This is a genomic window from Geomonas diazotrophica (assembly GCF_019063885.1).
GTDB lineage: Bacteria > Desulfobacterota > Desulfuromonadia > Geobacterales > Geobacteraceae > Geomonas > Geomonas diazotrophica.
The window spans coordinates 4,434,361-4,665,046 of record NZ_CP077684.1; the positions used below are offsets into that span (position 1 = coordinate 4,434,361).

General features: G+C 62.5%; 201 protein-coding genes, 6 tRNA genes, 1 other RNA gene and 1 pseudogene (1 of these 209 cut by a window edge). 117 read left to right on the plus strand and 92 right to left on the minus strand.

The features are described from left to right. The 15 genes from gyrA to KP003_RS19685 all read left to right on the plus strand — a co-directional run. Positions 1-139 carry the 3' end of a DNA gyrase subunit A gene (gene gyrA / locus KP003_RS19615; RefSeq protein ID WP_216500153.1) on the plus strand. The gene continues 2,375 nt to the left of window position 1, outside the view, so only the last 139 of its 2,514 coding nucleotides appear in the window; the start codon falls outside the window, past its left edge; its stop codon occupies positions 137-139. Between the two features lie 248 nt (positions 140-387). Next, positions 388-1,908, plus strand: coding sequence for a HEAT repeat domain-containing protein (locus KP003_RS19620; RefSeq protein WP_216789774.1), 1,521 nt, complete (start codon positions 388-390; stop codon positions 1,906-1,908). 151 nt (positions 1,909-2,059) lie between these two features. Continuing rightward, positions 2,060-3,067: an NAD(P)H-dependent glycerol-3-phosphate dehydrogenase gene (locus tag KP003_RS19625; RefSeq protein WP_216789776.1), complete on the plus strand. Its 1,008-nt coding sequence runs from the start codon at positions 2,060-2,062 to the stop codon at positions 3,065-3,067. 163 nt (positions 3,068-3,230) lie between these two features. Next, positions 3,231-5,519: an ATP-binding protein gene (locus tag KP003_RS19630; protein WP_216789778.1), complete on the plus strand. Its 2,289-nt coding sequence runs from the start codon at positions 3,231-3,233 to the stop codon at positions 5,517-5,519. Beyond that, on the plus strand, positions 5,488-7,020 hold the full coding sequence (locus KP003_RS19635) for a hybrid sensor histidine kinase/response regulator (RefSeq protein ID WP_216789780.1): 1,533 nt from the start codon (positions 5,488-5,490) through the stop codon (positions 7,018-7,020). The genes KP003_RS19630 and KP003_RS19635 overlap by 32 nt, the downstream gene beginning before the upstream one ends. A 180-nt stretch (positions 7,021-7,200) precedes the next feature. After that, the gene (locus tag KP003_RS19640) at positions 7,201-8,283 is read left to right on the plus strand and encodes a PAS domain-containing sensor histidine kinase (RefSeq protein ID WP_216789782.1); all 1,083 of its coding nucleotides are present in this window, start codon (positions 7,201-7,203) and stop codon (positions 8,281-8,283) included. A 216-nt stretch (positions 8,284-8,499) separates the two neighbouring features. Continuing rightward, positions 8,500-10,644 (plus strand): hybrid sensor histidine kinase/response regulator, encoded by a 2,145-nt coding sequence (locus KP003_RS19645; protein WP_216789784.1) that lies wholly within the window; start codon positions 8,500-8,502, stop codon positions 10,642-10,644. 127 nt (positions 10,645-10,771) lie between these two features. Next, positions 10,772-11,698: an ABC transporter ATP-binding protein gene (locus KP003_RS19650; RefSeq protein ID WP_216500552.1), complete on the plus strand. Its 927-nt coding sequence runs from the start codon at positions 10,772-10,774 to the stop codon at positions 11,696-11,698. Positions 11,699-11,798: 100 nt separating this feature from the next. Next, positions 11,799-12,554 carry an ABC transporter permease gene (locus tag KP003_RS19655; RefSeq protein ID WP_216500551.1) on the plus strand — a complete coding sequence of 252 codons (756 nt, stop codon included), beginning with the start codon at positions 11,799-11,801 and terminating at the stop codon, positions 12,552-12,554. Between the two features lie 216 nt (positions 12,555-12,770). Then, positions 12,771-13,847 (plus strand): radical SAM/SPASM domain-containing protein, encoded by a 1,077-nt coding sequence (locus tag KP003_RS19660; RefSeq protein ID WP_216500550.1) that lies wholly within the window; start codon positions 12,771-12,773, stop codon positions 13,845-13,847. Between the two features lie 251 nt (positions 13,848-14,098). Then, a complete protein-coding gene (gene hemE / locus KP003_RS19665; protein ID WP_216789785.1) occupies positions 14,099-15,118 on the plus strand; it encodes a uroporphyrinogen decarboxylase in 1,020 nt (339 codons plus the stop codon). A 120-nt stretch (positions 15,119-15,238) separates the two neighbouring features. Continuing rightward, entirely contained in the window at positions 15,239-16,192 is a 954-nt protein-coding gene (gene corA / locus KP003_RS19670; RefSeq protein ID WP_216500548.1) for a magnesium/cobalt transporter CorA, read from the plus strand. A gap of 116 nt (positions 16,193-16,308) precedes the next feature. After that, on the plus strand, positions 16,309-17,538 hold the full coding sequence (locus tag KP003_RS19675) for an OmpP1/FadL family transporter (protein WP_216500547.1): 1,230 nt from the start codon (positions 16,309-16,311) through the stop codon (positions 17,536-17,538). A 236-nt stretch (positions 17,539-17,774) separates the two neighbouring features. Continuing rightward, positions 17,775-18,833, plus strand: coding sequence for an ABC transporter substrate-binding protein (locus KP003_RS19680; protein WP_216789787.1), 1,059 nt, complete (start codon positions 17,775-17,777; stop codon positions 18,831-18,833). A 26-nt stretch (positions 18,834-18,859) separates the two neighbouring features. Then, positions 18,860-21,733, plus strand: a complete 2,874-nt coding sequence (locus KP003_RS19685) for a hybrid sensor histidine kinase/response regulator (protein ID WP_216789789.1) — start codon at positions 18,860-18,862, stop codon at positions 21,731-21,733. A gap of 26 nt (positions 21,734-21,759) precedes the next feature. Here the strand turns inward: KP003_RS19685 and KP003_RS19690 are convergent, their stop codons facing one another. From KP003_RS19690 to KP003_RS19740, 11 genes are all read right to left on the minus strand, one after another. After that, positions 21,760-22,797 carry a cytochrome-c peroxidase gene (locus tag KP003_RS19690; RefSeq protein WP_216789791.1) on the minus strand — a complete coding sequence of 346 codons (1,038 nt, stop codon included), beginning with the start codon at positions 22,795-22,797 and terminating at the stop codon, positions 21,760-21,762. A gap of 801 nt (positions 22,798-23,598) precedes the next feature. Further along, positions 23,599-25,008 carry an NADPH-dependent glutamate synthase gene (gene gltA / locus KP003_RS19695; protein WP_216789793.1) on the minus strand — a complete coding sequence of 470 codons (1,410 nt, stop codon included), beginning with the start codon at positions 25,006-25,008 and terminating at the stop codon, positions 23,599-23,601. Then, positions 25,005-25,853 (minus strand): sulfide/dihydroorotate dehydrogenase-like FAD/NAD-binding protein, encoded by an 849-nt coding sequence (locus KP003_RS19700; protein WP_216500542.1) that lies wholly within the window; start codon positions 25,851-25,853, stop codon positions 25,005-25,007. The genes gltA and KP003_RS19700 overlap by 4 nt, the downstream gene beginning before the upstream one ends. Positions 25,854-26,119: 266 nt before the next feature. Continuing rightward, on the minus strand, positions 26,120-26,995 hold the full coding sequence (locus tag KP003_RS19705) for a DMT family transporter (RefSeq protein ID WP_216789795.1): 876 nt from the start codon (positions 26,993-26,995) through the stop codon (positions 26,120-26,122). A 250-nt stretch (positions 26,996-27,245) separates the two neighbouring features. Next, entirely contained in the window at positions 27,246-28,088 is an 843-nt protein-coding gene (locus KP003_RS19710; protein WP_216789796.1) for an FAD/NAD(P)-binding protein, read from the minus strand. A gap of 105 nt (positions 28,089-28,193) precedes the next feature. Beyond that, complete coding sequence (locus KP003_RS19715) at positions 28,194-29,204, minus strand: 4Fe-4S dicluster domain-containing protein (RefSeq protein ID WP_216789798.1); 1,011 nt, start codon at positions 29,202-29,204, stop codon at positions 28,194-28,196. Positions 29,205-29,331: 127 nt separating this feature from the next. Continuing rightward, positions 29,332-30,276 (minus strand): ferredoxin family protein, encoded by a 945-nt coding sequence (locus tag KP003_RS19720; protein WP_216500538.1) that lies wholly within the window; start codon positions 30,274-30,276, stop codon positions 29,332-29,334. 232 nt (positions 30,277-30,508) lie between these two features. Continuing rightward, positions 30,509-31,036 carry a hydrogenase iron-sulfur subunit gene (locus tag KP003_RS19725; protein WP_216500537.1) on the minus strand — a complete coding sequence of 176 codons (528 nt, stop codon included), beginning with the start codon at positions 31,034-31,036 and terminating at the stop codon, positions 30,509-30,511. 134 nt (positions 31,037-31,170) lie between these two features. Then, on the minus strand, positions 31,171-33,168 hold the full coding sequence (locus tag KP003_RS19730) for a CoB--CoM heterodisulfide reductase iron-sulfur subunit A family protein (protein WP_216500536.1): 1,998 nt from the start codon (positions 33,166-33,168) through the stop codon (positions 31,171-31,173). 32 nt (positions 33,169-33,200) lie between these two features. Further along, on the minus strand, positions 33,201-34,154 hold the full coding sequence (locus KP003_RS19735) for a CoB--CoM heterodisulfide reductase iron-sulfur subunit B family protein (protein WP_216500535.1): 954 nt from the start codon (positions 34,152-34,154) through the stop codon (positions 33,201-33,203). Next, entirely contained in the window at positions 34,151-34,735 is a 585-nt protein-coding gene (locus KP003_RS19740) for a 4Fe-4S dicluster domain-containing protein (protein ID WP_216500534.1), read from the minus strand. Before KP003_RS19740 ends, KP003_RS19735 begins: the two co-directional genes overlap by 4 nt. A 566-nt stretch (positions 34,736-35,301) precedes the next feature. On the opposite strand from KP003_RS19740, the gene KP003_RS19745 reads away from it, so the two are divergent. The 3 genes from KP003_RS19745 (at position 35,302) to selB (ending at position 41,143) form a co-directional block, all read left to right on the plus strand. Next, the gene (locus KP003_RS19745) at positions 35,302-37,011 is read left to right on the plus strand and encodes an ABC transporter ATP-binding protein (RefSeq protein ID WP_216792029.1); all 1,710 of its coding nucleotides are present in this window, start codon (positions 35,302-35,304) and stop codon (positions 37,009-37,011) included. A gap of 156 nt (positions 37,012-37,167) precedes the next feature. Then, complete coding sequence (locus tag KP003_RS19750) at positions 37,168-38,973, plus strand: ABC transporter ATP-binding protein (protein WP_216789799.1); 1,806 nt, start codon at positions 37,168-37,170, stop codon at positions 38,971-38,973. 259 nt (positions 38,974-39,232) lie between these two features. Further along, positions 39,233-41,143: a selenocysteine-specific translation elongation factor gene (selB, locus tag KP003_RS19755; protein WP_216500532.1), complete on the plus strand. Its 1,911-nt coding sequence runs from the start codon at positions 39,233-39,235 to the stop codon at positions 41,141-41,143. Positions 41,144-41,380: 237 nt separating this feature from the next. Here the strand turns inward: selB and KP003_RS19760 are convergent, their stop codons facing one another. The 6 genes from KP003_RS19760 to KP003_RS19785 form a co-directional block, all read right to left on the minus strand. After that, positions 41,381-43,333, minus strand: coding sequence for a TraB/GumN family protein (locus KP003_RS19760; protein ID WP_217300176.1), 1,953 nt, complete (start codon positions 43,331-43,333; stop codon positions 41,381-41,383). Positions 43,334-43,501: 168 nt separating this feature from the next. After that, complete coding sequence (locus tag KP003_RS19765) at positions 43,502-44,320, minus strand: AAA family ATPase (RefSeq protein WP_216500530.1); 819 nt, start codon at positions 44,318-44,320, stop codon at positions 43,502-43,504. Between the two features lie 136 nt (positions 44,321-44,456). Next, complete coding sequence (locus KP003_RS19770) at positions 44,457-44,636, minus strand: hypothetical protein (RefSeq protein ID WP_183344170.1); 180 nt, start codon at positions 44,634-44,636, stop codon at positions 44,457-44,459. Continuing rightward, positions 44,633-45,589: a ferrochelatase gene (hemH, locus tag KP003_RS19775; RefSeq protein WP_216500529.1), complete on the minus strand. Its 957-nt coding sequence runs from the start codon at positions 45,587-45,589 to the stop codon at positions 44,633-44,635. The genes KP003_RS19770 and hemH overlap by 4 nt, the downstream gene beginning before the upstream one ends. A gap of 228 nt (positions 45,590-45,817) precedes the next feature. Continuing rightward, positions 45,818-47,374: a bacteriohemerythrin gene (locus KP003_RS19780; protein WP_216497185.1), complete on the minus strand. Its 1,557-nt coding sequence runs from the start codon at positions 47,372-47,374 to the stop codon at positions 45,818-45,820. Positions 47,375-47,521: 147 nt separating this feature from the next. Next, the gene (locus KP003_RS19785) at positions 47,522-47,710 is read right to left on the minus strand and encodes a hypothetical protein (protein WP_216497184.1); all 189 of its coding nucleotides are present in this window, start codon (positions 47,708-47,710) and stop codon (positions 47,522-47,524) included. Between the two features lie 252 nt (positions 47,711-47,962). Here KP003_RS19785 and KP003_RS19790 point away from each other — a divergent pair, with 252 nt between their 5' ends. The 7 genes from KP003_RS19790 (at position 47,963) to KP003_RS19820 (ending at position 53,682) form a co-directional block, all read left to right on the plus strand. After that, complete coding sequence (locus tag KP003_RS19790; RefSeq protein ID WP_236026682.1) at positions 47,963-48,844, plus strand: SCO family protein; 882 nt, start codon at positions 47,963-47,965, stop codon at positions 48,842-48,844. Positions 48,845-48,875: 31 nt separating this feature from the next. Then, positions 48,876-50,495 (plus strand): cytochrome c oxidase subunit I, encoded by a 1,620-nt coding sequence (ctaD, locus tag KP003_RS19795; RefSeq protein ID WP_217300177.1) that lies wholly within the window; start codon positions 48,876-48,878, stop codon positions 50,493-50,495. Beyond that, positions 50,492-51,091, plus strand: coding sequence for a cytochrome c oxidase subunit 3 family protein (locus tag KP003_RS19800; protein ID WP_216497182.1), 600 nt, complete (start codon positions 50,492-50,494; stop codon positions 51,089-51,091). The genes ctaD and KP003_RS19800 overlap by 4 nt, the downstream gene beginning before the upstream one ends. Positions 51,092-51,217: 126 nt before the next feature. Beyond that, positions 51,218-51,505: a cytochrome C oxidase subunit IV family protein gene (locus KP003_RS19805; RefSeq protein ID WP_216497181.1), complete on the plus strand. Its 288-nt coding sequence runs from the start codon at positions 51,218-51,220 to the stop codon at positions 51,503-51,505. Positions 51,506-51,530: 25 nt separating this feature from the next. Beyond that, complete coding sequence (gene coxB / locus KP003_RS19810; RefSeq protein ID WP_216497180.1) at positions 51,531-52,418, plus strand: cytochrome c oxidase subunit II; 888 nt, start codon at positions 51,531-51,533, stop codon at positions 52,416-52,418. 65 nt (positions 52,419-52,483) lie between these two features. Then, positions 52,484-53,254 (plus strand): protoheme IX farnesyltransferase, encoded by a 771-nt coding sequence (locus tag KP003_RS19815; RefSeq protein WP_216792031.1) that lies wholly within the window; start codon positions 52,484-52,486, stop codon positions 53,252-53,254. 236 nt (positions 53,255-53,490) lie between these two features. After that, entirely contained in the window at positions 53,491-53,682 is a 192-nt protein-coding gene (locus KP003_RS19820; protein ID WP_216497179.1) for a hypothetical protein, read from the plus strand. A 15-nt stretch (positions 53,683-53,697) separates the two neighbouring features. On the opposite strand, the gene KP003_RS19825 is transcribed toward KP003_RS19820, so the two are convergent. From KP003_RS19825 to tdh, 4 genes are all read right to left on the minus strand, one after another. Then, on the minus strand, positions 53,698-54,921 hold the full coding sequence (locus KP003_RS19825) for a TonB-dependent receptor (protein WP_216789803.1): 1,224 nt from the start codon (positions 54,919-54,921) through the stop codon (positions 53,698-53,700). Between the two features lie 13 nt (positions 54,922-54,934). Further along, complete coding sequence (locus tag KP003_RS19830; RefSeq protein ID WP_216789805.1) at positions 54,935-55,381, minus strand: type 2 periplasmic-binding domain-containing protein; 447 nt, start codon at positions 55,379-55,381, stop codon at positions 54,935-54,937. A 191-nt stretch (positions 55,382-55,572) separates the two neighbouring features. After that, positions 55,573-56,763 carry a glycine C-acetyltransferase gene (locus tag KP003_RS19835; RefSeq protein WP_216789806.1) on the minus strand — a complete coding sequence of 397 codons (1,191 nt, stop codon included), beginning with the start codon at positions 56,761-56,763 and terminating at the stop codon, positions 55,573-55,575. Between the two features lie 146 nt (positions 56,764-56,909). After that, complete coding sequence (gene tdh, locus KP003_RS19840; RefSeq protein ID WP_216497175.1) at positions 56,910-57,953, minus strand: L-threonine 3-dehydrogenase; 1,044 nt, start codon at positions 57,951-57,953, stop codon at positions 56,910-56,912. Positions 57,954-58,283: 330 nt separating this feature from the next. Here tdh and KP003_RS19845 point away from each other — a divergent pair, with 330 nt between their 5' ends. The 4 genes from KP003_RS19845 to KP003_RS19860 all read left to right on the plus strand — a co-directional run bounded on the left by KP003_RS19845 (position 58,284) and on the right by KP003_RS19860 (position 61,303). Continuing rightward, the gene (locus KP003_RS19845) at positions 58,284-59,075 is read left to right on the plus strand and encodes a substrate-binding domain-containing protein (protein ID WP_216789808.1); all 792 of its coding nucleotides are present in this window, start codon (positions 58,284-58,286) and stop codon (positions 59,073-59,075) included. Between the two features lie 99 nt (positions 59,076-59,174). Further along, positions 59,175-59,909 (plus strand): carboxy-S-adenosyl-L-methionine synthase CmoA, encoded by a 735-nt coding sequence (gene cmoA / locus KP003_RS19850; protein WP_216789810.1) that lies wholly within the window; start codon positions 59,175-59,177, stop codon positions 59,907-59,909. Further along, the gene (gene cmoB / locus KP003_RS19855) at positions 59,906-60,877 is read left to right on the plus strand and encodes a tRNA 5-methoxyuridine(34)/uridine 5-oxyacetic acid(34) synthase CmoB (protein WP_216789812.1); all 972 of its coding nucleotides are present in this window, start codon (positions 59,906-59,908) and stop codon (positions 60,875-60,877) included. Before cmoA ends, cmoB begins: the two co-directional genes overlap by 4 nt. Positions 60,878-61,093: 216 nt before the next feature. Then, positions 61,094-61,303 (plus strand): hypothetical protein, encoded by a 210-nt coding sequence (locus KP003_RS19860; protein WP_216497171.1) that lies wholly within the window; start codon positions 61,094-61,096, stop codon positions 61,301-61,303. Positions 61,304-61,390: 87 nt separating this feature from the next. Here the strand turns inward: KP003_RS19860 and KP003_RS19865 are convergent, their stop codons facing one another. Beyond that, complete coding sequence (locus KP003_RS19865) at positions 61,391-61,558, minus strand: hypothetical protein (RefSeq protein WP_216497170.1); 168 nt, start codon at positions 61,556-61,558, stop codon at positions 61,391-61,393. 104 nt (positions 61,559-61,662) lie between these two features. Then, positions 61,663-62,040, minus strand: a complete 378-nt coding sequence (locus tag KP003_RS19870) for a response regulator (protein ID WP_216497169.1) — start codon at positions 62,038-62,040, stop codon at positions 61,663-61,665. Between the two features lie 251 nt (positions 62,041-62,291). Here KP003_RS19870 and KP003_RS19875 point away from each other — a divergent pair, with 251 nt between their 5' ends. The 4 genes from KP003_RS19875 to KP003_RS19890 all read left to right on the plus strand — a co-directional run bounded on the left by KP003_RS19875 (position 62,292) and on the right by KP003_RS19890 (position 64,522). Next, positions 62,292-62,471, plus strand: coding sequence for a hypothetical protein (locus tag KP003_RS19875; protein WP_216497168.1), 180 nt, complete (start codon positions 62,292-62,294; stop codon positions 62,469-62,471). Positions 62,472-62,780: 309 nt separating this feature from the next. Next, positions 62,781-63,800, plus strand: a complete 1,020-nt coding sequence (locus KP003_RS19880; protein WP_216497167.1) for an OmpA family protein — start codon at positions 62,781-62,783, stop codon at positions 63,798-63,800. A gap of 117 nt (positions 63,801-63,917) precedes the next feature. Further along, positions 63,918-64,103, plus strand: coding sequence for a type II toxin-antitoxin system HicA family toxin (locus tag KP003_RS19885; RefSeq protein ID WP_236026681.1), 186 nt, complete (start codon positions 63,918-63,920; stop codon positions 64,101-64,103). Between the two features lie 2 nt (positions 64,104-64,105). Continuing rightward, entirely contained in the window at positions 64,106-64,522 is a 417-nt protein-coding gene (locus tag KP003_RS19890) for a type II toxin-antitoxin system HicB family antitoxin (RefSeq protein ID WP_216497166.1), read from the plus strand. An 11-nt stretch (positions 64,523-64,533) separates the two neighbouring features. Here KP003_RS19890 and KP003_RS19895 read toward each other — a convergent pair whose 3' ends face one another. Continuing rightward, complete coding sequence (locus tag KP003_RS19895) at positions 64,534-64,722, minus strand: hypothetical protein (protein ID WP_216497165.1); 189 nt, start codon at positions 64,720-64,722, stop codon at positions 64,534-64,536. A gap of 210 nt (positions 64,723-64,932) precedes the next feature. On the opposite strand from KP003_RS19895, the gene ovoA reads away from it, so the two are divergent. The 3 genes from ovoA to KP003_RS19910 are packed head-to-tail and all read left to right on the plus strand — an operon-like array spanning position 64,933 to position 68,660. Continuing rightward, a complete protein-coding gene (ovoA, locus tag KP003_RS19900; protein WP_216789814.1) occupies positions 64,933-67,038 on the plus strand; it encodes a 5-histidylcysteine sulfoxide synthase in 2,106 nt (701 codons plus the stop codon). Beyond that, entirely contained in the window at positions 67,035-68,192 is a 1,158-nt protein-coding gene (locus tag KP003_RS19905; RefSeq protein ID WP_216789816.1) for a MalY/PatB family protein, read from the plus strand. Before ovoA ends, KP003_RS19905 begins: the two co-directional genes overlap by 4 nt. A gap of 3 nt (positions 68,193-68,195) precedes the next feature. Then, positions 68,196-68,660, plus strand: coding sequence for a DsrE family protein (locus tag KP003_RS19910; protein WP_216497162.1), 465 nt, complete (start codon positions 68,196-68,198; stop codon positions 68,658-68,660). Positions 68,661-68,750: 90 nt separating this feature from the next. Here the strand turns inward: KP003_RS19910 and KP003_RS19915 are convergent, their stop codons facing one another. Further along, positions 68,751-69,794 (minus strand): GMP reductase, encoded by a 1,044-nt coding sequence (locus KP003_RS19915; protein ID WP_216789817.1) that lies wholly within the window; start codon positions 69,792-69,794, stop codon positions 68,751-68,753. A gap of 244 nt (positions 69,795-70,038) precedes the next feature. Here KP003_RS19915 and KP003_RS19920 point away from each other — a divergent pair, with 244 nt between their 5' ends. After that, on the plus strand, positions 70,039-71,295 hold the full coding sequence (locus KP003_RS19920; RefSeq protein WP_216789819.1) for an MFS transporter: 1,257 nt from the start codon (positions 70,039-70,041) through the stop codon (positions 71,293-71,295). 52 nt (positions 71,296-71,347) lie between these two features. Here the strand turns inward: KP003_RS19920 and KP003_RS19925 are convergent, their stop codons facing one another. Both KP003_RS19925 and KP003_RS19930 read right to left on the minus strand, forming a co-directional pair. Further along, positions 71,348-72,355: a tRNA dihydrouridine synthase gene (locus KP003_RS19925; protein WP_217300726.1), complete on the minus strand. Its 1,008-nt coding sequence runs from the start codon at positions 72,353-72,355 to the stop codon at positions 71,348-71,350. Positions 72,356-72,500: 145 nt separating this feature from the next. Further along, positions 72,501-73,004: an FKBP-type peptidyl-prolyl cis-trans isomerase gene (locus tag KP003_RS19930; protein ID WP_216497159.1), complete on the minus strand. Its 504-nt coding sequence runs from the start codon at positions 73,002-73,004 to the stop codon at positions 72,501-72,503. A 219-nt stretch (positions 73,005-73,223) separates the two neighbouring features. On the opposite strand from KP003_RS19930, the gene KP003_RS19935 reads away from it, so the two are divergent. Further along, positions 73,224-73,430, plus strand: coding sequence for a MerR family transcriptional regulator (locus tag KP003_RS19935; RefSeq protein ID WP_216497158.1), 207 nt, complete (start codon positions 73,224-73,226; stop codon positions 73,428-73,430). A gap of 98 nt (positions 73,431-73,528) precedes the next feature. Here the strand turns inward: KP003_RS19935 and KP003_RS19940 are convergent, their stop codons facing one another. After that, positions 73,529-73,987 (minus strand): hypothetical protein, encoded by a 459-nt coding sequence (locus KP003_RS19940; protein ID WP_216497157.1) that lies wholly within the window; start codon positions 73,985-73,987, stop codon positions 73,529-73,531. 230 nt (positions 73,988-74,217) lie between these two features. Between KP003_RS19940 and KP003_RS19945 the strand changes: the two genes are divergently transcribed. The 4 genes from KP003_RS19945 to KP003_RS19960 all read left to right on the plus strand — a co-directional run bounded on the left by KP003_RS19945 (position 74,218) and on the right by KP003_RS19960 (position 76,629). Beyond that, positions 74,218-74,865, plus strand: a complete 648-nt coding sequence (locus KP003_RS19945) for a YceH family protein (protein ID WP_216497156.1) — start codon at positions 74,218-74,220, stop codon at positions 74,863-74,865. Positions 74,866-74,874: 9 nt separating this feature from the next. Beyond that, entirely contained in the window at positions 74,875-75,171 is a 297-nt protein-coding gene (locus tag KP003_RS19950) for a DUF2288 domain-containing protein (RefSeq protein ID WP_216789824.1), read from the plus strand. Between the two features lie 140 nt (positions 75,172-75,311). Next, the gene (locus tag KP003_RS19955) at positions 75,312-76,043 is read left to right on the plus strand and encodes a DUF1847 domain-containing protein (RefSeq protein WP_217300178.1); all 732 of its coding nucleotides are present in this window, start codon (positions 75,312-75,314) and stop codon (positions 76,041-76,043) included. Between the two features lie 154 nt (positions 76,044-76,197). Next, complete coding sequence (locus KP003_RS19960; protein WP_217300179.1) at positions 76,198-76,629, plus strand: FKBP-type peptidyl-prolyl cis-trans isomerase; 432 nt, start codon at positions 76,198-76,200, stop codon at positions 76,627-76,629. A 100-nt stretch (positions 76,630-76,729) separates the two neighbouring features. On the opposite strand, the gene KP003_RS19965 is transcribed toward KP003_RS19960, so the two are convergent. Next, positions 76,730-76,933 (minus strand): hypothetical protein, encoded by a 204-nt coding sequence (locus KP003_RS19965; RefSeq protein ID WP_217300180.1) that lies wholly within the window; start codon positions 76,931-76,933, stop codon positions 76,730-76,732. Between the two features lie 285 nt (positions 76,934-77,218). Between KP003_RS19965 and KP003_RS19970 the strand changes: the two genes are divergently transcribed. The 4 genes from KP003_RS19970 to KP003_RS19990 all read left to right on the plus strand — a co-directional run bounded on the left by KP003_RS19970 (position 77,219) and on the right by KP003_RS19990 (position 82,742). Beyond that, on the plus strand, positions 77,219-79,201 hold the full coding sequence (locus tag KP003_RS19970) for an APC family permease (protein WP_217300181.1): 1,983 nt from the start codon (positions 77,219-77,221) through the stop codon (positions 79,199-79,201). A 75-nt stretch (positions 79,202-79,276) separates the two neighbouring features. Further along, positions 79,277-80,848 (plus strand): DUF4118 domain-containing protein, encoded by a 1,572-nt coding sequence (locus KP003_RS21410; protein WP_239027576.1) that lies wholly within the window; start codon positions 79,277-79,279, stop codon positions 80,846-80,848. Next, a complete protein-coding gene (locus tag KP003_RS19985; protein WP_216497129.1) occupies positions 80,838-81,542 on the plus strand; it encodes a response regulator in 705 nt (234 codons plus the stop codon). Before KP003_RS21410 ends, KP003_RS19985 begins: the two co-directional genes overlap by 11 nt. A 381-nt stretch (positions 81,543-81,923) precedes the next feature. Continuing rightward, positions 81,924-82,742, plus strand: a complete 819-nt coding sequence (locus tag KP003_RS19990) for a flagellin (RefSeq protein ID WP_216789833.1) — start codon at positions 81,924-81,926, stop codon at positions 82,740-82,742. A gap of 185 nt (positions 82,743-82,927) precedes the next feature. Here KP003_RS19990 and thpR read toward each other — a convergent pair whose 3' ends face one another. After that, on the minus strand, positions 82,928-83,464 hold the full coding sequence (gene thpR, locus KP003_RS19995) for an RNA 2',3'-cyclic phosphodiesterase (RefSeq protein WP_217300182.1): 537 nt from the start codon (positions 83,462-83,464) through the stop codon (positions 82,928-82,930). Positions 83,465-83,579: 115 nt separating this feature from the next. Between thpR and serS the strand changes: the two genes are divergently transcribed. From serS to KP003_RS20025, 6 genes are all read left to right on the plus strand, one after another. After that, the gene (gene serS / locus KP003_RS20000) at positions 83,580-84,848 is read left to right on the plus strand and encodes a serine--tRNA ligase (RefSeq protein ID WP_217300183.1); all 1,269 of its coding nucleotides are present in this window, start codon (positions 83,580-83,582) and stop codon (positions 84,846-84,848) included. A 5-nt stretch (positions 84,849-84,853) separates the two neighbouring features. Beyond that, positions 84,854-84,939 (plus strand) — tRNA-Ser (locus KP003_RS20005). 38 nt (positions 84,940-84,977) lie between these two features. Next, a tRNA-Ser gene (locus KP003_RS20010) sits at positions 84,978-85,070 on the plus strand. Positions 85,071-85,120: 50 nt separating this feature from the next. After that, complete coding sequence (locus KP003_RS20015; protein WP_217300184.1) at positions 85,121-85,597, plus strand: DUF2155 domain-containing protein; 477 nt, start codon at positions 85,121-85,123, stop codon at positions 85,595-85,597. Positions 85,598-85,605: 8 nt separating this feature from the next. Next, positions 85,606-85,682, plus strand: a tRNA-Arg gene (locus KP003_RS20020). A gap of 86 nt (positions 85,683-85,768) precedes the next feature. After that, a tRNA-Arg gene (locus tag KP003_RS20025) sits at positions 85,769-85,845 on the plus strand. A gap of 522 nt (positions 85,846-86,367) precedes the next feature. Here KP003_RS20025 and KP003_RS20030 read toward each other — a convergent pair. The 7 genes from KP003_RS20030 to KP003_RS20060 all read right to left on the minus strand — a co-directional run bounded on the left by KP003_RS20030 (position 86,368) and on the right by KP003_RS20060 (position 91,890). Then, entirely contained in the window at positions 86,368-86,766 is a 399-nt protein-coding gene (locus KP003_RS20030) for a hypothetical protein (protein ID WP_217300185.1), read from the minus strand. 594 nt (positions 86,767-87,360) lie between these two features. Then, on the minus strand, positions 87,361-87,612 hold the full coding sequence (locus tag KP003_RS20035; protein ID WP_217300186.1) for a hypothetical protein: 252 nt from the start codon (positions 87,610-87,612) through the stop codon (positions 87,361-87,363). A gap of 114 nt (positions 87,613-87,726) precedes the next feature. Next, positions 87,727-88,104: a hypothetical protein gene (locus KP003_RS20040; RefSeq protein WP_217300187.1), complete on the minus strand. Its 378-nt coding sequence runs from the start codon at positions 88,102-88,104 to the stop codon at positions 87,727-87,729. A gap of 204 nt (positions 88,105-88,308) precedes the next feature. Next, complete coding sequence (locus KP003_RS20045; protein WP_217300188.1) at positions 88,309-89,679, minus strand: hypothetical protein; 1,371 nt, start codon at positions 89,677-89,679, stop codon at positions 88,309-88,311. Continuing rightward, positions 89,676-89,918, minus strand: a complete 243-nt coding sequence (locus KP003_RS20050; RefSeq protein WP_217300189.1) for a hypothetical protein — start codon at positions 89,916-89,918, stop codon at positions 89,676-89,678. Before KP003_RS20050 ends, KP003_RS20045 begins: the two co-directional genes overlap by 4 nt. A gap of 4 nt (positions 89,919-89,922) precedes the next feature. Next, the gene (locus tag KP003_RS21670; protein WP_217300190.1) at positions 89,923-90,159 is read right to left on the minus strand and encodes a helix-turn-helix transcriptional regulator; all 237 of its coding nucleotides are present in this window, start codon (positions 90,157-90,159) and stop codon (positions 89,923-89,925) included. Between the two features lie 420 nt (positions 90,160-90,579). Further along, positions 90,580-91,890: a tyrosine-type recombinase/integrase gene (locus KP003_RS20060; protein ID WP_217300191.1), complete on the minus strand. Its 1,311-nt coding sequence runs from the start codon at positions 91,888-91,890 to the stop codon at positions 90,580-90,582. A 293-nt stretch (positions 91,891-92,183) separates the two neighbouring features. On the opposite strand from KP003_RS20060, the gene KP003_RS20065 reads away from it, so the two are divergent. The 4 genes from KP003_RS20065 (at position 92,184) to KP003_RS20080 (ending at position 96,700) form a co-directional block, all read left to right on the plus strand. Continuing rightward, a tRNA-Arg gene (locus KP003_RS20065) sits at positions 92,184-92,260 on the plus strand. 594 nt (positions 92,261-92,854) lie between these two features. Next, positions 92,855-93,565, plus strand: coding sequence for a sensor histidine kinase (locus KP003_RS20070; protein WP_216497124.1), 711 nt, complete (start codon positions 92,855-92,857; stop codon positions 93,563-93,565). 150 nt (positions 93,566-93,715) lie between these two features. Then, positions 93,716-94,075 carry a hypothetical protein gene (locus KP003_RS20075; protein WP_216497123.1) on the plus strand — a complete coding sequence of 120 codons (360 nt, stop codon included), beginning with the start codon at positions 93,716-93,718 and terminating at the stop codon, positions 94,073-94,075. A gap of 285 nt (positions 94,076-94,360) precedes the next feature. Further along, positions 94,361-96,700 carry a multicopper oxidase family protein gene (locus KP003_RS20080; protein ID WP_216497122.1) on the plus strand — a complete coding sequence of 780 codons (2,340 nt, stop codon included), beginning with the start codon at positions 94,361-94,363 and terminating at the stop codon, positions 96,698-96,700. Between the two features lie 179 nt (positions 96,701-96,879). Here the strand turns inward: KP003_RS20080 and KP003_RS20085 are convergent, their stop codons facing one another. Beyond that, positions 96,880-97,281, minus strand: coding sequence for a PAS domain-containing protein (locus KP003_RS20085; RefSeq protein ID WP_216497121.1), 402 nt, complete (start codon positions 97,279-97,281; stop codon positions 96,880-96,882). Positions 97,282-97,475: 194 nt separating this feature from the next. Here KP003_RS20085 and KP003_RS20090 point away from each other — a divergent pair, with 194 nt between their 5' ends. From KP003_RS20090 to KP003_RS20120, 7 genes are all read left to right on the plus strand, one after another. Further along, positions 97,476-98,159, plus strand: coding sequence for a response regulator (locus KP003_RS20090; RefSeq protein WP_236026704.1), 684 nt, complete (start codon positions 97,476-97,478; stop codon positions 98,157-98,159). After that, positions 98,156-99,544, plus strand: coding sequence for a sensor histidine kinase (locus tag KP003_RS20095; protein ID WP_217300192.1), 1,389 nt, complete (start codon positions 98,156-98,158; stop codon positions 99,542-99,544). Before KP003_RS20090 ends, KP003_RS20095 begins: the two co-directional genes overlap by 4 nt. Before the next feature lie 419 nt (positions 99,545-99,963). After that, positions 99,964-102,015, plus strand: a complete 2,052-nt coding sequence (locus KP003_RS20100) for a TonB-dependent receptor plug domain-containing protein (RefSeq protein WP_216497118.1) — start codon at positions 99,964-99,966, stop codon at positions 102,013-102,015. A gap of 14 nt (positions 102,016-102,029) precedes the next feature. Continuing rightward, positions 102,030-102,593 (plus strand): TOL_0243 family YfiR-like periplasmic protein, encoded by a 564-nt coding sequence (locus KP003_RS20105; protein WP_236026677.1) that lies wholly within the window; start codon positions 102,030-102,032, stop codon positions 102,591-102,593. 1 nt (position 102,594) lies between these two features. Beyond that, a complete protein-coding gene (locus KP003_RS20110) occupies positions 102,595-104,766 on the plus strand; it encodes a putative bifunctional diguanylate cyclase/phosphodiesterase (protein WP_216497116.1) in 2,172 nt (723 codons plus the stop codon). 18 nt (positions 104,767-104,784) lie between these two features. Continuing rightward, complete coding sequence (locus KP003_RS20115) at positions 104,785-107,031, plus strand: GspE/PulE family protein (protein WP_216497115.1); 2,247 nt, start codon at positions 104,785-104,787, stop codon at positions 107,029-107,031. Between the two features lie 48 nt (positions 107,032-107,079). Next, entirely contained in the window at positions 107,080-109,818 is a 2,739-nt protein-coding gene (locus tag KP003_RS20120; RefSeq protein ID WP_216497114.1) for a hybrid sensor histidine kinase/response regulator, read from the plus strand. 42 nt (positions 109,819-109,860) lie between these two features. Here the strand turns inward: KP003_RS20120 and KP003_RS20125 are convergent, their stop codons facing one another. The 10 genes from KP003_RS20125 to KP003_RS20170 form a co-directional block, all read right to left on the minus strand. Continuing rightward, on the minus strand, positions 109,861-110,358 hold the full coding sequence (locus tag KP003_RS20125; RefSeq protein WP_216497113.1) for a c-type cytochrome: 498 nt from the start codon (positions 110,356-110,358) through the stop codon (positions 109,861-109,863). After that, positions 110,355-110,645, minus strand: coding sequence for a hypothetical protein (locus KP003_RS20130; RefSeq protein WP_216497112.1), 291 nt, complete (start codon positions 110,643-110,645; stop codon positions 110,355-110,357). The genes KP003_RS20125 and KP003_RS20130 overlap by 4 nt, the downstream gene beginning before the upstream one ends. 8 nt (positions 110,646-110,653) lie before the next feature. Next, positions 110,654-110,935 carry a hypothetical protein gene (locus KP003_RS20135; protein ID WP_236026676.1) on the minus strand — a complete coding sequence of 94 codons (282 nt, stop codon included), beginning with the start codon at positions 110,933-110,935 and terminating at the stop codon, positions 110,654-110,656. A gap of 9 nt (positions 110,936-110,944) precedes the next feature. Further along, complete coding sequence (gene ccoS, locus KP003_RS20140; protein ID WP_216497111.1) at positions 110,945-111,250, minus strand: cbb3-type cytochrome oxidase assembly protein CcoS; 306 nt, start codon at positions 111,248-111,250, stop codon at positions 110,945-110,947. Between the two features lie 72 nt (positions 111,251-111,322). Beyond that, positions 111,323-112,312: a cbb3-type cytochrome c oxidase subunit II gene (locus tag KP003_RS20145; RefSeq protein ID WP_216497110.1), complete on the minus strand. Its 990-nt coding sequence runs from the start codon at positions 112,310-112,312 to the stop codon at positions 111,323-111,325. Next, positions 112,309-113,694, minus strand: coding sequence for a cbb3-type cytochrome c oxidase subunit I (locus tag KP003_RS20150; protein WP_216497109.1), 1,386 nt, complete (start codon positions 113,692-113,694; stop codon positions 112,309-112,311). The genes KP003_RS20145 and KP003_RS20150 overlap by 4 nt, the downstream gene beginning before the upstream one ends. A 53-nt stretch (positions 113,695-113,747) precedes the next feature. Beyond that, on the minus strand, positions 113,748-114,323 hold the full coding sequence (locus KP003_RS20155) for a cytochrome c3 family protein (protein WP_236026675.1): 576 nt from the start codon (positions 114,321-114,323) through the stop codon (positions 113,748-113,750). Next, entirely contained in the window at positions 114,323-115,378 is a 1,056-nt protein-coding gene (locus tag KP003_RS20160; RefSeq protein WP_217300193.1) for a hypothetical protein, read from the minus strand. The genes KP003_RS20155 and KP003_RS20160 overlap by 1 nt, the downstream gene beginning before the upstream one ends. Next, positions 115,365-117,236 (minus strand): quinol:electron acceptor oxidoreductase subunit ActD, encoded by a 1,872-nt coding sequence (locus tag KP003_RS20165; RefSeq protein WP_239027577.1) that lies wholly within the window; start codon positions 117,234-117,236, stop codon positions 115,365-115,367. Before KP003_RS20165 ends, KP003_RS20160 begins: the two co-directional genes overlap by 14 nt. 65 nt (positions 117,237-117,301) lie before the next feature. Further along, on the minus strand, positions 117,302-120,199 hold the full coding sequence (locus KP003_RS20170) for a 4Fe-4S dicluster domain-containing protein (RefSeq protein ID WP_216497107.1): 2,898 nt from the start codon (positions 120,197-120,199) through the stop codon (positions 117,302-117,304). A gap of 194 nt (positions 120,200-120,393) precedes the next feature. Between KP003_RS20170 and KP003_RS20175 the strand changes: the two genes are divergently transcribed. Both KP003_RS20175 and KP003_RS20180 read left to right on the plus strand, forming a co-directional pair. Further along, the gene (locus tag KP003_RS20175; RefSeq protein WP_216497106.1) at positions 120,394-122,184 is read left to right on the plus strand and encodes a thiamine pyrophosphate-requiring protein; all 1,791 of its coding nucleotides are present in this window, start codon (positions 120,394-120,396) and stop codon (positions 122,182-122,184) included. 187 nt (positions 122,185-122,371) lie between these two features. After that, on the plus strand, positions 122,372-123,244 hold the full coding sequence (locus tag KP003_RS20180) for an ADP-polyphosphate phosphotransferase (RefSeq protein ID WP_216497105.1): 873 nt from the start codon (positions 122,372-122,374) through the stop codon (positions 123,242-123,244). A 76-nt stretch (positions 123,245-123,320) separates the two neighbouring features. On the opposite strand, the gene KP003_RS20185 is transcribed toward KP003_RS20180, so the two are convergent. Continuing rightward, on the minus strand, positions 123,321-123,497 hold the full coding sequence (locus tag KP003_RS20185; protein ID WP_216789904.1) for a DUF1328 family protein: 177 nt from the start codon (positions 123,495-123,497) through the stop codon (positions 123,321-123,323). 141 nt (positions 123,498-123,638) lie between these two features. After that, entirely contained in the window at positions 123,639-126,299 is a 2,661-nt protein-coding gene (ligD, locus tag KP003_RS20190; protein ID WP_216497103.1) for a DNA ligase D, read from the minus strand. Between the two features lie 149 nt (positions 126,300-126,448). On the opposite strand from ligD, the gene KP003_RS20195 reads away from it, so the two are divergent. The 9 genes from KP003_RS20195 (at position 126,449) to KP003_RS20235 (ending at position 141,011) form a co-directional block, all read left to right on the plus strand. Beyond that, entirely contained in the window at positions 126,449-126,628 is a 180-nt protein-coding gene (locus KP003_RS20195; protein ID WP_216497102.1) for an SAP domain-containing protein, read from the plus strand. 25 nt (positions 126,629-126,653) lie between these two features. After that, positions 126,654-126,818, plus strand: coding sequence for a hypothetical protein (locus KP003_RS20200; protein WP_216497101.1), 165 nt, complete (start codon positions 126,654-126,656; stop codon positions 126,816-126,818). 108 nt (positions 126,819-126,926) lie between these two features. Then, positions 126,927-127,367, plus strand: coding sequence for a ferritin-like domain-containing protein (locus KP003_RS20205; protein WP_216497100.1), 441 nt, complete (start codon positions 126,927-126,929; stop codon positions 127,365-127,367). A 301-nt stretch (positions 127,368-127,668) separates the two neighbouring features. Next, positions 127,669-129,513 (plus strand): malto-oligosyltrehalose trehalohydrolase, encoded by a 1,845-nt coding sequence (gene treZ / locus KP003_RS20210; RefSeq protein WP_236026674.1) that lies wholly within the window; start codon positions 127,669-127,671, stop codon positions 129,511-129,513. Positions 129,514-129,523: 10 nt separating this feature from the next. Beyond that, a complete protein-coding gene (locus KP003_RS20215; protein ID WP_216497098.1) occupies positions 129,524-131,974 on the plus strand; it encodes a DUF3536 domain-containing protein in 2,451 nt (816 codons plus the stop codon). A 12-nt stretch (positions 131,975-131,986) separates the two neighbouring features. Continuing rightward, the gene (locus tag KP003_RS20220) at positions 131,987-134,950 is read left to right on the plus strand and encodes a malto-oligosyltrehalose synthase (protein WP_216497097.1); all 2,964 of its coding nucleotides are present in this window, start codon (positions 131,987-131,989) and stop codon (positions 134,948-134,950) included. 254 nt (positions 134,951-135,204) lie between these two features. Next, positions 135,205-137,184: an alpha-1,4-glucan--maltose-1-phosphate maltosyltransferase gene (locus KP003_RS20225; RefSeq protein ID WP_216497096.1), complete on the plus strand. Its 1,980-nt coding sequence runs from the start codon at positions 135,205-135,207 to the stop codon at positions 137,182-137,184. A 12-nt stretch (positions 137,185-137,196) separates the two neighbouring features. Then, positions 137,197-140,556, plus strand: a complete 3,360-nt coding sequence (gene treS, locus KP003_RS20230) for a maltose alpha-D-glucosyltransferase (protein ID WP_216497095.1) — start codon at positions 137,197-137,199, stop codon at positions 140,554-140,556. After that, a complete protein-coding gene (locus KP003_RS20235; protein WP_216497094.1) occupies positions 140,553-141,011 on the plus strand; it encodes a CHRD domain-containing protein in 459 nt (152 codons plus the stop codon). Before treS ends, KP003_RS20235 begins: the two co-directional genes overlap by 4 nt. A 151-nt stretch (positions 141,012-141,162) precedes the next feature. Here the strand turns inward: KP003_RS20235 and KP003_RS20240 are convergent, their stop codons facing one another. From KP003_RS20240 to ku, 4 genes are all read right to left on the minus strand, one after another. After that, complete coding sequence (locus tag KP003_RS20240) at positions 141,163-142,125, minus strand: YihY/virulence factor BrkB family protein (protein WP_216497093.1); 963 nt, start codon at positions 142,123-142,125, stop codon at positions 141,163-141,165. Between the two features lie 69 nt (positions 142,126-142,194). Beyond that, positions 142,195-143,415, minus strand: a complete 1,221-nt coding sequence (locus tag KP003_RS20245; protein ID WP_216497092.1) for a zinc-dependent alcohol dehydrogenase — start codon at positions 143,413-143,415, stop codon at positions 142,195-142,197. Between the two features lie 39 nt (positions 143,416-143,454). After that, a complete protein-coding gene (locus KP003_RS20250) occupies positions 143,455-144,183 on the minus strand; it encodes an SRPBCC family protein (RefSeq protein ID WP_216497091.1) in 729 nt (242 codons plus the stop codon). A 247-nt stretch (positions 144,184-144,430) separates the two neighbouring features. Next, positions 144,431-145,207, minus strand: coding sequence for a non-homologous end joining protein Ku (gene ku / locus KP003_RS20255; RefSeq protein ID WP_216497090.1), 777 nt, complete (start codon positions 145,205-145,207; stop codon positions 144,431-144,433). A 193-nt stretch (positions 145,208-145,400) separates the two neighbouring features. Between ku and KP003_RS20260 the strand changes: the two genes are divergently transcribed. From KP003_RS20260 to KP003_RS20285, 6 genes are all read left to right on the plus strand, one after another. Further along, a complete protein-coding gene (locus KP003_RS20260) occupies positions 145,401-147,026 on the plus strand; it encodes an AsmA family protein (RefSeq protein WP_216497089.1) in 1,626 nt (541 codons plus the stop codon). A gap of 40 nt (positions 147,027-147,066) precedes the next feature. Beyond that, entirely contained in the window at positions 147,067-147,219 is a 153-nt protein-coding gene (locus tag KP003_RS20265; protein ID WP_199393418.1) for a DUF3309 family protein, read from the plus strand. A 29-nt stretch (positions 147,220-147,248) separates the two neighbouring features. Continuing rightward, positions 147,249-147,434: a DUF6496 domain-containing protein gene (locus tag KP003_RS20270; protein ID WP_216497088.1), complete on the plus strand. Its 186-nt coding sequence runs from the start codon at positions 147,249-147,251 to the stop codon at positions 147,432-147,434. Positions 147,435-147,479: 45 nt separating this feature from the next. Beyond that, entirely contained in the window at positions 147,480-148,043 is a 564-nt protein-coding gene (locus tag KP003_RS20275; protein ID WP_216497087.1) for a quinol:electron acceptor oxidoreductase subunit ActD, read from the plus strand. A 102-nt stretch (positions 148,044-148,145) separates the two neighbouring features. Further along, positions 148,146-148,658: a hemerythrin domain-containing protein gene (locus KP003_RS20280; protein ID WP_216497086.1), complete on the plus strand. Its 513-nt coding sequence runs from the start codon at positions 148,146-148,148 to the stop codon at positions 148,656-148,658. Between the two features lie 422 nt (positions 148,659-149,080). After that, complete coding sequence (locus KP003_RS20285) at positions 149,081-149,464, plus strand: response regulator (protein WP_216497085.1); 384 nt, start codon at positions 149,081-149,083, stop codon at positions 149,462-149,464. 20 nt (positions 149,465-149,484) lie between these two features. Here KP003_RS20285 and KP003_RS20290 read toward each other — a convergent pair whose 3' ends face one another. The 3 genes from KP003_RS20290 to KP003_RS20300 form a co-directional block, all read right to left on the minus strand. After that, on the minus strand, positions 149,485-150,336 hold the full coding sequence (locus KP003_RS20290; protein WP_216497084.1) for an HDOD domain-containing protein: 852 nt from the start codon (positions 150,334-150,336) through the stop codon (positions 149,485-149,487). Positions 150,337-150,376: 40 nt separating this feature from the next. Continuing rightward, positions 150,377-152,272 carry a GspE/PulE family protein gene (locus tag KP003_RS20295; protein ID WP_216497083.1) on the minus strand — a complete coding sequence of 632 codons (1,896 nt, stop codon included), beginning with the start codon at positions 152,270-152,272 and terminating at the stop codon, positions 150,377-150,379. Positions 152,273-152,387: 115 nt separating this feature from the next. Further along, a complete protein-coding gene (locus KP003_RS20300) occupies positions 152,388-152,579 on the minus strand; it encodes a twin-arginine translocase TatA/TatE family subunit (RefSeq protein ID WP_015718486.1) in 192 nt (63 codons plus the stop codon). A gap of 174 nt (positions 152,580-152,753) precedes the next feature. Between KP003_RS20300 and KP003_RS20305 the strand changes: the two genes are divergently transcribed. Next, positions 152,754-153,203, plus strand: a complete 450-nt coding sequence (locus tag KP003_RS20305) for a response regulator (RefSeq protein WP_216497082.1) — start codon at positions 152,754-152,756, stop codon at positions 153,201-153,203. A 45-nt stretch (positions 153,204-153,248) separates the two neighbouring features. Then, positions 153,249-155,237 (plus strand): excinuclease ABC subunit UvrB, encoded by a 1,989-nt coding sequence (gene uvrB, locus KP003_RS20310; protein ID WP_216497081.1) that lies wholly within the window; start codon positions 153,249-153,251, stop codon positions 155,235-155,237. Positions 155,238-155,375: 138 nt separating this feature from the next. Here uvrB and pcnB read toward each other — a convergent pair whose 3' ends face one another. Beyond that, entirely contained in the window at positions 155,376-156,818 is a 1,443-nt protein-coding gene (pcnB, locus tag KP003_RS20315; protein WP_216497080.1) for a polynucleotide adenylyltransferase PcnB, read from the minus strand. A 105-nt stretch (positions 156,819-156,923) separates the two neighbouring features. Here pcnB and KP003_RS20320 point away from each other — a divergent pair, with 105 nt between their 5' ends. The 5 genes from KP003_RS20320 (at position 156,924) to KP003_RS20340 (ending at position 159,838) form a co-directional block, all read left to right on the plus strand. Further along, entirely contained in the window at positions 156,924-157,226 is a 303-nt protein-coding gene (locus tag KP003_RS20320; protein WP_236026673.1) for a nitrous oxide-stimulated promoter family protein, read from the plus strand. Between the two features lie 130 nt (positions 157,227-157,356). Then, the gene (locus KP003_RS20325) at positions 157,357-158,136 is read left to right on the plus strand and encodes an ATP-binding protein (protein ID WP_217300194.1); all 780 of its coding nucleotides are present in this window, start codon (positions 157,357-157,359) and stop codon (positions 158,134-158,136) included. Between the two features lie 147 nt (positions 158,137-158,283). After that, positions 158,284-158,886: a peroxiredoxin gene (locus tag KP003_RS20330; RefSeq protein ID WP_216497077.1), complete on the plus strand. Its 603-nt coding sequence runs from the start codon at positions 158,284-158,286 to the stop codon at positions 158,884-158,886. 166 nt (positions 158,887-159,052) lie between these two features. Next, entirely contained in the window at positions 159,053-159,463 is a 411-nt protein-coding gene (locus KP003_RS20335; RefSeq protein WP_216497076.1) for an exosortase system-associated protein, TIGR04073 family, read from the plus strand. A 3-nt stretch (positions 159,464-159,466) separates the two neighbouring features. Next, positions 159,467-159,838, plus strand: a complete 372-nt coding sequence (locus tag KP003_RS20340) for an exosortase system-associated protein, TIGR04073 family (RefSeq protein WP_216497198.1) — start codon at positions 159,467-159,469, stop codon at positions 159,836-159,838. 258 nt (positions 159,839-160,096) lie between these two features. Here the strand turns inward: KP003_RS20340 and KP003_RS20345 are convergent, their stop codons facing one another. Then, positions 160,097-160,336: a hypothetical protein gene (locus tag KP003_RS20345; RefSeq protein ID WP_199387369.1), complete on the minus strand. Its 240-nt coding sequence runs from the start codon at positions 160,334-160,336 to the stop codon at positions 160,097-160,099. A 277-nt stretch (positions 160,337-160,613) separates the two neighbouring features. On the opposite strand from KP003_RS20345, the gene KP003_RS20350 reads away from it, so the two are divergent. The 8 genes from KP003_RS20350 to KP003_RS20385 all read left to right on the plus strand — a co-directional run bounded on the left by KP003_RS20350 (position 160,614) and on the right by KP003_RS20385 (position 169,520). After that, complete coding sequence (locus KP003_RS20350) at positions 160,614-163,103, plus strand: TIGR03960 family B12-binding radical SAM protein (RefSeq protein ID WP_216497075.1); 2,490 nt, start codon at positions 160,614-160,616, stop codon at positions 163,101-163,103. Positions 163,104-163,296: 193 nt separating this feature from the next. Then, on the plus strand, positions 163,297-164,787 hold the full coding sequence (locus KP003_RS20355) for an Rne/Rng family ribonuclease (RefSeq protein ID WP_216497074.1): 1,491 nt from the start codon (positions 163,297-163,299) through the stop codon (positions 164,785-164,787). 20 nt (positions 164,788-164,807) lie between these two features. Further along, positions 164,808-165,986: a formate-dependent phosphoribosylglycinamide formyltransferase gene (purT, locus tag KP003_RS20360; protein ID WP_216497073.1), complete on the plus strand. Its 1,179-nt coding sequence runs from the start codon at positions 164,808-164,810 to the stop codon at positions 165,984-165,986. Positions 165,987-166,202: 216 nt separating this feature from the next. Further along, positions 166,203-166,508 carry a Rieske (2Fe-2S) protein gene (locus KP003_RS20365; protein WP_216497072.1) on the plus strand — a complete coding sequence of 102 codons (306 nt, stop codon included), beginning with the start codon at positions 166,203-166,205 and terminating at the stop codon, positions 166,506-166,508. A gap of 119 nt (positions 166,509-166,627) precedes the next feature. Further along, positions 166,628-166,936 carry a 50S ribosomal protein L21 gene (gene rplU, locus KP003_RS20370; RefSeq protein ID WP_216497071.1) on the plus strand — a complete coding sequence of 103 codons (309 nt, stop codon included), beginning with the start codon at positions 166,628-166,630 and terminating at the stop codon, positions 166,934-166,936. 73 nt (positions 166,937-167,009) lie between these two features. Beyond that, entirely contained in the window at positions 167,010-167,267 is a 258-nt protein-coding gene (gene rpmA, locus KP003_RS20375; RefSeq protein ID WP_183344437.1) for a 50S ribosomal protein L27, read from the plus strand. Between the two features lie 78 nt (positions 167,268-167,345). Then, complete coding sequence (gene obgE / locus KP003_RS20380; RefSeq protein ID WP_216497070.1) at positions 167,346-168,362, plus strand: GTPase ObgE; 1,017 nt, start codon at positions 167,346-167,348, stop codon at positions 168,360-168,362. A gap of 222 nt (positions 168,363-168,584) precedes the next feature. Next, entirely contained in the window at positions 168,585-169,520 is a 936-nt protein-coding gene (locus tag KP003_RS20385) for an HD-GYP domain-containing protein (protein WP_216497069.1), read from the plus strand. 258 nt (positions 169,521-169,778) lie between these two features. Here KP003_RS20385 and KP003_RS20390 read toward each other — a convergent pair whose 3' ends face one another. The 16 genes from KP003_RS20390 to KP003_RS20465 all read right to left on the minus strand — a co-directional run bounded on the left by KP003_RS20390 (position 169,779) and on the right by KP003_RS20465 (position 187,520). Further along, positions 169,779-171,173, minus strand: a complete 1,395-nt coding sequence (locus KP003_RS20390; RefSeq protein ID WP_216497068.1) for an NADH-quinone oxidoreductase subunit N — start codon at positions 171,171-171,173, stop codon at positions 169,779-169,781. 70 nt (positions 171,174-171,243) lie between these two features. Next, positions 171,244-172,722, minus strand: a complete 1,479-nt coding sequence (locus KP003_RS20395) for a complex I subunit 4 family protein (protein ID WP_216497067.1) — start codon at positions 172,720-172,722, stop codon at positions 171,244-171,246. Positions 172,723-172,756: 34 nt separating this feature from the next. Continuing rightward, entirely contained in the window at positions 172,757-174,634 is a 1,878-nt protein-coding gene (nuoL, locus tag KP003_RS20400) for an NADH-quinone oxidoreductase subunit L (RefSeq protein WP_216497197.1), read from the minus strand. A 148-nt stretch (positions 174,635-174,782) separates the two neighbouring features. Continuing rightward, positions 174,783-175,091 carry an NADH-quinone oxidoreductase subunit NuoK gene (gene nuoK / locus KP003_RS20405; protein WP_216497066.1) on the minus strand — a complete coding sequence of 103 codons (309 nt, stop codon included), beginning with the start codon at positions 175,089-175,091 and terminating at the stop codon, positions 174,783-174,785. Beyond that, positions 175,088-175,573: an NADH-quinone oxidoreductase subunit J family protein gene (locus tag KP003_RS20410; protein ID WP_216497065.1), complete on the minus strand. Its 486-nt coding sequence runs from the start codon at positions 175,571-175,573 to the stop codon at positions 175,088-175,090. Before KP003_RS20410 ends, nuoK begins: the two co-directional genes overlap by 4 nt. 158 nt (positions 175,574-175,731) lie before the next feature. After that, positions 175,732-176,262: an NADH-quinone oxidoreductase subunit NuoI gene (nuoI, locus tag KP003_RS20415; protein ID WP_216497064.1), complete on the minus strand. Its 531-nt coding sequence runs from the start codon at positions 176,260-176,262 to the stop codon at positions 175,732-175,734. Positions 176,263-176,395: 133 nt separating this feature from the next. Continuing rightward, on the minus strand, positions 176,396-176,845 hold the full coding sequence (locus KP003_RS20420) for an ankyrin repeat domain-containing protein (protein WP_216497063.1): 450 nt from the start codon (positions 176,843-176,845) through the stop codon (positions 176,396-176,398). Between the two features lie 45 nt (positions 176,846-176,890). Continuing rightward, complete coding sequence (gene nuoH / locus KP003_RS20425) at positions 176,891-177,880, minus strand: NADH-quinone oxidoreductase subunit NuoH (RefSeq protein ID WP_216497062.1); 990 nt, start codon at positions 177,878-177,880, stop codon at positions 176,891-176,893. A gap of 184 nt (positions 177,881-178,064) precedes the next feature. Continuing rightward, entirely contained in the window at positions 178,065-180,005 is a 1,941-nt protein-coding gene (locus KP003_RS20430) for a 2Fe-2S iron-sulfur cluster-binding protein (protein ID WP_216497061.1), read from the minus strand. Positions 180,006-180,040: 35 nt separating this feature from the next. Continuing rightward, entirely contained in the window at positions 180,041-181,306 is a 1,266-nt protein-coding gene (locus tag KP003_RS20435) for a complex I 51 kDa subunit family protein (RefSeq protein WP_216497060.1), read from the minus strand. Between the two features lie 126 nt (positions 181,307-181,432). Beyond that, positions 181,433-181,906, minus strand: coding sequence for an NADH-quinone oxidoreductase subunit NuoE (gene nuoE / locus KP003_RS20440; RefSeq protein ID WP_216497059.1), 474 nt, complete (start codon positions 181,904-181,906; stop codon positions 181,433-181,435). 20 nt (positions 181,907-181,926) lie between these two features. Then, positions 181,927-184,311, minus strand: a complete 2,385-nt coding sequence (locus KP003_RS20445; protein WP_216497058.1) for an NADH-quinone oxidoreductase subunit B/C/D — start codon at positions 184,309-184,311, stop codon at positions 181,927-181,929. Next, on the minus strand, positions 184,308-184,712 hold the full coding sequence (locus tag KP003_RS20450) for an NADH-quinone oxidoreductase subunit A (protein WP_216497057.1): 405 nt from the start codon (positions 184,710-184,712) through the stop codon (positions 184,308-184,310). The genes KP003_RS20445 and KP003_RS20450 overlap by 4 nt, the downstream gene beginning before the upstream one ends. A 103-nt stretch (positions 184,713-184,815) precedes the next feature. Further along, positions 184,816-186,138: a GspE/PulE/PilB domain-containing protein gene (locus tag KP003_RS20455; protein WP_236026701.1), complete on the minus strand. Its 1,323-nt coding sequence runs from the start codon at positions 186,136-186,138 to the stop codon at positions 184,816-184,818. 199 nt (positions 186,139-186,337) lie between these two features. Further along, entirely contained in the window at positions 186,338-186,910 is a 573-nt protein-coding gene (locus tag KP003_RS20460; RefSeq protein ID WP_216497055.1) for a GreA/GreB family elongation factor, read from the minus strand. 70 nt (positions 186,911-186,980) lie between these two features. Beyond that, positions 186,981-187,520, minus strand: coding sequence for an acyloxyacyl hydrolase (locus KP003_RS20465; RefSeq protein ID WP_216497054.1), 540 nt, complete (start codon positions 187,518-187,520; stop codon positions 186,981-186,983). 226 nt (positions 187,521-187,746) lie between these two features. Here KP003_RS20465 and KP003_RS20470 point away from each other — a divergent pair, with 226 nt between their 5' ends. Then, positions 187,747-188,118, plus strand: coding sequence for a hypothetical protein (locus KP003_RS20470; RefSeq protein WP_216497053.1), 372 nt, complete (start codon positions 187,747-187,749; stop codon positions 188,116-188,118). Between the two features lie 74 nt (positions 188,119-188,192). Here the strand turns inward: KP003_RS20470 and KP003_RS20475 are convergent, their stop codons facing one another. Continuing rightward, complete coding sequence (locus KP003_RS20475; RefSeq protein WP_216497052.1) at positions 188,193-188,669, minus strand: peroxiredoxin; 477 nt, start codon at positions 188,667-188,669, stop codon at positions 188,193-188,195. 136 nt (positions 188,670-188,805) lie between these two features. Here KP003_RS20475 and KP003_RS20480 point away from each other — a divergent pair, with 136 nt between their 5' ends. Continuing rightward, positions 188,806-189,336: a hypothetical protein gene (locus KP003_RS20480; protein ID WP_216497051.1), complete on the plus strand. Its 531-nt coding sequence runs from the start codon at positions 188,806-188,808 to the stop codon at positions 189,334-189,336. A 76-nt stretch (positions 189,337-189,412) separates the two neighbouring features. Here KP003_RS20480 and KP003_RS20485 read toward each other — a convergent pair whose 3' ends face one another. Next, the gene (locus tag KP003_RS20485; protein WP_216497050.1) at positions 189,413-190,612 is read right to left on the minus strand and encodes a protoporphyrinogen/coproporphyrinogen oxidase; all 1,200 of its coding nucleotides are present in this window, start codon (positions 190,610-190,612) and stop codon (positions 189,413-189,415) included. Between the two features lie 150 nt (positions 190,613-190,762). Here KP003_RS20485 and KP003_RS20490 point away from each other — a divergent pair, with 150 nt between their 5' ends. Next, a complete protein-coding gene (locus KP003_RS20490; RefSeq protein ID WP_217300195.1) occupies positions 190,763-191,659 on the plus strand; it encodes a DnaJ C-terminal domain-containing protein in 897 nt (298 codons plus the stop codon). 89 nt (positions 191,660-191,748) lie between these two features. Here KP003_RS20490 and KP003_RS20495 read toward each other — a convergent pair whose 3' ends face one another. The 3 genes from KP003_RS20495 to mfd all read right to left on the minus strand — a co-directional run bounded on the left by KP003_RS20495 (position 191,749) and on the right by mfd (position 197,280). Next, positions 191,749-192,708, minus strand: a complete 960-nt coding sequence (locus KP003_RS20495; protein ID WP_216497048.1) for a peptidylprolyl isomerase — start codon at positions 192,706-192,708, stop codon at positions 191,749-191,751. 96 nt (positions 192,709-192,804) lie between these two features. Beyond that, a complete protein-coding gene (locus KP003_RS20500; RefSeq protein WP_216497047.1) occupies positions 192,805-193,749 on the minus strand; it encodes a peptidylprolyl isomerase in 945 nt (314 codons plus the stop codon). A gap of 57 nt (positions 193,750-193,806) precedes the next feature. After that, on the minus strand, positions 193,807-197,280 hold the full coding sequence (mfd, locus tag KP003_RS20505) for a transcription-repair coupling factor (protein ID WP_216497046.1): 3,474 nt from the start codon (positions 197,278-197,280) through the stop codon (positions 193,807-193,809). Positions 197,281-197,488: 208 nt separating this feature from the next. Here mfd and KP003_RS20510 point away from each other — a divergent pair, with 208 nt between their 5' ends. The 8 genes from KP003_RS20510 to KP003_RS20545 all read left to right on the plus strand — a co-directional run bounded on the left by KP003_RS20510 (position 197,489) and on the right by KP003_RS20545 (position 205,045). Beyond that, positions 197,489-197,827: a hypothetical protein gene (locus KP003_RS20510; RefSeq protein ID WP_216497045.1), complete on the plus strand. Its 339-nt coding sequence runs from the start codon at positions 197,489-197,491 to the stop codon at positions 197,825-197,827. 123 nt (positions 197,828-197,950) lie between these two features. Continuing rightward, a tRNA-Ser gene (locus KP003_RS20515) sits at positions 197,951-198,041 on the plus strand. 33 nt (positions 198,042-198,074) lie between these two features. Beyond that, an RNA gene (gene ffs, locus KP003_RS20520) (signal recognition particle sRNA small type) lies at positions 198,075-198,173 on the plus strand. 78 nt (positions 198,174-198,251) lie between these two features. Further along, positions 198,252-200,006, plus strand: coding sequence for a DNA polymerase III subunit gamma/tau (gene dnaX / locus KP003_RS20525; protein ID WP_216497044.1), 1,755 nt, complete (start codon positions 198,252-198,254; stop codon positions 200,004-200,006). Between the two features lie 48 nt (positions 200,007-200,054). Continuing rightward, positions 200,055-200,369, plus strand: a complete 315-nt coding sequence (locus tag KP003_RS20530; protein ID WP_216497043.1) for a YbaB/EbfC family nucleoid-associated protein — start codon at positions 200,055-200,057, stop codon at positions 200,367-200,369. Between the two features lie 140 nt (positions 200,370-200,509). After that, complete coding sequence (gene recR / locus KP003_RS20535; protein ID WP_216497042.1) at positions 200,510-201,103, plus strand: recombination mediator RecR; 594 nt, start codon at positions 200,510-200,512, stop codon at positions 201,101-201,103. 76 nt (positions 201,104-201,179) lie between these two features. Continuing rightward, a complete protein-coding gene (gene nifJ / locus KP003_RS20540; RefSeq protein WP_216497041.1) occupies positions 201,180-204,731 on the plus strand; it encodes a pyruvate:ferredoxin (flavodoxin) oxidoreductase in 3,552 nt (1,183 codons plus the stop codon). Positions 204,732-204,844: 113 nt separating this feature from the next. Next, a complete protein-coding gene (locus KP003_RS20545) occupies positions 204,845-205,045 on the plus strand; it encodes a cold-shock protein (RefSeq protein WP_129125226.1) in 201 nt (66 codons plus the stop codon). A gap of 118 nt (positions 205,046-205,163) precedes the next feature. Here KP003_RS20545 and KP003_RS20550 read toward each other — a convergent pair whose 3' ends face one another. Continuing rightward, complete coding sequence (locus KP003_RS20550) at positions 205,164-205,838, minus strand: pentapeptide repeat-containing protein (RefSeq protein ID WP_216497040.1); 675 nt, start codon at positions 205,836-205,838, stop codon at positions 205,164-205,166. 212 nt (positions 205,839-206,050) lie between these two features. Here KP003_RS20550 and uvrA point away from each other — a divergent pair, with 212 nt between their 5' ends. From uvrA to KP003_RS20570, 4 genes are all read left to right on the plus strand, one after another. Continuing rightward, positions 206,051-208,888 carry an excinuclease ABC subunit UvrA gene (gene uvrA, locus KP003_RS20555; RefSeq protein WP_216497039.1) on the plus strand — a complete coding sequence of 946 codons (2,838 nt, stop codon included), beginning with the start codon at positions 206,051-206,053 and terminating at the stop codon, positions 208,886-208,888. Positions 208,889-208,908: 20 nt separating this feature from the next. Further along, entirely contained in the window at positions 208,909-209,073 is a 165-nt protein-coding gene (locus tag KP003_RS20560) for a hypothetical protein (protein WP_216497038.1), read from the plus strand. 72 nt (positions 209,074-209,145) lie between these two features. Continuing rightward, complete coding sequence (locus KP003_RS20565; RefSeq protein ID WP_216497037.1) at positions 209,146-209,715, plus strand: hypothetical protein; 570 nt, start codon at positions 209,146-209,148, stop codon at positions 209,713-209,715. 164 nt (positions 209,716-209,879) lie between these two features. Next, positions 209,880-210,866: a serine/threonine protein kinase gene (locus tag KP003_RS20570; RefSeq protein ID WP_216497036.1), complete on the plus strand. Its 987-nt coding sequence runs from the start codon at positions 209,880-209,882 to the stop codon at positions 210,864-210,866. Between the two features lie 87 nt (positions 210,867-210,953). On the opposite strand, the gene KP003_RS20575 is transcribed toward KP003_RS20570, so the two are convergent. The 3 genes from KP003_RS20575 to KP003_RS20585 form a co-directional block, all read right to left on the minus strand. After that, positions 210,954-211,448 (minus strand): septum formation initiator family protein, encoded by a 495-nt coding sequence (locus KP003_RS20575; RefSeq protein WP_216497035.1) that lies wholly within the window; start codon positions 211,446-211,448, stop codon positions 210,954-210,956. Then, entirely contained in the window at positions 211,445-212,698 is a 1,254-nt protein-coding gene (locus tag KP003_RS20580) for a HAMP domain-containing protein (protein ID WP_236026672.1), read from the minus strand. The genes KP003_RS20575 and KP003_RS20580 overlap by 4 nt, the downstream gene beginning before the upstream one ends. 145 nt (positions 212,699-212,843) lie before the next feature. Beyond that, entirely contained in the window at positions 212,844-213,347 is a 504-nt protein-coding gene (locus KP003_RS20585) for a shikimate kinase (RefSeq protein ID WP_216497033.1), read from the minus strand. Between the two features lie 464 nt (positions 213,348-213,811). Between KP003_RS20585 and KP003_RS20590 the strand changes: the two genes are divergently transcribed. The 4 genes and pseudogenes from KP003_RS20590 to KP003_RS21740 form a co-directional block, all read left to right on the plus strand. Beyond that, the gene (locus tag KP003_RS20590) at positions 213,812-214,306 is read left to right on the plus strand and encodes a DUF4402 domain-containing protein (protein WP_216497032.1); all 495 of its coding nucleotides are present in this window, start codon (positions 213,812-213,814) and stop codon (positions 214,304-214,306) included. 81 nt (positions 214,307-214,387) lie between these two features. Further along, positions 214,388-214,861, plus strand: coding sequence for a DUF4402 domain-containing protein (locus KP003_RS20595; protein WP_216497031.1), 474 nt, complete (start codon positions 214,388-214,390; stop codon positions 214,859-214,861). Between the two features lie 10 nt (positions 214,862-214,871). Beyond that, a complete protein-coding gene (locus tag KP003_RS20600; RefSeq protein ID WP_216497030.1) occupies positions 214,872-215,693 on the plus strand; it encodes a fimbrial biogenesis chaperone in 822 nt (273 codons plus the stop codon). A 2,410-nt stretch (positions 215,694-218,103) separates the two neighbouring features. After that, positions 218,104-218,175 (plus strand): annotated as a pseudogene (locus KP003_RS21740) (hypothetical protein); the annotation flags it as partial. Between the two features lie 236 nt (positions 218,176-218,411). On the opposite strand, the gene KP003_RS20610 reads toward KP003_RS21740, so the two are convergent. The 3 genes from KP003_RS20610 to KP003_RS20620 are packed head-to-tail and all read right to left on the minus strand — an operon-like array spanning position 218,412 to position 220,251. Further along, on the minus strand, positions 218,412-218,720 hold the full coding sequence (locus KP003_RS20610; protein WP_216497028.1) for a hypothetical protein: 309 nt from the start codon (positions 218,718-218,720) through the stop codon (positions 218,412-218,414). A gap of 48 nt (positions 218,721-218,768) precedes the next feature. Continuing rightward, complete coding sequence (locus tag KP003_RS20615) at positions 218,769-219,554, minus strand: rhomboid family intramembrane serine protease (RefSeq protein WP_216497027.1); 786 nt, start codon at positions 219,552-219,554, stop codon at positions 218,769-218,771. Further along, a complete protein-coding gene (locus KP003_RS20620) occupies positions 219,541-220,251 on the minus strand; it encodes a hypothetical protein (protein WP_239027579.1) in 711 nt (236 codons plus the stop codon). The genes KP003_RS20615 and KP003_RS20620 overlap by 14 nt, the downstream gene beginning before the upstream one ends. A gap of 193 nt (positions 220,252-220,444) precedes the next feature. Between KP003_RS20620 and KP003_RS20625 the strand changes: the two genes are divergently transcribed. Then, a complete protein-coding gene (locus KP003_RS20625) occupies positions 220,445-221,992 on the plus strand; it encodes a hypothetical protein (RefSeq protein ID WP_216497025.1) in 1,548 nt (515 codons plus the stop codon). 14 nt (positions 221,993-222,006) lie between these two features. Then, positions 222,007-223,380, plus strand: a complete 1,374-nt coding sequence (locus KP003_RS20630) for a LysM peptidoglycan-binding domain-containing protein (RefSeq protein ID WP_216497024.1) — start codon at positions 222,007-222,009, stop codon at positions 223,378-223,380. 6 nt (positions 223,381-223,386) lie between these two features. On the opposite strand, the gene KP003_RS20635 is transcribed toward KP003_RS20630, so the two are convergent. After that, positions 223,387-224,103: a lytic transglycosylase domain-containing protein gene (locus KP003_RS20635; protein WP_236026671.1), complete on the minus strand. Its 717-nt coding sequence runs from the start codon at positions 224,101-224,103 to the stop codon at positions 223,387-223,389. Between the two features lie 217 nt (positions 224,104-224,320). Between KP003_RS20635 and KP003_RS20640 the strand changes: the two genes are divergently transcribed. After that, a complete protein-coding gene (locus tag KP003_RS20640) occupies positions 224,321-224,980 on the plus strand; it encodes a YceH family protein (protein WP_216497022.1) in 660 nt (219 codons plus the stop codon). 166 nt (positions 224,981-225,146) lie between these two features. Here the strand turns inward: KP003_RS20640 and gdhA are convergent, their stop codons facing one another. The 4 genes from gdhA to KP003_RS20660 all read right to left on the minus strand — a co-directional run bounded on the left by gdhA (position 225,147) and on the right by KP003_RS20660 (position 230,643). Then, the gene (gene gdhA, locus KP003_RS20645) at positions 225,147-226,496 is read right to left on the minus strand and encodes an NADP-specific glutamate dehydrogenase (protein ID WP_216497021.1); all 1,350 of its coding nucleotides are present in this window, start codon (positions 226,494-226,496) and stop codon (positions 225,147-225,149) included. A 355-nt stretch (positions 226,497-226,851) separates the two neighbouring features. Continuing rightward, positions 226,852-227,922 carry a type IV pilus twitching motility protein PilT gene (locus KP003_RS20650; RefSeq protein WP_216497020.1) on the minus strand — a complete coding sequence of 357 codons (1,071 nt, stop codon included), beginning with the start codon at positions 227,920-227,922 and terminating at the stop codon, positions 226,852-226,854. An 87-nt stretch (positions 227,923-228,009) separates the two neighbouring features. Then, positions 228,010-229,713: a DUF4388 domain-containing protein gene (locus KP003_RS20655; protein WP_216497019.1), complete on the minus strand. Its 1,704-nt coding sequence runs from the start codon at positions 229,711-229,713 to the stop codon at positions 228,010-228,012. 123 nt (positions 229,714-229,836) lie between these two features. After that, positions 229,837-230,643 (minus strand): triphosphoribosyl-dephospho-CoA synthase, encoded by an 807-nt coding sequence (locus tag KP003_RS20660; protein ID WP_216497018.1) that lies wholly within the window; start codon positions 230,641-230,643, stop codon positions 229,837-229,839. Between the last annotated feature and the right edge of the window lie 43 nt (positions 230,644-230,686).

Below are 230,686 nucleotides of genomic sequence, written 5' to 3' on the forward strand. Positions count from 1 at the left end.
CATGGTCAAGGAAGAGAACGAGCGCGTGGTCGCCGTCGCACGCCTGGCCGAGAAAGAGGACGTGGAAGAGATCGAGGACGGGTCGGAGATCGATGACATCGTCGAACTCGAGGCGGAGGGTGGCGAAGGGGAGGAGTAAAACCTCCCTCACCCCGGCCCTCTCCCATAGGGAGAGGGTGAGTTTGAACGAGGCAGAAACCCTTTCCCCAAAGGGAGAGGGGAGTTTGAACGAGGCAGAAACCCCTCGCCCCCCGGGAGAGGGGCAGGGGTGAGGGGGATGCACGAGGCGGAACCCCGCCCGCGAAGAGCAGCACAGCGTAGTCGGTCGAACATGCAATCTTTGCCCTCCTTTTGGAGGGGTGCCATGCAGTGAAAAAGGGTAGGCCCATGCAACAGTGCGAGAAGGTAGATAACTCCCTGAAGGAGCGTCGCGACATTCTGGATCTCCTGGTGCGGCTCAAAGGTGACGGCATCTCCATCCACGAGATGGAGCGGATCGGCCAGAAGTTCCAGCAGGCCGGCAAACGGGCGCTGCGACCGCTGGTACGGGAGCTTTGGCGCGAGAACTCGGGCGAATTGATCACCAAGTACGCCTATGTCCTGGACTTCTTCGACACCAGCGACTGGCTCGACCAGCTGATCCAGATAGCGCTCAAGCGCCAGGACCTCTCTGCCGACGGCAAGGCCGCCCTCATGATCGCGCTGGAAGGTTACGGCGTCGATGTCAACTCACCCCCCTTCAGGCAGGAAAAAACAGGCTCCGGCGGTACGTCTCTGGGACAGCAGGTCCAGGGCGCCATGCAACTGGGCGAGGAAGGGATGGTCACCTTCCTGGACGACTTCCTCTCCTACCCTGCCGAGGTGCAGCAGATCGTGATCCGCGAGCTGTGCCACTCGGGCGACAGCCAGTCACCCCGCCTGCTGGAGGCGATGCTCTGGCACGAGGACCGCGACATCGTGCGCTCCGCCCTGGCAGCACTGGGCAAAATCAGGGACCCCCGGGCGGCCACCGTGCTGCAGGACTTCCTGGCCGACTGCGACGCGGAACTGGCTCCCTTCGCGGAAAAGGCACTGCGCAGGCTCCGCTTCCTGGGCGTCGCCGTGCCGCAGCCGCGCAAGCTGCTCCCCTTCCATTCCGGCTATGCGACCCCGCCCGATGGGGATGGTTACCGTTCGCTGCTCCTGTCCCGCTGGGCCGGTCCCGACACCGTGAGCGTGCTGTACATGCAGGTGCACGAGCGGCGCGGGGTACTGGCGGCCTGGGGCGCCGGCGACCTGACCATGGACAACTTCCAGGCAGAGGTCGAAGGCTTCCGCATGCAGGACGACCTGATCGAGGTGGCTCCGGAGTACCTTTTGGAGCTGGTGCGCGACGCCCTTTACTGGAGCCGCGACCTCTGCTACCTCCCCGCCGACTTCTACATGAGGCGCGGCATCTTCGCCGGCGAAGATATGACCCCGGCCCGCTTTACCGAAAAACTCGCCGACCTCCCCCGCTCCCGCCGGCTCAGCTTCCAGGAAGGGGAGCAACTGGCCCAGCGGCTCTTCGCCGACACGTTCTTCTCCGGCTGGTTCATGGCCGAGCAGCGGGTCTATGACTTCGCCGAGGAGTACCGCAGCGGCAAAGGGGAGCAGGTGCTGGAGCGCTTCTGCCGCGAGCTCCTGGCACCGGAGCTGGAGCTGATCAGGGAGCGGTTGCTGGTGAGCGCGGACCTCATGCGCCGCTGCGGCAGGGACAACTTCGAGGTGGCACGGGTCGCGGGACTCGCCGACAGCCTGGTCGACAACCCGCTGCCGCTCCATCTGCACCCGTTCCTGCGCCGCTTCGCCATGGAGAGCATGGAGATCGCCCGCGAATCGCTGGAGCGGGGCGAAGAACCGACGCTGAGGGCGGTCGAAGAGCTGTAGGAAGAAGATCTCCCGCTCCAGACCCGGAGCGCGGTTCCGGTACCGGCGGGAGTACCTCGCTTTCACTTCCCTTTTGGAGGGGAATTTTAATCATCTGTGCTACAATGAAGTCCTCATGAGGGCTAGATATTCGGTAAGAGGGCTTGAATAGATGCTAGAGAAAGTTGCAGTCATAGGTGCCGGCAGCTGGGGCACCACGCTGGCCGACCTGCTCGCCAAGAAGGGGCACGAGGTCACCCTTTGGGCCTACGAGCCGGAACTGGTCCTCACCATGCGCGAGACACGGGAGAACGACCTGTTCCTCCCCGGGATCAAGCTGCACGAGAGGCTCGCGTTCACCAACGATCTGGAGGAAGCGTACCGCGGCTGCACCATGGTGCTCTGCGTGGTCCCCTCCCAGTTGGTGCGCCGGGTGATAACCGGCTCCCTCCCCTTCATCCCCAGCGAGGCGGTCATAGTCTCCGCATCCAAGGGGATCGAGGTGGATACCCTCGCCACGGTTTCCGAGATCTACCAGGAGATCCTTCCTCCCGAGATGTACGCCAGGTTCGCCGCCCTCTCCGGCCCGAGCTTCGCACGGGAAGTGGCGCAGGAGATGCCTACCGCCGTCGCGGCCGCCGCGGCGACCGATGAGGTCGCCCGCCGGGTGCAGGAGGCCTTCACCACCAGCTTCTTCCGGGTCTACCGGAACTCGGACGTGGTGGGAGTCGAGCTCGGAGGCGCCATCAAGAACGTCATCGCCATCGCCGCGGGTATCTCGGACGGCCTCGGCTTCGGGAGCAACACCCGGGCGGCACTCATCACCCGCGGCCTTGCCGAGATGACCCGCCTGGGGCTTGCCATGGGGGCGCAGCCGGCCACCTTCGCGGGGCTGGCCGGGATGGGGGACCTGGTGCTCACCTGCACCGGCGACCTGTCCAGGAACCGCAGCGTCGGCATCCAGATCGGGCAGGGGCGGCGCCTCGACGAGATACTCGGCGAGATGCGCATGGTGGCCGAAGGGGTCAAGACCACGGAATCGGCGTACAACCTGGCCAAGAAGCTGGGGGTCGAGATGCCGATCATCGAAAAGATGTACCAGATGCTCTACCAGAACAAGCCGGCGCGCGAAGCGGTCCTGGAGCTCATGACCAGGAACCTCAAGGCCGAAGGAGCTTAGGAACAGATTAAGATTAAGATTAAGATTGAGATTAAGTTTGTGGTCCCACCCGGGGTTTCTTTATCTTAATACAGATTAAGATAAAGATTGAGATTAAGTTTGTGGTCCGCCCCGGGGTTTCTTTCTCTTAATCTCAGTCTTAATCTGCTTTTCAAGGATGGGTATGCAACCACGCTTTGGCATAAGAACCAAACTGCTCCTGTCCATTCTCGCCATTCTCCTCATCTCCTATTCCACCCTGATCTACTCGACCATGAAGACCATGAGCGCATCCTTGCGCACAGAGGTCGACCGTAACCTGGATACCAACCTCACCTACGCCCGCAGCCAATACCTGGACCGCGCCAAGGTGGCCAAGTATTCGCTGCTGCAGCCGGCCACCTCGCGGTTGGTGCAGGAACGCCTCACGGCCAAAGACCGGGCCTGGCTGGACGATCGGCTGAAGGTGGTGCACCAGGTGCTCCCCTACCTGGACTTCCTGCTGGTGCTGGACGGCAAAAAAAGGATCGTGGCCGGCGCCGACACCGGCTCCGACGGCGAGGAACTGTACATTCCTGGGGTGCTCGACCAGGCCCTGGCGGGAAAACGGGTGGTGAACTCGACAGAGATCCTGCCGGCCGCCGTCCTCTGTCAGGCAGGGGCCAAGCGCTACTGCGAACAGGAGAGCAACGCGGAGGCGCTGGTGAACACGGTGGTGGTCCCGGTGCTCGGAGGCGACGGCAGCATCCTCGGCTGCTTCGTTGCCGGGGAGATTCTGAACAACCACGCGACCCTTCCCAGCGACCTGCAGGAGGTGTCCGGCAGCGACGTCGAGGTCAGCATCACCCAGCGGGACCTGCGCATCGCCAGCAGCCTCCCTAGAACCCTGCGGGACACCTCCACCCTTTCCCCCCGGGTCATCGACGTGCTGGAGCGGGGCGAGGTGTACAGGGGCGAGGCCCGCATCGGATCCCGAGACTACGAGACGGTGATCGATCCCATCCTGAACAGCCGCGGCGAATTCGTCGGCTCCATTTCGGTCGCCGTGGCCACGGAGAGGTTCAGCGAAACGAAACGGGAAAACCTGGAGAACATCCTCGCCTCCGCCTTCATCGGCATCCTCTGTTCCTTCGGCCTGGCTTTCCTCGCCTCCCGCCACTTGACCGGACCGCTGCGGCAGCTGGCGGCGAGCGCCAGGAAGATCGAACAGGGCGACCTGGACCAGCGGGTAGAGGGGCACCAGGACGACGAGGTAGGGGTGCTGGCCTCTTCCTTCAACAAGATGGTGCAGGCGCTCAGGGAGCGCGATTCCATCATCAACAAGAAGACCAGCGATCTGCAGGAACTGAACGAGCAGCTGGAACGGATGGTGGACGATCGGACCTCGGCCCTGGTCATGGAGATGGGGAGGCTGGAGGCGGTCCTGACCAGCCTGGCCGAAGCGGTGGTGGTGACCGACCTGAACAACCGGGTGGTGCTCTTCAACCCGGCCGCGCAGCAGCTCTTCGAGTTGGTGCCGCATCGCGTGGTCGGCCAGCCCATAGAGCAGGTCTGTGAACTGGTCGGCTTCACCCCCCTGCTGGAGCGCATAAGGGAGCTGGCGCAGCCGGAACGCGGGGGAGGAACCAAGGAGGAGCTGACGGTGAAGGGGAAGAGGCTTTACGTCTACCTCTCCTCGCTCACCGACGAGTTCGGCAACTTCGCCGGCATCGTCCTTTCCATCCGCGACGTCACCGTGGAGCAGCAGGTGGACCGCATGAAGACGGAGTTCATCTCGACGGTCTCGCACGAGCTCAAGACGCCGCTCACCTCCATAAAAGGATCGCTGCAGCTCCTCTTGACCCGGAGCAAGTGGCTGACGGACACCGAGCGGCAGCTGCTCACCGTCTGCTTCCGCAACACGCAGCGGCTGATTCGGCTGATCAGCGAGATCCTGGACATCTCCGGCATCGAGTCGGGGGGGATGGTCTTCAAGTTCAAGCCGGTCTCCATCGGCGAGCTCACCGTGTACGCCGTCGAGGAGATCAAGTCCTACGCCATGGGACGGGACATCACCATCGTCAACACCGTCGGCGAGCACCTCCCAAGGGTGTACGGCGACAGCGACCGCCTGATCCAGGTGATCACCAACCTTCTTTCCAACGCGGTGAAATTCTCGCCCGAGGGGAAGGTGGTCATGATCAGCGCCGAGCAGGAAGGTAACTACGTGGTGGTGTCGGTGGCCGACAAGGGGCGTGTGATCCAGTGGTCGGATCGAGACAAGCTTTTCAAGAAATTCCAGCAGATAGAGTGCCAGGAGCGCGGCAAGGTGGGGGGGACCGGCCTGGGGCTCGCCATCTGCAAGGAGATCGTCGAGCGCCATCACGGCCGGATCTTCTACACCGCAGCCCAGGAGCGCGGCAACACCTTCAGCTTCACCGTGCCAATCATAGGGGAGACAGATGCAAAAGGACAAGATTCTCATAGTCGATGACGAGGCGGATATCGCCCTCATCCTCAAGCTGCAGCTGGAAGACGCCGGCTTCGAGACGGAGCGGGCCCGCGACGGGGTGGAGGCGCTGGAGGCGGTCGAACGCGAGCATTTCTCCCTGATCATGCTGGACATCAAGATGCCCCGCATGGACGGCCTGGAGGTGCTGAGCCGCATCCGCAGCGACCAGACCCCGGTCGTGATGATGACCGCACACGGCAGCGAGGACATCGCGGTGGACGCGATGAAGAAGGGTGCGCTCGACTACATCTCGAAGCCTTTCGCCGCGGAGGACATGCTGCAGAAGGTGGAGCGCGCCATCGGCATCGACCGGACCAGGAAGGAGAACGCCAGGCTGCAGAGGCAGTTGGACGAGGAGCGCCTCAAGATGGCGACGGTACTCCAGGGGATGGCGGACCTCCTGCTGGCGGTGGACCTGCAGGGTACCATCATCATGGCGAGTCGCCAGGCGGAGAGCGTCCTCTCCGGCGAGGGGGAGATCAAGGGGAAGATCCTGGAAGAGGTGCTCAAGGGGGAGGTACCGGGGGGAGAACTCCCGGCCCGGACCGCGTTGCGCACCGGGGAGCCGTGCCTGGACGTCGCCTACCAGCTCCAGGTCGGGGGGCAGCTGGTGCCGGTGCTCTCCTCGGCAGCGCCGCTCAAAAACGCAGCCGGCGCACTGGTCGGAAGCGTCGAGATCATCCGCGACATCTCGAAGCTCAAGGAACTGGAGCAGGAAAAGGAGGACTTCGTCAGCATGCTGTCGCACGACCTGAAGTCCCCGATCACCGCGGTGGTCGGCTCCATCGACCTGGTGCGCGAGGCGAAGCTCGGCCCGATCACCGCGGACCAGCGGGAGTACCTGAATGCCGCCATCGAGAGCTGCGAGGAGATGGTGGAGATGATCGACACCCTGCTCGGCATCCACAAGTTCGAGGCGGGCAAGATGAAGCTCTCCTTCAGGGACGAGGAGCCGGCCTCCCTGGTCAACCGCAGTGTCACCAAGTTCCAGACGCTGGCGCAACGCGGCGCCATCAGGCTGTTCACCACCCTACCCTCCGGCCTGCCTCCCGTCTCGGCGGATCGTTCCTCCTTCAACCGCATCATGGGGAATCTCCTCTCCAACGCGGTGAAGTTCACTCCCGAAGGGGGGGAGATCGAGGTTTCCGCCGACCTGGTGCATGATCCGGCCACGGTGATGGGAAAGGTCCCGGAACAGAACTACACTCCGCAGCAGCTTCCCGAGGCAGGAGACTTCGTCCGGATCAGGGTGCGCGACAGCGGGGTCGGCATTCCCGAGGAGTCGCTGGGATCCATCTTCGACCGCTTCGTCCAGGCCAGAAACCGCCGCCAGGGAAAAACCCGCGGCACCGGTCTGGGGCTTGCCTTCTGCAGGAAGGCGGTCGACGCCCACGGCGGCTACATCTGGGCCGAAAGCGAGCCGGGTGCCGGGAGCGTCTTCACCATTTTGCTTCCCGCCCAGCCGGAGGATCCCGAGGAGTAAAGGCTGCCGCTTCATTAGTAGTACGCGGGGTGGCAAACGAGGAGGGTTTTTAAAACTTTCTCTAATTATTCTGCTTTTTTCTCCTGGCAAATGTAGTAAAGTAGAGCAGCGTCGGAGAGGGGAACCCTCTCATGGGAGTGCCGGCAGTTTCGTTGACATGATCTTGGGATGGGAGGGTACGTGGCGCTGCAAGAAAGCGATGCGGGATACCGCGAGTTGTTCGAGGAAAACCCTGAGGCGATGTGGGTCTGTCACCGCGACACCGGACGATTTCTGGCGGTGAACGAGGCGGCGCTCAGGCTGTACGGCTACCGCCGCAGCCAGTTCCTGGAACTGGACCTCGCTCGCCTCGGTCCGATCGAGCCCCCCACCGGTGGAAAAGACCAGGTAGTTTCCTGCCTGCAGCGCAGCCAGGACGGCGCGGAGCTGCAGCTGCAGCTCACCTGGCACCCGGTCACCTTCCAGGGGGAGCCGGCCCACCTGGTACTGGCGCGGCGGATCGAGCCGGGCCCGGAGGGGCCGGACCAGGCGGTGTTGCGGCGCCAGGTGGCCGAGCAGTTGGCCCAGCTGGAGGCGGCGCACCGGGAGCTGGAGGCCTTCAGCTATTCCGTCTCCCACGACCTGCGGGCCCCCCTGAGGCACATCGACGGGTTCAGCCGCGCGCTGCTGGACGATTACGGCGAAGCGCTCGGTAGCCAGGGGCAGGAGTACCTGACCCGGATCTGCCTGGCGACCGGGAAGATGGCGCAGCTCATCGATGCGGTGCTGCAGTTGGTGCGGGCGGGACGGTCCGAGCTGGAGCCGCGGGAAGTCGATCTCAGCGTAAAGGCCCAGGTGATCTCCCTGGAGCTGAAACACAAGGAGCCTGAGCGACGGGTAGAGTTCGAGATCGCCGAGGGGGTAAGGGCGGAGGCCGACCCGAAGCTGGTCCGGCAGCTCCTCGAGATACTGATCGGCAACGCCTGGAAGTTCAGCTCCAAGACCCCTGAGGCCCGTATCCGTTTCGGGCAAAAGGAAGAGAACGGGGAGCGCATCTACTTCGTCAGCGACAACGGCGCCGGTTTCGACATGGCCTACGCGGAGAAGCTCTTCACGGTGTTCCATAGGCTGCACCGTGCCGACGAGTTCGAGGGGAGCGGCGTCGGGCTTGCCATAGCCCAGCGCATCGTGACCCGCCATGGCGGCAGGATCTGGGCCGAAAGCGCACCCGGGCAAGGCGCGACCCTATATTTCACCCTCGGCTGCAAGTCAGTTGATAATTGACAACGAAAAGCCGGCCCGGGCAATTGACAATGGACCGTTGACCGTCGACAATGAACGACGTCGGTTGTCAATGGAGAATTGACAATTGACAACGAAAGTCCGTAGTCAATGGGCCGCTGCCGAAACATGACAGCGGCTTTTGTCCTTGGTGCATATACCGTTTGTTAAAAAAAGCGTTGTCAATTGTCCTGTGTCAATTGTCAATTGGGTTTAGACATGGCATCCAAAGAGCTCAAACTTCTGCTGGTTGAGGATTCGCTGGAAGACAGCCTGCTGCTGATCCGGGAACTGACGCACGGCGGCTACAAGCTGGAGCACCAGAGGGTGGAGACTGCGGAGGGGATGCGGCTCGCCCTGGAGGGGCGCAAGTGGGACGTCGTCATTTCCGACTACCGCATGCCCTCCTTCGACGCCCCGGGTGCGCTCCAGGTGCTGCACGAGAGCGGTCAGGACATACCCTTCATCATCGTTTCCGGGAAGATCGGGGAGGACCTGGCCGTCGCCGCGATGAAGTCGGGGGCCAACGACTACCTGATGAAAGGGAACCTGGCCCGCCTGGTGCCGGTTGTGGAACGCGAGTTGCGCGAGGCCGCGGAACGCCGGACCCACCGGCAGACCCAGGACAAGGTGCGCCGCGGCAAGGCGGAGTGGGAATCGGTTTTCGACGCCGTCTCCGACCTGATCATCATCACAGACGCCGAGGGGGTCATCTCCCGCTGCAACGGCCGGGTCAAGGCCTACTTCCCCGGCGGGTACGATGCCGTGCTCGGCAAGCGCATCGACGAGATCTTCTTCGGAGGGGAGCAGCCCGATGGGGAGGTGTTCCGCTTCCTGCACAGCCAGGGGGAAACCGACGAGGACATCCGTTTCCCCAACCTGAGCGGCTGGTACAACGTGACCAGTTACCCCATGCGCATCGAAGGAAACGACCGAGGCTTCGTCCATATCATCAAGGACATCACCAAGCGGCGCGAGGTCGAGGAGGAGAAGCGGACCAGCGACCGGGAGCTCCTCACCCTGTACGCGGTGGCCTTCCGCCTGCAGTACACCAAGGGGGTGGAAAAGGTGATGGGAGACCTCCTGTTCCAGCTGCACAACATGCTGCAGATGGACTTCTCCTGCATCCACCTCTTCGAGGGAGGACGGCTCAGGATGCGCGCCTCGTTGGGGCTGTCCCCCGCATTCGAGAAGGCCATGAAGTCGCTCCCCGCGGGTGAGGAGTGGAACAGGCTGGCGCAGAGCGGTCGGCCGTTTCTGGGCGAGGAGCCGGATGCGCGCTTCCCGGACAAGGCCAAGAAGGCGGCCGCTGCCATGGGGCTGCACTCCTGGTGCACGGTCCCCCTGAAGATCGGGCAGGAAGTGATGGGGGTGATGACGGTGGGGACCCAATCGGGGCGCAGCTACAGCGACCGCGACGTCTTCCTGCTCTGCTCCATCGCCGGGCAGCTCGCCGTACTCATCGACAACTACAGCCTCTACGACAAGATGAAGGAGAAGGCCGAGGAGCTGTACAAGAGCAAGATGGAGCTCAAGGAAAACCTGCAGAAGGTGAAGCGGGCCAACATCGAGCTGGGGCGGCTCAACACCGCCAAGAACAACTTCATCGGCATCGCCTCCCACGAGCTCAAGACCCCGATCACCTCCATCATGGGGGGGGCCGAGTTCCTGCTGAAGTATTCCGGGATCCCGATGACGCCGGAGCAGCACAGCATCCTCTCCTCGGTCTACGAGGGGACGGTGCAGCTCAGAAAGCTGGTCGAGGACCTCCTTTCCATATCCAGGATCGAGACCCAGGGGCCGCTGGCGCAGAAGAAGCCCGCAAACCTGATGCAGGTCTGTCGCGAGGTGCACAGCCTTTTCGCGCTGCCGCTTTCCGAGCGGCACATCGGCGTGATCATCGGCGGCGACGAGACCGACGTGCCGGTCGACGAGGGGTTCGTCACCCTGGCGATCCGCAACCTCCTGGAAAACGCGATCAAGTTCACCCACGACGGGGGGGAGGTCCGGCTCACCGGCCGGGTGGTGAAGCATGCACAGCTCAAGGAGCTGACCCCGACCCTGCGTCAGTTCTATTCGGCCTTCCCCAACAACTTCGCCACGGCCCAGAGCTACTACCTGCTGCAGGTGCGCGACAACGGGATAGGTATCCCCCCCGACGAGCGGGTCAGGATCTTCGACAAGTTCTACGGGGTCGGAGACATCGCGCACCACTCCTCCGGCGACACCGCCTTCATGTCCAAGGGGTCGGGACTCGGGCTCTCCATCGTGCGCGGCATCATGGAGGCCCACGAGGGTGTGGTCTGGGTGGAAGGGGCCGAAGGAAGCGGGAGCACCTTCTCCCTTCTCTTTCCGCTGCAGTAAAAAAACAAACAGGGATGCAGGGGATGAGAGCGTTTCCGCTTCCGCTTCATCGCTTGTCTCTTAATCCCTTTCATCCCGTTTGTCCGTGTTATCGCCTTTATCCCTTTTATCCCTGTTTGGGGCGGTCATGACCCACGCCATCACGCTGCATGACATCACCAAGAGCTACGACGGGTTCACGGCCGTCGACGAATTCTCCCTGGAGGTGCAGCGGGGCACCGTCTTCGGGCTCTTGGGGCCCAACGGCGCCGGGAAGACCACCCTCATAAAGATCCTCACCACCCTCATGCGCCCTACCCTCGGCGACGCCTTCGTCGAGGGGCACAGCGTCCTCACGGCGGGAAAGGAGGTGCGCCGGATGATCGGCGTGGTCCCCCAGGAGAACAACCTGGACCGCTACCTGACCGCGCGCGAGAACCTGGCCCTGCACGCGAAGCTGCACGGCATGCGGCCGGCGGCCTACAACCCGCGCATCGACGAGCTATTGGATATGACCGGGCTCGCCGCGCGCCAGTACGATTTTCCCGACACCTTTTCCGGCGGGATGCAGCGCCGTCTGGTGGTGGCACGCGCCCTGGTGCACGAACCCCGGGTGCTCTTTCTCGACGAGCCGACCACCGGCCTCGACCCGCAGTCCAGGCGCTCCCTCTGGGATCACATCCGCGGCCTGCGCCGGAGCATGACCGTCTTTCTGACCACCCACTACATGGACGAGGCCGATGCCCTGTGCGACCGGATCATGATCATGGATCACGGCAAGACCCTCGCTGACGGCACCGCCGGGGAGTTGAAGGACGCCTTCTCCCGGGCGCATACCTACCAGGTCGAGTTCCGGCGCGATGCCGACCGTTACCAGGGGGTGCTGGCCGGGCTTCCGTTCGTCAAGGGAGTCGAGCGCGACGGGAGCCTGTTCCAGATCACCCTGGCCGACGAAGAGTCGATAAAGCCGCTCATGGACCACCTCACCGGCCCCGACATCCGCCGCATCTGCCTGAAGGAGCCCACCCTGGAGGACGTATTCATCTCGCTGACCGGGGAGAAAGTCAGGGAGTAGAATGAAACCGTTCTACGCTCTATGTCCTACGTTCCAGGTTCTGGGCCTTCAACGTAGAACATAGAACGTAGAACCTAGAACGGATTCTACGGGTTCTTTCATGTTCAAAGGAGCTTTTTCCATCTGGGGCAGGGACATGCTGGTCTTGCGGCGCAGCATCATCTCGGAGCTCGTCTCCGTGATCGCCTACCCGCTCACCCTCTACCTCGCCTTCGGCTTCGGGCTCAAGGGGTACATCACCGACGTGAACGGCGTCCCCTACCCTCTCTTCATAGCGCCCGGGCTCATCTCGATGACGGCGGTGAACGCCGCGTTCGACGAGAGCTCCTGGAGCATGTGGTTCCACCGCAAGGTGCAGCGCACCATCGAGGAATACCGGGTCACCCCGGTCACCGTGTACGACATCGTCATCGGTAAGATCTTCTCCGGCTTCTCCCAGGGGGCGGTCAAGGGGACCGTGGTCTTCCTGGTCATCCTCCTCCTCACCCCGTTCCGCATCGAGTACGCTCACCTGCCGATGTACCTTTTGTGCATCGCACTGTCATCCATGACCTTTTCCTGTCTCGGCACCATCTGCGGTACTGTCATAGACAAGCCGGAGAACATCGGACGGGTGCAATCGGTGGTAATCGTGCCGCTCATCTTCATGGCGGGCATCTTCTTCCCGCTTTCATCCTACCCACCATCCATCCTGCCGCTGATACAGCTTCTTCCCACCACCGCTGTATTCGAGGGAGCGCGCGACGCGCTCCTCACTGGAGCAATCCCGTCACAGTACCTGGTGAACCTGGTGCTGAGCGCCGCCCTCTGTTTCACCATCGCCGTATACACCTTCAACCGCAAGATGGCGGAATAAGCGATTCTTCTTGAGTTTACCGAGTCATTCATAGTAAAGTTTGCAGTAAACTTTTTACCTCCTGGATGCCCCCTTCCGGCGCCGTGTCGCGAAGGCGGCAAACCGAGCGTACCTTGTCGCAGAGCCGACCGTTTTTGGCGTGAATTCGTTCCCTGCCCGAGTCGATTAGCCCCCCGCCGCATAGCAACGCTTTCCAGGGTAACTATTGGAGATGCCATGGCCGAAGAGTTCGTACCCAAATGGATCGCCTGGGAAACCACCCAGCGCTGCAACCTCAAATGCGTGCACTGCCGCTGCTCGTCCGAGATGACTTCGTCGGAAGGTGACTTCACCACCGAGGAAGGGAAGAAGCTCCTCAAGGAAATCGCCGACTTCTCCAAGCCGGTCGTGGTTCTCTCCGGCGGCGAGCCGCTGATGAGGCCGGATATCTTCGAACTGGCCGAGTACGGCACCTCGCTCGGCCTCAGGATGTGCATGGCGACCAACGGGTCGCTGGTCACCGACGAGGTCTGCGAGAAGATGAAGAAGGCGGACATCAAGATGGTGTCGCTGTCGCTGGACGGCTCCAACGCCGCCGTGCACGACGACTTCCGCCAGTGCCCGGGCGCCTTCGACGGCGTGATGAAGGCCGCCGAGCTCTTCAGAAAGCACGGCCAGAAGTTCCTGGTCAACTCCTCCTTCACCAAGAGGAACCAGACCGACATCGCCAACACCTTCAAGGTGGCCAAGTCCATCGGCGCCACCGCCTGGTACATGTTCATGATCGTCCCGACCGGCCGCGGCGAGGATATCATGAGCGAACTGATCTCCAAGGAGGACTACGAGGAGATCCTCGACTGGCACTACCACCAGGAGAAGATCGAGGACGACATCCTCATGCGTCCCACCTGCGCTCCGCACTACTACCGCATCGTGCCGCAGAAGGCGAAAGCGGAAGGGGAGAAGTTCGAGCGCCGTTCCCTCACCTTCTCCACCGGCGGCGGCAAGGGGTGCATCGCCGCGCAGACCATCTGCCTGATCGACTGCTTCGGCAACCTGAAACCCTGCTCCTACTTCCACCGCACCGCTGGCAACGTGAAGGAAACCCCCTTCAAGGAGCTCTGGGAGAACTCCGAGATCTTCAAGGATCTCCGTGATTTCAAGGCGTACAAAGGGAAGTGCGGCGACTGCGAGTACCTGAACGTCTGCGGCGGCTGCCGCGCCCGCGCCGATGCGGTGTACGGCGACTACATGGAAGAGGAACCGTTCTGCAACTACGTGCCGATCAAGGTGCAGCGCAAGCAGAAAGACTAACTGACGTTCCAAGTTCTACGTTCTACGTTGAAACCAGTAACACCCTCCCCTACCCGCGTCCCCTCTCCCTCCGGAGAGGGACAGGGTGAGGGGGGCGCAACCCAGAGGCGGCGCAGCGTAGGCAAACCCCTCACCCGGCCTTCGGCCACCCTCTCCGAGGGGGAGAAGAGACGGTCAACGTCACAGGACGATCGGGTTTTTAGATTTTGCATTGATCGAGAGATACCTAAATTTCACCCAGGAGGATTACAATGAATACTCGATTTTTAGACGCTTGTTGGGGTAAGCCGGTGGACCGAGTGCCGGTATGGCTTATGCGCCAGGCTGGCCGTTATCTCCCCGACTACATGCGCGTCCGTTCCAAATGCACCTTCCTGGAACTCTGCAAGACCCCGGAACTCGCCGCTGAGGTGACCATTCAGCCGGTGGACATCCTGGGCGTCGATGCCGCGATCCTCTTCTCCGACATCCTCACCCCGATCGAGCCGATGGGGATGGAACTCGACTTCACCCCGGGCCCGGTCTTCACCAAGCCGATCCGCACCATGGCCGACGTCGAGGCGCTCAAGATCCCGAAGATGGAGACCGACGTCCCCTACGTGCTGGACGCCGTGAAGCTGCTCAGGAAGGAACTGGCCGCCAAGGTGCCCCTGATCGGCTTCGGCGGCGCCCCCTTCACCCTCGCCTGCTACATGGTCGAAGGGAAGGGATCCAAGGATTTCGCCGCGCTCAAGAAGATGATGTACGCGGAGCCCGAGATCTACGCGGCCCTCATGGACAAGATCACCACCATGGACATGGAGTACCTGAATGCCCAGATAGCAGCCGGCGCACAGGCCATCCAGATCTTCGACACCTGGGGTGGCATGCTTTCCCCGTCCGACTACGAGCGCTACGTCCTCCCCTACACCCAGCGCCTCATCAACGGCCTGAACCGCACCAACGTCCCGGTCATCCACTTCGTGAAGGGCGCCGGCACCATGCTGGAGATCGTCAAGCAGGCCGGCGGCGACGTCATGGGCCTCGACTGGCACGTCAACCTGGGCAAGGCCCGCGACATCCTGGGCAACATGGCGGTGCAGGGGAACCTCGACCCGACCGTGCTCTTCGCTCCCAAGGAGATCATCGAGCGCGAGGTCAAGCGCGTGCTTGACGAGAACGCCGGCAGACCGGGCCTCATCTTCAACCTGGGGCACGGCATCCTCCCGACCGTCCCCCCCGAAAACGCCATCTTCATGGTCGACTGCGTGCACCGACTGACGCAGAAATAGTATAGGACCACAGACAAGGGCGGCCGATGAGGCCGCCCTTCTTGTTGACCCCGTAAAAAAAGGATCCGGCGGTCGGTTTGCCGCGGCCGGCACCGGCGCCTGACCTGCCAGGAGCGCACCATGCTTAGGCTTTTCAAGATAGACAACGGGCTCATCAAGGAGATGGATTCCCAGAGGGAAGACCTCCCGAACCAGATCCTCAAGGCCGACTGGATCGACGCGCACGAGCCGGACGACGACGAGAGGGACCTCCTTGAGTTGCTGCTGCACACCGACATCCCGGAGTCGGACGAGGTAGACGAGATCGAGACCTCCGCCCGCTGCTTCGTGGACGCGGCCGGGATCCACGTACACCCGCTGTTCCTTTCCCAGAGCGAGGGGCGTCACATGACGCTCACCGTCGCCTGCATCCTGCAGCAAAAGCACCTGATCACCATCCGCGAGGGAGACCTCGCCGACTTCCGCCTGCTGCGCATGCGCGCCCGCAGGGGGCACGTCGAGTGCCGCTCCCCGGCCGAGCTCCTGGTAACCCTGCTCGACCAGAAGGTGGAGAACCACGCGGACACCCTCGAGGACATCCACCGCCAGCTCGAAGGGGTGAGCCACCTGGTGCTCGAAGACGACAAGTCGGAGCTTGAGGACGCCATCGGGAAACTGGCCCGGCTCGAGGACAGCAACGGGAAGATCCGCCTCTGCCTCATGGATACCCAGAGGGACATCTCGTTTCTGCTGCGCCACCTGCGGGACCGCACCGACCAGACCGAGACGCTCAGGGAGATCGCCCGGGACGTCGAGACGCTCATGTCGCACACCACCTTCCTGTTCGACAAGATCAACTTCCTCATGGACTCGACCCAGGGCTTCATCAACATCGAGCAGAACCAGATCATCAAGATCTTTTCCATCGCGGCGGTGGTCTTTCTCCCACCTACCCTGGTGGCCAGCATCTACGGCATGAACTTCGATGTCATGCCCGAACTCAAGATGGGACTTGGCTATCCCTGGGCCCTTTTCCTGATGATTGTGTCCGGGTTCGCTCCCTACTGGTATTTCAAGCGCAAAGGGTGGTTGTAACGCCCCAGCACGCGCAAAATGTGATCTTTGGTCGTTGTATACGTATAAATGGATGATTTACAGTTTGTGAGAAAAATGCTATAAGGCGCTTGAATTTATCTCATTGAGGCGGTCTTATGGCGAAGAAGGCGGTTCTGGCAGCGGCGGCAGCACTGGTACTTTCCTTTTCCTTACCTGAAGCATGGGCAACCAACGGTGACACCCTGATCGGCGTGGCGCCCGCGGCACGTGCCATGGGTGGAGCCGGCGTCGCGGCGCCTCAGGATGCCATCAGCGCCATCTTCGCCAACCCCGCCGCGGTCTGCATGGGCCCCTACTGCCCCGGCAGCGAGTTCGTCTTCGCCTCGACGGTCTACAACCCCTCAGTCAAGGCCACCGTCAGGGTCGGCTCCAACACGACGACGGCCAAGAGCGGCATGGAGCCCTTCGTCATCCCGGCGGTCGGCATGATCACCCCGATCAGCGACCGCCTGCGCTTCGGGCTCGGCATGTTCGGCATCACCGGGATGGGGGTCGATTACCGCAACAAGGGGATCGATCTCAACCCGTTAACCCCCGGTGGCGAGGGGGACATCTACACCCAGCTGCAGATCCTCAAGTTCGCCCCCAACGTTGCCTTCCTGGTAACCCCGGACTTCTCCATCGGCACCTCGATGCACCTGCTCTACGGTTCACTGGACCTCGGCGAGGGGACCGCCCACAACTACGGATTCGGCGAGCAGTTCGGGGCCCTCTACCGCATCGGCTCCTGGTCGCTGGGGGCGAGCTACACCACCCAGGAAAAGATGTCGCACCAGAACGTCACGGACTTCGGCATCGGGCCGCAAAAGCGTGAGCTGGACATGGAGTCGCCGCGCAACGCCTCGGCCGGCGTCGCCTGGCGCCCCAGCGACCAGCTGCTCCTGGAAGCCGATGTGAAGTGGCTGAACTGGGCGGATGCCGAGGGGTACAAGGATTTCGACTGGAGGAACCAGTGGGTCTACGCCCTGGGGGCGCAGTACAAGGACCCCGACGGGCTCACCCTGCGCCTTGGTTACAACTACGGCAAGAGCCCGGTCCGCCTGCACAAAGGGTTCGATGCCTCGGGGACCAGCAACGTGCAGGGAAACGCGGTGCCGACGCTGTTGTACGAGTACCTGCGCATGATCGGCTTCCCGGCCATCGCCGAACACCATTTCACCTTCGGGGTCGGGTACCAGTTTTCCAGCCGCTTCGAGGCCCATGTCGGCGGTATGTGCGCCCTCGACAACAGCATCAGCGAAACCGACTCGAGCGGGACCTTCTCCTTCGGGTCCAAGGTGCGGGAAACCTCCTACGACCTGGGCCTTATCTGGCACTTCATGTAATACCGACCGCAGCCCCCCTTCCCAGGGGGGCTTTTCTCTTTCCTCCCCTCCCCTGCCGTAACCTCTTCGTCTCCGCCGTCGCCCTTGCTAAAGTCCTCAAGTACCTTTCCTGTTTGCCGATACGTCAACCAGATATCGAGACTGTTTCGGCTGCCCCGCCACTGACATCAGCCGCACCGCCGCCTGGCCGCCAAGGAAGCTGCGGCGCCGATGGCCTGTCCTGAGAGAACCTTGTCATGCAGTTCATACTACGCTGGCACATCCTGATTCTGTTCCTGCTGGTCCTCATCCCTTTGGGGCGTGCCCACGCAGCCCCTTTACCCTCCGGCCGACCCACGGTCATCGAGGTCGGTGTGCAGCCCCTGGGGTATCCGGCGGCCATGATCGGGACGGTGCTGGGGCATGATGCCATTCTGAGACGGGAACTGGCTGCGTCGGGCTACTCCCTCAAGTTGGTCCCCTTCCGTAAAGGCAACGACATGGTCGACCTGATCGGCACTTCGCTCAGTGCCGCGATCGTGGGAGACATGCCCGCCATCAGGATGGCGATCCGTAGCGACGTCTGCATGGTGGGGCTGACCAAGAAGACCTTCACCTCCGTGGTGGCACGGAACATATCGCTGCTGGCACAGCTGAAAAGGAAGCGGGTGGGGTACCCGGAGGGGTCGTCGGCGCATCACACGCTGCTGCAGGCCCTGGCAAGCGTCGGTCTGACCGAGCAGGATGTCAGGCTGGTCCCGATGGACATAGACGCCATGCCCGCCTCGATTGAAGCGGGAGATGTGGACGCCTTCGTCGCCTGGGAGCCCGCTCCGACCCTGACGTTGGTCAAGAACACGGAGGCGCGGGTGCTGTTCCGGGGCGCAAGCAGCGACTTTTTCCTCGTTTCGGGGAGCCTGGTGCGCCGCGATCCGCAGGCGGCGCTGTCACTTTCCGCCGCCCTGGTGCGGGCCCTGAACTGGTTGCGCCAGAGCAACGCCAACCTGCAGCAGGCGGCGCTCTGGGCGGCAAAGGATGCCGAGTCGCTGAACCCGCGCCTGCAGAAACTGCCGCAAACCCACGTCATCGAGATAACTCGCCGTGAGATCCTCGACGTTCCGGCGGCGCCGGTCATCGTGAGGCTCTCGGGGCACCCCCCCTTGAAGGAGGAATTCTATTTCCTCAAGAAATTGGGAAAGATCCCCGCAGGTGCCGACTATCAAAGGGTGGAGCGGGCTTTCGCCTATGACGGGCTGCAGCAGGTACTGAAGTCCCCCCAGCGCTACCGGCTGGGTGAGTTCGAGTATAGGCCGTGAACGCGCCGAGAAAGGGCAAGCGAAGATTGCAGGGTATACGCGATCGCATCATCGCCTATTTCGGCGTGTTATCGCTACTGGGCGGTGGCTCCCTGCTCCTGGTCCTGGTCTACGGCGCCCCGTGGCTGGGGATCGAGGGGATTCACGGCTTGAAGCAGGCGGAGATTGTCCGAACCCTGGAAAACGCCGCGGACCTGAAGAAGCAATCCATCCTCACCTGGCTCGCGTCGCGCCGCTCGGAACTCGCGGTAGTGGCCAACTCCAGCGATTTCGTCGAGAAGGCGGCGGCGCTCCTCAAAGAGGAGGCGACCCGGGCCGTCCCCCCCCAAGAGAGGGCCCGGTTCCTTTCCCAGCACTTACTCACCCTCAAGCGAACCTCCCCCGACACCTATGACAGCCTGGCACTGGTGACCCAGACCAGGAAGATCATTGCCGCAAGTGATCCGGACCAGGTCGGGGGGAGCTATCGTTACGGCGACTTCCTGGACACGGCCTTCACTGTGGGGGCCACCGAGCAGATCGGCACGGCCTGGGCCGAGGGGCACCCGGTGATCCTGATCTCGCGGCAGGTTGTGACCAGGGACAGGGCCGGCCGGGAAACAGGAGAGGTGCCGGCGGTCCTGGTAGGAGTAACCAGGCCCCAGCAGAGCCTGGAGGCGTTGGCGCTGCTCCCCGGAATCGCGGATGCCGCTGGGAACCAGATGATTCTGGTCGGGGCGCAGGGGGAGCTCCTGGCGTCGGTGCCGGAGCGCAGGCCGGGGGAGGCGGCGCACGACCCGCTGATGACGAGACTGTCGCAACAGGCCATGACCATGACCGAATCCTCCCGTCTGGAGACCTTGGAGGATGGGCGCCGGATCCTTGCCGCATACCGCTTCATGCCACTGGGGGCGGCGCAGGGATGGGGGATAGCCGTGGCAATCGACCAGGAAAAGGCCTTTGCGCCCCTGGTCTCCACGAAGACTCGGGCCGCCCTTTTCGGGCTGGGCATGATCGCCATTGCGCTGCTGCTGGTGAGCTGGGGTGGGGAGAGGGTCGCCGGACCGATCAGGGAGCTGAGAAACACCGTGCTGGCCCTGGAGCAGGGGGATCTGTCGGCGAGGTCCGTGGCAAAGAGAGGTGTGCCCCAGGAAATCGTCGATCTGGCGGCAACCTTCAACAGCATGGCCAGGCGGATCGAGGACTCGCACCAGGAACTGGAGAGGAAGGTCGCCGAGAGAACCAAAGAGCTGCGCCACGAGAAGGAGAATGCGCGGCGCTACCTGGACCTGGCCGGCGCCATGCTGGTGCTGCTGGGGAGCGACGGCTGCATCGGGATGATCAACAGGGCCGGGGCACAGCTCCTGGGCGCCTCCGAGGGAGAGCTCCTCGGGGTGAACTGGTTCGACAACTTCCTCCCTCCAGATCAGCAGCAGGGGGTTCGCGAGGTCTTCGACAGCCTCATGCGGGGCGAGCAGCAGCTCCTCGAATTCTATGAAAACCACATCCTGACCCGGGACAAGGGTGAGCGGCTCATCTCCTGGCACAACATCCTGTTGCGGGACGAGGAAGGGAACATCCAGGGGGTGCTGAGTTCCGGCGAGGACATCACCCTGAAACGGCAGGCCGAGCTTGAACGCGGCGAACTCGAGCGGCAGCTGCTCCACACCCAGAAGCTGGAGAGCCTCGGGGTGCTCGCGGGCGGCATCGCGCACGATTTCAACAACCTGCTCATGGCGATCGGCGGCAACGTCGAACTGGTGCGCCACGTGCTGGAGCAGGACAGCCCGGCGATCAAGTACCTGGAGAATGCCCACCAGGCGACCAAGCGGGCGGGGGACCTGACCAGACAGATGCTGGCTTATTCGGGGAAGGGGGGGTACAGCGTCAAGCTGGTGGACCTGAACCGCCTTGTGGGGGAGAACGTCGACCTCATGAAGGCTTCACTGCGCAAGGGTGCCACCGTCGCGGTCCAGTTGCAGCAGGGGCTCCCGCTCCTTGAGGCAGACCCGGGGCAGATGCAGCAGGTGATCGTCAACCTGGTGACCAACGCCATCGAGGCGGCAGGGGAGGGGAGGGCGATAACCGTGACGACCGGAGTGGCGAGTTTAGGCGCGACGCAACTGGCAAAAAGCCGACTGGAGCAAAAGCCTCAGCCGGGAACCTTCCTTTCCATCGAGGTCGCAGACAACGGCTGCGGAATGGATCGGGCGACCAGCGAGCGTATGTTCGACCCGTTCTTCTCCACGAAGTTCACTGGGAGGGGGCTGGGACTTTCGGCGGTACAGGGGATCGTCAGGGGGCATGGAGGCGCCATTTTCGTGGAGAGCGGACCGGGGGCAGGGACCAGGGTGAAGGTCCTCTTCCCAGCCTCTGGGCCAGGCAGTGCGGCGAGCACCGGTGACATGGTGCAGGCGGAGCAGGGCAGACCTGTCGCAAGGGAAACCGTGCTGGAAAGGGCACTGGCAAAGCAGGGAGGGGGCAAGGAAATTCCCTCGACCGAGGTTGCGGCGTCTGCGGTGGCGGAAGAGCCTGACGCGGAAGTGCCGGAGATGGTATTGATCGTGGATGACGAGGAGATGGTGCGCATGGTATGTCGCGCCATGCTCCGCGGACTGGGATATCGCACCATGGTCGCCTCGGACGGCCCGGAGGCCGTGGCGCTGTTCCGGGAGCACGCGGCGGAGATCGGGGTGGTGATCATGGACCTCTCCATGCCCCAGATGGACGGCATGACCGCTGCGGAGCACCTGCGCAGCATCCGGCCCGACGTGCGCATCGTCCTTTCCAGCGGTTTCAGCGCGGCAGAAGAGGCGAGGCGGCTGTCGGGACACCAGGGCGCGCAGTTCATCCAGAAGCCGTACGACCTGGTGTCCCTGAAAAAGGTGCTGGGCCAGGTGGACCCTGGCCCAGCACGATAAAACGCATGTCACCGGCGTCCCGCACCTCACTTTAGCTGAGGGTGGGGCGTATCGTCCGAACTCGGCGGCAGCAGCGGGTAGTGAAGCCTCGGCTGCCGCCCGGTCAACGTCTTCAGAAAAGCGACCGTATCCTCCACTTCGCCTTCCTTCAGCTTCACCCCAAGTTGAGCCGAACTCATCACAACCACCGCATCGTAGAGTTTCCATACCTTTCCCGAATGGAAATAGGGCTGGGTTACGGCGACGTTGCGCAGCGATGGAGCCTTGAAAACATAGCGGTCGCTTTCCGTGTTGGTGACCATGAAGCGGCCGGTATCCCCCGACGGTCGGATTTCGGTAGCGGGTGCCTCCCTGACACCGAACGGGTAGTAGCCGACGCCCCCCACGTTGGTTCCGGCATGGCACGGCGCGCAACCCTTGTCCATGAAGATGCGCAAGCCCCGTTTTTCCCTGGCGTTCAAGGCCGCGGCATCACCTTTCAGGAAGCGGTCGAACGGGGAGTCCGGGGTGAGCAGAGTTGCCTCGAACACCTCGATCGCCCTGGCCATGTTGTCGAAACTAACAGGGTCGGCGGCACGGGGGAAGGCGGCTTTGAACAGCGGCGCATAGCCGGGGATGCTTTTCAGCGTCTTCACCACAAGTTCCGGGTTGCTGTTCATCTCGACCGCCGCCTGCACCGGGCCCTTGGCCTGGGTCTGCAAGTCCTTGGCCCTCCCGTCCCAGAACTGCGCCACGTCGAACACCGCGTTGAACACGGTGGGGGAGTTGCGAGGCCCTTTCTGCCAGCCATGTCCCGTCGAAGTCTCCTGGAGGTCGGCTCCTGCCAGTCCCACGTTGTGGCAGGTGTTGCAGCTGATGAGCTGCGAGGAGGAAAGCCGTGGATCGAAAAACAGCTTTGCGCCCAGATCGAGCTTCGCCGCCGTGGCCGGATTCCCCTTGAGGGGAGGGGCCTTGGTCGGGATCGGGTTGAACAGCTTGTTGGCGCGCGACATCAGGTCGTCCGCGGCAAATGCGGAGTTGCAGAGGCAAAGCGGCACGAGTAGAAACAAATGCATCCTTTTCATGTGGCCTCCCTTCATGGTGGAGTGGCAAACCATTAAACGTTACTTGCGTATTGGGCGCTGTCAACCCGTCAGCGGGCGAGAGGAAGGTCCTTAAGGCTGTAGGGGCAAATAACCATTTGCCCAGCCGCAGGTGCCTTGGGGACGGTTGCAGGCGGGCGAGGTGCGGATGCGGTAAAGGCGGGCGAATGATTATTCGCCCCTACGGTGGATGTGGGGAGGCTGGCAGGTAAGGGTTTGTAGGGGCAAATAACCATTTGCCCAGCCGCAGGTGCCTTGGGGATGGTTGCAGGCGGGAGAGGTGTGGATGCGATAAAGGCGGGCGAATGATTATTCGCCCCTACGGTGGATGTGGGGAGGCTGGCAGGTGAGGGTTTGTAGGGGCAAATAACCATTTGCCCAGCCGCAGGTGACCGGGGATGGTTGCAGGCGGGCGAGGTGTGGATGCGATAAAGGCGGGCGAATGATTATTCGCCCCTACGGTGGATGTGGAGAGGCTGGCAGGTAAGGGTTTGTAGGGGCAAATAACCATTTGCCCAGCCGAAGGTGCCTTGGGCATGGTTAACGGCAGGAGAGGTGCGGATGCGGGAAAGGCGGGCGAATGATTATTCGCCCCTACAGTGGATGTGGGGAGGCCGGCAGGTAAGGGTTTGTAGGGGCAAATAACCATTTGCCCAGCCGCAGGTGCCTTGGGGACGGTTGCAGGCGGGAGAGGTGTGGATGCGTTGCGAAACCTTGCTGGTGGCGCAAAAAGAAAGGGGGCCTTGCGGCCCCCTCGTTACTTCAAATCTTGTTGCGCGGTCCTCAGCGCTTCAGGTACTGGTCGATGGCTGCTGCGGCGCGCTTGCCGTCACCCATGGCCAGGATGACGGTCGCGCCGCCCCTGACGATGTCGCCGCCGGCAAAGACGCCGGGGATGCTGGTCTGCCCCTCTTCGTCGGCCACGACGTTGCCCCATTTGTTCAGGCTGAGATCAGGCGCGGTGGCGGTGAGGAGCGGGTTGGCGTTGGTCCCGACCGCGTTGATCACGATGCCGGCGGGAATGTCGAACTCCGAGCCGTCAACCGCCTGCGGGCGGCGCCGCCCGGAATCGTCGGCCGGGCCCAGCTCCATCTTCTGGCAGCGCAGCGCGGATACCCAGCCGTCTTCGGTGCCAATTATGGCGACGGGGGCTGTCAGCATGACGAATTCCACCCCTTCCTCCTTGGCGTGCTTGATCTCCTCGATCCTGGCCGGCATCTCGGCCTCGCCGCGACGGTAGATGATCATGGCGCGCTTGGCGCCTAGCCTGCGGGCGGTCCTGACGCAGTCCATGGCGGTGTTGCCGCCGCCGATGACGGCGACCTCGTCGCGCTGCAATATCGGCGTCGCGCTGTCCTCCTTGCGCCCGGCCTCCATGAGGTTGACGCGGGTGAGGAACTCGTTGGCGGCGTAGACCCCTTTCAGGTTCTCCCCGGGGATGTTAAGCATGGTGGGAAGACCGGCTCCGTTGGCGATGAAGACGGCGTCGAAATCGTCGCGCAGCTCGGCGACGGTCAGGGTCTTGCCGATGATCACGTTGCACTCGATGCCGACGCCCAGCTCGAGGAGAACCGCCACCTCGCGGTCAATGATCTCCTTGGGGAGACGGAACTCGGGGATGCCGTAGCGGAGCACCCCGCCGGTGTCGTGCAGCGCCTCGAAGATGGTGACCTGGTGTCCCATCCGGGCCAGTTCACCGGCCGCGGTGAGCCCGGCGGGGCCGCAGCCGACAACGGCGACCGTTTTGCCGGTCGGCTCGGGCTTCGCCGCTTTGAGCAGGCGATCCGGGTGCAGCATGGCCCAGTCCGCCACGTAGCGCTCCAGGTAGCCGATGGCCACGGCGTCGCCTTTCTTGCCGCGCACGCAAAGGGCCTCACACTGGGTCTCCTGCGGACAGACCCTGCCGCAGACCGCGGGGAGGGCGTTGTCGCCGCGCAGGATCTGGGTGGCCTTGGGCAGGTCGTCGCAGGCCAGGGCGTCGATGAACTCGGGGATGGAGACCCCGACCGGGCAGCCGGCCACGCAGTTCCTGGTCTTGCACTGCAGGCAGCGCTGCGCCTCGGAAAGCGCCTGGTCTGCGGAGAGACCCAGGTTGACCTCCTCGAAGTTGGTGCTCCGTTCGTCCGCCGGCAGTTCCGGCATGTGGACCCTATCTATAGCCATCCTCTCTTTGGGGGACAGGTCGTTGCTCACTTTGCCACCTCCTTAGCCAGTTTGCAGCCCTCGGCTGCGTGCCTTGTCGCCTCTTCCTTGCGATAGCTGGTCAGGCGGTCGGAGAGACCGTCGAAGTCCACCAGGTGCGCGTCGAACTCCGGTCCGTCCACACAGGCGAACTTGGTTTCGGTGCCCACCTGAACGCGGCAGCCGCCGCACATCCCGGTGCCGTCGATCATGATCGGGTTGAGGCTCACGATGGTCTCGATCCCCGGCTCACGGGTCAGGTTGGCAACCGCCTTCATCATCGGGACCGGACCCACGGCGAAGACGGCCTGCGGCGCGCGGGCGGGGTCGGCGATCATCTCGGAAAGCGGACCGGTGACGAATCCCTTGTAGCCCAGGCTGCCGTCCTCGGTGGTGATCAGCAGGTTCTTGGACAGCGCTCCCAGTTCATCCGCCAGGATGACGTAGCGTTCCGAGCGTCCGCCGATGATGGTCGTGATCTCGTTGCCGGCCTCGGCAAGCGCCTTCACCAGCGGGAAAAGGACGGCGGTGCCTACGCCGCCACCCACACAGACGACCCGGCCCCAGTTGGTGATATGGGTCTCTTTGCCCAGAGGGCCCGCCACGTCGCGAATGAAGCCGCCGACCGGGGTCGAGACGATCTTTCGTGTCGAGGCGCCGATGGCCTGTATGAACAGGGTGATGGTCCCGGCGGCCGGGTCCGCGTCGCCGATGGTCAGCGGGATCCGCTCTTCGCCTTGAGCCAGCCTGACCATGACGAACTGTCCCGCCTTCCTGGCCCGTGCGATCCGGGGAGCGACCAACACCATCTTGTGGAGATTTTCCGCGAGAATCTCGTTGCTTACAACTTGGAACATTGGGGTCACCTTTTTTAGAGGGGAGTGTGTTGCAGCTGTTTTAGCGTAGTGAATACGATATCAGCAGCAAGGGGGGGAGGGCAAGGAAGTATACGTAAAGGCAGGGGTAATGAACGTGTGACAATGGAGAATCGACAATGGGAGACGTCCGCCTTGTGCATACCCTCTCCCAGAAGGAGAGGGGGAGTTCGCCGGAGGGGGAACTCGCTTTATAAGGGAGTTGGCCCTGACCCGGGTGCGGCTCCCGGCCCCGGTAGGGGAGGGGGCTACGCTTTGACCTTATAGGTCGCGCAGATGATCCCGGCGAAGATCAGGACGATGCCGGCGACGTGGAAGGGCTGCAGCCGCTCGCCCAGGAAAATCACGGCCATGACGGTGCTGAAGGCGGGCATCAGGTGCACGAACTGCCCACCCACGTGCGGTCCCACAAGCCGCAGCCCGCGGTTCCATGCGGTGAAGGCGACGACCGAGGCGAGGACGCCCACGTACAGGACGCTGAGAACGGTGGGGAGGTTGAAGGTCATCAAGTGACCTTGGGAGATCTCGTAGCCGTAGAAGGGGATCAGCAGCACCAGGCCGCACACGGTCATGGAGAACAGGAACACGAACGGGTTCAGCCCCTGCGGGTAGCGCTTGATCGCAACGGAATAGAGTCCCCAGGCGATGGCGGCGAGGAGCACCAGGAGGTCGCCGCGGTTGAAACTCAAGGTGAGGATGCGGGTCGGGTCGCCCCGCAGGATGATGGCGGCGACGCCGACCAGGGAAAGGGCGATGCCGGCGTGCTGGCGCAGCATGACCCGCTGCCCGTAGAAGAGGCGGGCAAACATGATGATGAAGATCGGGATGGCGGAGTTGACCAGTGCCGCGTTGATTGCCGTGGTCCAGTGCATCGCCGTGTAGATCAGGAAGTTGAAGAGGGTGACGCCGAAGAGGCCGGAAATCCCGATGAGCGGGAGGTTGGCCCGGACGATGGGCCACTGTTCGCGCAGTCGCGGCAGCACCACCGGGAGAAGCACTATAAGAGCCACCACCCAGCGCCAGAACACGAACCCGGCAGGGGGAATGACGTTGTTCATCGCCCGGCTGATCACGAAGTTGCCGGACCAGATCAGGGCGCTCAAGGTAAGAAGGAGGTACGGCATAGGCGGAACCTGTTGCGGCGAAGATTTCGTCCACTCCCCCTCGCCCAACGGGAGAGGGCCGGGGTGAGGGCGGCGCCAAGGCGGAAAGACTCGCTCATTTTAAGCACTTGGTCAAGCGAATTGAACAGGGATAAAAGGGATAAAGGCGGATAAAGAGCTATGAAGGCTTATCTAAACAAAACCCTCCCCCGAAGGGGGAGGGCAGGGGAGGGGGAGTCGGTTCAAATCGTTGGGCCTTCGCTCGGTCGGTCTAGAACTCCTGCGACATCGCCTTCACCTGGCGGGCGGTGAAGACCGGGCCGTCCTTGCAGACGTAGACGTTGCCGACGTTGCAGCGGCCGCACTTGCCGACGCCGCACTTCATCCGGTTCTCCAAGGTCGTGTAGATGTTGTCGTCCGAGAAGCCGAGACGCTCGAGCACCGGGAGGGTGAACTTGATCATGATCGGCGGCCCGCAGACCAGCGCGATGGTGTTCTCGGAGCTGGGAGCCGCTTCCTCCAGCACGGTGGGAACGAAACCTACCTTGCCGTCGAAATCGGGACCGGCGCCGCCTGGATCCACGCACTTCACCAGGCGCACGTCGCCGCGCTCCTGCCACTCCTTCAGTTCGTGCTTGTAGACCAGGTCCGCCTCGGAACGGGCGCCGTAGACGATGGTGATGTCCTTGAACTGGTCGCGCAGGTCCAGGCAGTTCCAGATCACGGTCCTAAGCGGCGGCAGGGCGATGCCCCCGGCGATGAAGACCAGGCTTTTGCCGTAGAACTCCTCGATGGGGAAGGAGTTGCCGTAGGGGCCGCGTACGCCGACGGTGTCGCCGACCTCGAGCCTTCTCAGAGATTCGGTGACCCGCCCCACGCTCCTGAAGCAGCACTCGATGTACCCCTTGCGGGTCGGTGCCGAGGCGATGCAGAAGGTCGATTCGCCGAAGCCGAAGGAGGAGTATTCGGCGAACTGGCCGGCGCGGAAGCTGAAGTTCTCTCGGACCTTTTCGTCCTGGAAGACCAGGCGCAGGGTCCTGACGTCCGGGGTCTCGTCGACGATGGCCTCGATGGTGGCAAGGTTGGGGAGGTAGATGTTGTCTGATTTGCACATAGGCTTTGTCTCTCGTAAGGCGTTTAACAGGGATAAAAGGGATACAGGGGATAAAACCTCAGGCTTTTGTTGTTATCCCTTTTATCCCCTTTATCCCTGTTCGTTTTAGTCCTGCTTGCTGTTGATGGTCTCCAGGATTTCGGCGATGTCGATGCCGACCGGGCAGGCGCGGATGCAGCGGCCGCAGCCGGTGCAAAGGGTCTTGCCGAACTTGTCATCGTAGTACTTGAACTTGTGCATGATGCGGTTTCGGTAGCGCTTGTTCTGAACGTCACGCGGGTTGTGGCCCGAGGCGTGGTTGGTGAACTTGGCGAAACCGCAGGCGTCCCAGTGCTTGCGCCTGACGCCGTCATCCGTGCTCCCTTCGTCGTTGATGTCGAAGCAGTGGCAGGCGGGACAGATGAAGGCGCAGGCGCCGCAGCCGACGCAGATGTCGGCGATCTTCTCCCAGAGCGGATCCTCGAAGTGCTCTTCCAGCCACTTCTTGATCTTGGCCAGGTCGAGCTTCTCGACTGCCTGGTCCACGAACGGTACCGGCTCGGTGCCCGCCCCATCCGCGAAGAGGTTTGGGTGCGCCGCCACCAGGGCCTGCCCCTTTTCCGTCACCGCTTTGCAGGCGTAGGAGCCGTCTTTCAGCGGGGTAAGGAACAGGTCGCTCCCCCCCTCGGCGTCCGGCGCGAGGCCTACGGCGCGGCAGAAGCAGGCGTCGTCCCCCTTGGTGCAGGCGATCCCCACGATGGTGCTCTTGCGGCGGCGCTCAAGGTAGAACTCGTCGTTGTAGTCCCAGGACATGACGGCGTCCAGGATGGCGGGGGAGCCGGCGTCGCAGGGAGGCGCGCCGATCAGCACCGTTTCCGGGAATTTCGAGCGGTCCACGTCGGTCACCTTCATGGCGCCGTTTTCCCGCTTGTAGGAGAGGATGTCCTCGCAGATCGGGAAGAACAGCTCCTTGGAGGAGCGGCGCGGCAGCGCGTCGAGGGTGAGGTCCGAGCCTGCTGCGAGCGGTTCGTAGAGGACCACCGATCCCGACAACTTCGGGCCCACCACGAGTTTGGCTTCCTTGACCAGGAGGTCGATCAGATTGCGAAGGTTCTGTTCCGTAATGATCTGCGGCATAAGAGTCTCTTTGTATTGGCCTTCTCCACTCTCCCTCCGGGAGGGGGACAGGGGTGAGGGCGCTGCTGGCTTGTGTGATGGTGCTCCGACGTTGCTCCTCCCCCCGGAGGAGGGAGGGGACCTTATTCTACTTGATGAACGACTGGTCGTCGTCTTCCTTGTACTGGTTGAGCGGTCCCTTCTCCACCGGGTTCAGTCCGGCCTCGAAGTCGTAGAGTTCCTTCAGTTCCTTCGCCATGCGGCGGTTCAACAGGTTCAGAGGGATATCCATGGGGCAGACCCGCTCGCACTCTGCACAGCCGCCGCAACGCCCGGCGAGGTGCATGGCACGCACGAGATGCCAGGCCATGTTGCCGGCGGGGCGGGGCGAGCTTTCCACGGCCTGCGGGCGGTTCTTGTCGCACAGGCACTGCTCGCAGTAGCAGAAGGGGCAGACCTGGCGACAGGCCATGCAGCGGATACAGCGCGAGAAATGCTCCTTCCAGAAGGCCCAACGCTCAGCCTGCGGCATCGCCTCGATGCGGGCCATCTCCTCAGCCTCCTCCGGCGTCAGGTCGGCGAGCTCGGTGTGGGTTCCGGCGGCGACGTCGGCCCCGTCCGGCAGGTGCACCGAGCACTCGCGGCACTTCCGGGCTATGTTGGCCTCGGTGAGGGTGCCGGTGCGCTCCGCGCCGAAGCCGTACACCCCGGGGCAGACCACGCCGATGATGAAGAGTTCCTCCCGCTGGAGCTGCGACTCGGTGATCAGGCCGGCCAGGGCGCGCATGTCGCAACCCTTGGCGACGATGCCGACTTTGCCCTTTTTCAGCACCCCCTTCTTGGCCTTGGTGAGGTAGACCGAGAGGTTGTTGACGCAGGCGGGCGAGAAGATGAGCTTCCCGGCTTCCTCCGCCGTGGTGACCAGCGCGGGGCTGGCGGTCCCTTTGCGGCGGCCGGGGAGGTAGCCGACCACACCGACGACCGTCTCATCCTTCAGGATCTGCACAGCTTCCTTGCGGATCGCCTCGGTGATCGCCTCGTAGTAGGCCGGTTCGATGCAGGTGACGTGGGTCTTGCTTGCTTTAGCGTTCATGTCGTTGTCCGTGGACGCGCGGTGGGTGCCGGCGCGGATGTTAGCGGTCGGGAGCGAGAACCGTCCCCCTCCTTGACCCTCCCCTCCAGGGGAGAGGACTATTGTAGGGGCGAATAACCATTCGCCTGCCGTTGTCGCGTCTTGGCCTCGTCCTGCAATTGCACCGGTCGGGCGCCGGCGGCCGGGCAACATTATTTGCCCCTACAGCGTCAGGCGAAGGTTTGCGTAAAAACTAGCCGATGCTGTCGTACGCCTCTTTCAACTCCGGCGAATTGAGCACCTTGTCCGCCGAAGCCCCGGCGAAGGTCGACCACTGCTCCTCGTGTTCGAGCTCCTTGAATTCGGGCATCGGTCCCATGGTCCGCACCCGTTCGGTCAGCTCGGTCACCACGTCGACCCACTTCCCCCCCTCGGCAGCCGACACCCAGGAGAACTGGAGCCGGTTCAGGTCCACCCCGACGAAGCTCAGGAGAGCCCGGAAAGCGGCGAAGCGGCGCCGTGCGTGGAAGTTGCCCGCCATGTAGTGGCAGTCCCCGGGGTGGCACCCGGACACCAGCACCCCGTCCGCCCCCTTCTGGAAGGCGCGCAGGATGAAGACCGGGTCGATCCTCCCGGTGCAGGGGAACTTGAGCACCCGGACGTTGGAGGGGTACTGCATCCGGCTGGTGCCGGCGAGGTCCGCCCCCGCGTAGGTGCACCAGGTGCAGACGAAGGCGACTATCTTCGGTTCGAAGTCGTGTTGTTTTGTTTCAGCGTGCATGAAAACCTCAGAAGCCGTTCTACGTTCTATGTTCTGCGTTCTATGTTGAAGGCAGAACCAAGAGCGAGAATCGAAGTTGTTTAAGGTTTAAACGTAGAACCTAGAACTTAGAACATAGAACAGGTTTTAGCCGTTTAGAGCGCCTCTATCATCGCCATGATCTGCTCGTCGGTGTAGCCGTCGAGCTCGATGGACTTGGACGGGCAGGTTGCCTGGCAGGTGCCGCAGCCGCCGCAGACACCGGGGTTCACGTAGGCGACCTTCTTCACCAGGTTCCCCTGGCGGTCCCGAATCTCCTTCTCCTCGATGGCGCCGTAGGCGCAGACCTTCTTGCAGGCGAAACAGCCGACGCAGTACTTCTCGTTCACCTTGGCGACCACCGGGTCGCGCTCCAACTGGTCCTTGGCGAAGAGCGTCATCACCTTGGCCGCCGCTGCGGAGGCCTGGCTCACCGTGTCGGGGATGTCCTTGGGCCCCTGGCAGGCGCCGGCGAGATAGATCCCGGCGGTGGCGCACTCGACCGGCTTGAGCTTCGCGTGGGCCTCGGAGTAGAAGTTGTACTTGTCGTAGGAGATGCCGAGCTTCTGCGCCAAGAGGTCCGCGCCGTCCTGGGGCTGCACCGCGGTGGCCAGCACCACGAGGTCGGCCTCGATCTCGACCTGGGTACCGACCTGGATGTCGCTTCCCATTACCACGATCTTGTCGCCGCGCTGGTACATGCGCGACACCATCCCCCTGATGTAGACCGCTTCCTCTTCCTCGACCGCGCGGCGCCAGAACTCGTCGTATCCCTTGCCCGGGGTCCTCGCGTCCATGAAGAAGACGTAGGCCTGGCCGTCGTGCACCTTGTGGTGGTAGAGCATGGTGTGCTTGGCCGTGTACATGCAGCAGACCTTGGAGCAGTAGGAGATCCCCTTCTCCCTGGCGCGCGAACCGACGCACTGGATGAAGACCACCTGCTTGGGCTCCTTGCCGTCCGAGGGGCGCAGGATCTTGCCGCCGGTCGGGCCGGAGGCGGAGGCGAGGCGCTCGAAGGTCATGCCGTCGATGATGTCGGGGATGGTGCCGTAGCCGAATTCGCCGTACCCCTGGATCGGGCTACCTTCCGGTTTCCTGTCGATGGTGTAGAGCTTGAAGCCGGTGGCGACCACGATGGCGCCCACGTCCTCGACGGTAAAAGTATCTTTCTGTTCGTAATCCACCGCGCCCGGTCCGCAGACCTTGGCGCAGACGCCGCACTTGCCGCTTTGGAACATGGTGCAGTTCTCGCGGTCGATCACCGGGGTGTTGGGGACCGCCTGCGGGAATGGGACGTAGATGGCGGGGCGCATGCCGTGTCCCTGGTCGAACTCGTTGGGGATCTTCTTCTTCGGGCACTTGGTCATGCAGACGCCGCAGCCGGTGCACTTCTTCTCGTCCACCGAGCGCGCCTTGTGCTTCACGGTCACCTGGAAGTTGCCGATGTACCCTTCCACCTTCTCGATCTCGGAATAGGTGAACAGGGTGATGTTAGGGTGGTTGGCCACGTCGACCATCTTCGGTGTCATGATGCACTGGGAGCAGTCCAGCGTCGGGAAGGTCTCGGAGAGTTGCGCCATGTGGCCGCCGATGGAAGGATCGCGCTCCACCAGCACCACCTTGTGCCCGGCGTCGGCGATGTCGAGCGCCGCCTGGATGCCGGCGATGCCGCCGCCGATGACCAGCGCGCGCTTGGTGACCGGTACGGTGATCGGGGCGAGCGACTTCCCTTTCCTCACCCGCTCCACCATGAGCTTCACGATGTCCTTCGCCTTCGCGGTCGCCATGCCCCGGTCCTCGTGCACCCAGGAACAGTGCTCGCGGATGTTGGCCATCTCGCACAGGTACGGGTTCAGCCCCGCCGCCTCGGCCGCCTTGCGGAAGGTCTTTTCGTGCATGCGCGGGCTGCAGGCCGCCACCAGCACGCCGTCCAGCTTGTGCTCGGCGACCGCCTTCTTCAACAGGGTCTGTCCGGGGTCCGAACACATGTACTTGTAATCGCAGGAATAGGCTACCCCGGGGATCTCCCCCGCGGCCTTCGCCACCTGCTCCACATCCACGGTGCGGGAGATGTTCTCACCGCAGTGGCACACAAAAACGCCGATTCTGGACATAAGCTCCTCAATCCGTTGCTGCCGCCATGAGGCTAGAGCAGCTGTTTATCTCTCAACAGCGGTTTCGGGTCGGTGATGACGCTCTCGAAACCGAGGCTCTCCGAGGCTACCCCCATGGCCAGCGCCGCCAGCTGGGTGACGTAGAAAATGGGGACGTCGCGCTGGTCGGGGGCGCTCCCGCCGCGCAGCTCGGAGCCGAAGATGTTGCCGAACAGGGTGGAGTCGGGAGCGCCGTAGGCTTCCTTGATCTCCTTTTGGCGGATGTCCAGGTTGCCGTGGCACAAGGGGCAGGCGACCATGATGCAGTCCGCGCCGGCGATGCGCGCGCTCTCCAGGATGGCGTTGGAGAGTTTGAGCACCACGCCCGGGCGGGACAGGGTGAAGTTTGCGCCGCAGCACTCCATGCGGTGGCTCCACTTGACCGGCTCCGCCCCCAGCGCGCGCAGAAGGTCCTCCATGATGCTCGGGTCCTCGCAGTCGTCCAGCTCAGGTACCTCGGGCGGCCGGGTCAGCAGACAGCCGTAATAAGAGGCGACCTTGAGCCCCAAGAGCGGCTTCTTCACGCTCTCCTCGAGCCTGGCCAGACCGAACTCGCGGGCCAGGATCTCCAGGATGTGCTTGACCGGCTTGTTAATGGCCGCCGGCCCGTCGATCGCCACTTCGACCTGCTTTCTCTTGGTGTCGTCTTCTTTCAGGTGGTGCTGGGTGGTCTTAAGGCGTGAGAAGCAGGCGGCACAGGCGACGGCCAGGTCCCCCTCGACCTCTTCGGCCAGGGAGAGGTTCTTGGCGCAGAGCGAGAGCGACAAAAGCTCGTCCACGTTATGGGCGGGGGTGGCCCCGCAGCAGAACCAGTCCGGCACTTCCTTGAGACCCACGTTGAGCGCCTTGAACAGCGCGCGGGTGGAGATGTCGTATTCGCGCCCGGAGGCGTGCAGCGAGCAGCCCGGGTAATAGGAATAACTAAGACGTTTCTTGCCAGGTGTCACAGCGCCTCCCCTTTCTTGCGCATCTCTTCGATCCTCTTGAAGATCCCCTCGATGTCGGCGATGTTCTTGTTCTTTGAGTGGAACATCTTCAGCTTCCCTTTGGAGATCAGCTTGGGGCCGAGCATCAGGTCCTTCAGGAACTGCCCGCTCTTCATGTTGAAGGCGGCGCCCAGGCGCAGCTCGTACTGCCTGCCGTAGGTGCGGATGTTCTCGATGAAGAGGCGGTTGGCGAGCTGCACGTAACTTTCCTTGGAGGGGCCGTCCGCGTCCCAGGAGAGCTTTCTGAGCGCGTCCATGATCGCGGCGAGATCCACCTTGTTGGGGCAGCGGGTGGTGCAGGTCTCGCAGGAAGCGCAGTACCAGATGGAGCGCCCGGCCAGGATGCGCTGCCCCTGCCCCAACTGCAGCAGGCGCACCACCCTGTTGGGGGGATGCTCCATGAACGCGGACATTGGGCAGCCGGCAGAGCATTTGCCGCACTGGAAGCAGCGCCGCACCGAACTGCCGGAGAGTGCCTCCACCTTTTTCACGAAACCGACGTTCATGGTCTCGTTGGAGAGGTGCATCAACTTGTTTTTCACTGCTGACCTCGTGACTGGTTCATGGTCGTCCGACCACTTGGTTGATAAACGGCTAAAGATGATACGCCCAATGAAAGTCAAAAAGCAACTTTATGGATTTTGAAGAACGTTGTTTTAAAATATCGCTTTTTGCTGTCATACGAAAATTTCGAATGGACTATACGCCATTTTAAAACAAAAAAGCAAGCATTTGTTTTTGACAAAACTGGCTGAAAAAGAAGGACTTTTGTCAAAACATCTTTGAGGATGAGCGCTTCAGGCGGTGCTTTGACAGAAAAAAAATCGAAAAAAAGTGAAATTTTAGAACAAGCGATCGATTGTTATTGTCTCGGGCCAAAGTATCTGAAGTAGCGCAGGAATTGGTTAGAATTTTCCGATTCGGGGAAATTGTGGCTGCACAGGGGTTTGGTGGGGTCAAAACGGCGCGTTTACGTTTTTTTAAAACATCACCGGCTTATTATTGGAACCGGCAAATACTTTGACAGGAAAAGGGAAATGTAATAATACTACCGGCGCGTTATCTCGCGAGGTGAGCCATCGGCGAATTGAGAAGACTATACCGCTACATGCGCAACCGCTGGGGTGCCTACCTGTTGGGGGCCCTGCTGCTGGTGGGGACCAACCTGTGCGGGCTCGCCATTCCGTGGCTCTTGAAGCTGGCCATCGAGTCCCTGCAGTCACCGGCGAAGGCCGGGTACACCCCGGCGCAGTACGGCGGGCTGATCGCAGCCGCCGCCGTGGCGCAGGGAATCATCCGCGTCTTTTCCCGCACAACGCTCCTAAACGCCGGGCGCCGCATCGAGTACGAGCTGCGCGAGGACCTCTACGCGAAGCTGCTCACCCTGGATCGTACCTACTTCTCCAACTGGCGCACCGGCGACATCCTGTCCAGGCTTGCCAACGATCTCACCAACGTCAGGATGCTGCTCGGCTTCGGCGTCCTGAGTCTTTTGAACACGGTGGTGATCTACACTGCCTCCCTGATCCTCCTCACCCGCATTTCCCCGTTTCTCACCATATGCGCCGTGCTCCCCTTCCCGGTCATGATCCTGATCGTGAAGCAGATGAGCGCCAGCATGTTCCGCGTCTCGAAGCGGACACAGGAGGCGCTGGCCCGGCTCACCACCCGGGTCGAGGAGAACGTCTCCGCAGCAGCGGTGGTGCGGGCCTACTGCCGCGAGGAAGGGGAGATCGAAAGCTTCGGCGCCGTATGCGACAGCTACAGCGACGCCAGCATGGCGATGGCAAAGATCCGAGGGATGATGCTGCCGGTGATGGCGGCGACCGGAGCCATCGGCACCCTCGTCATCCTCTTTGTCGGCGGCAACCAGGTGATCCGCGGCGAGCTCACCCTGGGCGGTTTCGTCGCCTTCAACGGCTACCTTGCCATGCTGGTCTGGCCGACCATCATGTTCGGCTGGATCCTCAACCTCGTGCAGAGGGGAGCCGCGTCGATGACCCGCCTGGGCGAGATACTGAACGCGTACCCCGAGGTGGTGGAGCCGGAGCAGCCGGTCGATCCCGGCGAGATCAAGGGGGAGATCGAGTACCGCAGCCTCAGCTTCAGCTACGGCAGCGCCGAGATGCTGCGCGGCATCGACCTTAAGATCGCAAGGGGTTCCCGCATCGGCATCGTCGGGGTGGTTGGGAGCGGCAAGTCGACCCTGGTGCGCATGATTCCGCGGCTCTTCCCGGTGGCCGACGGCACCCTCTTGATCGACGGCATCGATCTCAACCGGCTCCCCCTGCAGCGCATCCGTGCCGCGGTCGGGTTCGTGCCCCAGGAGACGTTTCTTTTTTCCCGCACCATCGCCGAGAACATCGCCTACGGCAAGCCCGGCGCGACCCGAGAAGAGATCGAGCGCGCGGCCAAGATCGCAGGGCTTTCCGGCGACCTCACCCGGTTTCCGCAGGGGCTGGACACGCTGGTCGGTGAGCGTGGGGTGACCCTGTCCGGTGGGCAGAAGCAGCGCGTCTCCATCGCACGAGCCCTCATCAAGGAGCCGAGCATACTGATCCTGGACGATCCCCTTTCCGCCGTCGATGCCGATACCGAGGAAGAGATTCTTTCCGCCCTTTCCGGCTACTACGGGAAAAGGACCGTGCTGATCGTGTCGCATAGGCTTTCGCCGCTGCGCAACTGCGACCGGATCATCGTGCTGGAGCAGGGGAGCATCGTAGAAGAGGGGAGCCATGCGGAGCTGTTGGAGCTCGGCGGCCGCTACGCCGCCATCCACAGGGAAGAGCAGCTTAAGGCGGAGATAGAGAGGCTTTAAAGGCAAAAGCTTTAACGCAAAGTCGCAAAGGCGCTAAGACGCCAAGAAAAAGCAAAAAACAAGCGAGGGGTCAAACCTTCATAGAATTTCCCTGCGTCTCTGCGCCTTTGCGTCTTCGCGTTAGGGCTTTTGGTTTTCAGGTTTAGAGGGAGCGGCATGCACTTCGGCGGGATATACGAGGATGAAACGGTAGGTAAGGTGTACGATCGGCGCCTGATGGGGCGCTTCATCGCCTACGTCCTGCCGTACCGCCGCATGCTGACGACGGCGCTCCTGCTGCTCCCGCTGATCGCCGCCTCGAAGCTCGCCCAGCCCTGGATCATCAAGGTCGCCATCGACGAACACATCGTGAAGGGACGCATGGAGGGGCTCCCCGCCCTGGCCGCGGCGTTTCTCGCCATCATCTTCGCGGAATCGATCCTCATGTTCGCCCAGGTCTACCTGCTGCAGTGGGTGGGACAGCGGGTGATGTACGACATAAGGGTGCAGCTTTTCAGCCACATCCAGCGCCTCTCCACCCGCTTCTTCGATCAGACCCCGGTGGGAAGCCTGGTCTCCCGGTTGACCAGCGATATCGAGGTCCTGGGCGAGATGTTCGCTGCGGGCATCGTGACGGTGGTCGGGGACATCCTGGTGCTGGCGGGGATCGTCGGCATCATGCTCTGGATGAACGTGCGGCTCTCGCTGGTCACCTTCTCGGTGCTCCCGGTGCTGATCTGGGTCGCCTTCGCCTTCCGCAAATGGATGCGGCTCGCCTTCCGCCAGGTGCGCGCGCGCCAGGCGAACCTCTCCGCCTTCCTCGCGGAGAGCATCGGCGGCATGGCGGTGGTGCAGCTCTTCAATCGGGAGCGGGACGAGGCAAAGGAATTCCGCAGGCTGAACGCCTCCTACGTGGAGGCGAACCTCCCGGTGATCACCTGGGACGCGGCCCTCTACGCGGTGGTGGAATCGCTCTCCTCCGTGGCCGTGGCGCTGATCATCTGGTACGGGGGGGGCGAGATCGTGAAGGGGACGCTCTCCTTCGGCTCGCTGGTCGCCTTCATCCAGTACATCGAGAAGTTCTTCTCCCCGATCCGGGACCTTTCGGCAAAATACTCCATCATGCAGGGGGCGATGGCTTCCCTGGAGCGGATCTTCGCCCTGCTCGACAACGAGGACCGCGAGCCCGCGGTGCTGCCGGCCTCGGAAGCGGCCAAGGGGACGCCGCAGGCATGCCAGGCCTCCCCGGCGCAGGCGCTGCAGAGCATCTGCTTCAACGATATCTGGTTCGCCTACAAGGACAGGGATTACGTGCTGAAGGGTTTCTCCCTGCAGATGAAGCGCGGCGAGAAGGTGGCGCTGGTCGGGGAGACCGGCGGCGGCAAGACCACGGTGACCAGGCTCCTGTCCCGGCTCTACGACGTGGAGCGCGGCTCCATAACCATCGACGGCACCGACATCCGCGAGCTGCCGCTACCGGTGCTGCGCAGACGGATCGGCGTGGTGCTGCAGGACCCCTACCTTTTTTCCGGCACCATCGCCTACAACATCTCGCTGGGAGACCCCGAGGCGCTCAAGAGGGTGGAACAGGCGGCGGCCGTGGTCGGAGCCGATCGCTTCATCCGGGAACTCAAAAACGGCTACGACGAAGAGGTGCGCGAGCGCGGGGTGAACTTCTCCGCCGGAGAGCGGCAGTTGATCTCCTTCGCACGCGCCGTGGCCTTCAACCCCGAGATCCTGGTGCTGGACGAGGCGACGGCCAGCGTGGACACGGCCAGCGAACGGCTGATCCAGCAGGGGCTCGAAGGGTTGATGCAGGGGCGGACCACGCTCGTGGTCGCCCACCGTCTCTCCACCATCCGCGACGCGGACCGCATCGTCGTTATCCACCACGGCGAGAAGGCGGAAGAAGGGACGCACGCGGAATTGATGGCCGCCCAGGGACTCTATTACCGGCTCTACCAGCTGCAGTTCAAGGATTAGCCCATCCCCGCGTACCCGTTTTTTTCTTCGCCGTAAGTGATCCGTAGGGGCAAATAACCATTTGCCCAGCCGCCGATGCCCCCACCGCAGTCTATGGTGAGAGAGGTTAAGGCGCGATCAAGGGGGGCTAATGGTTATTCGCCCCTACGGTGGACATTCCAGCGTAGCGGCGGCATCAATGCTGTTCGGATTGAAACACTGATTGACCTTTGATTCAAAAATTGAGATATAAGAAAGAATTTTTTCACGGAGCAACACCATGAAGCATCTCATTCTCGGCACTGCCGGACACATAGATCATGGCAAGACCTCGCTGGTCAAGGCGCTGACCGGGGTCGATACCGATCGCCTCAAGGAGGAAAAGGCCCGCGGCATCACCATCGAGCTCGGCTTCGCGCACCTGGAACTTCCAGGGGACCTGCGCTTTGGCATCGTCGACGTTCCCGGTCACGAGCGCTTCGTGCGCACGATGGTGGCGGGCGTCGGCGGGATGGACCTGGTGCTCCTGGTGATCGCGGCGGACGAAGGGATCATGCCCCAGACCCGTGAGCACCTGGAGATCTGCCAGTTGCTGGGAGTCAAGCGCGGCATCGTGGTGCTCACCAAGAAGGACATGGTGGAGCCGGACTGGCTCGACCTGGTCACCGAAGAGGTGCGCGATTACCTCGCGGAAAGCTTCCTCGCCGGCGCCCCCATCGTTTCGGTTTCCTCCCGCAGCGGCGACGGCATCGACAATCTGAAAGCGGAACTGACCAAGATGGCCAAGGAGATCGAGCAGAAGCGGGTCGACTCCCCCTTCCGGCTTCCGGTGGACCGCGTCTTCACCGTGACCGGTTTCGGCACCGTGGTCACCGGCACGCTCCTCTCCGGCAGCATCGCCGTGGGCGACGAGGTAGAGATCCTTCCCTCCGGCATCGCCTGCCGCGTGCGCGGCGTGCAGTCCTTCGGCTCCAAGGTAGAGAAGGGTGGGGCGGGCGAAAGGCTCGCGGTCAACCTCCAGGGGGTGGACCACACCGACGTGCAGCGCGGCGACGTGGTCGTTCCCAAGGGGCTCTACAAGTCGACCAGCGCCGTCGACGTGCGGCTCAACTACCTCGCCTCAATGGGGAAGGAGCTGAAGCACCGCGCCGGCGTCCGCCTCCATTCGGCCACCTACGAGGTCCCCGCCAAGATCATCCTTTTCGACCGCGACGCGCTTCAGCCCGGGGAAAGTGCCTACGTGCAACTCCGGCTCGACCACCCGGTGCTGCTCTTGCCGGGCGACCCGTTCGTGCTGCGCACCTATTCGCCGCAGGCGACCCTGGGCGGCGGGACCGTGCTGGACCCCGCGCCGCCGCGCCGCCGCCGCCGTTCCGCAGAGGCGCTCGCGCTGCTCGAGGCCGTCGAATCAGGCGTGGACCAGGAGCGCATCCGGCTGCTGGTCGAGTCGTCGCTTCTCTCCGGCATTTCCATCCAGGAGATGGTGAACCGTTCCGGGATGTCGGGCAAGAGGATCGAAGCGGCCCTGGCCCCGCTCCTTTCCAGCGGCGCCGTGCTCCAGGTGGTGAAGGAGCCGCGCATCTTCCTCAGCAAGGATGCCTTCGCGCAGTTGAAGCAGAGGCTTTCCGAGGAGTTGCAGGAGTATCTCCAGGAAAACCCGATGCAGGAAGGTATCGGCAAGGAAGAACTGAAGTCGAGGATCCCAAGGCGCAGCGACGCCCGCTTCTTCGGCCCGGTGCTGTCGAGTCTGGAGAAGGACGGGCTGGCGCTTTCCGACCGCGAGCTGGTGAAGCTCCCCGGGCGCAAGGTCGGCGTGACCCAGGACCAGGCGAGCGTGCAGCGTGCCCTCGAGGAGGCGCTCACCAAGGCGTGGTTCGAGCCTCCCACCCTGAAGGAGCTTTGCGACCTGGTCGGCGCCACCGAGAAGCAGGTGCTCGATCACGCCAACATGATGTTCCGCGAGGGGAGGGTGGCCAAGATCAAGGGGGACATCTTCTACGCCCCCGGCGCCGTCAACGAGCTGCGCGACAAGCTGGTGGCCCACCTGAAGGAGAAGGGGGAGATCACCCCGCCCGAGTTCCGGGACCTGACCGGCCTGTCCAGGAAGTTCATGATCCCGCTCCTGGAGTACTTCGACCAGGAGAAGCTCACCATCCGGATGGGGGACAAGAGGGTGTTGAGGAAGGGGTAAGCGTAAAGACTGGGATTAAGACTGAGACTAAGATTGAGATTAAGACTGAGACTAAGACTAAGATTAAGACTAAGATTAAGACTAAGACTAAGACTAAGGCCCTCCGCTTCGAGGGCCTTTTTAATTTCTGGGGACGTCTCCCCCGGTCGCACGCGGGGCGAATGATTATTCGCCCCTACAAAACCTCGTCCACCTGTAGGGGCGAATAATCATTCGCCCGTCACCGCCCCGACCTTCTCACCAAACGTAATCCTTGGCGATGTCACGCTTGTCGCGACCGTAGAGGATGTGGAAGGCCCGGAGCTTCTTGAGGGCCACGGGGGAAAGACTCCCGAGCGGCAGGTAGATGATCCTTTTCCCCAGCCGGGCCGCGTGCTGCTTCATGAAACTGCGCGGCGGCTTGGCGGCGGCGTACACCACGTCCTTCTCCAGCGAGTAGTCGAGCGCCGCCATCAGGAGATGCTCCCCCTTCCCGAGCGCGAGCCGGTAGTCAGGGTCGTGCCAGACGTCGACCATGCGCCGCGGCGGATAGCTCAACAGGAATCCCCCGTACTCGCAGCGCGATATGCCGGGACCCACGATGTTGTCGGTAGGGGGCGTGGCGTAGAAGGCCATGTCCGATTCCTGCTCATGTTCGCCCAACCAGGTCATGCAGTACGGGTACTTCGTCCCCTCCTTGTCCTCGTCGAGGATCACCACGACGCACCCCACGCCGCTCTTCAACCGCTTGTTCTCTTTGACGTAGATCTTCCCCTCGTGCACGTTGCGCAGGGTCTCGCGCATGTCGATCCCGTCCAGAAGAGACGAGGTGAACGGCTCTGACTTGCTCGCCTCCTCGCTCAACTGCCGGGCCCCGATCCGCTTCAGGTTGCGGCCGTACTCCTCGATGTTGATGTCCTCGGGCGGATAGGAGCAGATGTACGGATCGTCGAACCCCTCCAGCCAGTCGCCGGGGCGCTTTTCCTTCTTCCGGTTCATCATCTTGAGCCGCGAGAGCCCCTTGGCGCGCACCTGCTCGCGCGGGCGAAACCGGATCCTCTTGGTGGCGGACCAGAGCTCGGCGGCCGACAGCCGCAGGGTGGGGATGTCGCTCGCCTCGCGCTGCCAGGGGTAGTGGGCGGCGAGCCGGAAGAAGGCGTAGGCGAAGTTGTCGTCCAGGCAGCCGCGCGCTGCGGCCAGCATCTGGAACAGGTCGGGGAGCAGCATGCGCGACAACAGGGCGTAATTTCTGGCGAAGCGGAAGAAGGCGCGCTTCTGCCAGAAGTGCACCTTGTCCCCGGTCTCCTGCCGGTAGTGCCGGGCCGCCTCGAGAAAGAGCCGCAGCATGATCTTCTGCCGGTCGGGGAGTTCCCCCTCCGGACCGATCCGGTGCGCGCTTCTCTGCACCGATTCGGCCAGCGCCTCCTCCTCGGGGATAGTCTGCTTCCCCCCAAGGATCAGCTCAAACGCGTTGAAGCTCTTTCGCAGCGAAGGACCGCCGGACGCGGGTTCGGGGGGAAGGGGCGATCGCCTGGTCTCGTAGAGGGCGGAGAGGAAGGGATACTCGGCCAGGACCTCGTGGCAGCATTCCGGGTGCAGGTTGAAGATGGTGATCCCCTCGCGGCGGGTGCGGGTCAGGGGCTGGGCCTGCGGCGCGTCGAAATCCCGGCGGATCCGCTCCAGGTGCGACATCCCGCAGATGAAGAGGACGCGCTCGTGCTGTGCCGAGAGCTGCCTCAGGCGGTAGACCATGCCACGCTCGCGGCGCAGATCCTCCTCGCCGGTCGGGATCTCGCGGTAGAGCTTTGCCACCTCGCGGTAGAACGGTTCCAGGCCGATGCGCTGCACCGAGTAGGAATCGGGGAGCTGCTCGGGATGTGAAGGGTAGGAGTCGAGGTCGATGTCGACCAGGTGCAGCGGGACCTCGTTTTCAAGGGCGAGCCGCGCCCCCTCGATAAGGGGGTCGGCCGGTTCGATGATGAGGAACACGGACTGGCCGCCGACGTGGTAGGCGAGCACCGAGATCTCAGGCAGGCGCCGCACGCCGCGCAGGAACTGCTGCTCCAGCGTTTGTGGGAGCTCCAGCGCGATGCAGTCCGGCTTCACCGTCTCGAACGCCTCCCGCACCAGGTGGGCGAACTCCATCCGGTAATGCAGGATGGGGAGGGCGTGGACGTTGCCGAATTGTTCCAAGTAGAGGTGGTCGGACATAAGTAAAAGGTGTGGAGCTGATTTTAGATGCCGCAGTTCATCCCCCTCGCCCTCCGGGAGAGGGGCAGGGGTGAGGGCATGCGGCAGCTTGGTCCTTTGTGGCGTCGCACTCACCCGGCCTGCGGCCACCCTCTGCCGGGGGGAGAGGGTAATGGAATGGACGAAGTCTTACTTCAGGTAACGGAGCGCCTCTTCCCCGAGTATCCGCTCCACGGCAAGCGGCAGGAGTTCGCGCGGGTCCTTCTCGGTCGCCGCCATCATCTTTAAGGCGTAGCGGGCGATGTTGATGCCGTCTCGCACCGAGTAGGGCTCGTCCGCCGCGTGGCCGCGCTGCAGGAACTGCACGACGTAGTTGAGGATTGAACTGCCGGCGAAGGGAAGATTCTCCTTCAGGATGGCCAGTTCCTCGTCCGCCTCGGGGAAGTCGATGAAGAGCTGCGGCTGCAGCCGGGAATGGATGTACTCCGGCACCTCGAAGGTGGAGGAGTCCTCGTTCATGGTCACCACGATCCGGAAGTCCGGGTGTGCCTGGATCCTGAGACCGGTGATGATCGATTCGACGTAGCGGCGGTCATCAAGGAGCGGCGCGAGGGACGCCCATGCCTTCTCGCTCATCCGGTTCCCCTCGTCCAGGATCAGCACGCCCCCCGAAATCATGGCCGAGACCAGCGAGGAGGCGGCGTACTGGATGGTCCCCTCGGGGCCGATCACCGGCGTCACGATCAGGTCCTCGGGGCGGGTGTCCATGGTGGCCTGGAACAGGTAGACCTTGCGTCCCAGCTTCTTCGCGGCGGCGTAGGCGAGGGTGGTCTTGCCCACCCCCGGCTTGCCGATCAGGCGCGGGTTGAAGGGGATGTCGCGCTCGTCGATCACCATCCAGGCAGCCAGAAGCTGTCGGAGCAGTTCCTCGTCCCCCACCCAGCGCAGGGGGAGCTCGATGGGGTTGGCGAGGGTCAGGTTGATGCCGTCCAGGGTTATCCGATCCATAAAAGCTCCAAAAAAAACCAAACCATTAGCCATGGAGAAGTTCGGAGTAAATCAGAGAGAACCAAAACAAAGACTTTAGGGGTTCAGGTTTTCTCAGATGTCCTCAGATTTTATCCGTGGCTGACGGTTTCAGGTTTTAGGTATTCATCTCGTGCCCGTACATCATGACCAGCCGGGCGCGGTTCTCGCGGCAGCTTTTGCAGAGCTCGCCCGCGTCCTTGAAAAATTCCTCCGCCAGCCACTCCCCCGCCTCGCCGTACAGCGAATCCGGCTCGTTCTCGTCGTACTCGGTCTTGCAGATGCTGCAGGTTTTCATGCTTTTACCGTCGTCCGTACCAGGTCCGCCAGGCAATCCAGGAACATCGGGTCGGAGTTGAGCGACTCGGTCCTGACGAAGCGCTTGATGCCGTGCGCCTTCGCCTCTTCGGCGTACTGGATGTCGATCTCGTAGAGGGTCTCGATATGGTCGGAGACGAAGGAAAGCGGCACCATCAACAGGTTCTCCTTCCCCTCCTTGGCCAACCGCTCGAGGGTCGCCTCGGTGGAGGGCTCCAGCCACTTCACCTTGCTCGCCTTGGACTGGAAGCAGAGCAAGTGGCTCGCCTCGCCTACCTGTTCCATCACCAGCCGCACGGTCTCCTGGATGTGCGCCAGGTACGGGTCGCCTTCGTCGATGAAGGACTGGGGAAGCGAGTGGGCCGAGAAGACGATCTCCACGTCCTTGCGGTCCGGGAACGCCTGCAGCCCCCGGATCACCTTCCCGGCCAGCGCCTTGATGTAGAGCGGATGGTTGTAGAAACGGTCGATGTAGGTGATCTCGAAGTCGGCCTTCGATTCCTTCAGCACGCGCTGCAGCTCGTTGACGCTGGAACCGGTGGTTGCCTTGGAGTAGTGCGGGTACAGCGAGAGAGCCACGACGCGCTTGATCCCCTCACGCTTGATCGCCGCCAAGGCATCGATGGTAGAGGGGCGGGAGTAGCGCATGGCGACGAAGGAGCGGAAGCGCTCGCCCAGAAGCGCCTGCAGTCCCGCTCCCTGGGCCTCGGTCAGCTCACGGATCGGGGACTTGCCGCCGATCTGGCGGTAGTACTCCTCCACCTTGGGGGCCCGCTTGTTGACGATGCGCCGGGCGATGAAAGGCTGCAAAAAGGCCGGCCCGATCTTGATGATGTCGCGGTCCGTGAAGAGGTTCATGAGGAAAGGGTGCACGGCGTCCAGTGAATCGGGGCCTCCCATCTGGAGCAGCAGGAGTGCGGTTTTGTCTGACATGGCAACCTCTTGGGCGAGAATAGTGGCCCAAGAAATGTAGCAGAAAACGAGGGGAAGTAGAACCGGTTTAATTCATTGGGAAGGGGGAACGGCAAAACAAATTAACAGGGATAAAAAGGATAGAAGGGATGAACAGCGAAAACCACACGGCTTTGGTTTAAAACCCTAAGCTTCTGATTTACGCAGTTATCCCTTTTATCCCCTTTATCCCTGTTAAATGGTTTTACCTTAGCGGACGCCGGCCTTGGTGAGGTGGGGGGCGTAGCGCTTGTCGGTCCCCTTGATGTGGTTCACCAGCCAGTTCTGCAGGAATTCGATGACGTCGTGGGTGAGCACCGTTTCGCCCGAATTGAATTTCTGCTGGAGCTCGAGCACCTGGCTCACCAGGGCCTTGTGCTGCTGGACGTGCGCGGTCTCCTCGGGATAGCCGGATTTGCGGAAAGCCTCTTCCTCGGCGGCGAAGTGGCTCCCGGTGTACTCGATCAGGCGCTGCAGCACGGAACCGATGACTTCCTTGCTCCGCTTGTGCTGCATCGCCTGGGCCAGCTCGTTCACCATGGCGAACAGCTTCTTGTGCTGCTCGTCGAAGGTGTTGATGGTGGTGGCGAAGCTCTGGTCCCAGACCATGGCGTCGGAGAGCTGGAAGTGCGAAACCAGTTCGTGCAGCTCGTCCACCTGCTGCACCAGCTTGCTGGTGGCGGCCTTGGTGTTGCGGGCGCTCTCCACGTTGCTGTTGACCACGCTGGTGATCATCTGGATGTTGCCGGTGATCTCGTGCGTGGTGGCGGTCTGCTCCTCGGCGGCGGTGGCGATCTGGGAGAGCTGCATGGTCAGGTCGTTGATCATGCTCAGGATCCCGTTCAGGGCCTCGCCGGAGCGGCAGGTCTCGGCCGTTCCCTGGTTCACCTGCGCCACCCCCTCGCTCATGGCGCCGACGGCGTCCCGCGTCTCGCTCTGGATCGACTTGATCATGGTGTCGATCTCCTTGGTGGCTCGGGTGGTCCGCTCGGCCAGGGCCCGTACCTCGTCCGCTACGACCGCGAACCCGCGCCCGGTCTCGCCGGCGCGGGCGGCCTCGATGGCCGCGTTCAATGCGAGGAGGTTGGTCTGGTCGGCGATGTCCTCGATAGTGCCGGCTATGGCGCCGATCTGGTCGGAACGCTCACCAAGCCCCGCCACCGATGTGGAGGTGGAGGTGACCCGCTGCGCGATGTTCTCCATGAGTACCGCGCTGTTCCTGACGATCTCCGCACCGGCGTTGGTCTCGGCGGTGGCCTTGTGGGCATTTTCTGCGGCGTAGATGCAGTTGCGCGCGATGTCGGCGGAGGTGGCCGACATCTCCTCGCTGGCGGTGGCGATGGTGGACGCCTGCATGGCGACGTCTTCGGCGGCGGACGCCATGGCGTCGTTGGTGGCGCTCACCAGTGCAACGGAGTCCCTGACCAGGTCGGTCACGGTAAAGAACTGGTGCATGGTCTTGTTCCAGTCCCCCATCATGTTGTTGAAGGCGTTTGCGATACGCCCGATCTCGCCGCTGGGGATGTCCTCGACGCGGCGGGAGAGCGTGCCCTGGGCCGCGGCCTCCAGTGCGTCGGCGATCTCCCGCAGGACCCGCGATTCGGAGCGGGCCACCAGCCAGCTGGCCAGCGCGGAAATTACAAAGATGAAGGTTCCGGCCGCCACCATTGTCAGGATGTTGCCGCAATTCCCCAAGGCAATGGTAGAGGTGACCGTCGCACAGACAGCAATCAGGTTGATCGTGATTAGGCGGGCACTAAAAGACATGGACGATCTCCTTTTCTCGGCTTTGCACACTCAAGGAGATTATCGTCTGGTAAAGGGGAAAACTTTAAAGATATTGATTCGTATACGTTGAATTGAGCTGCGACCCCTATGAACGAGATGACGCATGAAGCACGTTCATATACGCGTTTACCAGGAAGAGCGCCCGCCTTGGTGCAGCCGATCTTGGGCGGCGGCGAGGCTGGCGGCTATTTCGGGGTTGTTGATCTGCTGGTTTCTCTGCCTCTGCTGGACTTTTTCCGATTGTTCGATCTGCATCACGAAACCGCAGGAGAGTATGATTACTGCCATCACGATCTTGCAAGGAAAACTCTTCATCGTCGGCCTCCTTGTTGCCGGGAAAGCCTCGGACCGCTCCCCGACCTGCCTGCCATATGAGGAACAATATTGGTGCAGTCTAATGTATAACAAAATTAAGTCAAGCTTAATCTTCCCCGGTGGCGCATCCAACCCAACATCGCAGGGGGAAAAGCCGCAGACGGGCGGCTCGGTTCTAAATAATTTCACCTCATGTGGACAGCCGGGAAGATTGATTTATAATGAGCACTTGTTTTTCCCATGAGAGGTCTAATGGAATTGAGGCTCATCATTCGTTTTCTCAGGCGGGCGGCGTTGTTGGGAGCGGTGGTCCTGTTGCTGCTCCCGGCAGCCGTGCGCGCCCATAGCGAGGAGGACGCCTCCGCCCACCATGAGGGCGCACCACAGGCGGATGCGAACGTGGGGCTCGACGAGCGGCTGGGAGCGAAGATCCCGCTGGACCTGGTATTCAAGGACGAAGACGGGCGCCAGCGACGCCTGCAGGAACTGATCACCGGCCCGACCATCATCCTCCCGGTCTACTATTCCTGCACCAACGTCTGCAACTATCTGCAGGAAGGGCTGGCCAGGGCGCTCCCCGAGATCAAGCTGGAACCGGGGAGAGAATATCGGGTCATCTCTGTCAGCTTCGACGAGCGTGAGAACCCGCAGCGGGCACTGAAGTCGAAGCACCTGTACCAGACGGTGATGAAGGGGAAATTCCCGCAGGGGAACTGGACGTTCCTCACCGGCGACGCCGCCAGCATACGGAGGCTCACCGATGCGGCCGGGTTCCATTTCCAACGCAAGGGCAACGACTTCGTGCATCCCGTGGTCAGCTTCGTCGTGGCGCGGGACGGCATGATCGTGCGTTACCTTTACGGCACGCAGTTCCTTCCCAAGGACCTTACCCTCGCCCTGATGGAAGCGCGCCAGGGGCGCATCGGCACAACCATAAGCAAGATGGTGAGCTACTGCTTCAGCTTCGATCCCAACAGCAAGAGCTACGAGTTCAACATTCTCCGGGTGAGCGCGACGGCGATCATCGTCTGCGTGGTTGGCTTCATCATCTTCCTGGTGGTGGGGGGAAAAAACGGGAAAAACGGCAGCAACGCCAGCAACAGCAATGACAAGGGAAATGACAACGACGCCTAGTTACGCGGGCGCTGCATGTTTCGGGGGAAAAATGAGTCAAGAGACGGCAATGGCGGAAGGCGGCTTCTGGCGGGATACCGGGAGGACAGGGATCGGAGCCTGGATATTCTCGACCGATCACAAGCGGATCGGGCTGATGTACCTTTACTGCGTGCTCGGCTTCTTCCTGGTCGGGGCCTTCCTCGGACTATTGATCCGGCTGGAGCTGATGGCGCCGGGACCGACCATCATGACCGCGAAGACCTACAACGCTCTGTTCACCGTGCACGGGGTGGTGATGATCTTTCTCTTCATCATCCCAGGAATACCGGCCTCGTTCGGGAACCTCGTGCTCCCCATACAGCTCGGCGCTCGGGATGTCGCCTTTCCCCGGGTGAACCTCTTTTCCTGGTGGCTCTACGCCACCGGCGCCATCATCGTGCTGGTCTCGCTCTTCACCGGCGGCGGTGCACCCGACACCGGCTGGACTTTTTACGTACCCTTCAGTGCCCGCACCACCACCAACGTCTCGCTGGCGGTATTCGGCGTCTTCGTGCTGGGCTTCTCCTCCATCCTGACCGGGATCAACTTCATTACCACCATCCACAGGATGCGTGCTCCGGGGATGACCTGGACCAGGATCCCGCTCTTCACCTGGAGCCTCTACGCGACTGCGTGGGTGCAGGTGCTCGCCACCCCGATCATCGCCATAACTCTGCTGCTCGTGGTCACCGAGAGGATCCTGGGGCTGGGGCTGTTCGACCCCACCCGCGGCGGCGATCCGGTCATGTACCAGCACATGTTCTGGATCTATTCGCACCCGGCGGTCTACATCATGATCCTGCCGGGCATGGGGGTGATCTCCGACATCATCCCGGTCTTCTCCAGAAAGCCGATCTTCGGCTACAAGATGATCGCCTTCTCGAGCCTCGCCATCGCGGCAGCAGGCTCCGCGGTATGGGGGCACCACATGTACACCTCGGGGATGAGCGACACCGGCGTGCTGGTCTTCTCATTTCTGACCTTCATCGTGGCGATCCCGTCGGCCATCAAGGTTTTCAACTGGGTCTCCACCATGTACAAGGGCTCGATCTCGCTGGAAGCGCCCATGCTCTTCGCGCTCTCCTTCATCCTGCTCTTCTCCATCGGCGGTCTCTCCGGCCTGATCCTGGGCGCGGCCGCCACCGACATCCACGTGCACGACACCCACTTCGTGGTAGGGCACTTCCATTACGTCATGTTCGGTGGCACCGGCTTCGCCTTCTTCGCGGCGGCCCACTACTGGCTCCCCAAGTACTTCGGGCGCAGGTACCAGGAGAAGCCGGCCATCGTGGGGTGGGTCTTCATGTTCATCGGCTTCAACATCCTCTACTTCACCATGCAGGTGCTGGGGATGGAGGGGATGCCGCGGCGCTACTACGACTACCTCCCAGAATTCGCCCGGCTGAACTTCGTGGCCACCGTCGGGAGCTGGATCCTGATAGCCGGGGTCATCATCGTGGTCTGGAACCTCTGGCACGGGCTCTTCAAGGGCGAGGCGTTCGCCGGTAACCCCTGGGGTGGGGCGACCCTTGAGTGGAGCGTCGCGACGCCTCCGCCCACCGAGAACTTCGAAGAGGACCCGGTGGTAACCCACGGGCCGTACGATTTCAAAGGGGCGGGGGTTCCATGAGTCACCTGGAAAAGGACAGTTTCGGCGCCAAGCTCGGCATGTGGTTGTTCCTGTTCACGGAGATGCTCCTTTTCGGCGGCGTCTTCCTTCTCTACTCGGTGTACCTGACCCGCTACCCCAAGGAGTTCGGTCTGGGAGGGCGCCAGCTCGACCTGGTCTACGGCGCCACCAACACCGTTGTGCTCCTGACCAGCTCCCTGTTCGCGGCCATGTCGGTGACCGCGATCAAGACCGGCGCGAAGAAACTCACCCTCGGCCTTCTTTCCGGGACGGTGGGCTGCGCGTTCATCTTCCTGGGGATCAAGTACCTGGAGTGGAGCGCAAAATTTCATCACGGCATCTACCCGAACTCCCCGAAGCTGATCGCTGGCCCCCCGGGCGAGTCCATATTCTTCAGTCTCTACTACCTCACCACGGGCCTGCACGGCATCCACGTCATCGTGGGCGCGGTACTGATGAGCTGGACCGCGGTGATGGTGCAAAAAGAGAGGCTAAACGCGAGCGACAACGTGACGCTGGAAAACGTCACCCTGTACTGGCACCTGGTCGACTTGGTCTGGATCTTCATCTTCCCGCTCTACTACCTGATACTTTAAAAGCAGATTTAGACTGAGATTAAGATTAAGAAAAGACTAGGCAGGTGGTCAGTGGCATACTTCGTCAATGGTTCGGCTTCAACTTTATCTTAGTCTTAATCTTAACCTGTTTTTCCGGAGAGTAGCATGACAGAGGAACACGCGGAACACATCCTGAGTTACGGAAAACTGACCACCGTCTGGGTGACGCTGCTGGTCCTGACCGCGGCGACCATCATGGTCACCCGGGTCGAGCTGGGGGTCTGGAAGGTCTGGGCGGCGCTCGCCATCGCCAGCATCAAGTCCGGGCTGGTGATCGCCTTCTTCATGCACATGAAGTACGAGCCGCGGCTGTTCAGGATCATCCTGTTCGTGGCGCTCTTCACCCTGGCGGGCTTCATCGGGGGAACCTTCTTCGACGTACTCTACCGTTAAAGGGGCGAACGTGGAAAATCAGCTTATGACAACGACGCAAGCCGTCGACCCGGTGTTCAAGTTCCTCTTCGGCGCCTGCACGGTGCTCCTTTTGGGGATCACCATCACCATGATCTACTTCGTGGTGCGCTACCGCCGCTCCAAGAACCCTGAGCCGACTTCCCAGGTGGCGGGAAGCCCGCTTCTCGAGGTCGTCTGGACCCTGCTCCCGACCCTGCTGGTGATCGGCATGTTCTACTACGGCTGGACCAGCTACCTGTCGCTCAGAACCGTGCCGAAAAACGCCATGCAGGTGACGGCAGAGGGGCGGATGTGGTCCTGGAACTTCATCTACGACAACGGCAAGAGCAGTCCGAAGCTCTACGTGCCGGTCGGCAAGCCGGTGCAGGTGAACCTTATCTCCAAGGACGTGGTGCATGGCTTCTACGTTCCCGCCTTCAGGATCAAGCGCGACGTTGTGCCCGGTATGAAGAACCACGTCTGGTTCGTGGCGACCAGTCCAGGCAGCTACGATCTCTTCTGCTCGCAGTATTGCGGGACCGGACATTCCGCGATGATCAGTACGGTCGAGGCACTGCCGCCGGCGCAGTTCGCGGCGTGGCTCGGGCAGAAGCCGGCCGGCGTTGGGGCAAAGGGACAGGAGCTCTTGCAGCGGTACGGCTGCCTGGGGTGCCATTCCCTGGACGGCACCCCGAAGGTTGGGCCGACCTTCAAGGGGCTTTACGATAGCCAGGTCAAGGTGACCCGCGGCGGCAAGCCGGAGACCGTGAAGGCTGACGAGAAGTATCTGCGCGAATCCATTTTAGACCCCGGTGCGGCCGTCGTGGAGGGCTTCCCCCCGATCATGCCCAAGACCGAGATGCCGGAAGCAGAGCTGAAGGCGATAGTGGAATTCCTGGAAGGGGAGAAGTGATCGCGGCTGCAGTTTTGAAAAAAAGCAAAGGGCTCTACCGCCTGTTCCGGCTCCCGCTTTCGTTGATGAACGCGGCGGCGGCCCTCGGCGGCTACCTGCTCTGTCGGACCCGGCCGGATTCGAAGGCGCTTGTTCTCTGTGCGGGTGTGGCCCTGATGGCCTGCGCCGCCTCGGCATTCAACCAGGTGCTGGAGCGCGACCTCGATGCCCTGATGAACCGCACCAGGTTCCGTCCCGTCGCCTCGGGGGAGCTGGGACCGCTGGGCGGATTGTCGATCGCCCTGCTCGCCCTCGGGGGTGGGGTGCTGCTCCTCAACCAGAGCGGTCTCCTGCCGCTTTGCCTCGCCCTCTTTACACTTCTTTGGTACCTCCTCGTCTACACCCCCCTCAAGCGTCGCACCCCGTTCGCCCTCCTGGTCGGCGCCGTCTGCGGAGCGCTGCCGCCCCTCATCGGGTGGAGCGCGGCCGGGGGTGCTCCGGCCGACTTCAGGATCGTCCTGCTCTGCGGCATCCTCTACCTGTGGCAGGTGCCGCACTTCTGGATGCTGCAGAAACGGTACGCCGAGGACTACCGCCGGGCCGGGGTGCCGCTTTTCGTGCCGCGTTCCTTCCGTGGGCCGGCACCGTTTCTGGTGCTCTGGCTTCTGGCCACCGTCGCGGCAACGCTGATGCTGCCGGTTTTCGGTCTGATCGCGGGGCAGAATGCCCCCCTGTGGTGTCTCGCCTTCTGCCTGCCGTTGTTGCTTTATCCGTTTGAGCGCTGGGAAGGTGCGGCCTTCGCCGGCGTGAACATCTTTCCGGCTCTGCTTACCCTGGCGCTGTACGGAACTCCTTAAGCTGTCGATTCGCGTTATCTCCTCCTCCCTTTCCCGCAGGGAACGAGGATGAGGGGCGATACCTCTCTCTTCAAAGCGAGCGGCCAGACCTCTCTTTGGAAGCTCCCTCCCCCTCCGGAAGAGGGTCGGGGTGAGGGCGTTGCAATAGGCAAGGATCTATTTTCGCGGCAGTGCCCTCAGCCGGCCTGCGGCCACCCTCTCCCAAAGGGAGAGGGAACTGAAGAGGGGATTTATCGATGGGAGAAAAACAGAAGTGCGAGCACCCGGCACGGCACAAGGCCCACATGTGCAAGCTGAAGAAGGACGGCAGGATGGAGGAATTCGACCGGCACACCGAAAAGCCGATCGTCTACTGCAACAAGTGCAAGGTGCAGGCGAACGACCCGCTGGTGGTCTGCAACCCAAGGAGCATCAAGGTTTCGAGCTAGTCCGCTGAGCCCCGCCTAGAAAAATACCGTTGCCTTGGTGGCGAGCAGGTACCAGTTCCGCTTGGAGGCCTCGGTGTACTCGGACATGTTCCACGTCCCATCGATCAGGTGTCCTTCAACCTTGAGCACCAGGTTGCGCACCGGGTCGAAACGAAGTGTCAGCACCTTTTCCTTCTGCCAAGTCTGCCAGGGAGCCCCCACGCCCAGTTCCTCGAAGGTCGATCCATCGCGGTGATGCCGGTCAGCGTAGATCTCCGTGTAGTACCCCCCCAGCTCGAACCAGTCCGTGAAACGATAGGCGGCGCTGACGTACCAGCCGTCGGAGGCCTGCTTGGAGGTGAAGTTCTCCAGGGACGGGTTCTGGTAGTCCGCCGACACCGTGTAGTTGTCCCGCTGGTACTCGGTGGCAAGGGTCAGGTCGTCAAGGACGTACTCGATGCCCAGTATGTAGCGGTGCCAGGAATCGAACTTCCATTTTGCCGTGACCGGGGTGGTGGCGGAGGTGACCGGATCGGTGTAGATCCCGGTGGCGGTGCCGTCGAAGGAGGTGTGCAGCCCGCTGAACGTGGCACGCACCCCGACCGGCGTTCTCCATTCCAGGTGGTGCACGAACGCGGTGGCGGAGTTCACGTCGGTGGTGGTAAGGGGGGCGTCCACGGTGGAGATGTAGGCCGAGTAGTTCCTGGCCGAAGCGCCGTCCAGGGGGATCGGGGTGGTGCCGATCTGGAACTGGTAGTTCACCGTGCCCGTCGACCCGGCAGGGATCGAGCCGTAGATGCTTGCACCGGTTATGGCGTTCACCGAGTCCCGCTCGTAGTCGTAGTACTCGTTCTGGGGCAGGAAGATGAAGGTGCGCGCGGCGTCGTTGTCACGCGACTCGTTGTACAGCCCCAGGGGGATCTTGATCTTCCCGGCCCGAAAGCCGAGCCAGTCGGTGACGCGGTAGTCGCCGAAGGCCCAGTCGAGGGTGATCTTGTCCTTGCCGTAGCTGCCGCGGTCCATGGCCAGCAGCTGCAGGCCGACGCGCAGGTCGGGGTTGACCTCCTTGGAGAAGTTCACGGCGAAGTCGTTGAAGTTGAAAGAGCCCTCCCCGCTGTTGGATACGGGGAAATTGTTGTCAGGGGAGGTCTTTATGTACCCCTGCGAGGCGAAACCGTGGATCTCGACGCCGGCTAGTTCCACGGCGTGGGCCGATCCGGCAAAGGCGAGCAGCATCATCGCAGTCAAAGCTTTCTTCATATCGAAATCTCCCCTACTTGATGACAATGGTTTTTACGGCATCGCCCGTCTGTCCGTGGGCTATGAACCCGATGGCATTGGGGGTCCTGGCGACGAAATCGATCATCTGTTGGGTTTCGGTGAAGGCGGGAGGCATGGACGCCTTCCCGGTGGTCACCATCCGGACCCAATGCTGGTCGAACTGCGAAGGGGTCTTGCCGAGGATCGCCTGCAGGAACTCCTTGAGCGTCCGCTCCTCTTCCAGCACCGCGATCTTGATGTGTTTCCGGTTGCCCCACTTCACCTTTTCGCCGAGGTAGATGCCCTGCAATTCGGCCTTGGTCAGGGTGCTTTCCACGACGCTCTTGTTCGCGATGACGATGAAATTGGCCGCATGGGCAGAAGAGTGACCCCAGACGATCAGACACAACAGAAGAAGAAATTTTGACCCCGTGATGCAGAGCCGTTTGGGGTATGACATGCAGCACCTCCCGAGGGTTGCAATTCACTTAAAAGTGTCTGTTACTGACACGGATGTTGTTTTGAGTGTTTATCGGATGGCACAACAGACAGCTTAAGTCGAAATATGAATAAACTAAGGGATGAGTGTGTGAACACCGAAGGCGAAGATTCCCTCCCCCTGCCGTCAAGGGGGAGGGGGGTAAAGCATGATCAGCCGATCACGCCGAGCTCGCGGCCGATGCGGGTGAAGGTGTTGAGCCCCATTTCCAGGTCATCCTGCGTGTGAGCGGCGCTGATCATCACGCGGATCCGTGCCTTACCCTGCGGAACGGTGGGAAAGCCGATGGGCATGGCGAAGATGCCGGGCTCCGCAGCGAAGAGCCTGCGCGAGAACTCCTGCGCCACGGTCGCTTCCCCCAGCATGACCGGGGTGATGGGAGTGACGCTCGCCCCGATGTCGAAACCGGACTGGCGCATCCCTTCCTTGAAGTAGCGCGTGTTGTCCCAGAGCTTTTGCACCAGTGCGGTGCTCTCCTCCAGGAGGTCCACGGCGGCGAGGCAGGCGGCCGTGTCTGCCGCGGTCACCGCGCTGGAGAAGAGGAAGGGACGGGCCTTCTGCCGGATCCAGTCGATGACCACCTTTTTCCCGGCGATGACCCCGCCCATGACTCCGAACGCCTTGGACAGCGTGCCGATCTCCAGGTCGAATTTGCCGTTGAGGTGGAAATGGTCGACGATGCCGCGCCCGCCACGGCCGAGCACCCCTTCGCCGTGGGCGTCGTCCACCATGGTGATGATGCCGTGACGCTCGCAGAGCTCGAAGAGCTTGTCCAGGGGGGCGACGTCGCCGTCCATGGAGAAGACCCCGTCGGTGATGAGGAGCGCCCGCCGGTACTGCCCGATGTTCTCGGTGATGACCCGCTCGCAGTCGGCGAGGTCGCAGTGCTCGTAGACCAGGATCTTTGCCGATGACAGCCGGCAGCCGTCGATGATGCTGGCGTGGTTCAGTTTGTCGGTGAAGATCACGTCCCCTTTGCCGACCATGGGAGGGATGGCCGCCTGGTTGGCGCAGAAGCCCGACTGCACGTAGAGCGCGTCCTCAACCCCCTTGAACGCCGCCAGGCGCTGTTCCAGCCTGCGGTGCAGTTCCAGCGTCCCCGCGATGCTGCGCACCGCCGCCGGACCGACACCCCACTGCTCGACCGCCTCCTGCGCCGCCTTCTTCAGGCGCGGATGGTTGGCGAGTCCCAGGTAGTTGTTGGTGCAGAAATTCAGCACCTTCTTCCCGTCCACCACCATCCAGGGGCCGCAGGCCGAGCCGATGGTGCGGATGTTGGTCCTAAGCCCCTGCTCTTCCAGGGCCTTCATCTCTTCGGTTATCCAGGCGAATTTGTCGCTCATCTCTCGTAACTCCTCTCAAGTCCAAGTCCCTCTCCCTCCGGGAGAGGGTGGCCGAAGGCCGGGTGGGGGCGCTGGCGGCTACTCATCTGCTTCGTGGGAACCCCTCACCCCCGCCCCTCTCCCTAAGGGCGAGGGGAGACCTTCCGCTACTCCTCCACCCAGTTGAGTATGACCTTCCCGGCGTTGCCGCTGCTCATCACCTTGAAGGCCTCCTCGAACTCGGTGTAGTGCATCCGGTGCGTGATCACCGGGGTGAGATCCAGCCCGATCTTGATCAGCGACTGCATCAGGTACCAGGTCTCGTACATCTCTCGGCCGTAGATCCCCTTGATGGTAAGCATGTTGAAGATCACCTGGTTCCAGTCGATGGCGAGGTCCCCTGACGGGATCCCGAGCATGGCGATCTTGCCGCCGTGGCACATGTTGGCGAGCATCTCCTTGAAGGCGTTGCCGTTGCCCGACATCTCCAGGCCCACGTCGAATCCCTCCTTCATCCCCAGCTCCTTGCGCACGTCCGCGAGGGTCCTCTCCTTTACGTTGAGCGCCACCGTTGCCCCCATCTTCCTGGCGAGCTCGAGGCGATAGGGGTTCATGTCCGTGGTGACGATGTAGCGTGCCCCGGCGTGGCGGGCGATGGCGGTAGCCATGATACCGATCGGCCCCGCCCCCGTGATCAGCACGTCCTCCCCCAGCACCGGGAAGGCGAGTGTGGTGTGGGTCGCGTTGCCGAAGGGGTCGAAGATGCTCAGGATCTCCATCGGAATCGAGGGGTCCGCATGCCAGACGTTGGTCACCGGAATGCAGATGTACTCCGCAAAGGCGCCGGTGCGGTTCACCCCCACTCCGTTGGTGTCCTTGCACAGGTGCCGTCTCCCCGCCAGGCAGTTGCGGCACCTGCCGCAGACGATGTGCCCCTCGCCCGAGACGATGTCCCCGATGTTGAGGTCGGCGACGTTGCTCCCCATCGCAACCACCCGTCCCACGAACTCGTGCCCGATCACCATAGGCACCGGGATCGTCTTCTGGGCCCAGGTGTTCCAGTCCCAGATGTGCAGGTCCGTGCCGCAGACCGCAGTCTTGTGCACCTTGATAAGGACGTCGTTGATGCCCATCTCCGGTACCGGCACCTCATCCAGCCATAGTCCCGGCTTGGGGTATTTCTTAACCAGCGCGCGCATGGTCTTTTGCATGATGAACTCCTCGACAGTGGTGGCCGTTTCGGCTCATTAATGTTACCAACAACGTTTCCCTTGTAAATAGTGACATGGCAAAACATGGCAAAGCGCCACCGATGACAGATGGATACTTTTGAATAAATTGATATTGCTTTAAAAAAACTCCAGACGAGCCTATCCAAGTTCAAACTGACGCATGGAATAGATTTTGTAAAATCCTGTGTTGATTATTGACAAGAATTGGATGATATTGGGCCGGAATATTTGCAGTAAAGTCTATGCGCCTGAGGCTTGTCACAGGTGCTGTTCATAAAGAAACACGATGTAATGCGCAGGAGGGTTGTAATGAAACGATCTGTTTCACTCTGCATGCTGGTCATCGCCGTCTGCTTCAGCGCAGGGTGTACGACGTTCAAAAAAGATGCGGCAAATCAGACTTCGACACCTGAGGTGATCAGGATCGGTGGTGGCGACACCGCACTGACCGAGGTCATCGCACCGGTAAAGGAGACCTTTGAAGACGAAAACCCGTCTCTGCGCCTGGTCACCGTGCAGAGTAAACCGGGGACGGAGCTGGCGGACCTTGACAGTGGCTCCCTCGATGCCGTCGTCTCGACCCTCGACCTGCAGACTTTCCTTGAGCGAGCAGCTGCTAACGAAACGGCGCTGGACGGAGATGAGTTCCGGGAGGTGCCGGTCGGTACCAACGAGACCGTCGTCTTTCTCAACCAGGGCGTAAAAATCAAGAAACTGACCAGAAAGCAGTTAAAGGCGATCTTCACCGGCAAGATCACCAACTGGAAGAAGGTTGGCGGCCCTAACCGGCACATTGTCGTGGTCTGGTCCCCGGCCGCTGACGGGGAGAACGAGCTCTTCATCAGAAAAGTGCTGGAGGGTGAACAGGTTGTCTCCAGGTTTCTTCCGGTGGCAAGCGTCGAGGAAATGAGAGCGAAAGTGCTGGAGACACCCGGCGCCGTCGGCATCGGTCCCAGCGCGTTGGTTTCCCGCGGCGTGCGGGTCCCGGGGACGGGGAGCCTGACCGTCGTCGCGTCGGTCATGCTGATCACCAAGGGAGAGCCCTCGCCGAAGGTGCAGAAACTGCTCGACCTTCTCAAGGACGTGGCATTCCTGCGCTGAACCGTCTTGGTCGCTTATTCAACAAGGGGTTGATGTTCGGCAGCAAACCCGCTATCTTCGACTTTTTACTGATTGCCAGTCTAAAAGGACCTGAAGACAGTGACAAAGACGAAGGATGCTATCTACGCGGCGCCGCTGCAGGAATTGATCGATTTCAAGTTCGACGAACGGGTCGTCGCAGTCTTTCCCGACATGATCCAACGCTCGGTCCCGGGCTACGGCATGATCATCTCCAATATCGGGATCCTCGCCGGGAAATACGCCCAGGCCGGGAGCCACTGCTACGATCTCGGCTGTTCCCTCGGGGCGGCCACCCTCGCCATGCGCCAGCGGATCAACCAGCCGGAGTGCGACATCATCGCCGTCGACAACTCCCCGGCGATGATCGAGCGGGGCCGTGAGCTCCTCGCCCGCGATGCCGGGCCGACCGTCCCGGTGACCATGGTCTGTGCCGATCTCCAGGACGTCACGGTCGAGAACGCCTCGGTGGTGGTCCTCAACTTCACCCTGCAGTTCATTCCCCCGGCGCAGCGCCTGGAACTGATTCAGCGGATCCACGCCGGGCTCAGGCCTGGCGGCATCCTCATCCTCTCGGAAAAGATCGCCTTCAGTGAGCCGGAACGGCAGCATTTTCATGTAGAGCTGCACCACGACTTCAAGAGGGCCAACGGTTACAGCGATCTGGAGATCAGCCAGAAAAGGTCCGCGTTGGAGAACGTGATGATCCCGGAGACCCTCGCCTGTCACCACGAGCGGCTGAAAGCGGCCGGATTCACTTCCTCTGAAGTCTGGTTCCAGTGCTTCAACTTCGCCTCGCTGGTCGCAATGAAATGAACTTCTACGACTCCCTCTATCCCCAACTCGTCGATATGGGCCATGAGCGCTGGGCAGAGCAGCTGCAGGCGACCCTGCCGGAGAGACTGCTCCTCGAAAGCCACGGCAAGCTGTCGGGGTGGCAGAGCGCCCTGCAGTCGCTGCCGGATATACTCCCATCCCGCATCGAGCTGCAGGACAGTGTCACCATCGGATCCGATGCCGATCTCGGCGAAATAAGCCGTGAAGACGTCATAACGCAGCTGCGGGCTTTTCACCCCTGGCGCAAAGGCCCCTACAATTTCTTTGGCATCGGGATCGATACCGAGTGGCGCTCAGATTGGAAGTGGGAGCGCGTTGTGCCACACATCGCGCCGCTGGCCGGACGAAGGGTGCTCGACGTCGGCTGCGGCAACGGCTATCACGGCTGGCGCATGCGCGGCGCCGGCGCCGACTTCGTTCTCGGCATCGAGCCCTTCCTGCTTTCGGTGCAGCAGTTCCAGGTCATGCAGCGCTACCTTCGCGACCCGCGGCACCACGTCATCCCCATCGGCATCGAGGACGTTCCCCCGAATCTCGCCTGCTTCGACAGCGTCTTCTCGATGGGAGTCCTGTACCACCGTCGTTCTCCCCTCGACCATCTTTTCGAGCTCAAGGGATGCCTGCGCCCAGGAGGAGAATTGATCCTGGAGACGCTCATTGTGGAAGGCGACGAGGCTACGGTATTCATGCCTCAGGGACGTTACGCCAAGATGCGCAATGTCTGGTTCCTCCCGTCCATTGCCGTGATGACCCTGTGGTTGCAGCGCTGCGGGTTCACGCAGATTGCCTGCGTCGACACCAACCGCACCAGTCGGGAGGAACAGCGTTCGACGGAGTGGATGCAGTTTGAGTCGCTGGCGGATTTTCTTGATCCTGATGACGCGGAGAAGACGATTGAAGGGCACCCGGCACCGCTGCGGGCGATATTTACAGCGAAGAGGCCGTAGCTAACTGGTACCAGGCGGTACCTAAGCGGAAGCGGACCGTGTTTAAGAAAATGCAGACCAGAGTTAACAAAAAGCAGGTCGTAGTTAATTTAAAGACGGTCGTATTTAATTTAAAAAAGGTCGTAGATTAAATAAACCGGGCTCTTCATTAAGCACCACCCCTCCTTCACGGGGATAAAAGGGGGCGTTGACGCCAAAAGTGAGGGGAGAATTGCGATGGTGAAGGGCGCTTCGGCTAAATTGCAGGGGCTTGTCGTGTTTGAACCGCTTTGTTTAACAAAAAGCGGCCCTCGTTTTTTTAAAGCAGGTCTTACATTAGAAAAAGCGGGTCTACTTTTATTTAAAGTGACCCCTATATTAGAAAATGAACGCCTCGTTTCCCTAAAAGGTGGTGGTATGAGGGGGCGAGGAGTTGGCCTGGCGTGATATGAAGGGGCGGCTTTTACCGAAACTCCCCGACGGGGAATCCCAAACGGCCAAGGACCGTTCCGTCGGGGCAGCTTTCGAGAAAAACTACCTGCGCCCACCGTACGGACCGCGTCCATAGCGGCCATCGTAGTCGTTGTAATACCCTCCGTGATGCTGTCCGCGGTAATAATCATCGAACGGCACGACAACACAGGCCGACAGCAGTGACGGTAACACCACTAGTGCGATCAGATACCGGATTTTCTTTTTCATCTCGAGTCTCCTTTTTCCCCGGGGCATGTTGCCACCGTCTACAGGTTAAAAGGAAATTGAGGATGAAATATGGAACAAAGAAGAAAATACGCCAGTTTGCCGTTTCAGGCGCCGCACAGGACTTGCTTGATGGTGTCGTAAATCTCTCTTGGCTCGAAAGGTTTCTTGAGTATCCCCTTGGCCCCGACCTTCATCACCGCGTTGGTGTCACTGGGGCAATCCGAGGCGCTGCTGGTCAGCACATTGGCGTTTTTGTTCAGCGCGATCATCTCCCTGGTGGCGTCGATACCGTTTTTGACCGGCATGTAGACGTCCATTATCACGATATGCGGGCGATGTGTGAGAAACATCCGCACCGCCTCGATTCCGTCTGCCGCCTCGGCAACTACCGTGAACCCGATCCTGCTGAGGATATCGCGCAACGAATCACGATAAAACGCCTCGTCGTCGACTATCAGTATCCGTACGTCCTTCAGGGCCATTGTTCCTCCTTTGCGCTTGGCGCCCAAGAATTTTCCAGAAGAAGCTGCGATGGCTGCGTTGCAATTGCGGGATCATTCGGGTCAATGCCTACCCGTCTTCCGTGGATTTATAGAACTTTCATTCTCGTACGTCAATTAGAATATATGAAGTCTGGAATACCAAGATTTCCCAGCTTCGAGGGGGAAGTTCGCCAACGTCACGGGAGACCTGCTATGATAGGGGCATCAACTCGCACGAAAAGGAGAACGACATGAGCGAGAAGGAAAGCTGCCCAAAACCGAAACAACACCCGGCGCATATGTGCCAGTTGAAACATGAGGGGAGGATCGAAGAGATCGACAAGCATTCGGCCAGACCTAAATTCGTCTGCAACCGGTGCCGAGCCAAGGCGGACGAGGAGGATTACCTCTGCAATCCGCGGTCACTGTAGCACCGCGCGCCTTTACGTATCGACGGCCGCTGACCCGCAACGGCGGCCGTCTTCTCAAGAGCCTACGAAGTGATGATCCTCAAATCAGCACAGCACACCCACCAACAGTGTGAAGACAAATTAATTCCGACCTCTGCTGGAATACCTAATCATTTCAATGTAAGTTTATATCCGCCGGCTTGGTATGTGTTGGCTGCGACTGCAGATCAACCAATATCCGAAGTCGGCTGTTTTTATGATCCCGCCCCCTGTTCCAGTCGCGACATTCCGACTGACAGTAGAATGGGAAAAATGTGATAAGGAGGCAACATGAGAAGAGAGAAACAGTTGAAGGGGGCTTTGCTGCTGGCAGCTTTGGTGTCGGTGGGAGCCATGTCCGGCTGCGCCCACTACGAGGTGAACAACGGGCGCGGCAATATCCCCGGCTACTACATCGTCGCCGACGTCCAGCAGGCGGACAAAGCCGTGGAAACGGCACGCGCCGAGGGAAAGGACAAGCTCTGCCCGGCCGAGTTCGCGCAGGCCGAAGCCGCCAAGAACCAGGCCTACGACGTCCTGAGGGCCTGCCACACCGAAGAAGCGATTGCGCTCGCCAAGGATGCGACCGCCAAGGCCAAGGCTCTCTGCCCGGCCAAGGCTCCCGAGCCGCCCAAGCCCGCGCCCAAGGCGGTCGAGCCGCCGCCCCCCGCCGCTCCCACGGACCAGTTGACCATCACGCCTGCTTCGGTCACCAAGGGAGACTCCGTCACCCTTAACTGGCAATCAAGCAACGCGACCAACTGCGTCATCGAACCGGGCATAGGGCCGGTGCAGCCGGCGGGGTCTATGGTCATTACCCCGCAGGACAGCGCCAACTACATCCTGACCTGCACCGGTGCCGGTGGCAGCGCGAAGAGCATGGCGAAGGTCGACGTGGCGGTGCCGGTGCCGGCGCCGAAGCCCGCACCGGTCGTGGTCGTGCCGCCCCCCGAGCCGGCCAAGCTGTGCAAGCCTACGGTGATCAACGTAAAGTTCGACACCAACAAGTCTGACATCAAGGCCGAGTACCACAACGAGCTGAAGGCGCTGGCCGACTTCCTGAAGGAGTTCCCCAACGCCAAGGGGACCATCGAAGGGCATACCGACAGCGTCGGGGACAAGGCCGCCAACATGAAGCTCTCGCAGCGCCGCGCAGACAGCGTGCGCAACTACCTGGTCAAGAACTTCGGCATCGCGCCGGACCGCATCAAGGCGGTAGGGTACGGGCCGACCAAACCGGTGGCGAGCAACAAAACTGCGGCAGGCAAGCAGCAAAACCGCCGCATCGAGTCCAACTTCAGCTGCGACTAGCGTTCCGTACAAAATGGCCGTAAAACAAAAGAAGGCGTCCCCTGCCACGCAGGGGGCGCCTTTTCGTTTGAGAAAGCGACTTGTTGACTTACACCTTATATGTTGTATATCATCCGAATGACCGGGAAACAGCTTAAAAAGCTGCTGCTGGAATCGGGATGGCGGCTGGATCGTATCTCCGGCAGCCACCACGTCATGATCAAGGATGGTCGCCGCTCGATCCCCGTCCCCGTTCATGGCCATGCGGACCTGCCCAAGGGGCTGGTGCATGCGGTCCTCAAACAAGCGGGAATAAAGGAATAGAAATGCTTTCGTACGCCGCACGCATAAAAAAAGAAGCAGACGGTTACTTGGTAACCTTTCCTGACTTTGATAACGTCATGACCTACGGCCTCACGATCGAGGAAGCCCTGCTCAATGCTGAGGAAGCGCTGAACGGTTGCCTGGAGTCGGATTTTGAGCGGAATTTCAAAATACCGGAGCCGTCTCACATGAGTGGGAAGAACGTGCACCAGATCCCGGTGGCGCCGCACGTCGCAGTCGCAATCATGCTCCGGGCCCTGCGTGCCGAGCGCTCGCAGATGGAAATCGCAAAGCAGTTGAACATTGCCTACCAGGTCTATCAGCGCCTGGAGAATCCCCGCAAGGCGAACCCTACCATCAAGACGCTCGAGAAGATCGCCAAAGTCTTTGGCAGACGTGTCGAACTCGGCTTCGTTTAAGCCAACCGCCTTTATTTCCTGATCAGATCGGCCACCGCCCCGGCTCCCCGCAGCACCCCTTCGAGATTCACCACCGTTCTTCCCCCTGACAGGTCGCTCTGCTCGCTTACCTTCAGGCCGTACTCTCTGAGCCGGTCACCGACGTATTGCGCCGCGTCATTAAGCGCATGGCAGTTGGCGAGGCGCAGGCAGCTACCCACACTATGGCTGACTTGTAATTTATAGAACGACTCCTCCCGGGAGCCTCCAACCTGCGAAAAGGATGAAGTTATCACCCGCGGTGTCAATATCGGGACACTGTCACCTGACCCGGCGACGACGCCTGCAGGAAAAGTTCTGGTATCATTTGAAACGGCTGCTTCAGTCAGAAGGAAAACTGCGTGTGACAGCAATAAAACCTGGGGGCGGACATGGATCTGAAAAAAACTCATAGCGTGGTATTGAACGAAGGCGATCCTGAACAGAAACGCGCCGAGATACTTGAATACTTCAACGCCACGTTCACGATAGATGAGCTGCTCTATGACACCTTGAAGGATGACGGTGCCTTCTACCTGAGGGCGGATCGGCTGCGTCACCCGCTCATCTTCTACTTTGGGCACACCGCCTCGTTCTTCGTCAACAAGCTGGTGATCGCCCGGCTCATCGAAAAGCGGATCAACCCGCGCCTGGAGGCGATGTTCGCGGTCGGCGTGGACGAGATGTCGTGGGACGACCTGGACGAGACTCACTACGATTGGCCCACCCGGGGCGAGGTGAAGGCGTATCGCGACCAGGTGCGCGAGTTGGTGACAGGGCTGATCAAGACCCTGCCGCTCACCCTCCCCATCACCTGGGAGAGCCCCTTCTGGGCCATCGTGATGGGGATCGAGCACGAGCGGATCCACCTGGAGACTTCCTCGGTGCTGATCCGACAGCTCCCCATCGACCGGGTGCGCCGCCACGAGTTCTGGGAGATCTGCCGGGATGCGGGCGCCCCCCCGGAGAACGAGCTGGTTCCGGTTCCCGGAGGAGAGGTGGTGCTGGGCAAGGAAGAGGGGCATCCGCTCTACGGCTGGGACAACGAGTACGGTCATCACGAGGCTCAGCTGCAGGGGTTCGCCGCATCGAAATATCTCGTGTCCAATCGCGAGTACCTCTCCTTCGTGGAGGCCGGCGGGTACCGCGAGGAGCGCTGGTGGAGCGAGGAGGGGTGGCACTGGCGCAACTTCAAGAATGCCGAGCACCCGCTGTTCTGGGTGGAGCGCCCGCATGGCTGGGGGCTGCGCACCATGGTGGAGGTGATCGATCTCCCGTGGAACTGGCCGGTGGAGGTGAACTACCTGGAGGCGAAGGCGTTTTGCAACTGGTTCGCCGACAAGACCGGGAAACGGCTCCGTCTTCCCAGCGAGGACGAGTGGTACCGGATCTACGACGTCGCAGGCGTGCGCGATCCCCAGGAGTGGAGCGAGGCTCCCGGCAACATCAACCTCGCCTACTGGGCGTCGTCCTGTCCGGTGGACCGCTTCCGCTTCGGACAGCTTTTCGACGTCGTCGGCAACGTCTGGCAGTGGACCGAAACCCCCATCTACGCTTTCCACGGGTTCCGCATCCATCCCTGGTACGACGACTTCTCGACGCCGACCTTCGACACGCGCCACAACCTCATCAAGGGGGGCTCCTGGATCTCCACCGGCAACGAGGCGACCCGCGAGTCGCGCTACGCCTTCCGGCGCCACTTCTTCCAGCACGCGGGCTTTCGTTACGTGGAAAGCGACAACCCGGTGCAACTGCACGAAGATCCCTACGAGACCGACGCGCTGGCGGCGCAGTACTGCGACGCCCACTACGGCCCGGAGCATTTCGGGGTGCCTAACTTCGCGAAGGCTTGCGCAGACGTCTGTTTGGAGCTAACATCCGGGCGCGCCAGGGGGCATGCCCTCGACCTCGGCTGCGCGGTGGGGCGGGCGAGCTTCGAACTGGCGCGGGGCTTCGAAAGGGTTACGGGAATCGACTTTTCCAGCAGGTTCTTTAGGCTGGCGGCCCGGATGCAGGAGGAGGGGTACCTGCGCTACGCCATTTCCGAAGAGGGGGAGATCGTTTCTTTCCACGAACTGAGCCTGGAGGAGCTGGGGCTTGCCGCGTTGCGTGACCGGGTGCAGTTCTACCAGGGGGATGCCTGCAACCTGCCGGATAAATTCTCCGGCTACGACCTGGTGCTCGCCGCGAACATCATGGACCGGCTCTATTCGCCGCGCCGATTCCTTGCGGGCATCCGCGGCCGGCTCAATCCCGGCGGTCTCCTGGTGCTGGTGTCCCCCTACACATGGCTGGAGGAATACACCAAGAAAGAAGAGTGGCTGGGAGGGTACCGGGAGGCGGGGGAGCCGGTGTGGACCCTGGATGGCCTAAAGGCAGAGCTGTCGCCTCATTTCCGGATGCTGGGTGAGCCGCGCGACGTTCCGTTCGTGATACGGGAGACGCGCCGCAAGTTCCAGCACGGCATTTCCGAACTGACCGTATGGGAGCTTAAATGACGCAGAAGAAGTTCGATTTCGACGAGATCATCGACCGGCGCGGCACCGCGAGCGAGAAGTGGGACAAGTACCGCGACCGCGACGTCATCCCCCTTTGGGTGGCGGACATGGATTTCCGTTCGCCCCCCGCCATCATAAAGGCGCTGCACGAGCGGGTGGAACACGGAGTCTTTGGCTACACCGCGCCGCCCCAGGGGCTGGTGCAGGCGGTGATCGACTCGCTGCAGGCGGAATACGACTGGCAGGTGCGGCGGGAATGGATCACGTGGTTGCCGGGGCTGGTGACCGGGCTCAACGTGAGTTGCCGGGCGGTGGGGGAGCCGGGTGACGACGTCGTTACCTTCACACCGGTCTATCCCCCCTTCATGTCGGCGCCCCCACTCTCGGGGCGCAACGCGATCAACGTGCCGCTCGTTTGCGAAGCGGGTCGCTGGGGCCTGGACCTGGAGGCGCTGGAGGCCGCGGTGACACCGAGGACGAGGCAGCTCCTGCTGTGCAGCCCGCACAACCCGGTGGGGCGGGTTTGGACCCGTGAGGAACTGGTCGCCCTGGATGAGTTCGCCGCGCGGCACGACCTGGTGATCTGCAGCGACGAGATCCATGCCGGCCTGGTCCTCGAACCGGGCGTGCGGCACATCCCGATCGCCACTCTCTCCCCGGAGACCAGCCGGCGCACCATCACGTTGATGGCTCCCAGCAAGACCTACAACGTGCCGGGGCTCGGCTGCTCCTTCGCGGTCATCTCCGACGACACCTTGCGGCGGGCCTTCAGGAAGGCGATGGGGCGCATCGTGCCGCACGTGAATCTCTTGGGCTACACCGCCGCCGAGGCGGCATATCGCGATGGGGAGGAGTGGCGCCGGGAACTGCTGGAATACCTGCGCGGCAACAGGGACCTGGTGGAAGAAGAGGTGACCGGGATGGGGCTCTGTGCGGCGCGGGTCGAGGCGACCTACCTTTCCTGGATCGATCTGCGCAAGACGGGGATCGAGGACCCGGTCCGCTTCTTCGAAGAAGCCGGTGTCGGCCTCTCCGGCGGGAGCGACTTCGGCCTTCCCGGCTACGTGAGGCTCAACTTCGGCTGCCGCCGGGAACTCTTGAAGGAAGCGCTCAGGCGCATGAAGGCGGCCCTTGAGGGGTTGCCCGGGAGGTGACGGATGCTGAGACGACTGTTGTTCTCCTTGCTGTTCCTGCTGCTTAGCGTCGCTGTCGCGGGGGCGGCCCCTAAAGCGGAGGACCACGACGCCCTGGCGGGATTGAAGAGCGCACGGGTCATCTTCGACGCGCGGGTGCCGGACTGGGAACGGCTGGTCTTCAACCTCGAGCTGATCGCGGAAACCTTCGACGGCATGACCGCGCAGGGGGTACGGCCGGAAATGGTGGTCTCCTTCCGCGGCCCCGGCGTCAAGCTTCTGACCGCACCGGTGATCAACAAGGAGGCGCTGGAGCTGATCAGGGAGTTGAAGAAGAAGGGCGTGCGCTTCGAGGCATGTGCGGTCGCCATGAGGGTGTTCAAGGTCGATCCGGCCCTGCTCGTCCCGGAGGTGAAGCTGGTCGGCAACGTGCTGACCTCGCTGATCGGTTACCAGAACAAGGGGTACGCGATGATCACCGTCAACTGAAGGCGCCGCACCACCGTGGCGACTGCCGTCATTTCCCCCTCTCCCGTCTGCCGGCCGGAGCCTGTTGAGGGCGAGGGGAAACAGGCGGCCCTATCCGAAGATCCTGTTCTCCTGTTCCTGCACCCTGATGAAGGTCGTGCGCTTGGTCAGTTCCTTGAGCGCGGCGGCCCCCACGTAGGTGCAGGCGGAACGCACCCCCCCCAGGATGTCGCGCACCGTCTCGTCAATCGGCCCCCTGTAGGGAACTTCCACCGTCTTTCCCTCCGATGCGCGGTAATGGGCGACGCCCCCGGAGTGTTTATCCATAGCCGTCGTCGAACTCATGCCGTAAAAGAGCTTGAACTGCCTCCCGCCGCGCTCAACGATCTGGCCGCCGCTCTCGTCATGGCCGGCGAGCATCCCTCCCAGCATGACGAAATCAGCCCCGCCGCCGAATGCCTTGGCGACGTCCCCCGGACAGGTGCAGCCACCGTCGGAAATGATCCTTCCACCCAGCCCGTGCGCGGCATCGGCGCACTCGATCACAGCAGAAAGCTGCGGATAGCCGACACCTGCCTTGATGCGGGTGGTGCAGACCGAGCCGGGACCGATCCCCACCTTGACGATGTCGGCGCCTGACAAGAGGAGCTCTTCGACCATCTCGCCGGTGACCACGTTGCCCGCGACGATAGTCTTGTCGGGGAAGCCGTCCCTCACCTTCTGCACGAACTCGACGAAGCTCTCCGCGTAGCCGTTGGCAACGTCAATGCAGATGAACTGCAGCTTCGGATGATTCGCGATGATGGCGGAGAACTTTTCGTAGTCGCTGTCGGAGGTGCCGGTGCTGACCATGATCCGGTTGTAGATGTCGTCACCCTGGTCATGGTTGTCGAGCCAGGCATCCCACTCGGCCACCGTGTAGTGCTTGTGGAGTGCGGTCAGCATCCCGTGCTCGGCAAGCCGGTCCGCCACCTCGAAGGTCCCGGTGGTATCCATGTTGGCGGCTATGACCGGCACGCCGCTCCAGTCGTACTTGCTGTGCAGGAACCTGAAGTGCCGCTGCAGGTCGACCTGGGCCCTGCTCTTCAGGTTCGATCTCTTTGGTCTGATCAGCACGTCGCTGAACCCCAGCTTAATGTCGCTTTCCAGGAACATCTCATATCCTCCTTCGGGTTCCCTTTGCTCCCCTTTCCGGGGAGCAAAGGGCTTAAGGTGCCAATGGCCGGGCGAATGATTATTCGCCCCTACAGGGTCACGTGCGCGAGGACCTCGCTCGCACTGACACAGCCAGTAAGAGAGTACCGGAAAACACAATGTCCACAAGGTGCATGTGATTCCGCACGCTTGGTTGAGTTTGACCAAGCGCTGTGTTAGAGTGCGCGGCGGAGGAGCGTATACAATGATCGACGAACGTCAGCGCCGCCAGCGCTGGTTGATTTTTTTCATCCTGTCCCTTATCTACATCCTGGTCTACTTCTATCGCGTATCGCTGGCCGTGGTCGCCAAGGACGTCTCTCGCGACCTGCACCTCACCCCGGCCCAACTGGGGTCGCTCTCCAGCATCCTCTTCTACGTTTATGCCGCTGCGCAGATCCCGCTGGGGCCGATGATCGACCGGCTGGGGAGCCGCGTGGTGATCAGCGGTTGCGGCGTGCTGACCGCCATTGGGGGGATCCTCTTCTCGCAGGCGGGCAGCATGGGGCAGGCACTGGTCGCGCGCATCCTCATCGGCATCGGCACCGCCTCGGTATTGATGGCGACCTTCAGCCTTTTCAGCCACTGGTTTACCAGGCAGGAGTTCGGTAAGGTCTCCGGCCTGATGGTCGCGGTGGGGAACATGGGAAACCTGGCCGGGACGGCGCCGCTGGCGCTGGCGGTGGCCTGGATCGGATGGCGCAACTCGTTCCTCGCCATCGGCGTCATGCAGGCCTTGGCCACGGTGCTGGTCTTCTTGCTGGTGCGCGACCGTCCTGCGGTGGCCGTGGAAGGTGCCGGCGAGCCGGCGCCGGTGAAGATGGGGATGTTGCAGGCGTGGAAGCACATCACGACCAACCGGGACTTCTGGCTCTTGGCGGGGCTGGCCTTCGCCTGGTACGGATGCTACCTGGCGGTGCAGGGGCTGTGGGGGGGGCCGTACCTGATGGAGGTGCTCAAGCTGTCGCGGGAGGAGACGGGGCGGATGCTGATGTTCACCTCGATCGGGTTCATCTGCGGCAGCCTGGTGATCGATTCCATCGCCCGGAAGCTGGCGCATTCCTACAAGAAGACCTTTCTCTGGGGGCAGATACTGCTGCTGATCCTGATGACCGGCTTCCAGGGGCCGCTCGATCATCTCCCCCTGCTGCTATTGGGCGCGTATTTCTTCTGCCTGGGGCTGGCCGTGTCGAGCGGCGTCATGATCTACCCGATCAACCGCTCCATGTTCCCGGTCTCCATCGTCGGCACCGCGCTCACCTCCATCAACCTCTTCGTATTGTTGGGGGCGGCTTCCGTGCAGCAGATCATGGGGATGGTGCTCGACGCCGTGGGCAAGACCACGCCGGAGGCGACGGCGCAGGCGTTCCATTCGGCCTTCCTGGTCCCTGTGGGTATCCAGGCGGTGGCCGCGGCCCTGTTTTTCTTTGCAAGGGATTACTGGGAAGAGGCTAAGGGGTAGATGCTAGAGGCTGGGGGACTCGTGACTCGTTACTGGGGGTGGGGACTAAGGACTAAGCTGCTAGGTCTTCTACTGCGGCGCGGAAGGCGTGCAGGTTCTTGGCACGCTTGAGCTGCTTCAGCTCGCGCTCCATTTCGTGGTCCTCCACGTTGGAGACCACACCCTTGATCTTGCCCAGCACCTGCATGTCGCCGCAGAAGAGCTTGCCGTAGAGAGGAAGGAGGTCGCTCAGGTAGCGGTGCAGCATGGCACGCCTCTCGGCCAGGTCGGGAGCGGCGGCGGCGCGGCCGCGCAGCCTCTGGAAAAGCATCGGCTCGCCGATGCCGCCGCGGCCGAGCATGAGGCCGGCCGCCTCGGTGCGTTCCAGCAGCTCCAGGCCGAAAGCGGCGCTCCTGATGTCGCCGTTGGCGATCACGGGAATGGCGGTCCGCTTGATCACCTCCGCGGTGACGGCGTGGTCGGCGAACCCTTCGTAGGCTTGGCGCACCGTGCGCGGGTGCAGCACCAGGAAGTCGATCCGGGAGCTCTCGAAAAGTGGGAGCAGCGAGAAGATCTGCTGCGGGTCCTCGTACCCCGCACGGATCTTGACCGAGAAGGAGCCGCGTATTTCCTGCCGCAGCGCCGGGATGATCTCCTGCAGCAGTTCCGGGCGCTTCAGCATCCCGCCACCGGTCAGCCCGCTGGTCATACGCCCGTAGGGGCAGCCCATGTTCAGATTGATGTGCACCGCGCCCGCTTTCTGGGCGGTCCGCGCCGCGGCGACCAGCGCGTCCTTTCCGTGCCCGATCAGCTGGACCACCAGCGGCACCCCGTTCTCTTCGGCGGCGCACTCGCGCACGTCCCCCGGCATGAGGAGCTTCTTCTCCGACTGGGAGTTCACCCGCATGAATTCGGTCCAGACCACGTCCGGGCGCACCCATTTCGTGAACAACTCGCGCAGCGCGCGGTTGGTGAGCCCTTGCATGGGGGCGAGCATGAGCGGCTTCTCTCCCGGGTTCCAGGGGAGCACGTGCTTCGCTTGCGGATTGGCGGCGGGAATGGTTGTTTCTGAGGTATGCATCTTCTTCAAGGAATGACGCGCCTCTGCATGCGGGGAGGCGGCTCGTGGTTCGACGCCGTTTTCGTTGTGAATCGTGTGGGGGCGAATGATTCGCCCCCACATTTCAGTCAGTGCAACGGCGCCCCCGCAAACAGGGACGGTTTATCTAGAGGACTTCCAGCAGCTCGATCTCGTAGGTGATGTCTTCGCCCGCCAGCGGGTGGTTGGCGTCGACCACGATGGCGGTCTCGTTCACCTCGACCACGACCACGTCGACCGGCTCGTCGTCGTCGCCGGTCAGCTCCAGCTCCATGCCGACTTCCGGCTCGATGTCGCCGGTAAGCTGCTCGCGGCTGATGGCGAAGACCTCGTCCTCGTCGTACTCGCCGAAGGCGTCCTCGGCCGGGATCACGATGGTCTTCTTCTCGCCGGGGGCCATGCCGACCAGGGCCTCTTCGATCTGCGGGAAGAACTCCTCGTTGCCGATGGTGAATTCCATCGGGCCGGATTCGCCGCAGCCGCAGTCGTCGTCTTCGCAGCCGTTATCGCCGCATCCGCAATCGTCGTCTTCGCAGCAACCGGTGTCGAGGGTGGTGTCGATGATGGTGCCATCTTCCAAGCTGCCGGTGTAGTTGATCCGTACTTTGTCGCCTTTCTTTGCAATTGCCATTTTTACTCGGTTCCTTCTCATGGGGTTGATGTCTAGCTCCAGGCTATTCCCGGATGGTACGTGGGACGGTGCCCGCTAGTCCAGCAAAATCTGGTGCCGGTCCTCTTTTTTTGTTTGCTGTGACTTTCAGGTGCCGGCTTTGTCAGGACAATCGGCACTTTACTGCACGGGTCTCCTTGTGGAATCATTACCATATGGGGGGGAAGGAGGATTCAGGCCATGTCGGAAACGAAGAAGAAAGTGACGATGGAAGAGTGGAACTCCAGGTTCAGGTCCCTCGGGGTGGACGACAACCTCATGGGGCACTGGCACACCCTGTTCGAAAGGGAAAACCCTTCGGGGCACCAGAGTTTCCTGGAATGGCTGGGACTCCCCGAGGAGCGGATAGCGCAGGTGCGCGCCAAATCCGCGGAATCGAAAAAATAGCCCCAAAAAAAGAAGCCGCCACGATAGCGTGGCGGCCTTCTCGAAAGCCGGCTCTTCGCCCCTTAGGGGCGTTTCTTTTCTTTAAACTCGACCTCAGCCTATTTGGAGCCTTTCTTCACCGCGAAGCTGTAGCACTGCAGGTAGGTGAGGACGGTGAGCAGGAAGCTGTAGATGATGATGCTGAGGATGAAGGGATCCGGCGGGGACGCCAGGGCGAAGATGAAGTAGAAGCCCAGGACGGACATCTTGGCCACATCGGTCCATCTTTTTTTCTTGGCGAACTCCTTGGCCTCCTCCTGGGTCGGTGACATCCCGGCGATGGCGAGGTCCCGCTCGGCTTCCTTGGCGGCGAACCTGAAGATGGGGTAGAAGAGCAGCAACTGGATCACGAAGGCATAGACCACCCCGTTCATGAAGCGGTAGCCCCTGCCCACTGCCTGCAGCCGCTGCTGGAAGTTGACCGCGGTATAGATCAGCAGGGCGATCAGCCCGAACTGCGCCACGGTAAATATCTTTATCGTCTTGTTGATCTTCTTCAGATCCAGGTTAACCGCCATGTCATCTCCTTGCGCGGATTTGCTGCTGCCGCCTTAACTGTGCCATACCATAACAAATAAAATATTGTTATACAACAGAAGAGTCTTCGCTGCCGCAACCGCTCTTTTTGCATTGAACCATGTCCGGGAATCTAGTAAGTTGGAGCGACTTCACGCCCGGGTATGGCATAAGGTGCAATCCCCGTTGTTTTATTGATGACCAGAAGCCCCCGGATAAAGGAGCTTTCCCCATGGATGTGACCCTTAACGCCATCGAAGTTAGAGTGCTCGGTTCCCTGATCGAGAAGGAACTGACCACGCCGGAGTATTACCCCCTTTCCCTGAACGCGCTGGTGAACGCCTGCAACCAGAAATCGAACCGTGACCCGGTTGCCAACCTCGATGAGACCGAGGTGACCGGCGCCCTCGACACCCTGCGCTTCAAGCAGTTCGCCCTCCTCTCCGGCGTTGGCGGCAGGGTGTCCAAGTACCGTCACGCGTTGGTGGAAAAGTTCCGTTTCACCCCGGCCGAGCTTGCGCTTTTGTGCGAGCTGATGCTGCGCGGCCCGCAGACGGTGGGGGAGCTGAGGACCCGCGGCGAGCGGATGCACGCCTTCGCCGACCTTGCCGAGGTGGAGGCGGTGCTGCAGGACCTGATGGAGAGGACGCCTCCGCTGGTGACGCGCCTGCCGGTTCAGCCGGGACGCAAGGAGCCGCGCTACTGCCAGCTCTTGTCGGGCGAGCCTGATCTCGCCGAACTGGCCGCTGCGCCGGAAGCTTCGAGGGGGGGCGCGGACAGCAAGCGGATCGCGGAGTTGGAGCAGGAGGTTGCCGGCCTGCGCGAGGAGGTGGCGGCCCTGCGCCAGACCATCGCCGATTTCAAGAAATCTTTCGAATAGGAGTTTGACATGACCGATGCCAAGGAGGAACTTGCCACCAAGGTTGATATCGCCGACTGGCTTTCGCTCAGGGCGCACCTGGAGCGCGGCGGGGTGATCGTGGTGGACCCGCTGCTGGAGCTTGTCGAGGTGGGGGCGGCCCTCGCGGCGGACGAGGTGCAGGCGGTGCAGCGCTGGCTCTCTTCGTCCCTTTTGACCAAGCCGAGCCTCGAGCAGGTAAAGAAATGGGATGCCGAGAAGGGGAAGATCTTCAACTGCCTGATCGTCTCCCCCTACGTGTTGATCCAGGAGCCGGTAAACCCTTGACGCAAAGGCGCGGAGGCGCCAGGACGCAGAGAGACGCTTTGGCTGGGGAAAGCCAGCAGCTCAAATTTTCATGACGGCCTGCCTTTACGGCATGGCGTCTTCGGTTAATCGTCTTTGGTTGGAGCTTACAAGGAGGAGACATGGAAAAGGAGTACGCCGAGGTCACCTGCGCGAGCTGCAGCGCGGTTTGGCAGAAGAAAGGGACCACCAACTGCTGGAGCGGAGATCCGGCCACCGCGCCGCCCAGGCCCGGGAACTGTCCGGCCGACCGGCATGCCGCCGTGGTGAAGGAAACGGCGGAGCTGATGAAAGGGGAGAGCGAGGACGCCAAGATGGCGTTCGTGGCGGCCCGCGTCGAGGGGCTTTGCTACCAGCCCATCCCCGGCAGCGACGCGGTGAACGCGCGCTGGACCCGGGTCGAGGACACCATCGCCTTCGCGAAGCTCATGGGTTACCAGAGGATCGGTATCGCAACCTGCATCGGCCTGCTCGACGAGTGCGAGCGGCTGGTAGCCATCCTGAAGGCCCAGGGATTCACCCCCTTCAGCGTCTGCTGCAAGGCGGGGAGCATCGACAAGAAGGAGTTGGGACTGGCCGAAAGCGACAAGGTGCGCCCCGGGACCTTCGAGCCCGCCTGCAACCCGATCGCACAGGCGGAGATCTGCAACAGCCTCGAAACCGACATGAACATGATCGTCGGCCTGTGCGTCGGCCACGACATGCTTTTCAACAAGTACTCCAAGGCCCCGGTCACCACGCTTGTCGTGAAGGACCGCGTCACCGGCCACAACCCCGCCGCCGTCCTCTACGGCCAGAATTTCTATTACAAGAGGCTGCAAAAGGGGCCTATGGTTATAGAATCGGTTACTTAACTCGGCACCAGGAGAAGGCCAGGCAGCACCATGCAAAGGAGCTGGATCGGAGTATGGGTGGCAATAAGAAGAGGACATAATCATTGATGGAAACAGAGCCTGATGATAGCATCACGCGATTGATGTAAGATTCAGACCACGAACAGGAGCAAAGATGAAAAGAGTGGCGAGTATAGTAATTGCGATGGCTATTGCTGTTCCCGGCCTGGCTGCGGCTAATGATATTATTGCTGACGCAGCAAGAGAAAATGGGGCCATAAAGACAGCGTCCGGAATGGTGTATCAGCCCATCAAGGAGGGGAGCGGCCCGTCACCTAAGGCATCGAGCATCGTAGGAGTCGACTATCGCGGCACCCTGCCCGATGGCAGGGAATTCGACAGTTCATACAACAGTAAAATGGTCACAAAATTACCCCTTTCGAACGTTATTCCCTGTTGGACCGAAGGGGTCCAGATGATGAAGGTCGGAGGCAAAGCCAAGCTTTTCTGTCCCCCTGAGCTGGCCTACGGAAGCCGTGGCGCTGGACAGGCAATACCGCCGAATGCCACTCTCATATTTGAGGTCGAACTTCTAAGCATAGAATAGGAGGGGAAAGGCCCATATCCTACCCGAGGCGGCCTAACGATGTTAAAGCCGCACAAAATCGGGCCTTTATAGGCTTGCGTCTCTTTGCTCCAGAAGGCGCCTATGGTCGTCGAGTAGCGGGGAGAGGCTGCAGTACCCACCTGTTCTCTGCGGCCACGAACACCGGCACCTCCCTCCGTCCGAAGGGGGGAGGTGCTATCGCGGTCGCGCCTGCCGGGACGCTTGAGCCGCCGGCCATGGCATCGTCGGCAAAATCCTCGCCGAGGTAGAGGCCATCTTCCGTGTTGAAAAGGTAGATCTTCATGTCGTCCTCCCGTTTTCTCCCGATTTCATGATTTCACCATAGCGCTTTGCGGATAAAGGCAGGATCAAGATCGGGCTGAAAGAGGTCACGAAGTGGTCAAGATCTTCTGCCGCCGCACGCCGAATGTTTTTCCTCGCGAACCCCTCTCCCTAAACACGCAACGCCCGGTGGCGGTCTTGATACTTTCTTGATGCGCCCGGCCGCATCTTGACACCCTCTTTATGCCGCAAGCGGTAGCCTCCTTTCAGGGCCGGAAAAAAGCGGCCCGGTAAGGGAGGCGCGAGCATGGGACAGGAACTGCCCGAGGCAAGGCAAAACTTGGTCAAACGAATTGCAACGGCGGTTTTCGGGGCGCCGAAATATCTGAAGGACCCGAGCCTCTTTCACAAGATGTCCCTCGTTCCGGTTCTGGCCTGGGTGGGATTGGGCGCTGACGGGCTTTCCTCGTCGTCGTACGGCCCCGAGGAGGCCTTTCGCGCCCTTGGCAGCCACACCTACCTGGCCATCACGCTCGGACTCTTCACGGCGCTCACCGTCTTCATCATCTCCTACGCCTACTCCCGCATCATCGAGCACTTCCCGCATGGCGGCGGTGGCTACATCGTGGCGACGCACATGCTGGGGGAAAGGGCGGGGGTGGTCTCGGGGAGCGCCCTTCTGGTCGACTACGTGCTGACCATCACCGTCTCCATCGCCTCCTGCGTCGACGCCCTGTTCAGCTACATCCCGAAGCCCTTTCACGCCTACAAGGTCGAGGTGGCCTGTGCCCTCGCCGTGGTGCTGATCGTTTTGAACATCAGGGGGGTGAAGGAATCGATCTCCGTGATGGCCCCGATCTTCATGGTCTTCGTCGCGACGCACGTGCTCCTTTTGCTGGACGGCATCTTCACCCACACCGACCGCTTCGCGCCGCTTGCCGCGGGTTTTCACTCGGGGCTCTCGCACGACCTCTCCACCATCGGCGTCTTCGGCATCATGATGCTCTTCCTGCGTGCCTATTCCCTGGGGGGCGGTACCTACACCGGCATCGAGGCGGTTTCCAACGGCCTGCAGATCATGCGCGAGCCGCGCGTGCAGACCGGTAAGAGGACCATGATGTACATGGCGAGTTCGCTGGCCTTTACCGCAGGTCTGCTCTTTCTCTGCTACACGCTGATCGGGGTCAGGCCGGTGGAGGGGAAGACGCTGAACTCGGTGCTGGCCGACGCCCTCTTCGCCGACTGGCCGATGGGCGGGGTCCTTGCCTTCGTCACCATCTTCTCGGAAGGCGCACTGCTCCTGGTCGCCGCGCAGGCCGGGTTCGTCGACGGCCCGCGGGTCATGTCCAACATGGCGGTCGACTCCTGGCTGCCGCACCGTTTCGCGGCGCTTTCGGTGCGCCTCACCATGCGCAACGGCATCGTCCTGATGGGGCTTGCCTCCATCGTGCTCCTGGTGTACACCGGCGGGAGCGTCTCGGCGCTCGTGGTCATGTACTCCATCAACGTCTTCCTGACCTTCTCGCTGTCACAGCTGGGGATGTCGCGGTTCTACATCCAGCGCCGCCGCGAGGATCCACAGTGGATGCGGCACCTCTCGGTGCACCTGGTCGGCCTGATACTGTGTGCCACCATCCTGGCGGTCACCACGGTCGAGAAGTTCGCTGAAGGCGGATGGCTCACGCTGCTCATCACCTCGGTCGTGATCGGGATCTGCTACCTGATCAGGGGACACTACCAGACGGTGCGCAAGGGGATGGCACAACTGGACGAGGCGCTGCTCGATTTCCCCACCAGCGGCCCCGTCAACGAAGCTGCGCCCTCGCGCAACGACCCGACGGCGATACAGCTCGTTTCGGCCTACTCAGGATTCGGGGTGCACACGCTTCTTTCGATCCTGACCACCTTCCCCAAGACCTACAAGAACGTCGTCTTCGTCTCGGTCGCCGTGATCGACTCGGGCTCGTTCAAGGGGGCCGAGGAGTTGGAGGCGCTGGAGCGGTCGGTGCAGGAGGGGCTTGCCAAGTACGCTGCGCTGGCAAGAAGGCTCGGCTTCGCGGCGGATTACCGGATGGCGGTGGCGACGGACGTGGTGGAGAGCGTGGTCGGCATCTGCAAGGAACTCGGCGAGGAGTATCCCCGCTGCACCGTCTTCACCGGGCAGCTGACGTTCCGGCTGGAGAAGTTCTACCACCGGATGCTGCACAACGAGACCGCATTCGCCATCCAGCGCCGCCTGCAGTGGGACGGCATCACCACGGTGATCCTGCCGATACGGGTGAGCGTCTGACGTCCGCCCTTGCCGGGAACCCGGGAAGGTGGGAAAACCACTTGTATGGTCCGGTAGTTCTGCTAGATTCGAAATATGAGCGAAAGCCAGGGAACATCCACATTAGAGACTGCCGTACTGCGGAGCAGGGCGCACGCTGCCTGGTACCGGGGAGGGGGCGCATATGCGGCCTCGGTCGCCCTGGTCGCGGTGGCGACGCTTTTGTGCGATCTGGCCCGTCCCTATCTCTCGCCGGTCAACATGGTGATGGGGTACCTGCTGGTGGTGGTCCTGGCGGCGCTCTTTCTCGGGCGACGACCCGCCGTGCTGAGCGCCTTTCTGGGCGTGCTCGCCTTCGACTTCTATTTCGTGCCGCCCCGCCTCTCCTTCAGGATCGCCGACAAGGAATACCTGGTGACCTTCCTCGCCCTGTTTACGGTGGGGCTCGTGATCAGCTCCCTGGTGGCCAAGGCGCGGGAAAGCCTCGACGCACTCAGGGTGCGCGAACGGCAGACCGCGAGCCTGTACCGGCTGAGCCGCGATCTTGCCGCCGCGACCGACACGGTTTCCCTGGCGGCTGCGGCGGTCGCCAATCTCGAGGACTCGCTGGGCGGCCAGGTGGCACTGATCCTGGGGCGGGAGGAGGAGTTGGCGCTGGCTGCGGCGAGCAGCGGGTTCGCCTTGCCCCCAGAGGCCCTGCAGGTCGCCGAGTGGTGCCTGCGCTCCCGGCGCCTGGCCGGGGCCGGGACAGATTCCTACGGCGGCGACAGGCTGACCTACGTGCCGCTTAAGGCCCTGGCGGAGACGCACGGGGTGCTGGCCCTGAGGCTGGAAGAGCAAGACGTGCGGCAGGACGTGGAACTGCAACGGCTATTGAGCGCCTACGCCACCCAGATCGCCATGGCCCTGGAGCGGCTGCGCCTTTTGCGGCAGGCCCAGGAAACGCGGATCCTCAAGGAGCGGGAGAACCTGGAGCGGGCCCTGCTCAACTCGATTTCCCACGACCTGCGCACGCCGCTCACCGCCATAACCGGAGCCCTGAGCGCGGTGCTGGAGGAAGGGGAGAAGCTCAACGGCTCCTCCCGCACCGATCTGCTGCAAACCGCACGCGAGGAGGCCGCGCGCCTGAACCGATTCGTCGGGAACCTCCTGGACATGACCCGCCTGGAAGCCGGCGTGCTGCAGCTGAAAAAGGAGCCCTGCGACGTGCAGGACCTGATCGGGACGGCGATAGCGACGGTGGAGGCGCGCCTTTGCGGGATGCCGGTTTCGGTGCGGCTGGCTCCGGAACTCCCCCTGGTCTCCCTCGACTTCGTGCTGATGCTCCAGGTGCTGGTCAACCTGCTGGACAACGCGCTGAAGCACGCCGCGACCGGCGGGGAACTGGAGGTCGATGCCCACGTGGAGGGAGAACGGCTGGTGCTCGGCGTGGCCGACCGCGGCCCGGGAGTCCCGGAAGCGGACCTGCCGCACATCTTCGAGAAGTTCTACCGCACTCCGGTCCCGGAGGTGGTGGGTGGGACGGGGCTCGGGCTTTCCATCTGCCGGGGCATCGTCGAGGCGCACGGCGGGTCGATCCGGGCGGAGAACAGGAAGGGGAAGGGGCTGAAAATCGTGGTGGAGGTGCCGCTTGGTGCGGCTGCGGAAGGGAGAGCCGATGAAGGGTGAAGAACAAAAGACGAACCTGCCGCGGGTCCTGGTGATCGACGACGAGGTCGCCATCCAGCGTTTCCTGAAGACGGCGCTCGATACCGGCGACTACTCGGTGCACCTGGCGGACAGCGCGCATGCCGGGCTGGCCGCGGCGGTGGCGGTGCGTCCCGACGTCATCCTCCTGGACCTGGGGCTTCCCGACCTGGACGGCATCGAGGTGATCAGGCGGGTGCGCGAATGGTCCCAGGTCCCCATCATCGTCATTTCGGTGCGCGAGCGCGAGGACGAGAAGGTGCGGGCGCTCGACTGCGGTGCCGACGACTACCTCACCAAGCCCTTCGGGATCGGGGAACTGCTCGCCCGGATCAAGGTGGCGCTGCGCCGCTCGCTGCAGCAGGTGCCGGAGCCGGTGTTCCAGGTGGGCGAGCTCCGGGTCGACCTGCCGCACCGCAGGGTGAGCGTGCGGGGGGAAGAGGTGCCGCTCACCCCCACCGAGTACGAGTTGCTGCGCATGTTGGCGACCCACGCCGGGAAGGTGCTGACCCACAGCCAGATCCTCAGGCAGATCTGGGGTGTGGCCTACCTGGAGCAGCCCCACGTCCTGCGGGTCAACATAAGCAACCTCAGGCGCAAGATCGAGGTCGACGCCTCGCGCCCCCGTTATATCCTGACCGAGGCGGGGGTGGGATACCGGCTCAGGTCGGAGTAGGCGCCTCATTTGGCGTGGTGCTCCGGTGTCTTCATTATTTTTGACAGCGGTGCGGCGGGAGCAAGGAAAGCAGCGACGGTTTTTTGACTCGCCCCCCCGATTCTCCGCCAGGGGCAAACCATGCGGGGCGCGGCTCCCCCAACCGCAAAAAAAATTTCTCTCCCTTAGTCCTGTTGCTTCCTCCTTGGTAAGACTGTGTAGATACGCGTTTTTATGGCGGATGTGCCGGGGGTGGCGCGGATCAGGAGGCTTGCCGGAAGGGGTGCGCTGCAGGCTCGCCTGTAAAAACGGCACACATGGTGAAAAATGGGTTCTCCCTATCGGCCGCAGTAAAAAAACCGGCAAGAACGCCGGGACCAAAACCAGAAGGGGGAAAACACCATGTCAACCAGCGATATCTCTTTAACAGCAGGAATGAGGACCAACCTCCTCAACCTCCAATCGACCAGCAAGCTCCTGAACAGAACGCAGGAGAGGCTGTCCTCGGGCAAGCAGGTGAACAGTGCACTTGACAACCCGACCAACTACTTTGCAGCTCAGAACGCGAACCAGCGTGCCAGCGACCTGTCCGACCGTAAGGACGGCATGTCGGAAGCGGTGCAGACGGTCGGCGCCACCAACGCGGGCATCACGGCCATCACCGGCCTGATCAACGCCGCAAAAGGTATCGCGCAGTCCGCCCTTTCCACCAGCGATACGGGCACTAGATCGAAACTGGCCACCCAGTATGACACCATCCGCAGCCAGATAGACAACATCTCGTCCGACTCGGGCTATCGCGGCCTTAACCTGCTGAGCGCCACCAACACGCTGACCGTGAACTTCAACGAGGACGCGAGTTCCAGCCTGAACGTGGTCGGCTTCCTGGGAAATGCCAGCGGCCTGAGCCTCTCCAGCGCGAGCGCCAGCTGGGCTACCAACTCGGACATCACCACGGACACGGCGAAGATGGATACCGCCATCTCGACCCTGAGGTCCAACACCCAAACCCTGGCGGCAAACCTGAACATCATCACCACCCGCCAGAGCTTCACCGATTCGATGGTCAGCACGCTGCAAACCGGCGCCGACAACCTGACACTGGCCGATATGAACCAGGAAGGCGCCAACATGCTGATGCTGCAGACACGCCAGAGCCTTGGCACCACCTCGCTCTCCATGTCCTCGCAGGCAGCGCAGTCCGTGCTCAAACTCTTCTAAACCTCTACCCGGCCCGGAGGGGACACTCCTCCGGGCCGACCTTGATCCTGCCCCAAGGGCCCGAATGACGAGCTGACGTCGCTTCGGCGCCACGACCTGAATCCCAATCGACAACTTCTTGACTCGCCGCGACACTGATCTTCCACGTGAAAGCGGCGCCTTAACGCCCGCCGTGTTCGGGGGAACTACCGGAAGAGGTAGGTTTCTTCCAGGCGGTGGATGGCGCCCTTGGGCGTAAGAACGCTGGAGAAGAGGATGAATTCTTCGACGTTGAAAGGCGGGAAGCTGAGGTCCCGGTGACCGGCCTCGAAGCGTGCCACGGCAGCAGATGCATTCTCCTTGATGCGGGCCAGGGTGATGTGCGGGGAAAAACCTCGCTCCTCGGGTAGTACGCCGGCATTGACGACGGCGGACTCTATCTGCTGCTGCAGGGTGAGAAGCGGCCGGGATTCCTCCACTCCGACCCAGAGCACCCTCGGGTGTCCGTGTGGCGGGAAGTGTCCGACCCCACGCAGGGTGAGCGGGAAGGCGGCGAAGTTAACGGCGGAGAGGTTCTGCTTCAGTGAGGCGGAGGTCTGGGGCAGGACGTCCCCCAGGAAGCGGAGGGTCAGATGGATCTGGTCGGGCGGTACCCAGCGCAGACCGGGAACCTCATCACAAAACGCCGAAAGAGAGAGCTTTATGTCTTCGGGGAGTTCAATGGCAATGAAGAGTCTGGCCACGGCTGTCTCCTGTCAGCGGGCATAGGAAGTGCCGGCTTAGCAAAAAAGAGTTGACTAACCCAGAATTGAATGTTAGACAGTATAGCTTTGGTGATCTGAAAGTAAAGGCGCACTCATGCTCGACGCTAGATACTTACGCGAAAACCTGGAGACTGTAGAAGCCCGGTTGAAGACCAGGGGCGAGGGAGTCGATATCGCCCGCTTCAAGGAGCTCGACGGTAGCCGGCGCGAACTGCTCCAGCAGAGCGAGACGCTGAAAGCGTTGCGCAACAAGGTCACCGAAGAGATCGCCCGCCTCAAGGACAAGAGCCAGGGTGACGACAAGAAGGCGCAGATGCGCGAGGTCTCCCAGCAGATCAAGGGGATCGACGAGCAGCTGAAGGGCGTGGAAGAGGAGCTGCAGGCATTCCTCCTCACCGTCCCCAACATCCCGAACGAGACCACCCCGGTGGGCAAGTCCGAAGCGGACAACGTCGTGGTGCGCCTGGAAGGCGAGATCCCCAGCTACTCCTTCGAGCCGAAACCGCACTGGGAGATCGGCGAGAACCTCGGCATCCTCGACTTCGAGCGCGGCGCGAAGCTGACCGGAGCGCGTTTTACGCTGTACAAGGGGCTCGGCGCCAGGCTGGAGAGAGCGCTGATCAACTTCATGCTCGACCTTCATACCGACGAGCATAAATATATTGAAATGCTGCCGCCCTTTATGGTAAACAGGGACAGCATGACCGGTACGGGCCAGTTGCCCAAGTTCGAGGAAGATCTCTTCCATCTGGAAGGGGTCGATTTTTTTCTCATCCCCACGGCAGAGGTTCCGGTAACCAACATTCATCGCGGCGAGATCCTGAAGGGATCGGAGCTGCCGATTTCATACTGCGCCTATACCCCCTGCTTCCGGAAGGAGGCGGGTTCCTACGGCAAGGACACGCGCGGTCTGATCAGGCAGCACCAGTTCAACAAGGTCGAGCTGGTCAAGTTCACCACCCCCGAGCAATCCTACCAGGAGCTGCAGAAGCTGCTCGGCAACGCCGAGGAGGTGCTGCGCAGGCTGCAGATACCTTATCGGGTCGTTGAGCTTTGCACCGGCGATATCGGTTTTTCGGCCGCCAAGACCTTCGACATCGAGGTTTGGTTGCCGGGTCAGAACTGCTACCGGGAGATATCCTCCTGCAGCTGTTTCGAAGATTTTCAGGCGCGTCGGGCCGGGATCCGTTTCCGCCCGGACGAGAAGGCAAAGCCGGAATTTGTCCACACGCTGAACGGCTCGGGCCTCGCAGTCGGAAGAACCGTGGTAGCGGTGCTGGAGAACTACCAGCAGGCGGACGGTTCGGTGCTGATCCCCGAGGCTCTCAGACCCTACATGGGCGGAGCGGAGCGCATCAGCTAGGCTTTGGAGGAATGGCCGAGTGGTTGAAGGCGGCGGTCTTGAAAACCGTTGAACGAAAGTTCCGTGGGTTCGAATCCTACTTCCTCCGCCATTGATTCACAGCAGGGAAAAAGCAGTAGAGGTTGAAACGGAGAGCTGGCCGAGTAGGTCGAAGGCGCACGCCTGCTAAGCGTGTATACTGGGAAACCGGTATCGAGGGTTCGAATCCCTCGCTCTCCGCCATTTTTTTTGCAGTACGCAGTAGCAGGGTTGTTGCAGCAGCGGAGGTTGTAGTGAAGCGGTTGATGAAACTGACAGTTTTGTCCCTCATCGCTATCGGGTTCGCAGCAGGGTGCAACGAGAAGGAAAAGTCGGAGCAGACGGCAACAGCACCGAAGGTGGCCGAGGCTCCTTCCACGGTGGTGGTACCGGATCAGGTGAAGGGAAAGTGGAAGGCGGTGCAGATCCGGGTCGCCGACAAGAACGCCCACTTGAAGAAGGTCTACACCCTGAAGATAGGCTCCGACTTCAATCTTCCCGGATCGGACCTGACGCTCAAGGTGGAAACGTTTTTACCGCACTTCGTGATGGAAGGCACCACCCTCACTTCCCAGTCCAACGACTTGGTCAATCCCGCGGCTCAGCTGGTGATCCGGGAAAAGGGGAAGGAGATCTACAAGGGGTGGCTGTTTTCGCTCTACCCCACCACGCATGCATTTCAGCATCCACAGTACGGTTTCACCCTGGTCGACTACCTGCCGGCCAGTTGATAAAGAATGCGCTCGTAGCTCAGCTGGATAGAGCAACGGACTACGAATCCGTAGGTCGGGAGTTCGAATCTCTCCGAGCGCGCCATAAAAAACAGGGTGTTACGGCTACCTGATTTTTACTTTTATGTTTGTGCCGTAGTAAGTGCCGTAATAAAGTCGCAAAACCCCTTTGCGCCCGTAGCTCAGCTGGATAGAGCACAAGACTACGAATCTTGGGGCCGGGCGTTCGAATCGCTCCGGGCGCGCCAAAAACAAGAGGGCTTACAGCTTGCCGCTGTAGGCCCTTTGTCGTTGTGCAACCTCCCCTGCCTTGTATCCGCTAGCCTCAGTTTGCTGGTTACGCCGCCCGCCCCCACCGGGATACCGACCCCAGGCCCTCCCCTTCCTCCTATAAAGGTGCCATCCAACGCCGCCCGTATAGGTTCAGCACCATAGGCAACTGGTTTACTTTCTGTTTTGCATTTCGCGTCTTAGGGCGGCAAGTTCAGATTTCAATTCATCCGTTGCGCTGAGGGTACGGGATGTAACACTAATCAAATATGCGAATGCTGCCGCTATCACGGCGCAAATAACAACAGTTTCCATTCTGCTACTCCTATCGTGATGCGGGATATTTTGAGTTTGCGTCCGCATTACGCGCGCGCGGAGTCAATGTGAGGCCGTGCATTGCTTACCTTACCTGCGTTTTCGCGTGGGCCGCGCCCAACTGCTTCTCTGGATTTAGCGGATACAAACCGGGGACCGTGGCATGAAATCTGCCTTGTTGGAACCTAATGTAATATGACAGCAAGGACTAGCGCTGCTAATACGGCCAAAGCTGCATTTTTGTGAATCTTTTGTCGTGTGGTCAATGGCAACTGAAACATAAAAATGTACCTGGATTCCGATGAAATAACGTAAAATTCCCCACCTGCTGGTTTCACCCGAAATCTTTTCAGAGGAAGAAATGGGATGAAAAAAATGATCAGGTAAAGTGTTTTTACATGGGAGTCGGTTTCTTTGTGGTAATCACCATTTCCGTACAAACTAAGGCCTACGCCGTTGATTGACCGCATAAATGGAACCCGGCCCAAGGGCATGGTATCAGTCTCTAAGCACGCAACCGTAGAAGAATATTCAGCGTTTTCGATGCTGTGTTCTCTGTCGACGAATTCATTGTCTAAGCCCATTGTGCCTCCTTATTTATTGTAGTTCCGCTAGGAGTCTTGGAAGTTCAGCTTTATCCTCATCACCGCAGCTGGTCTATGCCGTATCCGCTAACCATGCTGACGCTATCCATAATGCGCCCATCAGGAAAAACGCTCCGAGTGCTCCCAATATCTGGAAATGGAAAATACAGGCTAGCGTTGTGAACGCACACGCCAGTGCACCAATTCCTGTAGCAAGTATCCAGAACCATCTTTGACAGGCAAGCCACAGCGCACCCCCTCCGAGACATATCAAAAACAATATTTCCCAATTTTCCATTTAGTCCCCCTTACTTTGTGTGGAGTTCTAAGAGCATAGATAGTGGGCTAATAAAATGAAGGCAGAGGGGGGAGGCAAGCAGAAGACGGCAGCATAAACAAAAATCTGCCAAGCCCCACTATCCTCTGACATCTGGCTTTGTATAAGCTAGCAGGTATTCATTAGCAACAAAAAACCGGCGCACCCCTGTGAAAGTGGCCGGTTCGATAGCGGCGAGATTTGTAGGCGGAAAACGACAGGGTGACGCTTACCCCTTGCTCCGCTACCCGCTGAGAGAGTTTGCTTGTATTTTGCGTCTAGGAATGTGCGTTGATTTGACAGACGGCCCTTTTTAGTTGTTCTGCCCGTAGCGCTTTTTGCTCGTCGGTCCATTCTCTTTTGGTCCGATACGGATTCTTGCCGAAACGGAACGGGTGCAGTGCGCAACCCTTCACCGTGCAGTTGTCGATTTCTACAAGCTGGTTACAAGTGCAGTCCCGGCATTTAAGGCGGATGGCCTTGACGGGGTTCCTAGGGTTTTCATGGTTTGCTTTTTCGTCGGTGTTCATGTCGTTTTCTCCTTTGAAGGGGAATTAGCCCCATTTACAGAAGCCTATATGCACGCGCATAGATAATGATTCCACCCTCCAGGATTAATCATCAGGGGTGAATTTAGGCCTGGTTTAAATCTCCTTTTGCTGCATGTCGGTGTCGGTTCCAAGGGGCGGCTTTCCCGGCAATGGCATTAGGAGGGCTTGCGCTGGGGAGGGGAGGGCCGCCCAAGCAGATATCTTGTCAATAAGCCGATTGTATTTCTCTAGCTCCTGTTCATGCCAACAACTGTCAAACCTAAGATTTTTGACTCCCTCATCAAGGATGCCGTTGGCGTCTTGGAGGAACGACCGCATTGTTGTCATTACTGCCCACCGTGAATTTGCCGATGCAAGATGCTCTTCAACCACTGCAATGATCTTTTCCATAGCTTCGATGACTAAGAGTCGGTTCGGCTCTCCATTTGTGGCTTTCTTGTAGTCCTGAAGCTGTTTTTTGAGTGCTCTCATGCGATGTTCTCCTGTCCTCGCCGATTGTCTGCATTCCCTAACATGCCTCATCTGCTCGCAGTTTCTGCCCTGTGAGGAGTGAGCACTATAAGAACGGAGGTAAAATCTAAAATCTAAAGTCTATAATCTAGTTGAGGTGGAGCTTAAGGTGGACCTCAAGGTAGAGCTTAAGGTAGAGCTTAAAGCTATCCTTGAAGGTATGCTTCAAGCTCTGCTTCTTTGCTTTTGTGTTTTCAACCCTCCCTTTTGCCCCCCTACTATCTTGCCCATTAAAGCAGTCTGTGCCTTGTCGTACTCCCTTTTAATCGGTTGGCTTACAAGTCGCCCATCGCTTTCGACCAACCAGCCCGATCTAATAAGGGCAGTTCGATGAGTCGCCCACTGGTCGGCAGTGATCCCTAGCCCCCTGTGGATGGCCCAATCATCATCAAGAATAGCCCCATCGTGGGCAATCCAAGCGATGTGCGCTAGGTGCAGGAATATACGGAACTCGTCAGGCTGTAGCGGATTCCGGCTTAGTTCGGTGGTAATCTCCTGAAAAGGATAATTGACGAATGTAGGCCGACGCAGTTCCAACGCAGCCGACGCAGACGGTGTATAAAGGTGGTCGGTTGATAGCCAGCCTCTCTCAAGGAAGGCTTGAAGATACTCCAGGCGGTCACGCTCGACGCAATGAGCATGGCGGCAGTGAACGGCCCAAGCCGGATATTGGGGCTGGGAGGCATTGGCTGCGAAGGTCGCAAGATCCTGGGCCTTCTCGCTATGCTGCTCCTCAAAAGGGCAGACGATGTGCTGCTTACCGTCTTTAGACTTATCGCGGAGGTACTTAGGATCTAGCGCCCCAATAAGGTCAAAGGACGGGTTCTGAACTGCCCAAGCGCGAAGATCAATTACCTCTCCGGTGGCGGGATCGACAAACTCAAATGCTGGGGAGGGTGCGGGAGTAGTAGCCGCTCTCGCATTACACAGACTGACCGGCCCTTCTGGTGCGATAGCTCTCCCTAAGTCGATGAAATGGTCAACGTCAAGCAGTTCACCGTCTTGTTGGCTTGCGAAGGTGTGACACTTCCCTTGTGGGGGGCATGAAGGCAAAAAGTGCGCCCTCGCTCTCTCAAGGCATGTTTGGTCTAAACACTCCATCACATCGGGGGAGAGTATGCTTTTTACTCCTTCCACAAGCAGCGCATGCTCTTCACGACCAACTGGACGCGACAATGGCAGAACGATACGAAACCGTGGTGCCTCAGGCGTATGCGAATAGGTGGAGTGGTAAACTGCAAAGGTACCGGGGAATAGCTCTAATACATCCTTTACAGCAGGCATCCCATGATCGAAGTCTAGGCAAATCCCCTGCGCGGCTATGAAAGTCTCGTTCCCCCTCTTGCCGCTAAAGGTTGCAGGAGCAAATAATTTACCGTCCTTTTCGTTTCTGACTGCATGTTTGGCAAAGGTCGAGATAACGCCCGCTTTGTCGAGGTCAAGCAGTTTGGCCTTGGTGCGCCTTAGGCTGGTGAATGTGCTAAAGCTGAACCGCTTACTGGGGGTGCCTTTTCCTTTCACGGGGGCATCTGTCATGCTTTCACCCCCCTTGCCTGCCGGTACAACCAAGCACGACAAGCGGCGAACCGCTTTACAGGCTGCATGAGTTCGCCAGTGGCATAAGCCATTATCACCGCGCGGGTCTCTTCATTGTCTTTGAACTCGAACGAGACAAGAGCCTGCCCTGATTGACGCAGGATTGAGGGGATTCTGTCGGTAGCGGTCATGATGGCCGCACAAAGGTCTATGTCTTTGGTGCTGGTCGATCTAGTCATGGTCTTACACCTCCTGACGGGAGTGCAACCAAGCCAGCAACTCACTTTCCAGGCGTCCAACGCTACCGACGCCCACGCGGATTACCTTCGGGAATCCTGGTTCCAGCCGCAACCGCCACAGGGATGTTCGAGACACTCCTAAAAGTTCTGCTTGTGCCTTCGGCCTTAACACTCTATCTGTGGCTTTGGATCTGTACTTGTCTTGTTGCGGTAGTATAACCATACTATCTTTTGAGTACATTATTGTTTCTCCTTTGACTTAATCTTTTAACAAAGCGGCCGCTATGTCGTTTGTACAACCTAGATCATGTTCCAGTAATAATCAAGGGGTAGCAGATTGCCCATACCTTTAAAAGGTACAAAACTATGCTTCACTATCCTGCACTAACATGCACTATCATGCACTATTGAAGAATCATTTATGAGACAGTATCTGCTCGTAACCTACCGCTATTACGTCAAATATAGTTTTTTTTACGCACTAGACTTATTGCCTAGTGCAAATACTATTTAAGCATTTGAAATAAAACGTGTTTTTGGTGAATACCTGTTCTTAAAATCATCTCCGAGCTAACATTATTTTTCACCAACACGCAATCAACAAAAAAGCCCTACCGGATTCACCAGTAGGGCTATGTATTTGTAATATTTAGATTTTGTGTTAGTTTGTGGCAGATTTGCCCCGGATCGGTATCACATTTGAAGGGAGGTCTTGCACTAGAGGCTTACCGATAATTTCGACCAGCTTATCCCGCCAAAGCGTAAGGGCATTTTCAATCTGCCGCTGGTATTTGTGCTGGTCATAGTTTCTCTTGGTGCCTTCCTTGGCATGGTTAAGGATAGCTTCGGCTGCATTCGTGGTGATACCGTCAATGTCGGACATGAAGGTTCTGCAAGTCCGGCGAAGATCATGAGCGCCCCAAGGGGGAAGCCCGAAATAATTGTTAGCCCTGAGCATGTGCCCTAACGCGTTAATGGCGATGGGTTTGATTACAGCTGGTTCCCCAGGCTTGATTTTAGCTGGCGCTGGTGACTTGAAAATCAACCCTGATTTCATTCCAATGATTTGTAGTGACTCAGGGACAAGATAAACCATGTGGTCTGCCCTCTTAACATCTAGCCGCGCCTTGGTCCGGTGTTTCGGGAGGGTCCACCAGTTACCGTTGATTTCGTCCGAGTGAAGCCCTAGGACCTCTGAGGGCCGCTGGCCTGTGAGCAGCATAAGCCGTAAAGCATTTTTAGCCTCAATGCTTCCCTTGCCGGTCTGAAGCGAATTCCATACGTGCCTGATTTCATCCTCGGTAAGGGTTCGGTTCTTAAAGGTGGGCTCCAGTTTGCTCCGTACCGGCTTAGACAGGAAACTCTTGATACTGGCGAGTATGAAAGGGTTTTCCCCTACAATCCCGCGTGGGAGGGCATAGGCGAACATGGGGCGGGCGGTCTTGATTATGTTGCGGGCTGCTGCGGCCGACCTTTCAGAGACAGCTTTCAAAAGTTTAGCAACGTCCTCAGCAGTTATGCTAGATGCTTTCTTTGACCGCCATGATTTGAAGTCATCCACTGCACCATCTTTCTCAGAACCAAGCAGTACACGCTTAATGTCGTAAACCGACTTTTCAGTAAGCTGGCCTTCGACATTGTTTGCAATGTACTCTGTCGCTAGTTGGTGAAAAGTTAACTCGTTGCGAAGTGCTTCCACAGCCGCTTTCTTTTCCGCTATGGGATCAAGGCCATTCTTAACCTTCCTCTTTGCCGCCATGAATTTATCCCTGGCAGTTTCGAGGGTAACATCGGGGTAGCCTCCCAGATTCATTTCCCGACGCTTGTCGCCAAAGGAATAGATATACAGCCATGTCTTAACACCGGAAGGCATCACGCGGATGGTAAAGCCGTTACCCTCACCCCTCACATACTTCTTATTCTCCGGCCTCAGCTTCTTAATCATGGCGTCCGTGAATGTCGTCACCTTCATGAGTGCCCCCCCTTGCTTGTTACGGCGTGGAAGTTGATGCCGTAATAGTGCCGTAGTAAATCCCTGTGCTCAGGTGAATTAATATGAAACAGTGTGACTATAGTAATACCGATAAAACACTGAAATGTCAAATAAGTTTAGTGGCGACTCAGGACAAAAGGTGACAAGGTGGGCGTGGATGAAACAAGAGACAATAAGGACTACGAATCCGTAGGTCGGGAGTTCGAATCTCTCCGAGCGCGCCATAAAAAGCGGGGTCAGGCTCTTCCTGACCCCTTGCATTTCTCAAGTTTGCGCCCGTAGCTCAGCTGGATAGAGCACAAGACTACGAATCTTGGGGCCGGGCGTTCGAATCGCTCCGGGCGCGCCATCTGAAAAGGGGGACCAGGCATTTTGCCTGGTCCCCCTTTTTTGTTTTTGGGTTGGCAGTCTGCGCCGGGTTCCCTCGGTCTTAACTCGGCCGCCGGGATGTCGCTCCTAGATGGGAAGGCTGCCGGGGCGCGCAAAAAGAGGGGCCCGTCGCCGGGCCCCGATTGCAGGGAACCGATGCAGAGTTTTGCCGGGCAGCAGGCCGATCCTGAGGTTGTGCTCGGGACGGGTGAAGCCGTGGCACATGGAGCAGTCGATCCGCGGGTTCGTAAAAAGGGGGGAGGCGTGTTCGCGGGTTCTCCCCTGGCCGGTGCGAGCCAGAGGCGTTACGCAGTGGGGGCGCGTCGGACATTATTTTTGATTGAAATTAACCTTTCAATAATTTAATGTGCAACGGTTGGTAAATCTTTTCATAAATACCCTGCGATCGTATAGGGCTTCCACCATGGGAACAGCTAGCGAAGAGTCGGAGAAGGTAAAACGCCGAGGGGGCGCAGGCACTGCCGGCGCGCCCTTCGGAGATGGATCGGCACCGTTTGCTCTTGGAGCTCGAACTGCACCAGACGGAATCGGAGTTGCAGGACAGCGGTTTCAGGTGGCGTGGGAGAACGCTGCCGCGCGGGCGCACAGCCTGGAGCTTACGGTGAAGGAGCTGGAATCCTTCAGCTATGCGGTTTCCCATGACCTGAGGGCACCGCTGCGCCACATAAACGGCTACCTGAGCATCCTGGCCCAGGATTTCGAATGCCATCTCCCCGAGGAGGCGCGGCATCTGCTGGAGCGCTCCCGCCAAGCCACGAGGGACATGAGCCGGTTGATCGATGACATGCTCGAGCTGGCCAAGGTAAACCGTATCAAGCTGAAAAGCGACATGGTCAACCTGAGCGCCCTGGCCCGCGGGGCGATGGAGCGGCTCGCCGAAGGGGACCCGGGGCGGTCAGTCGAGGTCGTCATCGTCGACGGGCTGTACGTCCAGGGTGATAAGGCCCTGCTGACCCAGTTGATGTGGAACCTCTTGGAGAACGCCTGGAAGTACACCTCGACCAGAGACAACCCGAAGATCGAAGTCGGCCGGATCATCGTTGACGACCAGCTGGTAATCTTCATCAAGGACAACGGGGTCGGCTTTGACCGCAAGTACAAGGAGAACCTCTTCGTCGCCTTCCAGAGGCTGCACGGCAGAGAATTCGAAGGCAACGGCATAGGGCTCGCCACAGTCAAACGAATCATCGACAGGCACGAGGGAAAGATTTGGGCCGAATCGGAAAAAGGGCAGGGATCGATCTTCTTCTTCGTGCTGCCATAGTAAGGCAGAGACAATGCATCGCTTGCAAGGGATCAAGCCGTCAGGCCTGGTCCTTTTGTTTTCGAGTCATCTCTTTGTTGATGTCTGTGTCTTTTTCTTCTATACTGGCGAGATTGTTCAAAGCTCAAACAGCACAAGGAGGAGGTAATCATGAATGTCGCGATAGTCCATAAAGCAAATGTGAATGACGAGGTGCTTGACGGCCTGGCCAGAGAGCTCCCTAGCATCATTTCCGAATTGCTGGAAATCCGCGGCGGGAAGATGGCCATCCTCAAACCGGAGCAGATCTCGCTGCAGTTTTCCCAGGCAAGCAGCCGGGACATCGGCGCGGACATCCGCATCATCGTGCTGGCCCGTAGCCTTGGACCCCGCACCTCGGTTGAAAACAAGCTCGCCGCGGCCATCCTGGAAAAGGTCATGGCCATGGTCAAGGGAATCGCAGATGCCTGCTCGATCACGGTGAGGCTCTACCTTACCGAAATCGGCGCCGCGGAGTACGTTCCGGAGTAGCTGCCAAGAACAGCGTTCATATAAACTCAATGACAAAGGGTCAGCCTAAAAGGCTGGCCCTTTTTGTTTTCCAGCGCCGGAATGAAAATCAACCCGACATGACTGAATGACAAGGGGTGCGAAAAATAAGACAGTCTTCCCCGGCAAAGGATGAAATCGTTACAGAAAATCCGTGGTCGGATGCGGCAAAAGTCGGGTCTCGACGCAAAAACAGCCGGTTACGCGTGGGAACAAAAATTGCGTTTAATGGTTATGTGATCAAATCGTGGTGGAGGAGGCTGTGCTATGAGGACGAGACTTATACTTTGTACTCTGGGAGCGGTGGCACTTGTCACAACATCCCTGATTGATGCGTGGGGAGGAGTTTCCCCACAGGTTCCACTGGCAGGTTCCTCCATTCCCCAGTTCGTGGATCGCCTGCCCGATCTGGACCTCATTCCCGCCGGGAGCGACCGGATCGAACTCCGCATGAAGGAGTTCAAGACCATGGTGCTCCCGGCGAAAACAGTCCCCGGTTACAGCGGCACCTGGGTCTGGGGATACCTGAAGCCGGACCAGGCGGCGGGACAGCTCGCCGACGGCACGGTGCCGGGGCGCCACTCCTTCATCGGGCCGGTGATCGCGGCAACCCGCGGCGTACCAACGGAGATGAAGTTCATCAACGATCTCCCCACCGCAAGGAGCACCAGGGTGCTGGCCTACAGGTACGGCACGGACCAGACACTGCACTGGGCGGACCCGCTCCACGACGGCGAGAGCATGTGCGCGCATATGGCCATGCCGCCGGAGCCAGGCAGCGACTGCGCGGCCAACTACGGCGAAAGCTACGATGCGCCGATCCCGGCGGCGGTCCACCTGCACGGCGGCGAGGTTCCCCCGCAACTGGACGGGGGGCCGGATTCGTGGTTCACCAGCGACGGCACCAGGAAGGGCGCTTCCTTCTACAGCAAAGACGGCTCCAGCGCCTCGAACTACGCCATCTACCGCTACCCCAACAGCCAGGAGGGAGCGCCGATCTGGTTCCATGACCATACCCTGGGGGCCACCCGGCTCAACGTCTATGCGGGGCTGGCCGGCGCCTACCTCGTGACCGATCCGCCGCACGACCCCAAGAACCTGCCGGAGCTGATCCCGCTGGTGGTCCAGGACCGCATGTTCGACAGCAACGGGCAGCTCTTCTTCACGGCGGGGACGGCGGGTGGCGCGCTCTGGGCGCTCAACCCGGAACACCCCTACTGGAACCCGGAGTTCGTGGGAGACGTGATCGTGGTTAACGGGAAGTCCTGGCCCTACAAGGAGGTGCAGGCCAAGCGCTACACCCTGCTGTTTCTGAACGGGTCCAACGCGAGGAGCTACGAGATGGCGCTGGTGGACCCGGTTTCCAAGAACCCCGGCCCGCCGCTGTGGGTGATCGGCACCGACGGGGGGTACCTGGACCGGCCGGTGAAGATCGATCCGAGGGCTTCGGGAAAACTGGTCCTGTTGCCGGGCGAGCGCTACCAGGTCATCGTCGACTTCGCGGGATACCAGGCCGGCAGGATAGGCCCCAACGGGGCCCCCTACTCCGGCAGCTGGCTGCTGCGCAACACGGCCAAGACCCCCTATCCGGGAGGGGAGACAGCCGACGGCAACACGACGGGGAGGATCCTGCAGTTTCGCGTGGTGGGCGGGACCATCGCGGACGGCTCCTTCAACCCCGCCCTGGCCGATGCGCGGCTTCGGGGTGGCACCGACCAGGGGCCGCCCCTGGTGCGGCTGGCCGACCCGGCGACCGGGACCGTGGCGCCGGGGGTGGCGGTGCATAAGACCAGGCAGTTGACCCTAAACGAGGTGATGGGGATGGCGCAGGCGGCTACGAACCCGGTGGACGGGGCCCAGACCGCCTACCCGGGAGGGCCGCTCGAGATCCTGGTCAACAACACCAAGTGGACCGGCAAGCGTATCGTCGGCGTAGAGGGGGGGATGTACCAGTTCGAGCCCATCCCGGGCTTCGCTGCCGACGCCGGCGGAAACTTCGTCTCCGAGCGCCCGCAGGAGGGGGAAACCGAGGTGTGGGAGATCGTGAACCTGACCGAGGACGCCCATCCCATCCACCTGCACCTGGCGCAGTTCCAGCTGGTGAACCGGCAGGGCTTCGACGCCAAGGCGTACGCCGCGGCCTACGCCGCCGCTTTCCCCGGCGGGGGGTACGACCCGATGACCGGGCAGCCTTATCCGAAGGGGGTCTTCATTCCGGGCTTCGGGCCGCCGCAGAGCTACGACAACAACCCCGGCAACGCGCGTGCCGTCGGGGGGAACCCGGACATCGCTGCCGTGGGTAAAAACGGCAAGCCGCTCTACCTGAGAAACGCGCTTCCGCCGCTGCCCCACGAAGCGGGGTGGAAGGACACCGTCATCGCCTATCCGGGACAGGTGACCCGGATCGCCGTGCGCTGGGCACCGACCGACCTGCCGGCCTCGAGCCCGGCCGCGGCGGGCTTCTTCCCCTTCGATCCCAACGGCGGCAACGGCTACGTCTGGCACTGCCACATCATCGACCACGAGGACAACGAGATGATGCGCCCGGACCAGGTGCTTGCCAACCCGGCGGCTGCCCGCAGTTACCTTTTGGGGAGTGACTACTGACCAGGTGACCGACCGCGGCGGGCAACAGGGGGGCGCCGCGGCGATAAAAGGGGTCATGCCGACGCATGACCCCTTTTATAAGGTTCGTCAGGGGAATCCAGAGAGGACACGCCTGCCCCTCCTCGCTGCTTTGCCCACCCATCCGTAAGTGGAGTGGGTGCGGGAAATCGCTGGCCGGCCTAATGCCCGGAGCAGCTGGCGCAACCCCCCTCGCAGCTCTTGGGGATGAGGCGCTCGGAGGCGAACTCGGTGATGTCGTTGGCGAAGTGGACGTAGAAGTCTTCGGCGCCCGCCAGCGGAATCCAGTAGCTGTCCAGGACGGCCGACCTGAAGTCGTACCAGGCGGTGTCGCGCACGCCGGTCTTGTCGCGCAGGGCGACGTTGGCGCGGCAACCGGCGTGGTGCTTCTTCTCGCCGAGGTCGACGCACCTGAGGCCAGTGGGGTAGCCCAGGGTCTGCGCGGCCTTGTTGGCCTCCAGTATGGTCCTGTCCTTGTAGATCAGCATCACGGGCTCGGGGTAGTTGTCCCAGAAAAGGTGGAAATTCCTGCGGATCTCTTCGCTCACTTCGATCTGGCTCATGTCTGCTCCTTGGTTCTTGGCGCGCCGCAAGGGTCGCGGCGCGGCTTCCCTTTGCATGGTAGTGGCCACAGGGTAGCGAAAAGGTGTAAAGAAAGTATGTGACGTATGTAAAAAAAAGGTAAAAAAAGCGAGAGCCTCGCGCTTCCCTGTTACTATGCGGAACAAGGAAAAACCGGAGGCGGGGTGTGACCGAGATGAAAAACATTTTCCTGGTCGATGACGACCTGAGGCTCAGGCGTCTGGTAGCCAAGTTCCTTGGCGAGTACGGCTTCACCACCAGAGAGTTCCCGGACGGTGGAGCGGTGGTCGAGGCGCTGCACGAGGGGGAACCGGCGGCGGTAATCCTGGATATCATGCTCCCCGGCGAGAACGGGCTCTCTATCTTGAAACGGATCCGCGAGGAGAGCGCGGTCCCGGTGATCATGCTGACGGCCAGGGGGGACGACGAGGATCGCATCGCCGGCCTGGAGCTTGGGGCGGACGACTACCTCCCCAAGCCCTTCAACCCGCGGGAGCTTCTGGCGCGCATCAACGCCGTGCTCAGGCGCAGCCAGCCCACCCCCGCCGGCGATCGCATCGAGGCGGGCGGGTTCGTCCTTTTGCGCAAGCGGCGCACGGTCTCCCGGCAGGGGCAGGAGGTCGAGCTGTCGGCGACCGAACACCGGCTCCTGGAGGCGCTGATGAGCTACCCGGGCACGGTGCTCACCCGCGAGGCGCTTTTGAACTACGCACGCGGCAAGGATTTCGGCCCCTTCGACCGCAGTATCGACGTCCACATCAGCAAGCTGCGCACGAAGACCGAGCAGATCTCGGGGGGGAAGCGCTGCATCAAGACGGTCTGGGGCTCCGGCTACATGTTCGAGGTGGAGGAACCGTGATCCGCAGCCTTTATCTCAAGATCCTGCTGCACTGGTGCGTGGCGCTCGCCCTCACCGAAGCCCTCGTCTTCGTCCTCTTCCTGTTCGTGGTAGGGGAAAGCCACCGCCAGTACGTGACCAAGTCGGTCGCGCAGAGCAGCCACGTCGCGGCGGATTTCCTGGAGCTCTCGGTTGCCGCGGCGCTGGCCCGGGGCGTCGACGAGGCCGCCGCGGTGCAGGGCGCCGCGCGGCAGCTCGCCCTGAGAAGCCACGCCCTGGTGTGGGTCACCGATGCCGCGGGGGAGCTGCTGGGCGCCTCCTTTGAGGGGCGGCGCCCCCCTGAGGTCGAGACGGTGGCGCGCCGGACCGGGAGCCACGACGGGGTGACCGTGACCGTCGACCCGGCCGGGGGGTTCCCCTGGTACGCGGTGCTTCCGGTGACCGGCGCGGAGCACCGCCCCCTGCGGTTGTACCTTTTGTCGCAGCGCCACGGCGGCAGTTTTCCGGCGGGGGGGTTCGCCGCGGGGCTCGCCCTGATCGGTGCGCTGGTGGCGCTGCTCGCGGTGCCGCTCACCCTGCGCATCACCCGGCCGCTCAAGCGCCTGGAGGAGTCGGCCCTGCGCATCGCCGCCGGGGACCTGTCGGCGCGGGCGGAACTCTCCGAGCGCGACGAGATCGGGCGCCTGGCCCGCGCCTTCAACGACATGGCCGAGACGGTGGAGCGGATGGTGCGCGGCGGCCGCGAGCTGACCGCCAACGTCTCCCACGAACTGCGCAGCCCCCTGGCGCGCATCCGGGTGGCGGGCGAGTGTCTGGAAACGGCGGTCGCCCGCTGCGACCGGGAAGATGCCGGGGAGATGCTGGAGGTGATCCGTGAGGAGATCGAGGAGGCGGACCGCCTGGTGGGGGAGATCCTGCAGTACTCGAGGCTGGACCTGCAGGCGCCCCTGCAGCTGGGGGGGCGGGTCGACCTCCCCGAACTGATCGGGGGGGTGGCGAAAGGGGTGGGGCCGCTGGCGAAAAGCAGGGGAATCCCGCTGCGCCTGGAGCTGCACGGCGGCGAGACCATTGCCGGCAACGAGGAGGTGCTGCGGGTTGCCGTGAAGAACCTGCTCGAGAACGCGGTGCTGCACGGCACTCCCGGCGCGGAGGTGCTCGTGGAGCTGGACCGGGAAGACCAGGGGGTCCGGCTGCGGATCACCAACGGCCACGCGCCGCTCGACGAGCAGGAGCTGGCCTCCATCTTCGAGCCGTTCTACCGGGGCAGGGACGCGGCGGCGCAGGGGAGCGGGCTCGGTCTCGCCATAGCCCGCAAGGTCGTCGCCCTGCACAACGGCGACATCGCCGCGTGCAACGTCCCCGGCGGATTCCAGGTCCGCGTCACGCTGCCGCGAGCGCGGGGATGAGGGATTGCGTCGCTGCGACAAGAAGCCATTGAACGCTAAGGTTTAAGACCGATCTTCCGAAGAGAGGAATGAAAGAACGGCGGCAAAATAATACCTGCAGCAGACATTGATGTTCGATTGCATTGGTTGTGCAGTGTGATACGCTTCCCACGATATGCGGGCAAGTCATAACGCATGGTTGGCGCAATGTAGTTGCAGGTAATTAATGTTACTCGTCTCCTCTTTCTCGATGTGACTGTATCTGCGTCACCGCCATTGCCGTATTAAGCATTGACAATAATAATAAAATATTAAATGATCCATCACCCATCAAGAGCTTTCACGGATTTTTTCGATATCATGCAGTGCCTTCTTCCTCAAGCTCGTTGTTCCGTCCGGCGGCACAGGTGCAAAAGAAGCAGGCACGCTGGAGGAAGGCGATGAGAAAATCCCGTCCCGGCCTGCGGCTGGTGCTTGTCGGCTCACTGCTGCTCTCCCTTTCCTGCGGCAGGACGGCGCTCGCCCAGGACGCGGAGCAGGCGGCGCCGTCCGACCTCGAGTCGATGGACCTGGAGCAGCTCACCAACCTGAAGGTGGAGACGGTCTACGGCGTCTCCAAGTTCGAGCAGGTGGTGACCGAGGCGCCCGCGTCGGTGACCGTGGTCACCTCCGAGGAGATCAGGCGCTACGGCTGGCGCACCCTGGCCGACGTGCTGAAGGCGACCCGCGGCTTCTTCGCCACCTACGACAGGAACTACAGCTACATCGGCACCCGCGGCTTCAACCGCCCCGGCGACTACAACACCCGGGTGCTCCTTTTGGTTGACGGCCACCAGATCAACGATGCCATCTATGAATCGGCGGCCATCGGCACCGAGTTCATCCTGGACATGGCACTCATCGACCGCATCGAGATCATCAGGGGCCCCAGTTCGTCCCTCTACGGCGCGGGGGCCTTCTTCGGCGTGATCAACGTGATCAGCAAGAGCGCCAGACAGATCGAGGGGGTCGAGCTGGGAGGGGGCTGGGGGAGCCAAAAGACCGGCTCCGGCCGCATCAGCTACGGCAAGCTCTTCAACGGCGGCGAGTTCCTGCTCTCCGGTTCCGGCTATGACAGTCGGGGCAACGACCGCCTCTTCTTCCCCGAGTTCAACGATCCGGCCACCAACAACGGCATCGCCCGCAACATGGACCGGGACCGCAGCTACTCGCTGTTCGCCTCGGGGCACCTGCACGACTTCACCCTGGCCGGCGCCCTCGTCTCGCGGGACAAGAGGATCCCCACCGCCTCCTTCGGTACCATCTTCAACGACCCGCGCACCGACTCCAACGACCGCAGGAGCTATCTCGACCTCAGGTACGACAAGGCCATCGACGGCACGAGCGTCACCGCCAGGCTCTTCTACGACGAGTACCGCTTTACCGGGAACTTCGCCTATGACCGCACCGGCGACGATCCTCCCTTGTACCCGGCGAGCTACGTGAACCGCGACCAGCACCTGGCGCGCTGGTGGGGCGCGGAGGTGCAGGCGAGCCGCCAGCTGCTGCCGCGCCTGCAACTGACCGGCGGGGCCAGGGTCCGGGACAACTTCCAGGTCGAGATCCCCAACTACGACCTCGTGCCGGGGGGGCGCCGGCTGGATAACAGCCACGAAAACGTCTTCTACGCCCTCTTCGGCCAGGCCGAACTGCGCATCCTGGACACGCTCATCCTGAATGCCGGGGTGCGCTACGACCACTACGAGACCTTCGGCGGGGCCACCAGCCCCCGCCTGGCACTGATCTACACCCCCGTGGAGGGGACCGTCTTCAAGCTCATCTACGGCCACGCCTTCCGGGCGCCCAACGCCTACGAACTCTACTACAACGACGTCTTCGACGGCTACGCCACCAGCACGTCGCTCAGGCCGGAAACCGTGCGCAGCTACGAGGCGATCTACGAGCAGTACTACGGCGGCGTGCTGCGCACCAGCGCGAGCGTCTTCTATAACAAGATCGACAACCTGATCAGCTACCAGGACGTGTCGCCGACCCAGGTGGCCTTCGCCAACATCGACCGGGTCAAGGCGGTGGGGGGCGAGTTCGAGATAGAGGGGCAATGGAGCAGCGGCTTCGCGGCCAGGAGCAGCTACGGCTACGTCGCGGCCAGGAACGAGGGGACCGAGCAGAGCCTGGACTACTCGCCGCGCCACCTGGTGAAGCTGAACCTGACCGCGCCCCTGTACCGCAAGAACGTGTTCGCGGGGATCGAGATGCAGGGGGTGAGCCGGCGCGAGTTCAGCCACAACGGCGCCGGGGTCGCTTCTCCGGGGTACCTGGTCACCAATGCCACCCTCTCCTCGACGGCGCTGCTGCCGGGGCTGGATGCTTCCTTCTCCGTGTACAACCTCCTGGACCGGCGCCTCGACGACCCGGCCACCACCGACCACGCGCAGAGCCTGATCCCCCAGGACGGCAGGACCTACCGGCTCCTGTTCAGTTACCGGTTCTAAGGAGAGGGATGCCGATGCCAGCGATCCGCATAAGGAGGTGCCGCCTGGGGCTGATGCTCCCGGCCCTTCTCTGCCTGCTGCTGGGGGGGGCGGGGCGGTTGCTTGCGGAAGCGCCCCAGGAATACCAGGTGAAGGGGGCCATGGTGTTCAACATGGCCAAGTACATCGAGTGGCCCACGGGCGTCTTCTCCGGAAGCGGGGCCCCGCTGGTGGTCTGCAGCATCGGGCGCGGCCCCTTCACCGGGGCCCTGGAGCAGTACCGCGGCAAGACGGTGCTGGGGCATCCCCTGCAGGTGAGGCGGATGCAGCCCGGCGAGGAGCTGGGGGAGTGCCACCTGCTGGTGGTGAGCGGGGTGGAGAAGCGCTACCTTGCCGGGATCCTGGACCAGGCGCGCAAGCGGTCGCTGTTGACGGTGAGCGATATCCCCGATTTCGCGCGGCTCGGGGGGATCATAGGTCTCGTGGAGGTCGAGGGGCGAGTCCGCTTCGAGATCAACGTCAAGGCGGCGCAGCAGTCCCGTTTCAAGATCAGTTCCCAGCTTCTGAAGCTGGCCAGGATCGTACGCGAAGGTGAATGACATGAGGCGTCCCGGCGAAAAGTTCATCAGAAACCTCCCCCTGCAGCGCAAGCTGATGCTGATCATCATGGGGTGCTGCACGGCGACCCTTTTCGTCTCCTCCCTCTTCTTCGTGGCGCGCGAGGCCAAGGTCCTGTACCGGAACCAGCAGGAGTACCTGGTTTCGCTGGCTGACATGATCGGCAGAAACAGCGCACCGGCGCTGGCCTTCAACGACCCGAAGCCGGCGCTGGATACCATCAGGCCCGTCACCGAGAAGGGCAACATCCTCGCGGTCTACATCCTCAACAAGGATGGCCGCCTGTTCGTGCGCTACCAGGCCGCCGGGCAGGTGCACACCGCCCTTCCCCTGGAGGGCCTGCCGGACTGGGCGTCGCAGGACCAGGTGGCCGAGGCGGTGCGGCAGGTGACCAGCGAGGCCTACACCAGCTCGTTTCTGTCCGGCTACGCCAGCGTGGTCAGGCCGATCCGGCTGGACGGCGAGCAGATCGGCACCGTGGTGATCCATGCCAACGCCAGTGGGTTCCTTAACAGCCTGCGCTGGAACGTCCTGGTCGCGCTCGGTTTCATGGCGGTCACCTTCCTGGTCTTCTGCCTGTTTTCGGCCCGGCTGCAGCTGATGATCTCGGCTCCGCTTTTGGGTCTGCTGGCAGCCATGAAGGAGATTTCCGCCAGCAAGAATTTCGCGCTGCGCGTGACCAAGCCCTGCGACGACGAGATCGGGCTCTTGTACGACGGCTTCAACGAGATGCTCCACGAGATCGAGGAGAGGGACCAGATCCTCAGGCAGCGCCAGGCCCACCTGCAGCAGCTCGCCCATTACGACCCGCTGACCCGGCTCCCCAACCGGACCCTGTTCTACGACCGCCTGGCCCAGGCGCTGTTCCACGCCGAGCGGGCCCGGGAGGCGGTGGCGGTCATCTTCATCGACCTCGACCACTTCAAGGACATCAACGACACCCTGGGGCACCGTACCGGGGACCTGCTGCTCATCGAGGTGGCCGGGCGGCTCGGCACCGTGGTCAGGAGCTGCGACACGGTGGCCCGCCTGGGAGGGGACGAGTTCACCATCTTCTGCCAGAACGTGGCCAACGAGGAGAACGCGGCCCTGGTGGCGCAGAAGCTGGTCGCCCTGTTCGCCACCCCCTTCCGCCTGGGCTCCAGCGAGATCCGCGTCACCGCCAGCGTCGGGGTGACCCTCTTTCCCCACCACGGCAAGACCGTGGACGAACTGCTCATGAACGCCGACATCGCCATGTACCACGCCAAGGGGTGCGGCAAGAACGTCTTCGCGTTGTTCGACAAGCGGATGAACGAGCACGCCAGCGAACGGGTGACGCTTTTGGCCGACCTGCGCCAGGCGGTGGAGCTGGGGCAGTTCGTGCTGCACTACCAGCCCAAGGTCGACCTCCTGACCGGCAAGGTGACCAGCGTCGAGTCGCTGGTACGCTGGATGCACCCAAGGCTTGGGATGCTGGCGCCCGACAAGTTCATCCGCCTGGCCGAGGAGAGCGGCATGATTGCGGAGCTCACCGCCTGGGTGCTGCGCACCGCGTGCCTGCAGGCCAAGGCGTGGCAGGACGCGAACCTGGCGCCGGTCCGGGTGGCGGTGAACCTTTCCCCGTTCCACTTCCAGCGCCAGGACGTGAAGCAGTCGGTCTGCGCCGTGCTGGAGGCGACGGGGCTGGACCCCACCCTTTTGGAGATAGAGATCACCGAGAGCGCCCTGATGCAGAACGACGAGTACACCTGCCGCGTGCTGAGAGAGCTGCGCGAGATGGGGATCACCATCTCCGTCGACGATTTCGGCACCGGCTATTCCTCGCTCTCCTACCTGCACCGCTTCCCCATCAACACCTTGAAGATCGACCGCACCTTCATTCTGAACATGATGAAGAGCTCGGAGGATCAGGCCATCGTGACCGCCATCATCGCCATGGCCAAGAGTCTCAAGATGCAGATCGTGGCGGAGGGGGTGGAATCGGTGGACCAGCTGGAGGCCCTGAAGGACCAGGGATGCCACGAGATCCAGGGCTTCCTGGTGTCACGTCCGGTGAACGCGGAGCGCGTCGCCCGGTTCTTCACCGACGAGGATCACCTGCAGTTGCAAAATTCCGCCGCGCAGCCCCTGGCAGAAGGGACCGCGCAGCATCTGGTAAACGGCAAGGCCTAGGCCCGCCGAGGGGGGATGATGAACGAACTTACCATCAAGCTGAAGACCGGGGACGAGATCAAGGGGGTTTTGACCCGTTCCTTCAAATATCAGGATACCGACCTCGAGGTGCTGACCGAGGGGAGCAAGGAGACGCTGGTCTTTTCCCTGGATGAGATCTGCTACATCCGCTTCCAGAGCCCGCCGGCCGGAATCGGGCGCGGCGGCAACGAGACCCTTGAGGAGGTGCAGACCATCGCAGGGGAGACCTTCCAGGTGACCGTGCCGGGCAACGGCAAGTTCCTCAAGGGGTTTTTGGGGCTGCTGCCGGGAGATGACAACCAGACCATCTTCTTTACCGACTCCGGGGTGCGTTACCGCCAGGATGCGCGCTACACCGGGCAGATCCTCCACGACCAGGGAGTCCTGTCGAACGAAAAGCTCGAGGCGGCGCTGAAGCTGCAGGAGGAGCAGGCGCAGCGCGGGGACCAGGACGCGGCCATTTTGTTGGCCGACGCAGTGGACGAGGGTGAGATGCACGAGCAGGCACAAAGACACGAGATGCACCACACGCGGGTTGGGGACATCCTGGTCGAGTCGGGGCTGGTGACCCGGGAGCAGGTGGAGGCGGCCTTCAAAAGCCAGAAGGGTAAGAAGCTGCAGGTCGGGGAACTCCTGATCATGAAGGGGCTCATCACCGAGGAACAGCTCCTCTCGGCGCTGGCCACCAAGTTCCGGCTCCGCTTCGTGGACCTGGAGACGGTGGTGCCCACCGACGCCGCGCTGAGCGCCATTTCCGAGGGGCTGGCCACCCGGCTCAGGGTCTTCCCCATCTCCCTGGATGGGAGAAAACTGGTGGTGGCCACCTGCGCCCCCACCGACCTGACCATCGGGGACAACCTGAGATTCTCCACCAACTTCGCCCCCGAGCTCGTGGTCGCCCCGTCGCGCCAGATCCTCGCCGCCATCGACAAGTACTACCGGAACCGGGTCGAGACGGTGGACACCCTGTTGAACGCCATGAAGGGGGAGGCGGAGACGGTGACAATCGAGGAGGAGGCCGACGATACCAGGCTCCTCTTCGAGCCCGACTCCAAGATCATCTCCCTGGTGAACCGGATCCTGATCGACGCCTATCGGCGCGGCGCCTCGGACATCCACTTCGAGCCCGGCGCCGGGAGCGAGCCGCTCAGCATCCGCTACCGGATCGACGGCGAGTGCATCCACGCCCACAAGGTCGCCGCCTCGTACAAGGGGGCCATCACGGTGCGCATCAAGATCATGGCCGACCTGAACATCGCCGAGCGGCGGCGCCCGCAAAGCGGCAAGATCCTGCTCCGCTACCGGCAGCAGATGCTGGAATACCGCGTCGAGATCACCCCGATGGTCGGCGGGCGGGAGGGTGCGGTCCTGAGGCTTTTGGCGGCCTCCAAGCCGCTCCCCCTGAGCGGGCTGGGGCTGTTGCCGCACAACCTGGAGCGCTTCATCGACATCCTGGAGAAGCCGCACGGCATCATCCTCTGCGTCGGCCCCACCGGCTCCGGCAAGACCACGACGCTGCACTCGGCGCTGGGACACATAAACACCCAGGAGCGCAAGATCTGGACCGCGGAGGACCCCGTGGAGATCACCCAGGCGGGGCTGTGCCAGGTGCAGGTGAACGCCAAGATCGGCTTCACCTTCGCCGAGGCCCTGCGCTCCTTCCTGCGCGCCGACCCGGACGTCATCATGATCGGCGAGATGCGCGACGCCGAGACCTCCAAGATCGCCATCGAGGCCTCGCTCACCGGCCACCTGGTCTTCTCCACCCTGCACACCAACTCGGCCCCCGAGGCGGCGGTGCGCCTGATCGAGATGGGGATGGACCCCTTCAACTTCTCCGACGCCCTTCTGGGCATCCTGGCCCAGCGCCTGGCCAAGAGGCTCTGCCCGAAATGCAAGAAGCCGGCGCGCGACCAGCGGCAGCGCTACGACGATGCGTTGGCCTCGCTGAGGCAGATCGCCGGGGACAACATAGAGCTCCTTGCCGACTTCAAGGACGCCAACTTCATGAAGGCCGTTGGATGCGACGAGTGCGGCGGCACCGGCTACAAGGGGCGCCTCGCCCTGCACGAGCTGATGGTGGGGACCGAGACGGTCAAGAGCGCCATCAGGCGCGGCGTGGGGATGGACGAACTGCGCTCCATCGCCATGGACGAGGGGATGTGGACGCTGAAGATGGACGGCCTGATGAAGGTGCTGCAGGGGGAGACCGACCTGGAGCAGATCCTGAAGGTGTGCATGTAACGAAGGCGGTACGGCGCAGGCTTCACGAAGCATGGCGGAGGGTGTGGCATGCCCCTGGGTGACTTGCAATCGCGGTGGAAAGTGGTGCTGGTGGCGCTGTCGGTTCTGGCCGTCATCCCGTTCCTCCTCCTGCAGCTGTTCGGTGCCAGGCTGTACCTGGTGCTGGACGTTTCCGCCTACCTCACCTTCCACAACGTGGTGGAGCTCTTCAGCGTCATGGTTTCCCTCTCCATCTTCGGGGTGGGGTGGTTCTCCTTCAGTCAAAGCCGCGACCGGCACACCCTCTTCCTCGCGGTGGCCTTCCTGGGCATCGGCCTTTTGGACTTCATGCACACCCTGGCCTACCTGGGGATGCCCGACCTGATCACCCCCAACTCCGCCAACAAGTCCACCCAGTTCTGGATCGCCGGGCGCTTCTTTTCTGCCGCCGCCTTCCTGGCCAGCGCCTTCGTCGACGAGAAGTGCCGTTGTCGCTGGCTGGGGAGAGTGCAGCTCATAGCGGGGGTGCTGGCCATCGTCGGGATCTCCTTCGCGGCCATCATCTTCCGGCCGGACCTGGTACCCGACACCTTCGCAGCCGGCTCGGGGCTCACCCCCTTCAAGAAGCTCTCAGAGCTGGTCGTCATCGTGCTCCTTTTCCTGTCCACCCTGGCCTACGTGAAGAGGCTGCGCGGCTCCGGCGACGGCATCTACCTCTACTACCTGTGCGCCTTCATCCTCTGCATCGTGAGCGAAGTTGCCTTCACCGCGTACAAGAGCGCCTTCGACAGCTTCAACGTCCTCGGGCACCTGTACAAGCTGTTCGCCTTCCTGCTGATCTACCGAGGCATCTTCGCGGCCGCCGTCAAGCGCCCCTACCGGGAGTTCCACCTGGCCCTGGGGGAGCTGCGCCACACCAACGACGTCCTGATGCACATCATGGACTCCATCCCCCACTGCATCTTCTGGAAGGACAGAAACAGCGTCTACCTGGGGTGCAACAGGGAGTTCGCGAGGAGTGCGGGGCTTGCCGATCCGGCCCTGATTGTGGGGAAGACCGACTACGAGCTCCCCTGGAGCCGGGAGGAGTCCGAGGGGTACCGGGCCGACGACCGGGAGGTCATGCAGGGGAACCAGGCCAAGATGCACATCATCGAGAACCTCACCCAGGCTGACGGGAGCGTCATCTGGATCGAGACCAGCAAGATGCCGCTCACCGACGAGGACGGCGCGGTACGGGGGGTACTCGGCATCTACGAGGACATCACGGCCCGGAAGAAGGCCGAGGAGCGGCTCTCCGAGACGCTGCAGTTCAACCAGGAGATCATCAACAGCGCCCGCGAGGGGATCATCGTCTACGACCGTGAGCTGCGCTACCTGGTCTGGAACCCGTACATGGAGGAGGTGAGCGGCGTGCCGGCGAGCGAGGTTCTGGGGAAGCGCCCCGCGGAGGTCTTTCCCTGGCTTGCCGAAACCGGCCTGACGCACCGCCTGGAACAGCTTTTGGCGGGGGGCGCCCCCACGGTCGCCGAATTCGCCGCGAGACACGTGAGCGGGAGGACGCTCTGGCTTTCCGACGCCTCCGCCCCCCTGAGAAACAGCTCCGGCGGGGTCATCGGGATCATCGGCACGGTGCGTGACGTGACCGAGCGGCGCGGCATCGAGGAGCAGCTGCGCCAGGCCCAGAAGCTGGAGTCGGTCGGGCGGCTGGCCGGCGGGGTGGCGCACGACTTCAACAACAAGCTGACCGTGATCCTGGGCAACGCCGAGCTCGCCGCGCGGCAGGCCGCAGGCGATGCGCTTTTGGAGCACCTGCGCCAGATCGTCAAGGCCGCGGAGCAGTCGCGGGACATCACCACGCAGCTGCTCGCCTTCTCGCGTCAGCAGGTCGTGGTGCCGAAGTGCGTGCAGGTCAACGCCATGCTGGAAGAGCTGAAGAAGTCGCTGGGGCGCCTGATCGGGGAGCACGTCGCCATCGTGCTGGTGCCGGGGGACCGGTTGTGGAACATCAGCATCGACCCGGTGCAGTTGGACCAGATCGTCATGAACCTGGCGGTCAACGCCCGCGACGCCATGCCCCAGGGGGGAACCATCACCCTGGAGACGTCCAACGTGCAGCTCGAGGAGCCGCCCCCCCTGCACCCGGAGGTGCCGGGCGGCAGCTACGTCAGGATCGTGTGCAGGGACACGGGCGCGGGCATGGACGCGGAGACGCGGGGCCACGTCTTCGAGCCGTTCTACACGACCAAGGGACAGGGGAAGGGGACCGGGCTGGGGCTTGCCACCGTGTACGGCATCGTGAGGCAAAACGGCGGCTTCATCGACCTGGAAACCGAGCCTGGGCGCGGCAGCGCCTTCAGCATCCACCTCCCGAGGTGCGTAAGCGACGAGACGGGGCAGAAACCGGCGCCGGCTGCAGTGCTGAGCCGGGGAACCGGCACGGTGCTGCTGGTAGAGGATGAGGATATGGTGCGCGAGCTTACCGCCGGCATGCTGGAAGCCTTGGGCTATAGCTGCCTCGCCATAGCCGATCCGCGGGAGGCCCTGGAGGTTGCGGCGAACGCAGAGGTGCCCATGGACCTGGTGCTCACCGACGTGCTGATGCCGGGGCTTGGGGGACAGGAGATGATGGCGCGGATCAGGCGCACCCGCCCGGGGATCAAGTGCATCTACATGTCCGGCTACAGCCACGCCATCCTGGACGAGTCGAGCGCCAGCCGGGAGGGTGCGGCGTTCCTGAAAAAGCCCTTCCAGATGGAGGAGCTCGCGCGGCTGCTGCACGAGCTCCTCTCCGGCGGACAGGGATGAGCCGGGAAGCCCGGGGGCATGACGCGGGTGAGGGGGGCGGGGTCAGCGGGAGGGTTGCAGCGAGCGCAGGTAGGTCACCAACGGCCAGCGGTGCGCGGGGGGGACCACCCGTTCCAGCACCGGCTCGTGGCCGATTCCGGTGAGCATGGCGCGCAGCAGTTCGCCGTCGCGGTAGGAGGCCCTGGGGAGACGCAGGTCGGCGGGTCTCGGGACATAGCTGTTGCCGACGGGGCCGTTGCCGGCCCCGCTGCCGCCGTGGCAAAAAGCGCAGTAATAGCCGTAATAGACTTCCCCCTGTACCAGGGCGGCCGGGGTGGCCGGGACCGGGTTGGCGAGCCCCGCTGCTTCGGCCTGTGCGGGAGCGCGCCCCGCTGCGGGGGTGACGCTCACCGAACCCACCGCCGGTGCCGGGAGCACCATCTGGAATTCCCGCACGTGGTGCTGCACCGTCATGCGCGGGCCCCGGTACAGGATGTACCCGAAGAGGACCGCCCCGAACAGCGGGGGCGCCACCACCATGAAGAGCGTCAGCTTCCTCATCTGTCCCCCTCCCGTTTACCGCTTTGCCCCCGGGGCGGCAGCGGCACCGCCTCCGGCAGCGGCCGGATCTGGCGCTGCGCCTTTCGCCGCGGCTGCTCGCTCGAATATATGGACTCCGCCGGCGCGTCCGGGAGCTGTCCGAAATCCCAACGCCGGGGCGCGTCCTGGACCAGCAGGTACACCAGCCAGCCGAACCCCATGATGGAGGCGCTGAAGGCGATCAGGATCACCCACTCCCAGGGGGAGCGCAGTTCCTGGTGCTCGTCGTAGTCTGGGGTTCGTTCCATGGGGCGCCTCACCAGTTAGGGGGGATGGCGTGGTTTTGCGTGACCTCGCAGAGGGTGAAGGCGATGCAGACTCCGATGAGGAGGATGATCACCCAGGGGATGAAGCTAGCCAGCCAGCGGAAGAAGCTGGCCGGTCCCCGCACCTTGATCGTTTCGCTCCGCTTCTCGACGCCGCGCGGCAGCCAGAGCGCCTGGTAGGTGAGCGCCATGATCAGCACCAGGGCCGCTCCCGACAAGAGCGCGATGACCAGCCACTGGTTCTGCAGCACGTACAGGTAGAGCATCAGCATGACGTCCCCCTAGCTCCTTTCTCCACGCGACGTTCCCTTCCGTCCGGACAACCCTCCCTGATCCTGGCAAAAGCCGGGGAGCCCATCCGGCCACTGTAGGGGCGAATAATCATTCGCCCCCCTCCCTTGCCCCGGCTCCTCGGGGGGCTCCTCCGGAATGCCGCTGTCCAGCGCCAGGTAGCGGGCCCGCTCCTGGTCGGCGAACTGCCCCGACCGCACCCCCCACACGAAGAAGACGATCAGCGTCCCGCACATCAGGAGCGGGAGGCACATCCAGATCAACAAAAAAGCGGGTGTTTCCAACGGGCTGTCCATCTCTCTCTCCTGTCACCCCTCCCCCTCCGGGAGAGGGGGAGGGGGGGCGCTGCCGTCTCCGGGGGAAGGGGGCTAGGGCGAGCCGTTCACGGCCGGCGGCCGGTAGCGGTTCTGCCAATCCCCCTCGTAGGAGGCGTCGATGCCGCGGGGCTCGGTGTTGGCGTCGGTGTACCCCACGAAGGAGACCGCCAGGTAGTTGGCCAGGTCCCAGATCTTCTCGCTTTCCAGGTGCTTCTTGAAGTAGGGCATGGCGGTGCCGGTGATGCCGTTCATGATCTGGTAGTAGAAGATCCCGCCGATGTACCGGTTCTCCACCAGGTGACGCCTGAGAATGGTGAAGTTCAGCGGGGGCGGCCCCAGGAAGGGCTGTGCCGGGCCGTTGCCGTCGCCGACCGGGCTGTGGCAGTTGATGCAGAGCTGCTGGTATATCCTCTTGCCGCGCTGCAGCGCCGCCTCGGTGGCCGGGTAGGGGTTGGGCATCCGGCGCCAGACCTCGGGGACCTGGGCGTGCAGCCACTCGATGTTGCGGTCCACCCCCTCCGCGTAGGCGGCGAGCGCCTGCCGCTTCCAGTCGTGCTGGCGTTTTTGCCTCAGGTCGGCGTCCTTACCCCCCAGCGCCTGCACGTAGGCAGCCAGCGCGGCGATCTCATGCCCGGTCAGGAAGTCCCAGGCGGGCATCAGCGAGACGGGCGTGGTGTAGCGCGGGTTGGTGAAGTGGGCGATGTTCCAGTCGTCGCTGTGCTCCCCCCCTTCCTGGGAGAGGTCCGGGCCGGTGCGCTCGCTCCCCAGGATGGCCGGTTCGATCCCTGCGTAGTCGCCGGCCCTCGCGATCCGCTCCGCCCCGACGTCCCAGTCGCTGACCCGGATGAAGAGGGAATGGCAGTAGCTGCAGCCGTTTTTCACGTAGAGCCGGTGCCCCTCCCGCTCCAGCGGCGAGAGCGGTCGCCAGATGTCGGAGGGGTAGTCCTTCATGGTCATCGAGGGGATCCCCACGATGATGAAGGTGGAGGCCCAAAAGACCATGAGCGCTCCGACGATGAGGAAGGCGGGTGTCATCTTCATGCCGCCTCCTCCGCGCGCCTGATCAGTTCCGGCTCGGGCGCCGGGCGCAGGGTCATGTACAGGTTGAAAAGGCCGACCAGCGAGCCGGTCAGGATGAAGATGCCGAGCGCGGCCCGCAGCACCATGAAGGGGGCGATCTGGGGCAGCACCCGCAGCACCGTCTCGCCGTTGTGCCAGGCGGTCCCCTGCACCAGCCCGGCCATGGTCAGCACCAGGAAGAAGCCGGTGAGCCCCAGGGTGATCAGGCCGAACTGCAGGTTGACCAGCTTCCGGGAATAGACCGGGCGCCCGCTCGCCAGGGGGAGCACGTGCCACATGGCGCCCAGCGCGATGTAGCCGCCGAAGCCGAGCATGGCGATGTGGGCGTGACCGACGGTCCAGTTGTTGAAGTGGGTCACCCGCTGCAGGAAGGGGAGCGACTGCAGCGGCCCCTGGATGCAGGTGATGATGTACCAGACGATCCCCCCCATCACCAGCCGCGCCGCCGGGTCGCTCCAGACCCTGCCGCCGAACCCGCGCGCGGTGAGCCAGAGGTTGATCACCACGATGGAGACCGGCAGTATCATGGAGACGGAGTCGACCACGGAAACCGTCTTCAGCCAGTTCGGGATGGGGGACTGCAGCACGTGGTGCCCGCCGATGTGGCTGTAGAGGGCGATCAGGAACCAAAAGCCCAGAAGCGAAAGGGTGTGCGAGTTGAGCGGCGTCCGGGTCACCCGGGGGATCACGTAGTAGGCGGCGCCGGTGGCGAGAGGCGTGATCAGAAGTCCCGGCAGGTTGTGCCCCCAGAACCAGAGGAAGAGCGAGTCGATCAGCCCCGGCATGGCCCCGGTGGCCGGGTGCCACATGACGTTCCCCAGCGGATAGTTGCAGGCGGTCCAGAGGAGCGCGGCCATGAAGTACCAGATGGAGACGTAGAGCTGCGGCTCCCGGCGGTGCACGATGGTGAGCGCCGTGTTGACGATGAGGCAGGCGACGGCCACAACCAGCGAGACGTCGGCGATCCAGACGTACTCGTTGTACTCGCGTCCCTGGGTGAGGCCGAAGGCGAACCCCACGGGGCCGCTCAGGACGGTCAGGTTCCAGAAGAGGAACGCGATCCACGCCAGGGGCTCGGACCAGAGCCTCGTTTTCAGCAGGGCCGGGAGGTAGTAAAGCCCGGAGCCGATCAGCATGGTGCCGGTGAAGCCGTAGAGCATGGTGTTGATGTGGACCGGGCGCTCCCGTCCGAACACCAGCGCCGCCACGTGGGGGAGGAACTCCGGCGCCACCAGGTGGATGGCGGAGAACATGCCGTACACGGCGCCCACCACGAACCAGACCGCGCCCGCGACCATGAAGGCGAGGGCCGCACTCTGGGGCTTGTGGATAAGGTTGACCATCTGTTTTCCCCTAGTCTGGTTTTTCTTCGCGTAACCGCTTTTGTCGTAACCATTCACCTGTGGCAGACGAAGCAGTCGTGGGTGACCCGGTTGTCCCGGTGACACTGGATGCAAAAGCCCATCTCGAACTTGACCGCCCCCGCCACCCGGTCCATCTGCCGGATGTCGCCGTGGCAGTGACCGCAGTCGACACCGCGCCGCAGGTGCATGGAATGGTCGAAATAGACGAATTCGGGCACCCAGTTCACCCGCTGCCAGACCACCGGCTGGTTCCGGGCCGCGAGCTCCCGCAGCCGGGCGATGTAGGGGTAGGTGCGGATGATGCGGGCGTGGCAGAGCAGGCAGGTCTGCAGCGGCGGTATGCCGGCCCGCGACGAGCGCGTGGCGCTGTCGTGGCACATGAAGCAGCCGATCTGCTTGATCCCGGCATGCACCCGGTGGCTGAACGGGATGGGCTGGCGCGGGCCGAGCCCCACCGGGTAGAGCCGGCCCAGGTAGACCATCCCCGCCAGGGCGGCGCACAGGAGCACGCCGGCGGCTGCCGCGTTGGCCCACAAAGGCACCCCCCTCGGTGTCCCTCCTTTTCCCGGTGCCTTCTCCGGGCCGGTATCGGGTCCCGCTGCCGTCATCACGACCTCCCCTCCCCAACCCGGCGCATCCAGGTCATCCCGAGTCCGAGCACCCCGGCGAAACCGGCGGCGAGGGAGAGCTCCGGGAGCCCGAGCCGGGGCGCCTGCTCGAAGGTCGGCGCCACCAGCCACCAGCGTTCCAGCCAGAGCCCGCACAGTACGAGGAAGGAGATCGCCCCCAGTGCCAGGCGGCTGCGCTTGGCGCGGACCGGCAGGAGGAGCACCAGCGGCCCGAAGTACACGAGGGCCAAAAGGAACGCGCTCACCGGCGCCCACTGCGGGCCGTGCAGGCGCGGCACGATGAAGCGGACCTCGCGGGGGAGGTTCTCGTACCAAAACGGCAAGAGGTGCGCGTACATCAGGTAGGTCGTCATCAGGCTGAAGGCGACCATCAGCTTCCCGAGGTCGTGGAGCTGGTCCGGCTCGGCCGCCGGATGGCTCGCGGCGAGGAGCGCCCAGCAGGTGATGGCGATGTAGAGCCCGGACATGAAGAAGTAGCCGCCGGCCAGGTTGCTGTGCCAGTAAGGGTCGAGCGCCATGACCAGGTCGAAGCCGAGCAGGGAGAACACCAGGCAGTAGATCAGCACCAGTACCGCGCCGCTGGGCTTTCCCTCCCCCGAGCGTCGCCGGTTTAGGTGGTACAGTGCCGCGCCCCAGAAGATGAGCAGACCCGCCAGGTCGCGCCCCAGCAGGAAGTCGGGGTGCAGCCAGATCCCCTGGTGGTAGTGGACCCGCTGCCAAGGCGCCCAAAGGTCGTTGCCGACCCACAGGAGCACCAGGGCGGCCAGTGAGGGGAGCGCGAAGGCGATCCCGACCGAGGCGAGACGCTCGACCTTGAGGTGCCACCGGCCGTTGCAGGTCGCCACCAACGGCGGCCAGACCACCATCCCCCCCGCCAGCGAGGTGAAGAACAGGAAGTTGATCAGCAGCGAGCGCCAGGCGCGCGGCTCCTCGGCCCCGTTCAGCAGCACGACCCAGGTCGCGATACCGGCCAGGGCGAGGAGGAGCCAGAACGGCAGCCAGAGCTTGGCGAAGGGGCGCTCACTGGCGGACATGGAATTCCTCCGGTCGGGCGGGGGAGAGCCGCTCCTTCAGCAGTTCGACCTGGTCGGGTCCGCAGCTCACCAGCAGGCCGAACTTGTCGCGCGAGAAGCGCGGGTCGTAGCTTGGAGCCGTCTCCAGCCGGAACAGGCGGGCCAAAAGCGCGAGCCCCAGGAGGTTCGCGAGGCTCCCGAGGAGTATGGTTCCCTCGAAGCCGACCACGCAGAACGGGATCCAGGAGAGGGGAGGCTTCCCCCCCACGGTCAGCCGGTTCACCAGCGCGGTGCCGCCGGCGAGCCAGAAACCGCCGGCCAGACCCGCGACCGCACCGGCCAGGGTGAACAGCCGCACCGGGCTCTTCTTCAGCTTCAGGACCTCGGAAAGCGGTTCGATCTTTACCGGGGAGAACGTTTCCATCACCTGGAAACCGCTCTCGCAGCAGCACCTCGCCCCCCGGACCAGGCTGCCGGCGCTGGAGAACACGGCGAGGACGGTGGGGCGGTGCAGCGGCAGCCTGTGGCTCACCGTCTCTGGGCAGGAGGCGCCGGGGGAGAGTTCATTTTCCGCAACCTGCCCCTTCAGTTCGCTGAGCGGGACGGTGGGGAGCCCCTTCGTGAAGAGGACGAAGAAGAGGAAGAAGAAGCCGAAGGAACCGGCGGTGATCATCAGTTCCACCCAGGTGGGGAGGTAGCGCCCGAAATTGTGGGGGAGAAAGTCGTGCGCCTGGGAGGTGTAGATGATCATCAGCCTCTCGTACCACATGCCGACGTTGACCAGCAGCGAGATGACCAGGAGCGGCAGGTAGTGCGTGCGCAGGCGCCGGAAGACGAAGAGCCAGGGGACCAGCACGTTGCAGACCACGCAGAGCCAGTACATCCAGGCCACCGGTCCGAACAGGCGCCACTTGTGGTTTTGCCACTCCACCAGGTCCCCGCTGTACCAGGCGATGAAGGCCTCGACGGCATAGGCGTAGCCGACGATGGTGGCGGTGAGGACGATGGTCTTCGCCAGCATCTCAAAGTGGTGCATCTCGATCAGGCGCTCGAGGTGCAGGAGCTTCCGCATCGGGATCAGCAGGGTGAGCACCATGGCGAGGCCGGAGTGGATGGCGCCGGCCACGAAGTAGGGGGGGAAGATGGCGCTGTGCCACCCCGGCAAAAGGCTCATGGCGAAGTCCCAGGAGACCACCGAGTGCACCGAGACCACCAGCGGCGTGGCGAGGGCCGCGAAGAAGAGGTAGGAGCGGCCGTAGTGGTGCCACTGGGTGCCCGTGCCGGACCACCCAAGCGACAGGGCGCGGTAGATCCTGCTTTTCAACTGTTCCGGGCCCAGTTCCGCGCGGTAGCGGTCCCGCGCCGCCGCGAGGTCGGGGATCATGCCGATGTACCAGAAGATGAGGCTCACCGTGAAGTAGGTGGATACGGCGAGGACGTCCCAGACCAGGGGGCTCACGAAGTTCGGCCAGATCTGGCGCTGCGACGGGTAGGGGATGATGTAGTAGACGGCCCACAGCCTCCCGAGGTGGATGAGCGGGAAGAGCCCGGCGGTCATGACCGCGAAGATGGTCATCGCCTCGGCCGAGCGCGACACGGCGTCGCGCCACTTGGCCCGCAGGAGGTAAAGGATCGCCGAGATCAGGGTTCCCGAGTGCGCGATGCCGACCCAGAAGACGAAGTTGGTGATGTAGACCGCCCAGCCGACGGGGCGGTTCAGCCCGGTCACCCCCATTCCCGCCTGGACCTGGTACATCAGGCTGAGCGCCGCCAGCCCGACCAGCCCGGCCAGGGAGACTACGGCAAGGTAGAACCCGTAGCCCGGCTTCTGCATGGCGTTCAGGACGTCGTCGTTGATTTGGCCGTAGCTTGGCGGCACAGGCGTTCTCCTCTGTCTGACGTCTGACCGGTCCGATCAGCCGGGTCAGACCGCGTCGGACTGTCTCAGACCACGTCGTTGTCCACCCGCTTCAAAAACGTCACCGCGGGCTTGGTGTTGAGCTCATGCAGCAGGTGGTAGCGGCGCGGGTCGCTCCGGGTGAGCCTGGTCACCAGGGCGCCCGGGTCGAGGAGGTCGCCGAAGGTGAAGACCCCGGCCGGGCAGGTCTGGGCGCAGGCCGGAACCACCTCGCCGTCCCGCAGCTTGCGCCCCTCGCGCGCGGCGCGGTACTGCGCCTGCCGGATGCGCTGCACGCAGAAGGTGCACTTTTCCATCACGCCGCGCTGGCGCACGGTCACCTCGGGGTTCAACTGCAGGTCCAGGGGCGTTCTCCATGCCAGGTTCACCCAGTTGAAGCGGCGCACCTTGTAGGGGCAGTTGTTGGAACAGTAGCGGGTGCCGATGCAGCGGTTGTAGATCTGGGCGTTCAGCCCCTCCTCGTTGTGCATCGAGGCGAAGACCGGGCAGACCGGCTCGCAGGGGGCGGCGTCGCAGTGCTGGCAGTGCAGCGGCAGCCACGCGTAGCGCCAGGTACTCCCGGGGACGCGGTAGGGGGGGACGCGCAGCCAGGCCATCTCCCGGCCGTCCGCCACCAGTTCCGGGCCGATCACCGGGACGTTGTTCTCGGCGTAGCAGGCGACGGCGCAGGCGCCGCAGCCGATGCAGCGCTGCAGGTCCACCGCCATGGCCCAGCGGTGCTTCAAGTGCTCGTGTTTCGGGTAGAGGTCGCGATCCGCGTGGTACCCCTCGGGGAGCGGCAGGTCAAACCGTTCCACCTGCGGTTTCGCGGAGCGCAGCACCGAGAGCGGCACCGACTCGAGCAGGTCGCGCTGCAGCTGGTCGTTGCTCAGCGCGGTCCGGATGGGGCGTGGGGCGTTGCCGGCGACCCGGCTGACCCGGCAGGGGGTGAAGAACCCGGCCCGTTGGACGGCATCGAGCAGGAGGAATGCGTTGGAGCCGACCCCCCTCGCGTTCTGGCCCAGCGCGCTGTGCCCCTGCCCGAGGCCGACCGCCGCGCAGCGCTCGTGGATTTCGGTGGTGAGGCGGACCGGCGCCCGCAGAGACCCGGCAACGCTCGTTAGCTGCACCAGGTCCCCCGCCTCGATGCCGAGGGTCGCCGCCTTCTTCGGGTGGAGGTCGATCCAATTACCCCAGACGATGAAGCTGGTCGGGTCGGGAGCCTCCTGCAGCCAGCCCCGGTTGGCCAGACGTCCGTCGTAGAGCATGATCGAGGCCCAGGGCCACAGTTCCACGTCCTCGGCGCGTGCCGGTCCCGAGGGGCGCTGCGCCTGGGAGGATATCCCGGCCAGATGCGGGGTGTGTGCCGTGCCCGGAGGGAGTGTTTCCTGCCAGGTACCTCCGGTCCTGAGCGCCGCCTGCCAACCACGCTCCGCCTCGTCCCCGCCGCCGCCGAAACCACGCCGTTCCTTGAGCCACTGAAGCAGGTCGGCTGGCGTCGTGCCGCGCGCGCTCCGAAGCGGCCTGCCGGCCTCGCGGGCCAGCGCGATCAAGATATCGCAGGCGCCACGGGTGTCGTAGAGGCGACCCATGGCCGGCTGCATCAGACCGTCCACACCCGGTTCCGGCTGGTATTCGCCCCAGGACTCCAGGTGGCTGTCGGTCGGGAGCACCCAGCGCGCCAGCTCCGCCGTCTCGTCCAACTGCGAACCGAGGTAAACCACCATCCCGGCCCGCGCCATCCGGTCCGCCGCACCGGCCCTGGAGTAGGCGGGGTTCGCGTCGAGCACGAACAGGACGTCTTGCGCCCCCAGGGAGGAAAAGAACAGGTCCAGCTCGGCGTCGCGGGCGCTGCCGCTCAGGGCGTGCGGGCGGGAGAAATCGACCGTGCTGCCTATCGCGCCGACGGCGTAGTTGAGCAGGGCGACGCAGAGGGCGGTCTGGGTGGCGGTCGGGCCGGCGGCAAACGGTGGACCGGCCAGGGCCACAGGGCGGCGTGCCGAGGTGAAGCCGCGGGCCACCGTCAGCAGGAGCTCCTGGTCCAGCGCGGGGAGAGAGGGGGCGTTGAGCAGGGTGTCCAGAGCAGGCCGGAGCACCCCCAGGTCGTTCCTGGCCCACCCCCGGTCCACGATCACCCTGAGCAGGGCCGCCGCGACCACCGGGAGCTGCTCGGGAGAAACCTGTACGAAGTAGTCCCCGTTGCCGGCGGTCATGGAGAGGCGCGGCCCCAGGTACGCCATCCGGGTGGGGGACTCCCCTTCCCGGTAGGCGCGGCCGTCGGAAAACTGCCTCGCCTGGCGGACCGGCGAGCCCCAGGTCTCCAGGAAGTCGGCGGCGAAGCTGAGGATGAAGTCGCTTCCTTCCAGGTCGTAGCGGGGGATCACCGGGAGGCCGAAGAGCTGCTGGTGCGCGGCGCGGAGGGATTCGTAGTTGAAGGGTTCGTAGAAGAGGACCCGGTCCGAGCCGAAGGCGGCGGCAAAGGCATGCAGCACCTCGGCCGGCGCCCCGGTCTGCAGGGCGGACAGCAGCGCCACCCTTCCACCTGCGGCCAGCCGGGACGAAATGGAGTCGAAGGCCTCCTGCCAGCTCCTTTGCCGGTGCTTTCTCCCGCTGCGGTAGAGCACCTTGGTGACCCGGTCCGGGTCGAAGAGTCCCTGCAGCGAGGACTGCCCACGCGGGCAGAGCGCACCCCGGTTCACCGGGTGTTCGGGGTTCCCCTCGGCCTTGGTGGCGCGGCCGTCGCGGTTGGCAACGTGCATGCCGCAGCCGGCGGGGCATTCACGACAGGTCGTCGCGTAATAGGTCCAGTGGCCGGGAGAGATCTCTTCGGGTGGGTTCACCTTCGGGATCAGCTTGTTGACCAGCTTGCGCGGCGAATCGGTCGCCAGCGCGATGCTGCTCCCCCCCGTGATCCACAAGAAGGTGCGTCTGGACATCTCGGACATCGGTTCGCCCCCCGGGTCGGTTCTCATCGCTTCAATGAAGATCAAGATGAAAAAAGATTAACCTTTTTTATCAAGGTGGCTGTTCTTGTCAAGCGCGCGGTGCGAGCCGGGGTGCCCGCTGTTGACAAAGAAGGTCCGCTTCCTAGACTGTTAGGGTGATTAAAATTATCAAATTTAATGAGCAGGGAGGACTCATGACAACTGCCAGCGATTACCTGGTGCAACGGCTTTACGACTGGGGGGTGCGCAAGGTCTACGGCTACCCGGGCGACGGTATCAACGGCGTGATGGGCGCCTTGAACCGGGAAAAGGAGAAGGTTGCCTTCATCCAGACCCGCCACGAGGAGGAGGCGGCCTTCATGGCCTGCGCGCACGCCAAGTTCACCGGTGAGGTCGGGGTCTGCATCGCGACATCCGGTCCGGGTGCGATCCACCTGTTGAACGGGCTCTACGACGCGAAGCTCGACCATCAGCCCGTGGTGGCCATCGTGGGACAGCAGTCCACGCAGGCGCTCGGCGCGGACTACCAGCAGGAGGTGGATCTCCTCTCGCTGTTCAAGGACGTGGCCCACCATTACGTGCACATGGCCAGCAGCGCCGGGCAGGTGAGGCAATTGGTGGACCGCGCCATCCGCATCGCCCTGGCCGAGCGGACCGTCACCTGCGTGATCTTCCCCACCGACATGCAGGAGATGGACGCGGTCCCGTCGCCGGTGCGCAAGCACGGCGCGACCTTCACCGGGCTCGGTTTCACCCGGCCGGAGATCGTTCCGGCTCGTGACGACCTCAAACGCGCCGCAGACGTCTTGAACGCCGGGAAAAAGGTGGCCTTCCTGGTGGGGGCCGGCGCGCTGGGCGCGGGCGAGGAGGTGGCCATAGCGGCGGAGAAGCTGGGGGCGGGGGTGGCCAAGGCGCTTCTGGGCAAGGCGGTGCTGCCGGACACCCTCCCCTACGTCACCGGTTCCATAGGCCTTTTGGGGACCAAGCCGAGCTGGGAAATGATGAAGGAGTGCGACACGCTGCTCATGATAGGCAGCGGATTCCCCTATGCGGAGTTCCTGCCCAAGGAGGGGCAGGCGCGCGGGGTGCAGATCGACATCAGCGCCAGGATGCTCGGGCTGCGTTATCCCATGGAGGTGAACCTGCAGGGGGACGCGAGGCTCACCCTGCGTGCGCTGATCCCGCTTCTGGAGCAGAAGCAGGACCGCGGCTGGCGCGATGACATCGAGAAGGGGGTCAACGAGTGGTGGGAGGTCCTTGAGGCCCGCGCCAAGCTTGCAGCGAACCCGATCAACCCGCAGCGCCTGTTCTGGGAACTCTCGGCGCAGCTTCCCGACAACTGCATCCTGACCTGCGACTCGGGTTCGGCCGCCAACTGGTACGCGCGGGATCTCAAGATCCGGGCGGGGATGATGGCGTCCCTCTCGGGGGGGCTCGCCACCATGTGCCCGGGGGTCCCCTACGCCGTCTCCGCCAAGATGAACTACCCGGACCGGCCGGTGATCGCCATGGTGGGGGACGGCGCCATGCAGATGCAGGGGATCAACGGCCTCGTGAACATCGCCAAGTACTGGAAGGAGTGGAGCAATCCGCAGCTGGTGGTCCTGGTGCTCAACAACGGGGACCTGAACCAGGTGACCTGGGAGCAGCGCGTCATGAACGGCGACGCCAAGTTCAGCGCCTCCCAGGACATACCGGAATTCCCCTACGCGGGGTACGCCGAGATGCTCGGCCTGGACGGTATCAGGCTGGACGATCCCGAGCAGATCCGCTCGGCCTGGAGGACGGCTTTGAGCGCCAACCGGCCGGTGGTGATCGATGCGCGCTGCGACCCGGACGTACCGCCGCTGCCGCCGCACATCACCTTCGACCAGGCGAAGGGGTTCCTCTCATCGATCTTCAAGGGGGATCCGAACCTCGGGGGTATCGTGACACAGTCGGCCAAACAGATGATGTCGACGCTTTTGATCAGGAGCGAAAAGTAGCAAATGGGAGGATGACGGGACCTCCTCGCGGCAGGGGCGAATGATCATTCGCCCCTGCCTTTTCTCCTTTCTCGCGTTGCCAATGGTGCTCTGTCCGGTAACTTCATGAATATCATAGCCAGGCATTCTCATTGAAAAGTGCACGATCTGCGTTAGCCTCAACAGTGTGGTCACCAAGGAGGCGCGCATGAAGATCCCTACCGAACAGTTCCGGGTGAAGCCGAAGGACGAGGTGGAGCTGAAGAAACGCCCCACCTCGGTCCCCCCTTTTTACGACTCCAAGGAACAGTACCAGGAGCTCCTGACCGAACAGATCGAACGGCTGAGCGCCCTGCAGGCGCTGCTCTACGCCAACAACAGCTGGTCGATCCTGCTCATTTTCCAGGCCATGGACGCCGCCGGCAAGGACAGCATGATCAAGCACGTCCTCTCCGGGGTCAACCCGCAGGGATGCGAGGTGTACTCCTTCAAGCACCCAAGCACCGAGGAGCTCGACCATGACTTTCTCTGGCGCAGCATCAGGCGCCTTCCGGAACGCGGCCGCATCGGCATCTTCAACCGCTCCTACTACGAGGAGGCGCTGATTGTCCGGGTGCACCCGGAGATCCTGGCGGCGGAGAACCTCCCCGACGAACTGTCCAGCCGCAAGAGCATCTGGCGGGACCGCTTCCGCTCCATGAACGACCTGGAAGCGCACCTGACCCGAAACGGCACCCGCATCATCAAGTTCTTCCTGCACATCTCCAAGGAGGAACAGCGCAAGCGCTTCCTGGAGCGGATCGACAACCCGGAGAAAAACTGGAAGTTCAACCAGGACGACATCGAGGAGCGCAAGCTCTGGAAGCGGTACATGAGGGCCTACGAGGGATGCCTGCGCGCCACCAGCAGCAAGGAGGCCCCGTGGTATGTGGTCCCGGCGGACGACAAGAAGAACGCGAGGCTGATCGTGGCCCAGGTGGTGGTGAACCTGTTGGAAGAGCTGAAGATGGACTATCCGGAAACATCGGGAGAAAAACAGCGGGAGTTGCTCGCCATCCGCGAGCAGCTGATGAAATCATGAACCCGCGGACGGCTTTACATTGAGAACAACAAAAGGCGGCTTACGCCGCCTCGATTGAAGGTCTTGCCAAGGTTTGTCATCGTGTAATGCTCCGTCCTGCCAGAAGGCCTGCCACCAGCATCACCACTGCGACCACCAGGAACAGGTAGAAGAGCAGTTTTGCGATACCGGCTGCCGCTGTTGCAATGCCACCGAAACCGAACACGGCGGCAATTACGGCGATAATGAAGAATATGATGGCCAACCGTAACATGATCGTTCACCTCCCCGCCACTCATTAATTCCCATAAACAAAGTGTATCATGGGAAGGGTGCAATTTTACATCTTGTATTTTTTCAATTCCCAAGGGCGTTCTTGCTCCGCTTCTCATTGCCCGCCGTCCGTTGCCTTGGCCTACCGGCGCTCCAGGTTCTCGATGCATTGCTCCAGGTCGATCCCCGGCCCCAACACCCCTGCGAACAGGTCGCCCATGTGTTCCAGTCGCCGTGGCATGGTGGCGATGGTGAACTGGCCGGGGTCGAGACCGGGTTTCACCTCCTCCCACCTGAGCGGGGCCGAAACGGTTGCCCCCGGCCTTGGGCGGATGCTGTACGGCGCCGCCAGGGTCTGTCCCGGCTTGTTCTGCAGGAAGTCGAGGTAGACCTTTTTCTGGCGCAGCTTCGGGCTGCGCAGGATGCTGGTGAAGTCGGGGACCTTGTAGTGCACCAGGGTGGCGATGACCCTGGCGAACTCGCCCGCGGCGTCGTAGTCGTACTTGGCCCCCAGCGGCACGTAGATGTGGATGCCGGTAGCGCCGGAGGTCTTGGGAAAACCGATGGCGCCGGCCAGGTCCAGGACCTCCCGGACCGCCAACGCCGTCTCGATCACCTTTGCGAAAGGGATGTCCTCGGGGTCGAGGTCGATCACGAAGTAGTCCGGGTAGTCGAGGTGCTGCAGGCGTGACAGCCAGGGGTTGATCTCGATGCAGCCGAGGTTCGCCATGTAGACGAGGGTGGCCTCGTCCTGGCAGACGAAGAACTTGATGTTCTTGTCGACGTGCTTTGAGTAGATCTCCCGGGTGGTGATCCACGAAGGGGGGAGCTCGCCCGCCTCCTTCTGGAAAAAGCCCGGCATAGTGATGCCGTTGGGCGTGCGGTAGAGCGATTCCGGACGGTCGACCAGGTGGGGGAGCATGGCGTGGGCCATGGCCCGGTAGTAGCTGATGACGTCCCCCTTGGTGTACCCCTGGTCCGGCCAGAACACCTTGTCCAGGTTGGAAAGCTCGAGGCGGTGGCCGCCGAGTATCAGCAACTCTTCCGCCCCTTTCTTTCCGCTCACCCCTTTCTTCCGGTCGGCCTGGCGCGGGAGGGAAGGGGGTTCCGAAGCGGCGGCGGGCTGCGGCGTCACCGGGGGCGAAACGACCATCTCGCGCACCACGCTCTTCGGGTCCTTGTCCTCCCTGAGCCCCAGGTAGATGGGGTGGCGCATCACGTTCTCGGCGGTCCATTCGGAAAACTCCACCTCGCAGACCAGCTCCGGCCTTACCCAGGTGATGGGCATGTCCGACGCAACCGGCTGCTGGAAAGGGGACTTTTCCTGCGCCAGCGGTTGCAGCAGGTGGTACATCTCCATGAGCCCCGCCTCGTCAAATCCCCCTCCGGCAAAGCCGATGCAGACCAGCCGGTCTTCCTCGAAGACCCCGAGCACCAGCGCGCCGAATCCTTTACGGCTGCGGCGCGGCTGGGTAAAGCCGCAGATGACCGCCTCCTGCTGCAGTCGCACCTTGATTTTCAGCCAATCCTTGCTCCTTCTTCCCGCCTGGTAGGTGCTGGTCGCGCGCTTGGCAAGGAGCCCCTCCAAGTTGTTCTGGCGCACCAGTTCGAAGAACTGCCTGCCGTACTCCATGACGTGGTCGCTGTAGCGGATGTCGGGCAGGTCGGGAAGGTCGGGAAGGAGGGCGCGCAGCCTCTCCTTGCGGGCCAAAAGGGGCTGGTTGCGCAGGTCAACGCCGTTTAGGTAGAGGAGGTCGAAGACGAAGTAGGCGATGTTGCCGCGCCCGGTTCGCCGGTAATTTTGCAGCAGTTGGAAGGAGGAGCGGCCGCTGTCGTCCAGCGCCACCACCTCGCCGTCCAGGACAGCCTCGACACCGAGGGAGGCGAGCGCCGTAACCACGGTGGAAAATTTTTTGTTGAAGGAGAGGTTGTTGCGCGAGTAGAGAGCGACTTCGCTGCCGGAGACCTCGGCAAGGGCGCGGTAGCCGTCGAGCTTGATCTCGAAGAGCCAGTCGGGGTCGTTGAAGGACTCGGCGGCGGAGGTGGCCAGCATGGGGGGCAACTGGTGCGGCATGGGGGCGCCGCCTCTCACGGTGGACGAAGCGGACCCGGCGGACCCGGGAGACCCGGGAGACCCGGGGGAACTGGGGGAGGGGGGGTGGGGGGAAGCCGGTGAGTCGGTGCCTGCCGGCTCATCCTGCACCTGCGCGGCGGGGCGTCGTGGCATCCTGCCGGCGCGCACGTCCTCGATGGTGGCGTTGCTGACCACGGAACGTTCCTGGAGCGTCACGTCCTCGGTCCCGGCAAATTGATCCTTTTTCTTGATCAGGAGCCAGGAGTTCCCCTTGTCCCCCTTGATCCGCACCAGGGCGAATTCTCCGTTCAGCTTCTCCCCGTGCAGGACGAACTTCAGGTCCCCCTTCTGCAACCCCTCGCGCAAAAGCTGGAGACTTAGTTCCGGCTCCTTCGTCGCCGCGGCATGGAAGGTGCCGGCGTCCCAGATGATCACCTCGCCGGCGCCGTAGTTCCCTTTCGGAATGACTCCTTCGAAATCGCCGTACTCGTAAGGGTGGTCCTCCACCATCATGGCCAGCCGCTTCACGGAGGGATCGAGCGAGGGGCCCTTGGGAATCGCCCAGCTCTTCAGCACCCCGTTGATCTCCAGGCGAAAGTCGTAATGCAGGTGGGAGGCGGCGTGCTTGTGGACCACGAAGCGCAGCGTCCCGACGGACCTTTCCACCTTCCCGGCGGGCTCAGGCGTCCTGTTCAGGTCCCTCTTGCGCCGATACTCTTCCAGTCCCATGAGAACACCTCCTTCGGCTGCACATGAGTCTATCACAGCAGCACGACGCAGGGAGATTGACAAAAGAGGACCGGCGGCTAGATTATTAGACGTTGCCAATTCTGGAACAAGATCAAGGCCCACTGCGGCCACTAGAAAGGAGAAGAAGCATGAAGGTCCAGGACATCAAGGAGATCGCACAAAAGATGGCCATCCATTGCGGGAAGCTGAAAAAGGGCGAGCTGATCCGCCTGATCCAAGTTACGGAAGGGAACAACGCGTGTTTCGACTCGGGGCAGTCTTCCCAGTGCGGGCAGCAGGGGTGCCTCTGGGCGGAGGACTGTAACTGACGACCGGCCGAAAGGGGAGGCGCCGATGGATTTCGACTACACAAAATACCAGTACATTCCGGAGTGCAAGGACGGCTGCGGCGCCATAACCGACTGGTTGAGCAGCAGGGAGATGGCGCGCGAGGCGGGGGAAAACCACCACAAGTCCACGGGCCAATGGATCCTGCTGGAGAAGATGAGGGAGGAATAATTCGTCATGTGATGAGAACTCATGCGGACTGCAGGAGGGAAGCGCAGTTTACCCGCGGCCATACGGGCCGCGTGCAAACAAATACCAAAATCTGATCCGGAGGAAAGCATGAACAGAGACGACATTCTCGACCACTTGGAAAAACTGATCCAGCTTGACGTGGACGCGACCCACGCCTATGACCAGGCTATCAAGAACGTGAAAGAGGTGGTCATCAAGGACAAGCTCATCCAGTTCCAGGCGGACCACCGCAAGCACATCGACCTCCTCTCCGCGAAGGTGCTGGAACTCGGGGGGACCCCACCGGAACTGACCTCGGACTTCAAGGGTTTCCTCATCTCCGGCTTCACCGCCCTGCGCAGCCTGACCGGCACCAAGGGGGCGCTAGAGGCGATGGAGAGCAACGAACGCCTGACCACCAGCCGCTACGAGGAAGCCTCCAAGCTTGACTTCCCGGTGGACATCTCGGCCATCGTGCGCGCCAACTACGCCGACGAACAGCGCCACCTCTCCTTTATCCGCGAAGCACTGCCGACGCTGCGCAAGTAATCCCGAAGGCTGACAAAGGCATCACTGCGGTTTAAGCCCGCGCGGTTTCGCCGATGATAAGGGAGCCCGGGTCCGGCCGGATTCGGGCTCCCTTTGTTAAGCGGGGCGGGCATGCTCTTTGCGTGGATGTTTAATGAATTAAGCGTGTTTAGCGGCCTTAACCTCCGAGAACGCGCGTCCCTGGGTGTGTTGACACGGGGGGGCTCTCATGTATCGTTGAGGAGGTTTGCGCGGTGGGTATGCGCCCCTGGCGGGGAGGTGACGGGGCGGGAGGTGGCGTATGGTTGCGAGCGGATGGCGGATGGAATTAGGTGCCACGGTGTTGAGGGAAGGTGGCGTTCAGTTCCGGGTCTGGGCCCCGAAGTCCACGGCGGTAAACGTCCTGATCCTCTCGGGCAAGGCGGCGGGGACGGTGCCGATGCAGCCTGAGGGGAAGGGGTACCACTCGGTGACCGTACCCGGCGTGATCGACGGGGACCGCTACCTTTTCCAGCTGGAATCCGGCAAGACCTACCCCGATCCGGTCTCGCGTTACCAGCCTGACGGGGTGCACGAGTCTTCCCAGGTGGTGGACCCGGGGCTTTTCCACTGGACGGAGGAGGGGTGGCAGGGCATTTCCCTGGTGGATTACCGGATCTACGAGATCCACGTCGGCACCTTCACGAGGGAAGGGACCTTCGAGGCGGCCATCGAGCACCTCGAGTACCTCGTGGAACTGGGAGTCACCGCCGTCGAGCTGATGCCGGTCTCCCAGTGCCCGGGTACGCGCAACTGGGGCTACGACGGCGCGTACCATTTCGCCCCGCAGCACAGCTACGGCGGCCCCGACGGGCTGAGGCGCCTGGTGCAGGCCTGCCACCGGAAGGGACTCGCCATCCTCCTGGACGTCGTCTACAACCACTTCGGTCCGGAGGGATGCTACCTCGACGAATTCGGTCACTACTTCACCGACAAGTACCGCACCCCCTGGGGGCGGGCCGTGAACCTGGACGGCGCCGAAAGCGACCCCGTGCTCGAGTACTTCCTCGTCAACGCCGGGTACTGGATCAACGAGTTCCACTTCGACGGGCTGCGCCTGGACGCCGTCGACTGGATCTTCGACCAGACGCCGAAGCCGCTTTTAAGGCGCCTGGCCGACGAGGTGCACGCGCACCGGGAGCGCCTCGGGCGCAAGATCCACCTCTTCGCGGAGAACGACACCAACGACGTCCGCCTGATCAACTCCCCGGACAAGTGCGGTTTCGGCTTGGACGCCCAGTGGTGCGACAACTTCCACCACGCCCTGCGTGCGCTGCTGACCGGGGAGACCACCGGCTATTACGAGGATTTCGGGCAGTTCGCGCAGCTGCAAAAGGCCTTCAGCGAGGCCTTCGTCTACACCGGCGAGTACTCCCGCTACCGCAGGCGGCGCCACGGCGGGCCGACCGAGCGGCACCCGGGGTTCCAGTTCGTCGTCTTCTCCCAGAACCACGACCAGGTCGGAAACCGCAAGTGCGGCGACAGGCTGAGCGCGACCCTCCCCTTGAACCAGCTCCTTCTCGCCGCCTCGGCGGTGATCCTTTCCCCCTACCTCCCCCTTCTCTTCATGGGGGAGGAGTACGGCGAACGCGCACCCTTCCACTACTTCATCGACCATGGAGACCTGGAGCTGGCCGAGCAGGTGTTCAAAGGGAAGCTGGAGGAGCACCCGTCGGGGGTGTGCGAGGGGGAGATTCCGGACCCCTCGGCGGAGGATACCTTCCTGGAGTCGAAGACCAGCGTGGGGACGGTGAAGGAAGGGGAGCAGGCGGTGATCCTCGCCTTCTACAGGAAACTCTTCTCCCTGCGCAGTTCGCTTCCGGCGCTGCAGGTCTTCCAGCGCGACGGCATGGAGGTCTCGGGCCTGCCGGAACAGAAGGTGCTTTTTTTCAGGAGGTGGATGGAAACCAACGCCGTCGTCTGCCTGTTCAGCTTCAGCAACATCCAGCAGGATGTCCCGCTTCCCCTCCCCGGGGGGATCTGGGAACGGGTGCTCGACTCCTCGGCCCTTGAGTGGCGCGGGCCGGGAGAGGAGACGCCGGAGCGGATCGAGGCGGGGGAAGGAGGTTCCCGCGGTATGGTCAGGATCAACCCCTTCAGCGTGGTCGTGTACAGCGCGAAGCTTTGAGGAGGAAGTCATGGCGCAGGAGAACGATACCCAGCGTTACGTCTGCATTCACGGTCACTTCTACCAGCCTCCCCGGGAGAACCCGTGGCTCGAGGCTGTCGAGATTCAGGATTCGGCCTTCCCCTACCACGACTGGAACGAGCGCGTCACCGCCGAGTGCTATGCGTCGAACGCGGCCTCCCGCGTCCTGGACGGCGACAGCCGCGTCATGAACATCTCCAGCAACTACGCGAAGATCAGCTTCAACTTCGGTCCCACCGTCCTCTCCTGGATGGAGCAGGCGGCCCCGAGGATCTACCAGGCGATCCTCGACGCGGACAAGCAGAGCATGCAGTGGCGCTCCGGCCACGGCTCCGCCATCGCCCAGGTCTACAACCACATGATCATGCCGCTTGCGAACGCGCGGGACAAGCGGACCCAGGCGGTGTGGGGCATCGCGGACTTCGAGAAGCGCTTCGGGCGCTTTCCTGAGGGGATGTGGCTCGCCGAGACCGCCGTCGACCTCGAGACGCTCGACATCCTCGCCGAGCTCGGGATCAGGTACACCATCCTGGCGCCGCACCAGGCCGCGGCCTATCGCGCCGTCGGCGAGGAGGAGTGGCTCGAGGCGGAGATCGACCCGACCCGCGCCTACCTCTGCAACCTCCCATCCGGCCGCACCATCAGCCTCTTCTTCTACGACGGACCGATCTCCCGCGCGGTCGCCTTCGAGAAGCTCCTGGAAAGCGGCGAGGCGCTCGCCAGCCGGCTCGTCGGCGGCTTCACCGAGGAGCGTGACTGGCCCCAGCTCATGCACATCGCCACCGACGGCGAGACCTACGGCCATCACCAGAAGTTCGGCGACATGGCCCTCGCCTCCTGCCTGAACCACATCGAGAGCAACAACCTCGCCCGGCTCACCAACTACGGCGAATACCTGGAGCTTTGCCCCGCGCAGACCGAGGTGCGCATCCACGAACGCACCTCCTGGAGCTGCGCACACGGGGTTGAGCGCTGGAACAGCGATTGCGGCTGCTCCGGCGGCATGCCGGGGTGGAACCAGCAATGGCGCCAGCCGCTGCGCGCGTCCCTCGACTGGCTACGGGACCTGCTGGCGAAGGGGTTCGAGCAGAAGGGGCGTGAACTGTTCAAGAATCCCTGGCGGGTGCGGGACGCCTACATCGAGGTGATCCTGAACTGCGGAATGGAGGTGGCGGAGCAGTTCCTTTCCAGGCACGCGCTGCGGGAGCTTACGGCAGAGGAGAAGATCAAGGCTCTCAAGCTATTAGAGATGCAGCGCCACACCATGCTCATGTACACGAGCTGCGGCTGGTTTTTCGATGAGCTCTCCGGGCTTGAGACCGTGCAGGTGATCGACTACGCGAGCCGCGCGCTGCAGCTCGCCGGGGGCGTGGTTGAAGGACCGGTGGAGAAAGGGTTCCTGGAGCGGCTCAAGGAGGCGAAGAGCAACATACCTGAATACAAGGACGGACTCTGGATATATCAGAACTTCGTGCTCCCGATCCGTCTCGACCTGGTGAAGGTCGGCGCCCACTACGCCTTCAGCTCCCTCTACGAGGATTACGAGGAGCATTCGCAGATCTACTGCTACGCCATCGCCAGGGAAGAGTACCACAAGATCGGCACCCCGGACGCCGTCATCGCCATGGGACGCATCCATGTGGCGAGCGAGATCACCGAGGAGAAGGCCTGTCTCACCTTCTGCGTGATGCGTCTGGGGAGCCACGATTTCAAGGGGGGGGTGATGGAGGGCTGCGACCAGCAGGGGTATGCCGCCATGCGCGAGGAGTTGAGCGCCGCCTTCGACAAGGGGCTCTACTCGGACCTGGTGCTCCTCATGGACAAGCACTTTGGCACGCACAGCTTCTCCCTTTTGAACCTCTTCAGCGACGAGCAGCGCAAGATCATCGGGGAGATCATAAACCGCAACCTCGAGGAAAGCGTCGCGAGCTACCAGGAGATGTACGAGCGCGTACGGCCGCTGATGGAGTTCGTCAAGGAGACCGGGGTGCCGGTCCCCCACGTCTTCATGGCCGTGGCCCAGCCGGCCCTGAACGAGGCCCTGAAGCGCGCCATGAGCGAGGAGGACGTGGACGAGGAGGGGGTGCGACGCATCGTGGGGCAGATCCGGAAATGGGGCGTGGGGATCGAGGGGCCCGAGACCGAGTACTACATGCGGCGCCACCTGGAGAAGCTCTCGGCCCAGTTGCTCCAGGACCCCTCCGACCTCAAGGTGATGGGCAGGATGCAGAAGTACATGGAACTTCTTAACGAGATCCCGGTCAACCTTGTGCTGTGGCAGCTGCAGAACGACTATTACGACCTGGCGAAGACCGTCTACCCGGAGTACCTGGCGCGTTCCAGCAGCGGCGAGGAGGGGGCGAGCCTCTGGTTCGATGCCTTCAAGAAGCTCGGGGACATGCTGCACTTCAACCTCGACGCGGTACTGCCGCAGGGATAGACGGGGGATGCGATGGAACGCCAGCCACGCCAGCCGCAGGCACGTATACCCAGCGCCACCTACCGTTTGCAGTTCAACGCCGGCTTCACCTTCGCCGACGCCACCAGGATCGTCGGCTACCTGCACGACCTCGGCGTGAGCGACGTGTACGCCTCCTCCTACCTTGCGGCAAAGGAGGGGAGCGTGCACGGCTACGACGTGGTGAACCAGACCATCCTCAACAGGGAGCTCGGCGACGAACGGAGCTACCATGCCTTCGTGGACGAGCTCGCCCGCCACGGCATGGGGCATATCCTCGACTTCGTACCGAACCACATGTGCATCGAAAGCGGGGACAACATCTGGTGGATGGACATCCTCGAAAACGGCATGAGCTCCCCCTACGCCAACTTCTTCGACATCGACTGGGCGCCGGTGAAAAAGGAGCTGACCGGGAAAGTGCTGCTGCCGTTTCTGGGAGACCAGTACGGCAAGGTGCTGGAGAGCGGCGGGTTGCAGCTTCTGTTCCGCGACGGCGCCTTCTTCGTCCAGTGCAATGCGCTGCAGATACCGATCGAGCCGCGCAGTTACCTCCAGATTCTCCAACACCGCCTGGACGTCCTGAAGGAGAGGTTTCCGCCGGACGCCGCGCCGGTCCAGGAGCTTTTGAGCATCGAGACCGGGCTGCAGCATCTCCCTCCCGCCACCGAGCAGGACCCCGAGAAGATGGGCGAGCGCCAGCGGGAGAAGGAGATCATCAAGAAGAGGCTCTGGCAGTTGTGCCAGGATGCGCCCGAGGTTACCGAGTTCATCGCGGAGAACGTCAGGATCTTCAACGGAGTAAAGGGGGAGCCGGGCAGCTTCGATCTCATGGACCAACTGCTGCAGGAGCAGGTCTATCGCCTCTCCTACTGGGGGGTCGCCACCGAGGAGATCAATTACCGGCGCTTCTTCGACATCAACGCGCTGGCGGCGATCCGCATGGAGGACCAGGCGGTCTACCACCTCACCCACGGGCTGCTGTTGCGGCTGATCCGCGAGGGGAAGGTGACCGGGGTGCGCATCGACCACGTCGACGGGCTCTACGACCCCGTTTCCTACCTGCAGAACCTGCAAAAGAGCGCGTACCTGCAGCTCTGCGGCTGCGGCCAGGGGGGAGAGGGGGACGACGGCCCGGAAGGGGAGTATTACCGGGAGCTGGAGCGGGAGCCGTACTACCAGCCGCTTTACGCGGTGGTGGAGAAGATCCTGATGAAAGGGGAGCAGCTCCCGGAACAGTGGCCGGTGGCAGGCACCACCGGTTACGAGTTTTTGAACAGCGTGAACGGCATCTTCGTGGACACCGAGGCCGCCAAGCAGTTTGACCGCATCTACGACCGCTTCGTAAAACGCGTCTCCGACTTCACCGAGATCGTCTACGAAAAGAAGAAGCTGGTGATGCAGGTCTCGCTCTCCGGTGAGGTGAACATGCTGGCGCACCAACTGAACAACATCTCCGAGCAGGACCGGCTCACCCGCGACTTCACCTTGAACAGCCTGGCCCGTGCCATCAGCGAGGTGATCGCCTGCTTTCCGGTCTACCGCACCTACGCGAATTCCCCCTCCGTGCGCGACAAGGACATGCAGTACATCGAGGCGGCGGTGTCCAAGGCCAAGCGGAGGAACCCGGCCATCAGCGGCTCCGTGTTCGATTTCGTGCGGGACGTGCTCCTTTTGAAGGCTCCTGAGCGCGCCGCCGAGGAGAGCCGCCGCACCTGGCTCTCTGTTGCCATGCGTTTCCAGCAGATCACCGGGCCGGTCATGGCCAAGGGGCTGGAGGACACCGCCTTCTACGTATACCACCGGCTCATTTCCCTGAACGACGTCGGCGGGATGCCGGGCAAATTCGGAACCACCCTGGACGCATTCCACGGCCAGAACCTGGAGCGCAACAAGAACTTCCCGCACGGCATGATCACCACATCCACCCACGACTCCAAGCGCGGCGAGGACGTACGCACCCGGATCGACGCCCTCTCCGAGCTTCCGGAACTCTGGCAGAAATCGGTGGTGCGCTGGAGCCGGATCAACAAGGGGCGGGCCAGCCTGATAGACAACCAGCGAGTCCCGGACCGCAACGAGGAGTACCTGATCTACCAGACCCTGCTCGGTGCCTGGCCCGCGGGGGAGATCGACCAGGCTGGCTACGAGAGCTTCAGGGGGAGGATCAAGGAGTACCTGATCAAGGCCTTGCGGGAAGCCAAGGTCAACACCAGCTGGGTGAGCCCGAATGCGGCTTACGAGGAGGCGGTGCTTGGTTTCGCGGACGGCATCCTGGAGCAGTCGCCGGGGAACCTGTTTTTGCGTGAGTTCCGGTCGCTGCAAAAGCGCCTGGCCCGCTGCGGCGTTTTCACCTCGCTGTCCCAGGCCCTCCTGAAGATGACCGTCCCGGGAGTTCCGGACTTCTACCAGGGGACGGAGCTGATCGAGTTCACCCTGGTCGATCCCGACAACCGGCGCCAGGTCGACTACGGCGCGAGGATCGTGGCGCTGCGGGAACTCCGGGTGCGCGAGGCGGAGATCGGCGCGCAGGCGCTCTGCCGGGAGCTTCTGGAGCGAAGCGAAGACGGCCGGATCAAGCTCTTCCTCATCTACCGGGTGCTGAACTACCGGCGGCAGAACCGCGACCCGTTCGATTTCGGGGAGTACCTGCCGCTCGAGGCAAAGGGGGCGCGGGAGCGGCACGTCTGTGCCTTTGCCAGGAAGGGAGGCGAAGGTGTGCTCATCGTGGCGGCGGCGCGGCTGGTGGCGACGCTCATGCCGGAGCCGGAGAGTAGCCCGCTGGGCGAGGGGGTGTGGCAGGACACCGTGCTGCTGCTGCCGGAAGGCGCGGCCCCGCGGTACCGCAACGTGGTCAACAGTCAGCCGGTAGAGGCAAAGCGGCACGGGGGACGGCCGGCGATACCTCTTGCCGTCTTGTTCGGCGAGGTGAGCGTGGCGCTGCTGGAGCCTGCCTAGCTGATCCCTCACCCCCGCCCCTCTCCCGGAGGGCGAGGGGGGAATGGCCCCCGACGGCCAGGGGGACTTGGACGTCACCCGACCTATCCTCTCTTCGACGGCGAGGGGGTCATGGACGTCACCCGCCTTATCCCCTCTCCGACGGCAAGGGGACTAGGACGTCCCGCCTGATCCCCTCTCCCTCCGGGAGAGGGTGCCCGAAGGGCGGGTGAGGGCGGTGCCGCGGATGCAGCCGTTGAAGACGAGGTGAGCCTATGGAAGGGAGAGCCCGGATAGCCATCGAGATGGTGCACCCGCAGATCGACTGCGGCAGGTTCGCCGTGCAGCGGATCGCCGGCGACGAGATGGTGGTGCAGGCAGATGTCTTCAGCGACGGACACGACGAGGTCGTGGCTCTGCTGCTGTACCGCCGGATGGGGGAGGAGCAGTGGCAGGAGAGCGTGATGCGGCGCCTGAACAACGACCGCTGGGAGGGGAGCTTCGTTCTGGGCGAGCCCGGCTTCTACCAGTACACCTTGATGGGGTGGGTCGACCACTTCCGTACCTGGCAGAGGGACCTGCAAAAGCGGTTCGAGGCGGGGCAGGACGTGGCGGTCGACCTGAGAATCGGCGCGAAGATCCTGGAGCAGGCAGCGGGGGAGGCCAACGCGGAGGATGCGGCAAGGCTGCGGGAGGCGGCCGCGGCGCTCTCGGCGGAAAAGGACCAGGAAGGCGCGGTGGCGCTCGGGCTGGAGACCCGGCTCGCCGACCTGGTGAGCACCTGCTGCGCGCGCGGGCTCGCCACCCTCTACCACAAGGAGCTGGTGGTCAGGGTGGACCGCAAGAAGGCGCTCTTCAGCAGCTGGTACGAGCTCTTCCCGCGCTCGCTGGGCGTTGAGGGGCGCCACGGCACGCTGCGGGACTGCATCGCGCTCCTCCCTGACATCGCGATGCTCGGCTTCGACGTCCTCTACCTTCCCCCGATCCACCCCATCGGCTCCAGCAAGCGCAAGGGAAAAGCCAACGCCGTCGAGGCCCAGCCGGGCGACCCCGGCAGCCCCTGGGCCATCGGCTCCGAGGCCGGAGGGCACAAGACGGTGCACCCGGAGCTCGGCACCCTGGACGATTTCCGCTACCTGGTGCGCGAGGCGGAAAGGCACGGCATCGAGATCGCCTTGGACCTCGCCTTCCAGTGTTCGCCCGACCATCCCTACCTGAAGGAGCACCCGGAGTGGTTCACGTGGCGCCCGGACGGTACCGTGCAGTACGCGGAGAATCCCCCCAAGAAGTACCAGGACATCGTGCCGATCAACTTCGAGACCGCTCAGTGGGAGGAGCTCTGGGAGGAGCTGAAGTCCATCGTCTTCTTCTGGATGGACCAGGGGGTGCGCATCTTCCGGGTGGACAACCCGCACACCAAGCCTTTCCCGATGTGGGAGTGGCTCATCGGCCAGGCCAAGGAGAAGTCGCAGGACGTCATCTTCCTGGCCGAGGCCTTCACCCGCCCGAAGATCATGGCCCGGCTCGCCAAGCTCGGCTTCACCCAGTCCTACAGCTACTTCTCCTGGCGTAACAGCAAGGGAGAGCTGACCGAGTACCTGACCGAGCTGACCCGCGGCGACACCAGGGAGTTCATGCGCCCGAATTTCTGGCCCAACACCCCGGACATCCTCACCGAATACCTGCAGTACGGGGGGCGCCCCGCCTTCATGATCCGGCTCGTGCTCGCTGCCACGCTCTCCTCAAACTACGGCATCTACGGCCCGGCTTACGAGCTCTGCGTCGGGGAACCGGAAAAGCCCGGCTCCGAGGAGTACCGCGACGCCGAGAAGTACGAGATCCGGCAGTGGGACCGGGAGGGGGGCGGCAACATCCGCGAGCTGATCGTCATGCTGAACCGGGTCCGCCGCGATCACGCGGCGCTGCAGCAGACCAACAACGTCACCTTCCTCGCGGCCGATGACGACAGCGTCCTCTTCTACGCCAAGATCGCCGAGCAGAAGAAGGGATCGCTCCTGGTCGCGGTGAACCTGGATCCCTTCCGGGTGCGCACGGCGCGACTCAGCCTGCCGCTGGAGCTGTTCGGCGTGCGGCCGGGGCAGTCGTACCTTCTGCACGACCTGATCGGCGGCGATCACTCGATCTGGCAGGGGGAGACCGCCACCGTGCGGCTCGACCCGCAGATCAACCCCGCCTGCATCTACCGGATCAGCACCTGGCAGCGCCGGGAGTCCGACTTCGACTACTACTTCTAGCAGGGGTAAGCCATGCCATTTCGCAACGAGAAGAACCCGCTCTGGTTCAAGGACGCCGTCATCTACGAGGTGCACATAAAGAGCTTTTGCGATTCCAACGGGGACGGCATCGGGGACTTCCGGGGGCTGACGCAGAAGCTCCCGTACCTGCGCGACCTGGGCATCACCGCCATCTGGGTGCTCCCCTTCTACCCCTCGCCGCTTCGGGACGACGGCTACGACATCGCGGACTACCGCAGCGTCCACCCCGACTACGGCACCCTGCGCGACTTCCAGGACTTCCTCAAGGGTGCGCACGCCTTGGGGATGCGGGTCATCACCGAGCTGGTCCTGAACCACACCTCGGACCAGCACCCCTGGTTCCAGAAGTCCCGCAGCGCCAAGCCCGGCTCTCCCTGGCGCGACTTCTACGTCTGGAGCGACACCCCCGATAAGTTCCTGGACGCCCGCATCATATTCAAGGACTTCGAGGTCTCCAACTGGACCCGCGATCCCGTCGCCAAGAGCTACTACTGGCACCGCTTCTACTCGCACCAGCCCGACCTCAACTACGACAACCCCCGGGTGCATGAGGCGATGTTCCGGGTCATCGACTTCTGGTTCGGCATGGGGGTGGACGGCCTGCGCCTGGACGCGGTTCCGTACCTGTACGAGCGCGAGGGGACCAACTGCGAAAACCTCCCGGAGACCTACGAGTTCCTAAAGAAGCTGCGCTCTTACATCGACGCGAAATATCAGGACAAGATGCTGCTCGCCGAGGCGAACCAGTGGCCCGAGGACGCCGCATCATACTTCGGAGGGGGCGCCGCCTGCCAGATGGCGTTCCACTTCCCGCTCATGCCCCGCATGTTCATGGCGCTGCAGATGGAGGACTCCTTCCCCATCGTCAACATCCTGCAGCAGACCCCGCCCATCCCGCAGCAGTGCCAGTGGGCCATGTTCCTGAGAAACCACGATGAGCTCACCCTGGAGATGGTGACCGACGAGGAGCGGGACTACATGTACCGCATCTACGCCCGGGATCCCCGGGCACGGATCAACCTCGGCATCCGGCGCCGGCTCGCGCCGCTCATGGGGGACGACCGGCGCAAGATCGAGCTGATGAACGTGCTCCTGTTCACCATGCCCGGCACTCCGATCGTCTACTACGGCGACGAGATCGGCATGGGGGACAACTATTACCTGGGTGACAGAAACGGCGTGCGCACCCCGATGCAGTGGAGCCCGGACCGCAACGCCGGGTTCTCGCCGGCAAACCCGCAGAAACTCTACCTCCCGATCATCATCGACCCGGAGTACCACTATGAGGCGCGCAACGTCGAGAACCAGGCCAAGAACCCTTCTTCGCTGCTTTGGTGGATGAAGCGGATGATCGACCTGAGAAAGAGGTTCCGGGCCTTCGGCTGGGGGACGCTCGAGTTCATCCCGCTGGACAACCCCAAGGTGCTGGCCATGCTGCGCCAGTATGAGGACCAGATCATCCTGGTGCTGATCAACCTTTCCCGGGCCACCCAGTTCGTGCAGGTGAACCAGCCCCGCTTCGTGGGCTTCTATCCGGAGGAGATGTTCAGCCGCAACCGGTTCCCGGCCATCAAGGAATCCCCGTACGGTGTCATCATGGGGCCCTACGACTACCACCTGCTCATTCTGGCCGACGGTCGGGAAAAGACCAAGCCGCGCGAGGAGGGGGTGCTGGAGGAGATCGCGGTGACGGGCGGCTGGGAGAACGCGCTCAGGGCGGCGGGGCTGCGCCAGTTGGAGCAATCGGTCCTGCCGGACTACCTCAGGAAGTCGCGCTGGTTCCAGGGGAAGAGCCGCATCATGGTCAGGTTCTCCATGCTTGACATGCTCACTATCCCGATCGACAGCTCCTCGGTCATCCTCGCCTTCCTGGAGGTCACCTACAGCGAGGGGACGCCGGAGGTCTACCTGCTGCCGCTGCACTACGTCCCGATGGACGGCGGGGGCGAGATGCTCCTCGGCGCTTCCCCTGAGGCGGTCATATGCCAGCTCAGGGTGGGGGACCGGCCGGGGCTTCTCTACGACGGCCTCTACAACTCGCATCTGCGCTGGGTGCTCTTCGAGCTCATCTCGCGCAGGAAGTCGCTGAAGGGCGACGGCGGCCGCCTCTCGGGACAGCCGGCCATCGCGCTGGCGGCGCTCATGGAAGGGAAGAAGCCCCCGTTCCCGTCCCAGGTGGGGAAGGCGGAGCAGAGCAACAGCTCCGTAACCTTCGGTAACAACTTCTTCTTCAAGCTCTACCGGCGCATGGAGGAGGGGGCCCACCCGGAGCTGGAACTCGGCAGGTTCCTCGACCGGGTCCGCTTCCCGCACGTGGCACCCCTAGGGGGGACCCTGGAATACCGGCGCAACAGCGGCGAGGCCTTTGCCATGGGACTTCTGCAGGGGTTCGTCCCGAACCAGGGGGATGCCTGGACCTTCACGCTCGGCGAGGTGGGGCGGTTCGTGGACCGCGTCCTCGCCCACCGCGAGGACGCGAAGAAATCGGGGCTCGAGCCCCACCCCGGCAACGAGTCGAGCGGCTTCACCCCCGCGCTCTTGGAGCTCATCCAGGGGGTGTATCCCGACAGGGTCGCCCTCATCGGCAGGCGGACCGCCGAATTCCACATCGCACTCTCCTCCCGCAGCGACGACGCGGACTTCGCGCCAGAGCCCTTCACGCTCCTCTACCAGCGCAGCGTTTATCAGTCCATGCGCACGCGCTGCAGGAAGGTCCTCGAACTCCTGCGCAGGAACATGGCGGCCGTCCCGCAGCAAGCGGCCGGCGAGGCGGAGGGGCTTCTCGGCATGGAGAACGACCTTTACGCCGTCTTCCAGAAGTTCATGGTGCGCAAGTTCGGCGCCATGAAGACCCGCGTCCACGGCGACTACCACCTGGGGCAGCTCCTCTACACCGGCGACAACTTCCTGATCATCGACCTGGAGGGGGAGCCGATCAAGTCGCTGAGCGAACGGAGGATCAAGCAGTCACCGCTACGTGACGTGGCAGGCATGATGCGCTCGTTCCACTACGCGGCGCACGCCGTGATCATGCAGCGCACGCAGGTGCGCGACGAGGATATCGCCTACCTCCTTCCCTGGGTCCATGCCTGGTACCGCTACAACGCCGCGGTCTTCCTCGACGCCTACCGGGAAGTGGCGTCCGGCGCCTCGTTCATGCCGAGCGCGCCGGACGAGGTGGAAATCATGCTGCAAACCTTCATGCTGGACAAGGCGATCTACGAGCTGGGCTACGAGCTCAACAACCGGCCGGAGTGGCTCTCCATACCGCTCTCCGGCATTCTCGACCTCCTTGTCTTGGGGCAGGCTTCCGCCAGGCCGGAGGGCGCCGAAAAGGGGAGAACATCATGAGGAAATGGCAAATGTCGGTGGTAGTCTTGGCCGTGTTGGCTACCCTGCCGGCGGGGGCGGAACAGAGGATCTTTCGGGCCAAGCTTTCGGGCCAGCAGGAGGCTCCCTTGGTGAAGACTCCGGCCCGGGGGGATATCAAGATGATTTACGCGGGCGGCGAGATGAGTTACGAGTTGAACGTGAGCAGGATAACGAGCCCGGTCGCGGCGCACATCCATCACGGCAAGCCGGGGCAAAATGGCCCCCCCTTGGTGGGGCTGTTCGGTGGTCCGGTGAAGATGGGCGTATTCAAGGGGATCCTCGCCGAGGGGCTCATCACCAATGAGAACCTGATAGGCGAGCTGGAGGGGAAAACCGTCGAGGACCTGGTACGTATCATAGATGCCGGCGAGGCCTATGTGGATGTGCCGACGGTGACCTACCCCATGGGCGAGATCCGGGGGCAGATCAAGTAAGTTCTTTCTGCGCCAACACCCACCTTGCCCCGGGCGTCCCCACCCCCGGAGTGGAGGGACAGGGAGGGGGAACACCGGCTGCCACAGCCTCACCCCCTCCCAGCCTCCCCCTTCGGGTGGAAGGAGCGTTCTGCGCCACTCGTCATCCCCTCTACGATTTTGCCGCCTCTTCCTTTGCCTTCCGCTGTGACTCCTCCTTTGAATGGGTGCCGCGCTCCGCGGCGTGCTCCCCTTCCACCTTCTCACCCGGCTCCTTCCCCTCCTTCGAACTGTGCTCGATGACCGCGTTGATGACTGCTCCGGCCAGGATGATCAGCCCGCTCAGGTAGAGCCACAACAGGAGCACGATCACGGCGCCGATGCTGCCGTAGGTCTTGTCGTAGGAGCCGAAGTTGTTGATGTAGTAGGAAAAACCGAAGGACATGGCGATCCAGCAGGGGATGGCGACCACCGCGCCGGGGCTGATCCATTTCCACTCGTGTTCCACGTCAGGGGTGAAGTAGTAGATGATGGCGACGGCAAGCACCAGGAGGAAGAGGGTGACGGGGATGAGCCCGATGACGAGGCCGACCTTGAAGGCGACGCCGAAGTCGATCACCCCGGCTATGAAGTCGGCGATCTTCACCCCGAACATGAGCAGTACCATCGCCCCCAAAAAGAGTAGGGAAAGCCCCACCACAAGCCCGATGGCGACCAGGCGCACCTTCCAAAACGGACGCCCCTCCTTGACGTCGTAGAGGTTGTTCATCGCGTCCATGACCGAAACCATGGCGTTGGAAGAAGCCCATAGCGCCAGCAGGATGCCGATGGACAGCAGCCCCTGCTTCTTGTTCAGAAAAAGGGCCCGGATGTTGCTCTCGATCAGGGAGAACGCCTCCGAGGGAAGAAACCTGGCCGCGTTGGCCAGCATGTAGTCCATCAGGTGAGGGATGGGGAGGTAGCCGATCAAGGTGGTGAGAAAAAGCAGGAAGGGGAACGAGGCAAACAGGAAGTAGTAGGCCATGGCGGCGGCATGTTCCGAGCAGTCCTCGTCGCTGAACTTGTGGTAGGCCTTTTTCGCCAGGTCCTTGTAACTGGCGTCACCCAGCTTGAAGTGGCTGCGCAGTGAAAACATGTCGGGCTCCTCCTCTTGCGAGGGCATCTGTTACCCCTCTATGGCGGCATGCCATGTGGGGGGGCGGGTCTATACGGCTCTCGCCTCCTCGGGGCCCGGCCTGGCGGCACTTGCCGATTCCTGAGGGTTCAGGACGATCTTGATGCAGGCATCCTGCTTGTTCAGGAAGGTCTTATAGGCGCCGGGCGCCTGGTCGAGCGGCAGCCGGTGCGTGATGATGGAGGAGGGATTCAACTGCTGCTCCTCTACCAGCTTGAGCAGGTGCGGCAGGTACTTGTGCACGTGGGCCTGCCCCGCGTGCAGGGTGAGCCCCTTGGCAAAGATGGCGCCCATGGGGAAATTGTCGATGAAGCCGCTGTAGACCCCGACGATGGAGAGCGTCCCCCCCTTGCGGCAGGCCTTGGTCAACTGGCGCAGCGCCGAGGTGCGGTCCGTTTCGAGCCGGAGCGTCTGCTTCACCGAATCGTAGATCCCCTCGATGCCGGTTCCGACCGCTTCCAGCCCGACGGCGTCGATGCAGGAGTCCGGACCGCGCCCCCCGGTCATATTCTGCAGCGCCTCCGCCACGTCCACCTCCTCGTAGTTCAGCACCTCGGCCCGGCACTGGGAATGGGCCATCTGCAGGCGCTCCGGGAAGCGGTCTATCCCTATGACCCGCTCGGCCCCGAGGTGCCGTGCCGACATCATCGCCATGAGCCCCACCGGGCCGCACCCCCAGACGGCGACGGTGTCGCCGGGGCTGATGTTGCAGTTGTCGGCGGCCTGGTAGCCGGTCGGGCAGATGTCGGTCAGGAGCACCACCTGCTCGTAGGGGATCCCGTCCGGGATCTTCTCCAGGCCGACGTCCGCGAACGGGACCCGGACGTACTCGGCCTGGCCGCCGGAGAAGCCGCCGTACATGTGCGAGTAGCCGAAGATACCGCCACCGGTGTCGCCGTAGAGGTGCTCCAGCATCCAGGAGTTGGGGTTGGAGTTGTCGCACAGCGACCAGAGTTCGTGCTTGCAGTACCAGCAGACGCCGCAGGAGATCGGGAAGGGGACGATGACCCGGTCGCCGACGTGGAAGCGGGAGACGCCGCTCCCTGTCTCGACGATTTCTCCGACGAACTCGTGCCCCATGATGTCCCCTTTCTTCATGGTGGGGACGTAGCCGTTGTACAGGTGCAGGTCGGAGCCGCAGATGCAGGTGAGCGCGACCTTGACGATGACATCCCCCTTGCTGACGATTTGCGGGTCCGCCACCTCGTCCACCCGCACGTCATGCTTGCCGTGCCAGCATACCGCCCTCATATACCCTCCTTGTCCGCCGCGTGCCCGGCGGGATCGCGTTTATTCGACCGTGCGCCGTGCCGTGGTTTCCTCGCCCACTTCCAGGATCTGCTTCAGCCTTTTCAGATCCTCCTCGAGCTGCTGGGCGTTGATCCCCCGGGCCAGCTTCGCAGCCGCCCTTCCCGCACCGCCGCCGGGGGGGTAGTAGTCGATGGTCACCTTCACCTCGGTCCCCCGGTGTCCCGGCGCCTCCTTGAACTCCACGCTCCCCTTGTTGGGGACGTCCGCCTCGCCCACCGAATGCCAGCTGATCTGCTGGCCCGGCGTGTCCTCCATCATCTCGGCGTCCCATTCGGCTCTGATCCCGCCCGGCCCGATGGCTCTCCAGTGGGAGGTCCGGGCCCCGGTCACCTGCACCGACTCCAGGTGCTTCATGAAGCGGGGGAGGTTCTCGAGGTTGCGCCAGAATTCGTACACCTCTTGCGGCGGCAGCCCGATGGTGACCGCCTTCTCTATGGTCAGGGCGGAGTTGCGCGTGTGCACCGTGTCCATCCCCATGGCGTCGTAGATCCCGCAGTGTCCGGTCTGCCCCCGGTACAGGAACATCCCCCCGGCCAGCATCATGGCGAGCCCCGAGGCGTAATTTCTCTTGCTGATGCACCTGAGCCCCGAAACCGCCAGGGCCGCACCGCCGATGACGGACGCCTTCCGCTCGGCGGGACCCACGTTTACCCGCGTCTCTCTTCGCCACTCTCTCGACTGGCTGCGTTCGGTTTCACTCGGTTCCATGCCTTATCCTCCCTTGGAAGCTGATGGCGCTTGTTCTTATTAAAGGTGCCGGTTTTTGAATTAGAACAAGCTAACACAAGAGGGGGCGATTGCAACGGGGTCGGTCGGAATTATGGGCGTTGGCGGAGTCCGTTGTTCGAAGCTATGGGAATGGAAGGGGACTATGGGGAGGCGTTGCGCGGGGGCTCCCTCCCCCGGAGGGGGAGGGAGGGGGTAGCTGGAAGACGGCGGGGGCGGATAGCGCCGGCTACGCCGCTTCTTTCCGCTTCTGCTTCAGGCTCTCCTTCAAAAGGGCCATCATGTCAGCCACCTTCGGCGGAGGCGGGGCCTTGGCCGGTGCCGGCTGGCGCCCCTGCGCCTTCTCTTCGATCAGCTTTTTCAGGTCGTCGATGTACTGGTCCCTGTACTTCACCGGGTCGAACTTCACCGTCAACTGGTCGATCAGGGACAGGGCCAGGGCCACCTCCTGCTCCCGCACCTGCTCGTTGCCGGGCAGCTTGAGATCCGAGGCGTCGCGCAGCTCCTCGGCATACCGGATCTGGTTCAAGACCAGCAGGTCGTCCAGCGGCCGGACGATGCCGAGGCTGCCGCGGTTTCTCAGGACGTAGTAGGCAACCCCCACCTTGCCCGACCGCTTCAACGCCTCCCTGAGCAGCGCATAGGCCTTGGGACCGCTTTTGTCAGGCTCGAGGTAGTAGGGCTTCTCGAAGTAGCGGGTGTCTATCTCTTTCTCGTCGATGAAGTCGACGATGTCGATCAGGTGGGTCTTTTCCAGGCTGGCGTTTACGAAGTCCTCGTCGGTCAGCACGATGTACTCGCCGTCGCTGTACTCGTACCCTTTGACGATCTCCTCGTAGGGGACTTCCTTGTTGTCGGTCTTGCAGACCCGCAGGTACTTGATTGGGCAAAGATCGTTCTTACGCAGCATGTCCAGGTCCAGAGAGTTGCTCTGGGAGCCGCTATAGAGTTTCACCGGGATGTTCACCAGTCCGAAGCTTATCGAACCGGACCACATAGCTCTCATGTTTGACCTCCTCGGGTGCAGACTTTCATTGCCGCCGCGTCGGGTGCAGGCACAGCTGGAATTTTACCATGATTGAAGGCGGGGGGAGGGGTAAAGCGCTCCCCGCGATTGACAACAGGCATGCAATGCATACATTTATTAGCGTGCCTTTACTTTGCTTGGACTCCTCCATCTGCAACTACAGGAGATCGTTATGGTTGAACCGAAGGAACCGGCGCCGCGCGACACTCGACACGGGCTGGCCGTCCCGAAGGTCCTGCTCTGGATCGTGGGGATAATGGTCTCCCTCGTCCTCATCGCCTTCATCGCCAGCTTCTTCATCGATGAACCGTTGCGGCGCACCACGGAAAAGAAGATGAACCAGAGCCTCAAGGGGTACAAGGTCAGGCTCCCCAGACTGCACTTCAGCCTGATCGGCCTCTCTGTAACCCTGAAGGGGTTGACGATAACCCAGGAGGCGCACCCGGAGCCGCCGGTGGCCGAGTTTCCCTACCTAAGGGCCAGCGTCCAGTGGCGCGAGGTATTGTCCGGGAGACTGGTCGGCGACATGAGGGTCGACGGGCCGAAGATCCATGTCGACTTGCAGCAGCTGAAAAGCGAGGCCGCCAGCAAGGTACCCATGAAGCAGAAGGGATGGCAACAGGCCTTCGAGGCGATCTACCCTCTGAAGATCAACCTTTTGAAGATCACCGATGGAAGCCTCACCTACATCGATGAGGACCCCAAGCGACCTCTGAAGCTCACCCACCTGAACCTGTCGGCCAACAACATCCGCAACATACACCTGCCGGACAAGGTGTACCCGTCCGATTTCCAGATGGAAACCGACATCTTCGGTACCGGGCATGGTCGGGTGGAGGGACGGGCGGACTTCCTGGCGGAGCCGACCCCCGCGGTGAAGGCCGTTATCGAACTCGCCAAGGTTCCCATCGCCTATTTCGCCCAGTTGGCCGCCCGCTCCAACGTCAGGATCGAGGGGGGCGTCCTGAGCGCGAGCGGCGACGTCGAGTTCGGCCGCAAGGTGCAGACGGCCCGGCTCAAGAACCTGAACATTAACGGCGTCAGGCTCGACTACATCCACACCCCGGAGACGGCCCGCGCGGAGGCGAGAAGGGCGGAGAAGGTGAAGAGGGCGGCCAAGGAGGTGAGCAACAAGCCGAACCTGGTACTGACCATCGAGCACTTCATCCTGACCGACGCCAACGTGGGGTTCATCAACGACTACGGGGGCAAAAAGGTCCGCCTTTTCCTGTCGGACGCGAACCTCTACCTCGACAACTTCTCCAACCAGTTTTCCAAGGGGCCGGCCAAGGCCAGGCTCTCCGGCAGATTCATGGGGAGCGGCGTCACCGAGGCGACGGCTACCTTCCGCCCCGAGGACAAGGGGCCCGACCTCGACCTCTACCTGAAAATCGACAACACCCAGCTCGTCTCACTGAACGGCCTGCTGCGCAGCTACGGAAACTTCGACGTCACCGCCGGCACCTTTTCGCTGGTCACGGAGCTGCACGTGAAGAACAACAGGGTGAACGGCTACATCAAACCCTTTTTCAAGGACATGAAGGTATATGACCGGCGCCAGGATAAGAACAAGGGGTTCTTCCACAGGGTCTACGAGATGCTGGTTGGGGGAATCGCCAAGCTGCTGGAAAACAGGCCGCGGGACCAGGTAGCGACCAAGGCGGACATCTCCGGCCCGGTGCAAAACCCGAGGACCAGCACATGGCAAGTCGTGGTGGAGCTGATCCGCAATGCCTTCATAAAGGCCATTCTGCCCACCTTCGAGAGGGACGTCACCGCGCTCGGCAAAAGGAAGTGATGCAACAGCAGCAGATTCCCGGAGGGAAAAGGAGGAAGACATGAGGTTGATTCTGCTTGTGATCGTGATCTTGCTGCTCGTCGGTTCACTCCCCACCTGGCCCTACAGCGCCGGATGGGGTTATTACCCAAGCGGAGGCTTGGGGCTGGTCCTGCTGATCCTGTTGATCCTGGTGCTATTGGGGCGCATCTAGAAGGTCGCAGGACGAAGGAGGAAAAGGTCATGGCGAAATACGGCAAGAAGGCGCAGGAAACGGTGCACGAGGTGATGGACAAGTTCAAGAAGGGGGAACTGAAAAGCGGTGGCAGCGGCAAAAAGGTGACCGACCGCAAGCAGGCGGTGGCCATCGGTCTTTCGGAGGCGCGCGAGAAGGGAGCCAAGGTGCCTGAGCCTCCGGAGCATAAATAAAGCGGGCACCGCCAAACCGGCAGCACCAGAAAAAGGAGGTTCATCATGGCAAAGAACACGGCAGTTTTCGGTATCTACCGCAGCCGCGACAGCGTTGAACAGGCAGTAGAGTCGCTGCGCGCGGCGGACTTCCGCAACACGGACATCTCGGTCCTGTTTTCCGAGAACGTAGGCACCAAGGACTTCGCCCATGAAAAGCACACCAAGGTTCCGGAAGGCTCTACCGCGGGTGCCGGCACCGGCGCGGTGATCGGCGGGGCCTTGGGGTGGCTGAGCGGCATAGGCGCCCTGGCCATCCCGGGCGTCGGCCCCTTCATCGCCGCGGGGCCGATCGTCGCGGCGCTGGCAGGCGTGGGCGCAGGCGGGGTGATCGGCGGGGTCGCAGGGGCGCTCATCGGCATGGGCATCCCTGAGTACGAGGCCAAACGCTACGAAGGGCGGGTGAAGGAAGGGGGGATCCTTCTTTCCGTGCACTGCGACAATGCGGACTGGAAAAAGCGCGCCATCGAAATTCTGAAGCAGACCGGCGCAGCCGACATCGGCTCGGAAGGCGAGTCCAAAGCGGACTTCGCCAGCTCCGACAAGCCCAAGCCGAGGGGGATGGCATAGGAGCGGTAACGAAAATCCGGGTAGTAGCAACGCGGGGGCGAACGGAAGTTCGCCCCTACATGTATGGGTGCCATTTGCCGTGGCGCCTAAAGGAGACAGCAAATGCCTACAGGCCAGAAGTCGAGCGAGTCGCAAAGCAGGGCGGAGATGACCATCTTCGACCTGCTGAAGCAGGACCACGAAAAGGCCCGCTACCTTTTCGACAAGGCGGAAAAGGCGGGCAAGAAGGAGATCTCCTCACTGCAGAAGCTGTTCTCGCAGTTGGAGGAGGAGCTGGAACTGCACATGGAAGGGGAGGAGCGCTTCTTCTATAGCGCCCTGGAGCAGAACGAGGAGATCCGCGACAAGGTGCTGCAGGCGTTCGAGGAGCACCAGGTCGCCAAGGCCATGCTGGGGACCTTCCAATCCCTGGCGGTGGATGACGAGCGCTGGGTGGCGAAGCTGAAGGTGCTCGGCGAGATCGTCGAGCACCACATGCAGGAGGAGGAGAAAGAGGTGTTCAAGATGGCGAGGAAAGCGCTCGGCAAGGAGCAGCAGCACGAAATTGCCCTGGCATTCCAAAGAAGCAAGCGGGAAGGGCGCAAGTCCTCACGCGGAGCACCGGTCGAGGGATAGCGTCGACCAAGCGGACAACAAGGGCGTCGCGTCTGTGTGAACTCACTGCCGCGGCGCCTTTTTTTTGTATGACTTTCGAAAAACCCTATTTGTGTATTGGTTAATGTATGATATAAAATTATCCCTGACTCAGAGGTTGGTTCTGTCAATGTCATAGCCTAGGTGGCTGCTCTCAATACTCCTCAGTTTGTGCCCGGTTGTGGCCGCAAAGCCAGCGAAATGGCGGCCGCTGACAGATGTTTGGATGGCGTGACGCTGGAAGATGAAAACCAATCGGCAGCAGGGCTGGAGCGCGAGCGACAGTCTGATTTGTAAAAATACGTGTTAAATAAAATTTAATTCAATTCACCCGGGAACCGTCGAATAACCAACCCTCGTGTGACAGTGAGAAAGGACCCTGGATGGCAGTTTTTGGAGGCGCTATGCAAGAAGCTGAGATTTTGCTGGTCGAAGATAACAGCAATTGCGAAGAACTCGCCTTGCGGGCCCTGAAGAAAGCGGGCTACGACAAGGTGACGGTTGCGCGCGACGGGGCTGAAGCGTTGGGGATGCTCCTGGGAGAGGGGACGAATTGGGGGGGGCACCATGAACCCAACTTCGTGCTGCTGGACATGAAGCTGCCGAAGATCGACGGGGTCGGGGTGCTGCAGCGGCTGCGCAGCAACGACCGAACCAAGGCGCTCAAGGTCTTCGCGCTCTCCTCCTCGGAAGATCCCAAGGACATAGAGCAGTGCAAGAGCCTGGGAGTGGTGGCCGTTCTGCCAAAGCCGCTCAACCCGGAGCTGCTCAAGCGGTGGCTGCACTAAAATAGGGACGCCGCCCGATCTTATTCCGCTGAAATGGGGACGGCGAGCGCGTCCTCGATGACGATCTCCAGCTCCGCCAGGGCGGTCTCCTTGAGGCCCAGCACTTGTGCCTCGCCGGAGGCGAAGAGCAGGACCGAGGGGTCGCGGTTCATCCCGATGCCGAGCTTGCGGCACGCCAGGTTCGCAAGCCGCACCATGGCCAGCAGCACGTTGCCCTGATCCCAGCGCTCCTGCTGGTGTCCGGCGACGATGTCGCAGTAGATCTGCGGCATCTGCCACTGCACCATGAGCTGGTACCCCTGCTCGACGTGCAGCGTCGAGAGCACCTCCCTCAGCACCGCCTGGCTGGTGACCCCGTTGAAATGCTGCTCACGGCCCACCTCCTCCATGCACTTCAGGAGGAACAGTTTGCCCAGGTCGTGCAGCAGCCCTCCCAGGAAGGCCTCCTGCGCCTGCGCTGCGAACCCCACCTTTTGCGCGAGCCACTTGCTCCCCACCGCGCAGCAGAAAGAATGCTTCCATAGCGTCTGCATCACGGCGTTGTACCGGGTGTCGTTGGAGCGGTACAGGTCCTGCTGCGTGGTGACCATGGCCAGGTTGGCCACCTCGTTGGCGCCCAGCCTGATGATCGCCTCCCGGATCGTGCTCACCTTGGTAAGCCCGGCGTAGAAGGCGGAGTTGGCCGCCCTGAGGACGCCGGTGGCGATGCCGGGATCCGCGTTCAGTAGCTGGTGCACCTCCTTGATGTCGAAGTCGGGACGCGCCAGCGCCTGCTGCAGCCTGATGGCTACCACGTGGAACACCGGGATGCTGAGGCTTCCCTCCGCGAGCCGCGCCTTGATCACCTCAACGATCGAGGTTTGCTGGTTCATGTCAACTGCTCTCCTTGCACTGTGCATCTCTTGCCTTCCCTCAGTATCCGAGGATGCGCCGGAGTTCCATGAGCGGCCTGGGCGTGCCTATGCGGGGAAGGTCGCGCAGCACCTCGTGGACCGATATCAGCCCGTTGGCTGCCTTCACCAGGCCGTCCTCGAACAGGGTCACCAGCCCGGAGGTCTCCATGCTGAGCCTGCGGATCTCGGCTGAGGACCGGTTCTGCAGGATCGCCTCCTTCACCGGTTCATTCAGGACCAGGAGTTCGAAAACGGCGCTCCTCCCCTTGAATCCGGTGAATCGGCAGTTGGTGCACCCCCTGCCCGCCCGGAAGTTGGCTCCGGCCAGGTCCTTGGCCGACATCCCCATCCGTCCGTACTCCGCCGGTGCGGGGATGTAAGGCTCGGCGCAGTCGTTGCAGACCAGGCGCAGCAGGCGCTGGGCGACCACGCAGACCACGGTGGAGGAGATCAGGAACGACTCGATCTGCATGTTCATCAGCCGCAGCAGGCCGCCGATGCTGTCCTCGGTGTGGAAGGTGGTGAGCACCTTGTGGCCGGTCAAGGCCGCCTGGATGGCGGTCTCGGCGGAGAAAGTATCGCGGATCTCTCCGAGGACGATCACGTCCGGGTCCTGGCGCACCATGTGGCGCAGGGTTTCCTCGAAGGTCACCCCGATCTTGTTGTTAATGGAGCATTGGGCCACCCCCTCAATGACGTACTCCACCGGGTCCTCGGCCGTGATGATGCTGGTGTTGATGTTGTTCAGGTGGCTCACGCAGCCGTAGAGGGTCGAGGTCTTGCCGCTACCGGTGGGGCCGGTGATGATCATGACCCCGGACGGGGTCTCCAGGGCGTCCTCCATGAACTGCTTGAGCATGCGCGGCGCCATGCCGATCTGCGAGACCTCGAGGATGGCCTCCTTCTTGTTCAAAAGACGCAGTACGATCTTCTCGCCGAAGATGGTGATGTAGAAGGAGACGCGCATGTCGAGGTTGAAGCCGTGCAGCCGGCTCTCGTAGATGATGCGACCGTCCTGGTGGCGCCTCTTTTCGGCGATGTCGGCCTGGGCCATGACCTTGATGCGAGAGGAGAGCTGCGGCGCGAGGTCGAGCGACAGCTCCATGTGCGGCATCATGACCCCGTCGTGGCGCAGCCGTATGCGGAGCCGGTCCCTGAGCGGCTCGATGTGGATGTCACTGGCCCCCATGGTCATGGCGTCGTCGAAGAGCTTGTTGATCATCCCTACCACGGTGCTCTCGTCGGGCACGGTGGTATCGTCGCCGGCGGTTTTTTGTGCCGCGGCGATGGCGGAGAGGATGGCGGTACGGGTGGCGATGGCAGGCTTCACGTTCCTGCCGAAGATCTTTTCGGCTGACAGACGCGAGTACTTCTCCAGGGGGTTGGCGAAGGCTACCAGCGTCGCCCCCTCCTCGTCGACGGCGTAGGGGACGAAGAGTTCGTCCCGGAACACCTCGAAGGGGGCCTTGGCGAACAGTTTTCGGTCCAGTTTGCGGAATTCCAACTCCGCCATCGGGAAGCCGAGCTGGAAGGAAAGCACCTCGGTCAGCCTGCGTTCCTCGATGAACCCTTTTTCCACGATGATGTCCCCGAGCATCTTGCGCGGGGTGCCCCCTTCCTTTTGCAGGTTAAGCGCGGTGAGGAGTTCGCTTTGCTTCAGGTAGCCGAGTTCGACCAGCAGGTCGCCGATCCGGATGGAAAGGCTGTTCTCGCGCAGGGTCCGCACCACGTCCTCGCGCTTTATGTACTCCAGCTCCTGGAGCACGTCGATCAGTGTCTTCGTGGATTGCAACTTCCCGTGCACGCGCTGGGCATAGAGAAGCTGTTGGTTGGTGATGACGCCGGTGGCAACCAGGAGCTCTACGATCTGTCCGGTGCCCGGGGGGGCAGGGGCGTCTTTATGGTGTTTTTTCATGATTATTCCGGTGTGACGGCCTGATCTGCCGATATGCCGCGCCAAAAAACAAAAGGTCCCCGCTAGCTGCAGCGGAGACCTCGGAACGACGGGGACGCAAACTAATGAGCTGGAGCTAGCTCCCTTTCTTATCGTCATCCGGGCGGCCGGCTTTAATCTCAATTTCGTCCTTGCCGCTGGAAGCCTTCTTGAAGTTCCTGATGCTCTTGCCGAGCGCTCCGCCGATCTCCGGGAGCCGGCCGGCTCCGAACACCACGAGCACGATCACCAGGATAATAATGAGCTCCGGCATTCCGAATCCAAACATATGACCTCCCTTTGTGAATTGCGTAAGATGCTGCAGTATCGCACAGGGGGAGCGGAAAAATCAACAGTTGGATTAAGATTGGTCTGAGAACGAAATTATTAAAAAATTATTGTAAACGCGTTAAAAGTTTGTTACAAACTTGCTGCCGCTATCTCTCTAGCAAGGAGGACTCCCGTGAACAAGATGATCCTGCTGGTCGAGGACAACCCTGACGACGAGGCTCTGACCCTCAGGGCGATACGCAAGCACATGCCGTACGGCATCGTGGTAGCGCGCGACGGCGCCGAAGCGCTGGAGCACCTATTCGGTACCGGGCGCAACGCCGGGGCCGAACAGGCGCCCACGCCGCTTCTGGTGCTGCTCGATCTGAAGCTCCCCAAGGTGAACGGTCTGGAGGTGCTGCGTCGCATGCGGGAGGAGGCGAAGACCCGCTCCATCCCGGTGATCGTGTTCACCTCGTCCACCGAGGAGCAGGACATCCTGGACAGCTACCGCCTGGGCGCCAACAGCTACATCCGCAAACCCGTGGACTACGGTCAGTTCTGCGAAAACATGAAGCAGGTGATGAACTACTGGCTGAGCGTGAACCAGCTTCCCCCGCACCGGACCTGCACCGCGGCCTGATCCCCTTGTTGCCAAGCCGCACCTCATCCTGTTAATATCCTGCGCATGGACAAATTCGAACTGGTAACGGGCTTCCATGCGCGGGGTGACCAACCGCGCGCCATCGAAGAGCTTTCCGAAGGGGTGCTGCGCGGCGACCAGCACCAGGTCCTGCTCGGGGTCACCGGCTCCGGCAAGACCTTCACCATGGCCCAGGTGATCGCCCGGTGCAACCGCCCCGCCCTGGTGCTCGCCCCCAACAAGACCCTGGCGGCCCAGCTCTACGGCGAGTTCAAGGAACTGTTCCCCAACAACGCCGTCGAGTACTTCGTCTCCTATTACGACTACTACCAGCCTGAAGCCTACATCCCCTCCTCGGATACCTTCATCGAAAAGGACTCCTCGATCAACGACGAGATCGACAAGTTCCGCCATGCCGCCACCAGGAGCCTTTTGACCCGGCGCGACGTGATCATCGTCGCTTCGGTCTCCTGCATCTACGGCATCGGTTCGCCGGAGTCGTACCAGGAGATGCAGATCCGGGTGCGGGAGGGGGACGATCTGGGGCGCGACGAACTCCTAAAACGCCTGGTGGAGATCCAGTACGAGAGAAACGACGTCGACTTCCACCGCGGCAGCTTCCGGGTGCGCGGCGACACCGTCGAGGTGTTCCCGGCTCACGACGACGAGCGCGCCATCAGGATCGAGTTCTGGGGGGACACCGTCGAGGCCATCTCGGAGATCGATCCCCTGCGCGGCGTGCAGATCCAGAAACTCCCCCGCTTCGCCATCTACCCGGCCTCGCACTACGTGGCGAGCCGCCAGACACTGGAGCGGGCGGTCGAGCAGATCAGGGTCGAACTGGAGGAGCGCATCCGCTACTTCAAGGACCAGAACATGCTCCTGGAGGCGCAGCGCATCGAGCAGCGCACCTTTTTCGACATCGAAATGATGGAGCAGATGGGCTTTTGCCAGGGGATCGAGAACTATTCGCGGCATTTCGACGGACGCCTGGCGGGGGAGCCCCCCTACACGCTCATCGACTACTTCCCGGATGACTTCCTGCTGGTGGTGGACGAGTCACACATCACCGTATCGCAGGTGGGGGGGATGTACCGCGGGGACAGGAGCCGCAAGGAAACACTGGTGAACTTCGGTTTCCGGCTCCCTTCGGCCCTGGACAACCGGCCGCTGACCTTCCAGGAGTTCACCAGGAAGCTGAACCAGACCGTCTACGTGTCGGCGACCCCCGCCGATTACGAGCTTAAGATGTCCGGAGGCGTCGTGGTCGAGCAGCTGATTCGCCCCACCGGCCTCATCGATCCTGTCATCGAGGTACGTCCCGCGGCGGGACAGGTGGACGACCTGCTGCACGAGGTTCGCCTCACCGCCGAGCGGGGGGAGCGCATCCTGGTGACCACCCTGACCAAGAGGATGGCGGAGGAGCTCACCGACTACTATCGGGAGCTCGGGATCCGGGTGCGTTACCTCCATTCGGACATCGACACCTTCCAGCGCATGGAAATCCTGCGCGACCTGCGGCTGGGGGAATTCGACCTGCTGGTCGGCATCAACCTGCTGCGCGAGGGGCTGGACCTCCCCGAGGTATCGCTGGTGGCGATCCTGGACGCCGACAAAGAAGGGTTCCTGCGTTCCACCCGCTCGCTGATCCAGACCTGCGGCCGCGCCGCGAGGAACGTGTCCGGGCGCGTGCTCATGTACGCCGACAAGGTGACCGGCTCGATGCAGTCCGCCATCGACGAGACCATCAGGCGCCGGGAGCTGCAGCAGGCGTACAACCTGGAGCACGGCATCACCCCCGAGAGCGTGAAGAGGCTGATCGGCAACGTGCTGCAGGCCCCCGAGGAGAAGGACTGGGTCACCGTCCCGGTCAAGGGGGAGGAGTTCCTCAATCCCAAGGACCTGGAAAAGACGTTGAAACGGTTGAGAAAAGAGATGCTGGCGGCGGCCAAGGCCCAGGAGTTCGAGAAGGCGGCGGAGCTGCGCGACAAGATCAAGCGGCTCGAAGTGGCGGAAATAACCAAAGGCAGTTGACGGTTGGGTTGACATTGGGTCACGAAAAAGCCCCTCGATCCCGTGCTACGGGTGAGGGGCTTCTTTTATTCGGTGCCAGGACGATTCCGGAAAGGTGCCCTGTCCCCCCTCCCGTCGAGGGAGGGGGGAGCGTTGCGCTTATTCGGGTGCGCCCCCGGGCTTTTTGCGCCGCCTCCGCCTGCGCCGCTTCTTCTTGGGCGCCTCTGCGTCGGCTGCAGCGGCTTCGTTCCCGCGTTGCGGCGCGGGTTCCAGTCCCTCCGCCTGCTGAACGGCGTAACGCTCCCACCACTCGGCCAGCGACCTCTTCGGCGGGGTGAGCTGCTCCATGAAGCGGAGATACTGCAACGCGTCCGGGAAGACGGGACGCCCCAGCACGCCGCGGCCGTTCCTGCCAGGGGTCTTCTGGAAGCGGTGCTGCATGTTCAGGATGTCGCGCACCGCAACCAGCACCCGGTTGGGCACCGAAACGGTCGGCGCGAGTTCCCCGGCAAAGGCAGCCACCGCTGCGTCGGTTGCCTGTTGCGGTGGAAGCCCCTCGTCGCGAAACTGCGCCACCTTCTCTTCCAGGTATTCCCCGAACATCAGGGCGATCAGCAGCGGCGGGGTGACGGCGATCCCCTGGCCGATCTGGCTGTCGGCCCATTCAAGCGCCTTGCCCACCCGGACATGGGGATAGCAATCCGACTCGCGGGAAAGCCAGGCGTCGAAGTGCGGGAAGAGCGGCTCGAACAGCCCGCAGTGGCGCATCATCTGGTAGGTCCGCTCGCCGGCCCCCATGAGGAGCAGTTTCAGCACTTCCTCGTAAAGGCGCGGCGGCGTGGCCTTGTTGATGGTGCCGCAGAGTGCCTCGATGGCGGCCTCGGTCCGGGCCTCGATGTTGAAGCCGAGCATGGAGGCGAACCGGATCGCGCGGATCATGCGCACCGGGTCCTCGGTGAAGCGGACCATGGGGTCGCCGATGGTGCGGATCAGCCCGTTTTTGAGATCCTCCATCCCCCCCACGTGATCGATGATGGAGAAGTCGGCGATGTTGTAGAACAGGGCGTTGACGGTGAAATCGCGCCGCACCGCGTCCTCTTCAGGGGTGCCGAAGACGTTGTCCCTGAGCACCATGCCGTCCTCGCTCTTCAGGATGGGAGGACCGTGGTGGTGCCGGCGCCTTCTCCTGTCGCGCTCCTCTTCAAGCTGCTCTGCCTCGGGAGGAGCCTCGACGAGCTCCTCGGGCAAGGCCTCGGCGGCTTCCTCGAGGGATGCCTCCGCGGCATCGACGGTGGAGCGGAAGGTGGCGACCTCGATGATTTCGTCGTGGAAGTGGATGTGGGCCAGGCGGAAGCGTCGGCCGATCAGGCGGCAGTTGCGGAACAGCTTCTTGAGCTGGTTGGGGGTTGCATCGGTGACGACGTCGAAGTCCTTGGGCTCGCGCCCCAGGAGCAGGTCCCTGACGCCGCCGCCCACCAGGTAGGCGATGAAGCCGTGCTCCCGGAGCTTGTAGAGCACCTTGACGCCGTTGGGGCTCAGTACGGAGCGGGAGATCGAGTGCTCCGCGCGCGGGATGATGACTTTTTCCATGTTAGTGTTCATTCGCGGAAAATTAGCATAAATCCGCAGCAAAGGCAAAGGGTGCGGAGTCAATTTAATTGACTTTGGTCATGACGAAACTGGATTGCTTCTGTTATGGTGGCGATCATGGAAAAGACGCAGAAGCAGGAAAAAGACATCAGGGTACTGGAAACCTTCATCGGCTGCTACTGCCGCGGCAAGCACAAGAGCCAGAAGGGAGTGCTCTGTGAGGATTGCTCGGAGCTTTTGGCCTATGCCAAGCTGAAGCGGGAGAAATGCCCTCTCGACCCCAAGCCGACTTGCAAGCACTGTCACGTGCACTGCTACGGGAAGGTGCAGCGCGCCAAGATCCGCGAGATCATGGCCTACTCGGGGAAACACCTGATGCTGCGCGGTCGCCTCGATCTACTCTGGCACTACTTTTTCTAGAAGACGTTCCAGGTTCTACGTTAGAATCAGGACCTTCGAGCTTCGGAGCAACACAACAAAAGTCTTTCGGTTTTGACTTAGAACATAGAACATAGAACGTATAACTTAGAACGGATTTCGGGGGGTAAAGATGATCAGGAAAATTGTGCATATCGACCAGGGCAAGTGCGACGGCTGCGGGCTCTGCGTCCCTTCCTGCGCGGAAGGCGCCATCAAGATTGTGGATGGCAAGGCCCAGATCGCCGCAGACAACCTGTGCGATGGCCTGGGGGCCTGCCTGGGAGAGTGCCCCCAGGATGCGATCACCATCATAGAGCGTGAAGCGGACGAATTCGACGAAATTGCCGTAGAGAAGCATCTCGGCGCCCAGGGCGGAGCCCCTGCCGGGCACGGTCATGGCCACGGTGGTGGTCACGGTGGTGGTCATGGTCATGGTCATGGTCATGGTCATGGTCACGGCGGTGGCGGATGCCCGGGCTCTCGCGTTCAGAGCTTCGCGCCGGCGCCGTCCGCGGCGGCGCCCGCACCGGGTTCGGTGCAGAGCCAGCTGGCGCAGTGGCCGGTGCAGTTGCACCTGGTGCCGGTAACCGCCCCGTATTTCAAGGATGCCGAACTGCTCATCACCGCGGACTGCGTGCCCTTCGCCTATGCCAACTACCACCAGGATTTCCTCGCGGGCAAGGCGGTGGTGGTCGGTTGCCCCAAGCTCGATGACAACAACGCGTACCTGACCAAGCTGACCGAACTGTTCCGCGTCTCCGGCATCAAGGGGATCACCGTACTCAGGATGGAGGTCCCCTGTTGCGGCGGCATCGTGATGGCGGCGCGCCAGGCCTTGGCTGCTTCGGGGATGGAGATCCCCTTCCGCGAGGTAACCATCAGTATCCGCGGAGAAATCGTGGAGCGTTAGAGGTCCGTCGTAGGATGAAATCGGACCTTCCTCAAGGCACAAAGGACAAATAGGACGCTTTTGATCTTTTTTGATTGACAGGGGATTGGACCACTGGTACAGTTGCTCCCATTAGAATCCCAATCAGCCGAAAGGAGAACAGCACCTATGAGTCTTACTACCTTGGTAACTAAGGAAGCCCCCGATTTCACGGCACAGGCGGTACTGCCCGATAACTCCTTCGCAGAGCTCACTCTGTCCAAATATCGCGGCAAGTACGTCGTCCTCTTTTTCTACCCGCTCGACTTCACCTTCGTCTGCCCCTCCGAGATCCTCGCCTTCAACAAGAGGGTGGCGGAATTCAAAGAGAAGAATTGCGAGGTGATCGGGGTTTCCGTAGACTCCAGGTTCACCCACTTGGCCTGGAAGAACACTACGGTGGAAAACGGCGGCATCGGCAACGTCCAGTACCCGCTGGTCGAGGACCTCGACAAGTCCATCGCCAGGAGCTACGGCATCCTGCTGAACGAGTCGGTTGCGCTGCGCGGGCTGTTCCTGATCGACACCAAGGGCGTGGTGCGCCATACCGTCATCAACGACCTACCGCTGGGGCGCAGCGTCGGTGAGGCCCTCAGGATGCTGGATGCGCTTCAGTTCGTCGAGACCCATGGCGGCGAAGTCTGCCCGGCCAACTGGCAGGAAGGTGAGGATTCTATGAAGGCTTCTACCGCCGGCGTCGCAGAATATCTCGCCAAGAAGCACGGCAAATAAGAAGCATCCACCCACAGTTTGAATAGAGAAAAGGCGCGGTTTCGCAACCGCGCCTTTTTTGTTATTGATCTCTACAATGATAGAGGTAGTGCCATCTTGCCAATGAAAGCCATCTATGTTACAAGAACATAGCATTTACCGACATGTAGCTCAAAAAGGAGTCGACATGCGTACCAAGGCGACCTTGTTATCCCTGTTGTTGCTCATGGTTTTTGCCACGTCTTCGTTTGCTTTGGAAGGTCAGCAGCCGGAGGCAATTGCCGAGAAGATGGCGTTCAAGCTGGTTCGAGGGGTGACCAATACGGCGACCTCGCTGGTCGAGGTGCCCAAGCAGTCCTACCTGATGGTACGTGACCGCGGCGGTATCGGCTACGTGGTCGGGCCGCTGAAGGGCGTGGGAATGGCCTTCTACCGCTTGTTGACCGGCCTGACCGAGACCGTCTTTTTCGCGGTGCCCCAGCCCGGCTATTACGACTCCATGATCACCCCCGAGTTCGTCTGGGAAGGTTGGGAAGAAAAACGGGTCGAACCGAGAGGCCAGAGTGAGGCTCAACCTGTTCCAGCCAAGGGAGAGTAGATGATGCAGAAGAGGTTTGTTTTCTTGGCCATACTGGCGCTGGCGCTGGTCCTGACGGCAGAGAAGGGACATGCGGCCGATACCCGCACCGTGGATACGGCCTCCCCGCAAGAGGTGGTGGACGGCATGGCCAACAAGCTGGTCCGGGGTGTTGCCAATATAGCGACCGGGTGGCTGGAGTTGCCGAAGCAGATCTATCTCACCTGCAAGGAAGAAGGAGCCGCCAAGTGTGTAACCGTTGGTCCCATAAAAGGGATAGGGATGACGCTGGTACGTACCGCATCGGGTGTCGGTGAGACGGCCACATTCTTCCTGGCCTATCCCGGTTTCTACGATCCGTACCTCGATCCGGCCTACGCCTGGCAGAAGGAGTAGGCGGACCCGGCAACGCTTCCCATTAATGCAAAAAAGATCCAAGGCCTGTTCCGCGACCGGAACCCTTGGATCTTTTTTTATGCCCGCAGCAACGAAGCGCGGAGCGGGCGACATCCTGTCCCCTCGCCCTCCGGGAGAGGGACTGGGGTGAGGGCGCTGCTATGGGAGAGGGTACGGGCTGGCGCCCTTTTTCTGGGCAGAAATAAAAAAGGCCGCATCGTGAGATGCGGCCTTTCGCAATTACCCGTTAAGGGGAAATTACTTTGCAGCCGGAGCAGCCGGAGCGGCCGGAGCAGCTTCTTTCTTCTCTTCTTTCTTAGCAGCGGCTTTCTTAGCAGCTTTTTTCTTCTTCGGAGCAGCTTTCTTAGCCGGAGCTTTCTCTTCTTTCTTAGCCTCTGCAGCCGGAGCAGCAGCCGGAGCAGCGTCAGCAGCGAAAACAACACCAGCGAAAGCAACAGCAACGAGAGCAGCAACTACGGAGGACAGAACTTTTTTCATGGTAATTCTCCTTGTACAAAATGGGTTGGTGTCTGGCATAGAGCAGGTTGCGTGCCAATCTCTCATTATAACCGTAAACACTGGAAAAAACGTGAGGCGACCCCAGGAGGGACCCGGGCTCTCATGAAAGCGCCGCCGCATATGCTCCAATGAGTACCGCAAATGCGGTATACTTTGTGGTGAACCGTGCCGATGCCGAGGGTATATTGCTTGCCAGCGCTTCGAATATTTTGTTATTATGTCCGGTCACGGCTGAGCCGGGCTATCTGGGGGATTTTTGAGCAATAACATACTTTTGTCAGTGGAAAAACCCGCCCGTTACATGGGTGGGGAGATGGGAACAGTTGCCGACCGGGAAGGGGCGCTCCGCTTTGTGCTCGCGTTCCCTGACGTATATGAGATAGGAATGAGTCATCTCGGGCTGCAGGTCCTGTACGGTGTCCTGAAAGAGGTGCCGTGGGTCATGCCCGAGCGCGCCTACGCGCCGTGGCCCGACCTCGAGGAGTCGCTGCGCGCCGAGGCGAAGCCCCTGGTCACGCTGGAAGCCGGTACTCCTTTGGCCGACGCCGACATTCTCGGTTTCACCCTGCAGTACGAGCTTTCCTACACCAACATCCTGAACATGCTGGATCTCTCCGGGATCCCGCTGCTTGCCTGCGACAGGCCCGAGGGGTATCCGCTCGTCATCGCGGGCGGCCCCTGCGCCTATAACCCGGAGCCCCTGGCCGACTTCTTCGATGCCTTCCTGATCGGCGACGGCGAGGAGGCGGTGATTGAGCTTGCCGACTGCGTGCGGACGGCGAAGGAGCAGGGGGTTGCCAAGGCGGAACTCCTGGAGCGCCTCGCCCGGATCGAAGGGGTCTACGTCCCCTCCCTGTTCGAGGTGAGCTATCACGACGACGGCAGGGTCGCGGCCATCACCCCGGTGAAGGAGTGGTGTCAGGGCGTGCGCAGGCGCTTTGTCGCCGACCTGGAGACCGCCTATTATCCGACCTCGCCCATCGTCCCGTTCCTGAAGACGGTGCACGATCGGGTGAGCGTTGAAATTTCCCGTGGTTGCACGAGAGGTTGCAGGTTCTGCCAGGCAGGGTATATTTATCGGCCTGTGCGCGAGCGCAGCCCCGAGCGGATCTTCGAGATCATGGAAGAAGCGCTGCACAACACGGGGTACGACGAGATTTCACTCCTCTCCCTCTCCACCGGCGATTACGGCTGCCTCACCCCGCTGCTCAAGGGGCTCATGGACCGCTACTCGGCCCAGAAAAAAGCGGTCTCCCTACCCTCTATGCGGGTCGGGAGCCTGAGCGACGAGATGGCGGAGGAGATCCGCCGCGTGCGCAAGACCGGCTTCACCCTGGCCCCCGAGGCGGGGAGCGAGCGGCTCAGGAGCGTGATCAACAAGGGGATCACCGAAGAGGCGCTGCTGGAAAACGCCCGCTCGGTCTACGGCAACGGCTGGCGACTGATCAAGCTCTATTTCATGATCGGCCTCCCCACGGAAACCATGGAAGACGTGGACGGCATCGTGGAACTCTCCCGCGAAGTGAAGCGGCAGGGGAAGTTTGCCGGCAACGGCGGCGACGTGAACGTCTCGGTTTCGAGCTTCGTCCCCAAGCCGCACACCCCGTTTCAGTGGGAGCCGCAGATCAGCGAAGCCGAGATCGTCGAGAAGCAGCGCTACCTGCGCGACGCCCTCAAGAAAAAGAAGCTGATCATGAAGTGGCAGGATGCCTCTCTTTCCGGCATGGAAGGTGTCTTCGCCCGCGGCGACCGCAGGCTTTCGAAGCTCCTGATCGAGGCGCATCGCCTGGGCTGCCGTTTCGACGGCTGGTGGGAACATTTCGACCGCCTGAAATGGGTGCAGGCCTTCGAGAACTCCGGTATTGACGCGAGCTTCTACCTGAGGCGCCGCGAGCTGGACGAGGTGCTCCCCTGGGACCACATCGATTGCGGCGTGACCAAGCCATTCCTGCTCAAGGAGCGCGAGGCATCGCTCGTCGGCGCCCCCACCCCCGACTGCCGCTTCGATCGCTGCACCGGCTGCGGTGTCTGCGATTTCAAGGAAATAAAGCTGCGACTAAACGAGCCGGTTCCCTTTGGCACCTACGCCAGCCAGGCGGCGGTACCGGAGACGACCGAAGAGGCGCAGAGGATCCGGATCCGTTTCGAGAAGGTTGGGCGGATGCGGTTTCTGAGCCACCTGGAGATGTTGACCCTGTTCACCAGGGCGGTGGGGCGCTCCGGCATCCCGATCCGCTTTTCGCAGGGGTTCCATCCCCACCCGAAGTTTTCCTTTGCCACCGCGCTCTCCGTCGGCATCGAATCCTATGCCGAGTACATGGATTTCGAGGTCGATGCCGGATATACGGCAGCCCAGCTGCAGGAAGCGCTGAACGCGACCCTCCCTGGGGGGGTGCGGGTGCTGGAGGCCCAGGAGATCGCGCTGCGGGCGCCGGCGCTGTCCGTCATCATGGACAAGGTGCGCTACCGCGTGACCCTCCCCGAGGAGCTGGCGTGCGACCTGGAGGCGAAGGCGGCTGCCTTCCTCGCCCTGGAGTCGTCGCCGGTCAAGCGCGAGAAGAAGGGGAAGTCGACCGAGTTCGACCTGCGTCACGAACTGGCCGAACTGAAGGTCGAAGGGCGGACCCTGGAGATGGTTGCGGGGCGCGGCAAGCTGCTCGAGTTCGCCAGCGCCATCCTCGGCGTCCCCGCCGACGCCCTCAAAGAGGTGCGGCTGGAGAAGCTGGAAGTGCTTTTCAAGGAGTAACGGAGCCGCGTTCTGTGACATCTGTAGGGGCGAATAATCATTCGCCCCCCTCAGCCACCCGTTGGCGAGGCTTACGCGCAGAGGTGTCGGCAGCGCCACCGGCTGGGCGAATAGTTATTCGCCCCTACAGGACGCATGCATGTAGGACCTGAAACAGTTTGCTTTTGAATTTTATATATAGGAAGGGGTTAGCATGGGAAACGAGCTGGTCATTAACACCACCTCCCACGAGACCCGCATCGCGCTCATCGAGAACGGCACCATTGCGGAGCTGTATGTCGAGAGGAGCAGGGTGAAGGGGATCATCGGCAACATCTACAAGGGAAAGGTGGTCCGGGTGTTGCCTGGCATGCAGGCGGCGTTCGTGGACATCGGGCTGGAAAAAGCGGCCTTCCTCTACGTGGCGGACGTGTTCGACGCCATGGACGAGTACGACAGTTACATCGAGCCCGAGGAGGGGGAGGAGCCGATGCCTCACCCGCTCCACCCGATCGAGGAACTCCTGCAGGAAGGGCAGGAACTCCTGGTGCAGATCTCCAAGGAGCCGATCGGCACCAAGGGGGCGCGCATCACGGCCCACATCTCGCTCCCGGGACGGCACCTGGTTTACATGCCGACCGTCGACCACGTCGGCATCTCGCGCCGCATCGAGGACGAGGCCGAGCGGGAACGCCTGAAGGAGATCGTGGACCGCATCAAGCCGGTAGGCGGCGGTTTCATCGTCAGGACCGTCTCCGAGGGTAAGAGCGAGGAGGACCTGGTCGCCGACCTGCATTACCTCACCAAGCTCTGGGACGAGATCGCCAAGAAGAAGGACAAGGCGGGCGCACCGAGCCTGATACACTCGGACCTCGACGTGACCCAGAAGGTGGTGCGCGACATCCTCACCGAGTCGGTCGAGCGCATCGTGGTCGACTCCAAGCCCGAGCACGACAAGATCGTCCAGTTCATCAGCACCTTCATGCCCAAGATGAAGTACTCCATCGAGCTCTACGACGAGGAGGAGCCGATCTTCGACCACTTCGGCCTCGAGGTGGAGATCAGCCGCGCGCTGGGACGCAAGGTCTGGCTCAAAAGCGGCGGCTACATCATCATTGAGCAGACCGAGGCGCTTACCGCCATCGACGTGAACACCGGGCGCTACGTCGGCAAGCACAACCTCGAAGACACCATCCTGAAAACCAACCTGGAAGCGGTCAAGGAGATCGCCTACCAGCTGCGCCTTAGGAACCTGGGCGGGATCATCATCATCGACTTCATCGACATGGAGAAGGAGGTGAACCGCGAGAAGGTCTACGGTGCCCTGGAAGAGGCGCTCAAGAGCGACAAGTCCAAGACCAACATCCTGAAGATCTCCGAGCTCGGCCTGGTCGAGATGACCAGGAAGAGGGTGCGCGAGAGTCTCGGTCGCATGATGTGCGAGCCCTGTCCGTACTGCGAGGGGCGCGGCTACGTGAAGTCCAAGATCACCGTCTGCCACGAGATCTTCCGCGAGCTGCGCCGCGAGATGCTCGACATCCGCGGCACCAAGGTGATGCTCACCGTGCACCCGCAGGTGGCCGACCTCCTTTACGACGAGGAGCGCCGCGGTCTCGAGGAGCTGGAGAAGAACTTCAAGAAGCGGATCACGGTCCGCGCCAAGCCCGGCTTCCACCAGGAACAGTTCGAAGTAGCCGTAAGTTAAATAAACGACCAGGAGAGAAGATGATTGGCACGCCGCTGAAAAATGGTGCGACGAGGATGATGCTTTTGGGCTCGGGTGAGCTCGGCAAGGAAGTGGCCATCGAGGCCCAGAGATTCGGGATCGAGGTGGTCGCGGTGGACCGCTACGCCGACGCCCCGGCTATGCAGGTCGCGCACAGAAGCCACGTGATCGACATGCTGAACCGCGAAGAGCTGGACCGGGTGGTGCGCCTGGAAAAGCCGAGCTACATCGTCCCCGAGATCGAGGCGATCAACACCGAGTACCTCCTGGAGCTGGAAAAGGAAGGCTTTAACGTAATCCCGACGGCACGTGCCGCCAACCTGACCATGAACCGGGAGGGGATCCGCCGCCTGGCCGCCGAGGAGCTCGGCCTCCCCACCGCCGCCTACCGTTTCGCCACCAGCATGGATGAGTTCCGCGAGGCGGTTGCCGCCATCGGCCTTCCCTGTGTCGTCAAGCCGATCATGAGCTCGTCGGGCAAGGGGCAGAGCGTCCTGCGCGACGCGGCGGACATGGAGCGCTGCTTCAAGTACGCCATCGAGGGGGCGCGCGGCGCCTCCAACAAGGTCATCGTGGAGCAGTTCATTCCCTTCGACTACGAGATCACCCTGCTCACCGTGCGCCACGTGGGGGGCACCAGCTTCTGTCCTCCCATCGGCCACCGCCAGATCGACGGCGACTACCACGAGTCCTGGCAGCCGACGCCGATGACGCCGTCGGTGCTGGCCGAGGCGCAGCGCCAGGCCGAGGCCGTCACCGGCTCTCTCGGAGGGCGCGGCATCTTCGGGTGCGAGTTCTTCATCACCGGCGACAAGGTCTGGTTCTCCGAGGTCTCTCCGAGGCCGCACGACACCGGCATGGTCACCATGATCTCCCAGAACCTCTCCGAGTTCGAGCTGCACGTGCGCGCCATCCTCGGGCTGCCGGTGCCGGAGGTGGAGAGCCAGGGGTGCGCCGCATCCCACGTCATCCTGGCCGAGGATGCGGCAGCAGAGGTGGGGTTCGAAGGGGTCGCTGAGGCTCTGGCCGTTCCCGGTAGCAAGCTGCGCCTCTTCGGCAAGCCCGACACAAGGAAGGGACGCCGCATGGGCGTCGCGCTCGCCTTCGGCGCCGATTGCGACGAGGCCCGCGCCAAGGCGGAGGAGTCGGCGCACTGCGTGAAGATCGTGAAGCGGTAAGGCAGCGCACCGGCCTAAGGGGCGGACGGTTTCTGTAGGGGCGAATAACTATTCGCCCAGCCGCGGTTGGCGGCACCAATGCCGCTGCGGGACGACCGCGCAGGTGGCGTCTGCCAAGGTGCTTCGTCTATGGGGGGCGAATGATTATTCGCCCCTACAGGTTACATGGACAAGGTAATGGTGGGACCAATTCTTTGATTGAACCGGAGGTGTTCCATGGTATTTGCCGCGAAAGTTTCCGAGATTCCTGAATTTGGCAAGAAGCTGGTGGAAGTGGGCGGGGAGAAGATCCTCCTGGTGAAGACCAAGGGGACGGTCTATGCCTGCGAGCACGAGTGCCCGCACCAGGGGGCGCCGCTGCAGGGGGCGCTGGTCAAGGAGGCGGGGAAACTGTCCTGCCAGCGTCACGGCTACCGCTTCGACCTGGTGACCGGTGCCTGCCCGGAACACCCCGAATGCGCACCCCTGAAGATCTACCCGGTCGAGATCCGCGGCGACGAGGTCTTCGTGGACCTCGATTAGCCTCTGCCACTCTCTCGGCAGGAAAAACGGGAGCGGCAGAAAAAAACCTTGACTCGAAACACTTTTCAAGATAAGTTTGACCGCTCAATTGTAAATCCAGAGTAAAGGTGGTGAAGTACATGTACGCAGTAGTCAAAACCGGAGGGAAACAATATAAAGTTTCCGAAGGCGACTTTCTCAAAGTCGAAAAACTGGAGGGTGCGGTGGGTGATACCATCGAGATCTCCGATGTCCTGATGGTTGGCGGCGATAAGGTTGTTATCGGAACACCTTTAGTGCCCAGCGCCTCTGTAGTCGGCAAGATTGTCGAGCAGGGCAAAGACAAGAAGATTCTGGTCTTCAAGTCCAAGCGCCGGAAAAACTCCAGGAAACTTAACGGGCACCGTCAACTCAGGACTATTCTGTTGATTGAGAAGATTAACGCCTAGGTAATATTCAAACGGCGGTGCGGCAGCCGCGATTCGTTGGGATCAGGGCCGCTACCGGCAGAAGGAGCAGAAAATGGCACACAAGAAAGGCGTCGGTAGTTCCAGGAACGGTCGCGACTCCGACGGCCAAAGACTTGGTTGCAAAAAGTTTGGCGGCGAAGCCGTCAAAGCTGGCAACATCATCTACCGTCAGCACGGCACCAAGATCCACCCGGGCAACAACGTGGGCCTCGGTAAGGATTACACGCTGTACGCCCTGATCGAGGGCGTGGTGAAGTTCGAGCGTCTGGGCAAGGACCGCAAGAAGGTCTCTGTCTACCCGGCCAACTAGCCAGCGCAGCAAGACGAAAGTGTGAAAGCCCGGAGCCGCAAGGTCCGGGCTTTTGCCGTTTGCACAGGATAAAACTTAATGAGTTTCATTGATGAAGTAAAAATTTACGTGAAGTCCGGTGACGGCGGTGCGGGGTGCGTTTCCTTCCGCCGCGAGAAGTTCATTCCCTTGGGGGGCCCCGACGGCGGCGACGGCGGCAAGGGGGGCGACGTGGTGGTGAAGGTTTCGCCGCACCTCTCCACGCTGCTCGACCTGCGCCAGCATCCGCACCAGAAGGCCGGCCGCGGCAGAAACGGCATGGGTAGCGACCGACACGGCGCCAACGGCGACGTCAAGGAGATCCTGGTACCGCAGGGGACCGTGATCAAGGACGCCGAGACCGACGAGATCCTGGCGGATCTCACCGAGCCGGATTCCTCCATCGTGCTCCTGAAGGGTGGACGCGGCGGGCAAGGCAACGCCCGCTTCAAGACCGCCACCCACAAGGCGCCGAAGTTCGCCCAGCCGGGCGAGCCGGGCGAGGAGCTGTGGATCCGTCTGGAGCTGAAGCTCATGGCCGATGTCGGCCTTTTGGGTATGCCCAGCGTGGGCAAGTCCTCGCTGATCAGCAAGATCTCCGCGGCGCGCCCGAAGATCGCGGAATACCACTTCACCACGCTGAAGCCGAACCTCGGCGTGGTCAAGTACAAGAACTACCGCTCCTTCGTAATGGCCGACATCCCGGGCGTGATCGAGGGGGCGAGCGAAGGGGCGGGGCTTGGGCACCGTTTCCTCAAGCACCTCGAGCGCACCGGGCAGCTTTTGCACCTGCTCGACCTCTCCTGGATGCCGGACCGCGATCCCATCGCGGAGTACGAGGCGATCAACCGCGAACTGGCTCTCTTCAACCCGGAGCTGGCCGAGAAGCGGCAGACCGTGGTGATCAACAAGATCGACCTGCCGCACGTCAGGGAGAACCTGGAAAAGGTGCTTCCCTACTTCGAGGAACGCGGCATCAAGGTTTTCCCCATTTCCGCGGCAACCGGTGAGGGGATTCCCGAACTGCTGGACGACATCGCCTTGAACCTTTGGGGCGAGCCGGACGAGACCTGGTAACAACAGAAAAGATACGTGGTGCACAGAGGGGGAGGGCCGACAGGCTGCTCCCCCTTTTTATTGGCCTGGTCTGCCGCCGGCAGGGACCACGGGCAAAACCGGCAATCCGGAAAAGACATGGTAGACTAGCGTTTGTGTTTTTTAATAATACACCGGACAGAGGATCGGATTGTTCCAATAGCATTGCTGCGGCGCGGTTCCCACTTCATCAGGAGGTCGGGCATGTACCGAATGATCCAGCTGGAATCACTGATACCGGAAACACTGCCGGGGGTAGCCCTGTTCATCAAGCACGGCGACAACCATGTGCTGTACAAGGACCCCAAACTCTCATTCACCCAGGGCGACAAGGAGCGGCTACTCGACAACAATGTGAAACATCTCTTCGTCAAGGCTGCCGAAATGTCGACGTACAACCAGTATGTGGAGGCGAATCTCCCGTTGCTGCTCGGCGATGACAGCATCGAACCGGAGCTCAAGCAGAACATGCTGTACCAGGCATCAGTCAATTACGTGCAGGAGATCTTCGACAGCCCCGCCATAGCTATCAAGCAGAACGTTGATCGTTGCCGGAACCTGATCAAGCACATCCTCAACGACGTGATGAATTCGAACGGGGTGATGCCGGCGCTGAGCAGCCTGGTTGACCATAACGCCTACACCTACGTACACTCCGTCCAGGTCGCAACCTACTCGATTTCGCTGCACATAAAGGAGTTCGACCTCGGCCGCGACGAGTTGATGGACGTGGGGATGGGGTCCCTGTTCCACGACTACGGCAAGGTCTACGTACCCAAGGAGCTGTTGGACAAGCCGGGAAAGCTCTCGCCGTCGGAGTTCCTGGAAGTGAAGAAACATCCCGTCTACGGCTACAGCACCTTGCGAGATCTGAAGATCTTCACGCCGGTTGCCCTCGGGATCGTAAAGCACCATCACGAAAAGGAAAACGGCAGCGGCTACCCCGACGGCCTCTCCAGCTACGACATCGCCAGGAGCTCGAAGATCACTGCCATCGCAGATGTCTTCAGTGCCCTGACCACCAACAGATCCTATCGTCAGGCGCTGTCAAAGGAGAGCGCCCTCGAAATCATGTACGGCGAGATGGACGGCTCCTTCGACCTTCAGTACCTGAACACCTTTAAGGAAACGCTGCACTAGAAAAGCGAGAGGGGATGAAAACGAGGAACGAAAGAGGCACCTGCCCAGCCCGCGGCACGGTGCCTCTTTCGTTGTTCCGGGAACTTGCAAACGTTGCCCGCGATCCTCCCTCCCCTCGCGGAAGGGGGCGAGGAAGGTGCCATCAATCCCGTTCGTTCTCCGCTCCCCTCTCCTGTAAAGGGAGGGAGAGGCGACAAACGACTGATCTCTCCGCATGATCCACGCCTGTACTTGCCGCAACACGAAACGGGAGGTTAGTCACTGCAGGGCGGTGTCGATGGCCTTGAGCAGGGGGCCGGGATAGACACCGATCACGAGAATCATTGCAGAGGCGAGGCAGAGGGCGAGGCCCTCGGCGAGGGAGACGGCACGGGGGGCGGGAGCCTGGCTGCGGTGCATGTAGAGTTGAGCCACTACCCTGAGGTAGAAATAAGCCGACGCGGCGGCGCTCAGGATGCCGATGATGGCGAGGGCGATGGATCCACCCTTGATGGCGGAGTAGAAGATGAAGAACTTGCCGATGAAACCTGCCGTCGGCGGTATGCCGGCCAGGGAGATCATGGCGAGGGCCAGCACGCCGCCGCGCAGAGGAGCCGTGAAGCCCAGCCCGGCGTAGTCGGTGACGAGCTCCCTTTCCTCGTCGATGGAAAGGGAGGAAATCGCACCGAAGGCGGCGAGGTTCATGGCGGTATAGACGGCACCGTAAAGGAGGACGGCTGCATAGCCGTCGCGGCTGCCGCTCAAAAGGGCGAGGCTCAGATAGCCCATGTGAGCCACCGAGGAGTAGGCGAGCATCCTCTTGATGTTCTGCTGCAGCAGCGCCGCCAGGTTCCCCAGCACCATGGAGAGCACCGACAACGCAGCCAGGGGGACGCGAAGTTCAGGCATCGGCGGGAACAGGGCCAACAATATCAGCAAAAGCGCGGCGGCGGCGACCTTGGAACTGGTCGAGAGAAAAGCGGAAACCGGCGCCGGGGCTCCCTGGTAGACGTCGGGCGTCCAGAGGTGCCCGGGGACCAGCGAGAGCTTGAAGGCCATGCCCACAAGGATGACGCCCCACCCCGCGGAGATGATGGCCCTGTTGTCCGGGCGGGCCAGGGCGCCGGAAAGCTGGAGGGTGCCGCTGCCGGTGAAGAGGAGGGCGAAGCCGAAGGCGGTGAAGGCCGCCGCCACCGCCCCCATCAGGAGGTACTTGAGCCCCGCCTCTCCCGATTCGGCCCGGTTCAGGTCCATGCTTACCAGGATGTAAAAGGCGAAGGAGACCGACTCCAGCGCGAGGAACAGGATCAGCATGTTGGTGGCGCAGGGGAGTACGCACAAGGCGAACAGGGCGAAGAGCACCGTGGCCGGGAACTCTTCTCCCTTGATGCCGCGGCGCTCGTTATAGCTGTGGGAGAGGAGCAGGGTCACGGCCGCCGCGAAGCAGAATACCGGGATCAGGAACCGGGCCAGCGGTGTGAAGCAGAGCCCCGAGACGGCCTGAGTCGACGCAGGGGTGCCGAGTGCCGCCCACAGCCCGGCCGCCGCCGAGGCGGTCACGCCGATGGCCGTGAGGCTCGCGGAAAGGAGCATCGGTCCGCATAAAAGCACGAACAGCGCCGCCCCCGCTGTGATCACGATCGGCATGATTGTGTATAGATCGGAAATGGTCATTGAAACTCCGAAGCTTAAAAGCTCAACACAGAAGACTCAGAGGTCTCAGAGATCCTCTGAGTCCCGGCGGTTATTTCGCAAGCAACACCTCAAGTGGTGTCTTGAACAGGTCCAGAACCGGGCCGGGGTGCACGCCAAGGTAAACGACCACCAGCGCCATCACCGCCAGCATACCCGCCTCTCTGGGCGACAGATCCTTCAGTTCCAGCGGTTTCTTCTCTTTGCCGAACAGCACTTCCTGGACCAGCCGCACCGTGTAGACAAGCGTGAGTATCGTCCCCAGGAAGGCGATCGCGGCGGCCAACGGCGCGACCCGGAAGGTGCCGACCAGGATGATCAGTTCGCTCACGAAGTTGTTGAGCCCGGGGACACCCGCGGAAGCCATGTTGAAGACGAGGAAGAAGAAGGAAAAGAGGGGGATCTTCCCCCAGGTGCCGCCGTAGCGGGAAAGATCGCGGCTGTCGGCCCGTTCCTCGAGCATGCCGACCACGAGGAAGAGCGCGCCGGTCGTTATGGCGTGGTTCACCATCTGCAGCAGCGCGCCGGAGACCGCAACGGGGCTCCAGGCGGCGATGCCGAGGGCGACGAACCCCATGTGGCTGACGCTCGAGTAGGCCAGCATCCGCTTCATGTCCCGCTGCGCGAAGGCGATCCAGGCGAAGTAGCCGATGCCGAGCACGGCCACCACGTAGATCAGCGGCGTGAGGGCGCGCGACGCCTCGGGGAAAAGCGGGAAGGCGATGCGGATCAGGCCGTAGGCGGCGGTCTTGGAGAGAAGGCTGCCGAGCATCAGGGTGCCGGCGACCGGCGCGTCGCAGTAGGCATCGGGCTGCCATGTGTGCAGCGGGAAAAGCGGGAACTTGATGGCGAAGGAAAGAAGGAACGCGGCGAAGAGCCAGAGCCCGATGTCGTGCGGGATGTTGGTGCGGACCAACTCGGGGAGCGCGAAGGTGTAGCTCGCGGTCTGCGCCCCGTGCATCAGGTAGAGCGCGATGATCGCCACCAGCATGAGCAGGGAACCCACGAAGGTGTAGAGGAAAAATTTGATGGTGGAGTACACCGGGCGCCCGGTCCCCCACACGCCGATGAGAAGCAGCATCGGGATCAGCATCGCCTCCCAGAAGAGGTAGAAGAGGAACAGGTCGAGGCTCAGGAACAGCCCCTGGACGGCGCCTTGCAGGGCGAGCAGCAGTGAGAAGAACAGCCCGCAGCGCTCCTTCACCCCCCAGGCGGAGAGGACGGCGATCAAGGTGATGAAGGCGGTCAGCAGGACCATTACCGCGCTGATGCCGTCCATGCCCAGGGTGTAACGGATCCCGAAGCGCTCGATCCACGCTGCATCCTGGTAGAGGAAGAATCCGGCAGGCGCACCCGCCGCTTTCTGCCCCGACAGCATGAGCGGCAAGAGGGAGAGCGCGAGTTCCGCCAGGCTGAAGGCGAGCGCGACCCCGCGCACCGCGTTGTCGCTGCGGCGGACCGCGAAGGTCAGCAGCGAACCGCAGAGCGGTAGGAAGACTAGCAGGGTGAGTATCGGGATGAGAGAAGTCATCGGCAGTTCCCGTGGCGCGCAGGCGCCGGTTACGTTACAGCGCGAGCCAGGCGAGGTACCCAAGAATCAGGGCCCCCCCGGCGGCGAAACTGATCAGGTAGACGGCGACCTTTCCGGTGCTCCAGCGTCCGAGCAGGCGCCCGGCGCCGCCCAGGCCGGACCCGAGGCCATCCACCGAGGCATCGATCACCCCGTGATCAACCCGTTCCCAGAAGAACCCGGCACAGGCCTGGTAGGGACGGATCAGGACCAGATGGTACAGCTTGTCGAAGTACCACCCTTGCGCCAGGAAGCCGATCAGCGCCGACGGCCGCGCCTGGGCCTCCCGCATCCGCTCGGCGCGCCCCTTTCCGTAGCGGAAGTACGCGGCTGCCAGGCCGAGCAGTGCCACGACCCCGGCCAGAACCTGCATCGCGATCTCCTGCTCGTGCGATACCTTCAGGAGGTCGCCTGCGGGAAGTCCCTCGAAGAAAGCGCTCAGGTACCCGCCGCCCAGGTAGGCGGGAAGGTCGAGCAATCCTCCGAACAGCCCGAGGATGGCGAGCGGGATCAGCACCAGCTGCATAACCGTGAGGCCGGAGCTGCGGTGCACGTGACCGTTGCCGCCGGCAAAGACCAGGAACACCAAGCGGAAGCTGTAGAACGCCGTGATCAGCGCCGTGAGCAGGCCGAGGAGGTACAGCGCCTGGTACAGCACTCCCCCCTTGAGCCAGACCGCCAGCAGGATGCTGTCCTTGCTGAAGAAACCGCCGGTGAAGGGGATTCCGGCGAGGCAGGCAGCCCCCACCAGGAAGCTCCAGAAGGTGAGCGGCAGCGAGCGCTTCAACCCGCCCATCTTGTAGATGTCCTGCTCGTGGTGCATGGCCGCGATGACGCAGCCGGCACCGAGGAAGAGCAGGGCCTTGAAGAAGGCGTGCACCAGCAGGTGGAAGGTCGCGGCGGTCACCGCCCCGGCGCCTACGCCGAGCATCATGTAGCCGATCTGGCTGATGGTGGAGTAGGCGAGGACCCGTTTGAGGTCGCGCTGCGCGAGGGCGCAGGTGGCGCCGTAGAAGGCGGTCAGCCCGCCGGTGACCGCGATGGCGGCGAGGGCGACCTGGGAGCCGCCGATCAGTGGCAGCAGGCGCGCCAGCAGGTAGACCCCGGCGGTCACCATCGTGGCGGCGTGGATCATGGCGGAGACAGGGGTCGGGCCGGCCATGGCGTCCGGGAGCCAGACCATGAGCGGCATCTGGGCGGACTTCCCCATGGCGGCGATCAGGAACAGGATCCCGAGCATGGTGATGACGGAGCCGGGCATGAGGAACCCCATCCCGTTCACCTTGGTGACGGAAAGGGTACCGAAGAGCTGGAACAGCCAGGCCAGCGCGATCATCAGGGCCACGTCGCCGATCCTGGTGGTGATGAAGGCCTTCCTGCCGGCGTCGGCGTTGGCCGGGTCCGCGTACCAGAAGCCGATCAAGAGGTACGAGCAGAAGCCCACCCCTTCCCAGCCGAGGTACAAAAGCGGCAGGGTTTCGCCGAGGACCAGGGTCAGCATGGCGAAGACGAACAGGTTCAGCAGGGCGAAGTAGCGCGCGTAATCTTGATCCTCGCGCATGTAGAAGACGGAATAGACGTGGATCAGCCCGCAGACGAAACCGATCATGACCGTCATCGAGAGCGAGAGGGGATCGAGGTAGAGCGAGATCGGGATGGAAAGGTCGAAGCTCGTGAACCAATCGGCGAGGGTGATCACCTGGGGGGCGGTGTAGGCGGCGGCCGCAAGCACAGCGCAGAGGAAACTGCCCCAGACCGTGGCGCAGGCGAAGACCTCCACCAGCGTGCGCGGCAGCTTCCGCCCGGCCAGCGCGCAGGTAAGCCCGCCCAAAAGCGGGAAAAGGAGCATCAATGTGAGGTAGGTAGGAAGCATCATTGTCCTTATTGTTCCTGTCCCCGTCCAAATCCCCTCTCCCTTTGGGAGAGGGTGCCCGGCAGGGCGGGTGAGGGAGGTGCCAATGCGGCAGTGTCGCCACTACCGGCGCCCTCACCCCGCCCCTCTCGGGGAGGGAAAGAAAGGGCTATCCCTTCATGGAGTCGAACTGGTCGGTGTTGACGGTGTTCTTGCGCCGGTGCAGGTAAACGACCATGGCGAGCGCCAGCGACACCTCTGCGGACGTCAGTGCCATCAGCATCAGTGAGAACAGTTGTCCGTCGGCGATGCCCCAGTGGGCGGAGCCGCCGACAAAGGTAAGCATCACGGCGTTCAGCATGATCTCGATGCCGATCAGCATCATGATCACGTTGGCGCGCCAGGCGACCACGCAGCCAAGGCCCATGGCGAACATCAGGGATGCCACGATCAGCACGTGGGACAGCGGTACGCTCATCTGCGCCTCCCGAGGTAGAGCGCGCCCACCAGCGCGAAGAGGAGCTGCATCGAAACGACTTCCACGGCAACCCCGTACTGCTTGAACAGCGCGAAGGCGAACTGGCGCACCGGGATCTCGACGAAACCGGGAGGCACCGCCCGCAGGCGGGAGCAGAGGAGGACCACCAGCGAGCCGACCACCGCGCCCGCCAGGAGCAGGGCCGGCAGCCAATTCGTGAAGTGCGGCTGCGGGAGTTTCTCGGGGGACTCCAGTTCCAGCATCATGATGACGAACAGGAAGAGCACCATGATGGCCCCGGCGTAGATGATCACCTCGAAGGCCGCGATGAGCGGCGCCCCCAGGAGGTAGAACATCAGGGCCAGGGCGAAGAACGAGGTCACCAGGTAGACGATGGAACGTACCGCCTGCCGCGCCGTGATGGCGAGCAGGGTCCCGGTGAGGAGTACCGCCGCCAGTATGTAGAAAAGGGTCGCTTCCATTTCGCTCCGAAATAACTTTTGTGTCCGTCTGTGCCGCGTCCCCGCCCCAAAGGGGGAGTGCCGGGGAGGGGGAAGTCTTAAACCCGCACCTGCCCCGTGTGTGAGCTTTCCCTCTCCCAGAGGGAGAGGGAGGTGTCCCCTGAATTTCCTAGCCTATACTACGGCAACAGGCTTCTGGGGTCTGCAGGCGCCTGCTCACCTGCGCCGCTACCGCGCGGCTGCACCACACCGGTCCCGGCGTGGCGGTAGAAATTGTAATTGGGATCCTTGCCGGTGCCGTCGATCAGCAGGTCCTCCTTCTCGTAAACCATGTCGATGACCTGGCGCCTGCAGTGGAACATCTCGGGCGACATCTGGATGGCCAGGGTGGGACAGGCCTCGGCGCAGAGGCCGCACAGGATGCAGCGCGAGAAGTTGATGCGGAACCAGGCGGCGTAACGTCGGCCGTTCTCCCCTTCCGCCGCGGCCATCGAGATGCAGTCGACGGGGCAGGCCCCGGAGCAAAGATAGCAGGCGACGCAGCGCTCGGCGCCGTCGGGGTCGCGGGTCAGGACGATGCTGCCGCGGAAGCGCTCGGGCATGGCCCTGCGCTCCTCCGGGAACTGCACCGTGACCGGTTTCCTGAAGATGTGGCGGAAGGTGATGGAAAGGCCGGTCAGGATCTCTTTTATGTCGTTCAGTATGGGCATCCGTTCCTGCTCGAAGTGTCGTTGGTGCCGTAATAGATGCCGGCAGATTCATTTAGGGCCGACCGCGCGCTGTGACAGCGTAGGGAGGGCCGGGGCCCGGCAGGCAGCGCGGGCTGCCTGCCGGAAAGAGGTGTCAGTTGGGCCGTAGTGACTTCATCAAGACGTCGAGGGTTTGTCTGTGCTGGTTGTTCTCTGCATAGGCGAGGGCGGTGGTTCCGGAGTAGGACATTGCCAGCGGGTCGGCGCCGCTGTCGACCAGCATCTGCGTGGTCTGGGTGCAGCCGTAGTTCGCCGCCAGCATGAGCGGGGTGTGGCCGTCACGGTCGCGGGCATCGACCTCGGCTCCCCTTTGCAACAGCAGGCGTACCACGTCCGCATTGCCGTGCGCCGCCGCGAAGTGCAGCGCCGTTTTTCCCTTGTCGCTTCTGGCGGTCAGGTTCGCGCCCCGCTCCAGCAGGTCGTTCACCTCGGCCAGGTTCCCGGCCTTCGCCGCGTCCATCAGCGCGGTATGGCCGTTTTTGTCCACCGCATCCACCTGTGCCCTGAACCCTGCCCCCAACTCGACTTCCACGGTTGTTGTCATCGCAGTTCCTCCTTTGTGAGAATACATTGCCCAGTACAACGCCTCTTATCGTAAAGCCAGCCACCACCCGGTGACTAGAATGTTGAGAAGAGCAAGCGGTGTCAGGAACTTCCAGCCCAGGTGCATGAGCTGGTCGTAGCGAAGGCGTGGGAGGGTTCCCCTGACCCAGATGAACAGGAACGAGAATAATCCGACCTTGATGAAAAACCACAAGACCGGCGGCAGCAGTGGGCCGCGCCATCCGCCCAGGAAGAAGAGCGAGGCGAGCGAGCCCAGCGAGATGATGTTGATGTACTCCCCGACGAAGAAGAGCCCGAAGCGCATCCCCGAATACTCCGTGTGGAAGCCGGCCACCAGCTCCCCCTCCGCCTCGGGGAGGTCGAACGGGATCCTGCGGCACTCGGCCAGGATACTGACCAGGAAGATCGCGAAGGCGACCGGCTGGTACACGATGAAGGGCATCTCGGCCTGGGCGTTCACGATGTCGGCCAAGCTAAGCGACTTGGCCAGCATCACCACGGGGACCAGCGACAGCCCCATCGAGAGCTCGTAGGAGATCAGCTGGGACAGGCCGCGGATGCTCCCCAGGAGCGCATACTTCGAGTTCGAGGCCCACCCGCCGAGCGCCACGCCGTAGACCGCGATGGAGGAGAGGGCCATGAAGAAGAGCACCCCCACGTTCAGGTCGGCGATCTGCAGGTGCACCTGGCGCCCGAAGAGCTGTACCGGCGCCCCGAGCGGGATGATGGCGAAGGTCAGGATGGCTGGGATGGCGGCCATGGCCGGCGCCAGGGAGAAGAGCAGGCGGTCGGCGGCGGTCGGGATCATGTCCTCCTTGGTGAGCATCTTGATCACGTCGGCCAAGGGCTGCAAGAGTCCCAGGGGGCCGACCCGGTTGGGGCCGATCCGGTCCTGGATGAAGCCCAGGATGCGCCGCTCCGCAAGCACCAGGTAGGCGGCGCCGGTCAGAATGATGGCGTAGAGCAGCACGATCTTGCCGAGCATCAGCGCTATGTCGGTGGCAGTCCAGGTCATGACCTCATTCCTTCCCGCTTTTGCCTGCCCACGTACCCTCTCCCTCCGGGAGAGGGTACGTGGGCAGGTGAGGGAGGTGTCGTGTCAGTGCTATTGAACATGGTGGAGCGAAGTGGCGCCCTCACCCCAGCCCTCTCCCAAAGGGAGAGGGAGAGCGTGCAGATGCTGTCGGCGGGGCGAATAATCATTCGCCCGCAACGATCTCGAAAATTCGAATTCCCTCGCCCTCCGGGTCGAGGCTCCTCAGCGCGCTCCATTTCCCTTCCAAAGGCTCCACTACCGGCTCACCCCCAAGCCTCGCGATCAACTGCGCCATGACCTGCCAGGCGTCGCGCTCCGCCCCCCCGGGAACCTCTTCCCGGTGCACCCGCGGCGGATGCAGGGTGACGGCCTCGGTGGCGTTGCCGTAGTACTTCGGGTCGAGCCCTTTCAAGGGAAGCCCGGCCAACCTGCTGCGCTGGAAACGCTGGGCTCTCCCCTCGTAATTGATGGCGGTGCCGTCGGACTCCACCCAGGTGGTGGTGGGGATGAAGATGGGGCTTTTCGCCTCGACCGGTCCCCGGCGCCAGTCCGCGCTCGCCAGGACCTCCAATCCGGAGAGGAGCCCTTCAGGCACATCGGCCTCGAAGCAGACTACTCCCCGCACCTGCCGGGCAGCCACCAGATCGGCCAGGGGGGATGCCGCATGCTCCTGCGCGAGCAGTCCGGCGGCGAAGCCGTTCGCACCGGGCTGCAGCATGACCAGCTTGGCGCCGCAGGAGGCGATTTGTGCCAGGAGGTCGGGATCCTTCTTGCCGGCGCCGCAGATGATCACCCCTTTCCCCCCCTTCTCGAAGGGGACCTGGTCCAGCGACTCCACGGCCGTGTACTTGAATGGAGGGGTGTTGCGGGCCGGGATCGGGTCGCCGTCGACCAGGAAGATCTGGGCCCCGGCCAGGAAAGCCTTGCGCACCGACAGGGCCAGCATGGGGGCCTCCTCGATCAGGTCGAGGGCGTGCAGGGCGATCCACTGGGCCTGCTCGATGTCCCGCACATACGCGCTGTTCTCTTCGCGGAGCAGCCGGGCCGCCGCCACGCTCCCCTGCTGCTGGGCGGGATCGCCGAAGTAGCAGAGCCTGGCTCCCCCCGCGGCGCGGGCGAGCTGCGCCAGAAGGACCATGCCTTCCAGCGAGAGCCTCGGGGAGCCCACCAAGGCGAGGCTGTCGGCGCCGTTTTTGCGCACGAACTCGGCGATGGATTTGGCGGCCGCGTCGACGGCGACGTCGTCGCCGCAGGTGGCGCCGTCCAGGCGGGGTTCCCTTGGGCGCTGCGGGTCGTTGAGGTACCCCTTGTCGAAGCGGGCCCGGTCGCAGATGAACCAGCCGTTCACCTGGTCGTTGCGGCGCCCGACGATCTTGATGGTCTCGCGCTGGAAGTTCTGCGGCGAGGTGTTGCACCCAACAGAGCAGTGCTGGCAGATGGAGGGGGCGAACTGGTAGTCCCAGTAGCGGGCCCGGAAACGCCCGGTCTTGTCGGTGAAGACGCCGGTCGGGCAGATGTCGACCAGGTTCCCGGAGAAGGGAGATTCCAGGGGTCCCTCCTGAAACCTGCCGAAGTAGACCCGCCCGGCGCTCCCCATGACGCCGAAGTCGGTGCCCCCTGCGTAATCCTGGTAGAAGCGGGCGCAGCGGTAGCACTCGATGCAGCGGTTCATCTCGTGTTGGATCCCCTCGCCCAGGTACTGGTTCTGGAAGGTACGCTTTTTCCCCTGGTAACGGCGGTGGCTGTGGCCTCCGGCGATGGTGAAGTCCTGCAGCAGGCACTCGCCCCCCTCATCGCAGACCGGGCAGTCGTGCGGGTGGTTCAGCATGAGCCACTCGATGACCAGGGAGCGCATCTTCAAGGCCTCCGGATCGGTGGTGGAGACCACCATGCCGTCCTGGGCCGGCAGGGCGCAGGACATCTGGATTCCTTTGACCGGGCCGTCCAGGAGCTTCACCGCGCAGAGCCTGCAGGCGGCGGCGATGGCCAGGGCGGGGTGGTAGCAAAAGTGCGGGATGGTTATCCCGACGCTGCGGGCCGCCTCAAGGACGCTGGTTCCCGGCGCGACCTCCACCGGTATGTCATCGATGATCAGTTTGGGCATGTACCTTTATCTACCTCTTGCCTTCGAGCCGGCAGTCACCCCTTGAACGGGCACTTCTTCTTCGTGATATGCTCCCGCACCTCGTCCTCGAAATCCCGCAGCAGGCCGTCCAGAGGGGCCATCGCGCCGGGGGCGAGGGCGCAGAAGGTGTAGTTCAGATACTTCACGTGCTCGCGCAGGATGGTGATGTCATCTTCCTCGCCGCGCCCGTTCTCGATCCGGGTCAGGATCTCTTTCACGTAGGGAAGCCCTTCCCGGCACGGGGTGCACCAGCCGCAGGATTCCCGGGCGAAGAAGGTGATCAGGTTCAGGGTCGCCTCCACCAGGCAGTGCCCCTCGTCGAAGACGATCACCCCGCCGGAGCCGAGCCGGGAGCCCGCCTTGGCCACGGTTTCGTAGTCCATGGGGAGCGTCCAGTGCTCCGGCTTCAGGAACTGGGTTGAGGCCCCTCCCGGGATGCAGGCCTTGAACTTCCTGCCGTCGCGCATGCCGCCGCAGGCCCCGTCGATGATGTCCCCAAGCGTTGTGCCGATGGGAAGCTCGACGCAGGCGCGGTTCTTGACCGAGCCGCTCACGCAGAAGAGCTTGCTGCCGGCCCCCTCTGGGTTGAGGGCCAGACCCTTGAACCAGGGGGCGCCGTTGGCGACGATGGCCGGGACGTTGGCCAGGGTCTCCACGTTGTTGACCACGGTCGGCCCCTGCCAGAGCCCCTTCACCGCCGGAAAGGGGGGCTTGGAGCGCGGGTTGGGGCGCTTCCCCTCCAGCGCGTTGATAAGCGCGGTCTCCTCGCCGCAGATGTAGCGGCCGGCGGAGAGGTGCAGGTCCAGGTCGATGGAGTGCTCGCTCCCCAGGATGTGCTCGCCGAGCAGTCCCGCCTTCTTCGCCTCCTCGATGCCGCGCGCCAGGTTGGCCGCCGCCTTCTCGTACCCCTTCCTGATGAAGATGAAGGCGTGGCGCACCCCCAGCGCGTAGCAGGCGAGGGTCATCCCCTCGATCAGGGAGTACGGGTTGTGTTCCAGGAGCACCCGGTCCTTGTAGGTCCCCGGCTCCATCTCGTCGCAGTTGCAGATGAGCCAGCGCGGGCCGGGGAGGTCGCGGGGGACGAAGGACCACTTGCGGCCGGTCGAGAAACCGGCGCCGCCGCGCCCCCTGAGCCCCGAGTCCATGACGGCTTGCTGCACGTCGTTCGGGCTCATCCCGGAGAAGGCCTTCTTGAGGGCTTCGAAGCCCCCCTCCTCGCGGTACTCGTCGAACGTCACCACGCGGTTGGGGCGGTTATGTCGGAAAAGAGGGAGTTCCATGGTTCCTTGTCGGTCTCTGTCTTTCGCCCTGTGGCAGCGCGCTCATCCGCCCCTTCGGGCACCTCCTCCCAGGGGAGAAGGGATGGGACTCCCTCACCTCCGGGAGACGGCCGGGTGAGGGTGCCTTTACCTGTTGTTCCGCTCCATTTCCAGTATCTCGTCCACCAGTTCAGGCGTCAGCTTCCCGTACGGGACGCCCCCCACCGACATGGCCGGGCTGTCACCGCACATCCCCATGCAGCAGCACGGAATCAAGGTGAACATGCCGTCCGCGGTGGTGCCGCCGAGCCCGACGCCGAGCTTGTCCTTCAGGTGCTGGATGATCTTGTCGCAGTCGGCGCACCAGCAGGAGATGGAGTCGCAGACGTGGATCACCTTCTTCCCCACCGGGCGGCGGTAGATCATCTCGTAGAAGGTGGCCAGTTCCTCCACCTGCAAAGGCGAAAGCCCCAGGAGCGCCGCGGCCTCTTCCACCGCCTCGTCGGTGAGCCAGCCGTAGTGCGCCTGCAGCTCCTTCATCACGTCCACCGCTGCCTCGCGGGGGGTGAGGGCGGAGGCGACCCGCGCCTTAAGCGATGTTTTCAGCGTCTCGGGTATCATCCCCGGTTCTCTCCTTACAGTTACCGGTCCAGGTCCGCCAGCACGAAGTCGATGGACCCGATGATGGCCAGGAAGTCCGACACCAGCCAGCCCCGGCTCAACATGGGCAGCGACTGGATGTGCGGGAAGGTCGGGGTCCGGATGCGCATGCGGTAGGCGGTGTGCAGCCCGTCGGAAACGGCGAAGTAGCCGTATTCTCCCTTTGGTGCCTCGATCGGCGCGTAGCACTCTCCCTTGGGAGGGGACATGCCGCGCGTAGCGTTCACGAAGTGGTGGATCAGGGACTCTATGTCCTCAAGGGCGTCCCGCTTCTGGGGCAGCACGTAGCGGTAATCGGAAGAGATCCAGCGCCCATCCGGCATCCCTGCGGCGGCCTGCCTGACGATGGAGAGCGACTGGCGCATCTCCTCCATGCGCACCAGGTAGCGCGCGTAGCAGTCTCCCCCCTCGGCGGTGGCCACCTGGAAGTCGAAACGGTCGTAGCCGCAGTAGGGCATCTTCTTGCGCAGGTCCCAGTCGAACCCGCAGGCGCGCAGCATCGGCCCGGTGAGCCCCCACTCCAGGGCCTCGTCCCTGGTGATGGCGGAGACCCCCTTAAGGCGCGCCGTGAAGATGGGGTTTCCGGTCAGAAGCTTCTCGTACTCGGCAAGGCGCGGCGGGAACCACTCCAGGAAGGTCCGGACCTTGTCCAGCCACCCTGCCGGGAGGTCGTCCGCGACGCCACCGATCCTGAACCAGGCGGGATGCATCCGTCCGCCGGTGATCAGCTCCACGATGTCGAAGATCTTCTCCCGGTCGGTGAAGGTGTAGAAGACCGGGGTCATGGCGCCGATGTCGGCCGCGAAGGTCCCCAGCCAGACCAGGTGGTTGGCGATGCGGAACAGCTCGCTGAGCATGACCCGGATGTACTGGGCACGCTCCGGCACCTCGATGCCGCAGAGGGTCTCCACCGAGTTGACGTAGGCCAGGTTGTTCTGCACGCCGGCCAGGTAGTCGATCCGGTCGGTGTAGGGCATGTACTGGTGCCAGTTCTGCCGCTCCCCGATTTTTTCGGCGCCACGGTGGTGGTAGCCGATCTCGGTGTCCATGTCCACGATCTCCTCGCCGGAGAGCTTCAGGATGAAGCGCACCACCCCGTGGGTGCCGGGGTGCTGGGGGCCGACGTTCAGGATCAGCGTCTCGTCGTCGACGCGGTCGAAGAAGTCGCCACCGGGCAGCGACTTGCGCCCGCGCGCTTCCTCCGCCGTGTAGGGGCGCATTTCCGTGGCCCGGGAGGGGTGTTCCTTCCTGAGCGGGTGCCCCTCCCAGTCGGGGGGCATCAGTATCCTGGTCAGGTTGGGGTGTCCGGCGAAGCGGATGCCGAACATGTCGTAGGCTTCCCGCTCGTACCAGTTGGCGACGGGAAAAACGGAGGTGACGCTGGGTGCCTCGGGGTAGGCTCCTTCCAGTTCTGTCTTGATCCTGATCCTGCCGGGGGTGTCGAAGCAGGTGAGGTGGTAGTTGACGGTGAAATCGCGGAACCTGTCGCGGTCGCGGCGGCAGGATTCGTCCACGCAGGCGATGTCTTCCAGCCGCCGGAAGGGGGACCCCTGGCGCTCTTTCAGGTGTCTGAGCAGATCGGGCACCAGGTGGGCCGGCGCGCGGTAGGTGAGCATGTCGGAGGCGGCTTCGTCGCGGAGCACCTCGCCGCCGAATTTTTCCTGCAATTCCTCCTGCAGCCCGAACTCCGGGTAGGGGAGGCGGGGCTGCTTCGGGCGCCAAAGCTCGTCCGAGCGCGGCGCGGCGAAGTGCGGGTGCTGCATCGAGCTGCCGCGGATAGCGATCCCCTCCATGCCGGGGCCGCGGGTGTCGCGGGACTTGGTGACGCCGTCCACGAGGATGGGGGCAACGGTCCCCTGGGTTCCTCCCTGCATCCGCAAAACCGGGCGGGTGGGGCGTTCCTCGCTCCTGATCTTCTGCTGTAGCAGCATGAGCCCTTCCAGGAACGACTCCGGACGCGGAGGACAGCCGGGGATGTACAGGTCGACCGGCAGGATCTGGTTCACCCCCTGCACCACGGAGTAGACGTCGTACATGCCGCCGGAGTTGGCGCAGCTCCCCATGGAGATGACCCACTTGGGCTCGGCCATCTGGTCGTAGAGCCTGAGGATGCTGGGAGCCATCTTCTTGAAGACCGTCCCCGCGATCACCATGAGGTCGGCCTCGCGCGGGGTGCCGCGCAGCACCTCGGCGCCGAAGCGCGAGACGTCGTAGCGCGAGGTGAAGGAAGCCATCATTTCCACGAAGCAGCAGGAAAGACCGAAGAACATCGGCCAGAGTGAGTTCGCCCTCCCCCAGTTGATCAGGTCGTCCAAGGAGGTGAGGAGGACGTTTTCCGGTATTTTTTCGTCGTCCCTCTCGCTCAAGGTTGTTTACCTCGCATACGGATGGCGGACGGCCCCCAGTCCAGTCCCCCCTTCATCCAGAGCCAGACCAGCCCCAGCATGAGGACCACGATGAAGACGGTGATGTGCACGAGCCCCTGGATCCCGAGCAGGTCCCAGGCAGTGGCCCATGTCAGGATGAAAGAGCCTTCGACGTCGAAAACGATGAAGAAGATGGCGATGAGATAGAAGGGGACTCGGGACGCATGACGGGCGGACCCGGTCGGGACCACCCCGGATTCGTAAGGGATGTGCTTGTCGGCGGCATCTTTGCCTGAACCCAGGAAATAAGCCGCCGCCAGCAGGACGCCGATCAGCCCCACCGCGAGGGCTGTGTAAATGGCGAGGGGGATGAACTCGACCTGCTGTGCGGTGACTGGCATACCGGCCTTTCATTGAGAATAACAGGGGATTTTGGTACCCGTATAATCTAGCGTAGCGCTGCCGAAAGTCAATTAGTCCGCGGACGGTGATCGGATCATTAGATCATGTCATCATAATCTTGCTCTTCAGTATCAGGATCTCGAAAGCCATGGCCGCTTTCCCTATCAGCCTCTGTATTTCGGGAAGTTTCTCGTCGAGGGGCAAGCTGCCCCCGCCGACGTACAAGACGGCGACCACGCGCCCCATCATCAGCAGCGGCACCAGTAAATTGTTGAAGGGGGTACCGCCCCCGAGGGCTTCCATGATGGCCTGGTTGCCGGGGGTGGGGGGCATCGGCCCCAGGAAGAAGCTCTTGCTCTGGTTCACCACGTTCAGCACCGACGGTTCGTCCAGTGAAAGCTCCAGCCCCTCGAACTCGGGGACAAGCTTGTTGTCGACCCGTGCCATCCACCCGGTGGCGTGCCCGCCGCGCAGCAGGAAGAAGGCGACCCGTTTGAACTGGGGCCCCAGGTGGCCGGTGATCAGTTCCGCGATCCAGTCGCGGTCGTCCGCCTCGGCCAGCCCGACCAGGACGCTTTCCAACGAGTAATCCTGCTCCGGTTCCTCGATCTCCTCCTGGTACAGCTCGGCCACTGCCACAGGGGGCGGTGCGGCGGCCGCGGCCTGTTGGGTGGACGGTTGGCTCGCCGGGGGCGCCGCTGCCTCGGGTGCCGGAGACGGGGCGACTGGCGGGGCGACTGGCGCGGCCGTTGCCGGCGCCGTTGCCACCTCGGCCTGCTCCAGCACTTCCAGGCTCAACTCCTCCAGCATGGGAAGATCGAGGATCTCCTCCTCCATGTGAACGGGCCACTCTTCGAGCGTCGGTTTGGGCGGCGCTGGCTGAGGGGGAGCTGTCACCACCCGTGCCGCAGGCTTGGCCGGAGGTGGGGTGGGGGAATGGGCGGCATGGTGCCTGCTCCGGCTTCTGCTGCCCCCTTCGACGCTGATATAGCGCACCTCGCGCTTGATGCCGTAGTACTTCTCCAAGGCGGTCACGATGCGCAGTTCCGGCGCGATCACCGGTACGATGATATAGCCGGTCGCGAAGGCGATCTCGTCGATGGCGTGAAGGTCGGTGGGGTCCACCATGGCGAGGGTGACCTTACGGTTGTTGAGCGCTATCGGAATGGCTTTGTACTTCTTGACGTAGTCGAACGGGATGAGCTTGATGATGTTGGGGGGGATGTCGAGCAGTTGGCCCGGAGCGGCGTGGGCGATGCCGATCTTCTGGCTCAGGAACTCCGCCAGGTCCTGCTCGTCCAGGTACCCCATTTCCACCAGGTTGGTACCGAAACGTCCGCCGAATATGGCCTGACCTTTGAGCGTCTCATCGAGCTGGGCCGGCGTGATCTTCCCCGCCTGAACCAGCATTTCGCCTAACCGCATTTTTTCCAAGCTACCCTCCGCCAAAACATCAAATTACACGTGCAATTCATTGAACCAACGCCATGACGACGAGGGGGCGGCGCCGGTCGAAGCCTGCGCGGCCGACCTGCCGGAGTGGCAGAGAAACGACGTTGTTAATCAGGCGCTAATTTAGAGCCGCCGTAGGGCAATGTCAATAGCAAACGGCCGGTTGCACAGATCAGCAAACGTCGACGATCTCGTAGCAACTGCTTCCCAGTTCCACCTCGTCTCCCAGCGATTTCCCGATCAGCTCGCTCCCCAGGGGGGAGGCCGCGGTGATCACCAGTATCTCCTCGCCGTCGAGCTGCAGTTTGAGGCCTCCTTCCTGTGGGCCGATGAAGAAGGTCTTGGCTGTTCCCTCCTCGTCCTCGAGCGTCACCAGGGCGGTGAGCCGGATGCTGTCCCCTTCGCCGAAGGGGTGCAGGGTGAGGCGCTGGTACGCCTGCAGCGCGCGCTTCAGCTCCTGGGCCCGATTCGCCTGCCCTTGCGCGACGTATGATGCTTCCAGGCTCAGCGTGTCGTACTTGTTATCCGGGACATTTTCTTCGTGGATGGCGGCTTCGTGAGCGGTTTTGGCGGCATTGGACAAAACGGACAGATCCTGCGCCAGTCTTTCGATGATAAGCCGGTGCAGCCGGCTCTTTCTGGTGGTAACGATGGGAAACCTTCCTAAGGTGAATTGTCGTGCCGGCGTACCGGGACGTTTCGGGGAGTGCTTCAACCCTGGATCACCGGCAGCTGGCGTGATCATGTCCCTTACCCCGGCCGTTGCAGGGCACCGATAGTATAACGCGGGAGGGGATCTGTCAAAAGGAAGATGGTTACCTCTCCGGGTACCAGTTGATCCCGAAGAGGTGCATGTTGAGTCCGGGGTTCATATACCCGTTCAGGCCGGCGTTGGACATGTGCTGGAACCGGTAAGAAAGCGCGAAGGACGGGGTGAAGCGATAGATGAGGCCGGCATGGGAGATGAACTGCTCGATGCCGTTGTAATCTCTCCCGCCGAACTCGTCACGGCTGAGCACGGCGATGCTTACGCCGAGGTCGAGTTCGACGGAGTCGGGATTGCCGATGCCGAAGGCCGGGCCGACCGAGCCGATGAATCCGAGGTCGTCGCCGCTGGAAAGGACCCCGGCCGTCAGAGAAACCTGGGTGGACACGCCCCAACCACCCTTGCTGCGCAGGTTCCAGGGGAGCTGGTAGGTGGCGAAGGTTTCAAAGATTTCGGCGCCGTTGTCCCTGCCGTCCACGGCGATCCCCCCGCGCACCCCGAAGGGGCCCCAGCTGTTGGCGCACGCGTAGCTTTCTGCACCCAGAGACAGAGCGAATGCAATCAGCAGCAGGCAGCAGATCCTTGTCATGGCGGGCTCCGAGTGAGGTGTGGTTAACGATGTAACATTTAAGCTGCAATTTTCTGAAATTCAAGCGGCTGGGTGCAGATCTCATCGTTGAGATTCCGCTCTCCCGCGACGGCCGGCGGGCGGTGGCTGATACTGTCGCTTGCGGAAAAGTAACGCCGGATGTACTATTTAATAGGCCCTGTAAGGCAGAATGAGGCAGGCAGGAACAAGCCCGAAGGAGGTGGCCATGAAAGGATACCAACTGGTAAAGGAGATCAGAGAGGCGAAGAGTGCTCACCCCGACGGTGTATTCATCAAGTGGTGGCGCAATGAGGAGGACTTCATTGACTTCGACCTGCTTGACAGGTTCCTGCAGAACCTGAATGAAAGTGAGAAGATCGACGGTTTCGAGTTGATCAATGAAGACGAGATGTGGCGCACTCTCGAAGCCCGCTGCCAGGGCAGAGTGTTCAAAGAGAAACGTGATGGGGACTGGGTGCTGCGTTGGACGCCGCCGCCCAACAGGAAGGTCGAGGAATCGGAAACAGAGTATCCGTACACAGCCGAGTCAATGGTGAAGATCCTGGACAGTGAAACGAACTACAATTACGTCGATTAAGCGGGTGGCCTCGGAACGGCCGGCTGCACAGGGAAAGAAGAGAGGGGCGAAGGATTTCGCCCCTTTTCTTTTGCCTAGCGACCTTTGGCGAGCATCTTGAAGAAATCCAGAACCTTGTCCGGGTGTTCCGAAGCCTTGGGCACCTTGGGCCAGTGTTTGATGACGATCCCGTCCGGTGAGATCACCACGGTGGAACGGATGGTGCCCATGGTGGTTTTGCCGTACTGGACCTTCTCGCCGAAGGCACCGTAACTTCTCATAACGGAGGCGTCCGGGTCGGAGAGGAGGGTGAAGGGGAGCTTGAAGTCGGCGATGAACTTGTCGTGAGACTTCATGGAATCCTTGGAGACCCCGACCAACACCGCTCCGAGCTGCTCGAAGAGCGGGTGCAGCTTGGCAAAGCCTACCGCCTCCGCCGTGCAGCCAGGGGTGTTGTCCCTGGGGTAGAAGAAAAGAACCAGGAGCTTTCCCCGATAATCTCCGAGTGTGTGCGCCTTCCCGTCACTCCCCTGAAGTCTGAAATCGGGGGCATTTTGTCCTTCCAGAAACATAGCTTCATCCTCCTTTGACGTGCTTCTCATTAGCCGATAAACCATAGCAGAATGGCTGTAGTTCGCAAGAGGCATGACGCCTTGTCACCGGCTGATATTCGGGGTATGCTGCCGCTGGTCAACTGGAGGGGGGAACATGGGCGGTATCATGGAGGCGGCAGCGGACCCTGGAAGGTGGCACCACTTCGCGGGGGTGTTGCTGGTGATCGCGCTGGCGGTATTGCAGGCGCGGGTGGGTAGGGCAGGTGCCTTTTGGCAGATCTGCTGGGCGCTCCCCGGGACGCTGCTGCACGAGTTGTCGCACCTCGTGGTCGCCGCCGTCACCGGGGGGCGGCCCGTAGGGTTCAGCATCATACCCCGCCGGGATGGCCCGGGGCGTTGGGTGCTCGGCTCGGTTACCATCAGCAGCCCGGGACCGGTTTCCGCGCTTCCCTCGGCGCTGGCGCCGCTTATGTTGAACGTCATCGCCTATTACCTGTACCTGGGGTGGAGTACGTGGTTTCCTGCTGATCTGCCACACACCCTCCTGATGTACGTCGCCATTTATGTTTTCAGCTACAGCTCGATACCGTCAGGGCAGGATCTGAAGGTCGCCTTTTCGAATCCGGCGGGTGTGGCGCTCTATGGTGGGGTTTTGGGGTTGTGTTTGTGGCGGTGGAGGCTTTAAGAGCGGTTGCGGTTTTGGGTTCGGTAACGCCCGCCCCACGACGTGGGCGGGCTTTTTTCACCAAAAGACGCGGGTGTCACAGCGACGCGGCTAATCTTTCGAACTCTTTCTTCGAGCGTACGATGCAATCCTCGACGGCCATCCCGGCGAAGTAGTTGCCGGTGACGTAGAGGTTGCTCCCCTGGACCAGGCGGTCGATCTGGTCGGTGAGCGCCTTGTGCCCCACCACCGGGGAGGGGAGCTGGCTCTCCCGCTGCACCACCTGCTCCAGGTCGTCGGTCTGCACCTGCAACACGGACGCGATCCGTTTCAGCTTGGCTTCCAGGGACACCTTTCCGGCTTTGTAGTGGAAGCTGAACCCGCGGTAGCTGTCGTGCAGCACGGTGTCGCGAGAGACGGCGGAGTAGAACTCCTCGCCGGTCGGGATCAGACCGGCCATAAGGGGCAGCTTCAACTTGCTCTTCTGTACGGCGAACCCCACGCTCTCGATGGTCTCGAGCTTGATCTGAGTGAGCACCTTTGAGAGCTCCGGCGCGATCTCCCCGGCGAGTTTGGCGCTCGCGGGGGGAGGGGCGGCCAGGGTGAGCCGAGGCGCCTGGTACGCGGTCCCGTCGGCCAACTCCACCGTATAAACGTTCGCGTCCTTGGAGATGCGGGCTACCTCTGCGCCGGTTTGCAGGGTGACCCGGTCCGCGACGGCCAGCTTGTCGATGACGCTGTTCAGCCCCCCCTGCAGGGTGAAGCTCTTGATGACGTCCTTTCTCCTGGGGCGCTTGTTGAACAGCATGTCGGCCGGGAAGTCGTCGGCACGCTGCGAGATGACGGCGTTGAAGGCGGGACCGAAGACCCGGTCGTAGTTCCCTCGGCCGACGATGCTGCCGTAATACGAGGCGACGCTGGCGCCGTCCTTCTTAAGGGTGAACAGCTTCCACGCGGAGCAGAACAACTCCGGGAAGGAGAGCTGCGAGGGGATGCTCTTTACCTCGTTGTTCACCAGCATCTTGAACGACACCTTCTCCCTGGGAAGGATGCTTGCCATCAGGGCATGCCTTTCCATGAGCTCCAGCAGACCGCCGTAGGAGTTGTAGCAGGTGTGGGCACCGAGCTCCAGCCAGAACCCGGCCGCGCTCCCCTCGAAACGATGGGAATGAAAGCAGCCGCCAGGCCTGTCGCTCTTCTCGAGAACCAGCGTATTCAGCCCCTTGGCAGCTGTATGGCTTGCGAAACTGAGACCGCTGATCCCTGCACCTATGACGATGGCGTCGAATTGCTTCATCTGGCAGCTCCTGTTTTTAAGGGTCGTTAATTCCAGCCTATATAAGCGCGCCTGCCGCGGGTTGTCAAGGTTTACAACATGTTGACAATGACTCAGTCAGCTATTACATTCTGTGGAGCTGAAACGAAGGAAATATGAAAGGGAACTAACATGGCGCAAAGAGATTATTACGAGGTGCTCGGCCTCAAAAAAGGCGCCTCGGCGGACGAAATCAAGCGGGCGTACCGCAAACTTGCGGTCAAGTATCACCCGGACAAGAACCCGGGCGACAAGCAGGCCGAGGAGCGCTTCAAGGAAATCAACGAGGCGTACGCGGTCCTCTCCGACCCCAAGAAGAAAGAGCAGTTCGACCAGTTCGGCTCCACCAACTTCCACGAGCGGTTCTCGCAGGAGGATATCTTCAGGGGCTTCAACGTCGACGACATGTTCCGCGATCAGGGCTTTGGCACCGACGACATCTTCTCCCGCATCTTCGGCGACGCGGTGCGGCGTCAGCGCGGCGGCGGCCGCGGCCGCCCCATGGCCGCCAAGGGAGAGGACTTCTCCATGGAGATCCAGGTCACCTTCCGCGATGCCTACGACGGCGCCGAGAAACGGGTGGCCTTCATGCGCGACGGCGCACGCGAAGAGCTGTCGGTGAAGATCCCGGCAGGGATCGAGACCGGCGCGAGGCTCAGGGTTGCCGGGCGCGGCGCGCCGGGGCGCATGGGCGGCCCCGCGGGGGACCTGTACCTCTCCGTGACGGTGGGCTCGGACCCCCTGTTCCAGCGCGAGGGTTCGGACATCGTGCTCAACCACGAGGTGCGTTTCTCACAGGCGGTACTCGGCGGGCAGATCGAGGCGCCGACCATGGAGGGGACCAAGAGGATCAAGATCCCGGCCGGCATCCAGTCCGGCACCAAGGTGCGCCTGAAGGGGCTGGGGTTTCCGGTGCTCGGGTCGCAGGCGCGTGGCGACATGTACGTGAGGATCGCGGTGCACGTGCCCGAAAAACCGACTGCGCGCCAGCGCGAGCTGGTGGAGCAACTGGCGGCGGAAGGGCTCTAGCTTTCACGGGCAGGCACCACAGTTCGAAATAAAAAATCCCCCTCGCCGTTACCGGGCGAGGGGGATTTTTTGTCTTTGGAAGCGGCAACTCAGGGCTGCTTGATGTCGATGCTGGCGGCGCTGCGCAGGTCCTTGACCCACTGGTTGAAGCGTTCGTCCGATTTTTTCTTGTAGAGCTGTTCCTCGATGGAGTCCTTCACCTCCTCGAATGGGCGCCCTTTCTCCTGGCTCTTCTGCTCCAGTTTGATGATGTGCAGTCCGGCCGGGCTCTCCACCAGCGAACTCACCTCGCCGGGCTTCATGGCGGCGACGGTGTTGCCGATCTCGGCAAGCATGTCGCTTCTCTTGAAGGTTCCCAGGTCCCCCCCGTCCTTGGCGGCCGCAGGATCCTGGGAGTACTTCTTGGCCAGTTCGACGAAGTCCTCGCCCCCTCGGGCCTTGGCCAGCACCTCGTCGGCGAGCTTCCGGGTCTTGGCGGCATCCTCGGCGCTCCCCTTCGGGTCCAGCTTGAAGAAGATGTGCCGCGCGTGGAAGGTCTCGCTGCCGCCGTAGTCGGCCCGGTGCGCCTCGTAGTATTCGTGCATCTCGCGCTCGCCCACCTGGATCTTGGAGCGCACCTCCTGGCTCATGAGCCGCATCCGCTCCAACTGCTCTTTGAGCTGCACCTTGTACTGCTCGACGGTGAGCCCCTGGGTGGCCAGCGCCTTCTCCAGCGCTTCCTGGGTCAGGTTGTTCTGCTTCTTGACGTCCTCGATGGCCAGGCGCACGTCCTCGTCGCTTACCTTGATGTCGAGTTCGCGGATTTTCTGCTCGACCAGTTTACGGTCCACCAGGCGGTTTACCGCTACGCTGCGCAGCCCGGTCTTCTCGGAAGCCGGAAGTTTCTCGGTCTCCTTCTGGACCTGGGCCAGTTCCTTGTCGACGTCGACGCTGGTGATCACTTCGTCGTTGACGATGGCGGCGATGCTGCTGATCTGTTTGGCGTTGGCAAAGCTTGGGGTTGCGGCGAGAAGGGTAAGCAAGCTGCAGGCGATGATGATTTTGACCATGTGTTCTCTCTGTGGCCGCAGAGGCGGCGCTTGTGCAAAAACGGCCGGGACTAGCCCGGCCGTTTGTTTATTCTGTTGCTGCCTGAATGATTGCGCTTACTTGGCCTGTGCAGGCTGGGCCGGCTGTGCGTCGGCCGGATGGGTCGCGCCGCCTTTGGCGCCTTCACCGCCGAGTTCTTTCAGGGCATCTTCCTTGAAGGAGATCTTCGCCTGCTTCTTCAGGTCATCCTTGAGCTTTTTGAAGGTCTCCTGCTGCTTGGCGGGGGCCAGGGCCGCCTTGATCTCGTCCTTCGCCTCGTCCAGGGTGCGGACGCCGGCCGGACGGGAACCGGTCTTCTTGATGATGTGGTAGCCGAACTGGGTCTTCACGATGCCGGAGGTCTCGCCGTCCTTGAGGCCGAAGGCCACCTTTTCGAAGTCAGGAATCATGGAGCCTTTGCTGAACCAGCCGAGGTCGCCCCCCTTCGGGGCCGCGCCGTCGATGGAGTTCTTCTTGGCGAGTTCCTCGAAGCTTGCGCCACCCTTGAGCTGCTTCTCGATCTCCTTGGCCAGCGCCTCGGACTTCACAAGGATGTGGCTGGCCCTGATCTGGGCGTCGGATTTGAACTTGTCCTTGTTCTTGTTGTAGTAGTCCTGCATCTCGGCGTCGCTCACCTTGGCGGACTCCTCGATCTTCTTCTTGAGGAACGCCTCGACGATGACGCGCCTCTTCAGATCCTCGAGCTTGGCGGCCACTTCCGGGCTCTTGTCGATGCCGTCTTTAGCTGCCTGCTGCAGGATCAGCTCGCGCACCACCATGGTGTCGACCATCTCCTTCTTCCCTTCCGGGGTTTCGGTCATGGGCTTGAGCTGGGGAGGAAGGGCGGCCTGCTCCTTGTAGAAATCTTTGTCGGTGATGTTGGCGCCGTTCACCTCGGCGAGGACGATCCCTTTACCCGGACCTTCCTGTTTCGCCCCGGTGGCCTCCTGCTGCTTTTTGCAGCCGGCAAAGGCAACGCTGAGCGCGATCAAAAGTACTGCGGTGGTTTTGCTGAAGTGCACGATTGGCTCCTTTTGTAATTAGCGTAAATTTATTCCAATCCGGGGAACGCTAGCATATCACACTAGGCATTTCAAGACATTTCTGGCCTCCGCCAGCACCCCGTCGAACGAGCAGTCGGCGACCCGCACGTAAAGCCGGAAGTCCGGCGTAAACCTGTATTTTCCTTTCTCTTTCCGCAACAACCCGGTGATGGCGTCCGGTGAGACCGGCGTCCTCTCGTGGAAGGCGAGCGAGAGCTCGTTGCCGGAGTACTCGATCTCCTTCACCAGGAGCCGTTTCAGGGCGACGCGCAGGCGCATCACCTCCAGGAGGTAGAGCGCCGCGACCGGCAGCGGCCCGAAGCGGTCCGCCAGCTCTTCGCGGATGTCGTCGACCTCCGCCTCGTCGGCGGGCTGGGTCAGCTTCTTGTAGATGAGCAGGCGCTGGTTCGGGTCCCGGACGTAATCCTCCGGGATGAAGGCCGGTACCTTGAGCTTGATCTCCGGTTCCACCCGCTCGGGGAGCGCCTCCCCCTTGAGGGTCCGCACCGCCTCGTCCAGGAGCTCGGTGTAGAGCTCGAAGCCGACCGCCGCGATGTCGCCGCTTTGGCGCGCCCCCAGGAGATCGCCGGCACCGCGGATCTCCAGGTCGTGGGTGGCGATCCTGAAGCCGGCCCCTAGTTCGGTCAGCTCCTGGATGATCTTCAGCCGCTCCCGAGCATCGGAGGAGATGGAGCCCTCCCCGGGAATCAGCAGGTAGGCATAGGCGCGGGTCTTGGAACGGCCGACCCTGCCGCGCAGCTGGTAGAGCTGGGAGAGCCCGAAGGTGTCGGCGCGGTTCACGATGAGCGTGTTGGCGGTGGGGATGTCCAGGCCGCTTTCGATGATGGTGGTGCACAGAAGGAGGTTCGCCTCGCCGTGCATGAAGGAGAGCATCACCTGCTCAAGTTCCTTCTCCGCCATCTGTCCGTGCCCCACGGCGATCTTGGCCTCGGGGACGATGCGCCGTAACTCCTCGGCCATGGCGCCGATCGACTGCACCCGGTTGTGCACGAAGAAGACCTGGCCGCCGCGGCGTAGCTCGCGCAGGACGGCCTCGCGGATCAGTTCGTCGGAGGAGCGGGAGACGAAGGTCTTGATGGCGAGCCGGTCCACCGGCGGGGTGTCGATGATGGAGAGGTCGCGGATCCCCATGAGCGACATGTACAGCGTGCGCGGGATCGGCGTCGCGGTGAGGGTGAGGATGTCCACCACGGCACGGAACTGCTTGAGCCTTTCCTTGTGCGCCACCCCGAAGCGCTGCTCCTCGTCCACGATCAACAGCCCCAGGTCCTTGAAGACCACGTCCTTTTGCAGGAGGCGATGGGTGCCGATCACGATGTCGACCTCCCCCTTCTTCACCCCCTCAAGGATCTGTTTCTGCTGCTGCGGGGTGCGAAAGCGCGACAGCATCTCCACCCGCACCGGGTAGTCCTTGAGCCGCGCCGCGAAACTCTCGGCGTGCTGCTGGGCCAGGACCGTGGTCGGCACCAGGATGGCCACCTGCTTGCCGTCCAGGGTCGCCTTGAAGGCGGCGCGCATGGCCACCTCGGTCTTGCCGTAGCCGACGTCGCCGCAGACCAGGCGGTCCATGGGGCGCTGGCTCTCCATGTCGGCGACCACCTGGTCGATGGCGGCCGCCTGGTCCGGGGTCTCCTCGAAGGCGAAGGAGGCCTCGAAGGCGCGGTACATGTCGTCGGCGGGGGAGAAGCGGTACCCTTCCTGGATCTCGCGGGCGGCATGGATCTTCAATAACTCCCCCGCCATCTCCTGGATCTCGGCGCGGGCCTTGGCCTTGGCCTTTTCCCACCCGGCGCCGCCCAGGCGGTCCAGCCTGGGCTCGATCCCTTCGGCTCCCACGTAGCGCTGCACCAGGTTGATGCGATCCACCGGTAGGTAGAGCTTGTCGCCCCCTGCGTACTCGAGGAGCAGGAAGTCCCCCTCCATCCCGGTGAGGCTCAGGTGCTGCAGCCCCCGGTACAGGGCGACGCCGAAGTCGATGTGCACCATGTGGTCGCCCGGCTTCAACTCCGCCAGCGAGGTGAGAAGCTGCTGCTTCCTTGCCTCGGAGAGGCCGCGCCGCTTCACCCTCTTGCCGAAGATCTCCTCCTCGGCGATCACCACCAGGCGCTCCTGCTCGAGCCGGAAGCCGCGGGATATCTCGCCGATCAGGATCTCTACCCGGCCGGGGGGGCGGGCCGCGGCGGTCCGGAACGAATCCTGGGAGTGTTCCAGGGGGAGGCGGTAGTGCGAGAGGAGCTCGTAGAGCCTCCTGGCCTGCCCGGCCTGGTGGCAGGGGATCAGCACGCGGTTCCCCGCCGCAATCCAGGTCACCACCTTCTCGGTCAACGGGGCCAGCACCCGCTCCCCTTCCGGGTTGGTATCGAGTTTCAAGTCCTGGTTGCCGGAACAGGCGAACCGGAGCCTTTCGCCCCCTTCCCCCTCGATCTCCAGGCGGGGGAACTCCAGGCGACGGCCGCTGGAGAGGGCGCGCTCCAGGTCCTGCGCAGAGAGGTAGAGCTCGGCGGGGTCGCAGACGATGGCGTCGCGCAGCTCGGCGCGTTTCGCAGCGCTGTCCAGGTCCTCCCCGAAGCGCTGCAGCGCATCGGCTATGGCGGCGGGGTCGACCAGCACCCGGACGGCGCCCTCCCCCGCGTAATCGAGGATGGTCTCCAACTGCGGGTGGAACAGGGGCTGCAGGAACTCGACCCCGGGGGGATAGATGGCCTGCTGGAGCTGCTCCAGGAGCTCTCGGCGGCGGTCGGCGCCGATGCCCAGGTGGTCGCAGCGCCGCTTGAGCCTCGGGGCGAGCTCCTTCACCACCTGCTCGGAGAGGATCACCTCCCGCGAGGGGAGCAGTACCAGTTCCTCGAGCGGCTCCAGGGAGCGCTGGGAGACGGGATCGAAGAGGCGTATGGTCTCGACCAGGTCGCCGAAGAACTCGATGCGCACCGGCTGCTCCCGGTCGGGAGGGAAGATGTCCAGGATCCCGCCGCGCACCGAGAAGGTGCCGCGGTCCTCGACCAGGGGGACGTGGGAATAGCCGAGCTTCACCAGCTTTTCGACCAGGCCGTCCCGCTCCAGTTCCTCGCCGGTCACCAGGTACTGGCAGACCCCGCCCAGGGTGTCGCGCGGAATGACCCGCTGCAGGGCGCTGGCAACCGGGAGCACCACCGCCCGCGCCCCGCCGTCCAAGAGGCGTACGAGCGCGTTCAGCCGCTCGCCGACCAGGTCCGGGTGGGGCGATGCCGCCTCGAAAGGGGTGACATCCCAGGCGGGGAAGGGGAGCACGGCCTCCGGACGGGAGGCGAAGAAGCGAAGCTCGCGGGCGAGCTCGTCCGCGCTCTCCTGGTCGGCGGTCAGCACCACCATGGGCGGCGCGCCGTCATCGGCGAGCCGCGACAGGAGGTAGGCAGGCGCTGACCCCTCCAGCCCCGCCACGCTCACCTGGCAGGTGGGGGAGGTCAGTTTCTCGTTGAGCTGTTTCAGGTACTGCACTTCGGGCATGGTCATCGTGTCGGGGCGGGGCCTTTCGCTTTGGTGGGTGGAGCTCTTTAGCACCGGTTGAGCATAGCAAAAACGGGGCCGATTATCCAGACAGTTGGCAGGCAAAGTTTTTCCGGCGACCCCAAATAAAAGTAAAGAAAAAATGGGAGCTGCCGAAGAGCTTTTTGAAGCCTGAGGAGAACCGGCTGTGAGAAGTTTAATTAAGGGTGAGCCTATGAAACAAGAAGATGTCCTCCACTCCGACGTGATAAATTACTTCAGCGCGGAGTTTGCTGCACTAGAGGAACGCCTCAAATCGGGCCGGCTGGAAGACTACCGTGAACGGGTGCTGGTCAGCCGTAAGATCTCGGAGGCCGTGCACCTGCTCTCCCCCTACGTCCGGAGCGACCCCCGGGCCAGGCACCTGGTGAAGAACGCCGAGGCGCTCAGAAAGGAACTCCTCTCGGTGCGCTCCATCATCGCCAAGCAGTTGCTGCAAAAAGAGAAGCAGTCCCTCCTGCAGGCCATCCTCATGCGTAAGAAGGGGCGCCGGCCCGACGAACTGGCCGGTTGACCGCAGCGCACTGGTGCCGGGTCCGGCCCACCGTTGCTGCTTGGGTGGCCGGCGTTTTACGTCCCCCTGAAGAATTCGCTTTACAATTAATGCGGCGTGTATTATATATCTCCTCCTTGTTGTGGAGAGATGTCCGAGTGGTTGAAGGAGCACGCCTGGAAAGCGTGTGTACGTTAATAGCGTACCGAGGGTTCGAATCCCTCTCTCTCCGCCATATTTACATTTACCCTTTGCGGATAGACCTGATAGCTGGGTCCCGCGCAACGGAAGGTTATGAACCCCGTCAGGTCCGGAAGGAAGCAGCGGCAGTAACCGCCCCCGTGTGCCGCGGGGTAGCCCAGCTATCAGCTCTTTCCGCAACCCCCCGCCCGCCCCACGCCCCGCACGAACCATGAACCACGTGATGCCATAGAGGTACGCCGCCTTGTCCTATCTTGTCCTTGCTAGAAAATGGCGCCCCCAGACCTTCAGCGACCTGGTCGGCCAGGAGCATGTCAGTCAGACCCTGAAAAACGCCATCGACGGCGGCAGGGTGGCACACGCCTTTCTCTTTACCGGCGCCCGCGGGGTCGGCAAGACCAGTTCTGCGCGCATCCTGGCGAAGGCACTCAACTGCGAGAGCGGCCTGACCGTGGAGCCGTGCAACACCTGCTCCACCTGCCTGGAGATCACCGAGGGGAACTCGGTCGACGTCTTCGAGATCGACGGCGCCTCCAACACCGGCGTCGACGACATCAGGGAGCTGCGGGACAACATCAAGTACCTCCCCTCGCGTTCGCGCTACAAGATATTCATCATCGACGAAGTGCACATGCTGACCACCAACGCCTTCAACGCGCTTTTGAAGACGCTGGAGGAGCCGCCGCCGCACGTCAAGTTCATCTTCGCCACCACCGAACCGCACAAGGTCCCCATCACCATCCTGTCGCGCTGCCAACGCTTCGACTTCAAGCGGATCGCGCTGCCGCGCATCGTCTCGAGGCTGCGTTTCATCGTGGACCAGGAGGGGGTGCAGGTATCCGACGAGGCGCTCTCGGTCGTGGCCAGGAAGGGGGACGGCAGCATGCGCGATTCCCTCTCCACGCTGGACCAGGTGCTCGCCTTCTGTGGCAACAGCGTCTCCGATGCCGACGTGGCCGCGCTTTTGGGCGTGGTGGACCGGCGCCTGATCATGGACGGCTGCCGCAGCGTGCTCGAGGCTGACGTCAAGGGGGCCCTCGGTATCGTGGCCCAGGTCGATTCCTTCGGCTACAGCATGCGCCAGTTCTGCCAGGAACTGATCAACCAGTTCCGCAACATCGCCATCCTGAAGGCGGTCGGGGAGCCGGGTGACCTGCTGGAGCTCTCGGACGCCGAGCTGGGAGAGCTGACCGCGCTGGGGGGGCAGGCCTCGGTCCAGGACCTGCAGCGCCACCTGGCCATCCTGCTCAAGGCCGAGGCCGAGATGGCGCACGCGGGCTTTCCGCGCCTGATCCTTGAGATGGCGCTGATCAAGATGGCGAGTCTCGCCCCGGCCATCCCGGTGCAGGACCTGCTGGCGCGCCTCGACGCCCTGGAAAAGGGGGGACCGTTGCCGCCGCGCGCCGAAGCGCCGCGCCCGTCCTCCCCCGCGCCGCGCCCGGCACAGCAGTCGGCGCCGCCTCAGCAGCAGTCGCCACCCTCCCGCCCCGCCGCAGCTCCCGTTGCGGCAGCACCGGTGGCGGGAGCCCCGCCGCGCCCCGCCGCGGAGCCGCAGGCGGCACCGCCCGCCTTTGCCTCCGGCGGCGACCTCTGGGGAGGCTTCGTGCAGGCGGTCAAGGCGAAGAAGCCGATGCTCGGTGGCGCGTTGGAAGAGGTCTACCCGGTCAAGGTGGCCCAGGGCGTCCTGGAGATCGGCTGCCTGCAGGGCTCCTTCCAACTGACCCGGCTGCAGGATCCTGAGCAGATCAACGAACTGAAGAGCCTGGCCCAAGGCCATTTCGGCGTCCCGACCCAGGTCAAGGTGGTCGCGCTGAGCGGGCCTCCCTCGGACGCCGCCCCGACCCTGTCGGAAAAAAAAAGCCTTGAAGACGCCGAGCGAAAGGCAGTCCTGAGGCGCGAGGCGGAGGAGCATCCGCTGGTAGCCGTGGCGGTGGAGCTTTTCGACGGCGAGATCGCCGAGGTGCAGGAACTTCCGCAAAAAGAAGCGGCAAAATCATAACAATGTTCCGCGGTACGCTGCGACAATAAAGTAAAATTGGAGGATACGATGTCTAAAGGTTTGGCGCAGATCATGAAGCAGGCGCAGATGATGCAGCAGAAGATGGGCAAGCTGCAGGAGCAGGCGGCGGAAAGAACCGCCGAGGTGACCACCGGCGGCGGCGCGGTAACGGTGGTTGTCAACGGCAAGAACCAGGTGCTCTCGCTGGTCATCAAGAAGGAAGCCGTCGACCCCGAAGACGTGGAAATGCTGCAGGATCTGGTCATCACCGCCGTCAACGAGGCCCTCAAGAAGGTGCACCAGGAGATGAGCGAGGAGATGAGCAAGATCACCGGCGGGCTGAGCATCCCCGGCCTTTTCTAGAGGTCCCCGGCTATCGCAGCAGATGGATGAAAGAGAGGGTGCACGCCGTTAGGTGTGCACCCTTTAATTATCCAATTCTACGATCAAAATTTTTTTGGTAAAAATAACCAGTAAAAACTTGTTTTATCCATGGTGGGAATATGCTACATTTTTCGGGCTCGCTGACCAGGCTGGTGGGAGAATTGAAGAAACTGCCTGGTGTCGGTGAAAAAAGTGCCTTGCGGCTTGCCTTTCATCTGCTTAAATATCCCGGTAATATCGAGGCGTTAGCAGAGAGCCTCCTGCAGGTGAAGGAAAAGGTCCGTTTTTGCTCCCTCTGTTTTGCCATCACCGAGGACGATCCCTGCTGGATCTGCTCGGGGGAGCGCGACGGCGCCACGCTCTGCGTGGTGGAGGAGCCGCAAGACCTGCTGGCCCTTGAGAGAAGCCGCGCTTTCCGCGGCCGCTACCACGTGCTTCAGGGGGCGCTTTCACCGTTAAACGGCGTTACACCCCGCGACCTGAGGATCGCCGAGCTGATGCAGCGGTTGGAGGGGGGCGAGGTACGCGAGGTGCTGATCGCCACCAACTTCACGGTGGAAGGGGAGGCGACGGCACTCTACCTGACCAGGATGATCAAGCCGCTCGGGATCAAGGTGACGCGTCTGGCGCACGGCATCCCCATCGGCAGCGACCTGGAATACGTGGACGCGGCGACCGTGCAGCGGGCGGTGGAGGGGCGCTCGGAGCTTTGAGCCCCTTCGCGAGTGGGAACTAGAACGATCTTTTACCGTAAAGCTCAATTGGATTTTCAAACACAGGAGGAAATCAATGTCCCGCAGAATGGTAACAATCGACGGTAACACCGCGGCAGCACACGTGGCCCACGCCACCAACGAGGTGATCGCCATCTACCCGATCACCCCCTCCTCGGTCATGGGGGAGATCTCCGACGAGAAGAGCGCCCGGGGCGAGAAGAACATCTGGGGCACCGTCCCCTCCGTTTCCGAGCTGCAGTCCGAAGGGGGCGCCTCCGGTGCCGTGCACGGCGCGCTCCAGGCCGGCGCCCTCACGACCACCTTCACCGCCAGCCAGGGCCTCTTGCTCATGATCCCGAACATGTTCAAGATCGCCGGCGAGCTCACCTCGACGGTGTTCCACATCTCTGCCCGCGCCATTTCCGCCGCCGCGCTGAACATCTTCGGCGACCACTCCGACGTCATGTCCGCCCGTTCCACCGGCTGGGGCATGATCTGCTCCAACAACGTGCAGGAGGTCATGGACTTCGCGCTGATCTCCCAGGCGGCCACCCTCAGGGCGCGCGTCCCCTTCATGCACTACTTCGACGGTTTCAGGACCTCCCACGAGGTACAGAAGGTCGAGGAGCTTACCTTTGACGACATGCGCTTCATGATCAGCGACGAACTGGTGCAGGCGCACCGGGCACGCGCGCTGACCCCGGACCGTCCGGTGCTGCGCGGCACCGCCCAGAACCCGGACGTCTACTTCCAGGGTCGCGAGACCGTCAACGCCTACTACCCGAAAGCCCTGCAGATCGTGCAGGAGGAGATGGACAAGTTTGCAGGACTCACCGGCCGCAAGTACTCCGTCGCGGAATACGTCGGCGCCCCGGACGCGGAGCGCGTCGTCATCGTGATGGGGAGCGCCGCCGACACGGTCCAGGAGACCCTGGAGACCCTGAACGCTGCCGGCGAGAAGGTGGGTCTGGTCAAGGTGCGCCTGTTCAGGCCGTTCCCGGTTGACGCCGTCGCAGCCTGCCTCCCGGCCAGCGTCAAGAAGATCGCCGTGCTCGACCGCACCAAGGAGCCGGGCTCCCTGGGCGAGCCGCTCTACCTCGACGTCAGGACCGCCATCGGCGAGGCCATGGCGGACGGCAAGACCTCCTTCAAGTCCTACCCGATCATCGTGGGCGGCCGCTTCGGCCTGGGCTCCAAGGAGTTCACCCCGGGCATGGCCAAAGGGGTGTTCGACAACCTGAAGGCCGACAAGCCGAAGAACCACTTCGTGGTCGGCATCAAGGAGGACGTCACCAACTGCTCGCTCGACTACGATCCGAGCTTCGTGAACCCCTCCGCCGGTACCTACTCCGCCATGTTCTTCGGCCTGGGCTCCGACGGCACCGTCGGCGCCAACAAGAACTCCATCAAGATCATCGGCGAGAACACGGACAACAACGTCCAGGCCTACTTCGTCTACGACTCCAAGAAGGCCGGCACAGTGACCGTGTCGCACCTGCGCTTCGGCAAGGGTGAGATCCGCTCCCCGTACCTGATCGACCAGGCGGACTTCGTCGCCTGCCACAACTTCTCGTTCCTCGAGAAGTACGACATGCTGACCCGCGCCAAGGTCGGCGGCACCTTCCTCCTCTGTTCGCTCACCGACGACAAGGAGCAGGTCTGGAACTCCATGCCGGTCGAGGTGCAGCAGCAGATCATCGACAAGAAGCTCAAGTTCTACGTGATCAACGCCATCGCGCTGGGCGAGAAGCTGGGCCTTGGCGCCAGGATCAACGTGATCATGCAGACCGCCTTCTTCAAGATCTCCAACATCATGCCGCTTGACGCCGCCATCGCCTCCATCAAGGACGCCATCAAGAAGTCCTACGGCAAGTCCGGCGAGAAGGTCGTCGAGATGAACAACAAGGCGGTGGACGCCGCCCTCGAGAACATCTTCGAGATCACGGTCCCGGCGACCGCCACCAGCAAGATCAGGAAGCCGGCCGTGGTGGGCGCCCACGCTCCCAAGTTCGTACAGGAAGTGACCGCCCAGCTGATCGCCGGTCACGGCGACGACGTTCCGGTCTCCATGCTCCCGGCCGACGGCACCTTCCCGACCGCGACCTCGCAGTACGAGAAGCGCAACATCGCCGTGGACATCCCGGTCTGGGACGAGCAGCTCTGCATCCAGTGCGGCATCTGCTCCTTCGTCTGCCCGCACGCCACCATCAGGATGAAGGTGTACGACGCCGACAAGCTGGCCGGTGCACCGGAAACCTTCAAGTCCGCGGACGCCCGCGGCAACGAGTTCAAGGGGATGAAGTGCACCATCCAGGTAGCCCCCGAGGACTGCACCGGCTGCGCCGCCTGCGTGGCCAACTGCCCGGCGAAGTCGAAGGAGGACCCGAAGCACAAGGCGATCAACATGAAGTTCCAGGCGCCGCTGCGCGCCTCCGAGGCAGCCAACTACGAGTTCTTCCTCAACCTCCCCGAGACCGACCCGAGCCTCTTGAAGCTCGACACCCTCAAGGGAAGCCAGCTGGTGCGCCCGCTCTTCGAGTACTCCGGCGCCTGCGCAGGCTGCGGCGAGACCCCGTACCTGAAGCTCATGTCCCAGCTCTTCGGCGACCGCGCGCTCATCGCCAACGCCACCGGCTGCACCTCGATCTACGGCGGCAACCTGCCCACCACCCCGTGGGCCAAGAACGCCGACGGTCGCGGCCCGGCCTGGTCCAACTCGCTCTTCGAGGACAACGCCGAGTTCGGCTTCGGCATGAGGCTCGCCGTGGACAAGTTCAACCAGGCCGCGCTCGAGCTGATCGACACCCTCTCCCTCCCGGCGGAGCTGGTCGCCGAGATCAAGGGCGCCGACCAGAAGACCCAGGCCGGTATCGAGGCGCAGCGGGCCCGCGTGGCCAAGCTGAAGGAGATCCTGTCCGCTTCCGGCGACGCCGCGGCGAAGAAGCTCCTCTCCATCGCCGACTACCTGGTCAAGAAGTCGGTCTGGATCGTCGGCGGCGACGGCTGGGCATATGATATCGGCTACGGCGGCCTGGACCACGTCATCGCTTCCGGCAAGAACGTGAACCTCCTGGTGCTCGACACCGAGGTGTACTCCAACACCGGCGGCCAGGCCTCCAAGTCCACCCCGATGGGCGCCGTGGCGCAGTTCGCCGCCGGGGGCAAGCCGCAGGCCAAGAAGGACCTGGCCATGATCGCCATGGCCTACGGCAACGTCTACGTCGCCAAGGTCTCTCTCTCCAACCCGGCCCAGGTGGTCAAGGCGTTCATGGAGGCCGAGGCGTATGACGGCCCGTCCCTGATCCTGGCCTACAGCCACTGCATCGCCCACGGCATCGACATGGCCACCGCCGTCGAGACCCAGAAGCGTGCGGTCGCCTCCGGCCACTGGCCGCTGGTCCGCTACAACCCGGAGCTCGCCGAACAGGGCAAGAACCCGCTCGTCCTGGACAGCAAGGAGCCGAGCATATCTCTCGAGGAGTACGCCTACGGCGAGAACCGCTACCGCGTGCTGAAGAAGAACAACCCGGAGGCGGCCGCGACTCTCATGGCCCGCTCCTCCGAACTCACCGCCCGCCGCTTCGATCTGTACAAGAGGATGGCGGAAATGGACTTCGAGAAATAGGAAAGAAATCTAACAAAAGCGCTTGACAGGGGCCAGACCCGTGCATAAAATCTTTACCTGTGCCGGGGATGGTCCCGCAATCACGTAAAAGAGCAGTAACAGGAGATGTGGTAATGGCTAAAGGTGTAGTGAAGTGGTTCAATGACAGCAAGGGTTTTGGTTTCATCGAGCAGGAGAACGGCGAGGATGTGTTCGTACACTTCTCCGCGATCCAGAGCGAAGGGTTCAAATCTCTGGCAGAGGGCGATTCCGTAACTTTTGACGTGCAGCAGGGACCGAAAGGCCTCCAGGCAGCCAACGTAGTAAGGGTTTAAAGTCCATCCTTTAAACGACGAAAAGCCCCCGGGGGAACCCCCGGGGGCTTTTTTTGTTGCTTCTGACGGACCTGCCATCCTTTCCCACCTCTTTCCTCCCGCGAGGGAAGGGTGATGGTCATTCGATGCAGTTCCCCACCGACCCGGCCCGGCAGATGGTCTTGTCGGTCCACATGGCGCCGTCGAGCTTTGCGCCGGCGAGCCTGGTCCCCCTGATGCGGGCCTGGTTCAGAGAGGCGCCACGCAGGTCGGCCCCGGTGAGGTCGGCCAGCTCAAGGTCGGTCTCGGAGAGGTCGGCGCGCTCCAGGTTGACCGACTGCAGGTTGGCGCGGTTGAACTTGGCGCCCGACAGGTCGTAGCCGGTGAGGTTGAGGCCGCTCAGGTCGGTGCCTGAAAAGTCGCGGCTGCCGGCCAGCACCCCCTGGACCTCGGCCTGGGTCATGCGCCGATCCAGCACCTTGACCTTGACGGCAACGGCGCCCTTCCCGTTACCCTTCCCCCTCTTGGAGCTCTTCTTCTTTTTCAGCTTCCCCTTGGACCCCTTCTTGCCGGACTTCTTCTTGGAGACCTGCGCTGCCGGCTTGTCCGACTCCACCTCCCTGGCGAGCGCGGCCAGTTTCGCCTCGGCGGCCTTGAGCGTCTGCGCCTCGGCAGCGTTTTCCTTGGCAACATTTTCCTTGGCGGCAGGTTCCGGTGCGGTAGCGGCTGCCTGGGCGTGCAGGGACGGGACTCCCGCAAAAAGCCAGGCGGCCAGGGTGTACGGTGCGATATGCGATGCAAGATGGCGGTTCATGTGCGCCTCCGTGAAAATTTCCTCCCCGGGCGGGCCGAAGCGAATCTCACTCCCTTATCGGCAGCGTTTCAAAAAAACTGAAGAGAGTCTCCCTTGTGGTGCCGGTCGACTTCTCATTATAATGAAGCTGGCGCTGCAAAATGAACGGCGCATGTGCTATATTTTACTGCTGCGCGCTTGGCGTGCCTTCAGAGCCAAACAACGGGAGCATCATGGCAACGGACAAGATCATCGTAAAAGGTGCCTGCGAGCACAACCTGAAATGCATCGACGTCGAGATCCCGCGGGACCGTCTGGTGGTGATCACCGGCATCTCCGGGTCGGGGAAATCCACCCTCGCCTTCGACACCATCTACGCCGAGGGGCAGCGGCGCTACGTCGAGTCGCTCTCGGCCTACGCGCGCCAGTTCCTGGAGCAGATGGAGAAGCCCGACGTGGAGTCGATCGAGGGGCTTTCCCCGGCGATCTCGATAGAACAGAAGACCACAAGCAAGAACCCCCGCTCGACGGTGGGGACCGTCACCGAGATATACGACTACCTGCGCCTGCTCTTCGCCCGGGTGGGCAAGCCGCATTGCTACAACTGCGGGCGCCTGATCACCTCGCAGACGGTGTCCCAGATGGTGGACCAGATCGCCGCGCTTCCCCAGGGGGCGAAGCTCACCCTTCTCTCCCCGATCGTGCGCGGCCGGAAGGGTGAGTACAAGAAGGAGCTGGCCCAGTTGCGAAAAGACGGCTTCGTCCGCGTGGTGATCGACGGCGAGACCCACGACCTGGGCGAGGAGATCACCCTCGACAAGAAGAAAAAGCACGACATCGACATCGTGGTGGATCGCCTGGTGGTGAAGCCCGGCTTCGAGAAGAGGCTGGCGGACTCGCTGGAAACGGCGCTCTCGCACGCCGAGGGGATCGTCAAGGTCGCGCTCTCCGAGGACGACAGCCGGGAGATCAAGGAGGAAACCCTGCTCTTCTCTGAATCGGCCGCCTGCATCGAGTGCGGCATCTCCTATCCCGAGATGACCCCGCGCATGTTCTCGTTCAACAACCCCTACGGTGCCTGCCCGGACTGCACCGGCCTGGGCACCAGGATGTACCTCGACGAGGAACTGGTGGTCCCCGACCCTGGCCTCTCCCTGGCGGAGGGTGCCATCGCGCCGTGGCAGACCCGCTTTTCCGGGTGGTACCAGTTGACCCTCGAGGCGCTCGCCAAGGCCTACGGCTTCCGCATGGACGCCCCCTTCAAGAGCCTCTCCAAGAAGGCCAAGGATGTGATCCTGCACGGCTCCGGAGGGGAGCAGGTCGACTTCTGGTGGGTCGACGACAGCGGCAAGCGGCACACCTACCGCAAGCCCTTCGAAGGGGTGCTGAACAACCTGGAACGGCGCCACCGGGAGAGCGATTCCGAGACGGTGCGCGAGGAGCTGGAAAAATACATGGACGTGATGCCGTGCCCCACCTGCAACGGGGCGCGCCTGAAGAAGGAGGCGCTCTACGTCCTCGTTGGGAACCAGAACATCCAGCAGGTGACTGCCCTCTCCATCAAGGACGGCCTCGCCTTCTTCGAGTCGCTCGTGCTCACCGACAAGGAAGAGGACATCGCGCGCAGGATCCTGAAGGAGATCCGGGAGCGCCTCAACTTCCTGGTCAACGTCGGGCTCGACTACCTCTCGCTGGACCGCTCCTCCGGGACGCTTTCCGGCGGCGAGGGGCAGAGGATCCGGCTGGCGACGCAGATCGGCTCCTCGCTGGTCGGCGTCCTCTACATCCTGGACGAACCCTCCATTGGGCTGCACCAGCGCGACAACGGGCGGCTTTTGTCGACGCTGCGGCACCTGCGCGACATCGGCAACACCGTGCTGGTGGTGGAGCACGACGAGGAGACCATCACCGAGGCGGACTGGGTAATCGACATGGGGCCGGGCGCTGGCGTGCACGGGGGTGAGGTGGTGGCCGAGGGGACCCCGGCCGAGATCATGGCCAACCCGCACTCGCTGACCGGGCGCTACCTCTCGGGTGCGCTCACCATCCCGGTGCCCAAGAAGCGACGGAAGGGACACCGCTTTTTGAACATCGAGGGGGCCAGCGAGAACAACCTGAAGAACGTGAGCGTGGACGTCCCGCTCGGCGTGATGACCTGCATCACCGGCGTCTCCGGCTCGGGGAAGTCCACGCTCATCATCGACACGCTGTACAAGACGCTGAACCAGCGGCTCTACAAGAGCCGGGAGAAGGCGGGGGCGGTGCGGGCGATCCACGGCATCGAGGTGCTGGACAAGGTGATCAACATCGACCAGTCCCCCATCGGGCGCACCCCGCGCTCCAACCCGGCGACCTATACGGGGCTCTTCACCGAGATCAGGGAGATCTTCGCGCAGCTCCCCGAGTCCAAGATGCGGGGGTACAAGCCGGGGCGCTACTCCTTCAACGTCAAGGGAGGGCGCTGCGAGGCCTGCTCCGGGGACGGCATCATCAAGATCGAGATGCACTTTCTCCCCGACGTCTACGTGCAGTGCGAGGTCTGCAAAGGGGCGCGCTACAACCGGGAAACCCTGGAGGTCAAGTTCAAGGGGCGCTCCATAGCAGAGGTCCTGGACATGACCGTGTCGCAGGCCCTGGTCTTTCTGGAGCACATCCCGCGCACCAGGGCGAAGCTGCAGACCCTGGAGGAGGTGGGGCTTGGCTACATAAAGCTGGGCCAGTCGGCCACGACGCTCTCCGGGGGCGAGGCACAGCGCGTGAAGCTCGCCAAGGAGCTCTCCAAGCGCGCCACCGGGCGCACCATCTACATTCTGGACGAGCCGACCACCGGCCTGCACTTCGCCGATATCGCGAAGCTCCTCGAGGTGTTGCACAAGCTGGTGGACGCGGGGAACACGATCGTGGTCATCGAGCACAACCTGGACGTCATCAAGACGGCGGACTGGATCATAGACCTGGGACCGGAGGGCGGGGACCGGGGCGGGGAGATCATCGCGGTGGGGACGCCGGAGCAGGTGGGACGGGTGGAGCGCTCCTACACCGGTCAGTACCTCAAGAAGATGATGTTGTGACCCCGGAAGGGGAGGGGGACATGGCGAAAAAGGAGAGCCGCCGGAACGATCAGGAAGAGCAGCAGCGGTGCGCGGCCTGCCGGGGGGAGGAGACCTTTCCCTACTGGTGCGAGACCTGCGGCAGGTCGGTCCCCGAGAAGCGCTGCCCTTATTGCGGACTGAAGGCCCAGAAAAAGAAGGGGTAAACGGCGCGACCTGCGGAATTGCGTTATAATCAGCTCATTGTTTTTCGGGGACGTACCAGAAAGGATAGCCCCATGCGCTCAAGATCACTGAATAAAATGCTGCTGTTCCTGCTGTTGCTGACACAGGTCGGTTGCTCCAACCTGCTGCCGCGTTCCAAGGCCGTCACCGAATCCCCCTGGGAGGAGTACGAGGCGGCCAAGGCATCCTACGACAGCATCACGGTAGGGAAGACGACGGTGGAAGACCTGCAGAAGATCGGGTTCGACATCAAGTCGTCCCCCAACATCAAGGTCCTCAACTACCTGGACATCGCCGCGATGTTGCAGGGGCTCCCCGCCAAGGACCTCGATCCGGGGCTGCAGGCCTGCCTGAGGGCGAGGTCCGACTGCCGGGCCTACGTCTTCGAGCCGAAAAGGAGCTACAGCAAGCGGGTCGGCAACTTCTGGCTCGACATCTTCAACTTCAAACGCAAAACCCACGAAACGGGGTGGCGCTTCAAGGCGCTGGTGGTCTTCGTGAACCACCACGTAGCCTACAAGCTTTCCAGCGGCGAGCCCAAGATCGACCAGATGACCGACCAGGTCAACCCGCTGGGGCCGTTCCAGGCGCCCGCGGACGTGCTTACCAGGGCCCTCTTCTAGCCCCTTCGGTATCCGATGGACCAGGCGACAGCCTGCAGCGGCCAACTGCAGGCTTTTTTTTGCCCGGAACCCGCCGGGAGGACAACCCCCTGTCACGCCGCTTGGTTCCCGGGGCGATTGGTGTTATTGTGCTGGGCGAAAGAAAACGCCGGAGAGGATCCCTTATGCATGATGCGCAGCACCCGTTCCATACCCTGACCCCGAATTTCATCATGGACGCCGTGGAGAGCCAGGGGTACCGCTGTGATTGCCGCACCTCGGCCCTGAACAGTTACGAGAACCGCGTCTACCAGGTGGGGATAGAGGAGGAAAAGCCGCTCATCGCCAAGTTCTACCGTCCCGGACGCTGGAGCGACGAGCAGATCGTCGAGGAGCACCGCTTCTGCCTGGAACTGGCCGAGCACGAACTCTCCGTGGTGCCTCCGCTGCTGAACCCTTCAGGCGAATCGCTTTTCCACTACCACGGCTTTCGTTTCGCACTCTACCCGCGCCAGGGGGGACACGCCCCCGAATTCGACAACGACGGGAACCTCTTGATCCTGGGACGGATGCTCGGGCGCATCCACAGCATCGGCGCGGTACGCCCCTTCGAGCACCGCCCGGCCCTGGACAGCCGTGACTTCGGCCATGACAGCGTCGCCCTCATCCGCGAGCGCTTCATCCCGCAGGAGTACCGGGAAAGCTATGAGGCGGTCACCAGCCAGCTTTTGCAGGTGGTGGACGAGGCGTTCGCCTCGGTGCCGCAGGTGCGCTACATCCGTGCCCATGGGGACTGCCACGCCGGCAACATCCTCTGGCGCGACGACGCCCCCCACTTCGTCGACTTCGACGACGCGCGCATGGCCCCGGCGGTGCAGGACCTCTGGATGATGCTTTCCGGCGACCGTCCGCGCCAACTGGCCCAGCTCGCCCAGTTGATCAAGGGATACGAGGAGTTCTGCGACTTCAACCCGGCGGAACTGCGCCTGGTGGAGGCCCTTCGTTCCCTGCGCATGCTGCATTACAGCGCTTGGCTGGCGCGCCGCTGGGACGACCCGGCCTTTCCCACCGCCTTTCCCTGGTTCAACACGGTCCGTTACTGGGGCGAGCACATCCTGCAGTTGCGCGAGCAGCTCTCGGCGCTCGAAGAGCCGCCGCTGGTACTGCCGTAGCGTAACTGCTGACGGAACGAAGAAGAGGCGGCCGGGTATCCCGGCCGCCTCTTTCATGTCGATCTGGCGCAACGTCCGAGAGGACTACTAGCGCGCCTTCTTCTCCAACTCCTGGTCGAGGTTCTTCAGCTGCTCGAGGCGCTGGTTGAGCTCGGTGATCTCGCGGCTCAAGGCCTGGTTGTTCCCCTTGAGCGCCTTGTTCTGGCGCCGCTGCTCTTCGAGGGCGTTGACCTGTTCGCTTACCGGAGCCGCCAGCGCGGTCCACTGGCTGGCGGGGTACTCCTTTTTCAACCGCTTCAGCAGGTGCTGCGCCTGCGCCGACCCCGGTTTCGCTTTCAGCGTCAATAGCGCCAGGCGAAAGAGCGCTTCGTCGGTCACCCCGGTGACTGCCGGGCCGTTGCAGATGGTGTCCAGCGCGTTGATGGCGCCGTGAATATCTCCCTCTTTCAGCATCGTTTCCGCCTGGGAGAGTTGTCGCGATCCGTTGTAGCGCTCAAGGAAGCTTCCCTCTTTTGAGCCCATGGTGGCGCACCCTGCGCAGAGAAGGGCAGCCAGGCAGATGATGAGCGTCGCGATCCTCATGCGGTCACCTTCCCCGAGGCGCCGATCAGGTACTTGCTCCCCGGTTTCTCCTTGGCGCGGTCCTTCACCTTGGCCGCGGCCCGGGCGATATCGACGGCGGACGAGTACTGGTCCCGACCGCAGATGATGACCGCGATGGAGATGGTCATCACCGGGAAGAAGCGCTGCACCCCGTAGCGGTCGCACCCCTCGATACCCCCAACTTTCAAGTCCTCCGGCGAATAGTGTTTGACCACTTCGGCGTTGAAGCTGGCGATGACGGCCTCGCAGACCGCGGAGACGCGCTCGGCCGGGATCACCATGACGAAGTCGTCGCCCCCCACGTGCCCGACGAAACCGTCGCTGCCGCCATGCGCCTTCACCGCTGCCTGGATCAGGTCCCCGGTGAGGCGGAGCATTTCGCTCCCCTTGGCGTAGCCGTAGTGGTCGCCGTACGGTTTGAAGTTGTCCAGGTCGGCATAGCAAAAGGCGAAGGTCGCGCCGCTTTGCAGGCGGTCCTCGAGGACCCGCTCGATGGCGAAGTTGCCGGGAAGCCGGGTCAGCGGGCTCGCGTCCAGGCTCATCTGTTCGAGCACCTTGAGCCGCGCCGCCATCTTGGTGAAGTCCCGCGCCAGTTCGCTGATCTCGTCACCAGAGGGGACGTTCGGGTTGTAGTCGAAGTCGCCGGCGGCGATGCGGTGCGTGGCGCTTTGCAATTCGCGGATGGCCCCGAAGGTCCGGTAGGTGACGAAGGGAGCCACGCCGATGGCGAGCAGGAACCCGGTGCAGGAGATGGCGACCGTCCACCAGATGGTCTGTTTCTGCTGCTTGTCCGCCCGGGAGAGCACCAGCTTCAGCATGTCCTTGCGTTTGAGGTAGGAAGCGTCCACCGCGTTGAGCAGCCTGAGCGCCGACGACCGCATCGGTCCGGTATTGCTGGTGTGCCCGGCGAAGAGGTCCTCCGCCGCCTTTTGATAGGCCCGGTACAGCCCGTTCAGCTGCTTCAGGTCGGCGGTCGGCTTCCCCTTTCCGAGGAGCTCAAGGCTCGCCAGCGCCTCCGCCTGTCGCTGGCGGAAGAGATCGATGAAGGCGGGATCCTTGAGGATGGCGTACTTGCCGGCGAAGCCCTCCTGGCTCAGCACCGAGGTGCGCAGCTCGATGAGGGCGCTGATGACGGGGAGTTCGTTGTTGGCGATGTTGCGGGTGATGTTGGTGCTGCGATAGATGTTGTAGGAGGAGAAGACGAGTGCGGCAGCGGTGAAAAGCGCCATGGCCGCGTAACCCGCGCTTATCTTCTGTATCAGGGAGAGACCCGACAGGCTTACTCTCGAAGACTTATTTGTCTCGATGGCTTCAGGCATGAGGTAGATATTAGGGGACTGAGTAGACAAAGTCAATGCAGATGCCGCTGCTTCATCAGGACACGCCGCATTGTGATATGATCCTCGTCGCAGCATCCTGCAGGTTCTCCCCGTCGAGCAGTACGATGCTGTGCGCGTATTTGTGGTACAGCTCGAACCGCCTACGGTACAGTTCTTCGAGCCCGCCTTCCCCCATGCCTACTATCCCCCGCGGCGCCGCCCTGGCGATGCGCGGGTGCAGCCTGTGTATCGGCACGTCCAGAAAGACGATGGTCGAGATGGAAGCCAGGTGGCGCATGGCGGCCTCCGAATACACCACGCTCCCTCCGGTGGAGATGACCGCAGCCCCCTCGCTGGTCAGCCCCAGCACGGTCTCCTCCTCGATGCGTGCGAATTCTTCCGTTCCAACCTGGTCCACCACCGCCTGCAGTTTCTTCCCAAAGCGCCGCTCGATGCAGAGGTCGGTGTCGATAAACTGCCATCCCAGGCGGGTGGCGATAATCCTTCCCAGGGCGCTCTTGCCGGACCCGGGCATCCCTATCAGCGTCAACCTGTTCATTTCCCTTCCTTTCGCGGTACCCGTCTCCAATCCGACTACAACATCTTACCAGTTCGGGCACGTCGTGGAACATGACACCATTAAATTTGTAGAAAAGTTTTTTAGGTTAGATATATTTAATCGTCGTAAAAAATCCTGCGTGCTTTGGGCGTTCGGGCGACGTGCTGACGCCCCGGAACACGCACCTGTACCTGCCAGAAAGGCACCTCGTTTGGCGAGCGGGCTCCGGCACAGAAAAGCCGGCCGATCCGTTCGGAGGACCAGATGGAAAGGCGACCGTGGGACCGTAACAGTGGCAACAACGATAGCCGAAACGTCTCTTGGGGCGGCGTTCAGCTTCATCATGGCCGGGGCAGGCCGCCGCCGGTAAATCGCCTGCCGGTTCCGACCGTGCTACTCCAAAAAAGTGCGTACATGCGTTAAAGGAGATGCCCCTATGAAAAACGTTATTGAAGGTTTTAGTCATGGCAGGATGCACCGCCCTGGCGTGGGCTGCAGGCACCGGCGTCAGCCAGGCGGCAACGGCAACGGCCGGCACCAGCGCGACGGTCGTCCTGCCCGTCACCATCACCAAAACAGCAGATCTCCAGTTCGGCAAATTCATGTCGGGCGCATCGGTTGGCACTGTCGTCGTCGACACTGCCAACGCCCAGTCCGTGACCGGTGGGGTGACCACCACTGCGGCATTTAGCACCACTGCCGCGGCGGCGGCATTCACCATCTCCGGTGAACCCACCAGCACCTACGCCATCACGTTCCCGGCCCAGACCGACCTGACCGGCCCCGGCACGCCAATGACCATAGGCAGCTTCACCACCGCCATCACCAGCGGTGGCACGCTCGGGACATTCGTTGGCGGTAACGAAACCCTCAAGCTCGGCGCCACCCTCACCGTCGGCGCCAGCCAGGCCTCCGGCACCTACAACGGGACCGTGGATGTGGCGGTCAATTACAACTAGCCGTCCAATTCAAAGTTCACCAAGGGGGGCGAAACCTTGCCCCCCTTGTCTATTGCGGGTCGGGAAGGGGAATGGAGAGAGATGACGATGCGCGCATACGGTTTCCTTGCCAAGCCCAGTGTCGCCTTTCTGACGCTGTGGTACATGACCGAAACTACCGCTTTTGCCGCGCCAACCATAGTCACCAGGAACCAGGATTTCGACTTCGGCAGGGTCGCGGGAGGCGCGGGGCGCTCCGGCACGGTAACCATCACCTCCGCCGGAAGCAGAACCTATTCAGGGAACGTCCTCCCCCTGGGAACCACCTTCTCCGCGGCCCGCTTCACCATCACCGGGAACGCAGGGGAAACCTATACCATGACCCTGCCGGCAGAAGTCATCATCAATGCTGGTGTAGACCAGATGACGGTCACGGCAATCACCTCCTCCATACCCCTGACGGGAGTCATCCCGGCCGGGGGCTCGGTCAGTTTTTCGGTGGGGGGGACGTTGAACGTCGGGGCGGTGCAGCGCAACGCACAGTACAGCGGCAGCATGAACGTTTCGGTCAAATAAAGGAGGAGTCGTGAAGCTACTGCTCGCCAAGTGGGCGGCTATGGTGATAACCGCCACGAACGTAATCATCGGCACCCCCACCGTGACGGTGGTTGCGGCAGATCTCATGGTGTACCCGACGCGGGTGGTCATGACGGACAAGCAACGTGCCGCGCAGGTCGATATCATCAACGCCGGTGAGTCGCAGGCGACCTACAAGATCATCATGGTGCGGAGACGGATGACGGATACGGGAGACTTCCAGGAAGTCACCACCCCGGAAAAGGGGGAGAGGTTCGCGGACGAGGTGGTAAAGTATTCCCCCCGCCAGGTGACCCTGCTGCCGGGAGGCGGCCAGACCGTACGGATCCTGTTCAAAGCCCCCCCCGACCTCGAGGCCGGCGAGTACCGGTCGCACCTGCTGTTCACCAGGTCGGCCCCCGCCATCGCCAAGCTACCAGAAAAAGACGACGAGCCCGGCGTCATCAAGATGAACATCGTGGCGAACGTGGGCGTATCCATCCCCGTCATCGCCCGGCACGGCGACCTGCAAGCCGGCGCATCGATCGTTCCCTGGTCGGTTACCCTGTCTGGCGAAAAACAGCAGGTGCTCTCCTTCACAATGCTCCGGTCCGGCACCAGGTCGGTCTACGGTGACGTCGCGGTGTACCGGGGACAGGAAAAGGTGGCGGAGGGAAAGGGCTTCGCGATCTACACCCCCAACACGGTGCGCAAGGTTTCACTCGTCGTGTCGGAGAACTCGCGTCTCAGAAGCGGCGACGCCGTACGCCTGGTCTTCACCGAGCGTAACGAAAAAAAGCCCCTGGCTGAGACTGCCGTCGTCCTTCCCTAGCAGATGGTACCCCGCGCAGGCGCTCATACCGTGGGAGCCTGGTTCGCCCTGCTGCTGATTCATCTCTTCATCACCGTTTCGCTTTCCTACGGTGAGCCCGCCCCCCCTGCTCCCAATGATCAGGAGATGATCGTCGCGCTTGAACTGGACAATGAAAGGGTGGCGGACAGCTTCCTGCTCGTGGAGAAAAACGGCCAGATCTTCGTCCCGGTCTGCCCCCTTGCGGAGGCGCTGTCGCTGGCCATCAAGTGCGATCAGAAGAGGGCCTTCGGCTTCGTGCTGAGCGAGGACCACCCCTTCGTGATCGACTTGGACGAGGGGTACGCCGTTCACGGCAGGGAGGCGTTCTCCATCAACAGCGAGGCGTTCGTGCAAAAGGGTGAGATCCTGGTGAATTCCGGCACGCTCTCGCGGTGGCTGCCGGTGGATTTCTACCTGCGCCGGGAAACCTCAACCCTGGAGCTCAAAGCGCGCGTGCCGTTGCCGCTGCAGGCCTTGAAAAAGCGGCAAGCCTTCGTGGCTCCCAAACCTCCGCCCCAATCAAGACAATACCCCGATGCGACCGCAACGAGACAGACCGCGTCTATCCCTGCTGTCGACCTCGCCACACAGTTGAGCCTTGGCTCGGACGGCGCCAGGGGCAATCGCGGCAGGATGCAGAACTCGCTGGACATCGCGGGCGACCTCCTCCACATGACGGGGGAGGCTCATCTGCTCGCGGTGAACGACGATCTCAAGCGGCTCGACCTCACCATGTCCCGCCGCAGCGCGTCGGGCTACCGGGCCGGACCTCTGTGGTTCAACCAGGTGGCGCTCGGCTCGACCCAGGCGCCGTACGTGGACGGCGTAGGGGCATCGACCAAACCGATGTACGGCCTCTACCTCTCGAACCGCCCCCTGATCGGCGCGGGCCAGTTCATGTCCCACGACATACACGGTCAGCTTCCCGCCGGCTGGGACGCGGAACTTTTCCACAACGGCACCCAGGTCCAATACCAGCCGCCGACGGCGGAGGGAATGTACCATTTCGTCAACCTCCGGGTTTACTACGGCGTGAACAGTTTCAAGGTGGTGCTGCATGGCCCCTTCGGGGAGCGCAAAGAGTCGGAAGAGGTCTTTGTTTCCGACGCCACCACTCCCACGGGGGAATTCCTCTACTCCTTATCCGCCGGGTGGCAGACGGGGCTTGCTCGTCACGAGGATCCGGAGGGGGAGCAGGCGGAGTCCAACTTGACCTTCACCTCGGACTTCGGCCTTACCAGGAATCTGACCGGATCGCTGCTCGTGGTCAAGGATGCGGAGCGGGCAACGGGGGAGCGGGAGTATTTCGGGGTCGGGGCGAGGACCGCCTTCGGGTTCACCCTGCTATCGCTGGAAGTGATCCAGGCCTTGGGGGCGGGGCGTGGCCCGGAGGGGCAGCTCGTCAGCTTGAAATCAAGCAGCCGGGACCTGTTCGGTTTGAACCTGGAGCTGGTGCAGCGGTTCTTCCACGACTACGAGTCGCCGCAGTTTTACTACAGAAGCGATCCGCTGCGGACCCTAACCAGCGTCAGGGGAAACTCATCCTTCACCATAATCGATAAGATACGTGTCCCGTACTCGCTGGAGATCGGCTTCGGCACCAGGAAATCGGGACGGACCGAGACGACATCGCAGTGGCGCGTTTCCGGTGGCTGGAACGGTTGGAATACCACACTGCAGGCTGATCTGTCCCGGCTGCAGGGGAACACCTCCGCCACAGGACAACTGCAGGTCAGCACCAGGCAAAGCGACGTCAGCGTGAGGGGAGAGGCCGGGTACTCCTTCCTCCCGGTCGCCAAGCCTTCCAGCATCAACATCAGCGCCGACCTGGAGATGGCACCGGGGCTGCAGCTGAACTCGGTGTTGTCTCATGCCCCGGCGGACCGGTTGACCGGAGTGAGACTCGGGGTGTCGAAGCGGTTGGGCCGGCTGGGCTATTCCATCGCCGCCCATGGGAGCACCGATGGCGCCTATGGTTTGGACGTCGGCGTGCGCTCTTCGGTCGCCGCAGTTCCCGCCGGGCGGCTGCTGTCTTCTGCCGAACCGCTGGCGCCCTACGGCATGATCGCGGTTTCCGCCGCGGTGGCCGAACCCGACGGCACGACCAGGGCGTTGCCGCGTGTCGATTTCCTGTTGAACGGCAGCAGGGTCAGGGCCATCCCTGACGGAGCCGGCGCCCAGGTCATCCCTTTCCTGCAGCCGGACGTCCCGGTCGATGTGACGGTGGATATGACTTCGATCGAGGATCCTTTCATGGTCCCCACGGAGGAAGGGTGTCGCATCGTACCCAGGGCCGGGGTGGTTGCCAGGTGTGCGTTCACCCTGACCACCGGGGGCGAAATCGACGGGACGGTAACGGTGCGTCTGGCACGGGGGGGGGGCGGTGCCTATGAAGGGGGTGAGGGTGGAACTGGTCGGGGCAGGAGAGCAACAGGGCAGGCTGCAGGCTACGACGCTGTCGGAGGAGAGCGGCTACTACCTTTTCAAGACGGTACGGCCCGGCAAGTACCTGGTTCGCATACCGGTCGAAGAGGTGCAGCGCCTGAAGGCGAACGCGTTGTCCCCGCGCGGGGTGACGGTGCCGCCGGGGGGGGACATGGTGTCAGGAATTGACTTCGTGCTGGCACAAGACGATGCGGCGCCGGGGAAGATCATCAACGGGTCGGCGCCGGTGGCGGATAAGGAGTAGGGACGGGCTCAGTTTCTGGCGGGGAGCAGGGTGGCCTGCAGCAGGTCCCGCAGTGCCTTGTCCGAGCCGGATTCGCGGTTCACGATGGTCTTTCTTTCCCGGCGGGAGATGAGTATGGCGAGGTGCTCGGCGGCTTCGGCGGTCCCTCCGGCGATGGAGGCGGAGAGCTGGCAGAGGATCTGGACCGGCAGGCCGTTTCTGAAGCCCTGCACCAGCTTGGCGATCTCATCGTGGCGCTGCTCGTAGCTCCAGGTCTGGTAGACCTCGTCGCCGATGTTGTTCAACTTCCCCTGTATGCCGGCCAGCTTGTTCAGCATCTAGATTCTCCTGTAGCCCCGCGGGGCGTCCGCAGCGTGCTGCGTAGTTTATTTCTTGTGTTCGTGGCTGAAGATGTGGTCCCGGCAATAGCCATACTGACCGTTGCACTTGGGGCAGTAACGGAAGTCCATGTCGGGATGCGTCTTCTCGGTGATGCCGCAGGTGGTGCACTTGTGTACCAGTTCCTTTTCACGGAACTGGAGTCCGCCGACCTTCTTCGTGAGCTGCCTCTTGCCGTGGCGCAGGTTGAGGTAGATGTCGTTGGCGAAGAAGATCAGGTAGTTGGCGATCGCGGCCAGTACCATGACCCTGGAGGGCCAGCCGCCGATGATGCATTGGTAGGCGTACCCAAGCCAGGTCAGAAGCGCCAGCCACTTGATCCTAACCGGCAGCACGAAGAAGAGCAGTATCTGGAATTCCGGGAACAACGTGGCGAAGGCGAGGAAGACCGAGCCGGCGAGAAAGGCGTTGCTGACCGGATACGCAGGGATCAGGAAAGAGGACGCGAAGGTGATCAGGCAGCCGAGCACCAGGTAAGCGTTGTAGCGGAAGGCGCCCCAATGCTCCTCGAGGGTAGAGCCGAGCATGTAGAAGAAATACCAGGCGATCAGGGTGAAGATGAGGCTGGACTGCGGCGGATCGAAGGGGATGGTGAAGATGCGCCACCACTCCCCGGACAGGAACAGCTCCGCGGAGAAGTAGGTGGCCATCCGGTCCAGCTTCCCCGTCATGTACATCAGGTAGAAGAACGACTGCCCCGCGATCAGGTAGATGGTGAGGTTGGGGACGGCGTAACGGCCGATCTTTCTTTCCAAACGGTCAATAAATTTCATGCTGATGGGTCCGGTCCTTTTGGTCCTTCGCGCTCTTCAGTGGCGTTGCCTGGGGCAGGTCCTTGTCGTCGGCAGGGCGCGGCCCCTCCGCCGTGTGGACCAGTGGCGGCCCCTTGGGTGGTTCCGGACTCTTCGGAAACTTCTCCTTCATGATCCTGTCGCGCTCCTCGGGGGTGATCACCTTGAGGATGGTCAGCTGCTCCAAGTCGTTGGGCCGGGCGAACTCCACGGCAAAGGCGAAGTCTTCGCTGTCGTAATCGCTCCCCTGCTTGTAGGTGGCGCGCACCATCGATTGCATGGGCGTAGGGTTCTTGGCCAAGTACTGGCGCCAGTCTTCACGCTGCTGCGCCGTCATGCCGGTATACCAGACGTGGTGCGCCAACTCGTGCAGCATCACCGAGCGCAGCTGTCCTTCGCTGTACTGCTGAAAGAGATTGCGATAGATGAGCTTCATGTCCGGGCGGTAGGCGCCGAGGTGAAATTTCACCTCGCTGGGCATCATCACCTCATCGAACGAGGGGCCGGAAACGCGAACGGTGCTGCGGTCCGGGTCGTAGCGGTTGAAAAGCGCGGCAAGGAAAACGTCCTCTTTCGAGAGTTTCTTGACGGTGTCACCCTGTCCCCAGCTGATGGGGACGTAGGTAGTAGCGCAGCCGCTCAGCACCAGGGCAATGAGTGCACATAGCAGTTTTTTCAACAAGCCTTGCATTACAACTCCCTCGGGATGTGACTGCGCCAATGCCGGCCCGGCAGCAATCTATCACAATTACAGGCGGCAACGCAACCAATAGCGCGCTCACGGCGATCTTTGTCTTGCTCACATGAACCGAATAATATTGATTATTCCTCTCCCGTAACCTAAAATGTGCCACTAAAAACCAAGGGAACCCATGACGCGCGTCCTCCTCATCGCAGACACCCAGCGGGTGCAACGAATCTTCCACGACATGTCAGAGCAGGGACTTCTGCAACTGCAGACAGCGTCAACCCTCGCCCTGGGCGAGTTCGAACTCTCCGCCTTTTCCCCCGATATCACCTTCGTGCAAAGCCGTATCTCCGGTTTCTCGGGGGACATCCTGCTGCGTCACCTGGACAAGATGCTCCCCACCGGGGGGGGGCTGGTGCTGCTGGCCGGCGACAGCGAGGATGCCGCCCAGGCCAAAAGGCACGGCAGGGTCTCGCTCGACCTCACCATGGATGATGCGCTGCTGGAGCAGTCAGTGGCGGCGCTGCTGGCGGGGGATCCCCTGGCGGCAGCGCCGCCGGAAGAGCCGCAGCCTGCCAGACCCGCGCCATCCAAGGGGAGAAAAGCCGCTCCCGCCACCGCCGCGGCGCAGGAAGAGGCCCCGCAGCAAGGCGCAGCGCCGACGTGTCCGGAACCGGCAGACCTCGAGCAGCCGACAGAAGAGGCCACCCCTGCTCCGGTAGTTGAGTTTCAGCCACTGCCGGTGGAGCCGGCAGGCGCGGGGGAGTATCCTGCCTTGCGGGGGGGCGGCAAGAGCGACGTCTCCGCCTTCGAGGAGGTCATGCAGCAGGCCGAGGGGAGGAACGCCCCCATGGAAGCGGCGCTCTCGGAGGTGGAAGACCGCGTGGAGGTCAGAAAGGGGGTCTCCGGTAGGGAGCTCCTCGAGGAGGCCACGCCTGCTCCCCCCGCACTCGATTTGGCGACCAAGGAGGGCGGCGGCTACTACACCGGCGAGACCGTTGCCGAAGCGCTGCTTCGGGTCGAGCAAAAGAAGCGGCGCCGGCCCTTTCTGTTCATCGTGCCGGCCCTGGTCCTGATCGCCATTCCGCTGGTGTCGTACCTGGCCGGCAGGAATTCCGCCCCCGAGCAGGCAACCATGCCGGCCGCGAAGCCGGCAGTGAGACCGGCGCCATCCCCGGCCGCCCCGAGCGCTTCCGCGCCGGCCGCCCCGGTGCATGCCCCCGGCGCTGCTCCGGCACCCTCAAAGGGGGTGCCGTCCGCTGCCCCGCCGGCAGCCAAGGCCCCAGCTACCCCACCCGTCCCGGCGGTGAAGCCGCCGACGCCTCCCGGCGCCAAGCCGGGGGGGCAGCCCCAGGCCAAGAGCGCCCCCCGGCGCGGTGTGGAGGGTCTCCCCGCCATGCTCGAAGGGACCAAGCTGGATGCTGAGTACGGCAAGAAGAATCCAGGCTGGGTGAGATACCTCGGCATCCGTGCGGAGTACAAGCTGTTCAAGGAGAATAACGTCTATCGGGCCATCCAGGTCATTCCCGTGCCCGGCGGCACGATCTCTGACGATCTCTTCAAAAGGGTGCTGCGCCAGTTCGGCGGCGCGGACAGCTACCGCGTCGAGTCGAGCGCAGGCAAAGGCGACTACCTCGTCGAACAATGCGCGGCGCCGGGCGGCGCTGCGCTGACGATCTACCGCAATAAGACCAATAAAAAGATGAAGGCCCTGGTGGTCTACTACCCTTGAAAAGAGGCAACCCGATGACCCCTGCCAACAAGGCCGCACTGCTCCTGGCGCTCCTGGTGATCCCTGCCCGGCTCCACGCCGCGACTCCCGAATTCCAGATCGACATCAAGGATTTGGAGCGTCAAAAGCCGGCTGCGGCGCCGAAACCCGTCCAGAAGCCGGCCCCGAAGGAGCACAAGCCGGTGCCCAAAAAGAAAGAGCCGGAGGCGAAGGCCAAGCATGAGGCCAAAAAAGAGCAGGGTACTCCCGGTGCGGAGTACGTGCGCTACACCGTCAAGCCGGGTGACCACATCTTCAAGATCCTGGTCACCCATTTCGGCATGTCCAACGAGGCGGCCGAGCGCCTGGTCCCGGAGATCATCGAGCTCAACGACATTAAGAACATCAAGACGCTCGAGGTGGGGCGGACCCTGCTGATTCCGGCTGCGGCTCTGCACAAAGCCGAGGCGAAGCCGGCCAAGAAGGAGAAGGAACGCACGCGTCCCGAAGCCTTGCCCTCCAAGGCAAAACGGACAGAGGCTCCCGAGGAAACCAAAGCGGCACCGGTTGAGGCTCCCCGGGCCCCCGAGCCCGCCGCACCTGTTCCGGCGCCGGTCCCTGCGCCCAAAGCTGTCCCCGTCCCTGCCCCGGCACCTGCACCTGCACCTGCACCGGCACCGGTCCAGAAGGCCCCGGTTCAGGCTGAGCCGCAACCTGCTCCGGTACCGGCAACCAAGCCTGCACCGCCCCTGCAGCCCGCGCCGGCAACCAAGGCCGAACCGGTCCCGGTCCCGAAAACCGCACTGGCACCGGCACCGGCACCCGCACCCGCACCGGCACCGGCTCGGAAACCCGCTCCTGCTCCGGATGCTACGCCTTCAAAGGTGGCACCTCCTGTCGCCGCGGCGCCGTCCGTGCCGGCCATCCCCCAGGCGGCGACCTGGGTCTGCTCGGTCAGCCGGCATGATGCCGGCAGTGTCGTCGATTCGGTGCTCAACGCCATCTCCGCCGCCTGGAGCCGCAACAAGATCATCCAGTCCCCCGAAGGCTCCGCAACTCCCTTCAGCATAAGGGTCGACCGCTACTTCGAGTACAAGGGGAACCGCTGCATCGTAAGCATCGGCGAGAATGACCCGTATAACTACACCCTGATCCGAATACTGGAGACAGCAGGGTATCGGGTGCTGATGCTGACCGGGAAGGAGGATTTCCAGACGGTGACGGAGAGGTTGTTCAAACTGGTGGGGATCGCGCCCGATTTCGGGAAGCACATCCTGCAGGAGGGGAGGCAGGCGAACGGGTTCCTGGTTCAGCAGGACGACGCGGCCGGGAGGCGCGTCCTGATCACCGACACGGCGCCTTCTCCGGGGCACAAGTGGGTCATGCCCGCCGGATGCGGCGCCAGGTAGCTATGTCTAGGGGATGGGGATTGCCGAGTGCTCCCCATCCTCGGTGTAGTAGCCGATGTTGTCCTGGGAAATGGAGTTGCTCGGGGGAGTCGCCGGTGGGAGAGCGCTCTTCGCGGTGGTCTCGGCGGGAGCGGCTTTTTGCTGCAGCACTTCCTTGGGAGTCGGCACGGTTCCCTTCACCTTCTCCTTGAATTCGTCACTCTTCCCTTTCGCCGCCTCGTCCACCCAGCCGTCCACCTTCTGACGCACCAGAGCCTCGAGGCTGTCCTTGAGAGGCCTGTACTCCGCTTCCTGCCGCACCGGCTTCACTCGCTGCAACTGGTCGAAGACCTTTTTCGAGTAGCGGTCCCGTTTGTCCGGGGTCTGGCTGTTGTAGCAGCCGATCGCCTTCCAGGTGTAACCGTACTTCTCCATGCACATGGAGAGGATCCAGGCGCCGGTCTTCACGCTGTTGCACGGGTCACCGAGGGAGTTCCAGCGCTGCTTGCCGATGGTCGGAGCCCAGCTGGAGTTGATCTGCATCAGCCCGAAATCGTAGGTGCCGTTGGTGTTGTAGTTGACGGCGGCAGGGTTGAAGTTGGATTCTACCTTGGCGATCGCCCGCAGGATTTGCGGGTTGATGCCGTATTCCACGCCGGCTTCTTCGAAGCAGAACGCGGAAGCATCTGTTGCCGCTACGAGCATCAGGGCGGCGGCCGCGTAAAGCAGTCTGGCTTTACCCATCACGGGTTCCTCATCAGGGGGGTGGAGTCATCCGCCGCCGAGGGTGAGGCTGGCACGGGCGGATGCCGGCGGGCGGGTACGGCTGCCGGCCGGAGCGCAATTCCGCTTCATAATACATTTTCCGAATGGGCATGTCATCTGATAAAGTACCGTTGCCGGGCGAGGCGCCTGCAACTGCGGTCGCGCCTGCCGCGATTTTCATGCAAAGGAGCAGCCGATGAGAATGAACCTGACCGAGCTGGAGATCAGGATCCTGGGGTGCCTGATGGAGAAGGAACTCACCACCCCGGAGTACTACCCGCTCACCCTGAACGCGCTCGCCGCGGCCTGCAACCAGAAGTCGAACCGGGACCCGGTGATGAGCCTCTCCGAAGCAGAGCTGCAGCGCGGCCTCGAGGCCCTGGGGGCACGCGGGCTGGCGCGTCTCACCACCACCGGCGGGCGTGTCGACAAGTACGTCCACTCCGTGGGGGACAAGCTGGGGCTGCCCGTTCCCGCCCACGCGGTTCTCGCCGAGCTCATGCTGCGCGGAGCGCAGACAGCGGGGGAGCTGCGCAGCCGCAGCGAACGCATGGCTGAGGTCGGCGACCTGGCGGCGGTCGAGGACATCCTGCTCAAGCTGCAGCAGCACGGCCCCCCCCTGGTGCTTCGGCTGCCGCGCCAGGCCGGGCGCAAGGAAGTACGCTACGCCCAGCTCTTCGCGGGTATGCCGGAGCTTCCGGAGGAGGAGCCGGAGCAGCCGAGCGCCGCGCCGGTTCCCAGGCTCCGGCCGGGCAACGAGCGCCTGGAGCACCTGGAACAAGAGGTCGGGACTTTGCGCCAGGAGATCGCCGAGCTGAGCCGGGAGGTGGAGGAACTGCTGGCTGCCTTCTCATAGGCCGGCGCCACGTTGTCATCCCGCTGTTCCCCTTCGCAAAGGGGGACAGCGGGACAAGTTATTGACAATTGCCGTTTCTTTCCCGGGAGCGGGAGGACCAAAAAAGAAGGCTCGACCGGATACGGTCGAGCCTTCTTCGTTATTCCTGGTCCAGCGGCGCCTCTGACTAGATCAGGCCGTGGGCCACCATCGCCTTGGCGACTTTGATGAAGCCGGCGATGTTGGCGCCGTTCACGTAGTTGCCCGGGGTGCCGTACTCGGCGGCGGTCTCGTAGCAGGTGTCGTGGATGTTCTTCATGATCTGGGCCAGGCGCTGCTCGGTGTACTCGAAGGTCCAGGCGTCGCGGCAGGCGTTCTGCTGCATCTCCAGCGCCGAGGTGGCAACGCCGCCGGCGTTGGCCGCCTTGCCCGGGCCGTAGGCGATGCCCGCCTCCAGGAACACCTTCACCCCTTCCGGCGTGGTCGGCATGTTGGCCCCTTCACCAACCGCGACGCAGCCGTTCTTGACCAGGGTGGCCGCGTCTTTGCCGTTGATCTCGTTCTGGGTTGCCGAGGGCATGGCCACCTGGCAGGGGATGCCCCAGATGTTGCCGTTGGGGATGTACTTCGCGTCCTTGTGGTACTTGGCGTAGTCCTCGATGCGGCGGCGCTCCACTTCCTTCAGCTGCTTGACGAGTTCGAGGTCGATCCCTTTCTCGTGGAAGATCACCCCGTTGGAGTCGGAGCAGGTGACGCACTTGCCGCCGAGCTGGTGGATCTTCTCGATGGTGTAGATGGCCACGTTGCCCGAGCCGGAGACGGAGCAGGTCTTCCCTTCGAAGCTGTCCTTACGCACCTTCAGCATGGCATCGACGAAGAAGGTGGCGCCGTAACCGGTCGCCTCGGTGCGCACCAGGGAGCCGCCCCAGTCGAGCCCCTTGCCGGTGAGGACGCCCGGCTCGAACCGGTTGGTGATCCGCTTGTACTGGCCGAACATGTAGCCGATCTCGCGTCCGCCGACCCCGATGTCGCCGGCCGGCACGTCGGTGTGCTCGCCCAGGTGGCGGTACAGCTCCGTTATGAAGCTCTGGCAAAAACGCATGATCTCGTTGTCGGATTTCCCCTTAGGGTCGAAGTCGGAACCGCCTTTACCGCCGCCGATGGGGAGGCCGGTGAGGGAGTTCTTGAAGATCTGCTCGAAGCCGAGGAATTTTATGATGCCGAGGTAGACCGAGGGGTGGAAGCGCAGGCCGCCCTTGTAGGGGCCGAGCGAGCTGTTGAACTCGACGCGGAAGCCGCGGTTGATGTGGACGTTGCCGGCGTCGTCCTGCCAGGGCACCCGGAAGATGATCTGACGCTCCGGTTCGCAGATCCTCTCGATGATCTTGCGCTCGGTGAACTCCGGGTGTTTAACAAGGACCGGGCCCAGTGATTCCAGGACCTCGCGAACTGCCTGGTGGAACTCGACTTCGCCCGGGTTTCTCTTCAGGACTTCCTGAAAAATGGGCTCTACTTTCTCGTCAATCTGTGGCGACATACATTCCTCCTTTGATCATTGTAGGAGTGGGTTGACCACTCTTTCATCAGCTGTGTCGGGTTGGGGAGACGACGTGCTGAAATATGCCGCAGAGATATGCATGTCATGAACCATTTTTGGGCAGTGCTGTGCATAAAGTGTGCAATTGGTGGAATGATGCTGATTTTGTTGGCAAAACCGACGAGGTCAGGTGGGGTTTGTTGCCGATAAATTAATCAGCAGGAGAAGTGTGAATTACTTTTGTTACTCTCTTTAATCTTTGAGAGTACACAGATGGGTGCGTGCGGCGGGTGCAAGGCGCAAAAAAGGGACCGCGGCACGATCCGTGGTCCCCTGTACGATCCGTGCGGCGGATCTAGTTGGTGAACATGAGCTTGCGCTCCAGGTCCATGGAGTGGGACAGGCGCTTGGCCTCCTCCATGGTGATCTGCTCCTGTTCGTGCAGTTGGATCAGGTGCTGGTCGAGGGTCTGCATCTGGTACTGGCTGCGGCCGTTCTCCATGTGTGCCTCGATCTCGTCCAGGCGCCCCTCACGGATGCAGCTCTGGATGGTGGTGGTGGCGCGCATGATCTCCATTACCGGGATGATGCTCTCGCCGGTCTTGTTCATCACCAGGCGGATAGAGACGGTGGCCACCAGGATGTCGGCCAACCTTTGCCTGACGATCTCCTGCGCGTCCGGCGGGAAGTGCCCGACGATCCTGTTGATGGTGGAAACCGCGCCCTGGGTGTGCAGGGTGGACATCACCAGGTGCCCGGTCTCGGCGGCCATCAGGCAGGATTCGATGGTGTCGGTGTCGCGCATCTCCCCCACCATGATCAGGTCCGGGTCCATGCGGAGCGCGGCCTTGAGCGCCGAGCTGAAGTTGTCGGTGTCGATCCCGACCTCGCGCTGGATGATGCAGCTCTTTTCCGACTGGAACAGGAACTCGATGGGGTCCTCGATGGTGATGCAGTTGTAGCTGAAATTCTCGTTGATGTAGCGCAGCATCGAGGCGAGCGTGGTCGACTTGCCGTTGCCGGTCGGGCCGGTCACCAGGATCAACCCGTTGGGGGCCTTCACGATCTCCCCCAGGACCGGCGGCAGGTGCAGCTCCTCGAAGGTGCCGATGTGGGCGGGGATGACCCTCATGATGATGCCGAAATGGCCACGCTGGCGGAAGATGCTGACGCGGAAACGCGCACCGCTTGGGAGGGAGAAGGAGGTGTCGAACTCCTTCTGATCCGTTTCCCAGCGCCGGCCGTGGTGGGTCAGGATCTGCGCGGCGATGAATTCGGTATCCTCGGCGCTGAGGTTGGGGAGCTTGGAGCGGATGATCTGCCCTTTACCGCGGAAAAAGGGAGGGTTGTCCACCTCGAAATGCACGTCGGACACCTTCTTGCTGAAGGCTATTTCCAGTATCTGGACGAAAATCTTGGCATCCATGGCTGTCCCTCTCTTGCTGCAGCAAATTGAATTGAAGATGGGTGTTCTTTTCGGCGCGCCGGGCGACGGGCTTGAGCGGCCGGCGCTCTATTTCTGGGCGCAGCGCTTGCGGTACAGGATGTTGTCGATCACCAGACCGGCGTGCTGGGCCAGGATCTCCAGCAGCGGCAGTTGCGGGTCGGTTCCGGTCCCCGGGCCGAAGTCGGCGTAGATGACGGCGATGACGCGGCCGAAGCTCTTCACGGGGAGGAGCAGCGCCTTGCCGGTCAAGGGTGTGCCGATGGCCCCGTACATGGTGTCGCGCAGCGGCTGGTCCGCGTCGCAGTAGCAGATCTCGCCGTTGAGGGCGCGCTGGTACAGCGACTCAGGAGGCGCTGTCAGGCGCAGCTTGGCCGAGGTGACGGCGCCGGCGGCGTCCACCCCGATCGCCCGCTCGGCGATGAGCTCGGAACGCACCACCACCAGGGTTACCCCGCGGCGGAAGACGCCGCAGGCCGCCTGCAACAGTGCGAAGGTGACCTCCGGAAGGTCGCGCTGCTCGGCGAGGGAAAGAAACTGGCCGCGGAATTTTCCGGACAGGTCTTGCACCGGTTTGCCGTGGTCCTGCTCCAGGTAGGCCGCCAGGGCTCGGCAGCTGTCGATGGTGTCGGAGATGAAGGTGTCGGGACGCTGGTCGCGGCTGGGGCGCGGCAGCAGCGCGGTCACGCCGTTTTCCTGCGCGGCGGCGCATAGCGCGTAGTCGGCAGGGGTGACGAGTAGCACGATGGCGAGGTCGGGAAAGCGCTCCCGGTTTTGCCTGAGTAAAGCAGCCAGGTCGCGCCCATTTCTCCCGGAGGGCTCTCCTGCGTCCAGCAGCAGCAGCGGGGACTTCTCACGGGAAAGCGCCTGGTCGATGATGGGGTCGAGCTGGTCGGGATCGTCCGTGGCGCAGATGAAGCGCTGGCCGCAGACCGTGGAGCAGCACTCGCGCATGAGTTTCGCGGAGGTGAGAAGGATCACGCCGAGGTCGCTGCCGGATTCCTGGGCACGCCCCGAGAGCTGCTCCAGGTAACGGAACAATTCCTGCTGCTCGCCGGCCGGGATCCCGGACAGTTCCCCCTGAAGCCGGCTGGCCGGGGTGTCGGGGACCTCCTCCTGGAGCGCCGAGAAAAAGGTCGGGATGTGCCTCTCCAGCCCCTCCAATTCCTCAAGCCCAAGGTCGGCGGCGGAGATCTCGGCTGCTGAGCCGCGCTGCGCTTCGGGGGCGGCGAGGTTGCCGAAAATGGACTCCGGGGTGAGGGTGCCGTCGCGCTTGCGCTCGTCGTAGATGCGCAGGGCGTCCATGAGGATACTCTGCGTGTTCATGTTGATCTGCTCGGGGAAGTAGCGGTATTCGTCGGAGACGACGACCTTGTTCACCTCGAGGCAGAAGGTCCCCCGGGTCCAGGTGAGCACCTCGACGATGGTCATCTCGATGAGAGCTTCGAGCCCCTGGTATGCCGCCTGGTTTTCGACGGTACCATTCTCGATCAGCATCTGGATGATCGGCTTGCGGTCGTCGCCGGCGCTGCGCTGCTCGACAAGGGTCTTCTCAAGGGCCTCGCGGCTCAAAAGACCCATGTCAAGCATGACCTGGCCGATACGGATGGAGTTGTTGACGTGGTTCGCGCTGACGATGAAGCCGTCACGGAAGACGAGCTGGCTCTCCCCTTTCACGCTCTTCAGCGTAAGGGTGCCGGTCTTGCCGGTCTGGTGCAGCAGCTGAATGACATCCACTAAGGGAAGGTGTTCCAAATCGCCTTCAAAGGACATGCCGGTACCCTTGTCTGCCTGTGGTGGGTGAGGTGGAGCGGGTCAAGCGGGGAGATTCTAACATGTGACCGGGGGTAAGTAAACCGGTATTGCTAGGGAATTGCCAGAAAGGGGGGGCGGGGGCTAGGCGGCCTCAAGTTCTCCGGTGTGGCTGAGCCAGGCGAGGGCGAGGGCGAGCAGGCCGGCGACCCCTCCCATGGTGAGGCTGCGGCTTACGTAGTGGGCGTTACGCTGGGCGAGGAAGGAAAGGAAATCGTCGCGTTGCGCCACCATTCGTTCCAGCAGCCGGCCGTCTTCGCGGACGGTTTTCAGGCCGCTGCGGCCGCCGCTGCGCAGGGTGGTGCTGTCCTCCACCGTCTGCATCAGCCTTCCCATCATGGCGAACACGGCGCTGCCGCGGTTGCCTCCCTCGGCGAGCTCGCGCCTGTACACGGGAAGTGCCTCGTCGAAGAGGCTGGGCAGGCCGGCCAGGGCCTCCTCGCGGATCCCACCTCCCTGAAAACGGTTGCGCACCCGGTGCGCAGAACCCGGTTCCCCGTGCTCGAAGAAGAGCTCGGCGAGACCGGCGATCGAGGCGCGCAGGCTGGCCTCGTCACGGCCGGGGGCGCAGGCGCTGGCGCAAAGGACCAGCCCCCCCAGGAAGATGTACCCCTTGTGGCAGCTGGTCCCAACGGCCCTCTGGACCGCGCGCTCGGCGGCGACCCCCAGGCGCACCCGGGCCGCCAGGTCCTCGCCGGAAAGGACCGCGTCGCACAGGTCCATAAGGTACAGGGAGACGATCTTCAGCGACGCCTCCATGCGGGGCACGGAGAGCTCGGGGTGGGCGCCGCAGTCGCAGAGGTCGACGAGACCCGGCTTGGGGGTCAGGTAGAGCTCCATGAAGGCGCCGCGCACCAGGTTTTTGGCGAGTTCGGGGAGGTGGCTGGTCATCTCTTGGGTCAGGCTCCGGTTTTGGCTTGGACGATGTGTGCCA

Bases quoted from the DNA above. Each gene is read 5' to 3' on its own strand.
- KP003_RS20150 (WP_216497109.1), bottom strand. From the start codon at position 113,694: ATGGTCAACCTTATCCACAAGCCCCAGAGTGCGGCCCTCGCCTTCATG.
- KP003_RS19835 (WP_216789806.1), bottom strand. From the start codon at position 56,763: ATGAGCGACAAATTCGCCTGGATAACCGAAGAGATGAAGGCCCTGGAA.
- KP003_RS19800 (WP_216497182.1), top strand. From the start codon at position 50,492: ATGAGTCACCTGGAAAAGGACAGTTTCGGCGCCAAGCTCGGCATGTGG.
- KP003_RS20580 (WP_236026672.1), bottom strand. From the start codon at position 212,698: ATGGCGCTTTTCACCGCTGCCGCACTCGTCTTCTCCTCCTACAACATC.
- KP003_RS20530 (WP_216497043.1), top strand. From the start codon at position 200,055: ATGTCTAAAGGTTTGGCGCAGATCATGAAGCAGGCGCAGATGATGCAG.
- KP003_RS20545 (WP_129125226.1), top strand. From the start codon at position 204,845: ATGGCTAAAGGTGTAGTGAAGTGGTTCAATGACAGCAAGGGTTTTGGT.
- KP003_RS20410 (WP_216497065.1), bottom strand. From the start codon at position 175,573: ATGGAAGCGACCCTTTTCTACATACTGGCGGCGGTACTCCTCACCGGG.
- KP003_RS20045 (WP_217300188.1), bottom strand. From the start codon at position 89,679: ATGACAGATGCCCCCGTGAAAGGAAAAGGCACCCCCAGTAAGCGGTTC.
- KP003_RS19865 (WP_216497170.1), bottom strand. From the start codon at position 61,558: ATGAAAAAGAAAATCCGGTATCTGATCGCACTAGTGGTGTTACCGTCA.
- treS (WP_216497095.1), top strand. From the start codon at position 137,197: ATGCCATTTCGCAACGAGAAGAACCCGCTCTGGTTCAAGGACGCCGTC.
- KP003_RS20610 (WP_216497028.1), bottom strand. From the start codon at position 218,720: ATGCTGAACAAGCTGGCCGGCATACAGGGGAAGTTGAACAACATCGGC.
- KP003_RS19915 (WP_216789817.1), bottom strand. From the start codon at position 69,794: ATGTTCCTGGAAAGCGACATTAAGCTGGGGTTCAGCGACGTGCTGATC.
- KP003_RS19945 (WP_216497156.1), top strand. From the start codon at position 74,218: ATGGATGTGACCCTTAACGCCATCGAAGTTAGAGTGCTCGGTTCCCTG.
- KP003_RS20220 (WP_216497097.1), top strand. From the start codon at position 131,987: ATGGAACGCCAGCCACGCCAGCCGCAGGCACGTATACCCAGCGCCACC.
- ctaD (WP_217300177.1), top strand. From the start codon at position 48,876: ATGAGTCAAGAGACGGCAATGGCGGAAGGCGGCTTCTGGCGGGATACC.
- KP003_RS20510 (WP_216497045.1), top strand. From the start codon at position 197,489: ATGAAACAAGAAGATGTCCTCCACTCCGACGTGATAAATTACTTCAGC.
- KP003_RS19985 (WP_216497129.1), top strand. From the start codon at position 80,838: ATGAAGGGTGAAGAACAAAAGACGAACCTGCCGCGGGTCCTGGTGATC.
- KP003_RS19655 (WP_216500551.1), top strand. From the start codon at position 11,799: ATGTTCAAAGGAGCTTTTTCCATCTGGGGCAGGGACATGCTGGTCTTG.
- KP003_RS19860 (WP_216497171.1), top strand. From the start codon at position 61,094: ATGGTGAAGGGCGCTTCGGCTAAATTGCAGGGGCTTGTCGTGTTTGAA.
- KP003_RS20435 (WP_216497060.1), bottom strand. From the start codon at position 181,306: ATGGAACTCCCTCTTTTCCGACATAACCGCCCCAACCGCGTGGTGACG.
- KP003_RS20365 (WP_216497072.1), top strand. From the start codon at position 166,203: ATGGTATTTGCCGCGAAAGTTTCCGAGATTCCTGAATTTGGCAAGAAG.
- KP003_RS19925 (WP_217300726.1), bottom strand. From the start codon at position 72,355: ATGCATACCTCAGAAACAACCATTCCCGCCGCCAATCCGCAAGCGAAG.
- KP003_RS20465 (WP_216497054.1), bottom strand. From the start codon at position 187,520: ATGACAAGGATCTGCTGCCTGCTGCTGATTGCATTCGCTCTGTCTCTG.
- nuoH (WP_216497062.1), bottom strand. From the start codon at position 177,880: ATGACCTGGACTGCCACCGACATAGCGCTGATGCTCGGCAAGATCGTG.
- KP003_RS20565 (WP_216497037.1), top strand. From the start codon at position 209,146: ATGCGCTCAAGATCACTGAATAAAATGCTGCTGTTCCTGCTGTTGCTG.
- KP003_RS20125 (WP_216497113.1), bottom strand. From the start codon at position 110,358: ATGAGGAAGCTGACGCTCTTCATGGTGGTGGCGCCCCCGCTGTTCGGG.
- KP003_RS20650 (WP_216497020.1), bottom strand. From the start codon at position 227,922: ATGGATGCCAAGATTTTCGTCCAGATACTGGAAATAGCCTTCAGCAAG.
- KP003_RS20560 (WP_216497038.1), top strand. From the start codon at position 208,909: ATGGCGAAAAAGGAGAGCCGCCGGAACGATCAGGAAGAGCAGCAGCGG.
- KP003_RS19825 (WP_216789803.1), bottom strand. From the start codon at position 54,921: ATGAAGAAAGCTTTGACTGCGATGATGCTGCTCGCCTTTGCCGGATCG.
- KP003_RS19905 (WP_216789816.1), top strand. From the start codon at position 67,035: ATGACGCAGAAGAAGTTCGATTTCGACGAGATCATCGACCGGCGCGGC.
- KP003_RS20170 (WP_216497107.1), bottom strand. From the start codon at position 120,199: ATGTCCGAGATGTCCAGACGCACCTTCTTGTGGATCACGGGGGGGAGC.
- KP003_RS19870 (WP_216497169.1), bottom strand. From the start codon at position 62,040: ATGGCCCTGAAGGACGTACGGATACTGATAGTCGACGACGAGGCGTTT.
- KP003_RS20085 (WP_216497121.1), bottom strand. From the start codon at position 97,281: ATGAGCCAGATCGAAGTGAGCGAAGAGATCCGCAGGAATTTCCACCTT.
- KP003_RS20120 (WP_216497114.1), top strand. From the start codon at position 107,080: ATGCCCCTGGGTGACTTGCAATCGCGGTGGAAAGTGGTGCTGGTGGCG.
- KP003_RS20090 (WP_236026704.1), top strand. From the start codon at position 97,476: ATGAAAAACATTTTCCTGGTCGATGACGACCTGAGGCTCAGGCGTCTG.
- ovoA (WP_216789814.1), top strand. From the start codon at position 64,933: ATGGATCTGAAAAAAACTCATAGCGTGGTATTGAACGAAGGCGATCCT.
- KP003_RS20250 (WP_216497091.1), bottom strand. From the start codon at position 144,183: ATGGAACCGAGTGAAACCGAACGCAGCCAGTCGAGAGAGTGGCGAAGA.
- KP003_RS20260 (WP_216497089.1), top strand. From the start codon at position 145,401: ATGGTTGAACCGAAGGAACCGGCGCCGCGCGACACTCGACACGGGCTG.
- KP003_RS20225 (WP_216497096.1), top strand. From the start codon at position 135,205: ATGGAAGGGAGAGCCCGGATAGCCATCGAGATGGTGCACCCGCAGATC.
- KP003_RS19760 (WP_217300176.1), bottom strand. From the start codon at position 43,333: ATGTCCGACCACCTCTACTTGGAACAATTCGGCAACGTCCACGCCCTC.
- KP003_RS20060 (WP_217300191.1), bottom strand. From the start codon at position 91,890: ATGAAGGTGACGACATTCACGGACGCCATGATTAAGAAGCTGAGGCCG.
- KP003_RS20570 (WP_216497036.1), top strand. From the start codon at position 209,880: ATGCATGATGCGCAGCACCCGTTCCATACCCTGACCCCGAATTTCATC.
- KP003_RS20135 (WP_236026676.1), bottom strand. From the start codon at position 110,935: ATGCTGATGCTCTACCTGTACGTGCTGCAGAACCAGTGGCTGGTCATC.
- KP003_RS20195 (WP_216497102.1), top strand. From the start codon at position 126,449: ATGAAGGTCCAGGACATCAAGGAGATCGCACAAAAGATGGCCATCCAT.
- KP003_RS19845 (WP_216789808.1), top strand. From the start codon at position 58,284: ATGAAACGATCTGTTTCACTCTGCATGCTGGTCATCGCCGTCTGCTTC.
- KP003_RS20080 (WP_216497122.1), top strand. From the start codon at position 94,361: ATGAGGACGAGACTTATACTTTGTACTCTGGGAGCGGTGGCACTTGTC.
- KP003_RS20390 (WP_216497068.1), bottom strand. From the start codon at position 171,173: ATGACCATTTCCGATCTATACACAATCATGCCGATCGTGATCACAGCG.
- KP003_RS20240 (WP_216497093.1), bottom strand. From the start codon at position 142,125: ATGTTTTCACTGCGCAGCCACTTCAAGCTGGGTGACGCCAGTTACAAG.
- recR (WP_216497042.1), top strand. From the start codon at position 200,510: ATGCTACATTTTTCGGGCTCGCTGACCAGGCTGGTGGGAGAATTGAAG.
- KP003_RS19750 (WP_216789799.1), top strand. From the start codon at position 37,168: ATGCACTTCGGCGGGATATACGAGGATGAAACGGTAGGTAAGGTGTAC.
- KP003_RS19885 (WP_236026681.1), top strand. From the start codon at position 63,918: ATGACCGGGAAACAGCTTAAAAAGCTGCTGCTGGAATCGGGATGGCGG.
- KP003_RS20320 (WP_236026673.1), top strand. From the start codon at position 156,924: ATGGAAAAGACGCAGAAGCAGGAAAAAGACATCAGGGTACTGGAAACC.
- KP003_RS19770 (WP_183344170.1), bottom strand. From the start codon at position 44,636: ATGAAAACCTGCAGCATCTGCAAGACCGAGTACGACGAGAACGAGCCG.
- KP003_RS19710 (WP_216789796.1), bottom strand. From the start codon at position 28,088: ATGTGCAAATCAGACAACATCTACCTCCCCAACCTTGCCACCATCGAG.
- KP003_RS19635 (WP_216789780.1), top strand. From the start codon at position 5,488: ATGCAAAAGGACAAGATTCTCATAGTCGATGACGAGGCGGATATCGCC.
- KP003_RS20660 (WP_216497018.1), bottom strand. From the start codon at position 230,643: ATGACCAGCCACCTCCCCGAACTCGCCAAAAACCTGGTGCGCGGCGCC.
- KP003_RS19970 (WP_217300181.1), top strand. From the start codon at position 77,219: ATGGGACAGGAACTGCCCGAGGCAAGGCAAAACTTGGTCAAACGAATT.
- KP003_RS20040 (WP_217300187.1), bottom strand. From the start codon at position 88,104: ATGAGAGCACTCAAAAAACAGCTTCAGGACTACAAGAAAGCCACAAAT.
- KP003_RS20290 (WP_216497084.1), bottom strand. From the start codon at position 150,336: ATGAACCAGCAAACCTCGATCGTTGAGGTGATCAAGGCGCGGCTCGCG.
- KP003_RS19830 (WP_216789805.1), bottom strand. From the start codon at position 55,381: ATGTCATACCCCAAACGGCTCTGCATCACGGGGTCAAAATTTCTTCTT.
- KP003_RS20625 (WP_216497025.1), top strand. From the start codon at position 220,445: ATGACGCGCGTCCTCCTCATCGCAGACACCCAGCGGGTGCAACGAATC.
- KP003_RS19680 (WP_216789787.1), top strand. From the start codon at position 17,775: ATGCAGTTCATACTACGCTGGCACATCCTGATTCTGTTCCTGCTGGTC.
- KP003_RS20595 (WP_216497031.1), top strand. From the start codon at position 214,388: ATGACGATGCGCGCATACGGTTTCCTTGCCAAGCCCAGTGTCGCCTTT.
- KP003_RS20460 (WP_216497055.1), bottom strand. From the start codon at position 186,910: ATGATCACGCCAGCTGCCGGTGATCCAGGGTTGAAGCACTCCCCGAAA.
- KP003_RS20145 (WP_216497110.1), bottom strand. From the start codon at position 112,312: ATGAAGATGACACCCGCCTTCCTCATCGTCGGAGCGCTCATGGTCTTT.
- KP003_RS20215 (WP_216497098.1), top strand. From the start codon at position 129,524: ATGGCGCAGGAGAACGATACCCAGCGTTACGTCTGCATTCACGGTCAC.
- KP003_RS19630 (WP_216789778.1), top strand. From the start codon at position 3,231: ATGCAACCACGCTTTGGCATAAGAACCAAACTGCTCCTGTCCATTCTC.
- KP003_RS19805 (WP_216497181.1), top strand. From the start codon at position 51,218: ATGACAGAGGAACACGCGGAACACATCCTGAGTTACGGAAAACTGACC.
- KP003_RS20155 (WP_236026675.1), bottom strand. From the start codon at position 114,323: ATGACGGCAGCGGGACCCGATACCGGCCCGGAGAAGGCACCGGGAAAA.
- KP003_RS19660 (WP_216500550.1), top strand. From the start codon at position 12,771: ATGGCCGAAGAGTTCGTACCCAAATGGATCGCCTGGGAAACCACCCAG.
- uvrB (WP_216497081.1), top strand. From the start codon at position 153,249: ATGGACAAATTCGAACTGGTAACGGGCTTCCATGCGCGGGGTGACCAA.
- KP003_RS20200 (WP_216497101.1), top strand. From the start codon at position 126,654: ATGGATTTCGACTACACAAAATACCAGTACATTCCGGAGTGCAAGGAC.
- KP003_RS20035 (WP_217300186.1), bottom strand. From the start codon at position 87,612: ATGAACACCGACGAAAAAGCAAACCATGAAAACCCTAGGAACCCCGTC.
- KP003_RS19875 (WP_216497168.1), top strand. From the start codon at position 62,292: ATGAGCGAGAAGGAAAGCTGCCCAAAACCGAAACAACACCCGGCGCAT.
- KP003_RS20590 (WP_216497032.1), top strand. From the start codon at position 213,812: ATGGCAGGATGCACCGCCCTGGCGTGGGCTGCAGGCACCGGCGTCAGC.
- nifJ (WP_216497041.1), top strand. From the start codon at position 201,180: ATGTCCCGCAGAATGGTAACAATCGACGGTAACACCGCGGCAGCACAC.
- KP003_RS19950 (WP_216789824.1), top strand. From the start codon at position 74,875: ATGACCGATGCCAAGGAGGAACTTGCCACCAAGGTTGATATCGCCGAC.
- KP003_RS21410 (WP_239027576.1), top strand. From the start codon at position 79,277: ATGAGCGAAAGCCAGGGAACATCCACATTAGAGACTGCCGTACTGCGG.
- KP003_RS19910 (WP_216497162.1), top strand. From the start codon at position 68,196: ATGCTGAGACGACTGTTGTTCTCCTTGCTGTTCCTGCTGCTTAGCGTC.
- KP003_RS20420 (WP_216497063.1), bottom strand. From the start codon at position 176,845: ATGACAACAACCGTGGAAGTCGAGTTGGGGGCAGGGTTCAGGGCACAG.
- KP003_RS20280 (WP_216497086.1), top strand. From the start codon at position 148,146: ATGCCTACAGGCCAGAAGTCGAGCGAGTCGCAAAGCAGGGCGGAGATG.
- KP003_RS20105 (WP_236026677.1), top strand. From the start codon at position 102,030: ATGCCAGCGATCCGCATAAGGAGGTGCCGCCTGGGGCTGATGCTCCCG.
- KP003_RS20245 (WP_216497092.1), bottom strand. From the start codon at position 143,415: ATGAGGGCGGTATGCTGGCACGGCAAGCATGACGTGCGGGTGGACGAG.
- nuoK (WP_216497066.1), bottom strand. From the start codon at position 175,091: ATGAGCGTACCGCTGTCCCACGTGCTGATCGTGGCATCCCTGATGTTC.
- KP003_RS20295 (WP_216497083.1), bottom strand. From the start codon at position 152,272: ATGAAAAAACACCATAAAGACGCCCCTGCCCCCCCGGGCACCGGACAG.
- KP003_RS20205 (WP_216497100.1), top strand. From the start codon at position 126,927: ATGAACAGAGACGACATTCTCGACCACTTGGAAAAACTGATCCAGCTT.
- KP003_RS19730 (WP_216500536.1), bottom strand. From the start codon at position 33,168: ATGTCCAGAATCGGCGTTTTTGTGTGCCACTGCGGTGAGAACATCTCC.
- KP003_RS19920 (WP_216789819.1), top strand. From the start codon at position 70,039: ATGATCGACGAACGTCAGCGCCGCCAGCGCTGGTTGATTTTTTTCATC.
- KP003_RS20615 (WP_216497027.1), bottom strand. From the start codon at position 219,554: ATGAAATTTATTGACCGTTTGGAAAGAAAGATCGGCCGTTACGCCGTC.
- KP003_RS20490 (WP_217300195.1), top strand. From the start codon at position 190,763: ATGGCGCAAAGAGATTATTACGAGGTGCTCGGCCTCAAAAAAGGCGCC.
- KP003_RS19940 (WP_216497157.1), bottom strand. From the start codon at position 73,987: ATGGCGGTTAACCTGGATCTGAAGAAGATCAACAAGACGATAAAGATA.
- KP003_RS19675 (WP_216500547.1), top strand. From the start codon at position 16,309: ATGGCGAAGAAGGCGGTTCTGGCAGCGGCGGCAGCACTGGTACTTTCC.
- KP003_RS19990 (WP_216789833.1), top strand. From the start codon at position 81,924: ATGTCAACCAGCGATATCTCTTTAACAGCAGGAATGAGGACCAACCTC.
- KP003_RS19765 (WP_216500530.1), bottom strand. From the start codon at position 44,320: ATGGATCGGATAACCCTGGACGGCATCAACCTGACCCTCGCCAACCCC.
- KP003_RS20270 (WP_216497088.1), top strand. From the start codon at position 147,249: ATGGCGAAATACGGCAAGAAGGCGCAGGAAACGGTGCACGAGGTGATG.
- rplU (WP_216497071.1), top strand. From the start codon at position 166,628: ATGTACGCAGTAGTCAAAACCGGAGGGAAACAATATAAAGTTTCCGAA.
- KP003_RS20655 (WP_216497019.1), bottom strand. From the start codon at position 229,713: ATGTCCTTTGAAGGCGATTTGGAACACCTTCCCTTAGTGGATGTCATT.
- KP003_RS20100 (WP_216497118.1), top strand. From the start codon at position 99,964: ATGAGAAAATCCCGTCCCGGCCTGCGGCTGGTGCTTGTCGGCTCACTG.
- nuoL (WP_216497197.1), bottom strand. From the start codon at position 174,634: ATGCTTCCTACCTACCTCACATTGATGCTCCTTTTCCCGCTTTTGGGC.
- KP003_RS21670 (WP_217300190.1), bottom strand. From the start codon at position 90,159: ATGTACTCAAAAGATAGTATGGTTATACTACCGCAACAAGACAAGTAC.
- uvrA (WP_216497039.1), top strand. From the start codon at position 206,051: ATGGCAACGGACAAGATCATCGTAAAAGGTGCCTGCGAGCACAACCTG.
- gdhA (WP_216497021.1), bottom strand. From the start codon at position 226,496: ATGTCGCCACAGATTGACGAGAAAGTAGAGCCCATTTTTCAGGAAGTC.
- KP003_RS20180 (WP_216497105.1), top strand. From the start codon at position 122,372: ATGAAGATCCCTACCGAACAGTTCCGGGTGAAGCCGAAGGACGAGGTG.
- KP003_RS20030 (WP_217300185.1), bottom strand. From the start codon at position 86,766: ATGGGCTTAGACAATGAATTCGTCGACAGAGAACACAGCATCGAAAAC.
- KP003_RS19960 (WP_217300179.1), top strand. From the start codon at position 76,198: ATGAAAAGAGTGGCGAGTATAGTAATTGCGATGGCTATTGCTGTTCCC.
- KP003_RS19645 (WP_216789784.1), top strand. From the start codon at position 8,500: ATGGCATCCAAAGAGCTCAAACTTCTGCTGGTTGAGGATTCGCTGGAA.
- KP003_RS19625 (WP_216789776.1), top strand. From the start codon at position 2,060: ATGCTAGAGAAAGTTGCAGTCATAGGTGCCGGCAGCTGGGGCACCACG.
- KP003_RS20495 (WP_216497048.1), bottom strand. From the start codon at position 192,708: ATGGTCAAAATCATCATCGCCTGCAGCTTGCTTACCCTTCTCGCCGCA.
- cmoB (WP_216789812.1), top strand. From the start codon at position 59,906: ATGAACTTCTACGACTCCCTCTATCCCCAACTCGTCGATATGGGCCAT.
- KP003_RS20395 (WP_216497067.1), bottom strand. From the start codon at position 172,722: ATGACTTCTCTCATCCCGATACTCACCCTGCTAGTCTTCCTACCGCTC.
- KP003_RS19720 (WP_216500538.1), bottom strand. From the start codon at position 30,276: ATGAACGCTAAAGCAAGCAAGACCCACGTCACCTGCATCGAACCGGCC.
- KP003_RS19815 (WP_216792031.1), top strand. From the start codon at position 52,484: ATGAACGCGGCGGCGGCCCTCGGCGGCTACCTGCTCTGTCGGACCCGG.
- serS (WP_217300183.1), top strand. From the start codon at position 83,580: ATGCTCGACGCTAGATACTTACGCGAAAACCTGGAGACTGTAGAAGCC.
- hemH (WP_216500529.1), bottom strand. From the start codon at position 45,589: ATGTCAGACAAAACCGCACTCCTGCTGCTCCAGATGGGAGGCCCCGAT.
- KP003_RS19965 (WP_217300180.1), bottom strand. From the start codon at position 76,933: ATGAAGATCTACCTTTTCAACACGGAAGATGGCCTCTACCTCGGCGAG.
- ku (WP_216497090.1), bottom strand. From the start codon at position 145,207: ATGAGAGCTATGTGGTCCGGTTCGATAAGCTTCGGACTGGTGAACATC.
- rpmA (WP_183344437.1), top strand. From the start codon at position 167,010: ATGGCACACAAGAAAGGCGTCGGTAGTTCCAGGAACGGTCGCGACTCC.
- KP003_RS19690 (WP_216789791.1), bottom strand. From the start codon at position 22,797: ATGAAAAGGATGCATTTGTTTCTACTCGTGCCGCTTTGCCTCTGCAAC.
- KP003_RS20630 (WP_216497024.1), top strand. From the start codon at position 222,007: ATGACCCCTGCCAACAAGGCCGCACTGCTCCTGGCGCTCCTGGTGATC.
- KP003_RS20340 (WP_216497198.1), top strand. From the start codon at position 159,467: ATGCAGAAGAGGTTTGTTTTCTTGGCCATACTGGCGCTGGCGCTGGTC.
- corA (WP_216500548.1), top strand. From the start codon at position 15,239: ATGCTTAGGCTTTTCAAGATAGACAACGGGCTCATCAAGGAGATGGAT.
- KP003_RS19880 (WP_216497167.1), top strand. From the start codon at position 62,781: ATGAGAAGAGAGAAACAGTTGAAGGGGGCTTTGCTGCTGGCAGCTTTG.
- KP003_RS20575 (WP_216497035.1), bottom strand. From the start codon at position 211,448: ATGAGGATCGCGACGCTCATCATCTGCCTGGCTGCCCTTCTCTGCGCA.
- tdh (WP_216497175.1), bottom strand. From the start codon at position 57,953: ATGCAAAAGACCATGCGCGCGCTGGTTAAGAAATACCCCAAGCCGGGA.
- KP003_RS19930 (WP_216497159.1), bottom strand. From the start codon at position 73,004: ATGGCAATTGCAAAGAAAGGCGACAAAGTACGGATCAACTACACCGGC.
- KP003_RS20330 (WP_216497077.1), top strand. From the start codon at position 158,284: ATGAGTCTTACTACCTTGGTAACTAAGGAAGCCCCCGATTTCACGGCA.
- KP003_RS19935 (WP_216497158.1), top strand. From the start codon at position 73,224: ATGTCGGAAACGAAGAAGAAAGTGACGATGGAAGAGTGGAACTCCAGG.
- KP003_RS20325 (WP_217300194.1), top strand. From the start codon at position 157,357: ATGATCAGGAAAATTGTGCATATCGACCAGGGCAAGTGCGACGGCTGC.
- ligD (WP_216497103.1), bottom strand. From the start codon at position 126,299: ATGGGACTGGAAGAGTATCGGCGCAAGAGGGACCTGAACAGGACGCCT.
- KP003_RS20385 (WP_216497069.1), top strand. From the start codon at position 168,585: ATGTACCGAATGATCCAGCTGGAATCACTGATACCGGAAACACTGCCG.
- KP003_RS20470 (WP_216497053.1), top strand. From the start codon at position 187,747: ATGAAAGGATACCAACTGGTAAAGGAGATCAGAGAGGCGAAGAGTGCT.
- treZ (WP_236026674.1), top strand. From the start codon at position 127,669: ATGGAATTAGGTGCCACGGTGTTGAGGGAAGGTGGCGTTCAGTTCCGG.
- KP003_RS19620 (WP_216789774.1), top strand. From the start codon at position 388: ATGCAACAGTGCGAGAAGGTAGATAACTCCCTGAAGGAGCGTCGCGAC.
- coxB (WP_216497180.1), top strand. From the start codon at position 51,531: ATGACAACGACGCAAGCCGTCGACCCGGTGTTCAAGTTCCTCTTCGGC.
- KP003_RS20355 (WP_216497074.1), top strand. From the start codon at position 163,297: ATGGGAAACGAGCTGGTCATTAACACCACCTCCCACGAGACCCGCATC.
- KP003_RS19705 (WP_216789795.1), bottom strand. From the start codon at position 26,995: ATGCCGTACCTCCTTCTTACCTTGAGCGCCCTGATCTGGTCCGGCAAC.
- KP003_RS20160 (WP_217300193.1), bottom strand. From the start codon at position 115,378: ATGTCCGCCAGTGAGCGCCCCTTCGCCAAGCTCTGGCTGCCGTTCTGG.
- KP003_RS20475 (WP_216497052.1), bottom strand. From the start codon at position 188,669: ATGTTTCTGGAAGGACAAAATGCCCCCGATTTCAGACTTCAGGGGAGT.
- KP003_RS20585 (WP_216497033.1), bottom strand. From the start codon at position 213,347: ATGAACAGGTTGACGCTGATAGGGATGCCCGGGTCCGGCAAGAGCGCC.
- KP003_RS19725 (WP_216500537.1), bottom strand. From the start codon at position 31,036: ATGCACGCTGAAACAAAACAACACGACTTCGAACCGAAGATAGTCGCC.
- KP003_RS19785 (WP_216497184.1), bottom strand. From the start codon at position 47,710: ATGAAGAGTTTTCCTTGCAAGATCGTGATGGCAGTAATCATACTCTCC.
- mfd (WP_216497046.1), bottom strand. From the start codon at position 197,280: ATGACCATGCCCGAAGTGCAGTACCTGAAACAGCTCAACGAGAAACTG.
- KP003_RS20235 (WP_216497094.1), top strand. From the start codon at position 140,553: ATGAGGAAATGGCAAATGTCGGTGGTAGTCTTGGCCGTGTTGGCTACC.
- KP003_RS19650 (WP_216500552.1), top strand. From the start codon at position 10,772: ATGACCCACGCCATCACGCTGCATGACATCACCAAGAGCTACGACGGG.
- selB (WP_216500532.1), top strand. From the start codon at position 39,233: ATGAAGCATCTCATTCTCGGCACTGCCGGACACATAGATCATGGCAAG.
- KP003_RS20075 (WP_216497123.1), top strand. From the start codon at position 93,716: ATGAATGTCGCGATAGTCCATAAAGCAAATGTGAATGACGAGGTGCTT.
- KP003_RS19820 (WP_216497179.1), top strand. From the start codon at position 53,491: ATGGGAGAAAAACAGAAGTGCGAGCACCCGGCACGGCACAAGGCCCAC.
- KP003_RS19955 (WP_217300178.1), top strand. From the start codon at position 75,312: ATGGAAAAGGAGTACGCCGAGGTCACCTGCGCGAGCTGCAGCGCGGTT.
- KP003_RS20635 (WP_236026671.1), bottom strand. From the start codon at position 224,103: ATGGGTAAAGCCAGACTGCTTTACGCGGCCGCCGCCCTGATGCTCGTA.
- KP003_RS19745 (WP_216792029.1), top strand. From the start codon at position 35,302: ATGCGCAACCGCTGGGGTGCCTACCTGTTGGGGGCCCTGCTGCTGGTG.
- KP003_RS20430 (WP_216497061.1), bottom strand. From the start codon at position 180,005: ATGCCCAAACTGATCATCGATGACATACCGGTGGAGGTCGCGCCGGGA.
- KP003_RS20175 (WP_216497106.1), top strand. From the start codon at position 120,394: ATGACAACTGCCAGCGATTACCTGGTGCAACGGCTTTACGACTGGGGG.
- nuoI (WP_216497064.1), bottom strand. From the start codon at position 176,262: ATGCCCATACTGAACGACATAAAAGAGATCCTGACCGGCCTTTCCATC.
- purT (WP_216497073.1), top strand. From the start codon at position 164,808: ATGATTGGCACGCCGCTGAAAAATGGTGCGACGAGGATGATGCTTTTG.
- KP003_RS20640 (WP_216497022.1), top strand. From the start codon at position 224,321: ATGAGAATGAACCTGACCGAGCTGGAGATCAGGATCCTGGGGTGCCTG.
- KP003_RS20275 (WP_216497087.1), top strand. From the start codon at position 147,480: ATGGCAAAGAACACGGCAGTTTTCGGTATCTACCGCAGCCGCGACAGC.
- KP003_RS20265 (WP_199393418.1), top strand. From the start codon at position 147,067: ATGAGGTTGATTCTGCTTGTGATCGTGATCTTGCTGCTCGTCGGTTCA.
- ccoS (WP_216497111.1), bottom strand. From the start codon at position 111,250: ATGGACAGCCCGTTGGAAACACCCGCTTTTTTGTTGATCTGGATGTGC.
- KP003_RS20130 (WP_216497112.1), bottom strand. From the start codon at position 110,645: ATGGAACGAACCCCAGACTACGACGAGCACCAGGAACTGCGCTCCCCC.
- KP003_RS19780 (WP_216497185.1), bottom strand. From the start codon at position 47,374: ATGTCTTTTAGTGCCCGCCTAATCACGATCAACCTGATTGCTGTCTGT.
- KP003_RS20300 (WP_015718486.1), bottom strand. From the start codon at position 152,579: ATGTTTGGATTCGGAATGCCGGAGCTCATTATTATCCTGGTGATCGTG.
- KP003_RS20050 (WP_217300189.1), bottom strand. From the start codon at position 89,918: ATGACTAGATCGACCAGCACCAAAGACATAGACCTTTGTGCGGCCATC.
- KP003_RS20335 (WP_216497076.1), top strand. From the start codon at position 159,053: ATGCGTACCAAGGCGACCTTGTTATCCCTGTTGTTGCTCATGGTTTTT.
- nuoE (WP_216497059.1), bottom strand. From the start codon at position 181,906: ATGATACCCGAGACGCTGAAAACATCGCTTAAGGCGCGGGTCGCCTCC.
- KP003_RS20185 (WP_216789904.1), bottom strand. From the start codon at position 123,497: ATGTTACGGTTGGCCATCATATTCTTCATTATCGCCGTAATTGCCGCC.
- obgE (WP_216497070.1), top strand. From the start codon at position 167,346: ATGAGTTTCATTGATGAAGTAAAAATTTACGTGAAGTCCGGTGACGGC.
- KP003_RS20345 (WP_199387369.1), bottom strand. From the start codon at position 160,336: ATGAAAAAAGTTCTGTCCTCCGTAGTTGCTGCTCTCGTTGCTGTTGCT.
- KP003_RS19890 (WP_216497166.1), top strand. From the start codon at position 64,106: ATGCTTTCGTACGCCGCACGCATAAAAAAAGAAGCAGACGGTTACTTG.
- KP003_RS20285 (WP_216497085.1), top strand. From the start codon at position 149,081: ATGCAAGAAGCTGAGATTTTGCTGGTCGAAGATAACAGCAATTGCGAA.
- KP003_RS19700 (WP_216500542.1), bottom strand. From the start codon at position 25,853: ATGTTCCAAGTTGTAAGCAACGAGATTCTCGCGGAAAATCTCCACAAG.
- KP003_RS20450 (WP_216497057.1), bottom strand. From the start codon at position 184,712: ATGCCAGTCACCGCACAGCAGGTCGAGTTCATCCCCCTCGCCATTTAC.
- KP003_RS20550 (WP_216497040.1), bottom strand. From the start codon at position 205,838: ATGAACCGCCATCTTGCATCGCATATCGCACCGTACACCCTGGCCGCC.
- KP003_RS20110 (WP_216497116.1), top strand. From the start codon at position 102,595: ATGAGGCGTCCCGGCGAAAAGTTCATCAGAAACCTCCCCCTGCAGCGC.
- hemE (WP_216789785.1), top strand. From the start codon at position 14,099: ATGAATACTCGATTTTTAGACGCTTGTTGGGGTAAGCCGGTGGACCGA.
- KP003_RS20480 (WP_216497051.1), top strand. From the start codon at position 188,806: ATGGGCGGTATCATGGAGGCGGCAGCGGACCCTGGAAGGTGGCACCAC.
- pcnB (WP_216497080.1), bottom strand. From the start codon at position 156,818: ATGAACACTAACATGGAAAAAGTCATCATCCCGCGCGCGGAGCACTCG.
- KP003_RS20485 (WP_216497050.1), bottom strand. From the start codon at position 190,612: ATGAAGCAATTCGACGCCATCGTCATAGGTGCAGGGATCAGCGGTCTC.
- KP003_RS20455 (WP_236026701.1), bottom strand. From the start codon at position 186,138: ATGCGGTTAGGCGAAATGCTGGTTCAGGCGGGGAAGATCACGCCGGCC.
- KP003_RS20115 (WP_216497115.1), top strand. From the start codon at position 104,785: ATGAACGAACTTACCATCAAGCTGAAGACCGGGGACGAGATCAAGGGG.
- KP003_RS19790 (WP_236026682.1), top strand. From the start codon at position 47,963: ATGGAATTGAGGCTCATCATTCGTTTTCTCAGGCGGGCGGCGTTGTTG.
- KP003_RS19715 (WP_216789798.1), bottom strand. From the start codon at position 29,204: ATGCCGCAGATCATTACGGAACAGAACCTTCGCAATCTGATCGACCTC.